This is a genomic window from Hanstruepera ponticola (assembly GCF_002940745.1).
Classification (GTDB): Bacteria; Bacteroidota; Bacteroidia; order Flavobacteriales; family Flavobacteriaceae; genus Hanstruepera; species Hanstruepera ponticola.
Map to the genome: position 1 here is coordinate 57,672 of NZ_POTB01000001.1, position 230,686 is coordinate 288,357.

224 protein-coding genes (2 of these 224 only partly in view) are annotated in these 230,686 nt (G+C 32.7%); 118 read left to right on the forward strand and 106 right to left on the reverse strand.

Annotated features, from left to right (window positions below; translation table 11 throughout):
• Together C1S72_RS00250 and C1S72_RS00255 are read left to right on the forward strand one after the other, a co-directional pair.
• Positions 1–322, forward strand: partial view of an N-formylglutamate amidohydrolase gene (locus C1S72_RS00250; protein WP_104733680.1) — the final stretch only. Its footprint begins 509 nt before the window's first position; the window shows 322 of its 831 coding nt (coding positions 510–831); its start codon lies beyond the left edge, outside the window; the stop codon is at positions 320–322.
• Positions 323–1,483 carry a flavohemoglobin expression-modulating QEGLA motif protein gene (locus tag C1S72_RS00255; RefSeq protein WP_104733681.1) on the forward strand — a complete coding sequence of 387 codons (1,161 nt, stop codon included), beginning with the start codon at positions 323–325 and terminating at the stop codon, positions 1,481–1,483.
• A 528-nt stretch (positions 1,484–2,011) separates the two neighbouring features.
• Here C1S72_RS00255 and C1S72_RS00260 read toward each other — a convergent pair.
• The 4 genes from C1S72_RS00260 to C1S72_RS00275 form a co-directional block, all read right to left on the reverse strand.
• Positions 2,012–2,683 (reverse strand): hypothetical protein, encoded by a 672-nt coding sequence (locus C1S72_RS00260; RefSeq protein WP_104733682.1) that lies wholly within the window; start codon positions 2,681–2,683, stop codon positions 2,012–2,014.
• A gap of 25 nt (positions 2,684–2,708) precedes the next feature.
• Positions 2,709–3,464, reverse strand: coding sequence for a DUF3575 domain-containing protein (locus C1S72_RS00265; RefSeq protein WP_104733683.1), 756 nt, complete (start codon positions 3,462–3,464; stop codon positions 2,709–2,711).
• Between the two features lie 43 nt (positions 3,465–3,507).
• Complete coding sequence (locus tag C1S72_RS00270; RefSeq protein WP_104733684.1) at positions 3,508–3,927, reverse strand: thiol-disulfide oxidoreductase DCC family protein; 420 nt, start codon at positions 3,925–3,927, stop codon at positions 3,508–3,510.
• 98 nt (positions 3,928–4,025) lie between these two features.
• Complete coding sequence (locus C1S72_RS00275; protein WP_104733685.1) at positions 4,026–6,194, reverse strand: endonuclease MutS2; 2,169 nt, start codon at positions 6,192–6,194, stop codon at positions 4,026–4,028.
• Positions 6,195–6,320: 126 nt separating this feature from the next.
• On the opposite strand from C1S72_RS00275, the gene C1S72_RS00280 reads away from it, so the two are divergent.
• Entirely contained in the window at positions 6,321–7,292 is a 972-nt protein-coding gene (locus C1S72_RS00280; RefSeq protein WP_104733686.1) for an alpha/beta fold hydrolase, read from the forward strand.
• A gap of 4 nt (positions 7,293–7,296) precedes the next feature.
• Here C1S72_RS00280 and C1S72_RS00285 read toward each other — a convergent pair whose 3' ends face one another.
• The 3 genes from C1S72_RS00285 to C1S72_RS00295 form a co-directional block, all read right to left on the reverse strand.
• Positions 7,297–8,085, reverse strand: coding sequence for a TerC family protein (locus C1S72_RS00285; protein WP_104733687.1), 789 nt, complete (start codon positions 8,083–8,085; stop codon positions 7,297–7,299).
• Position 8,086: 1 nt separating this feature from the next.
• Positions 8,087–8,458, reverse strand: a complete 372-nt coding sequence (locus C1S72_RS00290) for a DNA topoisomerase IV (protein ID WP_104733688.1) — start codon at positions 8,456–8,458, stop codon at positions 8,087–8,089.
• 77 nt (positions 8,459–8,535) lie between these two features.
• On the reverse strand, positions 8,536–8,901 hold the full coding sequence (locus tag C1S72_RS00295; protein WP_104733689.1) for a helix-turn-helix domain-containing protein: 366 nt from the start codon (positions 8,899–8,901) through the stop codon (positions 8,536–8,538).
• Positions 8,902–9,193: 292 nt separating this feature from the next.
• Between C1S72_RS00295 and C1S72_RS00300 the strand changes: the two genes are divergently transcribed.
• The 3 genes from C1S72_RS00300 to C1S72_RS00310 all read left to right on the forward strand — a co-directional run bounded on the left by C1S72_RS00300 (position 9,194) and on the right by C1S72_RS00310 (position 11,433).
• Positions 9,194–10,357 carry a M14 family metallopeptidase gene (locus C1S72_RS00300; protein WP_104733690.1) on the forward strand — a complete coding sequence of 388 codons (1,164 nt, stop codon included), beginning with the start codon at positions 9,194–9,196 and terminating at the stop codon, positions 10,355–10,357.
• A gap of 65 nt (positions 10,358–10,422) precedes the next feature.
• The gene (locus C1S72_RS00305; RefSeq protein ID WP_104733691.1) at positions 10,423–10,902 is read left to right on the forward strand and encodes an Lrp/AsnC family transcriptional regulator; all 480 of its coding nucleotides are present in this window, start codon (positions 10,423–10,425) and stop codon (positions 10,900–10,902) included.
• A 9-nt stretch (positions 10,903–10,911) separates the two neighbouring features.
• Positions 10,912–11,433, forward strand: coding sequence for a DinB family protein (locus tag C1S72_RS00310; RefSeq protein ID WP_104733692.1), 522 nt, complete (start codon positions 10,912–10,914; stop codon positions 11,431–11,433).
• A gap of 2 nt (positions 11,434–11,435) precedes the next feature.
• On the opposite strand, the gene C1S72_RS00315 is transcribed toward C1S72_RS00310, so the two are convergent.
• The gene (locus C1S72_RS00315; protein WP_104733693.1) at positions 11,436–11,735 is read right to left on the reverse strand and encodes a hypothetical protein; all 300 of its coding nucleotides are present in this window, start codon (positions 11,733–11,735) and stop codon (positions 11,436–11,438) included.
• Between the two features lie 81 nt (positions 11,736–11,816).
• On the reverse strand, positions 11,817–12,884 hold the full coding sequence (gene aroB, locus C1S72_RS00320) for a 3-dehydroquinate synthase (protein ID WP_104733694.1): 1,068 nt from the start codon (positions 12,882–12,884) through the stop codon (positions 11,817–11,819).
• A 96-nt stretch (positions 12,885–12,980) separates the two neighbouring features.
• On the opposite strand from aroB, the gene C1S72_RS00325 reads away from it, so the two are divergent.
• On the forward strand, positions 12,981–14,156 hold the full coding sequence (locus tag C1S72_RS00325) for a proline dehydrogenase family protein (protein WP_104733695.1): 1,176 nt from the start codon (positions 12,981–12,983) through the stop codon (positions 14,154–14,156).
• Position 14,157: 1 nt separating this feature from the next.
• Here C1S72_RS00325 and C1S72_RS00330 read toward each other — a convergent pair whose 3' ends face one another.
• From C1S72_RS00330 to C1S72_RS00345, 4 genes are read right to left on the reverse strand one after another with little or no spacing between them, the layout of a single operon-like run.
• Entirely contained in the window at positions 14,158–16,509 is a 2,352-nt protein-coding gene (locus C1S72_RS00330; RefSeq protein ID WP_104733696.1) for a GumC family protein, read from the reverse strand.
• A 10-nt stretch (positions 16,510–16,519) separates the two neighbouring features.
• Entirely contained in the window at positions 16,520–17,311 is a 792-nt protein-coding gene (locus tag C1S72_RS00335; RefSeq protein WP_104733697.1) for a polysaccharide biosynthesis/export family protein, read from the reverse strand.
• 11 nt (positions 17,312–17,322) lie between these two features.
• A complete protein-coding gene (locus tag C1S72_RS00340) occupies positions 17,323–19,218 on the reverse strand; it encodes a polysaccharide biosynthesis protein (RefSeq protein WP_104733698.1) in 1,896 nt (631 codons plus the stop codon).
• Positions 19,211–20,353, reverse strand: a complete 1,143-nt coding sequence (locus C1S72_RS00345) for a DegT/DnrJ/EryC1/StrS family aminotransferase (protein ID WP_104733699.1) — start codon at positions 20,351–20,353, stop codon at positions 19,211–19,213. Before C1S72_RS00345 ends, C1S72_RS00340 begins: the two co-directional genes overlap by 8 nt.
• A 346-nt stretch (positions 20,354–20,699) precedes the next feature.
• Between C1S72_RS00345 and C1S72_RS00350 the strand changes: the two genes are divergently transcribed.
• Both C1S72_RS00350 and C1S72_RS00355 read left to right on the forward strand, forming a co-directional pair.
• Entirely contained in the window at positions 20,700–21,941 is a 1,242-nt protein-coding gene (locus tag C1S72_RS00350; protein WP_104733700.1) for a GNAT family N-acetyltransferase, read from the forward strand.
• Positions 21,934–22,908: a GNAT family N-acetyltransferase gene (locus C1S72_RS00355; RefSeq protein WP_104733701.1), complete on the forward strand. Its 975-nt coding sequence runs from the start codon at positions 21,934–21,936 to the stop codon at positions 22,906–22,908. The genes C1S72_RS00350 and C1S72_RS00355 overlap by 8 nt, the downstream gene beginning before the upstream one ends.
• On the opposite strand, the gene C1S72_RS00360 is transcribed toward C1S72_RS00355, so the two are convergent.
• Genes C1S72_RS00360 through C1S72_RS00415 form a run of 12 tightly spaced genes read right to left on the reverse strand, consistent with a single transcriptional unit; the run spans position 22,905 to position 37,259 of the window.
• The gene (locus C1S72_RS00360; protein WP_104733702.1) at positions 22,905–23,894 is read right to left on the reverse strand and encodes a polysaccharide deacetylase family protein; all 990 of its coding nucleotides are present in this window, start codon (positions 23,892–23,894) and stop codon (positions 22,905–22,907) included. The genes C1S72_RS00355 and C1S72_RS00360 overlap by 4 nt on opposite strands.
• On the reverse strand, positions 23,894–24,484 hold the full coding sequence (locus C1S72_RS00365; protein WP_104733703.1) for a sugar transferase: 591 nt from the start codon (positions 24,482–24,484) through the stop codon (positions 23,894–23,896). Before C1S72_RS00365 ends, C1S72_RS00360 begins: the two co-directional genes overlap by 1 nt.
• Entirely contained in the window at positions 24,481–25,686 is a 1,206-nt protein-coding gene (locus tag C1S72_RS00370; protein ID WP_104733704.1) for a DegT/DnrJ/EryC1/StrS family aminotransferase, read from the reverse strand. The genes C1S72_RS00365 and C1S72_RS00370 overlap by 4 nt, the downstream gene beginning before the upstream one ends.
• A 1-nt stretch (position 25,687) precedes the next feature.
• Positions 25,688–26,779 (reverse strand): glycosyltransferase, encoded by a 1,092-nt coding sequence (locus C1S72_RS00375; RefSeq protein WP_104733705.1) that lies wholly within the window; start codon positions 26,777–26,779, stop codon positions 25,688–25,690.
• A gap of 3 nt (positions 26,780–26,782) precedes the next feature.
• Positions 26,783–28,657, reverse strand: coding sequence for an asparagine synthase (glutamine-hydrolyzing) (gene asnB / locus C1S72_RS00380; RefSeq protein ID WP_104733706.1), 1,875 nt, complete (start codon positions 28,655–28,657; stop codon positions 26,783–26,785).
• Positions 28,658–28,662: 5 nt separating this feature from the next.
• Positions 28,663–29,820 (reverse strand): glycosyltransferase, encoded by a 1,158-nt coding sequence (locus C1S72_RS00385; RefSeq protein WP_104733707.1) that lies wholly within the window; start codon positions 29,818–29,820, stop codon positions 28,663–28,665.
• 3 nt (positions 29,821–29,823) lie between these two features.
• The gene (locus C1S72_RS00390; protein WP_104733708.1) at positions 29,824–30,906 is read right to left on the reverse strand and encodes a glycosyltransferase; all 1,083 of its coding nucleotides are present in this window, start codon (positions 30,904–30,906) and stop codon (positions 29,824–29,826) included.
• Positions 30,906–32,750 carry an asparagine synthase (glutamine-hydrolyzing) gene (gene asnB, locus C1S72_RS00395; RefSeq protein WP_104733709.1) on the reverse strand — a complete coding sequence of 615 codons (1,845 nt, stop codon included), beginning with the start codon at positions 32,748–32,750 and terminating at the stop codon, positions 30,906–30,908. Before asnB (C1S72_RS00395) ends, C1S72_RS00390 begins: the two co-directional genes overlap by 1 nt.
• Position 32,751: 1 nt before the next feature.
• Positions 32,752–33,858, reverse strand: a complete 1,107-nt coding sequence (locus C1S72_RS00400; RefSeq protein WP_104733710.1) for an O-antigen ligase family protein — start codon at positions 33,856–33,858, stop codon at positions 32,752–32,754.
• A 1-nt stretch (position 33,859) separates the two neighbouring features.
• Positions 33,860–35,200: a murein biosynthesis integral membrane protein MurJ gene (murJ, locus tag C1S72_RS00405; protein WP_230401546.1), complete on the reverse strand. Its 1,341-nt coding sequence runs from the start codon at positions 35,198–35,200 to the stop codon at positions 33,860–33,862.
• Positions 35,201–36,166 carry a glycosyltransferase family 2 protein gene (locus C1S72_RS00410; protein ID WP_104733711.1) on the reverse strand — a complete coding sequence of 322 codons (966 nt, stop codon included), beginning with the start codon at positions 36,164–36,166 and terminating at the stop codon, positions 35,201–35,203.
• A gap of 1 nt (position 36,167) precedes the next feature.
• Positions 36,168–37,259, reverse strand: coding sequence for a glycosyltransferase family 4 protein (locus tag C1S72_RS00415; RefSeq protein ID WP_162919888.1), 1,092 nt, complete (start codon positions 37,257–37,259; stop codon positions 36,168–36,170).
• A gap of 441 nt (positions 37,260–37,700) precedes the next feature.
• Between C1S72_RS00415 and C1S72_RS00420 the strand changes: the two genes are divergently transcribed.
• On the forward strand, positions 37,701–41,156 hold the full coding sequence (locus C1S72_RS00420; RefSeq protein ID WP_104733713.1) for a T9SS type A sorting domain-containing protein: 3,456 nt from the start codon (positions 37,701–37,703) through the stop codon (positions 41,154–41,156).
• Between the two features lie 69 nt (positions 41,157–41,225).
• Here the strand turns inward: C1S72_RS00420 and C1S72_RS00425 are convergent, their stop codons facing one another.
• The 5 genes from C1S72_RS00425 to porX form a co-directional block, all read right to left on the reverse strand.
• Complete coding sequence (locus tag C1S72_RS00425) at positions 41,226–41,597, reverse strand: hypothetical protein (RefSeq protein ID WP_104733714.1); 372 nt, start codon at positions 41,595–41,597, stop codon at positions 41,226–41,228.
• 27 nt (positions 41,598–41,624) lie between these two features.
• Entirely contained in the window at positions 41,625–42,824 is a 1,200-nt protein-coding gene (locus C1S72_RS00430) for an alanine dehydrogenase (protein WP_104733715.1), read from the reverse strand.
• A 66-nt stretch (positions 42,825–42,890) separates the two neighbouring features.
• Entirely contained in the window at positions 42,891–43,442 is a 552-nt protein-coding gene (locus C1S72_RS00435; protein WP_162919889.1) for a hypothetical protein, read from the reverse strand.
• Positions 43,443–43,702: 260 nt separating this feature from the next.
• Positions 43,703–44,125: a tRNA (adenosine(37)-N6)-threonylcarbamoyltransferase complex ATPase subunit type 1 TsaE gene (gene tsaE / locus C1S72_RS00440; protein WP_230401547.1), complete on the reverse strand. Its 423-nt coding sequence runs from the start codon at positions 44,123–44,125 to the stop codon at positions 43,703–43,705.
• A 74-nt stretch (positions 44,126–44,199) separates the two neighbouring features.
• Positions 44,200–45,753: a T9SS response regulator signal transducer PorX gene (gene porX, locus C1S72_RS00445; RefSeq protein WP_104733716.1), complete on the reverse strand. Its 1,554-nt coding sequence runs from the start codon at positions 45,751–45,753 to the stop codon at positions 44,200–44,202.
• Between the two features lie 36 nt (positions 45,754–45,789).
• On the opposite strand from porX, the gene C1S72_RS00450 reads away from it, so the two are divergent.
• The 19 genes from C1S72_RS00450 (at position 45,790) to hisIE (ending at position 64,157) form a co-directional block, all read left to right on the forward strand.
• Positions 45,790–47,019, forward strand: a complete 1,230-nt coding sequence (locus C1S72_RS00450) for an HD domain-containing protein (protein WP_104733717.1) — start codon at positions 45,790–45,792, stop codon at positions 47,017–47,019.
• Positions 47,020–47,044: 25 nt separating this feature from the next.
• Positions 47,045–48,073 carry a UDP-3-O-(3-hydroxymyristoyl)glucosamine N-acyltransferase gene (gene lpxD, locus C1S72_RS00455; RefSeq protein WP_104733718.1) on the forward strand — a complete coding sequence of 343 codons (1,029 nt, stop codon included), beginning with the start codon at positions 47,045–47,047 and terminating at the stop codon, positions 48,071–48,073.
• Positions 48,060–49,466 (forward strand): bifunctional UDP-3-O-[3-hydroxymyristoyl] N-acetylglucosamine deacetylase/3-hydroxyacyl-ACP dehydratase, encoded by a 1,407-nt coding sequence (locus C1S72_RS00460; protein WP_104733719.1) that lies wholly within the window; start codon positions 48,060–48,062, stop codon positions 49,464–49,466. Before lpxD ends, C1S72_RS00460 begins: the two co-directional genes overlap by 14 nt.
• Before the next feature lie 93 nt (positions 49,467–49,559).
• A complete protein-coding gene (gene lpxA, locus C1S72_RS00465; protein ID WP_104733720.1) occupies positions 49,560–50,345 on the forward strand; it encodes an acyl-ACP--UDP-N-acetylglucosamine O-acyltransferase in 786 nt (261 codons plus the stop codon).
• Positions 50,346–50,348: 3 nt separating this feature from the next.
• A complete protein-coding gene (gene efp, locus C1S72_RS00470; protein WP_104733721.1) occupies positions 50,349–50,915 on the forward strand; it encodes an elongation factor P in 567 nt (188 codons plus the stop codon).
• Position 50,916: 1 nt separating this feature from the next.
• Positions 50,917–51,849: a UDP-3-O-(3-hydroxymyristoyl)glucosamine N-acyltransferase gene (locus tag C1S72_RS00475; RefSeq protein ID WP_104733722.1), complete on the forward strand. Its 933-nt coding sequence runs from the start codon at positions 50,917–50,919 to the stop codon at positions 51,847–51,849.
• 4 nt (positions 51,850–51,853) lie between these two features.
• A complete protein-coding gene (locus C1S72_RS00480) occupies positions 51,854–52,261 on the forward strand; it encodes a nuclear transport factor 2 family protein (protein WP_104733723.1) in 408 nt (135 codons plus the stop codon).
• Positions 52,262–52,332: 71 nt separating this feature from the next.
• Entirely contained in the window at positions 52,333–53,205 is an 873-nt protein-coding gene (gene sucD, locus C1S72_RS00485; RefSeq protein WP_104733724.1) for a succinate--CoA ligase subunit alpha, read from the forward strand.
• Between the two features lie 108 nt (positions 53,206–53,313).
• Positions 53,314–54,060 carry a 3-oxoacyl-[acyl-carrier-protein] reductase gene (fabG, locus tag C1S72_RS00490; protein WP_104735732.1) on the forward strand — a complete coding sequence of 249 codons (747 nt, stop codon included), beginning with the start codon at positions 53,314–53,316 and terminating at the stop codon, positions 54,058–54,060.
• 14 nt (positions 54,061–54,074) lie between these two features.
• Complete coding sequence (locus C1S72_RS00495; RefSeq protein WP_104733725.1) at positions 54,075–56,105, forward strand: hypothetical protein; 2,031 nt, start codon at positions 54,075–54,077, stop codon at positions 56,103–56,105.
• Positions 56,106–56,120: 15 nt separating this feature from the next.
• Complete coding sequence (locus tag C1S72_RS00500; protein WP_104733726.1) at positions 56,121–56,936, forward strand: prohibitin family protein; 816 nt, start codon at positions 56,121–56,123, stop codon at positions 56,934–56,936.
• Positions 56,937–57,176: 240 nt separating this feature from the next.
• Positions 57,177–58,034, forward strand: a complete 858-nt coding sequence (gene hisG / locus C1S72_RS00505; protein WP_104733727.1) for an ATP phosphoribosyltransferase — start codon at positions 57,177–57,179, stop codon at positions 58,032–58,034.
• Positions 58,031–59,314 (forward strand): histidinol dehydrogenase, encoded by a 1,284-nt coding sequence (gene hisD, locus C1S72_RS00510; RefSeq protein ID WP_104733728.1) that lies wholly within the window; start codon positions 58,031–58,033, stop codon positions 59,312–59,314. The genes hisG and hisD overlap by 4 nt, the downstream gene beginning before the upstream one ends.
• Positions 59,314–60,351, forward strand: a complete 1,038-nt coding sequence (gene hisC, locus C1S72_RS00515) for a histidinol-phosphate transaminase (protein ID WP_104733729.1) — start codon at positions 59,314–59,316, stop codon at positions 60,349–60,351. Before hisD ends, hisC begins: the two co-directional genes overlap by 1 nt.
• Positions 60,351–61,487, forward strand: a complete 1,137-nt coding sequence (hisB, locus tag C1S72_RS00520) for a bifunctional histidinol-phosphatase/imidazoleglycerol-phosphate dehydratase HisB (RefSeq protein ID WP_104733730.1) — start codon at positions 60,351–60,353, stop codon at positions 61,485–61,487. Before hisC ends, hisB begins: the two co-directional genes overlap by 1 nt.
• Positions 61,487–62,074, forward strand: a complete 588-nt coding sequence (hisH, locus tag C1S72_RS00525; RefSeq protein WP_104733731.1) for an imidazole glycerol phosphate synthase subunit HisH — start codon at positions 61,487–61,489, stop codon at positions 62,072–62,074. Before hisB ends, hisH begins: the two co-directional genes overlap by 1 nt.
• A complete protein-coding gene (hisA, locus tag C1S72_RS00530; protein ID WP_104733732.1) occupies positions 62,071–62,805 on the forward strand; it encodes a 1-(5-phosphoribosyl)-5-[(5-phosphoribosylamino)methylideneamino]imidazole-4-carboxamide isomerase in 735 nt (244 codons plus the stop codon). The genes hisH and hisA overlap by 4 nt, the downstream gene beginning before the upstream one ends.
• A 3-nt stretch (positions 62,806–62,808) precedes the next feature.
• Positions 62,809–63,564, forward strand: coding sequence for an imidazole glycerol phosphate synthase subunit HisF (gene hisF / locus C1S72_RS00535; RefSeq protein ID WP_104733733.1), 756 nt, complete (start codon positions 62,809–62,811; stop codon positions 63,562–63,564).
• Entirely contained in the window at positions 63,561–64,157 is a 597-nt protein-coding gene (gene hisIE / locus C1S72_RS00540) for a bifunctional phosphoribosyl-AMP cyclohydrolase/phosphoribosyl-ATP diphosphatase HisIE (RefSeq protein WP_104733734.1), read from the forward strand. Before hisF ends, hisIE begins: the two co-directional genes overlap by 4 nt.
• Positions 64,158–64,198: 41 nt before the next feature.
• Here the strand turns inward: hisIE and C1S72_RS00545 are convergent, their stop codons facing one another.
• The gene (locus C1S72_RS00545; protein ID WP_104733735.1) at positions 64,199–64,630 is read right to left on the reverse strand and encodes a hypothetical protein; all 432 of its coding nucleotides are present in this window, start codon (positions 64,628–64,630) and stop codon (positions 64,199–64,201) included.
• 200 nt (positions 64,631–64,830) lie between these two features.
• Between C1S72_RS00545 and C1S72_RS00550 the strand changes: the two genes are divergently transcribed.
• The 6 genes from C1S72_RS00550 to C1S72_RS00575 all read left to right on the forward strand — a co-directional run bounded on the left by C1S72_RS00550 (position 64,831) and on the right by C1S72_RS00575 (position 68,832).
• A complete protein-coding gene (locus tag C1S72_RS00550) occupies positions 64,831–65,514 on the forward strand; it encodes a tRNA pseudouridine synthase A (RefSeq protein WP_394338512.1) in 684 nt (227 codons plus the stop codon).
• A 169-nt stretch (positions 65,515–65,683) separates the two neighbouring features.
• Positions 65,684–66,187: a Dps family protein gene (locus C1S72_RS00555; protein WP_104733737.1), complete on the forward strand. Its 504-nt coding sequence runs from the start codon at positions 65,684–65,686 to the stop codon at positions 66,185–66,187.
• 42 nt (positions 66,188–66,229) lie between these two features.
• Complete coding sequence (locus C1S72_RS00560) at positions 66,230–67,135, forward strand: mechanosensitive ion channel family protein (protein ID WP_104733738.1); 906 nt, start codon at positions 66,230–66,232, stop codon at positions 67,133–67,135.
• 98 nt (positions 67,136–67,233) lie between these two features.
• Positions 67,234–67,485, forward strand: a complete 252-nt coding sequence (locus C1S72_RS00565) for a hypothetical protein (RefSeq protein WP_104733739.1) — start codon at positions 67,234–67,236, stop codon at positions 67,483–67,485.
• 37 nt (positions 67,486–67,522) lie between these two features.
• Entirely contained in the window at positions 67,523–68,080 is a 558-nt protein-coding gene (locus C1S72_RS00570) for a hypothetical protein (protein WP_104733740.1), read from the forward strand.
• A 77-nt stretch (positions 68,081–68,157) separates the two neighbouring features.
• Positions 68,158–68,832, forward strand: coding sequence for a DUF2461 domain-containing protein (locus C1S72_RS00575; protein WP_104733741.1), 675 nt, complete (start codon positions 68,158–68,160; stop codon positions 68,830–68,832).
• Here C1S72_RS00575 and C1S72_RS00580 read toward each other — a convergent pair.
• Positions 68,825–69,271, reverse strand: a complete 447-nt coding sequence (locus tag C1S72_RS00580; RefSeq protein ID WP_104733742.1) for a GreA/GreB family elongation factor — start codon at positions 69,269–69,271, stop codon at positions 68,825–68,827. The genes C1S72_RS00575 and C1S72_RS00580 overlap by 8 nt on opposite strands.
• The gene (locus C1S72_RS00585) at positions 69,272–69,673 is read right to left on the reverse strand and encodes a glyoxalase (protein WP_104733743.1); all 402 of its coding nucleotides are present in this window, start codon (positions 69,671–69,673) and stop codon (positions 69,272–69,274) included.
• Positions 69,674–69,845: 172 nt separating this feature from the next.
• On the opposite strand from C1S72_RS00585, the gene C1S72_RS00590 reads away from it, so the two are divergent.
• Together C1S72_RS00590 and C1S72_RS00595 are read left to right on the forward strand one after the other, a co-directional pair.
• Complete coding sequence (locus C1S72_RS00590; protein ID WP_104733744.1) at positions 69,846–70,742, forward strand: DUF72 domain-containing protein; 897 nt, start codon at positions 69,846–69,848, stop codon at positions 70,740–70,742.
• Positions 70,739–71,128: an acyl-CoA thioesterase gene (locus C1S72_RS00595; RefSeq protein WP_104733745.1), complete on the forward strand. Its 390-nt coding sequence runs from the start codon at positions 70,739–70,741 to the stop codon at positions 71,126–71,128. The genes C1S72_RS00590 and C1S72_RS00595 overlap by 4 nt, the downstream gene beginning before the upstream one ends.
• Positions 71,129–71,130: 2 nt before the next feature.
• Here the strand turns inward: C1S72_RS00595 and C1S72_RS00600 are convergent, their stop codons facing one another.
• Complete coding sequence (locus C1S72_RS00600) at positions 71,131–72,378, reverse strand: mechanosensitive ion channel family protein (RefSeq protein ID WP_104733746.1); 1,248 nt, start codon at positions 72,376–72,378, stop codon at positions 71,131–71,133.
• A 3-nt stretch (positions 72,379–72,381) separates the two neighbouring features.
• A complete protein-coding gene (locus C1S72_RS00605) occupies positions 72,382–72,657 on the reverse strand; it encodes a DUF3817 domain-containing protein (RefSeq protein WP_104733747.1) in 276 nt (91 codons plus the stop codon).
• Between the two features lie 204 nt (positions 72,658–72,861).
• Here C1S72_RS00605 and C1S72_RS00610 point away from each other — a divergent pair, with 204 nt between their 5' ends.
• A complete protein-coding gene (locus tag C1S72_RS00610) occupies positions 72,862–74,208 on the forward strand; it encodes a T9SS type A sorting domain-containing protein (protein WP_162919890.1) in 1,347 nt (448 codons plus the stop codon).
• 2 nt (positions 74,209–74,210) lie between these two features.
• On the opposite strand, the gene C1S72_RS00615 is transcribed toward C1S72_RS00610, so the two are convergent.
• A complete protein-coding gene (locus tag C1S72_RS00615; RefSeq protein ID WP_104733749.1) occupies positions 74,211–76,394 on the reverse strand; it encodes a T9SS type A sorting domain-containing protein in 2,184 nt (727 codons plus the stop codon).
• A 119-nt stretch (positions 76,395–76,513) separates the two neighbouring features.
• Between C1S72_RS00615 and C1S72_RS00620 the strand changes: the two genes are divergently transcribed.
• Both C1S72_RS00620 and C1S72_RS00625 read left to right on the forward strand, forming a co-directional pair.
• Positions 76,514–79,354 (forward strand): M16 family metallopeptidase, encoded by a 2,841-nt coding sequence (locus C1S72_RS00620; protein ID WP_104733750.1) that lies wholly within the window; start codon positions 76,514–76,516, stop codon positions 79,352–79,354.
• A gap of 82 nt (positions 79,355–79,436) precedes the next feature.
• Positions 79,437–80,663 (forward strand): class I SAM-dependent rRNA methyltransferase, encoded by a 1,227-nt coding sequence (locus C1S72_RS00625; RefSeq protein ID WP_104733751.1) that lies wholly within the window; start codon positions 79,437–79,439, stop codon positions 80,661–80,663.
• 151 nt (positions 80,664–80,814) lie between these two features.
• On the opposite strand, the gene rlmF is transcribed toward C1S72_RS00625, so the two are convergent.
• Positions 80,815–81,711 (reverse strand): 23S rRNA (adenine(1618)-N(6))-methyltransferase RlmF, encoded by an 897-nt coding sequence (gene rlmF, locus C1S72_RS00630; protein ID WP_317045751.1) that lies wholly within the window; start codon positions 81,709–81,711, stop codon positions 80,815–80,817.
• Positions 81,712–81,760: 49 nt separating this feature from the next.
• Here rlmF and C1S72_RS00635 point away from each other — a divergent pair, with 49 nt between their 5' ends.
• Complete coding sequence (locus tag C1S72_RS00635; protein WP_104733752.1) at positions 81,761–82,879, forward strand: DEAD/DEAH box helicase; 1,119 nt, start codon at positions 81,761–81,763, stop codon at positions 82,877–82,879.
• 89 nt (positions 82,880–82,968) lie between these two features.
• The gene (locus tag C1S72_RS00640; RefSeq protein ID WP_104733753.1) at positions 82,969–83,427 is read left to right on the forward strand and encodes a cold-shock protein; all 459 of its coding nucleotides are present in this window, start codon (positions 82,969–82,971) and stop codon (positions 83,425–83,427) included.
• Here C1S72_RS00640 and C1S72_RS00645 read toward each other — a convergent pair.
• The 5 genes from C1S72_RS00645 to C1S72_RS00665 form a co-directional block, all read right to left on the reverse strand.
• On the reverse strand, positions 83,424–85,712 hold the full coding sequence (locus C1S72_RS00645; RefSeq protein WP_104733754.1) for a type IA DNA topoisomerase: 2,289 nt from the start codon (positions 85,710–85,712) through the stop codon (positions 83,424–83,426). The two genes, C1S72_RS00640 and C1S72_RS00645, sit on opposite strands and share 4 nt — an antisense overlap.
• Before the next feature lie 73 nt (positions 85,713–85,785).
• Positions 85,786–87,183, reverse strand: a complete 1,398-nt coding sequence (locus C1S72_RS00650; RefSeq protein WP_205527074.1) for a TolC family protein — start codon at positions 87,181–87,183, stop codon at positions 85,786–85,788.
• A gap of 4 nt (positions 87,184–87,187) precedes the next feature.
• A complete protein-coding gene (locus C1S72_RS00655) occupies positions 87,188–88,540 on the reverse strand; it encodes an HlyD family secretion protein (protein ID WP_104733755.1) in 1,353 nt (450 codons plus the stop codon).
• A 2-nt stretch (positions 88,541–88,542) separates the two neighbouring features.
• Positions 88,543–90,210 carry a peptidase domain-containing ABC transporter gene (locus C1S72_RS00660; RefSeq protein WP_104733756.1) on the reverse strand — a complete coding sequence of 556 codons (1,668 nt, stop codon included), beginning with the start codon at positions 90,208–90,210 and terminating at the stop codon, positions 88,543–88,545.
• Positions 90,207–90,887, reverse strand: a complete 681-nt coding sequence (locus C1S72_RS00665) for a TetR/AcrR family transcriptional regulator (protein ID WP_104733757.1) — start codon at positions 90,885–90,887, stop codon at positions 90,207–90,209. The genes C1S72_RS00660 and C1S72_RS00665 overlap by 4 nt, the downstream gene beginning before the upstream one ends.
• A 137-nt stretch (positions 90,888–91,024) precedes the next feature.
• Between C1S72_RS00665 and C1S72_RS00670 the strand changes: the two genes are divergently transcribed.
• The 6 genes from C1S72_RS00670 (at position 91,025) to C1S72_RS00695 (ending at position 96,062) form a co-directional block, all read left to right on the forward strand.
• Positions 91,025–91,357, forward strand: coding sequence for an ArsR/SmtB family transcription factor (locus C1S72_RS00670; RefSeq protein ID WP_104735735.1), 333 nt, complete (start codon positions 91,025–91,027; stop codon positions 91,355–91,357).
• An 18-nt stretch (positions 91,358–91,375) separates the two neighbouring features.
• A complete protein-coding gene (locus tag C1S72_RS00675; protein ID WP_104733758.1) occupies positions 91,376–91,843 on the forward strand; it encodes a DUF6428 family protein in 468 nt (155 codons plus the stop codon).
• Positions 91,844–91,859: 16 nt separating this feature from the next.
• Positions 91,860–92,474, forward strand: coding sequence for an arsenate-mycothiol transferase ArsC (locus C1S72_RS00680; protein WP_104735736.1), 615 nt, complete (start codon positions 91,860–91,862; stop codon positions 92,472–92,474).
• Positions 92,474–93,514, forward strand: a complete 1,041-nt coding sequence (arsB, locus tag C1S72_RS00685; protein WP_104733759.1) for an ACR3 family arsenite efflux transporter — start codon at positions 92,474–92,476, stop codon at positions 93,512–93,514. Before C1S72_RS00680 ends, arsB begins: the two co-directional genes overlap by 1 nt.
• Positions 93,515–93,576: 62 nt before the next feature.
• Positions 93,577–95,346, forward strand: coding sequence for a tetratricopeptide repeat protein (locus tag C1S72_RS00690; protein ID WP_104733760.1), 1,770 nt, complete (start codon positions 93,577–93,579; stop codon positions 95,344–95,346).
• 194 nt (positions 95,347–95,540) lie between these two features.
• Positions 95,541–96,062, forward strand: coding sequence for a hypothetical protein (locus C1S72_RS00695; RefSeq protein WP_104733761.1), 522 nt, complete (start codon positions 95,541–95,543; stop codon positions 96,060–96,062).
• A gap of 61 nt (positions 96,063–96,123) precedes the next feature.
• Here C1S72_RS00695 and C1S72_RS00700 read toward each other — a convergent pair whose 3' ends face one another.
• Positions 96,124–97,044 carry a M23 family metallopeptidase gene (locus C1S72_RS00700; protein ID WP_104733762.1) on the reverse strand — a complete coding sequence of 307 codons (921 nt, stop codon included), beginning with the start codon at positions 97,042–97,044 and terminating at the stop codon, positions 96,124–96,126.
• A 176-nt stretch (positions 97,045–97,220) separates the two neighbouring features.
• Between C1S72_RS00700 and C1S72_RS00705 the strand changes: the two genes are divergently transcribed.
• On the forward strand, positions 97,221–98,378 hold the full coding sequence (locus C1S72_RS00705; RefSeq protein ID WP_104733763.1) for a BamA/TamA family outer membrane protein: 1,158 nt from the start codon (positions 97,221–97,223) through the stop codon (positions 98,376–98,378).
• 144 nt (positions 98,379–98,522) lie between these two features.
• On the forward strand, positions 98,523–99,146 hold the full coding sequence (locus C1S72_RS00710) for a dioxygenase family protein (RefSeq protein ID WP_104733764.1): 624 nt from the start codon (positions 98,523–98,525) through the stop codon (positions 99,144–99,146).
• Positions 99,147–99,151: 5 nt separating this feature from the next.
• Here the strand turns inward: C1S72_RS00710 and C1S72_RS00715 are convergent, their stop codons facing one another.
• Both C1S72_RS00715 and C1S72_RS00720 read right to left on the reverse strand, forming a co-directional pair.
• Positions 99,152–100,228, reverse strand: coding sequence for an endonuclease/exonuclease/phosphatase family protein (locus tag C1S72_RS00715; RefSeq protein WP_104733765.1), 1,077 nt, complete (start codon positions 100,226–100,228; stop codon positions 99,152–99,154).
• Positions 100,229–100,478: 250 nt separating this feature from the next.
• On the reverse strand, positions 100,479–101,063 hold the full coding sequence (locus C1S72_RS00720; RefSeq protein WP_104733766.1) for a hypothetical protein: 585 nt from the start codon (positions 101,061–101,063) through the stop codon (positions 100,479–100,481).
• 123 nt (positions 101,064–101,186) lie between these two features.
• On the opposite strand from C1S72_RS00720, the gene C1S72_RS00725 reads away from it, so the two are divergent.
• Together C1S72_RS00725 and C1S72_RS00730 are read left to right on the forward strand one after the other, a co-directional pair.
• Positions 101,187–102,053, forward strand: coding sequence for a winged helix-turn-helix domain-containing protein (locus tag C1S72_RS00725; protein WP_104733767.1), 867 nt, complete (start codon positions 101,187–101,189; stop codon positions 102,051–102,053).
• A 35-nt stretch (positions 102,054–102,088) separates the two neighbouring features.
• On the forward strand, positions 102,089–102,676 hold the full coding sequence (locus C1S72_RS00730) for a DUF6134 family protein (RefSeq protein WP_162919891.1): 588 nt from the start codon (positions 102,089–102,091) through the stop codon (positions 102,674–102,676).
• A 19-nt stretch (positions 102,677–102,695) separates the two neighbouring features.
• Here C1S72_RS00730 and C1S72_RS00735 read toward each other — a convergent pair whose 3' ends face one another.
• The gene (locus C1S72_RS00735; protein ID WP_104733769.1) at positions 102,696–103,622 is read right to left on the reverse strand and encodes a DUF302 domain-containing protein; all 927 of its coding nucleotides are present in this window, start codon (positions 103,620–103,622) and stop codon (positions 102,696–102,698) included.
• A 172-nt stretch (positions 103,623–103,794) separates the two neighbouring features.
• On the opposite strand from C1S72_RS00735, the gene C1S72_RS00740 reads away from it, so the two are divergent.
• The 3 genes from C1S72_RS00740 to C1S72_RS00750 all read left to right on the forward strand — a co-directional run bounded on the left by C1S72_RS00740 (position 103,795) and on the right by C1S72_RS00750 (position 106,338).
• Positions 103,795–104,853: an NAD(P)-dependent alcohol dehydrogenase gene (locus tag C1S72_RS00740; RefSeq protein ID WP_104733770.1), complete on the forward strand. Its 1,059-nt coding sequence runs from the start codon at positions 103,795–103,797 to the stop codon at positions 104,851–104,853.
• A gap of 443 nt (positions 104,854–105,296) precedes the next feature.
• Positions 105,297–105,488: a cold-shock protein gene (locus tag C1S72_RS00745; protein WP_104735737.1), complete on the forward strand. Its 192-nt coding sequence runs from the start codon at positions 105,297–105,299 to the stop codon at positions 105,486–105,488.
• Between the two features lie 166 nt (positions 105,489–105,654).
• Entirely contained in the window at positions 105,655–106,338 is a 684-nt protein-coding gene (locus C1S72_RS00750) for a hypothetical protein (protein WP_104733771.1), read from the forward strand.
• Between the two features lie 38 nt (positions 106,339–106,376).
• Here the strand turns inward: C1S72_RS00750 and C1S72_RS00755 are convergent, their stop codons facing one another.
• Positions 106,377–107,120, reverse strand: a complete 744-nt coding sequence (locus C1S72_RS00755) for an arylesterase (protein WP_104733772.1) — start codon at positions 107,118–107,120, stop codon at positions 106,377–106,379.
• A 26-nt stretch (positions 107,121–107,146) separates the two neighbouring features.
• On the opposite strand from C1S72_RS00755, the gene C1S72_RS00760 reads away from it, so the two are divergent.
• The 4 genes from C1S72_RS00760 (at position 107,147) to C1S72_RS00775 (ending at position 112,361) form a co-directional block, all read left to right on the forward strand.
• Positions 107,147–107,836 carry an ABC transporter ATP-binding protein gene (locus tag C1S72_RS00760; RefSeq protein ID WP_104733773.1) on the forward strand — a complete coding sequence of 230 codons (690 nt, stop codon included), beginning with the start codon at positions 107,147–107,149 and terminating at the stop codon, positions 107,834–107,836.
• 47 nt (positions 107,837–107,883) lie between these two features.
• Positions 107,884–110,376: an ABC transporter permease gene (locus tag C1S72_RS00765; protein WP_104735738.1), complete on the forward strand. Its 2,493-nt coding sequence runs from the start codon at positions 107,884–107,886 to the stop codon at positions 110,374–110,376.
• Positions 110,377–110,537: 161 nt separating this feature from the next.
• Positions 110,538–111,590: a serine hydrolase domain-containing protein gene (locus C1S72_RS00770; RefSeq protein ID WP_104733774.1), complete on the forward strand. Its 1,053-nt coding sequence runs from the start codon at positions 110,538–110,540 to the stop codon at positions 111,588–111,590.
• A 51-nt stretch (positions 111,591–111,641) separates the two neighbouring features.
• Positions 111,642–112,361 (forward strand): NAD(P)-dependent oxidoreductase, encoded by a 720-nt coding sequence (locus C1S72_RS00775; protein ID WP_104733775.1) that lies wholly within the window; start codon positions 111,642–111,644, stop codon positions 112,359–112,361.
• Here C1S72_RS00775 and C1S72_RS14580 read toward each other — a convergent pair.
• Positions 112,349–112,522 carry a hypothetical protein gene (locus C1S72_RS14580; RefSeq protein WP_449404762.1) on the reverse strand — a complete coding sequence of 58 codons (174 nt, stop codon included), beginning with the start codon at positions 112,520–112,522 and terminating at the stop codon, positions 112,349–112,351. The two genes, C1S72_RS00775 and C1S72_RS14580, sit on opposite strands and share 13 nt — an antisense overlap.
• Positions 112,523–112,693: 171 nt before the next feature.
• On the opposite strand from C1S72_RS14580, the gene C1S72_RS00780 reads away from it, so the two are divergent.
• Both C1S72_RS00780 and C1S72_RS00785 read left to right on the forward strand, forming a co-directional pair.
• On the forward strand, positions 112,694–113,122 hold the full coding sequence (locus C1S72_RS00780; RefSeq protein WP_104733776.1) for an organic hydroperoxide resistance protein: 429 nt from the start codon (positions 112,694–112,696) through the stop codon (positions 113,120–113,122).
• A 194-nt stretch (positions 113,123–113,316) separates the two neighbouring features.
• The gene (locus C1S72_RS00785; protein ID WP_104733777.1) at positions 113,317–113,940 is read left to right on the forward strand and encodes a hypothetical protein; all 624 of its coding nucleotides are present in this window, start codon (positions 113,317–113,319) and stop codon (positions 113,938–113,940) included.
• A gap of 2 nt (positions 113,941–113,942) precedes the next feature.
• Here the strand turns inward: C1S72_RS00785 and C1S72_RS00790 are convergent, their stop codons facing one another.
• Positions 113,943–115,421: a DNA cytosine methyltransferase gene (locus C1S72_RS00790; protein ID WP_104733778.1), complete on the reverse strand. Its 1,479-nt coding sequence runs from the start codon at positions 115,419–115,421 to the stop codon at positions 113,943–113,945.
• 104 nt (positions 115,422–115,525) lie between these two features.
• Between C1S72_RS00790 and C1S72_RS00795 the strand changes: the two genes are divergently transcribed.
• Positions 115,526–116,251: a PmeII family type II restriction endonuclease gene (locus C1S72_RS00795; protein ID WP_104733779.1), complete on the forward strand. Its 726-nt coding sequence runs from the start codon at positions 115,526–115,528 to the stop codon at positions 116,249–116,251.
• 3 nt (positions 116,252–116,254) lie between these two features.
• Here C1S72_RS00795 and C1S72_RS00800 read toward each other — a convergent pair whose 3' ends face one another.
• A complete protein-coding gene (locus C1S72_RS00800) occupies positions 116,255–117,121 on the reverse strand; it encodes a hypothetical protein (protein WP_104733780.1) in 867 nt (288 codons plus the stop codon).
• The gene (locus C1S72_RS00805; protein ID WP_104733781.1) at positions 117,118–118,113 is read right to left on the reverse strand and encodes a ParB/RepB/Spo0J family partition protein; all 996 of its coding nucleotides are present in this window, start codon (positions 118,111–118,113) and stop codon (positions 117,118–117,120) included. The genes C1S72_RS00800 and C1S72_RS00805 overlap by 4 nt, the downstream gene beginning before the upstream one ends.
• Before the next feature lie 550 nt (positions 118,114–118,663).
• Between C1S72_RS00805 and C1S72_RS00810 the strand changes: the two genes are divergently transcribed.
• The 5 genes from C1S72_RS00810 (at position 118,664) to C1S72_RS00830 (ending at position 124,061) form a co-directional block, all read left to right on the forward strand.
• Positions 118,664–119,458, forward strand: coding sequence for a hypothetical protein (locus C1S72_RS00810; RefSeq protein ID WP_104733782.1), 795 nt, complete (start codon positions 118,664–118,666; stop codon positions 119,456–119,458).
• A gap of 327 nt (positions 119,459–119,785) precedes the next feature.
• Positions 119,786–120,793, forward strand: a complete 1,008-nt coding sequence (locus C1S72_RS00815; RefSeq protein WP_230401549.1) for a sensor histidine kinase — start codon at positions 119,786–119,788, stop codon at positions 120,791–120,793.
• Positions 120,780–121,502 (forward strand): LytR/AlgR family response regulator transcription factor, encoded by a 723-nt coding sequence (locus tag C1S72_RS00820; RefSeq protein ID WP_104733784.1) that lies wholly within the window; start codon positions 120,780–120,782, stop codon positions 121,500–121,502. Before C1S72_RS00815 ends, C1S72_RS00820 begins: the two co-directional genes overlap by 14 nt.
• A gap of 117 nt (positions 121,503–121,619) precedes the next feature.
• Entirely contained in the window at positions 121,620–122,231 is a 612-nt protein-coding gene (locus C1S72_RS00825; RefSeq protein WP_104733785.1) for a hypothetical protein, read from the forward strand.
• A 15-nt stretch (positions 122,232–122,246) separates the two neighbouring features.
• Positions 122,247–124,061, forward strand: a complete 1,815-nt coding sequence (locus C1S72_RS00830; protein WP_104733786.1) for a CocE/NonD family hydrolase — start codon at positions 122,247–122,249, stop codon at positions 124,059–124,061.
• 190 nt (positions 124,062–124,251) lie between these two features.
• On the opposite strand, the gene C1S72_RS00835 is transcribed toward C1S72_RS00830, so the two are convergent.
• Positions 124,252–124,956, reverse strand: coding sequence for a LytR/AlgR family response regulator transcription factor (locus tag C1S72_RS00835; RefSeq protein ID WP_104733787.1), 705 nt, complete (start codon positions 124,954–124,956; stop codon positions 124,252–124,254).
• Positions 124,949–126,076, reverse strand: a complete 1,128-nt coding sequence (locus C1S72_RS00840) for a sensor histidine kinase (RefSeq protein WP_104733788.1) — start codon at positions 126,074–126,076, stop codon at positions 124,949–124,951. The genes C1S72_RS00835 and C1S72_RS00840 overlap by 8 nt, the downstream gene beginning before the upstream one ends.
• 208 nt (positions 126,077–126,284) lie before the next feature.
• Here C1S72_RS00840 and C1S72_RS00845 point away from each other — a divergent pair, with 208 nt between their 5' ends.
• The 5 genes from C1S72_RS00845 to C1S72_RS00865 all read left to right on the forward strand — a co-directional run bounded on the left by C1S72_RS00845 (position 126,285) and on the right by C1S72_RS00865 (position 133,584).
• Positions 126,285–127,157: an ABC transporter ATP-binding protein gene (locus C1S72_RS00845; protein WP_104733789.1), complete on the forward strand. Its 873-nt coding sequence runs from the start codon at positions 126,285–126,287 to the stop codon at positions 127,155–127,157.
• 25 nt (positions 127,158–127,182) lie between these two features.
• Positions 127,183–130,752 (forward strand): ABC transporter permease/M1 family aminopeptidase, encoded by a 3,570-nt coding sequence (locus C1S72_RS00850; RefSeq protein WP_104733790.1) that lies wholly within the window; start codon positions 127,183–127,185, stop codon positions 130,750–130,752.
• A 50-nt stretch (positions 130,753–130,802) separates the two neighbouring features.
• Positions 130,803–131,786 (forward strand): hypothetical protein, encoded by a 984-nt coding sequence (locus C1S72_RS00855; RefSeq protein ID WP_162919892.1) that lies wholly within the window; start codon positions 130,803–130,805, stop codon positions 131,784–131,786.
• Between the two features lie 638 nt (positions 131,787–132,424).
• On the forward strand, positions 132,425–132,727 hold the full coding sequence (locus tag C1S72_RS00860) for an HPF/RaiA family ribosome-associated protein (RefSeq protein WP_104733792.1): 303 nt from the start codon (positions 132,425–132,427) through the stop codon (positions 132,725–132,727).
• Between the two features lie 50 nt (positions 132,728–132,777).
• A complete protein-coding gene (locus tag C1S72_RS00865) occupies positions 132,778–133,584 on the forward strand; it encodes a DUF1853 family protein (protein ID WP_104733793.1) in 807 nt (268 codons plus the stop codon).
• A 3-nt stretch (positions 133,585–133,587) separates the two neighbouring features.
• On the opposite strand, the gene C1S72_RS00870 is transcribed toward C1S72_RS00865, so the two are convergent.
• Positions 133,588–133,971: a hypothetical protein gene (locus tag C1S72_RS00870; protein WP_104733794.1), complete on the reverse strand. Its 384-nt coding sequence runs from the start codon at positions 133,969–133,971 to the stop codon at positions 133,588–133,590.
• Positions 133,972–134,287: 316 nt separating this feature from the next.
• Here C1S72_RS00870 and C1S72_RS00875 point away from each other — a divergent pair, with 316 nt between their 5' ends.
• Positions 134,288–134,557, forward strand: coding sequence for a hypothetical protein (locus C1S72_RS00875; protein WP_104733795.1), 270 nt, complete (start codon positions 134,288–134,290; stop codon positions 134,555–134,557).
• A 1-nt stretch (position 134,558) separates the two neighbouring features.
• On the opposite strand, the gene C1S72_RS00880 is transcribed toward C1S72_RS00875, so the two are convergent.
• On the reverse strand, positions 134,559–134,930 hold the full coding sequence (locus C1S72_RS00880; RefSeq protein ID WP_104733796.1) for a hypothetical protein: 372 nt from the start codon (positions 134,928–134,930) through the stop codon (positions 134,559–134,561).
• 96 nt (positions 134,931–135,026) lie between these two features.
• Positions 135,027–135,461, reverse strand: a complete 435-nt coding sequence (locus C1S72_RS00885) for an SRPBCC family protein (RefSeq protein ID WP_104733797.1) — start codon at positions 135,459–135,461, stop codon at positions 135,027–135,029.
• A gap of 149 nt (positions 135,462–135,610) precedes the next feature.
• On the opposite strand from C1S72_RS00885, the gene C1S72_RS00890 reads away from it, so the two are divergent.
• Positions 135,611–136,450: an OmpA/MotB family protein gene (locus C1S72_RS00890; protein WP_104733798.1), complete on the forward strand. Its 840-nt coding sequence runs from the start codon at positions 135,611–135,613 to the stop codon at positions 136,448–136,450.
• Positions 136,451–136,553: 103 nt separating this feature from the next.
• On the opposite strand, the gene C1S72_RS00895 is transcribed toward C1S72_RS00890, so the two are convergent.
• From C1S72_RS00895 to C1S72_RS00905, 3 genes are read right to left on the reverse strand one after another with little or no spacing between them, the layout of a single operon-like run.
• A complete protein-coding gene (locus tag C1S72_RS00895; RefSeq protein WP_104733799.1) occupies positions 136,554–137,405 on the reverse strand; it encodes a universal stress protein in 852 nt (283 codons plus the stop codon).
• 45 nt (positions 137,406–137,450) lie between these two features.
• Positions 137,451–138,449 (reverse strand): NADP-dependent oxidoreductase, encoded by a 999-nt coding sequence (locus C1S72_RS00900; protein WP_104733800.1) that lies wholly within the window; start codon positions 138,447–138,449, stop codon positions 137,451–137,453.
• Between the two features lie 32 nt (positions 138,450–138,481).
• On the reverse strand, positions 138,482–140,038 hold the full coding sequence (locus C1S72_RS00905) for a DEAD/DEAH box helicase (protein ID WP_104733801.1): 1,557 nt from the start codon (positions 140,036–140,038) through the stop codon (positions 138,482–138,484).
• Positions 140,039–140,170: 132 nt separating this feature from the next.
• Between C1S72_RS00905 and C1S72_RS00910 the strand changes: the two genes are divergently transcribed.
• A complete protein-coding gene (locus tag C1S72_RS00910) occupies positions 140,171–140,761 on the forward strand; it encodes a pseudouridine synthase (protein ID WP_104733802.1) in 591 nt (196 codons plus the stop codon).
• Here C1S72_RS00910 and C1S72_RS00915 read toward each other — a convergent pair.
• Together C1S72_RS00915 and C1S72_RS00920 are read right to left on the reverse strand one after the other, a co-directional pair.
• Positions 140,751–141,455, reverse strand: coding sequence for a hypothetical protein (locus C1S72_RS00915; RefSeq protein WP_230401550.1), 705 nt, complete (start codon positions 141,453–141,455; stop codon positions 140,751–140,753). The genes C1S72_RS00910 and C1S72_RS00915 overlap by 11 nt on opposite strands.
• A gap of 113 nt (positions 141,456–141,568) precedes the next feature.
• Positions 141,569–142,048 (reverse strand): Hsp20/alpha crystallin family protein, encoded by a 480-nt coding sequence (locus C1S72_RS00920; RefSeq protein ID WP_104733804.1) that lies wholly within the window; start codon positions 142,046–142,048, stop codon positions 141,569–141,571.
• 657 nt (positions 142,049–142,705) lie between these two features.
• Between C1S72_RS00920 and C1S72_RS00925 the strand changes: the two genes are divergently transcribed.
• Positions 142,706–143,266, forward strand: a complete 561-nt coding sequence (locus tag C1S72_RS00925) for an ExbD/TolR family protein (RefSeq protein WP_104733805.1) — start codon at positions 142,706–142,708, stop codon at positions 143,264–143,266.
• Here C1S72_RS00925 and C1S72_RS00930 read toward each other — a convergent pair.
• From C1S72_RS00930 to C1S72_RS00940, 3 genes are all read right to left on the reverse strand, one after another.
• A complete protein-coding gene (locus C1S72_RS00930) occupies positions 143,263–145,416 on the reverse strand; it encodes a S9 family peptidase (protein ID WP_104733806.1) in 2,154 nt (717 codons plus the stop codon). The genes C1S72_RS00925 and C1S72_RS00930 overlap by 4 nt on opposite strands.
• 68 nt (positions 145,417–145,484) lie before the next feature.
• Positions 145,485–145,883, reverse strand: a complete 399-nt coding sequence (locus tag C1S72_RS00935; protein ID WP_230401551.1) for a 3D domain-containing protein — start codon at positions 145,881–145,883, stop codon at positions 145,485–145,487.
• 61 nt (positions 145,884–145,944) lie between these two features.
• The gene (locus C1S72_RS00940; RefSeq protein ID WP_230401623.1) at positions 145,945–147,864 is read right to left on the reverse strand and encodes an alpha-ketoacid dehydrogenase subunit alpha/beta; all 1,920 of its coding nucleotides are present in this window, start codon (positions 147,862–147,864) and stop codon (positions 145,945–145,947) included.
• A gap of 211 nt (positions 147,865–148,075) precedes the next feature.
• Here C1S72_RS00940 and C1S72_RS00945 point away from each other — a divergent pair, with 211 nt between their 5' ends.
• From C1S72_RS00945 to C1S72_RS00965, 5 genes are read left to right on the forward strand one after another with little or no spacing between them, the layout of a single operon-like run.
• Positions 148,076–149,026 (forward strand): isopenicillin N synthase family dioxygenase, encoded by a 951-nt coding sequence (locus C1S72_RS00945; protein ID WP_104733809.1) that lies wholly within the window; start codon positions 148,076–148,078, stop codon positions 149,024–149,026.
• A 2-nt stretch (positions 149,027–149,028) separates the two neighbouring features.
• Positions 149,029–149,358 (forward strand): translation initiation factor, encoded by a 330-nt coding sequence (locus C1S72_RS00950; protein WP_104733810.1) that lies wholly within the window; start codon positions 149,029–149,031, stop codon positions 149,356–149,358.
• Positions 149,358–150,320 carry a DUF1835 domain-containing protein gene (locus C1S72_RS00955; protein ID WP_104733811.1) on the forward strand — a complete coding sequence of 321 codons (963 nt, stop codon included), beginning with the start codon at positions 149,358–149,360 and terminating at the stop codon, positions 150,318–150,320. Before C1S72_RS00950 ends, C1S72_RS00955 begins: the two co-directional genes overlap by 1 nt.
• The gene (locus tag C1S72_RS00960) at positions 150,290–151,159 is read left to right on the forward strand and encodes a nucleoside phosphorylase (RefSeq protein ID WP_104733812.1); all 870 of its coding nucleotides are present in this window, start codon (positions 150,290–150,292) and stop codon (positions 151,157–151,159) included. Before C1S72_RS00955 ends, C1S72_RS00960 begins: the two co-directional genes overlap by 31 nt.
• On the forward strand, positions 151,159–152,016 hold the full coding sequence (locus tag C1S72_RS00965; protein ID WP_104733813.1) for a substrate-binding domain-containing protein: 858 nt from the start codon (positions 151,159–151,161) through the stop codon (positions 152,014–152,016). Before C1S72_RS00960 ends, C1S72_RS00965 begins: the two co-directional genes overlap by 1 nt.
• A 314-nt stretch (positions 152,017–152,330) precedes the next feature.
• Here C1S72_RS00965 and C1S72_RS00970 read toward each other — a convergent pair whose 3' ends face one another.
• Positions 152,331–152,996: a uracil-DNA glycosylase gene (locus C1S72_RS00970; protein ID WP_104733814.1), complete on the reverse strand. Its 666-nt coding sequence runs from the start codon at positions 152,994–152,996 to the stop codon at positions 152,331–152,333.
• A 66-nt stretch (positions 152,997–153,062) separates the two neighbouring features.
• On the opposite strand from C1S72_RS00970, the gene C1S72_RS00975 reads away from it, so the two are divergent.
• Positions 153,063–154,559, forward strand: coding sequence for a YfcC family protein (locus C1S72_RS00975; protein ID WP_104733815.1), 1,497 nt, complete (start codon positions 153,063–153,065; stop codon positions 154,557–154,559).
• An 11-nt stretch (positions 154,560–154,570) separates the two neighbouring features.
• Positions 154,571–154,957 (forward strand): hypothetical protein, encoded by a 387-nt coding sequence (locus C1S72_RS00980; RefSeq protein ID WP_205527075.1) that lies wholly within the window; start codon positions 154,571–154,573, stop codon positions 154,955–154,957.
• Here the strand turns inward: C1S72_RS00980 and C1S72_RS00985 are convergent.
• From C1S72_RS00985 to C1S72_RS00995, 3 genes are read right to left on the reverse strand one after another with little or no spacing between them, the layout of a single operon-like run.
• Positions 154,954–157,614, reverse strand: a complete 2,661-nt coding sequence (locus C1S72_RS00985; protein ID WP_104733816.1) for a DNA gyrase/topoisomerase IV subunit A — start codon at positions 157,612–157,614, stop codon at positions 154,954–154,956. The genes C1S72_RS00980 and C1S72_RS00985 overlap by 4 nt on opposite strands.
• Positions 157,614–158,099, reverse strand: coding sequence for a hypothetical protein (locus C1S72_RS00990; protein ID WP_104733817.1), 486 nt, complete (start codon positions 158,097–158,099; stop codon positions 157,614–157,616). The genes C1S72_RS00985 and C1S72_RS00990 overlap by 1 nt, the downstream gene beginning before the upstream one ends.
• The gene (locus C1S72_RS00995; RefSeq protein ID WP_104733818.1) at positions 158,096–159,955 is read right to left on the reverse strand and encodes a DNA topoisomerase IV subunit B; all 1,860 of its coding nucleotides are present in this window, start codon (positions 159,953–159,955) and stop codon (positions 158,096–158,098) included. The genes C1S72_RS00990 and C1S72_RS00995 overlap by 4 nt, the downstream gene beginning before the upstream one ends.
• A 234-nt stretch (positions 159,956–160,189) precedes the next feature.
• Between C1S72_RS00995 and C1S72_RS01000 the strand changes: the two genes are divergently transcribed.
• Entirely contained in the window at positions 160,190–161,023 is an 834-nt protein-coding gene (locus tag C1S72_RS01000) for a phosphatase PAP2 family protein (protein WP_104733819.1), read from the forward strand.
• 74 nt (positions 161,024–161,097) lie between these two features.
• Here C1S72_RS01000 and ychF read toward each other — a convergent pair whose 3' ends face one another.
• The 18 genes from ychF to C1S72_RS01085 all read right to left on the reverse strand — a co-directional run bounded on the left by ychF (position 161,098) and on the right by C1S72_RS01085 (position 174,910).
• Complete coding sequence (gene ychF / locus C1S72_RS01005; RefSeq protein ID WP_104735740.1) at positions 161,098–162,192, reverse strand: redox-regulated ATPase YchF; 1,095 nt, start codon at positions 162,190–162,192, stop codon at positions 161,098–161,100.
• A 249-nt stretch (positions 162,193–162,441) separates the two neighbouring features.
• On the reverse strand, positions 162,442–163,026 hold the full coding sequence (locus tag C1S72_RS01010; RefSeq protein WP_162919893.1) for a hypothetical protein: 585 nt from the start codon (positions 163,024–163,026) through the stop codon (positions 162,442–162,444).
• A gap of 35 nt (positions 163,027–163,061) precedes the next feature.
• Entirely contained in the window at positions 163,062–163,535 is a 474-nt protein-coding gene (locus tag C1S72_RS01015; protein WP_230401552.1) for an ester cyclase, read from the reverse strand.
• A gap of 138 nt (positions 163,536–163,673) precedes the next feature.
• Entirely contained in the window at positions 163,674–164,780 is a 1,107-nt protein-coding gene (locus tag C1S72_RS01020) for a DNA cytosine methyltransferase (RefSeq protein WP_104733821.1), read from the reverse strand.
• Between the two features lie 3 nt (positions 164,781–164,783).
• The gene (locus C1S72_RS01025) at positions 164,784–166,178 is read right to left on the reverse strand and encodes a protein NO VEIN domain-containing protein (RefSeq protein WP_104733822.1); all 1,395 of its coding nucleotides are present in this window, start codon (positions 166,176–166,178) and stop codon (positions 164,784–164,786) included.
• A complete protein-coding gene (locus C1S72_RS01030; protein WP_104733823.1) occupies positions 166,179–167,219 on the reverse strand; it encodes a DNA cytosine methyltransferase in 1,041 nt (346 codons plus the stop codon).
• The gene (locus C1S72_RS01035) at positions 167,212–167,544 is read right to left on the reverse strand and encodes a helix-turn-helix domain-containing protein (protein WP_104733824.1); all 333 of its coding nucleotides are present in this window, start codon (positions 167,542–167,544) and stop codon (positions 167,212–167,214) included. The genes C1S72_RS01030 and C1S72_RS01035 overlap by 8 nt, the downstream gene beginning before the upstream one ends.
• Before the next feature lie 330 nt (positions 167,545–167,874).
• A complete protein-coding gene (locus C1S72_RS01040; protein ID WP_104733825.1) occupies positions 167,875–168,717 on the reverse strand; it encodes a CPBP family intramembrane glutamic endopeptidase in 843 nt (280 codons plus the stop codon).
• Between the two features lie 159 nt (positions 168,718–168,876).
• Complete coding sequence (locus C1S72_RS01045) at positions 168,877–169,368, reverse strand: nuclear transport factor 2 family protein (RefSeq protein ID WP_230401553.1); 492 nt, start codon at positions 169,366–169,368, stop codon at positions 168,877–168,879.
• 133 nt (positions 169,369–169,501) lie between these two features.
• Positions 169,502–170,032, reverse strand: coding sequence for a hypothetical protein (locus C1S72_RS01050; RefSeq protein WP_104733827.1), 531 nt, complete (start codon positions 170,030–170,032; stop codon positions 169,502–169,504).
• Positions 170,033–170,080: 48 nt separating this feature from the next.
• Positions 170,081–170,215: a hypothetical protein gene (locus tag C1S72_RS14555; RefSeq protein WP_262496515.1), complete on the reverse strand. Its 135-nt coding sequence runs from the start codon at positions 170,213–170,215 to the stop codon at positions 170,081–170,083.
• A 144-nt stretch (positions 170,216–170,359) separates the two neighbouring features.
• Positions 170,360–171,118: a DUF6090 family protein gene (locus C1S72_RS01055; RefSeq protein ID WP_104733828.1), complete on the reverse strand. Its 759-nt coding sequence runs from the start codon at positions 171,116–171,118 to the stop codon at positions 170,360–170,362.
• A gap of 35 nt (positions 171,119–171,153) precedes the next feature.
• Complete coding sequence (locus C1S72_RS01060) at positions 171,154–171,924, reverse strand: DUF6090 family protein (RefSeq protein ID WP_104733829.1); 771 nt, start codon at positions 171,922–171,924, stop codon at positions 171,154–171,156.
• 19 nt (positions 171,925–171,943) lie between these two features.
• Complete coding sequence (locus C1S72_RS01065; RefSeq protein ID WP_162919879.1) at positions 171,944–172,657, reverse strand: DUF6090 family protein; 714 nt, start codon at positions 172,655–172,657, stop codon at positions 171,944–171,946.
• A 77-nt stretch (positions 172,658–172,734) separates the two neighbouring features.
• Complete coding sequence (locus C1S72_RS01070) at positions 172,735–173,043, reverse strand: GIY-YIG nuclease family protein (RefSeq protein ID WP_104733831.1); 309 nt, start codon at positions 173,041–173,043, stop codon at positions 172,735–172,737.
• Positions 173,044–173,184: 141 nt separating this feature from the next.
• Positions 173,185–173,949, reverse strand: coding sequence for a DUF6090 family protein (locus tag C1S72_RS01075; protein WP_104733832.1), 765 nt, complete (start codon positions 173,947–173,949; stop codon positions 173,185–173,187).
• Between the two features lie 44 nt (positions 173,950–173,993).
• Positions 173,994–174,302, reverse strand: a complete 309-nt coding sequence (locus C1S72_RS01080; protein WP_104733833.1) for a GIY-YIG nuclease family protein — start codon at positions 174,300–174,302, stop codon at positions 173,994–173,996.
• Positions 174,303–174,556: 254 nt separating this feature from the next.
• Positions 174,557–174,910: a 4Fe-4S dicluster domain-containing protein gene (locus C1S72_RS01085; RefSeq protein ID WP_104735742.1), complete on the reverse strand. Its 354-nt coding sequence runs from the start codon at positions 174,908–174,910 to the stop codon at positions 174,557–174,559.
• A 76-nt stretch (positions 174,911–174,986) separates the two neighbouring features.
• Here C1S72_RS01085 and C1S72_RS01090 point away from each other — a divergent pair, with 76 nt between their 5' ends.
• The 8 genes from C1S72_RS01090 to C1S72_RS01125 all read left to right on the forward strand — a co-directional run bounded on the left by C1S72_RS01090 (position 174,987) and on the right by C1S72_RS01125 (position 182,756).
• The gene (locus tag C1S72_RS01090) at positions 174,987–176,048 is read left to right on the forward strand and encodes an acyl-CoA reductase (RefSeq protein WP_104733834.1); all 1,062 of its coding nucleotides are present in this window, start codon (positions 174,987–174,989) and stop codon (positions 176,046–176,048) included.
• A 137-nt stretch (positions 176,049–176,185) separates the two neighbouring features.
• A complete protein-coding gene (gene serC, locus C1S72_RS01095) occupies positions 176,186–177,247 on the forward strand; it encodes a 3-phosphoserine/phosphohydroxythreonine transaminase (protein ID WP_104733835.1) in 1,062 nt (353 codons plus the stop codon).
• 130 nt (positions 177,248–177,377) lie between these two features.
• Positions 177,378–178,340: a D-2-hydroxyacid dehydrogenase gene (locus tag C1S72_RS01100; protein WP_104733836.1), complete on the forward strand. Its 963-nt coding sequence runs from the start codon at positions 177,378–177,380 to the stop codon at positions 178,338–178,340.
• A gap of 105 nt (positions 178,341–178,445) precedes the next feature.
• Positions 178,446–179,081 (forward strand): DUF937 domain-containing protein, encoded by a 636-nt coding sequence (locus tag C1S72_RS01105; RefSeq protein WP_104733837.1) that lies wholly within the window; start codon positions 178,446–178,448, stop codon positions 179,079–179,081.
• A gap of 118 nt (positions 179,082–179,199) precedes the next feature.
• Positions 179,200–179,634 (forward strand): DUF6146 family protein, encoded by a 435-nt coding sequence (locus tag C1S72_RS01110; protein ID WP_104733838.1) that lies wholly within the window; start codon positions 179,200–179,202, stop codon positions 179,632–179,634.
• A 26-nt stretch (positions 179,635–179,660) separates the two neighbouring features.
• A complete protein-coding gene (locus tag C1S72_RS01115) occupies positions 179,661–180,155 on the forward strand; it encodes a DUF6787 family protein (RefSeq protein WP_104733839.1) in 495 nt (164 codons plus the stop codon).
• Complete coding sequence (locus C1S72_RS01120) at positions 180,155–180,484, forward strand: hypothetical protein (protein ID WP_104733840.1); 330 nt, start codon at positions 180,155–180,157, stop codon at positions 180,482–180,484. The genes C1S72_RS01115 and C1S72_RS01120 overlap by 1 nt, the downstream gene beginning before the upstream one ends.
• Before the next feature lie 40 nt (positions 180,485–180,524).
• Positions 180,525–182,756, forward strand: a complete 2,232-nt coding sequence (locus C1S72_RS01125; protein ID WP_104733841.1) for a TonB-dependent receptor — start codon at positions 180,525–180,527, stop codon at positions 182,754–182,756.
• 47 nt (positions 182,757–182,803) lie between these two features.
• Here C1S72_RS01125 and C1S72_RS01130 read toward each other — a convergent pair whose 3' ends face one another.
• Together C1S72_RS01130 and folE are read right to left on the reverse strand one after the other, a co-directional pair.
• On the reverse strand, positions 182,804–183,094 hold the full coding sequence (locus tag C1S72_RS01130) for a hypothetical protein (protein ID WP_104733842.1): 291 nt from the start codon (positions 183,092–183,094) through the stop codon (positions 182,804–182,806).
• Positions 183,095–183,141: 47 nt separating this feature from the next.
• Positions 183,142–183,738: a GTP cyclohydrolase I FolE gene (gene folE / locus C1S72_RS01135; protein WP_104733843.1), complete on the reverse strand. Its 597-nt coding sequence runs from the start codon at positions 183,736–183,738 to the stop codon at positions 183,142–183,144.
• A 208-nt stretch (positions 183,739–183,946) separates the two neighbouring features.
• On the opposite strand from folE, the gene C1S72_RS01140 reads away from it, so the two are divergent.
• The 7 genes from C1S72_RS01140 to C1S72_RS01170 are packed head-to-tail and all read left to right on the forward strand — an operon-like array spanning position 183,947 to position 192,148.
• Positions 183,947–186,382 carry a DUF5916 domain-containing protein gene (locus C1S72_RS01140; RefSeq protein ID WP_104733844.1) on the forward strand — a complete coding sequence of 812 codons (2,436 nt, stop codon included), beginning with the start codon at positions 183,947–183,949 and terminating at the stop codon, positions 186,380–186,382.
• A 48-nt stretch (positions 186,383–186,430) separates the two neighbouring features.
• Positions 186,431–187,093, forward strand: coding sequence for an ABC transporter ATP-binding protein (locus tag C1S72_RS01145; protein WP_104733845.1), 663 nt, complete (start codon positions 186,431–186,433; stop codon positions 187,091–187,093).
• 16 nt (positions 187,094–187,109) lie between these two features.
• The gene (locus C1S72_RS01150) at positions 187,110–188,813 is read left to right on the forward strand and encodes an LIC_10190 family membrane protein (RefSeq protein ID WP_104733846.1); all 1,704 of its coding nucleotides are present in this window, start codon (positions 187,110–187,112) and stop codon (positions 188,811–188,813) included.
• Between the two features lie 56 nt (positions 188,814–188,869).
• Positions 188,870–189,439, forward strand: a complete 570-nt coding sequence (locus C1S72_RS01155) for a hypothetical protein (protein WP_104733847.1) — start codon at positions 188,870–188,872, stop codon at positions 189,437–189,439.
• 16 nt (positions 189,440–189,455) lie between these two features.
• Positions 189,456–189,845, forward strand: coding sequence for a hypothetical protein (locus tag C1S72_RS01160; RefSeq protein WP_104733848.1), 390 nt, complete (start codon positions 189,456–189,458; stop codon positions 189,843–189,845).
• A gap of 10 nt (positions 189,846–189,855) precedes the next feature.
• Complete coding sequence (locus C1S72_RS01165; RefSeq protein WP_104733849.1) at positions 189,856–190,620, forward strand: TIGR02757 family protein; 765 nt, start codon at positions 189,856–189,858, stop codon at positions 190,618–190,620.
• A 40-nt stretch (positions 190,621–190,660) separates the two neighbouring features.
• On the forward strand, positions 190,661–192,148 hold the full coding sequence (locus tag C1S72_RS01170) for a S10 family peptidase (RefSeq protein ID WP_104733850.1): 1,488 nt from the start codon (positions 190,661–190,663) through the stop codon (positions 192,146–192,148).
• A gap of 54 nt (positions 192,149–192,202) precedes the next feature.
• Here C1S72_RS01170 and C1S72_RS01175 read toward each other — a convergent pair whose 3' ends face one another.
• Entirely contained in the window at positions 192,203–194,098 is a 1,896-nt protein-coding gene (locus C1S72_RS01175; RefSeq protein ID WP_104733851.1) for a M61 family metallopeptidase, read from the reverse strand.
• A 103-nt stretch (positions 194,099–194,201) separates the two neighbouring features.
• On the opposite strand from C1S72_RS01175, the gene C1S72_RS01180 reads away from it, so the two are divergent.
• The 5 genes from C1S72_RS01180 to C1S72_RS01200 all read left to right on the forward strand — a co-directional run bounded on the left by C1S72_RS01180 (position 194,202) and on the right by C1S72_RS01200 (position 199,435).
• Positions 194,202–195,209, forward strand: coding sequence for a glycosyltransferase family 2 protein (locus C1S72_RS01180; RefSeq protein WP_104733852.1), 1,008 nt, complete (start codon positions 194,202–194,204; stop codon positions 195,207–195,209).
• A gap of 74 nt (positions 195,210–195,283) precedes the next feature.
• Positions 195,284–197,203 carry a BatA domain-containing protein gene (locus C1S72_RS01185; RefSeq protein ID WP_104733853.1) on the forward strand — a complete coding sequence of 640 codons (1,920 nt, stop codon included), beginning with the start codon at positions 195,284–195,286 and terminating at the stop codon, positions 197,201–197,203.
• Positions 197,200–198,453: a dihydroorotase gene (locus tag C1S72_RS01190; RefSeq protein ID WP_104733854.1), complete on the forward strand. Its 1,254-nt coding sequence runs from the start codon at positions 197,200–197,202 to the stop codon at positions 198,451–198,453. Before C1S72_RS01185 ends, C1S72_RS01190 begins: the two co-directional genes overlap by 4 nt.
• Positions 198,453–198,782 (forward strand): DUF4870 domain-containing protein, encoded by a 330-nt coding sequence (locus tag C1S72_RS01195; RefSeq protein WP_104733855.1) that lies wholly within the window; start codon positions 198,453–198,455, stop codon positions 198,780–198,782. The genes C1S72_RS01190 and C1S72_RS01195 overlap by 1 nt, the downstream gene beginning before the upstream one ends.
• A complete protein-coding gene (locus C1S72_RS01200; protein ID WP_230401624.1) occupies positions 198,782–199,435 on the forward strand; it encodes an alpha/beta hydrolase in 654 nt (217 codons plus the stop codon). The genes C1S72_RS01195 and C1S72_RS01200 overlap by 1 nt, the downstream gene beginning before the upstream one ends.
• Here C1S72_RS01200 and C1S72_RS01205 read toward each other — a convergent pair.
• Complete coding sequence (locus C1S72_RS01205) at positions 199,429–199,932, reverse strand: hydrolase (RefSeq protein WP_230401554.1); 504 nt, start codon at positions 199,930–199,932, stop codon at positions 199,429–199,431. The two genes, C1S72_RS01200 and C1S72_RS01205, sit on opposite strands and share 7 nt — an antisense overlap.
• Entirely contained in the window at positions 199,932–200,693 is a 762-nt protein-coding gene (locus tag C1S72_RS01210) for an MBL fold metallo-hydrolase (RefSeq protein WP_104733857.1), read from the reverse strand. The genes C1S72_RS01205 and C1S72_RS01210 overlap by 1 nt, the downstream gene beginning before the upstream one ends.
• A 91-nt stretch (positions 200,694–200,784) precedes the next feature.
• On the opposite strand from C1S72_RS01210, the gene C1S72_RS01215 reads away from it, so the two are divergent.
• Positions 200,785–202,242, forward strand: coding sequence for a nicotinate-nucleotide adenylyltransferase (locus tag C1S72_RS01215; protein WP_104733858.1), 1,458 nt, complete (start codon positions 200,785–200,787; stop codon positions 202,240–202,242).
• Positions 202,243–202,296: 54 nt separating this feature from the next.
• Here the strand turns inward: C1S72_RS01215 and bcp are convergent, their stop codons facing one another.
• Positions 202,297–202,749 (reverse strand): thioredoxin-dependent thiol peroxidase, encoded by a 453-nt coding sequence (gene bcp, locus C1S72_RS01220; protein WP_104733859.1) that lies wholly within the window; start codon positions 202,747–202,749, stop codon positions 202,297–202,299.
• Positions 202,750–202,784: 35 nt separating this feature from the next.
• Between bcp and C1S72_RS01225 the strand changes: the two genes are divergently transcribed.
• Entirely contained in the window at positions 202,785–203,441 is a 657-nt protein-coding gene (locus tag C1S72_RS01225) for an endonuclease III domain-containing protein (protein ID WP_104733860.1), read from the forward strand.
• Positions 203,442–203,478: 37 nt separating this feature from the next.
• Here C1S72_RS01225 and C1S72_RS14370 read toward each other — a convergent pair whose 3' ends face one another.
• Together C1S72_RS14370 and C1S72_RS01230 are read right to left on the reverse strand one after the other, a co-directional pair.
• Positions 203,479–203,625 carry a hypothetical protein gene (locus C1S72_RS14370; RefSeq protein ID WP_162919894.1) on the reverse strand — a complete coding sequence of 49 codons (147 nt, stop codon included), beginning with the start codon at positions 203,623–203,625 and terminating at the stop codon, positions 203,479–203,481.
• A gap of 59 nt (positions 203,626–203,684) precedes the next feature.
• Complete coding sequence (locus C1S72_RS01230) at positions 203,685–204,269, reverse strand: RNA polymerase sigma factor (RefSeq protein ID WP_104735744.1); 585 nt, start codon at positions 204,267–204,269, stop codon at positions 203,685–203,687.
• A 238-nt stretch (positions 204,270–204,507) separates the two neighbouring features.
• On the opposite strand from C1S72_RS01230, the gene uvrA reads away from it, so the two are divergent.
• Positions 204,508–207,294, forward strand: coding sequence for an excinuclease ABC subunit UvrA (uvrA, locus tag C1S72_RS01235; RefSeq protein ID WP_104733861.1), 2,787 nt, complete (start codon positions 204,508–204,510; stop codon positions 207,292–207,294).
• Here the strand turns inward: uvrA and C1S72_RS01240 are convergent.
• Positions 207,291–208,355 carry a DUF3667 domain-containing protein gene (locus tag C1S72_RS01240; RefSeq protein WP_104733862.1) on the reverse strand — a complete coding sequence of 355 codons (1,065 nt, stop codon included), beginning with the start codon at positions 208,353–208,355 and terminating at the stop codon, positions 207,291–207,293. The two genes, uvrA and C1S72_RS01240, sit on opposite strands and share 4 nt — an antisense overlap.
• Positions 208,356–208,524: 169 nt before the next feature.
• Here C1S72_RS01240 and C1S72_RS01245 point away from each other — a divergent pair, with 169 nt between their 5' ends.
• On the forward strand, positions 208,525–209,229 hold the full coding sequence (locus C1S72_RS01245; protein WP_162919895.1) for a hypothetical protein: 705 nt from the start codon (positions 208,525–208,527) through the stop codon (positions 209,227–209,229).
• Positions 209,230–209,296: 67 nt separating this feature from the next.
• Here the strand turns inward: C1S72_RS01245 and C1S72_RS01250 are convergent, their stop codons facing one another.
• Entirely contained in the window at positions 209,297–209,947 is a 651-nt protein-coding gene (locus tag C1S72_RS01250) for a dioxygenase family protein (RefSeq protein WP_104733864.1), read from the reverse strand.
• Positions 209,948–210,417: 470 nt separating this feature from the next.
• Between C1S72_RS01250 and C1S72_RS01255 the strand changes: the two genes are divergently transcribed.
• The 6 genes from C1S72_RS01255 (at position 210,418) to C1S72_RS01280 (ending at position 214,593) form a co-directional block, all read left to right on the forward strand.
• Positions 210,418–211,080 (forward strand): hypothetical protein, encoded by a 663-nt coding sequence (locus tag C1S72_RS01255; RefSeq protein WP_104733865.1) that lies wholly within the window; start codon positions 210,418–210,420, stop codon positions 211,078–211,080.
• Positions 211,081–211,264: 184 nt separating this feature from the next.
• Positions 211,265–211,972, forward strand: a complete 708-nt coding sequence (locus C1S72_RS01260) for a tetratricopeptide repeat protein (protein ID WP_104733866.1) — start codon at positions 211,265–211,267, stop codon at positions 211,970–211,972.
• 195 nt (positions 211,973–212,167) lie between these two features.
• Positions 212,168–212,920 carry a DUF6090 family protein gene (locus C1S72_RS01265; RefSeq protein WP_104733867.1) on the forward strand — a complete coding sequence of 251 codons (753 nt, stop codon included), beginning with the start codon at positions 212,168–212,170 and terminating at the stop codon, positions 212,918–212,920.
• 50 nt (positions 212,921–212,970) lie between these two features.
• The gene (locus tag C1S72_RS01270) at positions 212,971–213,405 is read left to right on the forward strand and encodes a cupin domain-containing protein (RefSeq protein ID WP_104733868.1); all 435 of its coding nucleotides are present in this window, start codon (positions 212,971–212,973) and stop codon (positions 213,403–213,405) included.
• Between the two features lie 138 nt (positions 213,406–213,543).
• Positions 213,544–213,912, forward strand: coding sequence for a hypothetical protein (locus C1S72_RS01275; protein ID WP_162919896.1), 369 nt, complete (start codon positions 213,544–213,546; stop codon positions 213,910–213,912).
• Between the two features lie 138 nt (positions 213,913–214,050).
• Complete coding sequence (locus C1S72_RS01280; protein ID WP_104733870.1) at positions 214,051–214,593, forward strand: DinB family protein; 543 nt, start codon at positions 214,051–214,053, stop codon at positions 214,591–214,593.
• A 44-nt stretch (positions 214,594–214,637) separates the two neighbouring features.
• On the opposite strand, the gene C1S72_RS01285 is transcribed toward C1S72_RS01280, so the two are convergent.
• The 3 genes from C1S72_RS01285 to C1S72_RS01295 form a co-directional block, all read right to left on the reverse strand.
• Positions 214,638–215,237: an MCP four helix bundle domain-containing protein gene (locus C1S72_RS01285; protein WP_104733871.1), complete on the reverse strand. Its 600-nt coding sequence runs from the start codon at positions 215,235–215,237 to the stop codon at positions 214,638–214,640.
• Between the two features lie 87 nt (positions 215,238–215,324).
• A complete protein-coding gene (locus C1S72_RS01290; RefSeq protein WP_104733872.1) occupies positions 215,325–216,167 on the reverse strand; it encodes an alpha/beta hydrolase family protein in 843 nt (280 codons plus the stop codon).
• Positions 216,164–216,622, reverse strand: a complete 459-nt coding sequence (locus C1S72_RS01295) for an RNA methyltransferase (RefSeq protein ID WP_104733873.1) — start codon at positions 216,620–216,622, stop codon at positions 216,164–216,166. The genes C1S72_RS01290 and C1S72_RS01295 overlap by 4 nt, the downstream gene beginning before the upstream one ends.
• Positions 216,623–216,770: 148 nt before the next feature.
• Between C1S72_RS01295 and C1S72_RS01300 the strand changes: the two genes are divergently transcribed.
• Both C1S72_RS01300 and C1S72_RS01305 read left to right on the forward strand, forming a co-directional pair.
• Complete coding sequence (locus C1S72_RS01300) at positions 216,771–218,930, forward strand: tetratricopeptide repeat protein (protein WP_104733874.1); 2,160 nt, start codon at positions 216,771–216,773, stop codon at positions 218,928–218,930.
• A 126-nt stretch (positions 218,931–219,056) separates the two neighbouring features.
• The gene (locus C1S72_RS01305; protein ID WP_162919897.1) at positions 219,057–220,220 is read left to right on the forward strand and encodes a hypothetical protein; all 1,164 of its coding nucleotides are present in this window, start codon (positions 219,057–219,059) and stop codon (positions 220,218–220,220) included.
• A gap of 76 nt (positions 220,221–220,296) precedes the next feature.
• Here C1S72_RS01305 and C1S72_RS01310 read toward each other — a convergent pair whose 3' ends face one another.
• From C1S72_RS01310 to C1S72_RS01325, 4 genes are read right to left on the reverse strand one after another with little or no spacing between them, the layout of a single operon-like run.
• Positions 220,297–221,751, reverse strand: coding sequence for a lipopolysaccharide biosynthesis protein (locus C1S72_RS01310; protein WP_104733876.1), 1,455 nt, complete (start codon positions 221,749–221,751; stop codon positions 220,297–220,299).
• Positions 221,752–223,056, reverse strand: coding sequence for a glycosyltransferase family 4 protein (locus C1S72_RS01315; RefSeq protein ID WP_104733877.1), 1,305 nt, complete (start codon positions 223,054–223,056; stop codon positions 221,752–221,754). It lies immediately after the preceding gene.
• Complete coding sequence (locus tag C1S72_RS01320) at positions 223,022–225,454, reverse strand: YfhO family protein (RefSeq protein WP_104733878.1); 2,433 nt, start codon at positions 225,452–225,454, stop codon at positions 223,022–223,024. The genes C1S72_RS01315 and C1S72_RS01320 overlap by 35 nt, the downstream gene beginning before the upstream one ends.
• Positions 225,455–225,483: 29 nt before the next feature.
• Entirely contained in the window at positions 225,484–225,759 is a 276-nt protein-coding gene (locus tag C1S72_RS01325) for a DUF4834 family protein (RefSeq protein ID WP_104733879.1), read from the reverse strand.
• Positions 225,760–225,861: 102 nt separating this feature from the next.
• On the opposite strand from C1S72_RS01325, the gene C1S72_RS01330 reads away from it, so the two are divergent.
• Positions 225,862–226,866 (forward strand): transporter, encoded by a 1,005-nt coding sequence (locus tag C1S72_RS01330; RefSeq protein ID WP_104733880.1) that lies wholly within the window; start codon positions 225,862–225,864, stop codon positions 226,864–226,866.
• A gap of 12 nt (positions 226,867–226,878) precedes the next feature.
• Positions 226,879–227,997 carry a GTP cyclohydrolase gene (locus C1S72_RS01335; RefSeq protein ID WP_104733881.1) on the forward strand — a complete coding sequence of 373 codons (1,119 nt, stop codon included), beginning with the start codon at positions 226,879–226,881 and terminating at the stop codon, positions 227,995–227,997.
• A 52-nt stretch (positions 227,998–228,049) separates the two neighbouring features.
• On the opposite strand, the gene C1S72_RS01340 is transcribed toward C1S72_RS01335, so the two are convergent.
• The 3 genes from C1S72_RS01340 to C1S72_RS01350 all read right to left on the reverse strand — a co-directional run.
• Positions 228,050–229,312 (reverse strand): aminotransferase class I/II-fold pyridoxal phosphate-dependent enzyme, encoded by a 1,263-nt coding sequence (locus C1S72_RS01340; protein WP_104733882.1) that lies wholly within the window; start codon positions 229,310–229,312, stop codon positions 228,050–228,052.
• 137 nt (positions 229,313–229,449) lie between these two features.
• Entirely contained in the window at positions 229,450–230,490 is a 1,041-nt protein-coding gene (locus tag C1S72_RS01345; protein ID WP_104733883.1) for a PLP-dependent cysteine synthase family protein, read from the reverse strand.
• 79 nt (positions 230,491–230,569) lie between these two features.
• On the reverse strand, positions 230,570–230,686 hold the end of the coding sequence (locus tag C1S72_RS01350; RefSeq protein WP_104733884.1) for a S9 family peptidase. 1,941 nt of this gene lie beyond the right edge of the window; the window shows 117 of its 2,058 coding nt (coding positions 1,942–2,058); the start codon falls outside the window, past its right edge — the gene reads right to left on this strand; its stop codon occupies positions 230,570–230,572.

Below are 230,686 nucleotides of genomic sequence, written 5' to 3' on the forward strand. Positions count from 1 at the left end.
TTTAGGAACTAGCAATGTAGATAACGATCGATTTGGAAGCATTATTGAATCTTGGAGGCAGAGCCTTGAGCATATAATTTTGCCCAATGGTATTGAGTCAACAGCGAAAATTAACGATACATTTTACGGTAATGGATATTTCTTAAGATATATAACTAATACTTTTAAAAATACGTTAGTTTTGGCAACTGAAATTGCAAAAGTGTATTGTGATGAGTATAAGCAGATTATTTATCCAGAGGTTGTCACTGCAGTAGAAGATGCTCTGAAAAGCGAATTACCACAACATGCACATGAATTCTATATAACATTTTCAAAATAAATGGTTTCTGAAAAGCTAATTAATAAATACCAAGACTTATTTGATATAGATTCTAACCTTAATCGGTTGGTAAAAAAAATAGAATTACTCAATTATATCAACCCGCTTAATATTGAGAATGAAAAGAAACAGTTTTATGCTTCAAAGTTTAATTATGAACCAAATTTTAATTATCCGAAGTTAAAATTTAATGGCTATAAACTTCATAGATTATTCTTTTCACAGCGATTAGAACGTATTGAAGACAATGATATTCGTAATCTATATGAAGACATTATTTATGAATACTCAGGGCTTATTGAATGCATTGAAACTATTAATCAAAGCAGGAAGTTTTATTACAATAGTTTAAAGAGCTTTGGAACACCAACAGAGAGAGATCTTGACAACGCCAAATTTATTTTACGCTTTGATGATGGTGATTTTGATCAAGATATGTTACCACTTTATAATGTTCAAGATGCTAAAGCCTATTTTGAAGAGTTTTCAAAACGTTATGATTTTGAATACCATATTAAATTTTCAACAAATATTTCAGCTGCAGCTATGGTTCAGAATCATGCTAAAACTTTAGTGTTAAGGAGAAATCATAAGTTTAGTAAAAACCAGTTACAGGTTCTAGCCAATCATGAGATTGGTGTGCATTTGGTTACAACTTTCAATGCGATTAATCAGCCATTACATATTTTCTCAAATGGATTCCCTAATAATGTTGAAACACAAGAAGGTTTAGCAGTATATTCTGAATATATGTCTGGTTGTTTGACACTAACACGATTGAAAGAGTTGTCATATCGTGTTATAGCAGTAGATAGTTTGATAAAAGGCTATAGTTTTTCAGACACTTTTGATTTGCTGTATAGTCAATATAAGTTAGATCGCGACAAAGCCTTTGCAATCACTTTGCGTGTGCATAGAGGTGGTGGCTTTACAAAAGATCATTTATATCTGTCAGGTTTGAAGAAAGTTTATAATTATGCTAAAAAGGGAAAAGACTTAAATCCATTACTAACTGGTAAAGTATCTTTAGAATATTTGCATACCATTAACAAATTGCAAAAAATAGGCTTGGCATCCACCTCGAAGTATTATACTGATTCTTATATCAATAAAGAGCATATCAACAAGAATTTAGACTTTATTTTAAAGAGTTTAAAATAAAAACCTCGAAGTGAATTGGGTTTTTAGTTTACACACTAAACTCATAGTGTGGGTAGACATTGCACAACTACAAGAACTTGATTCATTCCTGATTAACTGAAATCAGGGTCAAATTAACTATTACACTTCAAGGCTTTCATCATTAGAATAAAATTACCTTGACAATACCTAAAATGAAAGAATAATTGAGTGAATGGCTAGTTTGAATAAGTCAAGCGTGGATATCAGAAAGTTAATTAATCTGATACTTTTTAATTGAGATGATGTAACTAGTTAAAAATGAAATAATTAGTATTTCATGGATGTTTTTTGCAAAAAAAAATGACTAAACAATTAATTTCATCATTTCATCGAGAATTTATGAGGTTTTTGATAAGTATTTGTAGATTTAAATATCAAAATAAGAGTGCTAAATACCTAAATATCAGCACTATTTTTTGTTTGTTTAATTTTTTTGGTTAGTTAAGTTATGAAAAAGGTCTTGAAATATTTCAAGACCTTTTTCTATTTTATTATGAGTGTGTCAGACTATTTTCTTAATGCTTCAGTTATTTTTTTTGTGTATTCTACTGCATTTTTATGTACATCTTGAGGATCCTCAATTTGAGTGGTAACAACTACTGCTAATTGTTTACCGTCATCTTGATTTAAATCATAAGCTACTGTTTCCAAAATATATGTCTTTACAGTATAGGTAGTTGATGATCTTGGGACATATGAACCGTAAGTGGAATAAGATAAAGGGTTATAATAATAACCGTAGAAACCACCATAATAAGATGGGTAATATGAAGGAAAATAGGTAGCACCAGCGTAATAACCACCATCTTCAGTAGTTCGTGTGCTTTCTTGATAATCTTTTATTACTGTTAAAACGATACCGTCATACCCTTCATTGTCCAAAAATTGTTGAAAATTTTTCTTTTGTTCTTCTGTTAATTCTTGATCATGACTCATGTTTGGTAACTCCCTAAAACTTTCAGTAGCTTTCATGCCACTTTCTCTTAATTGATTTGAAATTTCTTGTTCAAATGCAATTCTAGCTTGTTTATTATCTGTTCTTGCAATTACCAAGAAGTTGTTGTCTTTTATTTCATCAACTGAATCTGACTTCCAGGAGGTTAATACTTTTACTCCAGAGCAGCTGGAGAAGGTGATTATTACCAATAAAATTGAAATTGAATTTAGTACTTTTTTCATTTGTATTTTTTATGATTAATATTTGTTAAAATGTATAGCCTAATGCGATTCCATAACGAAATGAAAACGCAGAAAATTTTGATCTAGAATCAACTTTAGAAAATCTAAAGTCGGAATTAATAAAGTCTAACACACTATATTCTTCAAGTGCTTCATTTAAATTATTATAAAATTCGTCAGGTAAATCTTTTTTGTTAATTATTCTAAAGTTATAGTCACCAGCCCCAGGGCCAGCAATAATGAAATCAATATTAAAACGCTTTGTGATAGGTAGCTTGTAGCCAATCATAAGTCCTGTTGATGCGATATTTAACTTTGCCTCAAATTCAACCTGGTATGGCGTATTATCAGTTGCGGTATACTTGCCTGTTAAATCAGATGTATATTGAGAAAATTTAAAATAAAGACCTAAATAAAACCCATTTAAGTTGCCCTTTGATGTGTTTTTTAAATAATAACGAATTTCAGGAATAATTTGATAGCCAGTATAAAATAAATCATTTGTTTCAAGTCTTCCACCATTAGGACCAGTATAATCTAGGCCAGAGAAATTAACAAGACCTTCTTTACCCTTATAACCAACGGCCAAAGCAGCTGAAAAATTGTTCCAAATGTAACGTTCGTAAGAAATTTGATAAACACCGTTTATCAATTGTAATGCCTCAAAAGAAATTTCATTTTTAACAACTCTTTTTTCTTTTTCTTCATTTTCTAATTCTTGAGAAAAAGCCGTATTGGTAATAAAAACCAACAATACAATAAAGGAGAGTAGATTTTTCATAATTATTTTGATTGGTGAGGTAAAATTACGAATATAATTGAAGCTAATTTAAAAATTTTGATTTTAATTCAGGCGTTGGAATCATGCATTCACTTTTTTTTCCAAACCATTTATATCTGTTGCGTGCAATAAGGTCATAAAACCAATTTCTTATAATTGGCGGAACAATTAAAAAGATGCTTACTAAATTTATGGGAAACCCTAAATAATAGGCTGTTTTAAGAGCTGCGGTAGATTTGTAATCTATTCCTGTTTTTTCAGTATATAATATAATAGAATCTGTTTTGGTCGTATCTATTTTAAAATGAGAAATTATTTGTTGGCCTATATTACTTTGTAATGGAGCAAATAAAAAGATGTCTTTCTTGTCATGGTTTATTACAAACTGAATGCTTGAATTGCATAAATTGCAAACGCCATCAAATAATATCAATTTCTTTTCCCTTGGAATTAACTCTAACATACTACAAAAATAAGCTATCTCATACTATTGAATAAATAAAAGAGATTAAAATAATCTATGGTAGTATAATAATTAATTGAACGCAATTTTGAATGTTATTATTTCTTGGATTCTACTAATTCTAGTTGCTCAATACTGACATTAGTAGTAAATAAGCCATAGTTTACAATAGCTTTATTTTTTTCAATTTTATCAATACTTCCAACTGCTCGACCATCTTCTAGTCGAACGCGATCACCAACTTTTAAAGTAGGTTTTGGTTTAGGAGGTTTTAGAGCTTCTTTTTTCTTGGCTTCCTTTTTTTTCTTTCTAATAACGTTAACTTTCTTTTCTGCTTCTTGTTTAACCTTTTGAGCTTTGACTTTCTCTACTTTTTGTTGTTTGGCAGAAACTTTTTTACGCTTAGAATTTTCTATTTGTACCAATTTGAAAAGTTCATTCATCAACTCACGTTTTTGTTTGTTGTTGAAATAATTTTCTGCCAAATCATTAACCTTTTGTCCTAAGTAGATAAGGCGTTGATTACTGTCGTAAAGTTCTTGATAGCTTTCGAGTTTTTTTTGAATTTTTAAATTGATTTCCTCTAGTTTTTCAGCTTCATCTAGTTTTTTACGTTCATTGAGTTTAAGGGATTGCTCGGTTTTTTCGAGTTTTGAGCGTTCCTTTTGAAGTTTAGCAATAGTTTGGTCAAAACGTACCTTGCCACGTTCAATTTTCTTTTTAGCACGATTGATTAAGCTATAAGGAATACCGTTTTTTTGTGCCACTTCAAAAGTAAAAGAACTTCCCGCTTGACCCAAAGCAAGTTTAAAAATGGGTTCCAGCGTTTTTTCGTCAAACATCATATTGGCATTTTGCATATCTGGTAGCTCAGTTGCCAACATTTTTAAATTAGCATAATGCGTGGTGATAATTCCAAAAGCTTCACGGTTATAAAATTCTTCTAAAAATGTTTCAGCCAAAGCACCTCCTAATTCAGGATCACTACCAGTTCCAAACTCATCAATTAGAAACAAGGTATTTTTGTTGCACTTTTTTAAAAAGTAGTTCATTTGTTTTAAGCGATAGCTATAAGTGCTCAAATGGTTTTCAATAGATTGATTATCGCCAATGTCAGAAATTACCCGATCAAATAAAAATACTTCACTGCGTTCATGAACAGGAATTAATAATCCCGATTGCAACATAACCTGTAATAAACCCACAGTTTTTAAAGTGATGCTTTTTCCACCAGCATTTGGGCCAGAAATAACAATGATTCTATTGTTTTCTTTAAGCTCAATAGATTGCGGATAGGTTTTTTCCTTTTTCTTTTTGTTGCTTAAAAATAATAAGGGATGATAGGCATCACGAAGATGAAGTATCCTGTTTTCTGTAATTTCTGGTAAAATGGCATTTATGGATTTGGCATATTTTGCTTTTGCCGAAATGACATCTAATTCAGTTAGGTAATCTTGATAACTAGCTAATAAAACTCTGTGTGGGCGAATAAAGTCAGTAAGTTGTTTCAAAATACGAATGACTTCTTCATTTTCTTCGTATTCTAAATTATTGAGTTCTCGCGTGTGTTGGAGCGTTGTTTCTGGTTCTATATATACAATACTTCCGGTTTTACTCCCTCCCATTATGGCGCCTTTTACCTTGCGCCTGTACATAGCTCTCACTGCCAAAACCCTTTTGTTATCTACGACCGATTCGCGAATATCGTCTAGATATTCTAGATTGTGATAGGTGTTTAATGCAGAGGTAAAACTTTGGTTTATTTTACCTTTCAGCTTATTTATTTGCTGTCTTAAATCATTAAGATGCGGAGAAGCACTGTCCTTGACATCACCAAACCGATCTACAACGTTGTCTATTTCTTCAATGATAACTTTAGTCAATTCAATATTGGAAGCGTAATCATTAAGTTTAGGATAGTACTCGTGAAATTTTTTGAGAAAGCGTAAAATATCATTCGTAGTCAACGATATGGAAACTATTTTTTTTAAGGCATGTGTCTCTAGGTAAGTGTTCTCAATTTTCAGTAATTGTAATTCCTTGGTTATTGGCTCAAAACCATGGTTTGGTATTCTGTTCTCATTGTAAAATGATGATAAGTATTCATTGGTTAGGCCTAGTGCAAGAACAACTTGATCCTTATTCTTGTAAGGTGTTAAGTTTAAGCTCATTTCATGGCCTAATGCAGTAATGCATAATTCGCTTACTTGCTCTAAAACAGCAGCAAATTCTAAATCCTGAAGTGTTTTCTTATGAATGTTTATCATAGCAATTTTCAGTTAAATACCGCCAAGTATTTAATAGTTATCGCAAATTTAGCATAAGTTAAAAGAATGTGTTAATGATTAAAAAGAAACTTTTTTATTTGTGTAGATTTGATGAAAATTTTTATAATGACTAGAAACAGTGTTTTATTGTTATTTGCAGCGCTATTGGTTTTTATAGGTTGTAACGATGATTATTCAAAGTATAAAAAGGAGCCAGATTATATATCTAATCCTGACTTTGAGCAAAAAGCATATTTTGAGGCATATAATGAATCCTTGAAATTATGGAAAACACCATTTGAGGAACTTTATGTGCCTACAAACTATGGCACTGCTCATGTTGTGGTTTCAGGCCCAGAAGACGGTATGCCAGTTGTCTTGTTGCATGGTATGAATGCTAGCTCTACCATGTGGTATGCAAATATTGAAGCTTTGGCTCAAGATTATCGTATTTACGCCATTGATTTTATTTTGGAGCCTGGTAAATCATTTATTGAAAAAGAAATGAAGTCAACCGACGATATTGCATTATGGTACCATGAGGTTTTCGCAAAGTTGAAACTTAAAAAATATAATCTTATTGGTGCTTCGAGAGGTGGTTGGTTGGCAACAAAAATTGCTCTTCAAGACCAAAGCCAAATAAATAGTATGATTTTGTTGAGTCCTGCTCAAACGTTTATTTGGGTGAGACCGAGCACTGATTTATTGAAAAATATCATCTATGCTTTTTCATCAAAGGAAAAACAAATGCAAGAAACACTAAAAACCATGTCTGTTAATCCAGGGAATGTCAATAAAACATATTTGGATCAATATAGAATTGCAGTTGATAAGGACTCAATAAATAAATTTACTATTGACATGATGCCTTTTTCAAAGCGGGAATTACAAAGTCTTAAAATGCCAGTTTATGTTTTAATAGGTGATGATGATATGATTAACAATGAAAAAACTGTTCGAATGACCAAAGAAATATTGCCTTACGGAAGGGCAGAGGTTATTAATAATGCAGGGCATTTTTTATCTATTGATCAATCAGAAATCGTGAACAAGAAAATGATACAGTTCTTGGATGAAATGGATGCATTGTATGATTAGGTAATCAATTTTTCTTTCTAACAAGTTTGTAATTAAGAAACTCAACAAATAAAGAAAAAGCGATTGCAAAGTAGAGGTATCCTTTAGGAATGGCTCCAACTGTTTTGTCGAAAAACTTGGTTTCTGACAAGTGAGCAGCTTCTGTTATTAGCATAAAACCAATAAGTATTAAAAATGCTAAACCTAACATTTGAATACTTGGGTGTGTCTCGATAAATTTTCTAATGGGGTTTGCAAAAGCTATCATAATGATTATTGAAATAACTACTGCAATAATCATAAGTACCAAATTGTAATTATGGTTTTCGTGTAACCCATTTGTCATACCTACTGCAGATAGTATTGAATCAATTGAAAAAATAAAATCTATTAACAAAATTTGGGTAATGGCGTTTGATAATGATGTGATTTTGGATTGTTTTATTCTACTTTCATCATGGTCTGGCATTTCTACTTTTTCACGTATTTCAGATGTACTCTTGTAAATTAAAAACAGCCCTCCAGCAAATAATATGATAGCTTGCCAACTTATAGCAATTTCCAACCAAGATAGTTCAATCTTATAAAAAGGTTCCTTTAAACCAATTAGAAAAGAGACAAAAAATAGCAGAACTATACGTTGTACCATGGCCAAAACCAGTCCTATATTAGTGGCTTTTGCGCGTTGGTTTTCAGGTAATTTATTAGCAGCTATTGAGATAAAAACAATATTGTCAATTCCCAATATGATTTCTAAAAAAGTTAAAGTTAATAATGCTATAATGGCATCACTTGTCAACAGAAAGTCCAGCATATTAGTTCAATTTTATTGCGACACCTTTTTGTTTTATTTTATCACCCACATATGAATATTCAAAGGTATAGCTTGAATCAGTGGTTGTTAATATTTTTAAATGGATATCTTTTTTTTCAACTCTATTTTTTGGGTTGATTGTTTTAAAAATAGCCTCACAGTCATTAATCCAACGTACTTGAGAAGAATCGACTTTATTGTTATACGTTTCTATTTGGAGTGTTTTGGTTCTGGTAAATGACGATACATAAAGTGAGTCGTTAATATTGACTTCACTTTTAAAAGTTCCTAATTGATAATCTTGACAATTGCGTTCTATCTGATAACAGCCAGTTAAACTCAATAATAATAAAAAGTAATAAAGGGGTTTCATTCAAAATATTTTCACAAAATTACAAAACTATCAATTGGAATAACTAATAAGAAATCATTTAATAATTAAATATAGAATCAAAAGTTAGTGAAATTTTTAAAAGTACCATCTTTAAAAAAAATGACAATGCGTTCAATATCTTGGTCGCTTGTAATTTGTTTTTGAAAAGAATTTTGATGTTCACTACTTTCATTTTTTGAAATAGTAGGTTCTACCATTTTAGGAAAATTTCCTTTTCCGTTTAAAAGCCAATACAATTCTACTTCAGGATAGGAGGATAATACTTTCATAACAAAATCTAAACTTGGTTTATTTCTACCAGAAAGAATATGTGAAATGCTTGATCGTTGTACTCCAATTTTTTCTGCAAAAGACGATGCAGTTTCACCATAAAAATCAATTACTTTTTCTAGTCTTTTTGAAAAATCTTTACTGTTTATCATTGTAAACTTAAATTTGTGACTTGAGGTGTTACAAATGTAATGAAATATTATTTTTAGTAGCTATAATTAACAATAATATGTGTTTTATATATAATTATTAACTTTATATAATGTTTAATAAAAAATTGAATAACAATTAGTTATAAACATTATAATTTTGTCATTGCATTTTCTTTAATTTAATAAGATGCTTGTTTGGTTATTTGTTTAACATTGTATCAATTTTAAAGAAACAACATGTTTACAATTGTAAAATATCAAATGTTTACCTTTGTGAATATTAAATTTTAATATGCAAGTTAAAAACCTAAAATCACTATTTGATAATTACAAGGAAACGCGTTTGTTTCATAGATATATTTGTAATGATCATGTCTTAACTTTAATAAAAGAATTGTCTAATAAGTTTGAAGTTTCATCTATTGGTCATTCAGTAAAAGGAGAAGAAATACATGCTATAAAATTTGGAACCGGGAGTAAACGAATTCTTCTTTGGTCGCAAATGCATGGAAACGAATCAACAACAACTAAAGTGCTTTTTGATTTATTGAACACGTTGAGTGCTAATGACGGTTTATTTAATTCTATAGGCGCTTCTTGTTCCATTACTATAATTCCTATACTAAATCCAGATGGTGCAAGAGCTTACACGCGAGTAAATGCTAACGAAGTTGATTTGAACAGGGATGCTCAAGATTTAACGCAACCAGAGTCTCGTATCTTGAAGTCCGTTTATGATGATTTCATGCCGCATTATTGTTTTAATTTGCACGGGCAACGTACTATTTTTGGGGTAGGTGCAACCAATAAATCAGCAACCGTTTCTTTTTTGGCACCTTCAGAAGATGAAGAACGTTCTATTACAGATACGAGAAAGAAAGCCATGGAGATTATTTCAGTTTTGAATACTAATTTGCAAAATCAGATTCCAGGTCAGGTTGGTATTTATGACGATTCCTTTAACATTAACTGTGTGGGCGATACTTTTCAGAGTTTAGGATCTGTAACCGTATTGTTTGAAGCTGGTCATTTTAAAGATGATTATTCAAGAGAAACAACAAGATTCTTTATCTATCAATCGTTGTTATTAGCTATTGATTACATTTCCAATAACACTATATCAGGCAAGGTTTTTGAGTCATATTTAAACATTCCAAATAACGAAAAATCGTTTTTTGATATAATCATTAGAAATGCTTCTGTATTAAAAGAAGAAAAATTTGAAATAGTAGATATCGGAATACAATATCAGGAAATTTTGTCTGAAGGAAATGTGTTGTTTGTACCGAAAATTGAAAAAATTGAAACGCTAAATGGATTTTATGGACATCGGGAACTAGATGCCAAAGAACATAAGGTGTTAACAAACGATTTTCAGCCTATTTATTTGAATTACGAAAACGATTTCGTTTTTATAAACAATGAAAAATATTCATTAAAATTAATAAATACTTGATTTTTGATGGAGAATATCTAACAATAATGTATTATTTTTGATTTTTATTTAATTAAATTGTAAAAATGGCTAAATTCAAGTTAGATGATGTTGATCATCAAATTCTAGATATGTTAATTGATAATACGCGTGTTCCGTTTACAGATATTGCTAAAAAATTAGTGATTTCTGCTGGTACTGTTCATGTGCGCGTTAAGAAAATGGAAGAAGCAGGAATAATCAAAGGATCTTCACTTACTTTGGATTATAAAAAACTTGGTTATTCTTTTATTGCATACGTTGGTGTGTTTCTTCAAAAAACATCTCAAACCAAATTTGTTTTAGAGCGTATTAATGAAATTCCTTACGTTACTGTAGCACATATTACAACAGGCAAATTCAATGTATTTTGTAAAATAAGGGCTCGGAATACAGAGCATGCAAAAGAAGTGATTTTCATGATAGATGACATTGAAGGCGTTTACAGAACGGAAACTATGATTTCATTGGAAGAGAGCATTAATGACAAAAAACGTTTGATGCATTCTATTTTCAAGCATATGTAATTTCAATACATGATAGTTTTAGATTTAAATACAAACGAGTATCACCCATATTACAAAAACTACATTGATTTAGCGATAGGCAATGAGCTTATTGGTGGATTGCAAGCTAGTTTAAATAAAACGGTTACTTTTTTGGAGTCCATTCCAGATAACAAGCTTGAATATCGATATGCTGATGGTAAATGGACTATTAAAGAAATTATACAGCACCTAATAGATGCTGAAGTTGTATTTGCTTATCGTGCCTTGCGATTTGCTCGTAATGACAAAACAGAATTACCAGGATTTGATGAGAATTTTTATGCCGAAATGAGTTCAGCTAATAAGAAAACTAAAGCCGATTTATTAAGCAGTTATAGAGCGTTGCGTTTATTTACAATAAATTTATTCAATAGCTTTGATAGTCAAACATTACAGAATATAGGGACTGCAAGCAACTCTAAAATGTCAGTGAGAGCTTTGGGCTTTGTAATTATTGGTCACGAAACGCATCATTGTAAAGTGATAAAAGAGCGCTACTTGGATAATTAGATTTATTCTTCTTCGTCATCTTCTATTTTAATGTCTTCATTGACCACGATGATATGTCCTAAATCGTTTAACTCCAAATCATCACCAATTTCAAAATTAGTCATGGTGTAGTGTAGTTTGCTGCTAACTTTTACTAGATAAATACAGTCTTCGGTTTTTACTTCAACCGCTTCAATGGTTTCATTTTTGTGATTGTCAAAAGTAATGATGTCGTCATCATCATAACCATCGGGAAACTTCTCTGTTAAGAGATTCAAAATTTCAGGAGTAAGCTTTTTGTAATCAACAATAACTCTTTTCATTGTTAAAATAATTAGGTCTTAAGAAATTCCAACAATCTGTTTAATAGCATTTTCTTAAAGTTACAAATTATTTTTTAATAATTAGGCACTGTAATATTCAAAGGCTCTGAAAATTAAATCATTACTTACTTTACAGTTTACTTGAGTTTTTCCGATGTCATGAAGAAGGACAAAGTTAATGTTACCATGTTCATTTTTTTTGTCAAATTTCAAAAGGTCAATAATTGGTAGTATATCTGTGTCTTTAAAATCAATATTCCCGTAAATAGAAATAATCTTATCTTTTATTAAATCACACTTTGTTTTATCAAAATCTAACAATTCATAGGAAAGATAAGTTGCTAGTATCATACCAATAGCAACAGCTTCACCATGAAGTAAATCCTCTTTTTCTGGATGGCTCAAAAAATACGTTTCAATTGCATGACCTAATGTGTGTCCATAATTAAGTGTTTTCCTTAAATTATCTTCTTTTGGGTCTTTTTCTACAATTTCTTTTTTAATAAGAACAGATTCATATATCAATTTATCAAGACTGTCAGTTTTTAATGAAAATGACTTGTCAAAATTATCCCAGTAAGCTTGGTTATGAATAAGTCCGTGTTTTAGCATTTCAGCTAAACCAGATCGTAGTTGATTATTTGGTAGCGTATTAAGAAAAGAAGTGTCAATCAATACCATTTCACCAACATTTATAACACCAATCTGATTTTTTAAATGCCCTAAATCAACACCAGTTTTACCGCCAACCGATGCATCGACCATTGCTAATAATGATGTCGGGACATTAATATAAGAGATACCACGTTTGAAAGTAGAGGCAATAAAGCCGCCAATATCAGTAATCACACCACCACCTAAATTGATAATTAAACTCTTTCTGTCAGCCTCAAGTTCTGAAAGCACATTCCAAACGCCCAAACAGGTGTCAATAGTCTTGTTTTTTTCACCAGATTCGATTTCAATGATTTCAAGAGTAACTGTCGTTTCTAATTTTGATAAAAACTGGGGTAAACAATAATTGTGTGTGTTTTCATCTACCAAAATAAAAATTTTGGAGTAACTACAGTTTTTTAAATGTAAATTAACTTGATTGTAACATTCTGAATTAAAATGTATTGCGTAGTCTGTGGTTGTTATGGATTTCATGAAAACTTTACAAATTTTACCAAGTGAAAATAAGGAGTTTTTTTTATAAAAAAGTAGCTGAATGATAATTATATTTGTGAATATTTTTCAACTAGCATGGAGCGCCAAAAAATATTTGATAATACGGAAGTTGCCTTTCAATTAAAAAGTGACACCGAACTGGAACGAGCTCATTTTTTATTTAAAATGATATCAATTGAACCATTGGTAAAAATTGGAACAGCAGTTACCAATTTTGCAATCAAAGCCAATTTACCAGTAGAAGGATTAATACGCTCAACAGTTTTTGATCACTTTTGTGGAGGTGTAAATGAAGATGATTGCCTAGATATTATTGAAAGGATGTATGAACTTGGTGTAAGTTCAGTTTTGGATTATTCTGTTGAAGGTAAAGAGTCAGAAGCGCATTTTGATGCTGCTATGGAAAAAACATTGAAAATTATTCGATTTTCAGAAGAAAAGGATTCCATGCCTATTGCTGTTTTTAAGCCAACAGGATTTGGAAGATTTCATCTTTATCAAAAAAAAGGCGAAGGAAAGCCATTTACAGCCGATGAGCAGGCAGAGTGGGATAGAGTAGTAGATAGATTTGATAAGGTTTGCAAGTTAGGCAAGGAAAGAGATGTTGAAATATTGATTGATGCGGAAGAAAGTTGGATGCAAGATGCCGCTGACCAATTGGTTACTGAAATGATGCGAAAGTATAATACAGAATCAACAATTGTTTACAACACACTTCAAATGTATAGGCATGATCGCATGGATTTTTTAAAAGCCGAACATGAGGTTGCTAAAAAAGAGGGATTCTTACTAGGTTATAAGATAGTAAGAGGTGCTTATATGGAAAAAGAAAATGATAGAGCGCTTGAAAAGGGTTATCTATCTCCCATTTGTGAAAGCAAACAAGCTACAGATATTAATTTTAATGATGCCGTAAAATATATTTTGGACAATTTAGATACCATTTCACTATTTGCAGGTACGCACAATGAGGAAAGTAGTTATTTGGTAATGGATTTGATGCAGAAAAAAAATATAGAAAACGCTGATAATCGTGTATGGTTTGGTCAGTTGTTTGGTATGAGTGATAACATTAGTTTCAATCTAGCAAATTTGGGTTATAACGTTGCAAAATATGTGCCTTTTGGACCTGTAAAAGATGTCATGCCTTATTTGATAAGAAGAGCTGAAGAAAACACTTCGGTTGCTGGTCAAACAGGTAGAGAATTGATGCTTATTAAAAAGGAGAAGGCAAGACGCAAGTTGAAATAACTTATTTATTGAATTTCCACCATTTCTTTTTGTTTGGGTTTTTACCGTAACCATATCCATAACCATTACCTTTTTTGTGATTAACACCATTTAGTAAAATGGCCATATTTGGTAAACGCTTTTCTTGATACATAGTTTCTGCCAATTTTAGCTGTCTGGTGTCAAGGTAGTTAGCTCTCATAACGTAAATAAACAAATCAGCATGGCTACTTATAAGCATGGTGTCAGTTACAAGCCCAACAGCAGCTGTGTCAACTATAATATAATCATATTTCTTTTCAACCAAACTGAATAAATCGTTCATGCGTTTACTCATTAGTAACTCTGCAGGATTAGGAGGTATCACACCCGATGGTATAATGTCTAAAAAGTCATTGTCTTCCAAATTAGCTATGATATCTTTTAGTGATAGGTCAGGATCACTTATATAATTCGTTAATCCCACTTCGTTTTTTACGTTTAAATAATTGGTTGCTTTTGGAACACGAATATCTGTTTCAATTAAAAGGGTTTTCTTCTCTGAGTAGGAAAATGAAAGTGCTAAATTTATGGAAGTGTGAGATTTACCTTCTTTACTAGTAGTGGATGTTACAAAAATAGTTTTCGCTTTTTTATCAATACTTTTAAGCATGAAATCAATATTAGTTCTCACCATCCTAAAGGCTTCTGCTTTTGGTGAGTAGTCCACCTTTGAAATTAATTGTTTCTTTTTGCTAGATCGAGGAATATCACCTATAAACGGTACATCTATTGCTTTTTTAACGTCATTGACATTATGCACTTTAGTATCCAGTAGATTTAATAAATATATAAGTGCAATTGGGAAGCTAAAGCCTAAAATTAAAGCAGCTAAAAGGATGATTGTTTTTTTAGGAGCAACTGGTATTGATGATGCGTAAGCCTTGTCAACTATTTTAGCATTAGGAGATGAAACGCCATGCGTTATAGCAGATTCTTCCCGTTTTTCTAATAGATATAAGTATAGTGATTCCTTAATATCTTGTTGACGTTTTATGTCTCTGAATTGACGTTCTTTTATAGGAGCCGAAAAAATGCGTGAATTTATACGTGCATTTTCTGAAAGCAAACTGTTATAGGTTATTTCATTAGAAGATTTAACACTATTTAAGCTTTGAGTCAGATTGTTTTTTAATTGATTTATTTGATTTGTTAGGTTAACAACTGTTGGGTTTTTTTCACTAGAATTTTTTAGTATTCTATTTCTTTCCAGTACCAATTCATTGTGTTTCTGTGTAACTTGTGCTATGCTATTATCACTAATACCAATATTCGTTGGTAGTAAGTCATTGGCTGAATCATTTGCATCTAGATGATCCCTCATGTAATCAATCAATTGAATTTGATTGGCAGCGGCAAGAAGTTTAGCTTCATTATCACGCTCATTTTGCAAGACAAGGGTTGATTGGGTTTGTAAATCTGTTAGCTTGTTTGTTTGCTGAAGGTCTTCGGCAGTTAAATCTACTTGGCCTAATTCTTTTGATACAACTTCCAGTCTATTATTTATGAATTCTGATGTAGCTTCAACAACTAGGTTCTTGTCATTTATAACATCTTCATTATATTTTTCAATAAGCTTGTCTAAAAAGAGTTTCGCTTTCTCCTTAACATTATCTCTAGCTGATATTTTAATAATACTGGAAAGTTCATTACTTTCTATCTGTAATTTTGTTTTATAATTACTCGTGACACCATTAATTGGAGAGATTTTTATCTTTATGTTTGAACCAATTTTTGTGGCATATTGCCCGATATTTGGCGTAATAATAATATCGCCAAAACTAGTTGGAACACTTTTACCAAAGTCATATAAATCGCCTTTAACCTCATCATTGCCTTTTAGCTCTTTTAGTAATTTGTTTTCTTCAACTATTCCTTGAATATAAAAGTCTTTGGAAGAATTGATTCTAATGTTAAAGGATGTGTCAATTTTCTGTATAATCGAATCTGACGCACTAAAATTAATGTTTAAAGGAGGGTTTTTATATACTTCGTGATCTTGAATGCGTCCTTCAACAAAATATTGAATATTGAACTTTAAATCTTTTACCACACTTTCAATGAGGTTTCTTGATTTTATGATTTCAATTTCGTCAAGAACATTGTTTTGGTCTTGACTAAATAGACCATAGTTTTGGAGTGAGGATATTTCAGGAAGTTTGTTTTTTGATTTATCATCTTTGATTTTAATGGTAGCTTTAGCTTCATATTCATAATCTGCATATCGCAAATAAACGAAAGCACAACCAATAGCAATAATGACACATAAAAGAATAAATTTCCATTTGTGTAAATAGGGCTGAATTAAATCTCTAAAGTCTTCCTTCTGTTTCATTTAAAGAATCTTAATTTGCTATAAATATGGCAGCTATAGTTGCAAGTGTAGCAATTGCTGAAATTATAATACCGTTATTCTCATTATATGAAGCCGAACGGACTTTTGCTTTGTTTGGTTCTATATAAAGAACGTCATTTTGTTGCAAGTAGTAAGATGGAGAGTTTAATGAATTTACGGAAGTGAGATCAATTTTGGTGTATTGCTTTTTGCCGTCTAACTCACGAATTAAAAATACATTTTCTCGTTTACCGTGAATGGTTAAGTCGCCAGCTAACCCCAAGGCTTCTGTTAGTGAAATGCGTTCATCTTCAATAGTAAATGTTCCTGGGTTTTTAACTTCACCTAAAACAGTAACTGTAAAATTGATTAACCTTATATTAATGATTGGGTCTTTAACATACTCTGAAATTTTATTTTTTAAGTACATAGTGGCTTGTTCTCTGGTTAAACCTCCAAGCGTTATCGTGCCAAGGACTGGGTATTCAATGTTACCATTATTATCAACTAAATAGGTTGGCATTTTTAGGTCGCCATTAGCAGCTACTGATGATGTACTATAAGAAATAGCGGGTAAATTGAACGGAGCGACTGCATCTTTATCACCACCAACGCTTATAAAAAGTAAATCGTTAGGTTTGTAAATGATGGCCGAATTTAGACTAACCTGATTGTCTCTTGAAATGGCTTCGTCCTGAAAATATATAATTTCTTTACTTGTAACACAGGATAATGATGTTAATGCAAGAAGAATAACAAGAGTCTTAACTAATTGTTTTTTTAAAAAATTTATGACAATCATGTTTAGTGGTTTTAGTTTAATACGTCGTAAGTAGAGTTATTAGGGTTGTATTCTTTTACTATTTCTTTAATTTTTGATACAATTTCGATATTTTGAGAATTAGAACCAAGTAAACACAGTTCTTTTATTAATTTTTCAACATTTTCAGTATCAAGAATTTTACACTTTGCAATCATTATCTTTTCGTTGTAAGTTGGCTTAGTGTTTTCACCATCAATTAGCAATTCTTCAAATATTTTTTCTCCTGGTCGTAAGCCAACAATTTTAATGTCAATATCCTCTGGATAATTAAGTCCTGAAAGTGTAATCATATTTACAGCCAAATCAAAAATCTTGATGGGTTTACCCATATCAAAAACAAAAATCTCATGACCAAGTCCCATGGCTGCTGCTTCAAGTACTAATAAACTTGCTTCTGGTATGGTCATGAAGTATCTAATGATGTCTTCATGAGTAACAGTAACAGGACCTCCAGATTCAATTTGTTTTTTAAACAAAGGAATGACAGACCCATTAGAGCCTAATACGTTACCAAAACGTGTTATGATAAATTTCGTCTTACTATTAACTAGATTTTTCTGACAGCAAATTATCATTTCGGCAATGCGTTTAGTGGCTCCCATAACATTGGTTGGGTTTACGGCTTTGTCTGTAGAAATAAGTATGAATTTATCAACACCATGTTTTAAAGATAGGTTTACCATATTATTGGTGCCTCTAACATTAACACTAACGGCTTCAAAGGGATTTTGTTCCATTAATGGTACATGTTTATAGGCGGCAGCATGAAAAATAATTTCTGGTTTATATTGGTTGAACAAATTGTCCATTCTTACCATGTTTCTGATATCTGCCACAATAGGAAAAACGTTCTTTATTTTTTTCTGCTCTAGTTCTTGCTGAAGATTATAAAGAGGTGATTCGGCGTTGTCAACAAGTATGAGTTTCTTGAATTCAAAATGACATAACTTTCTTACCAACTCACTTCCAATTGAACCAGCCGCACCTGTAATAAGTATTACTTTATTGCTATATTCGTTATTGAGCAAAGGGTTGTCAATATTAATAGGCTCTCTGCCTAATAAGTCTTCAATTTTTATTTCTTTTATCTGACCAATACTTAAATCACCATCAATCCATGTTTGAACAGCAGGGACAATTTTGACTTTAAGATTTAATGCAAAAAGTGCACTTGTTATTTGAAGTAAACGGTTTGAATTAATATTTTGGATGGATATGATAACCTCATCAATATCATACTTTTTAATAAATTCTTTTGTAACTTTTTTTGGATGATAAACATTAAGTAGATTTATTTTCTTTCCAACCTTGCTAATATTATCATCAATAAACCCTAATACTTCCGTGCTGTTTTTAGCGTCATTAGTAATAGCATTATAGGTAATCATTCCTGAATCACCGGCTCCGTAAATAAGAACTTTACTTAGTTTATCATAATCAGTAATTAGACTTCGGTAAATTGATTTTATAAAAAATTTGGCTCCAATGAGAAAGAATATATTGAGTAGGAGGTGAATATATATTATGGATCCTGGAATGTCAAAAACATTATTAAACTCATATTTTCGACTCATAAAAGTCGAAATTATAAGAATAGTGGCAAGAATGTTGACTCCAATGATAATGTTTACTACATCCTTAAAGCCAGTGAATCTGACAACACCTTTATGCGAACTAACCAATAAAAAGCTGATAATTGCACCAAATACTACAAACGGTATTTGTTTTAAGAACATTGAGAAATCAAAGTCAATTTTAAAATTATAGCGAATTAAATAAGCTAAAAAGAAGGTAAATGCAACCACACAAGAATCAAACAGCAAAACAAGCCATTTGGATGCATATCGGTTAGATAACTTTCTTAATAGGTAATAAATCTTATTCAAAATAGCTTTTAATTAGTGTTGTTATTTTTAATAAATCGTCTTTAGTTAAACTAGAACCACTAGGTAAGCAAAGACCTCTTTCATAAAGCTTATCTGCTTGACCATTTAAGTATTTTGGAAATGATTTAAATAATTCTTGTTGATGCATTGGTTTCCATGATGGTCTTGCTTCAATATTATTGTCAGATAATAATTTTAATAAATCATCTCTCATTTTATTTGTTTCCAATAAGACACAAGTTAACCAGCGATTAGAATAATAATTGATTGGTTCTTTTAAAAATATAATTTCATTGATATCCTTAAGTGCGTCAAAATAATAGTCAAAATTTCTTCTTCTTAACTCAACATAGTCCTCCAGCACTTTCATTTGACCTCTACCAATTCCAGCAAGAATGTTAGACATCCTATAATTGTAGCCAGTTTCGGAATGCGAATATTCCACTCCAGGATTTTTGGCTTGTGTGGCTAAAAAAATAGCCTTGTCTTTTATTTGCTCACTTTTTGATATTAGAGCACCACCTCCAGATGTTGTGATAATTTTATTGCCATTGAACGATAGAATAGAGAGGTCTCCAAAAGTACCACAAGGCTTACCTTTATATTTACTACCCAAAGCTTCAGCACTATCTTCAATTACAGGAATCTGATATTGCTCTGATAATTCTTGTATGCGATCCACGTGATATGGCATGCCGTATAGGTTGATTATTATTATTGCTTTAGGTTTCTTTCCTTTTTTTAAACGATCTTTTATTGCTTTTTCAAGTAATTCTGGACTCATGTTCCATGTCTCACTTTCGCTATCTACAAAAACTGGTGTGGCACCAACATATGTGACTGGATTAACTGATGCTACAAATGTTTTTGTTTGACAAATAACCTCGTCTCCTTTGCCAATATTTAGTAAAACCAATGCTAAATGAATGGCTGCTGTTCCAGAGTTTAATGCTACAACTTGCGATTGGTGACCTAAAAAAGTTTCAATATCTTTTTCAAAACCTTCTAAATTAGGACCCAAAGGTGCAATCCAATTAGATTCAAATGCTTTTTTTATAAATTCATCTTCATAACCACTCATATGTGGTGCAGATAGCCATATTCTAGAATTCAATTTTTCAGCATTTTTAATCATAGTAAATATCTAGGTTTAAATAAGATTCATCAAATAAATACGATAAATAACTAATTTCTACGATTTTTGATTTTTCATTGATAGTCATATCATACTTAATCCTTTGTTTTCAACACTTTGTCGCACAAAAATTAAGATTTGAAATAAAAACTAAAAGTAATCAATTTTATGTTTCATTTAGATTTAAAGCGATTTTTAGAATCTAATCGCTTCAAGTTTTGCTTCAGCATTTTTAAATGGTCAAAGTGCCTTTCGTATTGTATTTTTTTTGTTACGTCTAAAAAAGTGTAATCATTTCTAAATTCTGAATTTAAAATGCTAATTTTATTTTAAATTAAAACCAATAATGTCTAAAAACCCATTTGCTTCTCAAACTTTTGTGAAAATATGGAACAAGCATTTTAACGGTTCATTACCTGTATTCACTTTCCGTTTCATAAATAAAATCAGCTTTGTTAAACATCAGTTTTTTCCTTATTACATCAATGTTGGTAGAAATTTAACTAACGGTATAACTTATGAACTGACTGACGGTGATTTTGATGATTTTAAGGGGAAAACATTTTTAATAAGAGATTTACCCACTTATCATCATATTGAGAAGCCAAAAGGAACCAGGCTTAAATTAAAAAAGGTATTTCAATACGAGGGGTATACTACAAACGTTGAAAAATATGAGTCGCTTGATGACTATCTAAAAACCATTTACAAATCAAATTCACGCTCCAAGTTTAGACGAAATATTAATAGATTGGAATCATGTTTTCAGGTTGAATACAAAATGTATTATGGTAACATTCAAAAAACTGATTTCGATAATATATTTAAAGTATTTTACAGCCTTCTAGAAAAACGCTATAATGAAAAAGGTGAGCCCTGTGGTGAATTACAGCCCGAATTGTGGCGTTATTATTGTGAGTTGGCTTACAATATGATAAATGAAAAAACAGCATCTCTCTTTGTAATCTATTGTGATGAAAAGCCTATTGGGATTACGTTTAGTTATCATTTTAATAAGATTTTGATTGAAGCCCTAACTGTTTTTGATATTGATTTTTATAGATTTAATATAGGTCATACTACTATCTTAAAAATGTTGGAATGGAGTTTTGAAAATAAGTTGCAATTATTTGATTATACGCAAGGGGACTTTGACTATAAAAAAAGATGGAGTGATAGTACTTATGATACCAACTTTCACATTCTCTATGACTCAAAATCAATAAAAAGTAATTGGACTGCCAAACTAATGCAGCATTATTTTTACTTGAAGCGTATCTTTCGAGAAAGAAAGCTTAATGAGAAATATCACAATTATAAGCATAAGATATTTCCAAACTACAAATCAAAAAGCATTGAATTTAAGCCATTTAACGTAGAAATAGTAAATGAAGTAGTTCCAGATTTTGGAAAATTGGAATTAGTTAATTTGCAATCTGATGCAATGATGTCACTGCGTAAAGCACTTTATGATTTTTTATATATGAACCCTAAAAAAGTTAGTGAACTACAATTATTTAAGTGTGACGAAACCTTATATTACGTCAAAGGAAAGGACCAAATTTTAAAAATTTTCATTGATGAGTAATCCCTTTATTAGTGATACTTACCAGGATGTATGGAAAAAGCATTTTATTAATAATAAAATCGTTACAAGTTTTAACTGTATTACTAAATTAAAGTTTTTTAAAAATAATTGGTTTCCCTTGTTTATCAATTTCGGAAGAAACATGACCAATGGTATCACATATCAACTAGCAAATGATGTGGATGTCCTTAAAAATAAGGTTTTATTGATATATGATGTGCCAAGTTATCATCAAATTAAGATAGATGACCCAAGAATTAGGCTAAAAAAAATTAAGCAATACAAAGGTTATTCGTTAGATATTGAGGCATATGAGGATATAGACTTCTTTTTAAAGCAAAAATTCAATTCAAAAAGCAGAGGTAAGTTTAGGAATTACTTCAATAAATTGGAGAAGAATCATTCGGTTTCCTATAACGTTTATGACGAGAGGGTTTCCTATGAAACGTATCTGGACATTATGCTGCAGTTTAAATTACTTCTAGAAAACCGTTTTGATGATTTAGGTTTAGAAAATGATATTTTAATGAAATGGTCATTTTATCATGATTTGACTTTTCAAATGCTCAAAGAAAAAAGAGCTATTTTAAATACAATTTGTATTGATGATAAAATAGGAGCTATTTCTTTGGCGTTTATTTCGGAATCCTCAATTATTGGTGCAGTAAAAGCATTTGATATCAATTATAAAAGCTATAGTCTGGGCGTTTTGGAGTTATTGAAATTGTTGGAATGGAGCATAAAATCCAATTACACGGTTTTTGATTTTTCTAAAGGAAATCAGGCTTACAAAAAAAGGTTTATTGATCAATCATACCTGTTTGATGTGCATATAGTTTATGACTCTAAATCTATGAGAGCTAAATCAATGGCCTATATACTCTCTAATTATTTTAAGTTCAAACAATTTTTAAGAGAGAAAAACTTAAATACTTGGTACTGGAAATTAAGACATAAACTAGCTTAAGAATAGCGAATTTTTGTTGCTAGACCTTTCATGGTTTCTGATTTGAAATTAAATTCAGAATTAAGAGTTTTATAATACTTAAAAATTTCTTCTAAATTATTGAAATTCTCTTCAATATTACTGCCAAAATTGTGTGGATGCCACCAGATATGATATACTTCTTTCTTGGTTGCTGCATAGGCTAATCCTTTTTTTATTCTTGAAATACGCATGGGCTCCATAAAACCTAATGTTTTGTTATAAGGTCTGAAAAACTTACTTGATGGAATGTTGATGATACCTGAATCATTTTTAACTTCAGGTATTTTATAGGTATTGTAGCCAGATAGATTAAAATAGGCATCCAAAAGCCTAAAAGCTTTATGAGCAGGACTACTGAGTGTTTTAGTATTTTGAGTATTAAACATCCAATGTTTTTCGGTACCTCTGTAACAAGTAATACCATATTTTTTGCATATTTCTAAATAATCAGTATTAATTTGATTTCTAGGAAAAACAATACTGGAAAGAGAAATATTATTCTTGTTAGCAATAGAAACAGCAGCTTTTAAATCAGCGTCAAATTGTTCTAAAGTTTGGCCAGATTCATTTACGTAATAATGACTAAACGTATGACTGGCAATTTCATGGGATTCTCGAGCTTGTATTAGTTTGATTAATGAATTTGCATAATGAAATGGATCATCTTCTTCGTTTTTTCCAACATTATCAATAAGCTTGTAAGGATTGAAGGTAGAGTTTTCATAAGTTGGTTTTAAATCAGGGAATGAATCTAACAACTCCTCTTTATTTTTTGCAAATAAGAAACCTATAGCAGCAAAACTTAATTTAACATCATAACTATCTGCCAGATCAAGCAGTCTTGGAATAACTTTGCGAACATTGAGTAGGTTTTTCTCGTAATCACTTATCTTTTTAACATCAAAAAGTCCCCAAAATAATTCGAAGTCAAGTGAAACAATAAAATAACCATTGGTTGGACTCATTATGAAATGATGGTTAAAATAGTTTTTAAAATAATTTTTATATCTGTAAACAGGCTGTTGTTTTCAATATATTGTTTATTCAAAGCAATTTTTTTTGGTAATATTTGCTCTATGTAAAGTTTTTCTGGGTTATCAGATGCTTTTAAAATTTCAACTTCATTTCTAAAGTATATAGATGCATAATCAGTAATACCTGGTTTAACAGTTAATATGATTAAATCATCTTTAGAATAAAAATTTACATAATGCCTAACTTCAGGTCTTGGACCAACAAAGCTCATATTACCAAGTAATACATTAATTAATTGAGGGAGTTCGTCTAGCTTATATTTCCTCAAGAAATATCCAGTTTTGGTAACTCTAGGGTCTTTGTTACCAACTGTTAGCAGACCTTTTTTATCAGAGCCAATAAACATGGTTCTGAATTTAAAAATCTTAAAATTCGTATTGTCTTTACCAACTCTAACTTGTTTGTAAAAAACAGAACCTTTAGATTCTACTTTTATTATAAGTGCTATTATTAATAGTAAAGGTAATAATAAAATTAAACCTATTAAAGAAAACACGATATCAAATAAACGTTTTATCATAGATGTGACTCAACCGAATATATAACTGATTTGATGATGTATGATAATTCCTTTTCTGATAGTTGTGGGTAAATAGGGAGTGATATTTCAGATTTGTAATTATTGTAAGAAATGGGATAATCAGAAATTTTATATCCCATGTTTTTAAATACTGTAAGCAGCGGTAACGGCTGAAAATGTACGTTTACTGCAACTCCTGTTTCAGTTATACTTTCAATAATTTTATCACGTGTTTCTTCAGAAATATTTTTTATCCTTAAAGCATATAAATGACAAGAGGAAACTTTCGTGTCACTTTTAAAAGGTGGCAGTATTGCCCACGCTTTATTTTTAAAAGCGTCATGATAAAACTGATAAATATTTTCTCGCTCTTTTAAAATGTTTGAAAAGTAACTAGGTAATTGCGCAACGCCAATGGCAGCTAAAACATCTGGCATATTTATCTTTAAACCTGGATAAATAATATCATACTTCCATCCGCCAGCTTTTGATTTTGTGAAAGCATCTTTAGTTTGACCGTTTAATGCATAGCAGCGTAAATAATTATATTCATCTTTATTTTCAAAAGGTTTAGGTAAATTTATACAAATCACTCCACCTTCGGCAGTTGTCACATTTTTTACTGCATGAAATGAAAATACTGTCAGGTCAGCTGTAAGCCCAATATAATTTCCAAAATATTTTGCTCCTATGGCATGCGCAGAATCCGAGACAAGTAATATTCTGTTCAGTTTTTCTTGGTTGTCATTTTGCGGCTTAAAAATATTCTTTTTGTTATTTATCAATTTATGTAACTCTTCATAGTCACATGGCCAACCAGCAAAATCAACAGGTATTATGGCTTTGGTTTTTGGCGAGATAACCTGTTCAATTTTTTTAACTGAAATATTAAAATCTTCATTGACATCCACCATAATTGGAGTAGCTCCAACATGAATTACAGCTAATGCCGTAGCTGCATAGGTGTAAGCCGGAATAATGACTTCATCGCCTTTACCAATACCATACCACTTAAGTGTCAATATTAGTCCTGAAGTTGCTGAATTGACACATAGAGCATTAGATACGCCAATATGTGAACACACTAAATCTTCTAACTTTTTAACTTTAGGTCCTGTAGTAATCCAACCTGAGTTTAAGGCATCGGTTACTTCATCAATAACTGTTGAATTTATAAATGGTGGTGAAAACGGAATCTTCATTTTAATTATCGTTAATAGCTTTATCAAAGATAGTTATATATTGCTTGGAAACATTTGCTAAACCAAACAATTCAACCCTTTTTAAAGCATTTTCAACTAATTTATCTGCTAGTTTTTTGTCACTTGCAAGTGTTATCATGGCTTGAGTTAATGCCGATGAATTTCTGGGTTCAATCAAGATAGCTTCTTCATTGTGCCTTGCGAACTCCCTGACACCAGTAACATTTGTTGAGATTATAGGTAATCCAATTGCAGCAGCTTCCAAAAGCACTCTTGAAAAACCCTCTCTAAAAGTTGGTAGGATGAATGCATTAGAATTTAATAGCAACTCTTTGACGTCATGTCTTTCTCCCAAAACAGTCACGGTATCTTTATATGCATCAAGAATTTTACTGTTCAACCTTTTTGAGTTTTCTTCAAGTGGACCTACTAATAACACTTTAAAATCATAGCCTAAATCTCTACAGTTTTTTGCAGCTTCAAGTAAATTGATAATACCTTTTTCATACACCAATCGCGCAACACAAATAAAGGTAAATGGTTTGCTGTTTCTTTGAGATATTTGATTAAACTCTTTAAGCTCAATTCCACTGCTGTATATTAGTTCATAACCAGATTTAGAAATCAAATTATTTTTTAAATAAACATCGCGATCATCTAAATTTTGAAAAACAGTATTACTGACTCTATCCTTGACTCTCAAATGCATCTTTTTGTAAATAACGCGTAAGGCTTTACTTAAAATTGATTTGGACATGAAAATAGTCCCTAAACCTGTAATAGTTCGGGTTATAGGTATTTTACTATCCATGAGCGCCAATGGCACCAAAAATGCTGGTTTAGTGTCAAAGGTGTGGATTAAATCAAATTCATTGCTTTTAAAAAAGTTTTTATACCATAAAACAGTTTTATAATCGGCAATTGGTGATAAATTTCGTTTTAAATTATATGAGTAATATGTGATGTCGCTAGGAAATTCTTGTTTGCTAGTTCCAATAATAGTAACATTAAAACCAGCATCAATGAGATATTTTGAAAGCTGAATTCTTTTGTGGACATCTTCACCACCTACAAGGCAAATTTTCTTTTCCATGGCTTATAGGTTTAAATATATTTTAGAATACCACTTTTGAAACGTGTAAAATGTCCAAACTTTGTAGCTATTATCAACCTTACCAGACAAATGATTGTTTACTATTTGTTGTATATATGATTTTTGAAATATTTGTTGCGCTTCAAGGAAAGCATCATCAGTATAGCTAACTAATTCTGTTTTTAAGCTATTGCGAAGCCAGTCACCAACAGGAACAACAAACCCTTTTTTGGACTTATCTAAAAAGCCATCGGGAAATTCACTTTTAAACGTTTCCTTTAAGATGTGCTTTTTATCCCAATTCTTCATTAAATAATTTTCTGGTAAGCCATTTGAAAATTCCCAAAGTGCTTTGTTTAAAAAGGGAGATCTACATTCAAGTGAGTTTAACATGCTCGTTCTGTCCACTTTAACAAGCATATCACCTTCTAAACTGACTAAGCGATCAATTTCTCTATAGTCATTTAGATTTTTTGGTTTGGTTACAAATTGTGAATAATGACTAAATGTATTGCTGTGAGAATAGGAGGTGGTCAATAATTTCTCTGGATTGCTAAAACCTAATGAAATGATATTCCAATAATTATTTCCAGAGTAATCAATGGCATGCAATAGTTTTTTTAACTTGAACCGTTTTCCTCTACTATCATGTTTGGTGTTGAGTAGTTTGGTTAAAATAGGTTTACTCTTGCTGTGAATTAATTCTGGAACAAATCGGGTGTAGTTTCTACTCAACTTTCCCATGTAATATTTATTGTAACCTCCAAAAACTTCATCACCACCATCACCAGTTAGAGCAACTTTAACATACTTGCTAGTTTCTTTGGACACAAGGTAGGTGGGAAGTGCCGATGAATCAGCAAAAGGCTCATCAAAATTCAATAATACCTTATCAATATCACCAACAATATCATCTTCTTTTAGAATAAATTCATGATGAATACTACCAATTAATTTTGCAACTAATCTAGACTTATCAGTTTCATCAAAACTAGATTTATCAAAACCAATGGAGAAAGTATCAATCTTTGAATCTGTAATTTTTGACAAGCCTAAACTAACTATTGAAGAATCGACACCACCTGATAAAAATGTGCCAATAGGAACATCACTAACGGATCTACTCTCTATGCTTTGCATAAGCAAATCGTGAAGTTTTAACTTGGCTTCGGTAAATGATAGGTCTATTTTATCAGTTGATATATCATTAATCCTATTAATTTGATAAGATTGACTTTTTAGATCAAATTCGATAAAATGATTGGCTTCCAATTTATAAATATCATTGTAAATGGTATATGGTGCCGGAATATATGTTAGTTTGAAAAATAGGTTTAGCCCTTCTTTGGATATGTCTGGCTTTTTATGAAGTAAGCTTACTAAAGATTTTAATTCAGATGACCATGAAAAGAAATCTGAATTTTTGGTAAAATAAAGTGGCTTTTCGCCAAAAAAATCCCGAGCAATAAAAACTTTGTTTTTGGTTTTATCATAGATACTAAAAGCAAACATGCCATCAAGCATTTTAAAACTTGATGTGCCAAATGTTTCATAGAGTCTCAAAATGACTTCAGTATCACTGTTCGTTTTAAACATAACGCCCTTATTTTCAAGGGATGTCTTTAGTTTTTTATAATTATAGATTTCTCCATTAAAAACAATAACAATATTGTTTGACGCATTGGAAATAGGTTGTTTGCCTGTTTTTAAATCTATTATGGATAATCTTCTCATAGCCATGTAGACCTCATCATCATGGTAAAAACCATCATCATCAGGACCACGATGCTCAATTAAAGCATTCATGCGCTGTAATTTGGGAGACCAATTACCTTTTGGGTTATTTAAAGATGCTATGATACCGTTAATTCCACACATACGTATTAAAGACTGTCAATTAAATTTTTTACATGAATTCCAATATTGGAAACATCATATGTCTTGGCTCTTTCATAACTTAAGCGACTATACATTTCTCTTTGCTCAATATTATTTTGTAAAAACTTTATGGCTTGTGATAGTCCAACAGCATCATCAACATTTACAAGTAGTCCGTACTTTGCCTTTACAAATGAACCAGATAGAATAGTTACTTTTTCGTTGTCATTTAAAAGTTCTAAAGGACCAGACATACAGTTTGTGCTAATTACTGGAAGGCCTACTGACATGGCTTCTAAAACGACATTTGGGAAACCTTCAGTTAAAGAACTTAACACAAAACAATGGTTTTCAATGATATGTTTTTTTACCTGATTAACATTTCCATGGAATTGAACTCTTTCTCCAACATTTAATTCTTTAGCTTGTGTTTGCAACGTTTCTAATAACTCGCCATCACCATATAAGTCTAAGTAGAAATTACTAGGCAGCATGCTAATACTTTCAACAATACTCTTTTGATTTTTTACTGGAATTAATCTACCGACTGTAACCACTTTAAAGATTTTTTCCAAGTCATGATACGATTTCAATCTTGGTTTTCTGTTCTCTGTTAAAATTGGGTTGTAAATAACCGAGGTGTCAATTTTTATATTATAATTTGAAACCAAATCATTATTGATGTAAATTGAGTTAGAGAAAAGTTTGTCATTTTTATTATAAAAAAATGGAATAAGCATTTTAGTTAAAAATGAGGTAGTTCGATCATGACTATACATGATGGAAGGGAAGCACCTTTCGCTTATGATTGTTTTTAGTTTTGGATTGCGCATTTTGGCAATGCCATTGAAAATATTTTGGCGAACTAAAAAAGAAACTGAAACTTCAATATTCTCCTTCTTTAACACTTTCTGATATTTGAAAATAAACTTAATATTATCAATCGCTCTGGCTATTTTTGAACTTTTAAAAGTTTCACCAGGTTTTGATAACACAATTACTTTAGCATTCTTGGCAATTGGTAGCTTTATTTCGTCATAAAGAAGAATAAGTGTAACATCAAAATATTTGGTTAGTTCATCAAGTAATAAACTAACAACTTTTTCTGCGCCACCAAAACCAATTGCAGAAACAAACAATGCTATTTTTCTTTTTCTTTCCACTGATTATGCTACTAAACGTTTAAATAAATTTTCATATTGGGATACAATAAAGTGGCTTTCAAATCGACCTTTTACTATTTGACTCACCGTTTTAGGGTTGAAAATAAAATCAGAATGTAATGCTTTTAAATACATAACATATTCTTCAATATTTTTTGCAACAAGTCCATTCTTTTTTTGTTCAATAATTTCATCTAAACCGCCAGGAGCATCAAACGCTAAAATGGGTGTGCCTACAACACAACTTTCCAATAATACGTTTGGAAACCCCTCAACATATGAGCCTTGTAGAAATAAATCATTTTCAGATAAATATGTATGAACTTCATTTGTAAAGCTAATATATTCAATTGCATTTTCTAATTGATATGATTTTATTTTATTGAAAATAGCCTCTTTTTCTGGACCATTCCCTATAATGGTATATTTGAAATCGAAGTCTAATTTTGATAATGCTTCTAAAATTCTATCGTGCCCTTTTTCCTTACTCAACCTAGCAACTGTAATAAATTTAAAGACGTTCTTTTTAATATTTTTTTCAGGTTTTAGTGGATATACTTTAGTGATTGGGTTGTTTATTAAAACTGTCTTGCTCTTATCTACTTGGTAGTTATCAATCATATCTTTTTGCATGTCTTTTGATTGACAGATTATACAGTCAACTAATCTATATGCTATTTTAACCATGTACTTTGGAAAGAAGGATTTGGTATATGGGTTGTGTTTGTTAAGTGTTGTCAATACATTAGCTTCTCTAGCAACAAATTTTATTTTAGGAAAAGCAATAGAAATAAATGCCGTTAATGTATTTAAGTGCACAATGGAGCTGACTACAATATCAGGTTTATTTTTCCTAAAGTATTTCGCTAAACTAAATACAGATTTTAAAACACGAGATTTATTCAGGTAAATAATGTTTAGTTCTTTTAACTGGTAAACAGTTTCTTTTTCATAACCTGTAATTAAAAGTGTTGGTTCAAAATCATCTTTATTTAGTTCTTGTGCAATAAAAGACAATATACGCTCGGCACCTCCTGCAGCAAGAGACGGTAAAATAAACGTTATTTTAATTTTTTTTTGTTTCATCAAACAATTGGGTAGCCTTTACCATTATTATTCATCCACTGTTTAAGTACCAATAATTTCCAAATTAAGGGGTATCTATTCCAACTACCATCCATGTGTTGATTAATACGAAGTTTGACTTCATCAATATCTATATTTGGGATTTGTCTTAATCCTTGATCATTTAGTTCGCTTAAAACCATATCTTTCAATTCATTTCTAAACCAATCAGAAAAGGGCATGGTAAAACCTGACTTTGGTCGGTTAAAATATGATTTAGGCACATAATCATATAGTATGTTTTTTAATATAATTTTCTGATTACTGTTTTTGTATTTAAACTGTGTTGGTAATGATTGTGCAAAATTCACAACACGATAATCCATTAATGGAGACCTAGCTTCAAGCGAGTAAGCCATTGTTGCACGATCAACTTTTGTATTTATATCCCAGTTTAAATAGGCCTTAATGTCAAAATCAGACATACGTTCGTAAATATTCTTTTTACTATTTTCTAAATAAGCCTTTTCTTCTATATCAAGATAGTCAAAATCAGATTGTATCCAACTAGCATCAATACCTGTCACTGAAGCAAGGTATAGACTGTTTAGGTCATTAAATCGAAGTCCTTTAGATATTGTTTTTAATTTATAATTGGGAGCAGCGTTCAATAAAAAAGCTGTAAAGTCACGAAATTGTTTTGGTGTTTTGTACAAAGTGCTGACTTGTTTCATCCAATGATATCGTTGATAACCAATAAACATTTCGTCTCCACCATCACCAGATAATGCAACGGTTACCTTTTTTCGAGTATGTTTTGATAGTAGCATGGACGGAATGGCAGACGAATCGGCAAAAGGTTCATCGTAATAATGATTGAAGCTGTCAATTAAATCAAGACCTTCATTGTAATTACAGGAAATTATGTAATGATCCGTTTTTAGGTGATTAGCTACTTTTTGCGCATAGATACTTTCATCAAAACCTTTCTCATTAAATTTTACAGAAAATGTTTTTACCTGACTATTTGTGACATTTTGAGCCATTGCAGAAACCAAGGACGAATCAACACCACCAGACAAAAATACACCAACTGGGACATCGGCATAAAGCCTTATTTTGACCGCATCTTTTATAAGATGACTCAATGTTGACTTGGCTTCATAAAAGCTTCCAGTAAAAGGTTTGGTGTTTGCATTATCAATATCCCAATATTTTGAAATACTAAATTTTTTACTTGAAATATGGTAAGTAAATCTATGCCCAGCAGGAAGTTTGTTTACTTCATTGAAGATGGTATATGGATCTGGAACAACACCCCAAGCAAAATACTGAGTAATTGATTTACTTGAAATACTTAAGTTTTTGTTATGTAATTGTATTGCCGAAAGCTGACTGGCAAATTCAAAGCCATCATTATTTAACAAGTAATAAAAAGGTTTTTGCCCCAATCTGTCTCTAGCACCAAATAGTTTATTATTTATTTCATCATAAATAACAAAGGCAAACATGCCGTTTAGCATATTTGGTAGTTCGGTTCCATATTCTAAATAAGCTGCACAGATAACTTCGGTATCACTTTCAGTTCGGAAATTGTAACCTTTTTTAACAAGTTCAGACTTTATATCTTTAAAATTGTAAATTTCACCATTAAACACGATATGGACTTTGTTTTCATATGAAAACGGTTGATTTGATCTTGGGTCTAAATCTATTATGGATAACCTATTATGAGCTAAAACAACGCGGTTTTCAAATGGTTTTTGAGCACTTAAATCTGGTCCTCTAAAATTAATACGTTTTAATTTTTCAGAAATTTGATCAGCGTTATATCGATTGTATGTTATGCCATATATACCGCACATACTATTGAGTGTTTAGGGTTAAGGTTTCGTGTGATTTTAATTTATCATAAAGCCAAACAGTCATAAATAGCAACAAGAAATTATCAAAATAATTATGACTTACCATTAAATACGAAAATAATAGAATGGATACTATGATATAAAGGGGTTCTTCATGAAAGATTTTAAAACTCCTGATGAGCATTGATAAATATAAAACTATCACAAGAATAAAAGGTAAAATACCCGCTTCGCCAATAATCATTAAAAATGTATTATGTACGCCTACGTCATCATTATTATAAGTACCTTTTGGCTTACCGTGTAGTTTTTTATACCCTTGACCAAAAAGAGGGTTAGTTAGAATACCATCAACATATTTAGCCCAGGTTTCATCTCTGGATTCTTTGGTTATGGTTGTTGTGTCAACATCATCAGAAAATATACTCTTTAGGGCATTAAATCTATCAGTATTTAATTTTATGGATGACAAACTCAAAATAAGAATAAGAGCAATAGATCCAGAAATTAGGGTTATAATGTTTTTTTTATCAATAAATATGGCAATAACATTTACCATTAAAAAGAGTAGTATGAATGACCTTGAAAGTGTCATAAGCCCAGCGATTGCAAACAAAAATTGTGCTGCCAATTTTATACTTTTTCTCTGTAAACTATAGGTAAGTGCAAAACCAATAATACATATAAAGCCAGCTTTATTCGGGTTTATATAAAACCCGCTATATCTTCCATAAGCATTGCTAAACAAAAAAGCATTAATTATAATACTTATGGCGCCAAACAATAAAATGATACATATTTCTTGTTTAGAAGTCAGGGCAGCTAGCTTTCTAATACCTAAAATAAAAATAAAATAGCGAATAACATCCTTAAGAAATTCAGTGGTATCTTCAGTATAACTCAAACTAGAAATCATGTAATAACTTAATCCCAATAGCACAAGAGGAATAATTGGTTTTAGTTTTTCTTCAAAAAAATAAAAAATGATTACACATAATAATAGTAACATACTGGTAATACTACCAAGACCTGGACTAATGTTGGCTATACTAAATGTTGGTATATTTAGCAGTATTAGTACGAGCAGTATGTATTTTAATATTTGCATATTAAGTAACTTTCAGAGTTTGTTGTTTTTTGGCATATTGAATAAAAATAAGAACTTTTATTATTTGCACGACTGTAGTACACAAAGCAATTCCAATGACACCATATAGTTTCATGAAAATATAATCCAGTATTAGATTAAGCATCATAGTTCCAAATGATACATAGGCTAAAAAAGCATTTTTATTAATACTGGTTAAAAACCTCACAATTGCATCACCACAAATAGTGAAAGGAATACTAATAAGAAAAATCATTTGGATATTGGCAACCAGAGCAGTATCGTCTGCTTTAAATTCATTTCTTTCAAATAATAATGATATAATTGGTGTTGAAAAAATAATAAGCGGAATAACAATAATGACCAAGGAAATAAATAATATCTTCAAAATGGTTGTTAGTCTCTTAAAAGCAAGCGCTCTATTATCAAAATTGAGGTTTGAAAAGTAGGGTAGAAGAACACTTCCCAATGCCATGATAATTATTGACGAAAAAAAAGCTGGAATCTTCATACCGTAATTCAAAGCTGCTATTGAACCAATTGCCAAGGTCGCAGCAAAATACTGATCGGTTACAGGTATAAGTCCAGTTAAAAATCCAGATGATATTCTAGCTGGTAATTGATTGAACATCATTTTTACATTTTTATTCTTAAAGTCAACCTTTTTTAGTTTAATAATTTTTTTATAAGAGCATACAGTAACCAAGAGTAGTAATTCTAATGAACAACCTATTAGCATGCCTACAGCCAAAACCTTGTCTTGTAATTCGTCTTTAAAGAATATGAGACAAACCAACATGGAGATACTTGTTAATATAGGATGGATTGACGCATATTTAAACTCGTTGTAAATATTGAGTAATCCGCCTAATAAAGCGCAAAAACCCCATATTACTATGCATGGTGCCAGATAATAAAATTGTGTTTTAATGAGTTGATAGTAAGTTTCTGAATGTCCTGCAAAAAAAGTATCTAAAAAAACATCAGTAAATAAAAAAGCAATACCGGTTAATACAATTCCTGTTATGAAGGTTATAAAAAAACTAGTTGATTGTATTGTGCCAACATTATTACCACCTTTTAATTCAGCTACATAGTTGGGTATAAAGACAGATTTGAATGCAATTAAAAAAACTTGATTAATAAATCCAGGTAATAACAAGGCAATAAAAAATGTATCTAATAATTCCGAAAGACCAATATTGGAAGCTATTACAACCTCTTTGTAGAACCCAAAACCCTTAACAAGAACAGTTATTAATGCTACGGTAGTAATATTTACAACCAAAGAACTTTTGTAAGTCTTGCGAATTATGGCTTTTATGTCCTTAAGTTTTATCAATTATGATATTGGTTTAGCTGTGATTAGTCTTCTGAATGGCCAACATATGTTAAATATCATTTTCAAAAATTTACTATCAATAGCATTTGTGTATTCAGTTCTTTTAAAATTTAAATATTTAGATGCTAGTAAGAGTAAGTATACTTGTTTCAAAAATAACGTTGGATTTTTGAGAAGGTATTGTTTATAAAACCAATTGGCATTTGCCAGTGAGTAAATTGCTAGTCCGAGCGCATTATTTTTAATTTGCCCGGAAGAAATATTGTTTTCAGTATCTATATAATATATGCGAAGGATATCATTAAAATAAAGGGTTTTGTAATTTTCTTTAGAGAATAAATTCCATATAATGCCTTCTGGTATATAACCTTTGGCGAACATAAATTCATTGATAAATACACCTTTTAAAATGTCGGTCTTTGTGAATCCCCATTTTTCAGATTTGTATCTATCTATAACCATATTCCCAAATGTTGAACTGTAATATAAATCAGTATCAAATTTTTCACCAACCAAATTACCAAATTGATCCTTACAAAGACAGGTAAGGCTGCAAACGGAATCTTTACGTTCATCCGGAATAGCATCATAAGTTTTTTTGAAGATTTCTAGAGCATCTTCGGTACACTCATCATCTGAATCAAAAGTTAGGAAAAATTCACCTTTAGCTAAACTCACACCTTGTAATAAGCAAGCCATCTTGTGTTTGTTTTCTAAATTGTTTATGTATCGAACAGGAAAATTACAAGTGCTTATTAACTCTTCAATGACATTATTTGAATTATCAGATGAGCCATCGTTAATAATTAATAATTCAAAATCTCTAAAAGTTTGTTTTTCTAAAGAATCAAAAACTCTTTTTATGGTGTCAGCTCGATTATATACAGGAGTAAAAACCGTAAAAGTATAATCATACGTTCCTGGTTTTTGTTTTGAATATGTGGGTAAAAGTGATTTTAAATCCATTTTAATTAAGTAGGTTATTAATTAATTGTTCCCATTGTAGTGAGATGTTTTCAATTTTAAATTTATCAGTGTCATTCATAGCTGCCTTACCAATTTTTTCTCTTAATGAAGAATTCGACATCAACAAACGTAACTTCTCTTCTAATGCTTTTTGATTTTCAGATGGGATTAAAAAACCATTTTCTCCATTTGTTATTAAATCGGAAGGACCTGAAGGACAATCGGTAGCTATTGAAGCTAGCCCAAAATACATGGCTTCTGTCAACGCATTTGGAAATCCTTCATATCGTGATGTAAAAGCAAATATTTTAGACTTATTATAGTAATCTGATACATCTTCGACATTACCAGTTAATATGACTTTGTCTGTTATGTCTAATTCGCTTATTAAACGCTTATAGTTTGCCAATTCTTTTCCATCACCTACTATAATCAATTGCCAATCTATTGGGTTTATATTTGAGAAAGCCCTAATTAACATGTCTTGATTTTTTTGATAATCCAATCTGCCAACGTTGAGAATAATATTTTCTTTATAGGTGATATCACGCTTACTGATTAATTCAGGATTTAATGGGTTCAGAATAATTTGCATGTTTTTTTCTTTGATAAACCTAGAGAAATAATCAGCAATATCTTGCGTTTGAATAACAAGTTTATCAGCAAAGGGATAGAGGTGTTTTCTTACTGAAAACCAAATTTTAGAAGCTTCGGTATATTTAGGATGAACGCGTTCACTGATTATGCTTCGAACACCAGAATATTTAGCTGCAATAACGGCATAGATATTTGGTGTCGTCATAAAGCCTATTAAAAGGCTAATGTTATTTGATTTAATAATTTTAATGATTGTTCTTATAAATTTTAAATGCGATGTAATAGAATGCTTTAGGCTATATACTGCCTGGTATTCATCACCGCAGTATATTATGTTAATATCTGGATTTAGTTTAAAGAAAATGGGGCTTTTATAAAGTACAATTATTGTAACATCATAAGTAATCACTAGGCTATTGGCTAAAGTAGCTACTACGCGTTCAGCACCACCAGCTTCAAGGCTCGGAATTAAAAAAGCGATTTTACTTTTTTTCAAAAGAAACAAATTTTATTAAAATCTTATTACAATCAGTTCTATGCATTAAAAGTAGATATTTTTTATTTCTGTACCTGATTCTATTTCTGTTATTAGACTAAATACCATATTTAATATATTAAAGGTATTTGTAGTACTTTTCTATTAAATTTTAAGTGATAACTATTTTGTTTATAAGGTGTTGATATCTTATTATGTTAAAATCTTTCTAAAGGACATCCAAAACTAAATAGTGACCGTATATTTGGCATCTCTCGTATTTCCGAGAACAGCTATTAATTCAATTTTTATCGATAAAGTGTAATAAAATGACTTCAAAACGCATGTTTTGTAGTAATTATTTTACAAAAAATATGCATTTCATCGAAAACAAACCATTTATTTAACAGAACAAAAACTGATATATATAGTTTAGCCTGAGTTAATAGCAAATAGCCCCAAATGAAGAATTTTTATCCCAACGGGAAATTCCTGGCTTTCAGGAATTTCATAATTATCACATGTATTTTTTGTGGTATTTTATCGACGAACGGTCAGAATTATCCGACACAAGAACAATTGCCAAATGTAGATTATCAAAATTATCAGGCACCTGCTACAGCGATGCCCGATTATTTAGAGCCTTTTACTGAAGGTTTATCTGGTAGTATTGTGAGGAGAATTGGTGACAGAAATGTTTTTGGAACCAGTTCTAATAGAATACGTCATAACTATTCAAAAGACCAAACATGGAATTCAGACGAAACATTAATAAAGTTGTCTGGACATCCTGCTGCTATTTTAGATGCAGAAACCTATGAGTTTTTGTATTGGGCAAATATTCCTGGTTATGGACGTTGGAGTCATACAGAACCTCATATTATGTATGGTTCTAGTAGTAATAGTTTTCAATCATTTGATGTTACAACCAATCAAAGAACAACCTTAAGGACTTTTACTGAATACTCAAATATTGATTTTGGATATGGTGAAGGTAACCAGTCAAATGACGATAGATATGTAGGACTTATTGGCACTAGCGGAAGTACTAAAACAGTTTTTGTATATGATATTCAAAATGACGTGGTTACTGGTTCTATGGTTATTCCTGGTGGTGACTTGGATTGGTTTTCAGTTTCACAATCTGGACAATATGCTGTCTTATGCTGGCGTACAGATGGTTCAGGTCCAAATCAGGGATTAAAAACTTATGATATTAACATGCAAAACGAAATACACATTGCCGATACAACACCTCATGGTGATTTAGGTTATGATGTTTATGGTAATGAAGTATTTGTTGGTTATGGTGACCAAGCTCAATGGGATGCAGGTTACAGTATGTACATGGCTAGATTAGATGGTGGAGGAATAACCAATTTATTTCCATACATAAATGGTCGTGGCATTTGGGGTGGTCATGTGAGCTGTAGAAACATTGATAGACCAGGTTGGGCTTATGTAAGTGAACAATGCTGTTCTTCAAATCCAGTAGCTCCGAGAGAAATTTTTGCTATAAAACTAGATAATTCAGGAACTATAGAGCGCTATGCTAAACACCATTCGGCACCAACAGGTTATCTACATGAAACACAAGTAGTGCCAAATAGAAATGGTACCAAAATGATATTTGCTAGTAACTGGAATGATCCAACACAGACTAACCAAACTAGCGCACCAGCTTTTGTTTTAGAATTTCCACAGGGAAACGTTGGAATGACTGTTAATGCAGGAAATGACATTACTATTTGCGAAGGTGAATCCACTAACCTTACTGCCTATGGTACAGGAGGGAATAATTTTTCTTGGGATACTGGTGAAAGTTCACAAAATATTGAAGTTAGTCCAAACGAAACAACAACTTACACGGTAACATTATCTGATGACACTGGAAATAGTGTTTCTGATACGGTGACAGTTACTGTCAACCCACTACCAACTGCCAATGCAGGTGAAGATGTAACAATAAATGAAGGTGAAAGCACAACTTTAACAGCTTCTGGAGGAACTAATTATTCTTGGAGCACAAATGATAATACTCAAAGCATTGTTGTAAGCCCGACAGAAACGACTACTTATACTGTCTCGGTTATTCAAAATGGTTGTAGTACCGAAGATACCGTTACGGTAACTGTGATACCGACTCCCATAGATGCTGATGCAGGCCAAGACGTTACTATTTGTGATAATGATAGCGTGGTATTAACTGCATCAGGAGGATCAGATTATGTGTGGAGTACAGGTGAAACTTCACAAAGCATAACGGTCAGTCCAAGCGAAACGACAATTTATACAGTTACAGTTACTGAAGGTGAACAATCAGATAGTGACTCTGTTACGGTAACGGTCAATCCATTACCAACTGCCAATGCTGGAAATGATATAACTATAAATGAAGGTGAGAGTACCACTTTAACAGCATCAGGAGGAGATTCTTATGAATGGAGTACAGGTGCAACGTCTCAAAGCATTACGGTCAACCCAAGTGAAACAACTACGTACACTGTAACAGTTAGTTCTAACAATTGTTCTACTAGTGATTCTGTTACTGTAACAGTAGAGCCAAGTGTAACTGTTGTTGCCAATGCAGGTCAAGATGTTTCCATATGTGAAAATGAAAGTATAGTTTTAACGGCATCAGGAGGAGGCTCTTATGAATGGAGTACAGGAGAAACCACTCAAAGCATTACAGTTAGCCCAATTAGTACAACCACTTATTCGGTAACGGTAAGTGAGGGTACAGTTTCAGACAGTGATTCTGTTACAGTAACAGTAAATTCAATACCAACTGCCAATGCTGGAAATGATATAACTATAAATGAAGGTGAGAGCACCACCTTAACAGCATCAGGAGGAAATTCTTATGAATGGAGTACAGGTGCAACGTCTCAAAGCATTACGGTCAACCCAAGTGATACAACTACGTACACTGTAACGGTTAGTTCTAACAACTGTTCTAGTAGTGATTCTGTTACGGTAACAGTAGAGCCAAGTGTAACTGTTGTTGCCAATGCAGGTCAAGATGTTTCCATATGTGAAAATGAAAGTACAGTTTTAACGGCATCAGGAGGAGGTTCTTATGAATGGAGTACAGGAGAAACCACTCAAAGCATTACAGTTAGCCCAAATAGTACGACTACTTATTCGGTAACGGTAAGTGAGGGTATAGTTTCAGACAGTGATTCTGTTACAGTAACAGTAAACCCAATACCAACTGCCAACGCTGGTAGTGATGTGACTATTGAAAATGGAGCATCCGTAACTCTAACGGCATCAGGAGGTTCTGGATATGTTTGGAGTAATGGCAGTACAAATCAAAGTATTGTAGTTAGTCCTAACCAAACATCGAGTTATTCTGTAACAGTACATTCAAATGGATGTTCTTCTACTGATGAGGTTTGGGTAAATGTTGTTGAACCAGTAAATGCCTCTGCCGGATCCAATGCTGAAATTTGTATGGGTGAAACGGTTACCTTAACGGCTTCAGGTGGTTTAAGTTATGAATGGAACACAGGTGATATGACCGAAAGTATTACTGTTTCACCTGAAGAAACTTCAATTTATACTGTAACTGTTTCAAATGGAATATCATCTGAAATTGCAACTGTTGAAGTCATGGTGAATAACTGTGAAACTAATGAAGACGTAATTGAAGAAGAAAGCAATTTGAATACAGGAATTAATGTATATCCTAATCCTGCGCAAAGTCAAGTAAATGTTAAAATGACAGATTTTACTGGTGTCGCTAGTTTGCAATTATTTGATATGGCAGGTAGAATGCTTATTAATAAAGCTATACAGCCAAGCTCACAGCCAATCATTAATAATTTAAATGTTAGTAATTTACCAAGAGGTATTTATATAGTATCAGTAACTCAAAGTGGCAAAAGTTTCACTAAACGCTTAATACTAAATTAATTTTCCCACTTTTAGTTGTGAAAAAGACCTGAATTTCAGGTCTTTTTTATTTATTAGTGTGTACAGAAATCATTTCCAGACTATTTCTTTAATAGTAACAATACTATCGCAGTTTTCAATTTTTAGATCCATTTTGGATTCTGACAAGGTGTTCTCTAAATAATAAATACCACAAGGTTCTTTTCTTGTATCACTTTCCGAAAAACGAATATTTGCATGCTTAAGAATGTTGATGATATTCAGCGAATCCATTTTTTTAGCCATAAGGGTATTGTAAATATCTTCGGGTATTTTTAGTTCTTTGGAATTGATATTTTTTAGCACACGAGCTTCAGGGCCATAATCACAAGATACTTTTTTGCCATTTAAAAAAAATGCTAAAATGATAAGCCCTATAGAGAAGCCTCCTAGGTAATAACCAACACGATGTAATAATTTCACGTATTTAAATTTGAAGTTTTACTTTATTTAAAATATCAGCAAATTAATATCGCTGTGTTTTAAATCAAACCATTCACCAACAGATTTGTTGGTTAGAATGCCGTGGTAAAAGTACAACCCATTTTTCAAACCTCTATCAAAACGTAAGGAATTTTCTAAACCACCTTCTTCACCAATTTTTAAAAGATAGGGTGTGAAAATATTACTGATTGATATAGATGCAGAACGTGAATAACGTGCAGGAATATTTGGCACACAATAATGCGTAACCCCATGCTTAATAAAAGTTGGGTTTTTATGTGTTGTTACCTCACTGGTTTCAAAGCAACCTCCCATATCAATACTAACGTCAATAATAACTGCACCAGATTTCATGTTTTCAACCATAGTTTCAGCAACAAGAACTGGTGCTCTGTTTTTTCCGCGAACAGCACCTATAGCAACATCACAGCGTTTAAGAGCTTTAGATAAATTCTTGGGTTGTAAGGTTGATGTAAAAATGGTTCTGCCCAAGTTTGTCTGGATACATCGAAGTTTGGTAATAGAATTATCAAAGACTTTTACATTAGCTCCTAAACCAATAGCGCCTCTAGCTGCAAATTCTCCAACTGTTCCTGCTCCTAAAATAACAACTTCAATAGGCGGAACACCACTAATGTTTCCAAACATGAGACCGTTACCATTATTAACATTGCTTAATAATTCAGAAGCAATTAGAACGGAGGCTGTTCCTGCAATTTCACTTAAGGATCTGACTGCTGGATAGGCGCCATCTTCATCACGAATAAATTCAAATGCTAAAGCCGTTACGCGTTTGGATGCGAGTGCTTCAAAATATTTTTTTGTTTGGGTTTTTAATTGAAGAGCAGAAATTAAAATAGTCTGCGGATTAATCAGTTTTATTTGCTCTAGAGTAGGTGGTTCAACTTTCAAAATAATAGGACAACTGTAAACTTTTGCAGCATCTTTTGTGATTTCAGCACCTGCCTCACTATAGTCCTTATCACTAAAATTGGCGCCTTTACCAGCACCTGATTCCATGAGTATTCTGTGTCCATTGGTTACTAAAGCAGAAACAGCGTCTGGCGTTAAACACACACGCTTTTCTTGAAAAGCTGTTTCTTTGGGAATACCAATGAACAGATCTCCTTTTTGCTTTAAAATTTCAAGTGTTTCCTCTTGTGGCAGTAATTGCTGCTTGGTAAAAGGTGATAAGGATTTAGACATACTTTGACTAGTTGTTGGTAACAGTAAGTCAAATTACGAATTAATTTTTTAAAGATTAAGTTGTTTTTAAAAATACTGCTTAATTCTTCCCCAAAGGGTTGTGGGTTTAATTTTAAATTCTTCTTCAAGCTCTTCCATAGATTTATTTACAGTATTTAATTTATCAAACATTTTAGCTCTTATTAAATAAATAGAAGGCACCATAATCGCCATAATAGGAACTAAATAGATTAATTGAAACTCATCTACTATACCCGTGTCAGAAGTAATGAAAGATATAATTTGATAAGAATACATAATTATCGGAACCAACAGCACATGGTACCACCAATGACGACAAGTAAAGAACCAAATGAATAATAGTAATAAAGGAATTAGTTTGCCTGAAAGTGTCCATGCAACAACATAGGCACTTTCATATACTTTACTATCATATGTAAACAAAAAAGTGTCCCAAACTTGTGTGTCTGGAACACCTTCGTATAAATAAAATAAATAAGGTATCAAAGCTATTATAGTAGCAATTATACTACCACTTAAGATAACTTTATTTATTTTCTTATCCGTTCGCAGGAACTTTAATTCTTTTTCCTTCGATTTTTGTTGTTTGTTGTCCATCTAAATCAATGATGTTAGTTGCTTGAACTGTAAACAACATACCGCCAAAAATTGCGATTGCTAATACATACTTTTTTGCTTTCATTATATTAAGGGATTAATTAATTAATAACCCAAATGTATATATGAAGTATGTATGAAAGTAGGTTGAAATGTTAAAAAAATGTTAAAATCAACATTTTTTGATTTTTTCGTTACGGTAAAACCGTAAAACGCGACAATCTAGGGCAATTTGTTGTTTTCAATCTTATAATAAATCACTATTTAAGCGTTAATATTCGTTTGTTTTGTTCTGATATTGATAACTCAATAATATTATATTCAACATCTAAATGATTCTTTATCAATTCAGGCCATTCAATAAATAACCAGCCTTCAGTTTGCAAATAATCTTCAATTCCAAAATCATATGCCTCTTCAATAGACTTTAAGCGATATAAATCAAAATGATAAATCACATTATCACTCAAACTATATTCGTTGACAATAGAATAGGTTGGGCTACTTACATCATCATCACTTCCTAGAGCCTCAATTAAAGCTTTAATTAATGTTGTTTTACCAGTTCCCATGTTTCCGTAAAATAAAATGGTTTTTGATTTTACAGATTTAAGAACTTGATTAGCAACAGCATTTAACTCATTTAAACTATATGCTATAGTCAAATCACATCTTGTTTGCATGCAATATTAAGTATAAAAATTGAAAAAAACTAATAAAAAGTGTATTTCGTCGGATTTTTTTGCATTACACGGAGTTATTTAGGGCTTAAAACAGCAAATGGAATGATCATTTCTTCCAACGAAACGCCACCATGTTGGTATGTGTTTCTGTAATAACTTACGTAATGATTATAGTTATTTGGATAAGCAAAAAACAAATCATTTTTAGCAAAAATAAATGAACTACTCATGGTAATTGATGGCAGATGTATGGTTTTTGGGTCTTTTGCTACTAAAACCTCTTTGTCTTCATAAGTTAAAGAACGACCAGTTTTATATCGTAAGTTTAAACTAGTGTCTTTATCACCAATTACTTTTGATGGGTTCTTCACATTGATAGTACCATGATCTGTAGTCAAAATAAGTTTAAACCCTAATTGCTGTGCTTGTTGAATCATTTCAAGTAATGGTGAGTTTTTAAACCAACTCTGTGTAAGTGAGCGATACGCCTTATCATTAGATGCTAATTCTTTAACCACGTCCATTTCAGTTTTGGAATGAGAAAGCATATCTACAAAATTATAAACCACAACAGTCAGGTCATTATCTTTTAGTCCTTTAAAATTATCAACTAATTTTTTACCGTTTTTTAAATTGGTTATTTTGTAGTATTCATGTTTTAAATGATTTAGTCCTAAACGTTTCATTTGAGCATCTAAAAATTCAGCTTCATGTAGGTTCTTGCCGCCTTCGTCAGTGTCATTTTTCCATAAATCAGGATGCATTTTTTCCATATCAGCAGGCATTAATCCAGAAAATATGGCGTTTCTGGCATATTGGGTTGCTGTTGGTAGTATGCTGTAAAATGGCGCTTCTTTATCTTTCTTATAATAATTGTTTACAATAGGCTCAAAAGCTTTCCATTGGTCATAACGTAAATTATCAATTACAACCAGGAAAGTAGGTTGTTCTTTACTTAATTCTGGAACTATTTTATTTTTAAATAATGTATGTGACATGGTAGGTGCATCAACATGTGGTTCAAACCAGCTTGGATAGTGCTTATCTATAAACTTACCAAATTGTGTATTGGCTTCGTTTTTCTGCGATTCAAGAATTTCAAACATGCCAGTATCTTCAATGTCTTCTAATTGCATTTCCCAGTAAATAAGCCTTTGGTAAAGATTGGCCCACTCTTCAAAACTATTAACCATAGTTAAGTCCATAGCAATTTTTCTAAATTCCTGTTGGTAGTTTGACGTCGTTTTTTCAGAAACCAATCTAGAATGGTCTAAATTCTTTTTGAGGCTTAATAAAATCTGGTTTGGATTGACAGGTTTTATCAAATAGTCTGCTATTTTATTCCCAATAGCTTCCTCCATGATATATTCTTCCTCACTTTTAGTAATCATTACAACTGGAAGCGTATCACGTTTTTCTTTAATCTCATTTAGAGTTTCAAGACCTGTTAATCCAGGCATGTTTTCATCTAAAAAAACAATATCAAAGTTTTTATCGTCTAAAATCTCAATGGCTTCTGTACCACTTTTACAAGTGGTTACTTGATAGTTTTTTTGTTCTAAAAAAAGGATATGGGGTTTTAATAAATCAATTTCATCGTCAACCCAAAGAATATTTATATTGTTCATGTATATTTGTTTATATAATTAAAGTAATTAAGCAGCTTGATTTCAAAAAACAAACTTAAAATATTTAACGACCCAATTTACGGTTTTATTACTATACCAAATTCTACAATTTTTAATTTAATTGAGCATAAATATTTCCAACGTCTCCGTCGCATTTCGCAAATGGGTATGTCATATTTAGTATATTCTGGCGCACATCATACGCGGTTTCACCATGCTTTAGGGTGCATGCATTTAATGCAAAAAGCTGTGCAAACACTTCGTTTTAAGGGAGTTGATATTTCAAAAGCCGAAGAGGAGGCTTTATTTATTGCAATTTTACTTCATGATATTGGGCACGGTCCTTTTTCACATGCCATGGAACATAGTATTGTAAATGGTATTAGTCATGAGGAAATTTCATTGCTTTTTATGGAAAACCTGAATGCTGAATTTAACGGAACTTTAACGCTAGCCATAGAAATTTTTAAGGGTAATTATAAGAGAAAGTTCCTTTGTCAATTAATTTCCAGTCAATTGGATATGGATCGGGCAGATTACCTAAAACGTGATAGTTTTTATACAGGTGTATCAGAAGGTAACATAAATACAGAGCGATTGATCACCATGCTAAACGTTGTGGATGACTCATTGGTTGTAGAGGAAAAAGGCATTTATAGTGTTGAGAAGTTTTTGATTGCTAGACGTTTTATGTATTGGCAAGTCTATCTTCACAAAACAGGTTTGGTTGCGGAGCAATTACTTATTAGAATGTTGCAACGCGCTAAAGAACTTGTTTCAAATGGCGTTAAACTGCAATCGAGCAAAGCCTTGGATTATTTTCTTGAGAATGATGTGACACTAAAAGCATTTAATAATGAAGCCATACAGTTATTTGCGCAATTGGATGATTATGACATTATTTCTGCTATGAAATCATGGCAATTTCATGATGATTTTGTGTTGCGTAATCTCTGTGAAATGATTATAAACAGGGATTTATTAAAGATAAAAATTAAGAAGAAACCCATAAAAAAAGATCGTAAGCATAGCCATGTTAAAGCGTTAGTGGAAAAGTATGATATATCAGAAATTGAAGCTAATTATTTTGTTTTTACAGGTGAGATATCAAATCAGGCTTACGAACAAAATTCACAAAATATAAACATATTATACAAGACTGGAAAAATTCAGGATATTGTTAAAGCTTCAGACCAACTTAACCTAAAAGCATTAACAAAACCAGTCACTAAATATTTTATATGCTATCCCAAAGATAAAATGTGACACATTTTTTCTATTTTTGCGCTTTATGAAATTCACAGCAGAACAAATAGCCGGTATTTTAGAAGGAGACATTGTAGGTAATTCTCAAGTTGAAGTTTCTAAACTATCTAAAATTGAGGAAGGTACAGAAGGTTCTTTAACCTTTTTAGCCAATCCAAAATACACACCATATATATATACCACCAAAGCATCTATTGCAATTGTAAATAAAAGCTTTGTGCCAGAACATGATATCAATTCTACTTTAATTAAAGTGGATGACGCCTATAAGTCTTTTTCTAAATTATTAGAATATTACAACCAGATAAAACTAAATAAATCTGGAATTGATCAACAGACTGTTGTTTCAGATTCTGCAAAGCTTGGAGAAAATATTTATTTAGGAGCTTTTACCTTTGTTGGTGATAATGTGAAAATAGGTGATAACGTAAAGATATTCCCAAATTGTTATATAGGCGACAACGTTACAATAAAGGATAATACTATCGTTTTTTCAGGCGCCAAGATTTATTCTGAATGTATTGTGGGTAGTAATTGTGTGATAAATTCTGGAGCCATAATTGGCGCTGATGGTTTTGGTTTCACACCAAATGAAGTAGGTGAGTATAGCAAGGTACCTCAAATAGGTAATGTTATCATCGAAGATTTTGTTGATATTGGAGCCGCAACAACAATTGATAGAGCCACATTAGGATCAACAATAATAAGAAGAGGCGTTAAATTGGATAATCAAATTCAAATAGCTCATAATGTTGAGATTGGAAAAAATACAGTTATTGCCGCTCAAACAGGAATTGCTGGATCTACTAAAATTGGTGAAAATTGTCAAATAGGTGGTCAAGTTGGTATTGTTGGTCACATAACAATTGGAAATAACGTAAAAATTCAAGCGCAATCAGGAATAGGTAGAAATGTAGCCGATAATGAAATTTTACAAGGGTCGCCTGCATTGGGCTATGGAGACTATAACAAATCTTATGTTTATTTTAAAAATCTTCCGAAAATTGTGAAGTCCATAAACGAAATAGAAAAGAAAGTAAATGGGAATAGTTAACACGAATATTAAGCAAAAAACCATAAAGAATGAGGTGTCCCTTAAAGGTGTTGGGTTGCATACAGGAAAGAATGTAACATTAACATTTAAGTCAGCACCAGAAAATTCTGGTTTTGCTTTTAAAAGAATAGATCTTGAAGGATCACCATTAATAGAAGCAGATGCCAATTATGTAACTAATACACAACGTGGCACGTGTTTAGAAAAAAATGGTGTAACTATACAAACTTGTGAGCATGTTTTAGCAGCTTTAGTAGGTCTGGATATTGATAATGCTATTTTAGAAATTGATGCTTCCGAGCCACCAATTATGGATGGATCTTCAAAGTTTTTTGTTGAAGCTTTAGAGAAAGCAGGAGTAGTTGAACAAGAGGCAACTAGAGAGGTTTATGAGGTTACTGATGTTATTTCTTATACCGATGAGGAATCAGGAAGTGAAATCTTGGTTATGCCTTCCAATGAGTATCAAATTACTACTATGGTCGATTTCGGAACTAAAGTATTAGGTACCCAAAATGCTTCTATAAAGCACATTTCAGAATTTAAAGATGAAATTTCGGACTCAAGAACGTTTAGCTTTCTACACGAAATTGAAATGCTTTTAGAACACGGCTTAATTAAAGGAGGTGATTTAAATAATGCTATTGTTTATGTTGACAAGGAATTGTCACCAGAGACCATGGACAAGTTGCGTGTTGCATTTAAAAAAGATAATATAGCCGTCAAGCCTAACGGAATTCTAGATAATTTAACCTTGCATCATCCAAATGAGGCTGCAAGGCATAAATTGCTGGATGTTCTAGGTGATCTTGCGTTAATAAGAACACATTTAAAAGGTAAGATTATTGCCAACAAACCAGGACATTTTGTAAACACACAATTTGCAAAAAAAATGTCCAAAATCATCAAGAATGAAAGACGTAACAATGTTCCTAATATTGATTTAAATCAGGATCCATTAATGGATGTCAATCAAATTATGAATATGCTTCCGCATCGTCAACCATTTTTATTGATTGATAAAATTTTCGAATTAAGCGAGTCTCATGTCATAGGTATGAAAAACGTGACTATGAACGAACCTTTTTTTGCTGGTCACTTCCCAGGAGCACCAGTTATGCCTGGTGTTTTAATTGTTGAGGCTATGGCACAAACAGGTGGCATTTTAGTATTAAGTACTGTTCCTGATCCAGAAAACTATTTAACATTCTTCATGAAAATAGACAATGTTAAATTCAAACAAAAAGTAACTCCCGGTGACACTCTAATCTTTAAATGTGATTTAATTTCACCAATTCGTCGTGGTATTTGCCACATGCAAGGTTATGCTTATGCCAATGGAAAGCTTTGCGCTGAAGCCGAATTAATGGCACAAATTTCAAAAGTAAAATAATATGAACCGAGCCAATCCTTATATATTGAGTTATTCGGTTAATCTAATAGGCGAGCACATTTTCTCCTATTTATCAAAAACAAAATTACGAAAATGAACCAACCATTAGCATACGTACATCCTGGAGCAAAAATCGCAAAAAATGTTGTGATTGAGCCTTTTACTACGATACATAATAATGTCGTGATAGGTGAAGGAACATGGATTGGAAGTAATGTCACTATTATGGAAGGTGCCAGAATTGGTAAAAATTGTAATATTTTTCCTGGTGCCGTAATTTCTGCTGTTCCTCAAGATTTGAAATACAATGATGAAGACACTACAGTTGAAATTGGAGATAATGTAACCATTAGAGAATGTGTTACAATCAATAGAGGGACTACAGATAAAATGAAAACTGTAATTGGAAACAATTGTTTGATTATGGCGTATTGTCATATTGCCCATGATTGTATTGTTGGTAATAATTGTATTTTCTCAAATAACAGTACGTTGGCAGGACATATTAATGTAGGTGACTATGTGGTTTTGGCAGGAATGACAGCTGTACACCAGTTTTGTTCAATTGGAAATCATGCTTTTGTAACAGGTGGTTCATTGGTGCGTAAAGATGTTCCTCCATTTGTAAAAGCTGCACGAGAACCATTATCATATGTTGGTATCAATTCAGTAGGATTGAGACGTCGTGGTTTTTCGACAGAAAAAATTAGAGAAATTCAGGATATATTTAGAATCTTATATCAAAAAAATTATAATAATACCCAAGCAGCTGAAATTATAGAAGCGGAAATGGAAGCAACTCCAGAGCGTGATGAAATTCTTCAGTTTATTAAAGATTCACAACGTGGTATTATGAAAGGATATTTTAAATCAAATTAATTTATGGCTAGTACTTCAGATATTAGAAACGGATTGTGCATTAGATACAACCATGATATTTTTAAAATAATTGAGTTTTTGCACGTAAAACCTGGGAAGGGTCCAGCATTTGTAAGAACAAAACTTAAAAGTGTTACTACAGGAAAAGTTATCGATAACACCTTTTCTGCTGGTCACAAAATAGATGATGTTCGTGTTGAAACACATAAATTTCAATTTCTGTATCATGATGGTGAGTTTTATCATTTTATGAATCAGGAAGATTATACACAAATAAGATTGCTAGAAGCAGCTTTAGACAGACCTGATTTAATGAAAGAGGGTGAAGTTGTAACTATTCTTATTAATTCAGAAGACAACATGCCTCTTTCAGTAGAAATGCCAGCAAGTGTTATTCTTGAGGTCACTCATACAGAGCCTGGTGTTAAAGGGAACACAGCTACCAATGCAACAAAACCTGCAACAGTAGAAACAGGTGCTGAAGTAAACGTGCCACTTTTCATTAATGAAGGTGACAAGATTAAGGTAGAAACCGAAAAAGGTACGTACAAAGAACGTATTAAAGAATAAGGTGAAATTCCCAAGAAAACATACTTTAAAGGAAATAGCGAGTCTAATTAACGTGGATTATGTTGGTTCTGATGATTTTCCTGTGTTAGGTATGAATGAGATTCATGTGGTGGAGTCAGGAGATATTGTATTTGTAGATCATCCTAAATATTATGACAAAGCTTTAAATTCAGCAGCTACCATAGTTCTAATCAATAAAAAAGTTGAGTGTCCTGAAGGTAAAGCCTTATTAATCAGTGACGATCCTTTTCGTGATTTTAATAAATTAACTAATCACTTCAAACCTTTTCATTCTGCTAATGCTGCAATATCTGATACAGCAACTATTGGTGAGGGTACTATCATTCAACCTAACTGTTTTATTGGTAACAATGTCACTATAGGTAAGAACTGCATTATACATGCTAATACGAGTATTTATGATGACACTGTCATTGGTAATAATGTGGTTATTCATGCTGGTACGGTATTAGGTGCTAGTGCTTTTTATTACAAAAAGCGACCTGAAGGTTTTGATCAATTATTGTCTGGTGGTCGTGTGGTTATTAAAGACGACGTTCATATTGGTGCTTTGTGTACTATTGATAGAGGTGTAACTGCTGATACAACTATTGGAGAAGGCTCTAAACTTGACAATCAAATTCAAATAGGTCACGATACCATAATAGGCAAAAAATGCTTGATTGCATCACAAACAGGAATTGCTGGTTGTGTGGTAGTCGAAGATGAAGTAACGCTTTGGGGGCAAGTGGGTGTGAAAAGCGGTATAACCATTGCTAAAGGAACAGTTTTATATGCTCAATCTGGTTTAGGCCATACTACAGAGGCTGGTAAAACCTATTTTGGTTCACCTGCAATGGATGCAAGAGAAAAATTCAAGGAAATGGCTTACATCAAACAAATCCCCGAAATTCTAAAAAAACTAAAAAAATAAACACATGTCTGCAAAAGATATCGTAAAAAGATTTTACAATTCTGATTTAGCAAATGATGAATCAATTATATCGCAATTTTTTCACAAGGAATGTGAGTTGCATTGGAATAGTAGTCGTGGTTTTACGGTTTTAAGATATGATGACATCGTCTCATTCTTTGAAGGAACTAGACAGGCTTATGAAAGCCTCCGGTTTGTTTTCAGTCATTTACTAGAAGATGGCCCATTTGTTACAAGCAGACACACTTTATTTGCTAACACAATTGAGAATCCTGATGAAGAAGTTGCTTTGGCGCATTTTATATCTATTTGGGAAGTGAAAGATAACCAACTATTTAAATGCCATGAGATTAGCCAATTGGCAGATGAATCAACTATGCATTCAAATTCCTTCAAAGAAATAAAAATTTAAAAATACTTTACTAATCCTATTCAAAAGATTACTTTTGTAATCGTTTTAAAACATTAAAAATTTAAACTTCAATGAGCGTTTTAGTTAATAGAAATTCAAAAATAATAGTACAAGGTTTTACTGGTAGCGAAGGGACATTTCACGCTGGTCAAATGATTGAATATGGTACAAATGTAGTTGGTGGTGTAACACCTGGTAAAGGTGGCCAAACTCATTTAGAAAAACCAGTTTTTAATACAGTTGAAGAGGCTGTAAAACAAGTTGGTGCAGATACCAGTATTATTTTTGTACCGCCAGCTTTTGCTGCTGACGCTATTATGGAAGCTGCTGATGCTGGTATAAAAGTGATTATCACGATTACTGAAGGAATTCCTGTTGCTGATATGATAAAAGCTTCAGATTACATAAAAGGTAAGGACTGTAGGTTGATAGGTCCTAATTGTCCTGGCGTTATTACTCCAGAAGAAGCAAAGGTTGGTATCATGCCAGGTTTTGTTTTCAAAAAAGGAAAAGTAGGTATCGTTTCTAAATCTGGAACATTGACTTACGAAGCAGCTGATCAAGTGGTAAAATTGGGATTGGGAATCACTACTGCCATTGGTATTGGTGGTGACCCAATAATTGGAACAACAACAAAAGAAGCTGTTGAACTTTTAATTAACGATCCTGAAACTGAAGCAGTTGTAATGATTGGTGAAATAGGTGGACAACTAGAAGCAGATGCGGCTAATTGGTATAAAGAAAGTGGTAGTAAAAAACCAGTTGTAGGTTTTATTGCTGGTGAAACAGCACCTGCAGGCCGTACTATGGGACATGCTGGAGCTATTGTAGGAGGTAGTGATGATACAGCACAAGCTAAAAAGAAAATTATGAGAGCTTGTGGTATTCATGTAGTTGATTCTCCTGCTGAAATAGGTAAAAAAGTAGCTGAAGTTTTAGCTTAATAAACAAATACTGAACTGTTAAAAACCTTACAAAATCTTGTAAGGTTTTTTTATTTGATGCAACTTGTATTTATTATATTTGACAAACAACTAATCTCAACAACAAAAATGAAATTATTAGAAGGAAAAACCGCTATTATAACAGGGGCGAGTAGAGGAATTGGTCGTGGAATTGCTCAAGTATTTGCCCAGCAAGGTGCTCATGTCGCTTTTACGTATAGTTCATCAGTTGAAGCAGCTAAAGAACTTGAAGACGAATTAAAGGCTTTAGGAGTAAAAGCTAAAGGATATAAAAGTAATGCTGCTAGTTTTCAAGAATCTCAAGATTTAGCTGAAGCTGTTGTTGGTGAGTTTGGAAGTATCGATATTCTTGTAAATAACGCAGGAATTACAAAAGATAATCTCTTAATGCGAATTAGTGAAGAGGATTTTGATAAAGTTATTGAAGTTAATTTGAAGTCTGTTTTCAATATGACAAAAGCTGTACAGCGTACTATGCTCAAACAGCGTAAAGGCTCTATAATTAATATGAGTTCGGTGGTAGGTGTAAAAGGTAATGCAGGACAAACTAATTACGCAGCATCAAAAGCAGGGATTATTGGATTTTCAAAATCGGTGGCTTTAGAATTGGGTTCAAGAAATATACGAAGCAATGTTATTGCTCCAGGATTTATTGAAACTGAAATGACAGCAAAATTAGATGAAGACACTGTTAAAGGATGGCGTGAAGCTATTCCTTTAAAACGGGGAGGAACACCTGAAGACATTGCAAATGCCTGTGTGTTTTTAGCGAGTGATATGTCAGATTATATAACAGGTCAAACATTGAATGTAGATGGTGGCATGTTAACTTAATTGCTTAAAAATTAATGGGTTCGATTACTCTTTTATTTATAATATTATCTGGAATTATAGCGCTATCACTAGCGCTTTTTCAATATTGGCATAGATTAAAAAAGAAATCAATATTTAATTTATTAGCCTTTTTAAGGTTTCTTACAATTTTTGCAGTCTTAATTTTATTGGTGAATCCAAAAATTGAGAAAGAAACATTTTATAAAGAAAAGCCAAAGTTGGTAATTGCTACAGATAATTCAAGTTCTCTTTCTTTCCTTGAACAAGAGGAGAATATAAAACGAGTTATAAGTAATTTAAAAGAAAATCAAGAACTTAATGATAAGTTTGACTTAAACTTTTTCAGCTTTGATGAAGATTTAAAAATGACTGATTCATTAAGTTTTCAGGGCAGACAGACAAATGTTGCTAATGCCTTTGATAAACTGCAAGATATTTATAAAAGTGATATTGCACCTACCATATTGCTTTCTGATGGTAATCAAACCTATGGTAGTGACTATGGTTATACGTCATTAAAGTTCAAACAACCTGTTTATCCAATAGTTTTAGGCGATACTACTCAACATGTAGATATTAAGTTGCAACAACTTAACGTCAATAAATACGCTTTTTATAAGAACAAGTTTCCAATAGAAGCTATCATAAGTTATAATGGTGAAGAAAAGGTAAGTACATCTTTCAAAATATTAAATGGAAACACAGTTGTATGGTCACAAACAGTAGATTTTGACCAAATTAACAATTCAAAAATCTTAAATTTATCATTGCCAGCTAATCAAATAGGCCTTTTTACATACAAAGCGATTATTGAACCGTTGAGTAATGAAAAAAACACTAACAATAACGCAAAGAATTTTGCCATAGAAGTTGTTAATGAAAAATCTAATATAGCCATTGTAAGTGATTTTGTCCACCCAGATTTAGGTGCCTTAAAAAAGAGTATTGAAAGTAATGAACAGCGATCAGTAAGTATATTGAGTATTAATGAATTTGTTTCTAAAATAACAGATTATCAAATGGTTATATTGTATCAACCAAATAGTAGATTTAAGCCTGCTTTTGATGCTCTGAATGTAACACCTTTAAACAGTTTGATTGTTTCTGGATCAAAAACAGATTGGAATTTTATTAATAATACCAAAAATAATTATAAGCATGATATAAGTAATCAAACAGAAAATTATCAAGCTGTCATTAACACCAATTATTCTGAATTTATAATTCCTGATCTTGATTTTGAATCATTTCCTCCCTTAATAGGCAAATTTGGAAACATAAATTTTTCTGTTCCTAGCAAAGTCATTCTAACAAAAAAAATAGGAAACGTCATTACAGATGATGTATTGTTGGCAACTTTGGAATACAATTCACGACGAGAAGCTTTATTATTGGGCGAAAACATTTGGCAGTGGCGTGCGCAAAGTTTTTTGAATCAAGGGTCTTTTGATCAGTTCGATGATTTTATTGGAAAGCTCGTACAATATCTGGCTTCAAAAAAGCGCAGAGAACGATTAAATGTTGAATTTGAATCTTTTTACAATGGTAGCTCTAATGTAGTTATAAGCGCACAGTATTTTAATACAACTTATGAGTTTGATAATAGAGAGAACCTAATCATTAATGTTACAGATGATATTTCGGGAGAAAAAAAATCATATCCTTTCATTTTGAAAAACAACAGTTATCAAGTTGATTTGAGCAGTTTACCTGCTTCTGATTATCGTTTTACTGTAACAGCGACCAATAGTAATATTTCAAAATCTGGATCTTTTAAAATTATTGCCTATAATATTGAAGAACAGTTTTTAAATGCTAATATGTCAAAATTGCAAACAGTTGCATCAAATACTAACGGCAATACCTATTTTCCAGATAAAACCGACGATTTGATTGATGATCTACTTAATGATTCTAGGTTTGCTATAATTGAGAAAAGTACTAAAAATACTGTACCTTTGATAGATTGGAAGTATTTACTTGCCTTAATAGCCATATGTTTAACTTCAGAATGGTTTATTAGAAAATATAACGGACTTATTTAACTAAAAAAATAAAAAATGGAAAGATTACCAAAAATTGGATTACCAATAATTATTACAATAATCGTATTAATTGTTGTCATTGCAAAATCTGCAGTAACTATTGGGTCTGGTGAAGCAGGCGTATTATTTAAAACATTTGGAGATGGTGTTGTTATAGATGAACCGCCAATGAGCGAAGGATTTCATATTGTTGCACCATGGAACAAGGTATTTGTTTATGAAGTAAGACAACAAGAAGTACTTGAAAAAATGAACGTTTTGTCTTCAAACGGATTGGATATCAAGTTGGAAGCTTCAGTTTGGTTTCAACCAAAATACACTGATTTAGGAAAATTACACCAAGAAAAAAGTGAAATGTACAAAGAGCGTGTATTACTTCCTGCCATTCGTTCAGCAGCTCGTAGTGTAGTTGGACGTTATACACCTGAACAATTGTACTCTACAAAACGTGACGCCATTCAGCAAGAAATATTTGAAGAAACTAAAAAAATTGTCGAAGATCAATACATTCAATTAAACGAAGTACTGGTTCGTGATGTGACGTTACCGCCAACCATTAAAGATGCCATTGAGCGTAAATTAAAGCAAGAACAGGAATCTCTTGAATACGAGTTTAGATTGGTTACTGCTGCAAAAGAAGCTGAAAAGGTAATTATTGAAGCAGAAGGTAAGGCTGAATCAAACAGAATTTTAAGTGCATCATTAACGGATAAAATTTTACAAGATAAAGGTATTGATGCCACCATTAAATTATCAGAATCTCCAAATACTAAGGTAATTGTTATAGGTTCTGGTGATAGCGGATTACCTCTTATACTTGGAAATCAGTAGGATATAAAATAATGTAAAAAACATTTGGATTTATAAATTAATTTTCTGAAACTTTGTTCAGTTAACAAAACGACATGACTTTTATTCAATTACATCATCATCATTTTCATATTTGCACTCAAGCGAACTGAAAATGTATTGAATAAAACCAAAATATTTTAAAACCGTTTGAGTAAATCAAGCGGTTTTGTTTTTTAAACACTTCTCGGAAAGATTTACTCAAACATCAAAAAAAGAAAAATGAGTAAATTAAAAATTGCAATTCAAAAATCAGGTAGATTACATGATGATTCCATGAAAATCCTTAAAGAAATAGGGATTTCTATTGACAATGGTAAAGACCAACTAAAAGCATCAGCTAGAAATTTTCCGTTAGAAGTATTCTATTTGCGTAATGGAGACATTCCACAATATTTAAAAGATGGCATTGTAGATGCTGCTATAATTGGTGAAAATGTTTTAATTGAAAAAGGAAATGGAATTTCAATAATTGAAAAATTAGGTTTCTCTAAATGCAAAGTTTCAGTGGCTATTCCCAAAGCGCAGCCATATACTTCTCTAAATGATTTAAACGGAAAGCGTATTGCAACATCGTATCCCAAGACGGTTAATCAATTTCTAGAAAAAGAAGGTATTGATGCACAACTTCACATTATAAACGGTTCGGTAGAAATCGCACCTAATATTGGGTTGGCAGATGCTATTGTAGATATTGTATCTAGTGGTAGTACTTTATTTAAAAATGGTTTAAAAGAAGCCGAAGTGCTTTTGAAATCGGAAGCAGTTTTAGCAGTATCTCCAAAGATTTCTGATGAGAATCAATCAACATTAAGGAAACTTCAGTTTAGATTACAATCTGTCCTCAAAGGAAGACAAAACAAATATGTTTTACTCAATGCACCTAATGATAAATTAGAGAACATAGTTAAAATTTTGCCTGGCATGAATAGTCCAACAATTTTGCCATTAGCAAAAGAGGGTTGGAGTTCATTGCACTCTGTGATTAATAAAAATGAGTTCTGGGATGTTATTGACGAACTCAAAGAAAATGGTGCTGAAGGTATTTTAGTATGTTCAATTGAAAACATGGTAATATGAGAATAATAGAAAACCCAAAAATAGAAGATTGGTCAAAATTGTTATTAAGACCTACGCAAACTGTTGATGATATTGAAAATACCGTAGAACTCATATTTGATGATGTTAAGCGTAATGGTGACCGAGCAATTTCAAAGTACACAGCAATGTTTGATGGTGTCAATTTAGATGAATTTATTGTTGCGAATTCGGAAATAGAAGCTGCTTCTATTCGTGTTTCAAACGAACTAAAAGATGCCATTCAATTAGCAAAATCCAATATCACCAAATTCCATTCTGCCCAAAAAACTTCTCAAGTTAAATTGGATACAATGCCCGGAGTTACTTGTTGGCAAGAAAAAAGACCAATTAATAAGATAGGATTATACATACCTGGAGGAACTGCACCTTTGTTTTCTACTGTATTGATGTTAACAATTCCAGCGAATATTGCTGGTTGCAAGGATATTGTTTTATGTACGCCACCGAATAAAGAAGGGAAGGTTGCTGATGAAATATTGTTTACAGCTAGTATATGTGGTGTGACAAAATTAATTAAAGTTGGTGGTATTCAGGCAATAGCAGGACTCACATTTGGTACTCAAAGTATTCCGCAAGTGTATAAAATATTTGGGCCAGGAAATCAATTTGTAACCGTAGCAAAACAATTAGCTACAAAATATGGCATAGCAATCGATATGCCTGCTGGACCAAGTGAATTATTAGTGTTTGCCGACGATTCTGCAACACCAAGTTTTGTGGCTTCAGATTTATTAAGTCAAGCAGAGCATGGTTCGGATAGTCAAGTTATTTTGGTTTCAACATCGAAATCACTTTTAGCAAAAGTAAATATAGAACTAGAAAGCCAATTATCTCAACTGCCCAGAAATGAAATAGCCGAAGCTGCAATTGTGAATTCAAAAGCTATATATATAGATACTAATGAAAAGGCCATTCAGTTAATTAATGAATATGGACCTGAACATTTTATTGTTTGCTCAAAAGATGAAGACTATTTTGTAAATAATATTCAAAATGCTGGTTCAGTGTTTGTTGGTAATTATACACCAGAAAGTGCTGGGGACTATGCTTCTGGAACGAATCATACCTTACCAACAAACGGGTTTTGTAAAGCCTATTCTGGTGTTAATCTAGATAGTTTTACTAAAAGCATCACTTTCCAAAAAATTTCAAAGTCAGGAATCCAGAATATAGGAAATGCCATCGAACTTATGGCTGAAGCAGAAGGACTGCAAGCTCACAAAAATGCGGTATCACTACGATTAAAAGATTTACAATAATGGACATAAATAATTTAATACGAGACAATATCAAAACGCTTAAACCATATGTGTCTGCACGTGATGAGTTTAAGGAATTCTCTAGTGATCTTATATTTCTTGATGCAAACGAAAATCCTTTTGATAATGGCGTTAATCGTTATCCTGATCCGTTTCAGATAACGTTAAAGTCAAAACTATCTGAAATTAAGAATATTTCAATCGATAATATTCTTTTAGGAAATGGAAGTGACGAAATTTTAGATTTAATTATTAGAGTTTTTTGTGAACCAAATGCTGACAATATTATCACGTTACCGCCAACCTATGGTATGTATGAGGTATTGGCCAATACGAATGCTGTGGAAATTAAATCTGTAATGCTAAATGATAATTTTCAACCAGATATTAGTGCCATTTTAGACAAAGCTGATACGAATTCAAAAATTTTATTCTTATGCTCACCAAATAATCCAACAGCAAATAGCTTAAAGGCTGGCATTGTTGAAGAACTATTAAAATCATTTCAAGGAATTGTTGTGATAGATGAAGCATATATTGATTTTTCAAATGAGGCAAGCTGGTTAGGTCGGCTTAATGAATTTCCAAACTTAATTGTGACTCAAACATTATCAAAAGCCTTTGGTATGGCTGGTATTAGACTTGGTGTTTGTTATGCATCAAAAAAAATTATCTCCACACTAAATAGAATAAAGCCACCATATAATATTAATGCCTTAACACAGCAAAAAGCTTTAGATCGGTTGCTAGATATAGGAATAGTAAAAACTGAAATTGCTACTATTTTAAATGAAAGAGATAAGTTAATTCAGGAGTTATCCGAAGTTAATTTTATTAACAAGGTATATCCTTCCGATGCAAATTTTATATTGATAAAAGTGGATGATGCTTATAAAAGATATAATCAGCTACTGGAAAATGGCATTGTGGTCCGAAATAGAACACACCAACCTAATTGTAAAAATTGTTTACGCTTTACCGTTGGCACAGCAATAGAAAATAACACACTAATTAAAACATTAAAAAACATTCAGTAATGGGAAAGAGAGTATTATTTATAGATAGAGACGGAACACTGATTAAAGAACCGGCAGATGAGCAAATAGATGCTTTTGAAAAACTTGAATTTTACCCGAAGGTATTTCAATATTTAAGTAAAATTGCCAATGAGTTAGACTTTGAAACTGTCATGATTACTAATCAAGATGGTTTAGGAACATCTATTTTTCCTGAAGAATCCTTTTGGCCTGTTCACAATTTTATAATTGAAACGTTCAAAAATGAAGGCATTAGGTTTGATGAGCAATTTATTGACCGAACCTTTGCCAAAGACAATGCACCTACAAGAAAACCAAATACAGGTTTACTAACTAAATATTTATCAAAAGAATACGATTTACAAAACTCCTTTGTAATTGGCGATCGCTTAACAGATATGGAATTGGCTAAAAATTTAGGTTCTAAAGGTATTTTTATAAATGATCATACAAATCTTGGAACCGATGAAATAACAGTAAAACGTGAAGAATTGAATCCATTTATTGCTTTAGAAAGTAACGATTGGGAGTCTATTTATACCTACTTAAAAGTAGATGCTAGAACTGGTTTTATTGAAAGAAACACAAACGAAACAAAGGTAAAAATCAAATTAAACCTTGATGGTACAGGACAAAGTTCAATTGATACTGGTATAGCATTTTTTGATCATATGCTTGACCAAATTGCAAGACATGGTCAAATAGATTTAGACATCAAGGTTATTGGTGACCTGAAAGTTGATGAACATCACACCATTGAAGACACGGCAATAGCATTGGGAGAAGTATTTGCTGATACTTTAGGAAAGAAACTAGGCATAGAGCGTTATGGTTTTGCCTTACCAATGGATGATTGTTTAGCTCAAGTAGCCATAGATTTTGGTGGAAGAAATTGGTTGGTTTGGGAAGCCGATTTTAAACGCGAAATGATTGGTAAAATGCCAACAGAAATGTTTATGCACTTTTTTAAGTCATTTACTGATGGTGCTAAATGTAATCTAAATATTAAGGCAGAGGGTATTAATGAACACCATAAAATAGAAGCCATTTTTAAGGCTTTTGCTAAAGCCATAAAAATGGCAGTGAAACGAGATATAGAAAAAATGATTTTACCCTCAACTAAAGGTGTTTTATAATGAAAGTAGTAATAATTGATTACGGAGCAGGTAATATCAAGAGCATTCAATTTGCCTTTCAGCAACTTGGTTTAGAAGCCATAGCTTCAAATGATTATAACCGAATAAAAACTGCAGATAGAATCATATTTCCTGGAGTTGGAGAAGCCAGTTCAGCTATGACAGAGCTTAAAAAAAGTGGGCTTGATAAATTAATTCCAATTTTAAAACAACCCGTATTAGGTATCTGTCTGGGTATGCAATTAATGTGTTTGGAAACAGAAGAAGGAAATACCAATGGACTTGGTGTTTTTAATACGAGAGTTAAACGATTTACAAATTCAGTGAAAGTACCTCAAATGGGTTGGAATACAATTCAAAATTTAAAAACAAATCTGTTTAACAACATTAAAGAAGAAGAATACATGTACCTTGTTCATAGTTATTATGCTATTAACTGCCAACAAACGATTGCCACAACAAATTATGAATTAAGTTATGCAACTGCACTTCACAAAAATAATTTTTACGGTGTTCAGTTTCACCCAGAGAAAAGTAGCTTAGCAGGTCAACAACTATTACAAAATTTTATAAATATTAGAGAATGAGAATAATACCAGCAATAGATATCATTGAAGGCAAATGTGTACGATTGACCCAAGGTGATTATAATTCAAAAAAGATTTATAATGAAAACCCACTTGAAATTGCGCGTACATTTGAAGATTCAGGTGTCAAGTATTTACATGTTGTGGATTTAGATGGTGCAAAGGCTAAACATATTGTTAATTATAAAATATTAGAACAAATTGCCTCAAAAACGAACCTTAAGGTAGATTTTGGAGGTGGTTTAAAAAGTACTGAAGATTTGCATATTGCCTTTAATTCAGGTGCTAAACAAATAACTGGAGGTAGTATTGCAGTTTCAGATCCTCATATTTTTGAAGAATGGATTTCTAAATATGGTCGCGAGAAAATAATTCTGGGCGCAGATTGTTTAGATAAAAAAATAGCTATTCATGGTTGGCAAAAAACTAGCGATCGATCAATTATTCCATTTATAAAATCATATCAAAAGAAAGGAATACAATACGTTATTTGTACGGATATTAATAAAGACGGTATGTTAAGTGGTCCTTCTTTTGAATTATATAATGAGATTCTAGAGAGCTTTATGAACGAAAGTAAAGGTCAAACCTTAAAACTAATAGCTTCGGGTGGTATTTCTGGTATTGAAGATATTGATAAACTAAACGAAATAGGCTGTGAAGCTGTAATTGTAGGAAAAGCTCTTTATGAGAACAAGATTAATTTAAAAGAACTTCAACGCTATTTTTAATCAATGCTAGCAAAACGAATTATACCGTGTTTAGATGTCAAAAACGGAAGGACAGTAAAAGGAATCAACTTTATTGATTTAAGAGATGCTGGCGATCCTGTTGAATTAGCCAAACAGTATGCAGAACTGGGTGCCGATGAATTGGTGTTTTTAGATATATCTGCTACTATCGAAGGTCGCAAAACCATGCGAAATATGGTTTTGAGAGTAGCTGAGCAAATCAATATACCTTTTACGGTTGGTGGTGGAATATCTTCTGTTGAAGATGTTGCCATACTATTGAAATCGGGTGCAGATAAGGTTTCTGTGAACTCGTCGGCTGTCAAAAATCCTCATTTAATAAATGAATTATCTAATAAGTTTGGAAGTCAATGTATTGTGGTAGCCATTGACGCTAAAAAAGTAAACAATGAGTGGGTTGTTCATTTAGCTGGAGGCACAGTTCCAACAAAATTAAACCTGTTTGAATGGGCAAAAGAAGTAGAGCAAAGAGGTGCTGGAGAAATCCTATTTACATCTATGAATCATGATGGCACTAAATCCGGATTTGCTAATGATGCCTTGTCTAAATTATCGCAATTGGTTAATATCCCAATAATTGCTTCAGGAGGTGCAGGAACAAAACAACATTTTGTTGAAACATTTAAAGATGGGAATGCAGATGCTGCCTTGGCGGCTAGTGTGTTTCATTTTGGCGAAATAGATATTATAGATTTAAAAAAAGAATTGAAAAAGAATAAAATAGCAGTTAGACTATGAATATAAATTTTAATAAAAATAATGACGGACTTGTTCCGGCAATTGTTCAAGATAATATAACCAACAAGGTTCTCATGCTTGGCTACATGAATGAAGAAGCTGTAGAAAAAACAATGGATTCAAAATTAGTAACTTTTTTTAGCAGAAGTAAACAACGCTTGTGGACTAAAGGTGAAGAAAGTGGTAATCTGTTAAATCTAGTCAGCATAAAAACAGATTGTGATAGCGATACCTTATTGATAAAAGTAAAACCAGAAGGACCAACGTGTCATAAAGGAAGTGATACCTGTTGGAATGAAGACAACAATTCAAATTATGGCTTTTTTACAGAATTAGAAACAATAATAGAAAACAGAAAGAATAATGCTTCTGAAAAATCTTCATATGTAGCATCCTTATTTGCTGCCGGAATTAATAAAATCGCACAAAAAGTAGGAGAGGAGGCTGTAGAAACAGTAATTGAGGCTAAAGATAGAAACGATGACTTATTTTTAAATGAAAGTGCCGATTTACTATTTCACTATTTAATTCTACTTCAGGCAAAAGGTTTTAAGCTGTCCGATGTGGAAAATGTATTAAAAAAAAGGCACTAGTTTTTAAATCTAGTGCCTTTTTAATTGTTTATATGAAAGATTTATGAAATCCAACCTTTGGCCGCTGATGTTCTTGAAAACCACACTAGTAGAGCACAAACAACAATAATCATTATTGGCATAATCGTACCAGAAAACTGATCCATTAAAGATGGACCATCTGAAGTAAACCACCATATTTGTTGAATTGTCGCTGTTAAAAATGATAAAATTAATACTGAAGTAGCGAGTTTTTTACGTAACAAAAGCAATAAACATCCTAAAGCTCCAGCAAAAACAGCAATTGCAAATAAGGCAGTGACCCAAGCAGGTCTGGCATCTAGAAGTGCTATTTGTTCAGTTGTCAATTGAGACATAACAGCCTCTGTTCTGTAGGCTTGTTGGATATAGGCATTTACACCCATTAAATTCCATAAAAGAGCAACGATACTAACAATCCAAAACCAGATTGCGGGTTTGTTTGATTCAGTCATTTTAGAAGTATTTAGTTAGTTAATATATTACAATGTATAAAAAATTTGCCATATTCTTAAAATGCTGTAATTTCGACCAGTTTTTAAATTCATACTACTTGTTCGAGCAAAAACGCTATTATTATCTGATAAAGTGCCAGTATTTAGGGTATCGATTTCATGGTTGGCAAAAACAACCTAATCTTAAAACACTTCACTTAATGATAGATCGTACCTTTAATTATATTTTAGAGGGCAAAAGTTTTAAAACGCTTACTTCTGGCAGAACAGATGCTATGGTTTCGGCCAATGAGGCTGCCTTCGAATTGTTTTTATATCATGAAATAGACAATCTAGATGATTTTTTAGAGCTTTTCAATTTTAACCTACCTCAAGATATTCGTGCTTTGAGTATTGTTCAAGTAACTAAAGATTTTAATATTATTCAGGACTCTAAAATCAAGGAGTACTTATATGTTTTCGCATTTGGTAATAAATTTCATCCTTTTTGCGCACCTATTATGACAACTATTCTTGACGAGTTGGATATTGAAAAAATGAAAGTAGCGGCAAAGCTTTTTGAGGGTGAGCACTATTTAAAATCATATTGTTATAAAGCTACTGATAACGGTATCTATAACAGAGAGATAATCGTCTGTGAGATTGTTGAAAACAATCTTTTTACTGCCAATTTTTTTCCAAAGCAATCTTTTGTTTTACGTGTTAAAGGTAAAGGGTTTATGCGCAATCAAATACGGTTGATGATGGGCACACTTATTCAAGTAGGTAAAGGTGAATTGGATCTTCAGGATGTGGCAGAAAGCTTAAAACCAAACCATAATATTCCTATAAATTTTATTGCGCCAGCTTCTGGTTTAATACTCAATAAAGTGGAGTTTTTATAACAAAAACAGTAGTGTTTCCTGTTAAATTGATTAACAGTTGGATATTTTCTTTAACATAATTTAAGTTAAATAAATCTAAATATCGTTAAAGGCTGTTAAACCACTTGACATTCTTCATTTAGCTCCTAGTTTATAAGTGTAATTATTTATAAACCAAAAAAACAAAAACATGAGTTATTTAAATATGAAAGACGAAAAATTAGTACCTGTAGTAGTAGAGTTAAATACACTACTAGCAGACTATCATATCTATTATCAAAAGTTAAGAAGTAATCACTGGAATATATTAGGACAAAACTTCTTTGACTTACACAATAAATTTGAAGAGATGTATAATGATGCCAAAGTCAAAATTGACGAAATAGCAGAACGTATTCTTACCTTAAGATTTCACCCTATGAGCACATTTAAAGATTATTTTAAAGCATCAGCTATTACGGAAAAAGATGATTTAAAAACCGATGTTGATATGGTTAAAGAGACTTTAAATGATCATAAAATTTTACTCAAGCAAATGAGTGCAGTTATTGAAAAAGCTGAAGCCGTTTCAGATGAAGGTACTATAGATTTAATTGGTGCTTACATTAGAGAGTTAGAAAAAACAAGCTGGATGTTAAACGCTTGGACAAAAGATACTAAAGACTCCTTAAACAAAACACCAGTAGAAGCCTAAACCAAATTGTAAAAGAATAATTAACCACTTAAAAACGAAATAATGAAAGAGCAATTAGCAGAAGCATTTAACAATTTAGTACTTAAATTAGAAGGTTGGTTTAATACCATCATTGAATATTTACCAAACTTTGTTTTAGCTATCATTGTCTTGGTTACGGCTTATTTTATTGCCAAATATGTCAACAAATTGACAAAACGATTGGTAGATAAGAGAGTTGAAGAAGAATCTGTAAGTAGTATGATTTCTAGAATAACGGCTGTTATTGTAGTACTTGCAGGATTATTTCTAGCCCTCGGAATTATGAATCTAAATAAAGCACTTACATCATTATTAGCTGGTGCAGGTGTGGCAGGTTTAGCAATAGGTTTGGCGCTTCAAGGTACACTTTCCAATACAATCTCTGGAATCATCTTATCATTTAGAAAAAAGATTCAAATAGGAAATTGGGTTGAAACCAATGGTTATTCTGGAGAAGTTATGGACATTAATATGAAGGATTTCACCTTAAAAGAAGCGGATAATAATATAGTTGTCATTCCAAATAAAATGATTTTAGAAAACCCATTAAAAAACTATTCATTAACAACCAGAATGCGTGTGTTTTTAGAATGTGGCGTAGGTTATGAATCTGATTTGGAAAAAGTAGAATCTCTAACCAAAGAAGTTATTGCTAAATCTTTTGATCAAGTAGAAAGCCCAGATGATGTTGAGTTTTATTACACTGAATTTGGTGACAGCTCCATTAACTACTTATGCCGTTTTTGGATTGATGCCGAGAGTATGCTCGAAAAGCTACGTGCCAAAACACGAGCAATTATTGAAATTAAAAAAGCATATGATAAAGAAGGTATTAATATTCCATTCCCAATTAGAACTCTTGAGTTTAACAATAAGTTAGCGTTTGAAAATCCAGCAAAATTTCAAGAGCAATTCTCTGACAATTAATCTATTGAGTCAGTAATCAAACGAATACAGCAAACAATATCATTCAAATGACATTAAGTTTGTAATAACAAATTGGATAACCATAATAAAAGATAAACATGAAAAAAATAATAGTAGCATTTGCTTTTCTTTTTACATTATCTACTGTATTTACAGGATGTAGAGATGAAAAAAAAGCAGATGAGCAAGTAGAAGAAACTATGGATAGTGTTGGTGAAGACATCGAAGAATCAGCAGAAACTGTTGAGGAAGCAGTCGAAGAAACTGCTGAAGATGTTGAAGAAGCCGCTGAAGAAGCTGCAGAAGATGTTGAGGACGCAGTTGATGATGCTACCGACGATAACCAATAGTATTTAAAAGAATTATTAACCTTTAAAATTTAAAACAATGAAAAATTTAATTTATATCAGTATATTTTTAATTTCAGCTAATTTCTATGCACAAGATAAGCCTAGAAGCATGTCTGAAACAACAGAAGTAAAAACTGTAAAAGTCAATAACGGTGAAGAAGTTGTTGAAAACAAAATCAAAGTAACTACCAGAGAGGAAAAGAAAGTTAAGCTCGATAAAGCTGATGCTGATAAAGTAAACCAAGCCAGAGTGATGAACAGTGATAAAATGGTTACCAAAACCATTGAAATTGATAATGATAATGATCCGTTTTATGATTCTGAAATTGAATTGGTTTCCTACATTCAAAATGGTAAAGAATACAATTTTGTGAAAAATGCAAATGGATTTACCGTAACTAAAAAGAACGCTAAAGGTGAATATGCCAATGCCATGAGATCAACTCTTGACGGCAGATATTATATCTTTAACAATAAGGAATATTCCGGAATTGGTTATTTTGATGGTGATGGAAGTTTTGTAGTTGAATATTATGACAATGATTCAAATTCATTGTTGACTACCAAATTTATGTCAATTAAAACACCTAAATAATTAGCAATTTATCACAAAAAAAAGTCTCAATTTTATTGAGGCTTTTTTTTATAACTTTATCTAAATTAAAATGGTATATGAAAACAATATCAAAACAAACTTTAGATTTTCTTAAAGAACTGGAAAAAAACAATAATCGTGATTGGTTTAATGACAACAAAAAAGAATTCAAAGCAATAGAGGCAGAAGTCAAGGCTTTTTACAAAGAGTTGTTCAATGCATTAAGTATTCATGATGATGTTGATGGATTTAAAATGTTTCGTATTTATCGTGATGTGCGTTTTTCAAAAAACAAACAGCCTTACAAAACACATTTTGGAGGCTCGTTCAATAGAAGGAAACCAGAACTTCGAGGTGGCTATTACTTACATATCCAGCCAAATAATGAATCGTTTATAGCTACAGGATTTTGGGAGCCGAATAAAGATGATTTACTACGACTGCGTAAAGAATTTGAAATGGATGCTTCAGAAATGCGAGCAATTCTTTCTAATAAGACCTTTGCAAACGTTTGGGGCGAATTAGTTGGAGATGAACTTAAATCGGCACCAAGAGATTTTGACAAAAACCACCCAGATATTGATTTAATTAGGAAAAAACAATTCATTTTTACAAAAAAATACAAGGATACTGAAGTATTATCTGCTAGCTTTTTGGAAGATGTGAATAATTCTTTTCAAACAGTTAGACCGTTTTTTGACTACATGAGCGATGTACTTACTACCAATCTAAATGGAGAATCTATTATTTAATATCAATTATGGTTTGTGAATCACCGTTAAATTCAATGGTATCGCCTACAACTTTACTTTTCAATAATTGACCTATAGGAGATAGCAGAGAAATGCCAAAATAGGTATTGCCTTCAATTTCAATGGCACCAATGCTTGTTGCTATAAAGAATGTTTTAGAATTTGTTTTCACAATACTTCCCAAAACCGCATGTGAATGAGATGCCTTGGAATTTATTAATTTTAATGTGTCCAGCATTTTGTTTGCTTCGCTCAAGTAGTTGGCATTTTTTTCTAAATCATTAAAAAGTTTGCCGTTACCTGAATCGTCATCATCATCACTACTTTTATCATTGTTTTCTATAGACTCCTTAATGGTTTCTATTTCATCTCTATAACTTGCTATGCGTTTATTTGCATGATTATAGCAAACTGCCAATAATTGTTCTTTGAGTGTCATTTATGCAACCAATGAATGGAAAGCCTGAATATTACTTATTAATCGTTCCTTAACAATATTCATCATCCTTTTGTTTAATGCTGAAGAATTGGTAACGTAAAATTGGTATTCTTCAACTGTAAACTGTCCAATGACCATTCCTTTTAATGAATTTCTAAATTTCATATCCTTATGTATGGCATTCTCAACATAGTCAATTTGTTTTTGGACAGACAAGTCATAAAAAACATTTTTATGCTTTGTTACATAATTTTTGAAAACTTCAATAAACAAATCATTTTGAAGCTTAATAATTGGTCGTAAGGTTTCGTTTTGAAAACGCTCATCAGGACTCATAGAATCAAAAAATAATGCCGAAGCAATTTCTGGACGGCATTTTAATAGGTTTGCAGATCGGTTCATGGTATAAGTTTTAATAAAAATATAAATTCAAATAGCTTAATAACGCCATGTGGAATTAGAATATTAACAGCGTTATCAACAATAAATTTTACAAATTCAAAAATCAAGCTTAATTATTTGAAGTATTTCATAGAATGACAAGTAACAACTATCTTTGATTAAAACCTGAAAAATGAAGTTTGGAAGCGTCGATAATCCAGGAGATATAGATTTTACCCTTAAACCTGATCATAATGATACGGCAAGTGTGCTCAATAAGGTTAAGGATGATAATGTTCCTGATATATACGTAGGCTGTGCCAAATGGAATAGAGCCGACTTGAAGGGATTTTATCCGCGTGGAACCAAAGATGAACTAGCGTACTATTCAAATCAATTTAATGCTATTGAGCTAAATGCAACGTTTTATCGCATATTTCCGGCTGAACAATTTGCTACGTGGTATAAAAAAACGCCTGATGGTTTTAAATTTTTCCCAAAACTCAATCAAGAAATTAGTCACTGGAAACGTTTGAATGATGTACATGCTGTTGTAGAAAATTATCTATATAATGCTTCAAACCTCAAAGAAAAATTAGGTACTATCTTTCTTCAGATGCATAATAATTTTGCGCCAAAAGATTTTGACAGGGTTGTGAATTTTGTGGAAAACTGGCCTAAAGAAGTTGCTTTAGCCATAGAGTTCAGACATACAGATTGGTATAATGATGAAGTGGTTTCAAATCAATTGTATGACTTATTGGAAACCAATAATATTTCAAACGTAATTGTTGATACTTCAGGAAGACGTGATTTAATGCACATGCGTTTAACTAATGCAACAACATTTGTTCGCTTTGTAGGAACCAATCATTCTAGTGATTATACCAGATTGGATGATTGGGTTTTCAGACTGAAAGAGTGGCAAGAACAGGGAATCAAAGAAATTGATTTCTTCATACATCAAAATATTGAAAAGGCTTCACCATTACTCGCGACTCATTTCATTAAAAAATTAAATACTGAATTAAGACATAAATTGAAAATACCTGATAATAAAATTCACAACAAACATTGTTATAGCTTATGAGATTTCACACTAGAAAATGGGTAAAACCAGAAGACCTAAACCCTAACGGCACACTGTTTGGCGGTAGATTGCTAGCTTGGATAGATGAAGAAGCCGCATTGTACACCTTAATTCAATTAGAAAACAAGCATATTGTTACCAAATTTGTATCCGAAATAAACTTTATGAGTTCAGCAAAGCAAGGCGATATAGTTGAGTTGGGTATGGAAGTGGTAAATTTTGGAAAATCTTCAATTACATTGCGTTGTGAAGCCAGAAATAAAATGACTCGTGAAACTATATTGACCATTGATAGAATCATCATGGTAAATTTAGGTGAAGATGGTAAGCCAAAACCTCATGGAAAAACTAAAGTAGAATTTGTGAAAGATAGACTAGAAAACTAATTTTAGTTTTCAGGTGAATCAATTGTAGTTGATAGTTCAAAAACTTCTAAATCAAAATATGGTACAGCAGATAAAGCATGATCAAAAATATCTGACATTATGTACTCGTAATTTTCCCAACGTTTATCACTACTAAAAGCGTAAATTTCCAAGGGTAGGCCATGAGCAGTTGGAGCAAGCTGTCTGACCATTATAAACATATCTTTATTTATTGCTGAATGATTTTCTACATAGCTTTGAAGATATTTTCTAAAAACGCCAATGTTGGTCAGATTTCTACCATTTATTAGAGTCGATTTATCAATTTCATTAGATTCATTAAAATTATTAATGTCCTTTTGTCTGTGATCTAAATAATCTTTTATTAAATGTATTTTTTTAAGGTTCTCTATTTTTTCATTAGTCAGGTAATGAACACTTTTTGCTTTAAGTATAATGGCACGTTTTATGCGTCTACCGCCAGATGACTGCATACCACGCCAATTTTTAAAGGAGTCAGTTATGAGCGCAAATGTTGGGATATGAGTAATAGTCATATCAAAATTCTGAACCTGAACGGTTGATAAATTAATTTCAATAACATCACCATCTGCACCATACTTTTCCATTGTAATCCAGTCGCCAATTCTAACACTATCATTTACAGCCACTTGAATACTTGCCACAAAACCCAAAATAGTGTCTTTAAATATCAATAATAGTATGGCCGAAGCTGCGCCTAACGTAGTAAAAAACTTAATAAAAGATAAATTAATTAATACTGCAAGACAGGAAGCAATAGCGATAATCCATACAAACAACATGACTACTTGAATGTAGCTATCAATAGGTTTATCCCTTAAGCGTGGAAGGGTTTTAAAATAGGATTCAAAAGTTTTTAAAATACTTCTTATAATCCAAACCGTAAGAATAATACCGTACACTTTTAGGATCATTACGATATAACTTTCAAAATGCGGAAAGTCATAAAAAACAAAAGGGAACAGTTTGATGGTTAAAATTAAAGGAACAATATGAGCTATATTTCTAGGAGCTTTGTGATTAACCAATAAATCATCAAAATGTGTCTTGGATTGTTCAGAAAACTTACTAAAAGCATTTATTAATAGTTTTCTAGTAACAAAATCAGTTATAAAAATTATAACAAATAAAGCCACAAGCAGCACAAGCATATTCAAATATTTGGCTGTATCTGGGCTTACATCTACTGAAACTAAATAATCATAAAACAAACATTGAATGTCTTTCATAGTCTATTGTTTCAAGAATTTTTTGTCAACATAAAAAGTACCAAATGGAATAATTGAAGCTAATAAAACAGTACGCATGGTTTTATTGTTCCATTTTAGATTAGAGCCAACAATTACGGCCAAAATGATATACATAATAAATAAGATGCCATGTGGCATACCCAGTAATTTAACATATTTAGGCTCATTTAAAAAATATTTGACTGGAGTAGCTATAAATAATAGAAGAATGTATGATACGCCTTCTAAAAGGGCAATAACTCTAAAAAATGGAAGCATTTGTTATTCTTTAATTTGATTGCTGCAAAAGTACAATTCAATATATTATTATTTAACATTTTAACAAATAACTATTATAAAAAACAAATTCAATTTTTGTTGAATTAAGTCGCTCAACGATAAAAAGTTACGCATAACGAATATTATCTTTATGAAAACTATTTAATAATACTTTTAATGCTCTATATACATTAAATTATAGTCTTGGCCTCAATAATACCTATTATAAAACCTAACCTATTAACTACCTTTAGTGTAGCTATTTTGCTGTGTTTTAATGTTGTGGCACAAACTACACCCATTCCAGATGTGAGTTTTGAGCAAGCGCTTATTGATTATAATATTGACACGAATGGTCTAAATGGTAATATTCTCAATACTGATGCAGAAAGTGTTATTACATTAAATATTTTTAGTAAAAACATTACTGATTTATCAGGAATTGAAGCCTTTGTAAACCTGAAATACTTATACAGTTATTATAATAATATTGCAAATTTGGATTTGCAATATAATCTAGAGTTAGAAGTTTTAGATATTGAAAATAATAGCCTTACAGATTTAAATGTTTCTCAAAACCTGAATCTCAAGGAACTTTATGTAAGTAACAATCAATTAGACGTTCTTGATGTTTCGAATAATTTAGATTTAGTGGTATTATCTTGTAACCTTAATAATATTTGTGAATTAGATGTTACCAATAATATAGATTTAGCTGTATTATGGTGCTATTCAAATATTCTAACTGATCTTAATTTGGAAGAAAACATCCTTTTGGAGTCTTTGTTTTGTGGTGACAATGATTTGGATTCACTTGATATTTCAAATAACACTTTACTTGAAACTATTTCCTGTGGTCAAAACAACATAACCAGCTTTACAGTTGACAATTGTTTAGACTTGACATATTTGGATGTAAGCGGAAACATGCTTAATGAATTAGATATTACCTCCAATACATCAATGCGTCGTTTACTTTGTAACAATAATAGTATTCAGGAACTAGATCTTTCTCACGCTCCAGAATTATTATTGTTTTATGCTAGTTTTAATAATTTAAGAGATATTGACTTAACGAATAACAATGAATTAAAATATGTAAGGCTAGCGTCTAATGAACTGGAAAGTATTGATTTTAGAAACGGGAACAACAGTGATATTTCAGATTTTAATACCTTAAATAATCCAGCTTTAACTTGTATTTATGTTGATGATAGTAGTGCCAGTTTCCTATCTGATTGGGATATTGACAGTTCATCAAATTTTGTCACGGACGAAAGTGCTTGCAATGCTTTATCTGTTACTGATACTTTAGAAGAGATAATGACCTTTGAAATATACCCGAATCCTGTTGTTGATTATTTGAATATTAAAACCATAGAGTCAAAATCAAAACTTGTAGTTTACGACACTAATGGCAAAACATTACTAAATAAAGAATTAATTACTGGATTAAATAGTATTGATTTGTCTAATTACAGTTCCGGGATGTATTTATTTAAGATTTCTTCAGTTAATCAGACCATTTCCAAAAAAATTATAATTCAATAATTTTAGCGTTTTACTATTTTTCTAATAGCTACAGTATCGTCTTTAGAATCAATTAGTCTTAAAATATAAATACCATCTTGTAAATGTCCTAAATCCAATTGGCTAACGTTATTATTAGAACTACTTTTATAGACAAGCTTTCCATCTAGGCTATGAATTTGATAGGTTGTTTCTTCGTTTAATTCATGCTTTATATGTAATTCACTTTCAAAAGGAATAGGATAAACGGCAATATTGTTTTGTGCCTCTAAAGATTCAACACTTAAAGTACCAGAAAAAAATTGAGAGGCCAAAGTAAAAGCTTCAATGCCAATTTCTTCACCAATAATACGGCCGCGAATATCATCAATAGGAGGGTGAATACCACCCCAAATGCGTGATAAACTGCATTGATCAGAAGCATCTCTGTATGTTGCCCATTGTAAAGTTAAGGATTCAGAAGGACCTTCTTCAAAAACTAAAAACTCATTCTGTGGTGCTTCAAAAGTTCCCATACCACCTGGAAAATAAGCATCACCTGTCAATAAAGTCAAAACTTCAGCACCAGCTCTAGAAAATGTTGAATGCCCTGATACATATCCTGCAAAAGGAGGCGTTACAAATGTTGGTCTTTGATATGGCCACCAATGTGTTCCTAAAATCCAATCGACGTGAGCAACATCAGTATCTGGGTCAGCAATAAAATCTGGTCCTTTCCAAGCAAAAATCTTTATCTGCCCTACATTCTCATCACCAGAACCTGCAAGCGGGTCACCAGATTCTATAAGTTCTATTCTATCTGGCACCAATGGTAAGCCATGAGGATCATAATTGGGTAATGATTCATCAGTGCTCTGACCTTTTCCTGCCATATAGCGAATAGCTGATATAGGTCTAATGTAATCATAGTATCCCTTAACACCCCAAGTGGACACAGCACAATCATGCATAGCGCCACCTAAAGTCAAGTAACATTTCACATCCCATTCTAAATCACTTAAAACAGGACCTTGACCATTGAATTTTTTTTCAATTAAAGGATGATCACTCACGTAATTCATAATAGTAAACCAATGCCCAGGAGGTGTTTCAGAGTCAGGTCCGTCTGCCCAAAATTCTGCAAGTACACGAGCATAATCTCCTCTTTTAACCATTTGAGGCGCATATGGTGCATTGGTATAGGGATTTAGATTATGGCCTGCACCTGGGTCACCACCTTCCATATAATCATAAAAAGCACGATATTCCTCAAAAGTTTGTGGGAAATTATTAATATCTACATTTCCAATACCGTTTGGAGAAATATTAATCATGGTTGTGTCATCTGGGTCTAAATGTGAAGACCAAGAAGCAACAAGCGAAAAGTACCATTTGTAAGGATCGTCAAAACCATCCTCACTTGAATTTTGAATAAATGGAGGGGTACCCGGATTATGATATATATAACTATCAAAACCATTATTTAAAATTTCTAAATCTTCCGGTGATAAGCTAAAGGGAACGACCTCTCCCCATTCTGGGCTAACAAAATCTGGCGTGTTTAAAGGATAGACATTTCCGCTTTGGTCAATAAATACGTCAAAGGCTAGTGGTTGCCATCTGTCAGGATCAATTTCAGTAATATCCTCATAGAGTTCCAAAACCAAAGGTGGGTTTTGAGGGGAATAAAATAAGTTGTTATAGCCACTTTCTTCGTGGGCACCATCTTGAAGTCCAAAAGCAATAATTTCACTGGCTAAATAATTTCCTAAAGCGGCATATGAACCAGAACTATAATCGGTTGAAGCGAATGTGTCATCATAGCCATAGGATGCAAAATGATCACTAAAAGCTGCAAGCGATTCTGCAGAACCTGGGGAGTCCTGAAATCTATGATTCAACAATCTAAACATGGCATAACTCATAACTTCGTGTCTTGCAGATGCCACATCGCTTGGTGAATCAATACCGTTAAAATCACAGATATATCCGCCAAAATTTTTGCCTAGAAAAATGGTTTCAGCTTGTGAATCAAATACAGCCCAAGAATCATACATAACCATCGATGTATGAAATAAATTTCGAGCATGGACGGTTGGCCTGGCAAAATCATTTCTAATAGCATCTAACAATTGTTCATTCCATTCTCTAGCTACTGATTGTTGAGCTTGCGTTTGGAAACTCAAAATCATTAAGAAAAAACCTATAATTTGGGTAATTTTTCGCATATTTTAACTTTGTCTAAATGTATAAAAAAATGTTAATTATACTATATTTTTAGGTGTTCTATCGATAAAAGTTTGACATTTATAGATTAAGTTAAATTTTCAATCAAACATATTAAACCATGCGTATTTTAAAATTAAGTCTCTTAGCCGTTTTTTTAATTGTTGTTTCCTGTAAAGAGGACAATAAATTAGCACACGCAGAAGACGCTGAAAACGAATTTACTATAGACTATGAAAAATTCACTTTAGATAATGGACTGGAAGTTATTATGCATCAGGACAAAAGTGATCCTATTGTGGCGGTTGCTACGATTATGCATGTAGGTTCTAATCGTGAAAAACCAGGAAAAACAGGTTTTGCGCACTTCTTTGAACATATGAGTTTTAACGATTCTGAAAATGTTCCCGTTGGTGCCAACAGAAAAATGATTCCGGAATGGGGAGGAAGCCGCAATGGTGGTACTTCTAATGACTATACGGTATATTATGAAGTCGTGCCTAAAGATGCTTTTGAAAAAATCATGTGGATTGATTCTGATCGTTTCGGATACATGATTAATACAGTTACAGAAGCTGCATTAGAACGCGAAAAGCAAGTTGTAAAAAACGAAAAACGCCAACGTGTTGATAATGCACCATATGGCTATACCGACGAAATTATTCGTTCAAATTTATATCCAGAAGGGCATCCATATAATTGGACGGTTATCGGATCTTTGCCGGATTTACAGGCTGCTACTATTGATGATGTCAAAGAGTTTTATAATAAATATTATGGTGCAGCCAATGCAACTCTGGTTGTTGCTGGTGATATAGATTTTGATGAAACTAAAAAACAAGTCGAAAAATGGTTTGGTGAAATTCCTAGTGGACCAGAGGTTGAAAAACAAGACCCAATGCCGGTGACTTTAGAAGAAACGAAATCACTATACTTTGAAGATAACTTTGCCAAGCTACCTGAATTACGAATGGTTTTCCCTACGGTTGAGGAATATCATAAAGATTCATATGCTCTACAAATATTGGGTCAATTATTAAGTGGTAGTAAAAAATCACCTTTATATCAAACGGTTGTAGAAGAACAAAAATTAGCACCAAATATTGGAACCTATCAATACAGTAGCGAGTTAGCTGGTGAATTTATTTTCCGTGTTAGAGCAAATGCAGGTATAGATTTAGATTCTGTAAAGGCTGCTATTAATAATGGATTTGAAAAATTTGAAAAAGAGGGCGTCAATGATCGTGACCTCAAACGCATTAAAGCAGAATTGGAGACCAACCTCTACCAAGGAATTAGTACAGTTTTAAATAAAGCATTTCAACTAGGTCAAGATAATGAGTTTGGTGGTGATCCAAGCTATATCACAAAAACCGCTAAACTTACCAATGCTGTAACTGCAGGAGATGTGATGCGTGTTTATAACCAATATATTAAAGATAAGAACTTTGTGATGACTAGTGTTGTTCCAAAAGGACAATTAGATTTAGCTGTTGAAGGTTCAAACCAAGCAACCGTTTGGATTGAAGAAGTTAAGCAAAATGTAGCCAATGAAGAAGTCAGCCAAGGTGAGGAAGCAGAATATGAAAAAACGCCAAGTAAGTACGATAGAAGCGAACCACCTTTTGGTGACTTACCAAAATTCAAAATGCCAGAAATCTGGACTGCTGAATTAGACAATGGTATGAATTTATATGGTATAGAAAATAATGAAATACCATTGGTACAATTCGATATTACCATTCCTGGAGGTCATTTGTTAGACCCAGAAGGTAAAGCTGGAGTCGCTAGTCTTTTGAGCGATTTAATGATGGAAGGTACAGCTACTAAAACACCTGCTGAATTAGAGGAAGCAATAGGTTTATTGGGTGCTAGTATTGGAATGTATAGCGCCAATGAAGATTTTCATATTACAGGGTCTTGTTTAACTAAAAACTTTGAAGAAACCATTGCGTTAGTTAAAGAAATTATTTTAGAACCACGTTGGGACGAAAAGGAGTTCACAAGATTGAAACAAGCTTTAGAAACTGGATTGAAAGGTCGTGAAGCCAATCCTAATGCAATAGCTGGTTTAGCCTATAATAAGTTATTATATGGTGATAGTCATCCGTTTGCGGTTCCAGGAAGTGGTACATTAAACACGGCAAAGAACATTTCTATGGATGATTTAAAAGCGTACTATAATAATTTAGTACCATCAAATGCATCTTTTCATATTGCAGGAGCTATCACATCTGACAAAACAAAAACTGTTTTAGCAACTTTAAACGATTGGACAGGCACTGCTCCAGAAATCAGCGATTACGCCATTTCTGGAAACGACAAAAAAGATTTGCTGTTCTTTATAGATGTTCCAGATTCTAAGCAATCGGTATTATATATTGGTAAATTGGCATTATCTGCTAAAAACCCAGAAGCCAATAATTTGGATTTTGCCAATGAAATTATAGGAGGTGGTTCAAGTGGTCGCTTGTTTCAGACCTTGCGAATTCAAAAAGGATATACCTATGGTGCATATTCAGGAGTTGGAAATAGTTTAGAAATTGCACCTTATACAGTTCGTTCTAGTGTTCGTGCTAATGCCACTTTAAAATCTTTAGAAATAATTGAAGAGATGCTAGCAACTTACGCGGAAAGTTTTGGCGAAGAAGAAGTAGAGTTAACCAAAAACAAGTTATTAAAAGCCAATACCAGAGCCTACGAAAGTTTAGGAGCCAAGTTGGCCATTTTACGAAATATCAGTAAATATGGTTATGCCTTGAACTATATTGAAAAAGACCAAGAGGAATTGATCGCTATGACAGTTGACGATTATAAAAACATTATCAATAAATATTTAGTTGAAGATGATATGATATATGTAGTGGTTGGTGATAAAGCTACTCAATGGGACGAAGTTCAAAGACTAGGTAAAACAGTTATTGAATTGGATATTTTTGGAAATCCTATAGTTTCAGAATAATTAATTTTAAATAATATAAAATGCACAGTAGGCTATTGTTTGCTGTGCATTTTCTATTTTTGATCTTATTAAAAACAGACTCTTGAATCAATTAAGAAGTATTCCGGAATATAAGAATAATATATCACGACTCGCTATTAAACTCAATAGCAATGGTGAACGTAGCGTACTACAAGGCCATCCGTGGGTTTTTGAAAATAGTATTGTTAAGCAAAACAAGGAAGGAGAATCTGGTGATATTTGTATTGTTTTCAGAAAACGTGATGATTCTGTTATTGGTATTGGTTTGTATGATGCCGATTCACCAATACGAATAAAAATGTTGCATCATGGTGGTTCTCAAAAAATTGATGCTGTTTTTTTTAGTACTTCAATTGAAAAAGCTTTTAAGAAACGTCAATCCCTTTTAAAAACAAATACCAATAGTTATCGTCTTATTTTTGGTGAAAATGATGGCTTTCCTGGACTTATAGCTGATGTTTATGCTGAAGTATTAGTAGTCAAACTCTATTCTGAAATTTGGTTTCCGTATTTAAGAACGATTATTGATAGCTTAATAACGATTTCAAAAGTAGAGACAGTAGTGTTACGATTGAGTAGAAATCTTCAACAATCGAATTCAGATTTTTTTGATGGTCAAGTCATTTATGGCGAACTGAAAAACGATGTTGTTGAGTTTGTTGAACATGGCATTCACTTTTCGGCTAATGTCATTAAAGGTCATAAAACAGGCTATTTTTTAGACCATCGTGATAATCGCAGACGTGTTGGTGAATTAAGCAAAGGAAAAACTGTTCTAGATGTCTTTTCGTATGCAGGTGGGTTTTCAATTCATGCTTTAGCTAATCAAGCTAAAGAAGTTACGAGTTTGGATATTAGTAAACAGGCTTTAGAAATTGCTGTTACAAACGGTAAACTAAATAACTATTCTGGAAAACATAAAACCATTGTTGGAGATGCTTTTCATGAAATGACAAAACTTATTGATTCCGGAAAAACCTATGATGTAGTAGTGATTGATCCACCAAGTTTTGCCAAGCAACAATCTGAAATTCAACTGGCCAAAAAGAAATATACACAGCTTGCTAGACTAGGAGAGAAGCTCACTGCAAAAAAAGGATTATTGGTTTTAGCATCATGTTCATCACGTATTTTAGCCGATTCGTTTTTTGATATTAATCAACAAGTATTAAAAGCTTCAAAACGGTCATTTAAAGTTGTTTTAAAAACACAACACGATACTGACCATCCAATTGGTTTTCCAGAAGGGGCTTATTTAAAATGTGGTTATTATGAATTTCTTCAGTAGAACAATTAAAAAACTATAAATCGTCGGTTAGAGTGATTTTGAGGCACGAAAAATTGTATCGAGAACTTATTTAGATTTTATAAAACCTTATTCTCGATACAAATTTACTGCTATAAAATCAGTAAATTCACTCGAATTGACACAAGTTTAATTAGTCATTAAATCGCCAAGCCAAAATTCGGGATTGTTTTTGACCTTGAGCCATATTTATAATCTGATGTTCAGTCTTTAATTTGTCAAGTTGCTTTTGAAGTTTTGGTAAATGAGAACCTTTGGCAACTAGTGCTGTAAACCATCCTACTTGCGTTCTAAATTGCACACTCTCTTTTATCATACGTTTGATAAAAAGGGCTTCACCACCATTACACCATAACTCATGGGCTTGTCCACCAAAATTTAATTCTGAAGCCGTATTACCTTTTAAATTTTTCCACTTACGTTTTGTGGCTTTTAAAGCTTCAGATTCAGAACTATGAAACGGCGGGTTGCACATGGTAAAATGATAGTATTCATTGGGTTTTATGATATTTGTAAAAAGAAAAGCCGGATTTTCTTGATGACGGAGTTCAATCTTATCTAATAAGCTTTTTGTTAGACTTACGTTATGGCTTGCTATGTTTACAGCTTCAAGATTGATATCCGTACCAACCATTTTCCAATCATAAATTTGAGAGGCTAGAATAGGATAAATACAGTTTGCTCCAACACCAACGTCTAAACCCATTATAGTTGCGTTTTCAACATTTAATAAATCATGTAAATGATGAATATAATCGGCACGTCCAGGTATAGGTGGACACAAATAGCCTTTGGGAAGTTGATAATCCGTTAGATTATAGTCTAAAATCAGAATAGCTTTGTTAAGTTCATAAACTGCCTGAGAATCAGCGAAATCAATCGTTTGATTATTATAGTCGTTACTAAAAACATAAGGTTTTAAAGCAGGATTTGCTTTAGATAAAGCCAAGAAATTATAAGGCTCATGATGTTTATTGTTTTTATGCATGCTAATTTCACCAGTATAAAGCAAATATAATTGAAATACCATAGAGCAATGCTTAATAATAACTATACCTTTGCATTTCAATTTTTAGATTATGAGTTCATTCGCAGATTTAGGTGTTAGAAAAGAGTTTGTTAAAGCATTAAAAGAGCTTAATATTAAAACACCAACAGAAATACAAAAGGAAACAATTCCAGTTTTATTAGAAAATGAAACCGACTTTATTGGTTTGGCTCAAACTGGTACTGGAAAAACAGCTGCTTATGGTTTACCAGTATTGCATCAAATTAATCCTGATAATTCAGAAATACAAGCGTTGATTTTGGCACCAACAAGAGAGTTAGTTCAGCAGATACAAAAGCAGTTATTTAAATTCACGAAATATTGTGATTCAAAAATATTTGCTGAAGGTGTTTATGGTGGTGAGAAAATAGACAAACAAATAAAAAGGCTCCAACGTACAACACACATTGTTGTGGCAACACCTGGCAGATTGCTAGATTTTATTGAACGTGGCGAAATTGATATAAAAAACATTAAAACTTTGGTGCTAGATGAAGCCGATGAGATGTTAAGCATGGGCTTCAAACAAGATTTAAATAAAATATTAAAATACACAACTGGTAAACGGTTTACTTGGTTGTTTTCGGCGACAATGCCTGAAGAAATTCAGCGTATTGTAAAAACCTATATGTCACCAAAAGCTGTTAAAATTGAAGTCAATAAAAATAGTTTGGTGAATGCCAATATTACACATCAATTTATAACAACAAGCTTAAAAGAAAAGAAGAATGTATTAACGGGATTGTTGGATCATTTTAATGAGCAACGTGGCATTATTTTTTGTAGAACCAAAGCAGGTGCCAAGAACTTGACTCAAATATTGCGTGATGAAGGTTTTGCAGTAGATGTTTTAGAAGGTGATATGCAACAAAAAGAACGCGACAAAGTTATGCGAGCCTTTAAAAACGAATCGTTAAAAGTATTGGTTTCTACAGATGTTTCTGCTCGAGGTATCGATGTCAATAATCTAGCTTTTGTAATCCACCATCAATTGCCAGAACAATTAGAATATTACACACATAGAAGTGGACGTACCGCCAGAGCTGGTAAAACGGGGCGGTCTATTGCATTAATTTTACCTAATGAGCTACAACGTGTTCATGAAATTCAAAAAGCATTAGGTATCCAGTTTAAAGAATTATCGGTTTAAATTTTTATAGGACTAATTATTCTCGTATTTTGAACAAATGATAGAAACACTTAAGTTTCGTCAATAAATAAAAACAACTTATACAATAAATGGCTAAATCACAGCAGACTTTTAACAAAAATGAAAGAGAAAAAAAACGTTTAAAAAAGCGTGAAGATAAACGTAAAAAAATGGAAGCTAGAAAGCTTGAAAAAGAAACTGGAGAAAGTGATGGTATTCAATTTGCTTATGTTGACTATAATGGTAATTTAACTGATACACCACCAGATCCTTCAATGAAAGTAAAAGTTGATGCCGAAAGTATAGAAGTTAGTATCCCTAAACGTGATGATAGCGACATTGAAGAAGTAGATCCAGTTAGAAAAGGGAAAGTTTCATTTTTTGATAATTCAAAAGGTTTTGGATTTATCATTGATTCTGAAAATTCAGAAAAATATTTTTGTCACGTAAGTGGTTTGATAGATGAAATTGCCGAAAACGATAAGGTGTCTTTTGAACTTGAGAAAGGCATGAAGGGTTTGAACGCTGTTAAAGTAACACTAATCTAGTTTGTAGTTATAATTTTATAAACCAACTCTTTAGTAAGTTTTTTACCAGTTGTCTTTTTTTTGATAGCATCAAAAGAAAAAATAAAATCACAACCAGATTTATATTCAGAGCAGCCATAGGCTGTTTTTCCTTTAAGTACAGTCCCAGATTTACATTTTGGACATACTATTTTATCAGGAATTGACGGTTTATTATGTTTAGGTTCTAATTTTAAATTGAAATTATCATCAAACCTTAATAAACCTTCTGTCGTTCCGGAATCAGTTTTAAATCCCTTTAAATTAACAGTAGAGCCTTTATCTAATAACCTAATAAATTGTTTTTCTGATATGCGCTTGTCTTTATATTTAAAGGGAAGTAAAAACTTGCAGCCATCTTTATATGATGAACAACCGTAAGCTGATTTTCCTTTTAAAATCTTTCCTTGATTACATTTTGGACAAGTACGATTAACTAATTTCTTGGAAGTTTTTTTTGCTGATTTGGATACTGTTTTATTTGTCTTGTTATTCATATGGGTAATATTTGCACGTATGGTTTCACTACGCACTTCATAAACCAAATCATCAACCATTTGCTTCATGTTTTTAATAAAATCATTGGCACTAAAGGTTCCTTTTTCAATATCCTTTAATTGCTTTTCCCAAGTGCCCGTTAATTCAGCAGATTTTAAAAGATCATTTTGAATAGTATCAATCAGCTGAATACCTGTTACTGTTGGTAATATTTGTTTTTTATTACGCTTTATGTATTTTCTTCTAAAGAGCGTTTCAATAATGTTGGCTCGTGTAGATGGTCTACCAATTCCATTCTCTTTCATTAAATCGCGTAACTCGTCATCATCAACTTGTTTTCCCGCAGTTTCCATAGCACGTAGGAGTGAGGCTTCAGTAAATTGATTGGGAGGTTTGGTTTGTTTTTCCAAAAAAGAGGGTTCATGAGGTCCTTTTTCTCCTTTGCTAAAAGCAGGTAGCAATTCGGTTTCTTTTTTAGGCGAATTTTCAGATTCAAAAACAATGCGCCAACCTTTTTTTAGGATTTCTTTACCAGTTGTTTTAAAATTAACGTCAGCCGCTTTTCCTATTACTGTTGTATTTGCTACAGTACAGTCTTCATAAAACACTGCGATAAATCGTTTAACTATGATATCATAAACCTGTAGCTGATTATATTGCAAACTGGTTTGCATACCAGTTGGAATAATAGCATGATGATCGGTAACTTTTTTATCATTAAAAACTTTTGATGATTTTTTTATCTTTTTCCCTAGCAGTGGCTGTGTGAGCTCTTTGTAATCTGTAAGTTTCTGTAATATTCCAGATACTTTTGGGTAAACATCATTAGGAAGAAAAGTCGTGTCAACTCTAGGATAGGTAACGACTTTCATCTCATATAAACGTTGAACAATTTTTAAAGTTTCATCAGCTGAAAAACCAAACTTCGTATTGCAATAGACTTGTAATCCTGTTAAGTCGAATAATTTTGGAGCGTATTCCTTACCTTTCTTTTTGGTTATTGATAAGATTTCAAAATCATCATCTTTGACTTTGCTAGCTAAAACTTCACCATCTTCCATGTTTGTAAAACGTCCTTCTTCATAGGAAAATAGCGTATCACGATATAAGGTTTGTAATTCCCAATAGGGTTGTGGCTTAAAATTTTCAATTTCTTTAAACCGATTTACAACCATAGCTAACGTAGGTGTTTGTACACGGCCAATAGATAAAACTTGCTTGTAGCCACCATGTTTTAGGGTGTACAAACGTGTTGCGTTCATACCCAAAAGCCAATCGCCAATAGCACGTGAAAATCCAGCATAGTACAAGTTGTTGTAGTCTTCAGAAGGCTTAAGGTTGTCAAAACCTTCTTTTATAGCTTCAGTTGTTAACGACGAAATCCAAAGTCGTTGAACTTTGCCTTTATAATTAGCTTTGTTTAACACCCAACGCTGAATGAGTTCACCTTCTTGACCTGCATCACCACAGTTTATGACTACATCAGCTTTTTCGAATAGTGATTTTACAATATTAAATTGCTTTTTAATACCAGAGTCACCTGTAACTTTCGTTTCAAATTTTTCGGGTAACATGGGTAAGTTATTTAAATCCCAGCGTTTCCAATGTGGTTTATAATCATTAGGTTCTTTAAGCGTACATAAATGACCAAACGTGTAAGTTACGGCATAGCCATTGCCTTCAAAATAACCATCACGTTTGGTTTTAGCTCCCAAAACTGTGGCAATTTCTCTAGCGACACTAGGCTTTTCTGCAATACAAACTTTCATTAAAAAGATTCAAATCTGAATGCTGCAAAATACTAGTTTTTATTAAAATATGGCACGCAATAATTACACTTTTTTAAAAGGGTAAGGTAGATAACACATTGAATAATTTGGCTTTCGTTTCAAAGAATTTGTACTCCAAATTAATAGCCTTTAGTTTAGCATCAATTAATTTTGATTCTCGACTGTTAACCAGAAATATAGAGCTTTCACCTAAAAAGAATTTACGTTCTTCAGCAGATAATAGTTTTTCATAATCAGTTACAATATTCGCATTGTAATCGTTTTGAACTACATAGGAATCTAATTCCTGATCTATTGCTGAAATTTTATTTTTTAAAGTAACTTTTGTCGCTTCAATTTCAAACTCAGTGTCTTGTATTTTTAGCTTGGCCAGTTTTAAATCTGCGCGCTCTTTTCTTAAAAATAATGGCATACTTATGTTAACGCCACTTTTGTAGTTGGATGTGTTAAATGAATTAATAGCTTCAGGAGTGTCGGATAAAAAATTATATTCCAAATTAATAGTTGGCAATAAATTATTAGCTGTTAACCTTCTTTGAATATCTAGCCCTTCATATTTGTAATCCAATGATAGCATTTTTGGATGGGTATTAATATCAAAACTAGCCAAATCAAATTCCGATGTACTTAAAACGGAATCAATTTCTAATATGGTGTTTGTATTTGGTACAATATTATCTTGTAACTCAATTGGCACGTTATTTTCCAACCATAAATAATTTGATAAGTCCAAAGTAGCTTTCACATAATTAATACGTGCTTTTTCAAGGTTTAGTCGTCTATCATATAATGCAATTCTGGCTTCGGTTGTATCAATGGCAGCTCGTTCACCAACCTCGTAACTCTTTTTCACACCATTAAAGCGTAAACTGGCATTTTCAACAAAAGACTCATAAACCTTTTTTTCATTGTAAGCCTTGAGCCAGTTAAAGTAAGCTACAGATGCCTCGAATAAAATATCATTTACCAAAAGTTGTCTGTCCATTTCTGCTTGTTGTACAAACAATTTTGCTTGCTTAAGCATAGACATACGCTCATTCATGATTAATCCTCTGGCTATATCGATAGAAACCCCAACACTATACAAACCATCATTTGGAACGGTTGCTTCAGGATTTAAATACACACCTTCATTTTCTTCAAAATTCCCTTTAAATTCTAATCCATACCAAGTTGGTATTTTGAAGGTGGCATTTAATTTATCGTAATATTCAGTATTTTCAAATTTCTTACGATCATAATCCACTTCTATTTTAGGATCAAATGCTCCACGAGATTTTAAAAGCTTTAATTCACTTTCATTCACTATTAGATTGGCTTGTTTAACAATGGGATGAAATGCTTTTACATAACCCAAATATTCAGACAAGGTCATCGTTGTATCTATCAATTGTTGAGCGGATACATTTAAACTAAAGCATAGGAAAACACCTAATACAAATTGTTTCATGGTTTTATTTCTTTTTATCTTTAGCTTCACTAATTTCTGGCGTGTAATAGTCTGGAGGAAAACTATTTAACTGTCGCCATACTTCATACCAAATAGGTACATCATTAAGTAATGCTATTGTGCGCGCTCCTGAACCAACGCGTATGGCTTTAGGCCATTCGTAATCAGTTTCATCTGGAGCTAATAAAACGCGATAACGACCATTATCACTAATAAAATTTTCAATTGCTACAACTTTAGCACCATAAGTTCCGTAAGATACATTTGGCCAACCACTGAAAACGATAGCTGGCCAGCCATCGAATTGTACACGAACTTTTTCACCAATATGTAATAACGGTAAATCAATTGGTCTAACATAAGTTTCAACTGCCAATTCAAATTGTGAAGGCATAATTCCTACAATTTCTTCCCCTTCTTTAAACGTCACACCAATACCACCACGCAAGGCTTTGTTTATATAGCCGTTTTGAGGAGCTGTTACATAAAGTAAATCATTTCGTTTTTGATAATTAGTACGATCATTTTCAAGTTTTGTTACTTGTGCTTTAGCATCAAATTGGTTAGACTTGGCTGTAAACATATCACTTTGAGCTTTCGATATCTTATCAGCATATTCTGCACGAATTCGACCAATTTCAACTTCAGCATTAATAACTTCATTTATACTTGCCAATAATTTGTTTTCTTGCGACACTAATTTCGCTTGATTTTCTTGTAGTTTCAAACGTTTTTCTTCTACATCTTTAACAGCTTTTAGCCCCTCTTCTTGCAATGTTACCGTACGATTATATTGACGCTCTGCTATATCCATATTGGTTTTTGAAGCCTCAAAATCTATACTATCACTCTTAACTTTTAGCTTGGATTGCAGTAGTTTGTTTTCAGCCTGTTTAAGCTTGAGTTGTCGTTCTTGCTGCAAAGCCACAATTTGATTGTTAAGTGCTTCAACTTTACCATCATATGCAGTAACCGATGATGATTTAGCATTAATCTGCTCACTAGTTCTTTCAACTAAACGCTCATCAAAATACTCGCTTTTTACTTCTGAAATTCTTAAAATAGTATCTCCTTTATTTACAAAGTCACCTTCTTGAACAAACCATTCCTCTATACGACCAGGGATTTGAGATTGAATGGTTTGTGGTCTTTGATTAAGCTTTAAGGTTGTTACTTGACCTTGACCAGTTATATTTTGTGTCCACGGTAAAAACAATACTATTAATACAATGATAGCAAAGACCAACAAAAATTTATTAATCACCTTGTAATATTCCTTTTCAAATACCATTTTACCAGAATTGAAATTTGACAATGGTATTTTTTTATGCAATTCGTTATTTGAAATGTTTAACATATCTATTTGGTATTGCTTTTAATGTTTCCGTTTTCTAACTCAATAATTTGATCACAAACAGTTTCCCATTCTGTATTTCTACTAACCACTATTAATGACCATGGTTGATTTTTATTGGTTAAAAATGCTATGATTTTAGTTGTTTCTTGAGCACTGAATTGATCCAAAGGGTCTTCAAGAATCAATACTTTAGGCTTGTTTACAATGGCTCTTGCCAATATTATTTTCTTTGAAGTAGTATATGACATTTGCCTACCTTCTGGGTGTAAAATAGTTTGTAAGCCATCATCTTGATCTTTTATGAAATCTGACAGACCAACATTCTCTAGAGCCCAATAAATAGCTTCATCAGAAATGTTAGGGTTACCAAATGTAATATTTTCCCTAATGGTTCCAATGAATGGTGTTTCCTCTGAAAGTGACATGCCAAGATGTGATCTGTAATGATTTAAATTGATACTTTTTAAAGAATGTTTATTAACAATCACCTGACCTTTGGTTGGTTTTATTATTCCTGATATAAGTCGTAATAAACTCGATTTACCTGAACTACTTTCACCTCGAACCAAAATTCTGCTTTTTGGAAAAATATGCAAATTGATATTGTTTAAAATAGCCTTCTCTCTGTTTTCGACACTATATATAACATCATTAAGTTCAATTTCAAGAAGGTCACTATAGTTAGGTTTTTCTCCTTCTTGAGACTCTAATTTTTTGTCAACCACTTGCCCTAATTTTTCAATTGACGTTAAAATATCATAAAACGATTCAAGGCCAAGAATAAGTTTTTCAACTGATCCAATGACCAATAGAATAATAATTTCAGCTGCTACAAACTGACCAATATTCATTTCTTGATTCAGTACTAGTGCGCCACCAATTAGTAATAGACCTGCTGTTACAACAACTTTAAAACTTATCATTTGAATAAATTGAATAATCAATATTCTGAAATGACTTTCTCTTGCTTTTAAATAGTCTGATACATAAGCATCGTTTTTTGAAACAGCCAAACTGGTGTTGCCCGATAACTTAAAACTCACGATGGTTCTGGCAACTTCTTGAATCCAGTGAGCTACCATATATTTGTGTTTGGATTCCTCCAAACTAGTTTCAAGTCCTTTTTTAGCTGTGAATTTGAATACGATGTAAACCAACAATAATAAAAACATTCCAAACACAATAAAGAATGGATGATAAAAGGATAATAGAATTAGTGAAAAAATTATTTGTAAAAGAGCCGAAGGTACATCAATCAGTATTTTTGAGAGTCCTTTTTGAATTGTAAGTGTATCAAAGAATCTGTTAGCCAACTCTGGTGGATAATAATTACGTAGTTCACTCATTCTGATTTTTGGAAAACGGTAACTAAATTCAAATGAAGCCCGTGTAAAAATACGTTGTTGCATAGTTTCAATTATACGCAGTTGCATCACTTGTAAAGCACCTGAAAACATCACGCCAACAGTTACTAGTATAACTAAAACAATCCAAGAAGTTGATAGTTGTGCACCTTGAATAAGGTTAATGATAGCTTGAATACCTAAAGGTAGAGATAAGGCTACAATTCCTGAAAAAATGGCATAATAAAATATTTGGAAAATATCTCTTTTTTCAAGCTGTAATAAGCCTATAAAACGATTCCAAGGAGTTAAATTTTCTTTATTCATAATTTTTTGGTTATGGCGTCAATAGCAAGTCTTTTAAAGAACGATGTTGGTGTTTTTTGATCATTACAATTGGTTAACGATTTAAAATGATCATTCAAAAAATGCTGATGTAAAGATCCTTCTGTAATAGTGCTCGCCAGACTTAATGAATAGGCGTAATCTGTATTAACAGCTAGAATCATATCATTTAACCTACCAATGATACGTTTATATACAATAAAATAACCGTCTTTGTTTTCTAAATCGACTTCCTTGGTTAAAAATGATTTTGAATTTTCATTTACAATAATTCTATGCAATACAATCTCATTAACATGCGTATAATTAGAATCTTCTACTACGGGTCTTGTCACCACTTCAATTGCTTTTTCTAATCTGTTAACTGTATCTGAAATATTGTGCGTTTCAAACACCAATTGATACTCTATCCATGCCCAATACCAAGAAGACAAATAGAGTAGTAGCTTGTGCTTACTTTCAAAATAGCGATATATGGAACTTTCATTAGATTTTATTTTAATACCTAATTTTTTAAATGTAAAATTATCAAAACCAATCTCATCAATCAATTCAATACTATGCTCTATTATACGCTTGCCAAGATCTGATGTTTCAGGATCTTTTATAAATATTTTATCTGGAACAACAATTTTAATGTTTGATAATAAACTTTTCATAAAAATAATATTTACCGCAAATATAATAGTAATACTATTAAAAAAGAAATTTTAACTTTTATTTAATTGTTTTTTTTATCAATACGATTGATATGTCATTTAATAATCGTAATATTGCAATAAACAAATTAAGCAATATGGGAATTACTAAATCTGAAATATTTACTGAGCAGCAAAATAAAATAGCGCTGTTGGCTAAAGCTATTGGTCATCCAGCTAGAGTAGCTATTTTACAGCATTTATTTAGGACTAATAGCTGTGTATGTGGTGATTTAGTTGATGAAATTGGCTTGGCTCAACCAACCATCTCACAACATTTAAAAGAACTAAAGAACTTAAAAATAATTAAAGGAAATATTGAAGGCACCAGTATTTGTTATTGTATAGACCAAGAAACATGGTCTGAAATAGTTGAACTGTTTCAGGTCTTTTTTGGACAAAAAATAAATAAAGCAGGAGACTGCTGTTAATAATAAAAGTAAAATATTATGAAACTATCGGAAATTAAAAATCAGTTAAAGCATTTAAAAACCATTGGATTTCAATTGCCTAATGGCGAATTAGTGGCTAGTCATTTTCATGTGACAGAAGTTGGAAAAATTAATAAGCATTTTATTGACTGTGGTGGAACAGTTAGAAAGGAAGATGTTATAAGCTTTCAGCTTTGGGAAGCTAATGACTATAATCACCGATTACACCCTGAAAAACTCATTCACATCATTGAACTATCTGAACGTGTGTTAGAATTACCAGATTTAGATATAGAGGTGGAATATCAAGGTGAGACTATTGGGAAGTATGGATTAGATTTTGATGGCACTAACTTTTTGTTAACGACCAAACAAACAGATTGTTTAGCAAAAGACAATTGTGGTATACCAGTTGAAAAAGCAAAAGTCAAATTAGCTGAAATAGGAAATGAACCTTGTTGTTCGCCTGATGGTAATTGTTGTTAAATCTAATAAAATAAGTATGTTATATCCGAAGATTAAGCAAAATATTGATAGAATAGATTTATCAACTATTCGTCCAAATAGAGAAGAAATACATAATCAACTCATTACCTATATTCAATCAAAAGTTGATAAAGGTGATGATGTAAATTTAAATTTCATTTGTACGCATAATTCAAGACGAAGTCATTTATCTCAAATTTGGGCGCAAACCATGGCTTCCTATTTTAAAATACCAAATGTAACATGTTATTCTGGTGGAACAGAAGCCACTGCTATGTTTCCTATGACTGCTGAAACATTGCGTAATCAAGGTTTTGTATTTCAAACTTTAGTTGAAGGCTCTAATCCAGTTTATGCTATAAAATACAATTCCAGTAGACAACCCATTATAGGCTTTTCTAAAACGTACCATGATGATTTTAATCCTTCATCAAATTTTGCAGCTGTATTAACTTGCTCTGAAGCTGATGCAGATTGTCCGTTTATCCCAAATGCAGATGTGCGTATAGCATTAACATTTGATGACCCTAAATTGTTTGATAACACACCACAACAGCAAGAAAAATATAAAGAACGAAGTTTAGAAATAGCCACTGAACTTTACGCTGTTTTTTCTAAAATAAAGATATAATGACTCAAAAGAAGAAACTCGGTTTTCTAAACCAATATTTAACGCTTTGGATATTTGTCGCAATGGGGATTGGTGTAGGATTTGGTTATTTTTTCCCTTCTATTCCTAACAAAATTAATGCTTTAAGTAGTGCTACAACCAACATCCCAATTGCAATTGGTTTAATTCTAATGATGTACCCACCTTTGGCGAAAGTTAATTATGCCTTATTACCTAAAGTATTTTCAGATGTTAAGACCTTATCCATTTCTTTAATATTAAATTGGGTGATTGGTCCTGTTTTAATGTTTGTTTTAGCATTGATCTTTTTGCAAGACTACCCAGAATACATGGTTGGATTGATATTAATAGGTTTAGCTCGATGTATTGCCATGGTATTGGTTTGGAATGATTTGGCTGAAGGCAGTAGTGAATATGGAGCTGGATTAGTAGCCTTAAACAGTATCTTTCAGGTATTTGCCTATAGCTTTTATGCTTGGTTATTTATAACTGTATTACCACCTTATTTTGGATTTGAAGGTGCTATTGTAGATATTTCTATTGTAACTATCGCTGAAAGCGTGGCAATTTATTTGGGTATTCCGTTTTTAATGGGAATATTAAGCCGCTTAATATTAGTAAAATTGAAAGGAGAGAAGTGGTACACGGAAACATTTATACCAACAATCTCTCCATTGACATTGGTTGCTTTATTATTTACAATAGTCGTTATGTTTTCTTTGAAAGGAGAATTAATTGTAGAAATACCAATGGACATAGTTGTTATTGCAATTCCATTGCTTATTTATTTTGCTATTATGTTTTTAATCGGGTTTTTTATGAGTAAAGCTATGGGAGCTTCATATGATAAAAATGCAGCTATTTCTTTTACTGCAGCAGGTAATAATTTTGAATTAGCCATAGCAGTTGCCATAGCCGTATTCGGTTTAAATTCAGGCCAGGCTTTTGCTGGTGTTATTGGACCTTTAATAGAGGTTCCAGCTTTAATTTTGTTGGTTCGCGTTTCTTTTTGGTTACGTGAAAAATATTATAACAAGTAATTATAGGCTTATTAATATTGTAAATAAATTCTTATAATGTTGTATATTTGAGAAGCTAACTAATGTTTCCAATTACTTTGAGTTCGAATTCTATTTATTTAGGCTTATTGATTTTTATGATTTCTTTGGTTAGTTTCTCCCAAAGCAATTTAACAAGTGATGAAGCCTTCAAACAATATCAAGCCATTACCAAAAGTATGGAAGAATCTTTTCCTGAAGATGCTTTCAAAACATATAGAAGGGATTCGTTTTCTGAACAGCAATTACAAGCCTACTTATCGCAACATTTTCAACGATTAGATTTATTACCACTAATAAAAGATCAACATGCATTTAAAATGCATAGTTATTTGCATTCAGGTAACTGGTTCAGAGAAATTGGTTTTCCAAAAGAATCCATAAAATGGTATCGTGCTTTTTTTGACTATTATAACACTCATGAACAAGATTTAACACCTGAAGAAAAAGAGGAATTAATTGAAATGGTTACTTATGCATACAGTATCCAAGCTGACAACTATGCTAAAACTGGTGAATTAGAAAGTGCAGCAACCATGCATAAAAAAAATATTGCGTTTATAAAAGAGGTCAATATTATATTGAATCCTTCGGCATATAACAATTATGGGTTGTTTTTTTATTGGAATAAAAAAGAATTAGATTCGGCATTAATATATTTTAATAAAGCCTATTCCTTAACAAAAGCAAATTTTCCGAACCATACCTTGTTGGGAAGTATCCGCGATAATATTGCTGATATTTATATAGAACAAGGCCGACCAAAACTAGCAAGACCACTGTATAGAGAGAATTTTGATTTATATAGAAAAACTAAAAATGAAAAGTCAAATCAATTTGATTTACCGCGATTAATAAGCGCAGGATCACAGTTAGTAGAAACAGAATTAAAGCTCAATCTGCTAGATATTGCAGAACAATCGTTCCAAGAGCTAGAAAAAATAATGCATGACCCAAATTTTAAAAACATCATCTCAAGTAAGTCACAAATAGAGTTTTTAAATGCAAAGGAGACCTTATTAATCGCTCAAAATAATTATGAAGCTGCTTACAAGGTTGCAACAAATAAAAATCGCATTAAGGATAGTCTTAATGCCATATCTAAAATAGCAGATAGTAAATGGCAGGATGAGTTGAATACCATTTCACTTGATCGGGTGGCTCTAAATTTTAAAATTGATAGAATTGAGAAAGAAAATAAAATTCAAAATCAACGCTCAAAACTTTGGATTGTTAGTTTAACATCATCTTCCGTTCTTATCCTGATGGTATCATTATTTTTAAGGAGGCGTCAATATGTTATTAACGCTAAAAACAAACAATTATTAGCAGAGCAAAAACTTGAACTTACTGCTGTAAAAAACAAACAATTAAAATCCGAAATTGAATCAAAACAAAGAGACTTGTCAGATTTCGCTATCAATTTAACGCATAATCAGGAATGGGCTAGAGAACTGGCTGATAAAATAAAGGGTATTAAAGAAGCCAATACTAAGGAGCAAAAAAAATTGTTAGCACAACTGGAACAGGACATCATTAATAAAACTACTGTCGATGTAGATACCAAGGATTTTTACGAACGTCTAGATAAGTTAAGCGATTCTTTTTATAGTGAGTTAACGTCGCAATTTCCTAATTTGAGTAAAAATGAAGTACGACTTTGCTCTTTGATTAGGTTAAAAATGGATAGTCGTAGCATTGCAACTTTGCAAAATATCACATTAGCCTCATTAAATACAAGCCGATACCGTCTTCGTAAAAAGCTAAATCTTCAAGAGGATGTTGATTTGGATGATTTCATACAAAACTTATAAAATTCTGATAAACAGTGTGATAAATTCTAAAAATTTAAAAATTTAGTTGTTTGTCTATCAAAAGTCTATTGCTTGTTCATTAGCAGTCTATTCCAAAATTTAGGAAACAGACGATTTTCATAATACTTTGGTTTCATCAAAATTCAAAGAATCATTAATAGCATTAATCGTATAACTAATTAAAACCTATTATTATGAAAACGTTTGTACTTGGTATTATTTTTTTAGGCTTCACCAACCTAATGTGCGCACAAAATGATGTTGCTGTTTTAGACATGAATACTAACATGTATTCTTATGATAACATTAATAATGAACTAGCACTTAATCATGAATACATAAACAGTATTTCTGAAATAAGTATCTCAAAGAAAATATTAAAGCTTCAAAATGTAATTGCAAATTATAATATTAAAACTAGTAAAGTATATCGTACAAAAAGCAATACTACTTATACTGTGAAGTTTACCGAAGGTGAAAATAGATTAAACGCTATTTATGACAGAAACGGACTATTATTGAGTAGTCAAGAGCATTATCAATCTATTAAGTTGCCCTATGAATTAAGTTCCAGTCTAATAAAAGAAAATCCAGGCTGGTGTATAAGTGAGGTGTATTGTAATATCCAATACAACAAAGATGTTAATGCTGAAATTATTTATAAAGTCGTACTTGATAACGGTAAGAAAAAGAAAACCGTGAAAATAAACGCTTAATAGGCGCTTTTAGTTAATTATTTTGAAACGAAACCTAATATTTAGGTTTCGTTTCTCTTTATTATAGGGTTTTTTCTATAACTAACTTTTGGCCAATACGTAAGGTTGAATTCTTTCGAATGTGATTGGTTTTACACAAAGCGGTAATACTTATATTGTTTTTTGCTGATATTCGTGATAGCGTGTCACCTTTTCGAACAACATACACTTCGGTAGGTCTTTCAAGATAGGCTTCTAACTCTTCTTCTGTAGTTAATAACTCCAATTTACTTTGGCGTCTACTGCTATGAAGTTCTGGGCGTGTCCATTTTTTTGTAACCCATAATTCTGAAGCGTTTACATCATTGTTTTCATCAAACTTCAATAAGTACTCTGGATTTATGTGAACACCGTTATAGGTCATTTCTAAATGTAAGTGACTACCACGTGCATTACCTGAACGTCCACCTTTACCAAGAAAATCTCCTGCTTTTACAGAGTCATTAGCCTTTACGCCATAGCTTGATAAATGAGCGTAAAGTGTTTCAATACCATTATAGTGTCTTACAACTACAGTATGACCATGACCAGAACTGTAATTAGCAAATCTTACAATACCGTCAAACATAGCATAAAGACTATCACCAGTTATCAAATCTATATCAATACCTTTGTGCGCACGACCCCAACGCCATCCATAACGAGACGTAATTACTTTATCTTTAGAGATAGGAGATACATAACTAGAGTCATTAAAAGCTATTTGTAAAGGGAAACTAACTTTTTGGTCATAGTCAATTTTTACATGTTCTGTATCCCAGTTTTCAGCAGTAATGTCAAAAGCAGTATATTTTTCTTCTAAAGGCGATTCTTCTGAAAGGTCATGATACTCAATACCCTCAAAAAGTTCCAATAATTTATCAGCGTTTTTTAATTCTGGAGTACTTTGGGCAAAACCTGTTAGCACAGAACCAACAAGCAGTAGGCTAAAAAGTGATTTCATTTGCTATTAATCTTTTCAATGTGATTGATGACTGATTTTAATTTTTTTCGACCGACGAAAATAACAAAAAAAACGATTAAGTGTGTTAATTATTTGTTATTATGAAAAAAATTAACAAAATGATAGAATCGTTTTCAATAAGATGATAACTTTATAGTAAGTGATTAAATTGTACGATGGTAAAAATTATTTTGTATTTGTCTATTGCTTTACTTTATGGTATCAAAGGATTTTCTCAACAAAAAGAGAAACAAGATAAAGTAAAGGTCAGCCTAAAAGATACATTGGATGGAAAACTTGATATGAGCGAGTTTTTAATTAATGCAAATGGATTTATACCTGTACCTCAAATCATTACACAACCTGCACTGGGTGGTTTTGGTGGATTAATAGCTCCTGTTTTTATCAAACCTAATAAACATCAAATTGAAGGAGAATATACACCACCAAATATAACTGCTGCTTTTGGCGGATACACAGCAAATAATTCATGGTTTTTTGGTGGCATGCGTATGGCTTCGTTACCTAAATACGGACTAAAATATCGAGTGGGTATGGGCTACGCTCACATAAATATGGATTTTTATAGAACACTACCAATTGTTGGTGAAAAAGAGTTCTCTTTTACGTTTAATAGTGTTCCTGTGTTTATGTCGTTGATGAAGGAAGTAAAAAAAGGGTCTAAATTTTATATTGGTTTGGAATATTTATATTTAAGATCAAAGGTTTCACCTAACTTTGATTTTAACAATTTGCCATATTTTTTAAAGGAAAAGGATTTTAGAAGTCAATTGAGTCACATTGGTGTTGGCATTGATTATGACACGCGAGATAACATTTTTACTCCTGATACAGGTACTCAAATTGGAGCAAATTTCATGGTGAATGCTAATTGGACAGGTTCTGATTATCAATTTCAAAACTTTAATGTTTCTGCTTTTCAATTTTTTAAATTTTCCAACAATTGGATAAGTGGTTTCAGGTTAGATACAAAATTCATCTTTGGTGATGCACCATTTTATGCTGAACCAAGCGTGGAATTACGAGGAGTACCAATTTCTCGATATCAAGGAACAGAAGTTTATGTTTTTGAAACAGAGCAACGCTATGATTTTTCCTTGCGATGGAGTGCCTTACTTTTTGGTGGCTTGGCAAAAGCATCTTCTGAAAGAATTAAGTTTAATGATGCCACATTAGTTTATAGCTATGGTGCAGGCTTTCGGTATTTGTTAGCTCGTTTATTCAAGTTACGAGTTGGAATTGATGTAGCCAAATCAAATGATGATTGGGGTTATTATATAACTTTTGGCTCTGCATGGAATAACAGAAACTAGTTCATATTTAGCTTTTATTTAGGTGTTTCATCGAAGATTTTGGTATCACATTTCAATTCATCGTAAAAATCGATAGTTCATAAGTTTTTTTGTTATCTAACATTCTGTATGATATAGCTTTACGGTAATTAAAACCTGCTTATCATGAAAAAAATTATGCGTTTTTTAGTCTTTGTTTTTATTTCCCTAATCTTTCATTCTTTAAATGCACAAGATTCTTCAAATGTTTTAGAAGAGGTTCCGTTTGATTACATGTCAAGAAACCCTATCTATGATTATGATCCTAATACCATAAGTAATACAGATACTATACCTGATTTTGATATTCAAGTTAGTAAGTTAATGATTTCCGGAACTGTCTATAAAAGTGATGGTGTTACTCCTGCTGCAGATGTTATACTATATATATGGCATCAAGATGAAGATGGTTACTATGATATGAAAACGGCAAATGACAAACGTTATGTTTATCATAGAGGTTGGGTAAAAACAGATGCTGATGGAAAATACACTTTTTATACGTTCTTCCCAGGATCTTATCCTCACAGTAAAGAAGCGCGCCATATTCATGCAGCAGTGAAAGAACCTGGGAAAGTTGATTATACTTTAAATGGCTTCTTGTTTGATGACGATCCGTTTCTTACAAAGCTTTGTCGTAAAAGATTGGCTAAAAAAGGTGTCGATAATATTCTTTCAACTCCAAAGAAAGGAGATATACATGTTGCCAATCATGACATCGTCTTAAAAGCCGACATTCCTGTAAAATAATTTATTTATTTATTGTTTTTCTTAAATGCATTTATTTGATCTTCAACACGTTTAAGTTCATCATCCGTTGGAGGTGGTAGTTCTTGCTCAAGTTTATTTTGAGGTTCAAAAGACAGTGTTGTATATAACGGAAAATGATCAGAATGAATATCTTCACAGCGCTTTACAGATTGCAACCTAAATTCGTTTGAAATGAATATATGATCCAAAGGCCAGCGTAATAAAAAATTATTAGCGTCATAAGTATTATAAAGTCCTCTTCCTTTTCTTATATCTCCCAAACGACTCACATTTTGAAAGAGTTTAGAAGTAACTGACCAGGCAACATCATTAAAATCACCAATGACCAAAACAGGATATTGAGAATCTAAAGCCATTTTTGCTACCATCATCATTTCAGTGTCTCTATCTGTTGACAAAGGGTTTTCCTGCGGCATGGGTGGCGTAGGGTGGATGGCGTATATCTGGATGGTATCGCCCGCAATCATTTTGACCTTGGTATGTATGGATGGGATGCTGTCACTAACTAAATATTTTACTTTTGGATTAATTAATTCATTCTTTGAGTACAGTAACATACCATATGTATTGTCTTTTGGTACCTGAATTTTAAATGGATAGTTATTACCTATAGCCTGACTTATTTCATTTTCCCAAGGTTTATTAACTTCTGTTAGTAAAACTATATCTGGTTCATACTTTATTAATTGCTCTACTACAGTTTGCCTTTTCTCATTTTTCTGCAGCACATTGGCAGTGTATATTGTTATGCTGTCTTGTTGACTCTTACTGGCAGGTAATACTTCATATGCTGCAAAAGCCGTATAAGGATAAATTTTACCAAATTGAAAAACAAAACAAGAAATTAACAGGCCTATAAATAAATAATCTTTCCAAGATTTAAAATTAAATTTAAAGAAATAGACAAGTATGGCTATTAGAGTTAAAAAAGAGAGTTGCAAATGTGGGAAGTCAAACATACGTATCCACCAGTAATCAGTGGAAAAATAAGGAATAATAGTAAGTAAAATTGCAAGGATGCCAAACCCTGTTAAAAACGACTTTCCTGAAGGTGATTTCATGTGTAATTGTTTGATAGGTCTAAATTACATCGTTTATAGCTTAAAAATTAACTCATATACATAATCTTGTAGCGTTTAAAAAATGGAAAGACCTATAACTTTGATAGGCCTTGTTTTTTTATCATTTCTTGCTGTTGTTGTGCTTGCTTTCTTTTGGATACAAGATGAACTCACAATTAATAGGATCATGACTACAACCTTCTAGATAGTTTTATGCAATATATTATATGCTGCGTGGTAGCTTAAGTGATTAGCACCCAAAGAATTCAAAAGTCAACTTGTCACCATTATTTTTTATAATAAAAGGAACTTTCTCTAAAGTACAGGCTGGTTCAATGGTAAACTGGATATAGCCTTTCACTTCAAACTCTTCGGTGGTATTGAGTTCTATTTGCTGGGTATAGGTCGTGTTTTTCCTAACCCAATTAATAGGACCATTTACAAAAGGATGCAAATCGATTTCTTCTTCGGTTAAGGGGTTTTCAATAAGATCACCTTCAAAGTCAAAGGCATCGGTATCATCCATAATGACGGTAAACTTTCCAGAAAAATCTCTGGTCGCATTAGGGGAAACAAAATGACCGCCATTTTTTAAACGCATATCAATAATTAATTGGTGTACTGATTGGCTTTTTGGTATAGCATAGAATTTAACAGCAAACAGCTCTTTATTCATATCAGGTTCATTGAATACTGAATATTCAAGTGGACCTTTTTTGCAGGTCAATGTCGCTTCAGGTTGATGAGTAGCTAAAGCCAATTCTTGGGTTTGTGATTGATTGCTGTTGCAACTTAATAGTGCAAACAAGCAAAAGGTTAAAATAAATCTAGTCATAATGTTCGTTTTTTTAATTCATCATAAAACTAGTGGTATCAAGTGTTTAAAGTGTCAAAAAAATGTAAAAGAAGTGTCAACAGTTGTAAAAAGTCCTAAAATTGTCAGTAATTTACTGTCATTATGAGTAGAAAAGTTATTTATATCATCATTGGTTTGATTATCACCGTTTTATCAATTTACAATCTATCAAGTTCTAAAACGCAGCCAGTGACATTTACCGAAAAGGTGAAATTGGCCCTTCGTGATGCGGGCAATCAATTGTTATTAGCCAATCAGGATTCTACATCATTAATTCGTCCTATTAAAAAGCTAGAACCTTTAAAATATGAGCTTTCTTTTGAAAAGCCATTAACTATTGAACCCGATAGTTTGGTTGATATTTTAGAACGAAGTCTTAATAACGCTAATCTTCCTAATGAATACCTTACAGAAGTATTGCAATGTGTTGATCAGGAAGTAGCTTATAGTTTCGACATGAAAAAAAGCATAGATACTGATATTATTCCTTGTGGTGGTCGTGACTTACCCAAAAACTGTTACACAATAACGGTTCGTTTTACAAACGATTTACAAACTACTCAAAATAGTACCATTTGGTGGTATATATTACTAACAGGTGGTTTTTTGCTTATTGCATTGGGTTTTCTAAAAAAGAAATCATATGATTTAACCGCTTCAGAAGATGAAAACCACATGGTAATTGGTAGTTTTAATTTTTATCCAGAACAGAATAAATTGGTGAAGCAAGCTACTGAAATTAGCTTATCTAAAAAGGAATGCGAAATACTTGCCATCTTTGTAGCTCGGCCAAATGAAATAATAAAGCGCGATGAACTTACTAAAACAGTATGGGAAGATAATGGTGTAATAGTTGGGAGAAGTTTGGATACTTACATATCTAAATTACGTAAAAAATTACAATCTGATAATTCAATTAAATTAACTAACGTTCATGGAGTGGGCTATAAATTGGAGATTGAGCAATAATTAGATTTACTTATATTTATAAAAAACTTTAGCCTATGTCAAGATTCATTTTGCTTATGCTATTTGTAGCCATAATACCATTAAAGGCTCAAACGCTTCATTTCAAGGTTATTCATGATGGTAAACCGCTTGGAACATTAGATGCGACCAAAACTGTAACAGGAAATACCGTCATTTACACAAGCCATACAGAAATAGAGTATCACTTGCTAGTAGCTATAAAAGTGGTGTATGACTATCATGTAACTTATACCAATGGTCACTTGCAAGAAGCTAAAGCACACATTATAGTGCGAGGGAATGATAAAACCAAAGCCAAAACCGTAAAAGAGGGTAGTGCTTATGGTTATTATTCAGAGGGAGCGTTTGTCAAAAAAATACCAGCAGAATTTATAAAACACAGTATTGTACAATTGCTGTTTGAAGAGCCTGTGGGTGTAACCAAAATTTATGCTGAAGAGCATGGTGAATACCATAATATCCGCGCAATTGGCGACCATACGTATCTAAAAACAGCACCTAATGGCAATACAAACACCTACTATTACAAGAACGGATTACTTCAAAAATCCGATGTAAATGCAGGCGTTATTAAATTCTCTATAGTAAATGTCCCTCAATGATAATGGGTGTTCTTTACTACTAATCTACACGAACACCAGCATCAGCAATATTAGCAAGAGCGTCTGCAATGGTAGCAAGGTTGTTATTATTCAGAGTGCCTAAATTATGCCTATCTGATAAATAATAAGGATTGTTATACGCTACATTTACAGCACCCAAACTATTTTGATATACCAACATTTTTTGAGGTAAATCAACTGATATGGATGGTTTATCTTGCATTAAGGGTGTTCCTAGATTGGGATTACCAAATATGATAAGTTTGGCCGGAGGTAATTCAATACCAGTTTCTAAAGCATTGGCTTTTAAATCTATTTCAGCAAAAATAGTAACACCTGTCAATTGGTTTATGTTTTGAACAATGTTGTCATATGTAGTATCAAAATCATTTTCACTCAACACCAAAGAAATGCCATCTACCGGATCAGCGATAGCATTATTGTATCGAACGTTTGTTTCTCCTGCAATGGAAACTACACTGCTTTGTGTATCTTCTAGTAATTGTAAATTACTTGGGTCATTCAAGGCATATCTGTTTTCTAGGTAGGCCGAACTATTAAAGATGGCTGTACTTTTATTGCCATTTTCGTAAACTGAAATCCGTAAGGGCAAGTCCAATCCCAATTTCATGTTGTTCTCCATGAGCATAGCGGTAATACTTGAATTACTAAAGTAAATGGTTCTAGTATTATTTAAAGTCATTCCAGCTGTGCTGGCATTTTGGCTGTGATCAATTTCAGCAATAACATCAAGATTGGTGTTGGCATTAATTTCTGTCTTTAAAGCATCATATAGGCTGTTTGTTCCCATATCTGTTTGAATATAGCCTATACCACTGGCTTGTGGTGCTGTATCTGATTCAGGAATAAATACGGTATCATCATTACTGCTGCATGATACGCATATGAATAAAAATGGTATTAAGTAATATAATAAGGTTTTCATAATGTTTGTTTTTACCTAAAGTAATAGTTAAACAGACCTTGTTTTTGCTGGATTGCTAAAAGTATGAACGTTTTTAATATTTAAGGTTTTCGTAAAGTTTCTTACTAGGACAGTTCATTAGAAATACGTATCTTTTACAGATTGATATTAATTAAATTAAAACCAATTAAATATGAACACAAAAAGTATAAAAGCTTACGGTGCCGAGTCATCAGATGCCGATTTAAAACAAATGCAAATTGATAGACGTACGGTGTTACCTAAAGATGTAGAAATAGATATTTTATTCTGTGGTGTTTGCCATTCAGATCTACACTTTGCACGTAACGACTGGGGCATGACGGAATTTCCTGTTGTACCAGGACACGAAATCGTTGGGCGTGTATCTAATATAGGTTCAGAAGTTAGTAAATATAAAGAAGGTGATTTAGTTGCCGTTGGTTGTTTGGTAGATTCATGTAGAACTTGTAGTAATTGCCAAGCAGATTTAGAACAATACTGTACTAATGGCTGGGTAGGTACCTATGGTGGTTATGACAAGCATTTAGATACCAATACCCATGGTGGGTATTCTGAAACTATTGTGGTAGATGAAGACTTCGTACTTCGTGTTCCTGAAAATTTAGACAAGGCTGGAATAGCGCCTGTTCTATGTGCAGGTATTACGACATGGTCGCCATTACGACACTGGGAGGCTGGCAAAAACACCAAAGTAGCTGTAGTGGGTCTAGGAGGTCTTGGGCATATGGCTATTAAATTAGCGCATGCTCTAGGTAGTCATGTCACCTTATTTTCACGTTCAACCAATAAAATAGATGATGCCAAGCAATTAGGTGCTGATGAGGTAGTTATATCAACAGATGAAAGCGCCATGGAAGCAGCTGCGGGTCGTTTTGATTTAATACTAGATACCGTACCATATGCACACGATTTCAATCCATATATCAATACATTGAGCACAAATGGTACGTTAGTTGTTTTAGGTTATTTAGGTCCTTTAGATCCGGCATTGATAACAGTACCTATGATTATGGGACGTAAAGCTGTGGCAGGATCTTTAATTGGCGGTATAGCCGAAACACAAGAACTTCTGGACTTCTGCGGAAAGCATAATATTGTTTCTGATATCGAAGTAATAAAAATGCAGGATATTAATACAGCCTATGAGCGTATGCTCAAAAGTGATGTTAAGTATCGTTTTGTTATCGATATGAAGTCGTTGAAAAATTAATTTATTTAGGTATTTAAAATTTCTGATAAGGTGCAAGGTGTCAAAGCTTATGCACCTTTTCTATGTGAATTAGTGTCTTAAGCAAGCTGTTAAAAGTTCCTTTTTTAACACTTTAACACATAATTGGGCATTAACTATATTATTTAACCTACTTTAGCCACGATGCTAGTTAGTTGAACAGCTCAAATACTCATAATTTACAAGGTTTATTATGATTGTTTTTGATATTTCTTCAAGACTTTAAAAGTCACAGTCTTTTGACTTTAATACATAAAGGACACCTTATCCCACACTTAAAATACTGAATGTCATTTTGCTATTAAAAAATCAATAGTGCATTACGTAAATAAGCTCAATGAAGCAATTCAGTATAAATATTTACAATCAATATTATGATAAAAACATTAATAAATAAGTTAATAAAAACTAATAAAACAACAATTATGAAAGAAGGTACCGTAAAATTTTTTAACCATGCCAAAGGATTTGGGTTTATTACCGTTACAGACACCGAAGAAGAGGTATTTGTACATTCATCAAACCTTATTGACCAAATACAGGAAGCTGACCAAGTCAGATTTAATGTAGAAAAAGGTGATAAAGGCCTTATGGCAGTTCAAGTGCGTAAAGCATAAACAACTCATATATAATGTAAGTAAACCATCTGTGAAAACAGATGGTTTTTTTATTGATACGACAATATTAAAAATGAACGGCAGCCATCATTTGTAATAAATAAATAATTCTTTCAGGAGTTTTTGGCTTCAAGTTGTTATATAGCTATAAACCAAAAACACTAATATGAAAAAATTACTTTTACTACTTTTAGCAGTAGCAGTATGCAATTGTTCCAATGATGATTCGTTAATCGTAAACCAACAAGAACCTGAAGATCTTACCATATATAATCCGGACTTAACCATTGTAGAGAATCTAGACAATGGGGTAGCGGTATTGGATATTACGGGCGAGCTGGGCGTAGAAGCCTTATACGGTATTGAATATGGAGGTGGATATATTTTCCATGTCAACGAAACAGATGGCAAACTGATGGTAGCCACCGACTATTCTACTATAGGGCAAACTTCTTGGGGCGATCATTTTGATTTAACCAATAGTGTCGAAATAGGAGCTGGGCTTGACAATACACAGCAAATTGTTGATGGTAACCTAGCCGATAACAGTAATGTACCTAACGGTCTTGAGTTTGGTAACGACGATTATGCCTTTAAAATCGTCTGGGACTTGGAATACGCTGGATATGACGATTGGTTTGTACCTAGCAAGGATTCTATGGAAGCTATTTTTGATAACGTACACATGCAGGGTATGGGTAATTTTGATGAAACACAATTCTACTGGACTTCTACTAAAGAAGGGTATCAACCTTATGTGATGACCTTTAATCCTAACACCTTTAATGGTGATTGCTTTTTAGGTACTTGCTTTGCAAGTAATGCTGTGGTGATCGTAAGACAATTTTAAATAAGCTAATTAAATGAGTCGTTCTATTTTGGGGCGACTCAATTAATTACCGGTTCCAAAACGTCCCATACTGTCTGTGCTACAATTTTATGTCCTGCAACAGTAGGGTGAATACCATCACTTTGATTTAATTCCGCAATGCCGCCAACATCCTTGAGGATAAATGGTATGAATTCTAAACTGTTCTTTTGTGCTAAATCAGCATAAATAGACCTAAATTCAGACGTGTAATCTTGTCCCATATTTGGAGGCAACTCCATTCCAGCTAAAATAATAGTAGTTTCTGGGTTTTTAGCCTGCACGGCATTAATAATAGCTTGTAAATTGGCTCTAGTTTCTGATAGAGGTACACCACGTAAACCATCATTACCGCCTAATTCCAAAATAAATACAGCAATATCTTGATTGAGTACCCAATTAATGCGGCTTCTACCACTAGCTGTCGTTTCGCCACTTAATCCCGAATTGACCACATCATACGCTAAACCCAATGAATCAATTTTTGCTTGCAGTAAAGCAGGATAAGCATCTTGACTATCATCCAGTCCATATCCAGCTGTGATACTATCTCCAAAGCAAAGAATAGTCTTTTTTGAACGCTCAACTATATCGGTCGTATTGGTTTCTGTGGTTGCGTCTTGAGTATCCGTTTCTTTTGAATTGTTTGAGTTCCCACAAGAAATCAAAGTCAAGACTATCAGAAAATAACAAAACTTTATGAATTTCCATTCCATAATGCTAGGTGCTTTCAAAAAGGATTGTATATTTTTAGGGCTGTACATACGTTGTAGAATAAATTAAGATTTACATGTCAAAGATATTAAAGATTAATGGGTTAGAAAAGACATATGAAAGTGGCTCTAAAAAACTTACCGTTTTAAAAAATATATCATTTGAAGTAGCGAAAGGGCAAACCTTTTCCATTGTCGGACCATCGGGTAGTGGAAAAACAACTTTGTTGGGGCTATGCGCTGGTTTAGATAAGCCCGATGCTGGTACTGTTGAATTATGTGGCCATGATTTAAGTGCGTTGAATGAAGATGAACGTGCCCAATTACGTAACAAAGAAGTTGGCTTTATATTTCAAAACTTTCAATTACTACCAACGCTTACGGCTCTTGAAAATGTGAGTGTACCATTAGAACTTCAAGGCTCCAACAATGCAGCCGAAGTAGCCAAAACCTTATTAGAAAAAGTGGGTTTATCAGATCGTATGCATCATTACCCATCGCAATTATCGGGTGGCGAACAACAACGGGTTGCTCTAGCACGTGCCTTTTCAAACACGCCTTCTATTTTATTTGCTGATGAACCTACAGGTAATTTAGACGATGAAACAGGAGAAAAGGTCATTCAATTATTGTTTGAGCTTAATAAAGAAGCTGGTACGACATTAGTGATTATTTCGCACGATTTAGACCTTGCCAACAGAACCCAACAAATATTAAAGCTAAAAGGTGGGCAAATTGTCACCAACCAAACCACTGCAACATTTTGAGTAAAGCACAATTCCAATCTAAAAGCAAAACATCCTGGCTTTTTAAAATGGCATGGCGTGATGCCAAAGCCAGCAAAGTGAGGCTGCTATTATTTATGGCATCTATTATTTTAGGAATTGCTGCAGTTGTTTCGATTCAATTGTTTAGTGAGAATTTAAAGGATAATATCCAGAGACAATCCAAAGTTTTAATGGGAGCCGACTTTATCATTGATAGTCGCGATGAGCCAACAGAACGCGCTCAAGCTATCATTGATTCTTTAAATCCAGATGCACGCGAAGTGAACTTTGTGTCCATGATCGCCTTTCCAAAAAACGGCGGTACCAAATTAGTGCGTGTTCGGGGCTTGGATGGCGATTTCCCCTTTTATGGTAAGTTAACCACCATACCCAGTTCGGCTGCTGCTAGTTATCAAGAACTAGGAGGTGCTTTAGTAGATGCCACACTCATGTTGCAATATAATATTAAAGCGGGTGATTCTATTAAAGTAGGGGAGATTACATTACCCATTACAGGTGCATTAAAGTCTATTCCAGGCAGTAACGCCATGTCGTCTTCGGTAGCGCCTCCGGTAGTTATACCTTATCGGTATGTTGCTAAAACAGAACTCCTGCAATTTGGAAGCCGTAAGGAATACCAGTTTTTTTATAAGGCACCTACTGCCGATTTAGATGCCTTGGAAAACCGTATTGAACCCATGTTGGACTTGGAAAAGGCCGATTTAGACACTCACACCAGCACAAGCAGACGTTTAGGGCGTCGGTATGATAATGTGGGTAAGTTCTTAAATCTGGTGGCATTTATTGCCTTACTATTGGGCTGCGTGGGTATTGCCAGCTCTGTAAACATTTACATTAAGGAAAAACTAAAAGCGGTTGCCGTGTTAAAATGCATGGGCGCCACACGCCGACAAAGTTTCTTAATATTTCTGATACAAATATCGGGAATTGGTATCATTGGCGGACTTATCGGAACGCTTATAGGTGTTGGTTTGCAGGAGCTTTTTCCGTATATCTTAAAAGATTTTTTACCCTTCGATGTCGAAATACATATTAGCATGCAACCCCTAATTATGGGTGTTTTACTGGGACTTTTTATGTCGGTATTATTTGCCTTATTGCCACTGATGCGCACCTGGTATGTGTCGCCATTGGAAGTACTGCGAATAGGTGGTGCGCCTATGGAAAAACCTAAAAAAGCACGCCTAATTATCTTATTAATCATTATCACATCGCTATATGCCTTTTCATTTTGGTTGCTTAAGGACTGGCAGTATGCAGCTGCGTTTGTTATAGGTGTTTTGGTAACCTTTGCTATTTTGGCAGCTGTTGCGGTGCTATGTATGAAAATCGTAAAAGCCTTATTTCCTAAATGGGCAGATTTTACAGTGAGGCAAAGCTTGTTAAACTTATTCCGCCCCAATAATCAGACATTAGTTTTAATCGTTGCCATTGGATTAGGAACGTTTTTAATAAGCACCTTATACTTTACCAAGGACATCCTACTATCAAAAACCAGTGTTGGCGCCAGTACTGAAAATGCCAATCTCATAGCACTCGATGTGCAAAGCGCACAACTTACTGAAACCATGACAACCTTTACGGACAATGATTTACAGATATTAGATAATATCCCACTGGTAACCATGCGCATGCACAATATCAAAGGGCGTACCATTAATGCTATCCTGCAAGATAGTACCCGCAGTATAAGAGGATGGCTTTTAAATCATGAATTTAGAACCACCTATCGTGAAAATCTCATCGCATCAGAGGAACTAACACAAGGGAACTGGATATCTAATCACACCACTAAAGACCCTATACCAATATCCATTTCTGATAATCTGGCGCAAGACGGCAAATTGGCCATTGGTGACCGGGTTGTTTTTAATGTACAAGGTGTCCTTATGGAAACCGTTGTGGGCAGTATCAGGAAGGTTGATTGGGGACAAATGCAACTTAATTTCTCCATTGTATTTCCAAAAGGCGTGTTGGAACAGGCGCCACAGTTTAATGTTTTAACTACCTATGTGCCGGATGAAGCACGCTCGGCTAAATTACAAAGTGAATTGGTAGCCAAGTTTCCAAATGTATCTATTATCGATTTAAGGCAAGTGTATACCATTATTGAAGATATATTGCAAAAAGTAACATGGATTATCAATTTTATGGCCTTCTTCAGCATAATTACAGGTATAATTGTACTAATTGGTTCTGTGCGTAATAGCAAGTACCAGCGTGTTAAAGAAAGTGTATTGTTAAGAACACTTGGGGCTAAAAACAAGCAGATATTACGCATATCGGCATTAGAGTATTTGTTTTTAGGGCTTTTAGGGAGTTTGGTAGGTGTACTTTTAGCGCTAGTCAGTAGTTTGCTATTAGCTATCCTGGTTTTTAAAGAACCCTTTGTACCATCAGCCGTGCCGTTTTTGGTGTTCTTACCGGGTATTTCACTATTGGTATTAGCTATTGGTTTAAGTAATATTCAAGGGGTGTTACGGAGTTCGCCTTTAGAGGTATTGCGTCGTGAGGTTTAAACAATAAGAGTTTATCAATCAATGGATTGTAGCATATCCTCTCAAAAATCAATTCATCCATAAAATACTACAGTTCGGTTAACTTCCATGTATAGGTATGGCTTTCTCCAATATATTTGTACCATAAACTAACACCAACCAATAGACGTATATTAAGAGATATGAAAAAGTCTACGCAAAAAACAAGTAAGGGCAAACAACTATTTAGAATCGTATTACTGGTAGGTACGGTTATATCCATATGGTTTGTGCCATGGATTATAGTCAAAGCCTGGATAGTACCACTGCCAGATACCGTTCAGGAGCAAGTGGACCAAACATTAACCTATGGTTTTGATGGCGTTATTGTTTATGTGGATCAAGCTGGTAAACCACCAGCCTTTTATACAGCAGGCTATCATAACCGCGAACAACAACTACCTGCCAAGCCTGATGCCTTATTCAAAATTGCCAGCATCAGCAAGTTATATACTGCCGTATCTATCACAAAATTAGTAGGCGATAAGCAATTGTCTTTAGATGAAACGTTAGCAGATTATTTTCCAGAGCTTGTAGGTAGAATTGAAAACGCAGAAACCATTACCTTAAAAATGATGGTTCAACACCGATCTGGCATACCCAATTTCACTGATAATCCTGCTTATTGGGAAGACGAACAAACCAATAGTAAAACAGCACTCGATTTTGCTCTCGATCTTCCAGCTAGTTTTGAACCCGATGAAGGTTATGAATATTCAAACACCAATTATTTATTGCTTCGGGAGATTATTAAAAAGGTAACAGGCCATAGTCACGAACAGTTTATAAAAGAGCGCATACTAATACCGCTTGAATTGCATAACACCTTCTTTTCGCTTAATGAAGTGAATTTAGATGATGTTATGAGTGGGTATTACGTTGGGTATGATGAAGATTTTAAGGGGAATGAATACGGCATGATAGCAACAGCTGAAGATGTGGCTATATTTTTACGAGCCTTAAACGACGGTTCTGTATTTGATGCCGGCGAACAGGAAATCTATCCTTACGAGTACAACCATGGTGGTCTGGTACCAGGCCATCAAAGTATGGCAGAATACCATAAAGATATTGATGCCGTGGTTATTCAGTTTATGAATACCACCGATTTTGAAGGTTACCAATATAATTTACTGGAAATAACCCATAACCGTGTTGTTAAAATCTTACGCAAAGCTACGAATCAGTCATTGTAACATTTGTTGTACTACGGCGTCTTTTAAGTATCACAATCAATCAAAATAATCATGACCGTTTTAGTAGTAGGTGCCAGTGGGGCAACCGGAAGTAAATTAGTTGAACAACTACTTGTTCAAAACCAAAATGTAAAAGTCATTGTAAGGTCTCCTGAAAAGGTGCCCGATGCTTGGAAAACTAATGACAATCTCCAAATAATTGCTGCAAGCGTATTAGAATTAACCGATACCGAAATGCGCAATATTGTTCACGATTGTCAGGCTGTAGCATCTTGCCTTGGGCATAACCTGACGTTTAAAGGCGTGTACGGTCATCCAAGGCGATTGGTTACAGATGCAACACGCAGATTATGCCAAGCAATAGTGTCTAATAACCCACAGCAACCTGTAAAGTATGTACTAATGAATACTACAGGGAATCGTAATCGGGATTTAAACGAACCCATTTCGTTTGCTCAAAAGTGTGTTATAGGATTGTTGCGTTTACTATTACCACCACATGTAGATAATGAAAAAGCAGCAGACTATTTAAGAACACAAATAGGGCAGGACCATCAAACAATTGAATGGGTTGCCGTAAGACCAGATGGTTTGATTAACGAAGACACTGTAACCGACTATGAGATTCACGCCTCACCAACACGAAGTGCTATTTTTAATGCGGGTAAAGTAAGCCGTATTAATGTGGGGCATTTTATGGCAAGTCTTATTACTAACGAAAACCTTTGGAGTAAATGGAAAGGGCAGATGCCTGTTATCTATAGTAAGTAATATTCAAATAGCGTGTCTGAATCAAGGTATAGCACTAAATAAACAAAGGGAATTAAAAGATTTTTTACACCTTCAATTCCCTTTGGTATCTTAATTCCTTCAGTTGGCATTATCCATCGAAGTTCAATGGGTTTGTTTTCAGCTGTATAATACTTTAGCACCCCAATTAAGATTCAACTAATATAGGAAATATAATTGACAATTCAAAGTCTTTAGGGCTCTTTTTTAGGTCTTTTACGCCCCATTTGTATTTTAAGAGAAATTTATGAGAAATCACTTTACTGATGATGTGTGGGATAGTATCTTTATGATTCATTCTAAAAAAAGAAAACATGAAAACATTATATGAAGCTACCACCGAAGCTGTTGGTGGCAGAGCAGGCTATGTAAAATCAGAGAACAGTCCTATAGACTTTAATTTATCAGTACCTAAATCTATGGGAGGTGCTGGTGGTGATGGTGCCAACCCGGAACAATTATTTGGTGCGGCCTATGCGGCCTGTTTTGGTGGTGCTATACAAGCTATTGCCAAGCAACAAGGTCTGGATATTGATGACAAGACTTTAAGCGTAACCGCTGTTATTGGCTTTTGTAAGGATGATGATGGGTTTTGCCTAGAAGCTACGCTAGATTGCTATATTCCAGGTGTTGATCTGGAGACTGGCGAGCAATTGGTTGAAAGCGCTCATGAAATCTGTCCGTTTAGTAAGGCTACACGCGATAATATTACGGTGACCTTAAACTTGTTGTTGGATGAGTAGGGTTTTTTAACACCTTTACAATATAATGGTGTCTAAATTTTAGGTTTGGGCACCTTTTTTTATGCTTTTTTGTTAGGGGTTTAATCAAATACTGAAACTGTATTATAACGTTCTACGTGATGATAGGAGAGTAGTGGAATGTGTGTGGAATGGAATTAAAAAGAATGCTATAAATTTGTATAAAAATTAGATTTATGAAAACAAAATATGGTGTTTTTATTATTGAGTCTTTATCTGAAAAAGATGGAGATTATTTTGATGGCGAATTACTTGAAGAAATTTTAGAGTTATCAAACATTCCTGTAATTTATTTAAGTATTGAAAACAAAGATGATTTAAAGATAGCAATAGATAAATTTGCTGAAAGTGAATTTAGATATTTGCACTTTTCATTTCATGCAAATATGGATGGAATTGAATTGACAAAAGAATTTATTCTTAATAACGAGTTTAATGAAATTATTGGTAAAACTATAAATAGGAAAAGAGTGTTTTTATCTGCATGCAAAGGAAGTAATCGCAATTTAGCTTCAAAATTAATAACTAGTGGAGCATTTTCATTAATCGGAACACCAATAAATATAAGTTTTGTTAAAGTTGCATTATTTTGGCCAGCTTTCTTTCATGCAATAAATGAATTAGATAAACATAGTATGAAAAGAACAGAAATTAATACTATTTTAAAAGCTTGCTCAAAATTATTTAATACTCCAATCAATTTCTATTCTTTTATTAAAAATGAAAAAAATTTTATGAAAAGAAGTAAAATAAGAGATGGTCTTATTAAATCAACACATAAATTAAAAATATATAATTGAAATTATTTAAATACTCCAGTTTTCACTATTGATTCACAAAGATTATCAATAACTGGAACAGAAACACTATTACCTACTAGCTTCATCCATTTAGTTCTTTTTTCAGGAAGAACAAATTCACTTTTAAAACCTTGAATAATTAGAGCCTCTTTTTTACTTATTTTTCTATAATTATTAGGTGCTATAACATTATTCATAAATGTATTTTTGAATTCCATAGGATTCGATGCAGAAATATTTATTGTAGAAATATAATCATTTGTATCACTTGCAACTAAGGTTGAGAAAATATCAGAATTAGGTAAGTATATTCTATTAATACCATTGATACCAGAACTAATTTTAGAATTAACAAAATCATATCTAACTTCAATTAGAGATAAATATTTTTTAGCTATTAATCTTTCAATTAGAGGTCTAAATTTAATTTTTTTCTTTTTTAATTCTTTACTTTTTTTGAGGTCGTTAAAAAATAATTTTTGTCCTTTAGAATGAGATAGTATTAGCTTTTCATTATTATCCAATTCTGAAAAATTTGAATTAATAATTTTATAAGCAAATCCAACTTCTTTAAGAATTTCTTTTGAGCATAATTTTTTTAATTCAGATTTTAATATTTTAGAATCTAATTTTTTGAAATGTGCTAATGATAAAGGGTTACCATCAAAAGGGCCATAAGTTTTTTTTCTTCGGTTTTTTAACAATAAATAACATATTTCTTTTTCGCGATTTGTGGTCTCTATTAAATCCCATGAATGTATAGTTGAGTGTCCATTTCTTATATCATTAAATAAAAAAAAATCATTTAGCTCATCATTCTTTTGGAACTTAGTTCTTGAAAAAGGGACATTATTGCCAAACAACACACTTGATTCAATCTTTTTCTTTTCGAAGTTCGGAATAGGTAAATCATTCAAATAATGAAATAACTTCTTCCCATTTAATATTTTTTCGGGCAACTGAAATTTATTTAAAAACTTTTTATTTCTAAAACCAACAATATAAACCCTAATTCGATTTTGAGGAACTCCATAGTCGTGAGAATTTATCAAAAAAGGTTTTGCATGATAACCAGCTTTTTTTATTCTCATTAAAATATATTCGAAAGCCAATTTATTTCTAGGGTCTTGTAAACCTTTTACATTTTCGAAAATAAAAGCTTTAGGCTTTGATTTGTTAAGTAAAAAAATTGTGTCATTCCAAAGTTGACCTCTATCATCTTCAAAGCCTAAATTATTACCAGCAATAGACCAACTTTGACAAGGAACACCAGCAGTTAAAAGGTCATGTTTTGGCAATTCATTTATTTCAGTTATATCGCCAAGATTATGATTTTTTTCTTTTCCAAAATTTTCATAGTAGTATTTAATCGCGTCAGAATCTATTTCACTAAAACCTAAACATTTTCCACCATGACGCTCAAGGCCGATTCTAAAACCACCTATTCCTGAAAATAAATCTATAAAAGTGAATTTTGACATTTTTTATTAATTCGACAAATATATATTTTAAAATATTGATATTTTAAAAATTGTGCAATAAAAGATATTGACTAAATTTGATTGAGTAAAAATATAAAATTATAATGATTGAAATTGGTGAAGTAGTAAGTTATGTAGAAGAAAATATTGGTACTTTTCATCAGAAAAGAATTGAAAGTTTGAATAAACTAAAGCTTAAAAATGTTCTTAAGCGAAAAAATCCATATCTATTTAAAGCCAAAAATGTTTTGACGTCAGGAGAAATAGTTTCTGGTATAGTTGATGCTCATGTATCTTCAAATGAAGAAACCATTTTTGGTGATTGGCTCGAAGGATTGGCAATATTTATAAATTCAAAAGTTTATGGTGGTTGGAAATCTGGGATTGAAGGAATTGATTTGGAATTTGATTTAGAAGGGAAAAGGTATTTAGTTGCAATAAAATCTGGTCCGAAGTGGTCAAATAGTACCTCTCTAAAAAAGTTAAAGGATTATTATAGGCAAGCATCAATGGCTTTACGCACAAGTAATAGTAATATTAATGTTGTTTCTATTAATGGATGCTGTTATGGAAAAGATAATAAACCTGATAAAGGAGAGTATTATAAATTTTGCGGACAAAGGTTTTGGGAGTTTATCTCAGGTAATGAAAATTTATATAAAGAAATTATTGAACCACTCGGTTATAAAGCGAAGGAACGAAATGATGAGTTTGTTGAATCTTATAATATTATGATTAATAAATTTACGAGAGAATTTAGCATTGAGTTTTGTAACGATGATGGCATTATCAATTGGGAAAAAATATTAGAATTAAATTCTAAAAAATAATTCTTATAAGAAGAAAGAGCCGTTATCCCTGTGTTTTTTACTTAATATTTCAATAATATCTTTTCTGATTTCTTCCTCCAAATCAAATTTATCTGGAAAAGGGTAGTACCAAACTGTCTTGCCTTTTATTTTATACTTTAACTGTATTTCGAACAGTAAATCTTTCCATGCTTGTTGCGTTTGGTCATTATCCTTAACATATAATCTTATGTTTTCTAATTTTTTCATTTTTAATGCTACTTGAATTTCTAATTCAGTTGCACTACTAAAATCTTCCGTAAGAATTCCAAAAAAGTATTCACAATCAACCATGCCATTCATTATTTCTAATTTTAATTCTTTTGGCGTTAGAACTTTACCTTTTTTATTCTTCTCTACAGCAAAAGGATAAATAGGCTGTTGATATTTCAAATTTATAACGTTCACTATTCTTTCCGCACTTTTTCGTTCATCAATTACTTGTTTTGATGATAGAAATACACTTAATTTTGGCATTATATATTTTACGTGCTTAACAACCGCAATAGGCAACTCTTCAACTTCAACAAACTTTAAAACGCCATTTTCTAGATAGCACACTTCAACTCTGTTTTTACTGCAATCTAATAATACGTTATGGTCTGGTATCTTAGGAAAAAATATGACGTTTTTTGCTGGCAGACTACGTATTTCCGTAGTTTGAGCTATTCTTTCGACTACTGAAGAATTTATTAATGCGGAGGTACGAGTATAAATTCCAATAAATTTTTCTTTACTCTTAAAAACAAAATTTGGTCGAAATTTAAAAAGGTATTCTAAGTCAATAACTTTCTCAAAACCCTTTGATTCATAAGTTTTTAGAAGCTTTTGTATTGAGTTTTCCATACTCATATTTCAAAACGCGACTTAATTAGTGTCTGTAACTTATCCAATCGCTTCGTAATTCTATTCCTTTCGGAACTTGTAATATTTGCTAAATTTAAGTTGTTTAATTCTTTAGTTAGGTTATCTGTTATTTTTGATAGTGATTCTACTTGAAAATACGTTTTGGCAGTTTTAAGATAAATTGATTCAGGTGTAGTATTTATGTTTTTTATGAATGTAATTATTTCTTCTTTTAACCGTTCAGAGTTAATCATGCCTTTATCTGAAGCTGATAGACTTTTGTTCAAAAATCTAAATTCTTTGTTATTAACAATAACGTTGTTAGCTTTTTTCTTAATACAAGAATCTATTATTTTTGCTATTGGATATTTGACTAATAATTCTGGCATTAACTTTTTTATTTGTCTAATAGGTCTATGCATTTCCAATAAAATATCTGGATCAGCACCTGGTTCCTGCTCATCTTCAATTTCTGATCTCAAAAACCTTTCAATAACATCTTGAGGATAATCTTGAAAAATTAAATAGCGATTAATTTTATAGTTTGATAGTGAGGTTTTCCTAATTAATTGTTCGCGATCTTCTTTACTTAAGCGCTTTGGATTCATTCCCATTTCGTTGATTATATCAATTAAAGTAATTGATATGGAAAACTGAGTCCAATCTTTTTGAACATGATGAATATGAAACATAAGTGATAAACTTTCTAATTTATCTGGTTCATTTAATAAAATTCTAGCAGGCAACTCTTTTAAATTAAGCTTATTACTAGCTCTAAACCTTCTTTCTCCATCTAGAATAACATACTCATCAGAATCTTTTTTTTTAAAAACAATTAGTGGATTTAAAATCCCTTTCTCAAGTATAGATGCTATTAGTTCATCTTCTTCTTCTTCAGAAAACCTTTGTCGAGGATTAAAGCGATTAGGCTCAATTTTAGAAATGGGTAAATATTGTATTTCTTCTTTATAATTAATTTTTTTTCCTTCTGTATCCATCTGATTTTGAATCTATTTTAAAGTAAAGTTAGTAATTCTTCTTACATAAATAAAAATTCTTTATATGTAGTTTATGACCTCATAAAATTTTGGCTAAAACAATAGGTGAGTGGAGCGTTAATATTTTAGGGATATAGCATTACATAATCTTAAGAGTTTCAATTTTAAATTGAATTTCAAAGCAGTCTTAAGCTGTTATAATGCTTCCTAAAATATAGTGTAACGAAACGTAATTGTTTCCAAAATTATATACTATTCTCAATATTGATTGAGTATCAATATTGAGAATACCTAACTTGAATTTTTGTTTCTTTTGTTTCAAGACAAAAGATAATGAAACTTTAAAAGAAACCTTCAATAAAAAGACTTCATATAACAAGTGTATAGAAAATTACTCACGAGTTTTTAAAATTGATTAAGTATCAATTTTAAGATCTGCGAGTTGATGAGGCTGCGAAAATTTTATACTCTTGTGACAGACTCACGAGAATCTCATTTTTCAATTTCCCTAAAAATCCCTATATTTACTCTATAACCTACTTATAATCAAATGCCTAAACAAACAGGGTTCATAAAATTAAAGGGTACATTAAACGGGGTATGTTACTACGTTCTCAAAGGCGAGTACATTAAGCGTAGAGCAGCAGGTCCTTCAAAAAACCGCATCTACAACGATCCCGCATTCAAATCCGTCAAGGCAAACCTCCAAGAATTTGGTGGTGGGTCTAAATTGGCTAAAGCTATTGGCACAGGTCTGCAACAAAATGTAGCCGCTTTTAAAGATAGCTATATGACAAGTAGGTTATCAGGCTGTTGCCGCAAAATCATTCAAAAGGGGAGTGGAGAGCGAGGACAACGGGAGGCAAACCTCTTCAATCAGCCAGAATTACTAATAGGCTTTCAACTCAACAAAACAAAAATTTTCAACCAAATATACACCGCAAAACCCATAATAACAGGTAATTCAGCACGTTCAGTGGTAAACATCAGCATCCAAAAAAGCAGCAAACACCATCTCAAACAAGTACCAAAAACAGCAACACATTTCAGGCTAACTGCTGCCTTAAGCATCGTATCCAATTACCAATGGTCAGAAGCCGCACAGTGTTATCAGCCGCAATACCCAAATAGTGATGGTTTAGGTACAACCAGTCAATCCAGTCCATTAGTATGTAATATGGAGCATCAAAATATCAATTTACAGCTCATCAACCCCATAAACACCGGCACACCAACAAATACAGCCATCACAGTCTGGTTGGGCATCAACTACGGTAATCTGGTCGAAAATGAGTTTATACCCCTCAAAACCGCACAGGCTATGGAATGCGTCGCCATAGTTTAGCCATTTCAAATAAATACGAGCTATATCGTTTAACCATACCTTAAGGTAGGTTCACCCGTGTTTAAGCCATAGGAAAGCCATAGGTACTTCGGGTCAGCTTCAGGTAAATCTCGAGTCAGATAGAGGTGATACAAATACCAACCCAAATAGACTAATATAATTTACAACTAACGCCTATACCTGATTACGCACGTTCCTGTATTTTTATTTTTACTATTAAAAAGTATTTTGTTGCTTTGTTTCATAATGGCTACTAGCAATACCACACATACCCGTAAGACCAAGCCTTCACTGTATTGGACCTGTCAGCTCCTGGGATGGAGTCTGGTGTCTATCTATTGGGCCTATACGGTGTATACACGTGATAACTATGGGGTGTTTTACACGTTTGTAAACTATGTGCTGGATATTGCCATTGGTATCTTTTTAACGCATGGTTACAGGCGCTTTGCTTTACATAGACAGTGGAACGCCTTGCCGCTTAAGAAATTGCTGTATAGGGTAGTGCCCAGCATCCTTGTTTTGGCGGTGTTATATGTGTTGCTAAACAATATAAAATGGTACATCTATTGGACGGCTATTGCCGGCGAGGTAGAAGATTTTGGGCAAGCCCTAGTGTATTGGGATCCTATATTACTTACAGGTTTACGCTTGATGTCTATCTGGATTCTGGCCTACCACTTATACCATTATTACCAAAAAGAGGTGGCTACGGCTCAAGAAAATGCCCAACTATCTATTTTAACCAAACAGATACAGCTGGATAATCTTTCGGCGCAATTGAATCCGCATTTCTTATTCAATTCGTTAAACTCTATTAAATCCTTAATAGAGGAGAACCCCAGTAAAGCCAGACGGGCTATAGATTTGTTATCAGATTTATTACGCTCGTCGCTCTATGAAACCAATACCGATTTAATAACCATTAAGGACGAGCTGGCACTGGTAAGCGATTATATAGAATTGGAGAAACTGCGCTTTGAAGAACGCTTATCTTTAGACATTTCATTAGACCCTAGTCTGGAGCTTGTTAAAATACCGACCTTAAGTATTCAATTATTGGTAGAGAATGCCATTAAACACGGTATTGATAAGTCGGTTAAAGGTGGGGTTGTGCGATTGGACATTAGTAAACAAAGCGATACGCTAGTCATTAGCGTACAAAACCCTGGAAAATTGACAGCATCAAACACGAAAGGCGTAGGGCTTAAGAATTTAAAAGAACGCTTGGCCTTACAATACAAAACAGCAGCAACCTGCACTTTAACAGCACGGGATACCCATACTGTAGAGGCGCAGCTTATTTTACCTTTAAAAACCCATGAAGACATTTAAAACTATTATTATAGACGATGAGCGTTTGGCCAGAGAAGAGGTAAAGCGTGCTTTAAAGCCACACCAAGAATTTCATGTAGTTGGGGAAGCTTCGCATGTAGATGAAGCTATTAAACTGATAGAAACCGAAGTGCCCGACATTATTTTTCTGGACATCCATATGCCTGAAAAGTCTGGTTTTGATTTATTAGAAGAGCTGGGTACGGTGCCAGAGGTAGTCTTTACCACGGCCTATGACCAGTATGCGGTTAAAGCCTTTGAGTTGAATGCCTTGGATTATTTAGTTAAACCGTTACGTGAAGAACGCTTTGCCAAAACCATTGCCAAGGTAAAACAGGAACTACTAAAGAAACGTGAGGCCAGTCCTGATGTGTTGCCCATGCACCGCAAGATATTTATTAAGGATGGCGAGGCCTGTTATTTTATTCCGTTATCTGACATTCAGTATATAGAATCGTTGGAGAATTATGCACGCTTGTATTTTGGTGAGCAGAAGGCTATGATTAAGCGTTCGTTAAATCTTTTGGAGGAAAAATTGGATCCTACGGTATTTTTTAGAGCGAATAGAAGTCAGATAATCAACATACACTATATACAAGAGATTCATCCGCATTTTAATAATAGGTTGCAGATTCAATTAACTTCAGGTGAAACGATAGATGTATCTAGCCGTCAGTCGGTTAAGTTTCGGAATTGGAATAGTCTGTAAGGGTAAAACACCCATTTATTGACGTTCAAAGCCATTATATTACGCTCCTGTACTTTTTGTTTTTTGAGACTGTTAATGGCCTTTACTTTGTGTCATTAATTATTAAAAACTAGAATTATGAAACCGTTTACCATTCAAAATTACTTTGTAACATTCATAGTGGCTTTAACACTATTGTTTTTGACATCTTGCAAGAGTCATCAGGCAGTAACCATGACGAAGCAACCCGTATTGTCTGATTATTCGCTAGGCGAGAAGTGGGTATGGAAATACAAAGGCGTTACTGATGAAGGCGAAGTTCGATCAGATGGAACCGACATGAGAAGGATTGTTGCTATTAATGGCTCATTAGGCATGACCGTAGGTCAGGATACCGTTTTGGTGTCTGACATTGTAAAGCCTGAAACGAGTGCCACACCACGCTATAAATGGCCTTTGGAAGTTGGTAAAACATGGACCTATGAAAAAGACTGGACCAGTCAAGATGGTACTACCGGAAAACAAAGTCAGGACGTAGTCGTCCTATCTTATAAAGAAGAAACCGTAGGAGCAGGGACATTTATGGCTTATACCATAGAATACAAGGGAACCGTTTCTAATTCAAGAGGTTATAGTGCCCAAACGGATGAAGTGTGGGTGTATGCACCGGAAGTCAAGAACTTTATAAGAATGACCCAAGTGCAAGACGGTTTTTCTTATACCGAGGAATTAATTGAGTATTCAAAATAAAACCAATCCATAACCATGACAGCATTTAAATTATTAAAGGTCGCATTTGTTCTACTGTTAGTCGGGTTGGTTTCTTGTAACTCGATACCAGACGTACAACAAGAGCCCAGAACTGTGAGTAGAGATGGTAAAGCGTATTTGGTACAAGATTCTGTGTTAATCACCACCAGAGATGGTGCGAAAGTATCTGCCATAATTGTTAGGAGCAAAGCAGAAATAAAACCACAGCCAGCCATACTGTTTCATACCATATATACGCGTACAGAAGACATTAACAGAGCTTATGAAGCAGCCGATAAAGGCTATATAGGCGTGGTGTCATATACCCGAGGGAAACACTTAAGTCCGAACGAGATAACACCTTATGTTCATGAAGGTCAGGATGTGTATGATGTTATAGATTGGATTGCCAAGCAGGCATGGAGCAATTCTAAAGTGGGGATGTATGGTGGTAGTTACGCTGGTTTTGTACAGTGGGCTTCCATGAAGGAAGCTGTGCATCCAGCCTTGAAAACGATTGTGCCATCGGTTGCTGCGGCTCCAGGTATTGCTGAACCTATGGAAAATGGAGTCTATTTTAACTTTCATTACCCGTGGTGGCATTATGTGACGAATAATAAAACGTTGGATACCGTTTCATATTATAATGGTAAACGCTGGAATGATTTATACTTTAATTGGTATACAGAAGGTGTGGCGTATAAGCGTTTAGATAGTTTAGATGGTGAACCCAATCCGGGATTCAATGAGACACTGGAACACCCCACATTTGATGCGTATTGGAAAAATATGACACTCTATAATCAAGCCGATTTTTCTAAAATTGATATCCCTATATTGAGTACTACAGGATATTATGATGGTGGGCAGTTTGGGACCATGCACTATTTAAAATCCCATTATCAATATAATCCTAATGCCGAGCATTACCTTTTGATTGGGCCTTATTCGCATTTTGGGGCGCAAGAATTACCCGAAAAGCACATTCTAGGGTATGATATTGATCCCGTAGCGCAGATAGATATTAAGAATTTAATCTTTGAATGGTTTGATTACATATTTAAAGATGCCCAGAAACCCGCATTGTTACAGGATAAAATAAATTATCAAGTGATGGGTGCCAATACCTGGAAACATGCAGCATCATTGGATAACATGGCTACGGACTCGTTACAGGTATATTTTAGTAATCACCGTTCTGGTGTGGCGTTTAAATCGACCTATGACACTGGAAATCTGGGCGTAAATGAACACTTTAGTTTATCCGAAAGTGCTGATGCCACCAATTATATTCAACAAATCATTGATTTGTCTGACCGCAGTCAATTCTCATGGAATTTAAGTGGCGATCGTAGCATTGTATCAGAAACCCTAACGGTTGGTCAAGGTTTCTCGTTTGCTACAGAACCCTTTGATGAAGATGTAGAAATAACTGGAGCAATACGAGGCGTTTTAAATGTATCTATCAATAAAAAGGATTTTGATTGTAATGTATTACTATACGAACAAACCGCAGAAGGCAAATTCTTTAGTTTGACATTACCATTTACAACCAGAGCCAGTATGTCTCAAGACAAGGAACACAGAAACTTGCTGACGCCAAATGAAAAGACCGCCATACCGATTAGTAATTTTAGAATGACCAGTAAGAAATTAAAAAAAGGAAGTCGTTTAGTTGTTGTTATTAATGGCATTAAGCATCCGTTTTCTCAAATAAATTATGGAACAGGAAAAGCTGTGAGTGATGAAACTATTCAAGATGCTGGAGAACCTTTAGAGATAAAATGGTATGCAGATAGTTTTTTGACTATACCGATTAACAGGTATTGATTATTTTGATTTGTGAAGAAACGCTGATGCTTGACAATCGCGTTAACGGTTTTTTGTGGATATTTTATCAAATTTTAGACCCTGAAACAAGTTCAGGGTGACAAGTCCAGTTTAATATAGTTTTGTCATGCTGAACTTGATTAACTTCGTTGAATCTGCGATTTCAGTTTATATTTTAGATAGCATATAATTAAATCTTAAATAGCCTGTTTACATTGCTTTTGTAGGTTTGACCAATGGGTATTTTATGCTCCTGTATGACAATACGATTCCCTTCAATAAATTTTATTTTATCAATGGCAACGATAAAGGATTTGTGAACGCGTAGGAAATGAGTAGAATTTAAATGATCTTCATAGTGCGATATTTTTTCATGACTTACAATCATGTCATCCTTTAGAAATAGCTTGGTATAATTGCCATAGGCTTCAATATATAACAGGTTGTCTAATTCTATTTGATGGTGTTTTTTATCACCTTTAACAAATAGGCTAGTAGGATTGGTATCGCTGTTTGAAACTTCTTTTATTACCGTTTTAGATGTCTGTAACTCTGAAACCTTATTGACTGCTTTTACTAATCTGTCAAAACTAAAGGGTTTTAAAAGGTAATCGACTACGTTTAATTCATAACCTTCTAAAGCATATTCCTTGTAAGCGGTAGTTATAATGGTCTTTGGTGGATGGCTTAAGGTTTTTAGAAAGTCGAGACCTTTTAATTTGGGCATATTAATATCTAAAAACATAAAATCCACCTTGTTTTCATTAAGAAACTGCATAGCTTCCATAGCACTATAACAGCTATGAACCTTTTTTATATGCGGAATCATGTTACATAATTCCGTTATGACTTCATGAGCTAGCGGTTCATCGTCAACAATTATAAACTTAAGCATGAGGTGGTATTTTTAAGGTTACTTTATAGGTGTTGTCCGATTTATTAATTAATAAGGCGTAGTTTTTTCCAAACAATAACTGTAAGCGCCTTTTTAGATTATCTAGCCCGATACCAACGTCGTTATTATGCGTTCCATCGAAATTATTTTCTATATCAAATTGTACAAAATCATCAGTATAAGCCAGATTCATGTGAATGTATGCGTTATTTTTAGGCCAGGATTCAACACCATGTTTAAAGGCATTTTCTAACAAGATAATGAATAGTAAGGGTTTTATTTTTAAATCGTTATCAACATCATGGTTAAATTGGATATCAACCTCTTTTTTATAGCGAATTTTATGTAATTCTATATAATTATTTAAATATTCAATCTCTTCTTGAATTGTTACAAAGTCCTTTTTACCTTCATAAATAGTATAGCGCATCATATCGGACAATTTCAAAATAACTTCAGGTGCTTTATCAGAATTCTTAATGGTTAATGCATATAAGTTATTTAAGGTATTAAAAAAGAAATGAGGATTCATTTGTGCTTGCAGCATGGCTAATTCGGCTTTTGACTTTTCACTTTTTAAATTTTGAAACCATTTCCATTGGTGGTAAGCCCACAATGAGGCAAAAATGGGGATTGGCAACAGAAAGAGAATAAACAATTCCTTGCTTTGCTGTCTGTACAATTCAAAGCTATCAGAAAACAGCCTAAAATACAGAAAAACCGAATATGCCAAAGTATATGTAGCGAGTATAGCTACTTTGTACTTTTTAAAAAATGTTGGTATTATTACGTAAACAATGGCCAAATAAAATACCATGAGTAACAGGATGGTAACCGGATTATCTGGCATATCAGCATTAGAGTCTATAACAAGTATGACTATTAAGAAGAGCATAAGACTTATGACCTTAATAATGGTTTTTATGTGTTCTTTGAGATAGGCGATTTTGTGAATAAGCATTGAAATTAAAAACCAATAAAACAGGAATCCCAATATATTAGTAAGATGTTCATCATCATCAATAATAATAACGCCCTTGTATTCTAAAAGTAATGCTAAAACCTTGGTAACTATTAAACCAATAATAAAGGCTTTATATTTTTTTAAAAACTTAATCATAAGGCGAAATTACAAATGTTACTATCTAAACACAATTATATTGATGTACAGTATAAAAATTTGCATGAACACCGTCTTTTTTGATTTAAACCAAGTCTTAACCTAAAAACAAAATTGTTTATAACCAAAACCTAGTTGTGTATCCTTTTTAATTTCTTGATGTTTTGTTTCCTATTTTATTTGTTTCACAATTAAGAAACTTATAAAAATGAACACATTAAAAATTAATAACATCAGTAAAACATACCCTAATGGTGTAGAAGCTATTAAAAATGTTTCGTTAGACATATCAAACGGTATGTTTGGATTACTTGGTTCTAATGGTGCAGGGAAATCATCATTAATGCGAACAATAGCCTCCTTGCAAGAACCCTCGAACGGAACCATAACATTCAATGATATTGATATTATATCAAAACCACAATATGTTCGCGAAAACTTGGGATATCTGCCTCAAGAATTTGGTGTGTATCCTAAATTATCAGCAGAAAAACTTCTAAATCACCTAGCCATTTTAAAAGGTATTATTGATACCAAGGAGCGAAAACAGCAAGTTGAAAGTTTACTCCAACAAACCAATTTATACCAACATAGAAAAAAAGCTGTTGCTACTTTTTCAGGCGGTATGCGCCAAAGATTTGGCATAGCCCAAGCACTTTTGGGTAATCCGCAATTAATAATTGTAGATGAACCTACTGCTGGATTAGACCCAGAAGAACGCAATAGATTCTTGAACTTATTAAGTGAAATAGGAGAGAGTGTTATTGTAATTTTATCAACTCATATTGTTGAAGATGTACATAATCTCTGTAAGAACATGGCTATACTTTCCAATGGTAAGATATTAGTAACTGGAAATCCTGCAGAACTGGTAAATGGTATTCAAGGTAAGATATGGTCTAAAATTATAGCTAAAACAGACGTAGAAGCTTACAAAAACGCTTTCTCTGTTATTTCATCGACGTTAGTGTCGGGTGAAACCCAAATAAAAGTATTGTCTGAAACCAAACCAGAAGACGGGTTTTCTCCTATGAGAGCTGATCTTGAAGACTTTTATTTTACCACGCTAGCGACTCATTAATCAATCAATCAAAAAACACAACATTATGTTTAAGAAACTCATTCAATTTGAAATAAGGTATCAGTTTAAACAAAGAGCTTTTCTTTTCCTTTCACTTTTGTTTTTAATAATTGGAATTCAAATTGGTAGGCAAGGTTATGGAAGGGGCACTTCTATTTACAATTCGCCACAATCTATTACTGAAATTACAGGAATTCTAACATTAGGTGCCGTTTTTATCATCATGTTTTTTGTTATTAGTGGTGTGCTAAAAGACAGTCGGTATAATATGCAACCCATAATATTTAGTACGCCTGTAAAAAAACAGCATTATTTCTGGAGTCAATTTTTAGGTGTATTTATGGCAAGTGTATTATCATTTTCCTCTTTTTTATTAGGATTTATAATAACAACGTTGTTTCCTAATTTAGATCCAGAATTAGTAAATGCTTTTCATATTGCAGATTACCTATGGACGTTACTCATTATTGTTTTACCCAATATTTTTATATGCACGGCCATTATTTTTTCGGTGAGTATTTTAACAAAAAGTAACGTCGCTACTTATGCCAGTGCCATTTTAATTTATGCGTTGTATTTTCTTTGTTCGTTATTTTTAAACTCGCCAATTATGGCAAGTTCAACGCAAATGTCCACTGATAGTTATGTTATGGCTGCGTTATTAGATCCGTTTGGATTATCTGCGCTTTTCGAACAAACGCAGTATTGGACCGTTTTTGAGAAGAATAGTAAATACATTGCGTTTGCTGGTAATTTTATGTGGAATAGACTATTATGGGTACTTGTTGGCGCAATCACTCTTTTAGTGACTTATCGTTTGTTTTCATTTAGAACCATTCAGAAAAAAATAAAGAAAAAAATAAGTCTAGATAACGGGCTTATAAATACAGTTCCGTATCATAAAGTAGCTGTAAATACGACTTACAAATCACAAATAAGCGCATTTATATCGCTGTTCAAGATTGAGATGACAAACAGTATGAAAAGCTTGCCGTTTATTGGTGTGGTTTTATTATGGATTACAATTGTAATTATAGAAGTTTTTTCAAGAATTGTAGAAGGTGGTCCTTACAATGACAGCTTATACCCAGCCATGTATAAGCTCATTGAGCTTTTTGTAGACCCGTTGTTATTTTTAAGTTATATACTAATCATATTTTATAGTGGTGAGATAGTTTGGAGAGAGCGCAGTTTACATTTTAATGGTATTATAGATAGTAGTCCAACAAGAAACCTGCCATTTTTCTTGTCAAAGTTTCTAGCTATACTGGGCTTACCAGTGGTGTTGATTGTTATGGGAGCTTTAATAGCCATGCTATTACAAGGTGTATTTGGTTATGATCACTTTGAAATAGACCTATATCTTTCACTTTTTTATAACCCAGGATTAACTTTTGTGTTTTATGCGCTTTTGGCTTTAGTTATTCAATCCTTAATACCTAATAAATATTTAGGCATGGGAATTACAGGTTTAATAATTGTATTTCTGGGAACCTCATTATCATCATCAATAGGCTTACAACACCCTATGCTTTTATTAGGAAACTTGCCAAATATTAATTTCTCTGGAATGAATGGTTTTAGTGGTATTGTAAAAGGCTATAATTATTTAGCGGTTTACTGGTTGTTATTCGCAAGTTTGCTCGCTTTTCTGTCATTTAAACTATGGAAAAGAGGTGTGTCAACAAGTTTAAAATTTAGATTTAAACTTATGGTATCCAATTGGGGTAAAAAATCTACTATGGTTTTAACATCCTTATTACTATTATTTGGAACATCGGCAGCAACCGTATATTACAATACAAATGTAGAAACGGACTATATCACAACTCAAGAGCATTTGGATTTGCGAGAGGACTATGAACGTTTATTTAAGAAATATGAAGATTTGAAAGGCCTATTTCCTGTAAAAATGGAAACCGAAGTCGATCTTTATCCATCAGACAGTCGCTATGTAGTTAGGGCAACATATATTCTAAAGAATAAAAGCTCAAAAACATTAAAGCAATACTTAATTACAGAAAAAGAACCACTACAGAGCATCAGTTTAGCCGGAGGCGAACTAGTGGAACATAATAAGGATCTAGGAACCTATTTATTTGATTTTAAGACGCCTATTAGACCTAATGACGATCTGCTGTTCACCTATATAGTTGATAAACAATTAAAAGGTTTTGAAACATCAAAAAACATTGTTAAAAATGGAACTTATATTCAGCACAGGGATTTTGAACCCGCTTTAGGTTACAGAACAGCATTGGAGATTTCTAATCCTTTAGAACGTAAAGAAAGAGGTTTGCCAGAACGCGAAGAAGAAACCATTTCTGAAGATCATATTGTAACGACACAAAGTAGTATAGGACGTGTGTATTATAAAACCGTAGTATCTACAGAGCATAACCAAATTGCTTTAGGATCTGGAGAACTTATTAAAAAATGGGGTGATACTAATAGAAATTATTATGAATATGCTTCCGAAGCTTTAATCATGCCAACCATGGGCTACTTTTCAGCAAATTATGACGTGCATAGCACAACACACAAGGGTATTAAAATTGAACAGTATTTTATGCCAGAAAGCGCTTATAACAATAATAGGATAGAGGAGAGTACTATAAATACTTTAAACTATTGTACCGAAAATTTTGGTCCTTATCCATTTAAACATATCCGTATTGCGCAAATACCATCGCATTGGAGTTTTGGAGGATTTGCACATCCTGGTACTATTAGTATGACAGAAGATATGTTGCATTTAGTTGATTTACGAGACTTCACAGATTTTGATTTAGTAGCCAAGCGTACCATTCATGAAGTGGCTCATCAGTGGTTTGGTCATATACTAGGACCAAAACCCGTAGAAGGCGGTTCGATGTTTGTTGAAGGTTTTGCAAAATATTCTGAAGCTGTTGTCATGGAAAACATGTATGGAAAATCGGCTATTTGGGAATTAAGCCGTAATGCCAATAAAAAATATTTTACCTGGCGAACTTATGACACCCAAGTCGAACCACCAATTTATCAAGTTAGTGGACAAGGATTTTTATCCTATGGGAAGAATTATACTGTTATGCTGGCCTTAAGGGATTTAATTGGAGAAGATGTTGTGAATAAAGTCATTAAAAGTTTAACAGAAAAATATAGAGATCAAGTTCAATTAGAAGTTACTTCAGTGGCATTTTTAAACGAAATTTATAAAGTAGCGCCTCAAGAATATCATGATTTAATTGATGATTGGTTTAAGCGTGTCATTACTTACGATTTAAAAATTGAGACTGCATCAGTAACTAAAAAGCAATCTAGCAATCAATTTGAGGTCGTTATTGATGTAAGTTCTGAAAGGTTTGAAACCAATAAAGATGGAAGTGAAACAAAAATTGACATTAACGAACCTATAAAAATAGGGTTGTTTTCCAAACACCCAAAAGAATATGGTTTAAATGAAAAGCCTATTTATACATCAAATTACATCTTTAATAAAGATAAGTCACAAATTATCATAACAGTAAATCAAGAACCTGTTTATGTAGCTATAGATGCCTATGGAACACGATCTGATGAAAACTATACTGATAATATTTTTAGAATTGAATAAAGTATTTAGTTAAAAATAAAGAAGGGCTATCCATAACACGAACCAATAAAATGAAGAAGATTATATTATTAATAACATGTTTATCTATACAACTCATTTATGCGCAACAATCGGGTTATTATATGAATTGGAATATAGATCATACCGAACGAAGTGTTAAACCAAGTATAAAAATTAGTGAAGATGAATTACAAAACATGTATGGATATTATGTTGAGTTTGACAATCACGATAGATTACAAAGCGTCAAATTCTTTTTTGAAGGAAAGAAAAGTAATCACGGAAATTATGGAACACATGAACTGGAACGATTCTACTTTGATGATCATTTTATTGAAAAATACAAGAACACAAAAGGCGAATATGTTAGTATTTCAGGAGGAATAGATGAAAGAAAATATTTATTAAACACTTATGGTTATTGGATTAAGAAAGAAAACTACAGCAAAGGTGATTTAGTGACTGAAGGCGTAGCATATTCAAAAGTTACCCGAAATATTAATAATGAACTAGCTACAGAAATTCAATTTTCAGTAACCAATGATACCATTCCTGATGGTAATGGCTTTCCAATAGTTAATTTCGCTTACGATCAAAATGGTTTAACCCTTTACAGGCAAAACCTTAATAAAAATGGTAAAGTAGTAAATGGTGGGCATGGTTATGCTGCAGTAATTTTTCAATTCAATCAAGATGGAATGTTCTTTGAAGAACAGTTTCTCGATGAAAAAGGGAATCTATTTTTGCACCCAAGATTTGATTTAGCAAAAATAAATTGGAGAGCGTTTAATAAATATGGGAAGCCAGCTCGTATTTACTATATGAATGTTTTAGGATATCCTCATGAGCAAAGAGCTTATGGAAAAATAACCTACAGACCTAATATGACCAGAGAAAGTATTACATATTACAATAGAATAGGAGAAAAGACTGTAGACAGAAATGGTATTGCTAAATCGGTTTATAACTACAATGCAGACGGTAAATTTTTAGGAAGAACAAATTATAATCTTAATGGGGAAAAAATAAAATAAGGTATATAAAACGTCTTTTTTGGGTTACTTGGATGAATTTGGGTCAAATCAACAAACTTATGATAATGATCACTGTCGTGAGAATTGCGTATTTAATAAAACTTGAACCATTGTATAGAATATTAAATTTATCGATTAATAAAAACACGTATGTTTAATGACCCAAGTACAAGTGTTTATTTTATTTCATAGTATAGAATTATAGCTTACGAATTAATGAGAGTTATATCGCAAATTAGTTTTTACATAATTGTTGACGATATAGACCTAAAGGCACTATATCAACAATTATGCTAAAATAGCACAGCTATACACCAATTTGCTATATAATCAATTTGTACTATAATTTATATTATGTAAAATAGACTTTTCTGTATAGCAGTGTTCACTTCCCCTTTTTGTATCTAGTAGCAAACATCCACTGGATGTTTGCTACTAGATAGTATGTAAAATAGAGTTTTTTGATTTAAGAGTTGTTAACTTCTTATCTTGTCTAGTTCGATACTTCCCTATAGTCAGTATTATTTCTAAAGGCAAACGTGTTAACATTAGTCGTAATCGAATTACTACCATTTACAGATTGTTCTTACTTTGTAATAAAACATAAAACATAAAACATAAAACATAAAACACAAAACATGAAAACCATATTTGAATACCATGATGTATCGCAAAGCGATGCACTAGAAACATTTACAAAAGAAAAATTGGAACCAATATTTAATCGCAACGAATTTATTATTCGTGCTGATATCTTTTTTAAGATCGAAAATACTAGCAGTGACGAAACTGGCAAAAAATGCGGTATTCGTTTGAGTGCTCCAGGTCCGCGTTTATTTGCTGAATCGTCTAAAGAAACGTTTAAAGATGCTGTAAGTGATACTATAAAAGAATTACAGAGCCAAATACGAAAACGTAAGGAACAGATAAAAACGTATTAACAACTGGGTTGTATTATGTACTTTAGTCAGCATTTATAACAGCTTAAGCATTGACAGATAACACAGTTTTACAATATCATGGTTTTAGACAAACACCCAACTTATGGTTGGGTGCTGCTGTTTCTGGTCTTGAAGCTTTTGACTACGAATCGGCAAACCCCTTACCTGTTTTGGATTTACAGTATTTACCCCAACGTTTAGGTAAGCGCGTGGAGCATTTTGTGAGTCGTGAATTACAACAATTAACAGGTATAGAGCTGCTAGCTGAAAGTTTGCAAATTCAAAACGATAAGCAAACCATTGGTGAGATTGATATGTTGTTACAATCTCCTGATCATGCAATTCATTTGGAAATAGTTTACAAGTTTTATTTGTATGATCCTACGGTTGGTACTAAATTCTTAGATCATTGGATTGGTCCTAACCGTAAGGATAGTTTCATTCAAAAACTAAACAAATTACAAACCAAGCAATTTCCTTTATTGTATCATGCTTGTACCAAACCGTATCTGGACAAACTAGAACTACATGCAGAAAATCTATCTCAACAGGTGTTGTTTAAAGCGCAATTATTTGTGCCCATTGATAAGACCTATAGACATGACGCTATTTTAAATGAGACCTGTATTGCAGGCTATTATTATAACAAGGAGCAGCTTCCCTCCTTGCGTTATTGTGAATGTTACTTGCCAGAAAAGATGGATTGGCTTACCATGGCGCACGACGATGTTAATTGGATGCCCTATACCCTCTTTATTTCCCGTTTGGAAGCACTACTGCAATCGCAACGCTCACCTTTGGTTTGGATACGCCATCCAGATGGTAGCATGGAACGGATTTTTGTAGTTTGGTGGTAAAACTTACAGTGCCGTTATAACCCGATTATCAATACGAATGGGCTGCAATCGTTGTTTCAGCTTGACATATGAATCTAACTGATTGACATTTAAGAATTGTTGCATTTCCATGATTTCCTGATTACGTATTTCATACAAAGCTTCTAACAATGTCCGACCGTTCATGGTTTCCTGCGTGTAGTTTCGTCGGTTCAAAAAGTTCTGAATCTTCATTTCGAATATTAAGTATTGATCAACAGATAAGGCTAATTCACTATTATACGCTTGAGCCAAATTTTTGGCTTCATGAGTTATAGGCACTTCCATAGGAATGAACATGAAACCACGCTCCTGTCCAAATGATTGAAATGATAAAATGGTAATGAGTGTTATGAATACTGTTTTCATGGCTAATAGGTTTTACTTAAATTTAACACAATTTAGCCAATTTCACAAGAAATTTAGATTATATTAACAGTATAAGATATTGAATAACAATATTTTATGATATGTATTAATATTTTTTATACAAATGTTTAAATGTTGACATAGTGTTTTTTTGATTATTACATTCATAACGGTTATAAAAACTATCGACGAACGGTAAATTGTTGTTTTTTAACGAAAAAAACGGTTTTATATCAAACATTTTTGAAGGTCCTTCACTCCAGATTGTATCTTGAATATAGAAACAAGGTCCCAAGCCTAATTAAACTTAACAATTATGGAAGCCAACTTATCACTTTTTAATCAGATAAACAGTTTATCTTATTGGTTCTTACTGGAGAGCAATTATAAAAGTTCTATTGTTCTAGATGCTGAAAAGGACACCTATTTTGTGACCATTAAAAAAGGCAGCAAACCTTTGTACACGCATTGCATCAATCATTTTAGTAAAAAGAATAAAAACTTTTTGAAATTTGAATTGGTTGCTGTAGTCAATAGTTTGCTACATATAAAAGAAACGGTTAAACAAAGACAGTTAAGCGCTTAAGTTATTTTTTCTCTTTCTTTACGACCTCTAGTGGTTGTATTTCTGGTCGTACTTTTTTGTAAACATCCATCTGTGGTTGTGTAAGAATGTTTTGCATTTCAATTGTTTCCTGTTCTTGTAAGGCATAGAGCGCTCTTAACTTTTCCTTACCTTGGAGTGTGTTTTCAATTTTCTCTCTTCGGATTAAGAACTCTTCTACCTTAATATCAAACAAGCCTATTTGATCACTTGTTAATCCCAATTGCTTATTGTATTCAACAGTTAAGGCTTTTGCCTTTTCATCTAAACTAATGTCTGGTTTTTGCAACATAGGATCTTGAGCAAAAGTGCTTATTGAAAAAAATAATAAAAATATATATAGTGTAGTTTTCATAATAAATATATGGATTTGATTTATTATAATATAATGCACTCACGGCTTGAAGTCAAGCAATTTAAGATGTTTTAACATTTTAAGGTAACTCCCCTACTATTTTTCTAAATAGGTTTTTAGAGTTTGGAGCACCTCTGGCCAAGCTTGTTTAACGGCCTCATAGTACCAGTCCCAATCAGGTCCTTTTTGATACCCTTCCTGGCATAAGTATAATATTGTTTGGTCGCCATTTTGTTTGGCAATAACCGTTAGAGTCATATTACCTAATATGGGCTTTTCAGGATTGAAATATGTGAAGTTATCAATCACTAATTGCATATTGGGATTATAGGTTTTGATGTTTCCAACTGACATATAACCAAAACCTTTATTGGTTACTTGCCAGGTTAAAGCATAAATACCATCAACTTCTGTATCAATAAAAGCGCGTTCCACCTGCCACCATTTTTCTAACAAACTAGGATTTACAAACGCTGCGATAATGCTTTCAGGCTTGGATTGAATGGAAATGGTTGCTTCTACTTTTCTCATAAACCATCTGTTGGTTGGGTTCTATAAATATATATAAAGTTGTGCTGCCATAATGCAATTGTTAAAAAAAATATAAAAAATGTATTTCAACGTCTAATATGTGTTTTTGAGCGTAGATATAATAAACCATAAAAACTAAATAAACAATTATGAAGAAAATTTCAATCCTTGTACTAACCGGACTGTTTGTAATGTCATGTGTATCAAAAAAGAAGTATGTTGCCTTACAACAAGAAAATGGTGAAATAAAAAGCGAACTGACCAAGACAAAAGTTGAGAAAGAAGATTTAGAAGCTAAATTTGCCGAAATTCAAGCTAGAATTGACACTTACAATTCAAAAATTAATTCCCTTACAGAAGAAAATGATGCTAAACTCGTAACTGTTGGTGATGACTTGGTGATCTCTAATGATGTGCGAAAGCAAATGAATGAAACCTTAAAGCATGTGGATCCAACTGCTTTAGCTGAAGCTAAAACTTTAAAGGATTCTATGAATTTGGCGGTTGGGTATAACTTGCGTAAATCTATGGACACTAGTGATATGAATGAAGATGAGGACATAGCTATTAATATTAATGAAACTGTAGTTATGATTTCAATTTCTGATAAAATGCTATTTAATTCAGGTAGTTACCGAGTGAGTAACAAAGCAGATGGTATTTTACAGAAGTTAGCTGATGTTATTAATTCAGAAGAAAGTCTTGAAGTAATGGTAGAAGGCCATACTGATAATAAAACCATGGTACCTGGTGCTGCTGTAAAGGATAACTGGGATTTGAGTGTGTTGCGTGCTACATCAGTAGTTAAGAAATTACAAGAAGATTTTGACGTAGCTCCAGAAAAGCTAATTGCAGCTGGTAGAAGTTTTTACCAACCATTGGTTGATAACGATACCAAAGAAAACCGTTCAAAAAACAGACGTACACGTATTGTAATCTTGCCAAACATCAATAAGTTTTTTGCGATGTTGGAGAGCAACAACCAATAACAAAAACATTATATATTATTAATTAATCCCTCAAAAAACGCTCTAACATGTAGTTGTTAGAGCGTTTTTTTATCAGAATCATAGGTGTTTTTAAATTGTAAAATTAAAATGACCTTTGGTCAAAAACCAATAATGGTACATCTAAATTGTGACTGATAGCTTTACTATGACTTCTAGTTGTTAGTTTTTCAAAAAAGCTTCGTTTTTTTGTTATGAGCGTTAGCATATCAATTTTTCTACTCTCGCTAAACACGTGAATACCCATTTCAATTGATACATCAGTTAGTGTATAATACTCCGGAATTATTGGCTTTAAAGCCTTTTCTAGAATGGCTCTTTTAGCTTCTAAATCTGATACAGGTCCTGAATTTTTATTAACCACATTAACCACTGCTAATTTCGCATTACTTGATAGCGCTATTTCCTTAAGTAAAGAAAGACCATCTCCATAATTTTCAATAGAATAGTCTGTAGTAAATCCTATTTCATTAATATTATTGGCATTAGCAGTTTCAGGAACTGCTATAATAGGACATGATAATTTTAGGATTAATTGCGCTGCGTTACTACCAAATGTTGCCTTTTGTATAGCACTAGCGCCTTTATTTCCAATTACAACCACATCAATATGGTTGTTTTCAGAATAGCCTTGAACTGAAGCTGTAAGAGAACCATAGGCTAATTTTGTTTCAAATGTATGCTTGGAATTATTAGAATAACCTTGTACTTGTTTTAAAACTTTATCTAAATCCTCTTGAGACGATTTAGATCTGGAATCATGAATAGCTTGATAAGCACGTTTTGAGGTGATTCCAGTTGATGGTGCTGAAGCTTGTGGTTCTAACGCATGTAAAATATAAAATTTGCACGTATCATTCTTAAACAATTCTAGGGCATATTGCATAGCTTTCCATGCATTTTCAGAAAAATCAGTTGGGAGTAGTATGGTTTTCATGAATCTAATTGTATTATTAATGTTTAAATATTCGTTTAATTATAGTTATTCAATGACCTTTAGTATGAGTTTACCTAATTTATCTCCTGTAAATAGGCGCTTAAAGGTTTCCTGAAAGTTTTCTATACCATTATAGATGCTTTCATTACTTTTTAATTGACCAGTCATCATCCATCCCCCCATTTCTTGCATGGCTTGTGGGTATTGAGGCGCATAATCCATGACCACCATGCCTTGCATAGTAGCCCGATTGACTAATAATGACATATAATTTCGTGGACCAGACATATCATCGATAGTATTGTATTGTGAAATAGCTCCACAAATAACTATGCGAGCTTTTTTTCGAAGTCTGGATAAAGCAGCTTCCAGTATCTCCCCTCCTACGTTATCAAAATACACATCAATCCCTTTAGGACAAGTTTCCTTTATAGCTTCAAAAACGTTTTGCGATTTGTAATCTATTGCAGCATCAAAACCTAATTGGTTTGTGATATAATCACACTTTTCCTTTCCGCCAGCTATACCAACAACATAACACCCTTTAATTTTAGCTATTTGGCCGACTACGCTACCCACTGCTCCTGCTCCACCTGAAACAACTACCACATCACCAGATTGGATTTTGCCAACTTCCAGAATACCGAAGTAAGCCGTCATGCCTGGCATACCCAAAACCCCTAGGAATTTGGTCATAGGAACTTGGCTATCATCTACTGGGTACAGATTTTCACCGTTAGAGATGGTATATTGCTGCACACCTCCCCAACCCGTAACGGTTTGACCGATGTTAAATTTGTTGTTTTTTGACTTAATTACCTTTCCTATGGTACCTGCTCGCATGACATCACCCAATGCAACTGGTTCTATGTAAGATTTTGAATCATTCATCCAGCCACGCATGGCAGGATCTAATGATATGTAATGGTTTTGAATAAGTAGTTCGCCATTTTCAATTTCAGGAATGGGTGCTTCTTGTAATGACCAGGTATCGCTATCTGGCATGCCTTTTGGTCTTTTGTTTAGGATAAGTTGTTTATTCATACCCTAAATTTACAATTATAAAATTAGAAAAACTATTCTGCCGGACGACCATGAATTTCTAAAAACACATCATCAAAATTTGTGCGCAGATAGGATCGTAGTTTTTTACGATAATCATCCTTTAACCATTCAACAAAATTGAATGTACTTTTGCTAATGCATTTGGTATAGCGCTGTATCCTATAATCAATATCATCACCTAATTGTTTAGCTAAATCTAAAGCATCATAAACATCTTCGCTGTTTTCAATGCAAATTTTAGCATGATGCGCTATGGAACGTTCTAGTACAACTTTTGAAGATTCACCTGCACGTACAGCATCAATATAGGTTTTTTTGATATCAAAATATACCTCTTCAGAATTAGCGAAAGATTCACGTAATTCTTCAGGCATTTCGTAACGAAAGTTTTCTTCAATTTCATCATCACCTAATATGCCATCTAGATAGAAGTTAGGCGTTCTGAAAATACGATGCCAATCCAGATCGGCTCCCCATGGTCCAAAACGATGTAAGTTATTACCTAGATCAATAACTGTGAAGGTATTTTTGTTTTTTAAAATACGCGAACCCCTACCAATCATTTGATAGTATAACGTTAATGATTTGGTTGCACGGTTTAAGATTATGGAATCAACAGTAGGCTCATCAAAACCAGTAGTTAAAATACTTACCGAGGTTAAAATGGCATCTGGTGTTTCTTTAAACCATTTGAGTATTTTTTTACGTTCTTTTTTAGAATTGGTATTATCCAAATGCGCTACCGGATAACCAGCACGCCTGAATGTATCATATACATGTAACGACGTATTGATACCATTGTTAAAGATTAACGTCTTTTTACCTTTTGAACGTTCCTCATAAGCTTGAATAAGCTTTGAAAGCATGTCGTTATTGGTATATAAGTCTTCAGACGACTTTACCGTATAGTCTCCATTAGCACCAACCACTAATGATGTTAGACCAACATTGTAGGAATAAATTTCGGCTTTTGCCAAAAACTCATTATTTATAAGAGACTCAATACTTTCACCAACAATCAATTCATCATAATTATCCTTCATAGGTAATTTGATGTTAGAGCTTAATGGTGTTGCTGTTACCCCAAGTATGAAAGACTTTTCAAAAAACTTAAACAATTTGGTAAATGAATTGTAATGCGCTTCGTCAATAATAACCAAGCCAATATCTGAAATATCTAATTTGTCTTCATTCAAACGGTTATTAAGCGTTTCAACCATGGCAACAAAGCAACTATATTGCGCTTGGTCATCAAGATTTGCTTTACTATTTACCACTTTATTCTCAACACCAAACTCGGTTAGCATCGACGATGTTTGTCGGCATAACTCAATACGATGTGTCATAACCAAAACTTTCTTTTGATGATGTTTTAGGTACTGACGAACGATTTCGGAGAAAATAACGGTTTTTCCGCCACCAGTTGGTAATTGATATAATAGATGATAATCTTCTGGAGCTTCTTCAAAGCTCTTGAAAATCTTGTTAATTGCACCTTTTTGATAACTATAGAGGTCCTTCCCTACCTTTCTATCTTCTAATTCTAATGTTGAAATAGTCTGACTCATAAAATTTTCCAATGTGCAAAAATAAGTTCTTTTCTAGGTTTTTACAGCCTATTTTTAAATTAAAATGGATACTTTTTCAACAGTTCATAGTTTAAAACTTAATTTTGTTAAGCTGAAGAATTTTCTTATTTTATGAAAGGTGCTCATTTTCAAAATCATAGACATTTTAAACTCTACAAACCCTATGGTTATATCAGCCAATTTATTATTAATGGAAAGCAGAAACGCAATAAAAAATTGCTAGGTGAACTTTATGATTTTCCAGAGGGCACAATGGCCATTGGTCGCCTGGATGAAAAATCGGAAGGGCTTTTATTACTGACTACTGATGGTAAAACAAGCACTTACATTACAAGTAATAATATAGAAAAAGAGTATTATGTTCAAGTGGATGGCACAATTACTAAAGATGCCATTAGATATTTAAGAGAAGGTGTTGTAATTGGGTTTGATGGTAAAAAATATAAGACAAAACCATGTATAGTCAATGAATTAAACATAAGCCCCAATTTGCCAGAACGTTCCAAAAAGATACGAGATGCCAGACATGGACCTACATCATGGATACGCATAACCATAACGGAAGGTAAGTTTAGACAAGTACGAAAAATGACATCGGCAGTTGGTTATCCAACCTTGCGTCTGGTGCGTGTACGCATTGGAAATATTCTTTTAGACAATATGGATGTTGGTGCTGTTGAAGAATTACAAATTATTCCTTGACGACTATGATAGTAGCTTTCACGCCTGTAGCTAAAGCCCAGTATTCTTGTGCAATTACGTTACCGCCTTCATCTAATACCAGTAGCTCTGCAGTATTTGGCCCTGCTTCACCTTGATTGAGTGCTTGAAAATCTAATTTATTGAAGCCTTCTTTTAGTTCCATTTCAAAACCACTAAATGATGATCCAAGTAAAGCTTCAGGTTTCATGATATCATTATCTGCAAAGACTCTTATACGATCACCATCTACATCGCCGTAATCCCGATATGCAATGGTTACTTTCTTACTTTTTGTTTTGAAATCTCCTAAATATTGATCGGTAGTTTTTCCAGTAACCCGTTCATCCGGTTTTTTTTCAATACCAGCTGTTCTTTTTTTAACTCGATCTTCATAAAGTTCTCCTGGATTTCCAAATTTCTCTTTAGGAAACATAGAGAATTGGCTTTTATTAGAGCTAGACGTATTTGGTATAGACATACCATTAATACGGTTACTATTTGGATTGCTTAAACCTTTATTATCCAAAGGCTTTATATCTAGGGAAGAGTCGCCATCAGATTGATTGGTTTCCGCTGGAATAATGGTAGTATTATTGCTACCGTCAACTTGAGCCTGTAGCACTGGTGCAGCCAAAAGCAGAAGACAAATTAACAAAACGATTCTTTCCATATAATTAATTAGAAATGATTTCATCAATAGATTTACAAAAACCATACCTATTCTATTTAAAATCAAATATAAATTAAAAAAAGAGAAACGGAATCCGCTTCTCTTTGTTTTAAGATAAGATTATAATTTCTATAACCTTAAGAAATGTCTATGCGTTTAGATGGCTTTCTTTTAGCCTCTTCACGTTTAGGAATATGTATGTTTAAAATACCATCCTCATATTTTGCCTTAATTTTATCAGTTTCTACAGTATCAGGCAAAGTGAACGTTCTCCTGAAAGAAGCATAGCCAAACTCACGTCTTGTATAGGTATCTTGTTTTGTTTCATTCTCTGATTTTGTTTCGGCTGAAATAGATAATATATCATTATCAATTTCTAAATCAAAATCATCCTTTTTCATACCAGGAACAGCAACTTCAAGAAAATAATTTTCATTATCCTCCTTAATATTCACTGCTGGTAATGTCATACCCGTATTGAAGTTTGATAATAATCCGGTTCCTAATTCTGTGTCAAAAAAATTGTCTATCCAAGATGAAAAACTTGGCAAACCGGTAACATTTCTTTTTTTTGATAAGTCGGTGCCATTTTTTGGCATTGTTACTAAATTACTCATGTTAATCAAATTTTTAGTTAAACATTGTTTACAATTGTGTTTGCAAAATAGATGCCAATCCTATTTTTCACTCACTTTCTGTCAAAATTTCGCTCCCACTCGTCAAATTGTCATTTTTATGCATTGCTTTAACACGCTTATAATTAGCACACTAAATGTTAAAAAATGTTAAATAACTACTTTGTAATACATAGTACTGTAACATTTCTATTTATTGGTCGTCTATATAGTACATCAATCAATTAAAATATATTAAATCATGAGAACTTTAGACAACAATCAAGTAACAGGAACATTAAGTAATACGAAAAGTAATACTTGGAACAGCAAAAGACGTTATAGATAATAGAAATCTTTAAAGTCAACAATCAATCAATCAATCAAAAAATGAATTATGGAGGCAGTTAATAAAATATCGAGAGATAACAGCGAATTCTTAAAAAAACCATTTAAACGTAGTTGTGAGTCCGTGTCATTCTCTAACTGTCACGATACACTTTGGAAAGGTATTAAACGATATTTACATTAGTTTGAATTAGTTAAAAATTAAAAGCCAGTAACAGTTTACTGGCTTTTTTTTTATACAGTATTTTCCTTGGTACTGTTTTTGAGATACTTGGTTCAACGCTCAATTATTAATTTTAACACCAAGTTCTCATGAAAAATTATCGCTCTTCAGAAAAAGTGAATGCTGGATCTATGGCAGATATTGCCTTTTTACTCCTTATTTTCTTTTTAGTAACAACCACTATTGCCACTGACAAGGGTATTAACAGAACATTACCTGAAAAATGCCCAGACCGTGTTGATTGTACTAAAACTATTCTTGAACAAAATGTTTTAAGAATTGTCTTAAATAATGATGATAAAATTTTAGTTGCTGATGAACAAGTTGAATTAAAAGACTTAAAAGCACTTTTAATAAGGCATATAGATAATAATGCTGATGGCACGTGTACATATTGTGGTGGTTCAGCAGATTCATCACTATCTAATAATCCAAAAGAAGCCGTATTAAGTTTACAACATCATAGAGAAACTAGCTATGAGCTATTTGTTTTAGTACACGATGAGATTTCAAAAGCCTACTGGTTTTTAAAAAACAACTATGCAAAAAAGATATATAATAAACCGTTATCAGACGTAACAACTGCAGAATTAAAGTCTATAAATACCTTATACCCTGTACAAATTTCTGAAGTAATGACTAAAAATTAATCTTCTATACCCTCCAGGTTAAATAGAAAGGCATAGTATAAAGCGGTTCTCTTATGTCGTTCAAAACGACCCGAGGCACCTCCATGACCAGTTTCCATATTACAATCCATGATAAGCATGTTGTTATCTGTTTTCATATCGCGTAATTTGGCAAGCCATTTGGCAGGCTCCCAATATTGCACTTGACTATCCCAATAACCCGTTGTGATGAGCATATTTGGGTAAGCTTTTGCTTCCACATTGTCATATGGTGAATAGGATAGCATATAGTCATAGTATGTTTTATCTTTAGGATTACCCCATTCATCAAATTCAAAAGTGGTAAGTGGAATAGACTCATCAAGCATTGTTGATACAATATCTACAAACGGTACTGCAGCAATAATACCGTTCCATAAGGAGGGTTCCATATTTACAATGGCTCCCATTAATAATCCTCCAGCACTGCCACCCATGGCATATAAATGTTCTGAACTGGTATAGCCTTTGTCTACCAAGTATTTACCAACATCAATAAAATCTGTAAAGGTGTTTTTCTTTTTAAGTAATTTACCGTTTTCATACCATTGCCTACCCATTTCCTGGCCACCTCTTACATGCGCTATAGCATAAATAAATCCGCGGTCTAGCAGGCTTAACCTATCTGATCTAAAAGTAGGTTCCGTACTATTACCATAAGAGCCGTAAGCATACAATAACAGCGGTGTTTCTGAACCTATGCTTATCCCTTTTTTATAAACCATAGAAACAGGGATTTTTGTACCGTCAGTTGCAGTTACTTCAAATCTTTCTGAAGTATAATCATCAGAAGAAAATCCTCCTAAAACGTTTTCTTGTTTTAAAAGTGCTTGCTCTTTTGTATCCATGTTGTACTCAAAGGTACTATTCGATGTTGTTAGAGAGCTGTATGTGTAACGCAAGATATTTGTATCAAAATCTAAATTAGAGGTTGGGTATGCGGTGTAAGCTGGATCTTTAAATTCTATGTAATAATCTTTACCTTCCCATGGCAAAACTCTTATAGTTCTTAAGCCATTAAGGCGTTCTGCCGTTACTAAATGGTCTTTAAAAAGATCAAAGTTTTCCAAAAGCACATCTTCTCGATGACCAATTATGTCTGTCCAATTTTCTTTGGAAGGGTTTTTTATTGGAGTTTTTACTAATTTAAAATTGGTAGCATCTCTATTGGTTCTAATATAAAAATCATCTCCAAAGTGGTCTGCGTAATAAATTAAATCACTTTCTCGAGGTTGTATAACTTGCCAATTGCCATCAGGGTTGTCTGCTTTTAAAAAGCGGTATTCAGTGGAAAGTGTTTGAAAACTACCTATCATTAAATAATCTCGCGATTTAGTTTTAAAAACACCACAGCGATATGTGTCATCTTTTTCTTCATAGACTAAAACATCACTAGCTTGATCAGTACCCAAAACATGTTTATAAATTTTATTCTGACGCAGTGTTTGTGGGTCTTTAGTTGTGTAAAAAACAGTTTTATTATCATTTGCCCAAGTGGCACTACCACCAGTATTACTTAACTTATCATTTAATAACTCACCCGTTTCTAGATTTTTAAAAAAGATGGTGTATTGGCGTCTAGAAATCGTATCAATACCATAAGCCATCAATTTATTGTTGGGACTTACATCTTGACTTCCTATACCATAATATGAGTAGCCTCTTGCTAATTTAGGACCGTTTAATATGATTTCCTCTTCTGCGTTTTCTGTTATTTTTTTTCTGCAATACAGAGCGTATTCACTGCCTTCTTCATATCTCGTGTAATAAGAATATCCATTATCGGTTACAGGAACTGATTGATCATCCTTTTTTATGCGTCCCACAATTTCATTAAATAATCTATCCTGAAAAACTTCCGTATGTTGCATGACCTCATTGAGATAGTCATTTTCAGCATTTAAGTAGTTTAAAACATCTTGAGTTTGGGCGTCAGGATTATCAGCATTCTTTTGTTCATCACTTAAACGCATCCAGAAATAATCATCTATTCGGGTATCACCATGAGAGGTTAACTCTTTTGGAATCTTTTTGGCAATTGGCGGATTAATAACTTCCTTTTTTTCTTCCTTTTTTTCAGATTGACAAGCAATAATTAAAGCTGAAACAAATAGTAGGCGAAGTAATTTCATGTATAGTGATTTTTAAATTTCTTTTAAAAGTAACAAAATTAAATAATATAAAACTGTTTGGTTAGTTATCATTCAATCTCAACACCATAGGTTATAATAAGCTTTTTTATGCCCCATTCTCGTGCCGCTTTCACATCTTCTCCCATGTAAATATCTATGCGTTTTTTCCAGCGCCAATGCATTTTATCCTTTACCAAATAAAGACCTTCCATTCCCTCTACGGCAACTGGTGTATTGTGTTTAAGTCCCAGTGCCAATAGATCACGAGAAACAGCTATATACTTCATGCCAGGTTTTAGACTGTCTCCAAATGCTGTAATGTGAGGATTATCACTTGTTTGATAGGCCAATGAATTATAGGCTGTTGCAGTGACCTCAATAGTTTTCCAATCATATACAGGTTTGTTTTTAGATTTTTTACAAGCCAATATACAAGTGAATAGCAATATTAGTAAGCCGTATTTCATATTTAAATATACGCTTTCTACTTAATTATGGTAGAAAAATAACTTACTTTCTAAATAAAAGTTAATAGGCAATCAACTCCTTGAGTACTGTTTCAAATTTGCCTTTGGCTAAATACTGGTCTTCTAGTTGATTGATAAACGGTATAGGTGTTTCCATACTCGCTACACGTTTAACAGGTGCATCTAAATCTTCAAAACAGTTTTCCATGATTTGTGCTGAAATATCCGAAGCAATACCTCCAAACAAAGAGTCCTCTTGTAAAATAATTACTCGTCCTGTTTTTCTTACTGAATTATAAATAGCCTTCATATCAAGTGGTTGCAAAGTTCTTAAATCAATTAAGTCTGCTTGAATTTCAGGGTTAGCATTCAATGTTTCCAACGCCCAATGTACAGCAGCTCCGTAAGAAATAACAGTTACCTCACTACCTTCTCTTATAAGTGATGCCATACCAAAGGGTAGCGTGTAGTAATCAACAGGAACTTCTTGACGAATACTTCTATATAAAGCTTTATGCTCAAAGAAAAGCACTGGATTGGGGTCATTGATTGCTGTAGCTAATAAGCCTTTCGCATCAAATGGAAATGCTGGATAAACTACTTTTAAACCTGGTGTTTTAGTAAACCAAGCCTCATTAGTTTGTGAATGGAAGGGACCTGCTGCTACTCCTGCTCCACATGGCATTCTAACAACAACATCAGCGTGTTGGTTCCATCTGTAATGTGATTTGGCCAAATAATTGACAATAGGATTAAACCCTGAAGAAACAAAATCTGCAAATTGCATTTCAACTACTGCTTTCATACCAGCAATAGATAATCCCATTCCAGCTTCAACTATTGCCGATTCGCATATTGGTGTATTGCGTACACGGTTATTTCCAAATTGCTCCACAAAACCATCAGTAATCTTAAAAACACCACCATATTCTGCAATATCCTGCCCCATAATTACGAGATCTTCATGTTGCTCCATGGATTGTTTTAATCCTTGAGAAATGGCATCGATCAATCGAATTTCTACGGTTTTTGATTGTATTTTAAAATCTTGATATTCAAATGGTTTGTAAACATCATTTAATTCAACACTTTCGTTTGGTGAAATAATATCTTCATCAAAAGCCATTTGTAAATGTTCATTGATTTCATGAACTATAGTTTCTTTTATAGCAACCTCTTCCTGTTCTGAAAGGATGCCTTCATCTCTTAAAAACGCTTGAAAGTTTTCAACAGGATCTTTTTTTGCCCAAGCGTCCATCAAATCTTGTGGCACATATTTAGTACCACTAGCCTCTTCATGACCACGCATTCTAAAAGTTTTAAACTCTAGTAAAACTGGTCTGGGGTTTTTTCTTATACTTTTGGCTATTTCATTTACTTTTTGATAGACTTCGATAATGTTGTTCCCGTCTATAATATGTGACTCCATACCATAGCCTATACCACGATCAGCAATATGCTCACAATTATATTGTTCTCGAGTTGGTGTAGATAATCCGTAACCATTGTTTTCAACACAGAATATAACAGGTAATTGCCATACTGATGCAACATTTAATGCTTCGTGGAAATCACCTTCACTGGTGCCACCTTCTCCAGTAAAAACTGTTGTTACTTGATTTAGGTTTTTTAGTTTACTTGCTAAAGCAATACCATCAGCTACACCTAGTTGTGGTCCTAAATGAGAAATCATACCCACAATCTTGAATTCTTGTGTACCAAAATGAAATGAGCGATCTCTCCCTTTGGTAAATCCATTGGCCTTTCCTTGCCATTGACTAAATAATCGGTATAAAGGGATTTCTCTCGTAGTAAAAACACCCAAATTTCTGTGCATGGGTAAGATGTACTCCTCGGTCTGCATAGCCATGGTTACACCTACTGAAATAGCTTCTTGACCAATTCCTGAAAACCATTTTGATATTTTACCTTGACGTAATAGGATAAGCATCTTCTCCTCAATTAGTCTTGGTTTGAGCATATTCTTGTATAAAGTAATTAGCTCATTATGTTTTAAACCTGAAATATTGAATTGTAATTCGGCTGTTGAAGTCACCTTTGAACTCATAAATTTTGTTTGTCAAATATAGTATAATTTGATAATTACAAATGCGAATACAAAAAGAATTCTTGCTTAAAATTTTGTAATGTTTTTGTACATTTGTAAGCATTCACTTGAAATATTTATACCGATGAATAAAATACCTAGCGTTAATTTAAATGATTTTACTTCAGACGATCCTGAACGAAAACAAAAATTTGTTGATGAAATAGGAAAGGCCTACGAAGAGATTGGCTTTGTTGCCTTGAAGGGACATTTTTTAGATGACTCATTAGTAAATAACCTTTATGATGAAGTCAAAAAGTTTTTTGATCTTCCTGTGGAGACCAAGCAGAAATACGAAATTGAAGGCATAGGCGGTCAACGCGGTTACATTTCATTTGGTAAAGAAAGCGCCAAAGGTAAAAAGGAAGGTGATTTAAAGGAGTTTTGGCATTTTGGGCAGTTTGTTGAAAATGATCCGAAATTAGAAGCCGAATATCCTAAAAACGTTGTTGTTGATGAATTACCTAACTTCAACCGTATAGGTAAAGAAGCATACAGAAGTCTTGAAAAAACTGCTAAATATGTTTTGCGTGCCTTGGCTTTGCATTTGAATTTAGAAGAAACATATTTTGATCAATATATCTATAATGGAAATAGTATTTTAAGACCTATTCACTACCCTCCTATTTTAGAAGAACCAAAAAATGCTGTTCGTGCAGCAGCTCATGGTGATATTAACTTAATCACATTGTTAATGGGAGCTCAAGGAAGAGGACTACAAGTACAAAACCATAATGGTGAGTGGTTGGATGCTATTGCAGAGCCTGATGAATTGATGATTAATGTTGGTGATATGTTATCTAGGCACACTAATAACAAGCTAAAATCAACCATACATCGTGTTATAAATCCTCCAAGAGAGCTTTGGGGAACCTCACGTTATTCTATTCCATTTTTTATGCATCCCATAAGTGACATGAAACTAAATGTGCTTGATAGTTGTATTGATGAAGACAACCCGAAACAATTTGCTGATATAACTGCTGGAGAGTTCTTAAATGAACGTTTAATTGAATTAGGGTTAATTAAAAAATAATCATGGATTTACAAGATCAATTAAAAAACTTGTTTCCTGATTATATTCCAGAAGAATCATCTGAAACACAAGAAGAAGATTCAGTAATATGGCTTCAAGATAATCCAATCATCTGTAAATATGAAAAGCGTAAAGGCAAACCTATAACTATTTTAGAAGGTTATACAGGAGCTACAGAAGATTTTAAATTACTAGCTAAAGAACTTAAAACAACTTTGAGTGTTGGTGGTAGCTTTAAGGATGATAAAATTATTATTCAAGGTGATTATCGTGATAAAATCATGGATATTTTAAAAGATAAGGGATTTAATGTTAAACGCGTTGGCGGTTAATGAGCGAACGTATTTTACATATAACCAATGGCTCTAGTCTTACAAATTATCTTATAGAGTTAGATTTCAATGATGATATACTTACTTGGCATGAAATGCTTTGTGAAGGCAATACGACATCATTAGTAAGTTCTAAATCATTTTTAAATCAAAGAAAGGCCTTTTTAAGTACCTATTACGATATTGAAATTGATGAGGAAGAATTTAAAAATGAACTGGCAATTTTAGACAATGTTGAAGAGTATTCACAAATTGTTCTTTGGTTTGAGTATGATTTGTTCTGCCACATTAACCTACTTGCAATTATTAGCATATTAAAAGAAAAAAATATTTCTCTCCCACTCTACCTTGTTTGTAGTGGTCATGTTGAAGGTGATAGAAATTTAAAGGGATTAAGTGAATTGAACCATGAGCAGTTGTTGAGTCATTATGAAAACAAAATACAACTAACGGAATCTGATATTGACCTAGCAATAACCATATGGCGAATTTATTGCGGCAAGGACCACAATCTTTTAAAGCCATACATTACAAGAGAATCATCCTTTAAGTATTTAAATAATTGTATAAAGGCTCATTTTGGAAGGTTTCCTGATTTAAAAAGCGGTTTGTCAATATTAGAAAAAAATGTTTTGATTTTAATTCGTGATAACGACATTAATTCAAGGCATCATTTACTTGGTTATATTTTAAATTATCAAGGTTATTATGGGTATGGTGATACTCAACTAAATAGAATAATTGATAATTTAAAAGGATTATTTACAGAAGACGACAATGGTATTGTTTTAAACAGACAAGGTCATGAAGCTCTATTGAAAACTCATAATTTCGCTTTAGAAATCAATAATAACATTCCATATGGTGGAATTAACAGATTAGATTATTTCTTCAGTAGTGAAGAAAATGTATTAGTAAAAAACCCGATACCATGCCCATTAAAGAATCTGAACTTATACTAAATCCAGATGGTAGTGTTTATCACTTAAATCTAAAACCAGAGCACATAGCTCAAGATATTATTTTTGTAGGTGACCAAGATCGTGTAGAACGAATCACTCAACATTTTGATTCTATTGAATTCTCTATACAAAAACGTGAATTTAAAACTCAAACCGGAATTTATAAGAACAAACGAATAACTGTGTTATCAACAGGTATTGGACCAGATAATATAGACATTGTTTTAAACGAATTAGATGCGTTGGTGAATATTGATCTCAATACTCGTGAGCCAAAAACAAATCTAACAAGTTTAAATATTGTGAGGGTGGGTACATCTGGCTCCTTGCAAAAAGATATTCCTGTAGATTCTTTTTTAAGTAGTACTTATGGATTAGATCTTAATGGGATGCTACATGCTTACCAAATTAACCAGATTATTCATCCAGAAATTGAAAATTCTTTTATTGACTTTACCAACTGGCATCAAAACAAATCCAGACCCATTGTAATTGAAAATAGTAAATGGCTAGAAAAGAAGTTTACAGGCCCTAAAATGCATTCTGGTATAACTGCGACTGCAGGAGGTTTCTATGGTCCGCAAGGACGTGTTTTACGGTTACCATTGCAAGACAGTGAACTTAATAATAAGATAGATTCATTTAGTTATAATGGTTTACGTGTCACCAATTTGGAGATGGAAACTTCCGTTATTTTTGGTTTGTCAAAATTATTAGGTCATAATGCCGTTTCATTAAATGCTATAATAGCCAATAGAGCTACTGGTGAGTTTAGTAATGATCCTAAAAAAGTAGTTGATGATTTAATTGTTTATACCCTAGATAAAATTGTGAATTAATGAGAACAGTTAAAATTGGTGGTGTTCCAGAGCATTTTAATTTAGCTTGGTATTTAACGTTAAAGAATGGTGAGTACAAGTCTGAAGGTATAAACTTGAGATGGCATGATTATTATGGTGGCACAGGAGCTATGTGTAAAGCCCTTCGGAATGGTGACATTGATATGGCAGTTATCTTAACAGAAGGTATCATAAAAGATATTATTGAAGGCAACCCAAGTAAGATTGTACAAACATTTGTGCAATCGCCACTCATTTGGGGTATTCATGTAGCTCATCATTCAAATTATAACGAAATTAATGATTTAAAGGGAACCAAAGCAGCCATTAGCCGTTATGGTTCTGGCTCGCATCTTATGGCATATATCAATGCCGAAAACAATCATTGGAATTTGGATAAAGACCTTCATTTTGAAGTTATAAAAAATTTAAATGGTGCTGTTGAAGGTCTAACAAACGGTATCGCTGATTATTTTATGTGGGAAAAGTTTACCACAAAACCCTATGTTGATGACGAGATTTTTAGACGTATTGATGAATGCCCAACACCTTGGCCATGTTTTGTTATTGCTGTAAGTGATAATTTTATTGCTGAAAGCAAGAATGATCTGGATACTATTTTGAGAATAATTAATAACACCACAGATGAGTTTAAGAATATTCCGAGTATTGACAAAACAATAGCTAACAGATACGAACAAAAGTTAGAAGACGTACAAGAATGGCTATCATTGACCGAGTGGTCACAATCAGTTTTAGATAGAAATACTGTAGCAAAAATTCAAAAAGAGCTATTTACATTAAACATTATTAATGAAATTACAGATTACAAGAAATTGGTTTTTACACCTAGTTAATTAATACGTTACAAATGTTAAATCTTGGTTTTTTGAGACAGAAATATGTGTGAAGAATGCTCACAATCAAACCTTTGTATTTTAGTAAATAACTCACAAATGTTAAAAAATATTTAATTTTTAGCCCAAAAAGTTTATATTTGTTTTAAACAGAGTGTCTAACTAACCCAAATTGCTTATGCTATTAACAATAACTCTCGTGATTTCAGTTTTAATTGCTATCAATTTTTTATTGCTAATTTTTAGTTGTAATAAAACAACAAAGCGTGTTAAATCTGTTGAGAAAAAACCTACGTTTATTGTAACCAAAAACACTACCAACCCACAGCCTTCAAACCAACTTGCTCCAACAGGGAGTTAGTTTTACTAAAGTGTTTATTACCGAACCAATATCCTCTATTTGCACTTAATGGAGACGGGTGTCCGCTTTGTAAAATATAGTGTTTCTTTGAGTCTATCAATTTCGATTTCTTTTTTGCAAAACCACCCCAAAGTAAAAATATCACATTTTCTTTATTGTTATTTATTGTCTTTATAACGGCATCCGTAAAGGTTTCCCAACCTTCATTTTGATGGCTTCCTGCTTGATGTGCTCTAACTGTTAAGGTCGCATTGAGAAGTAAAACTCCTTGATCTGCCCAACGTTCCAGATTACCACTCGCTGGATAAGGGATATTCAAATCCTGCTCGATTTCTTTAAAAATATTTATTAACGAAGGTGGGTGTTTTATACCATCATTAACACTAAAACATAAACCGTTTGCTTGATTAGGACCATGGTAAGGATCTTGGCCTATAATAACCACTTTTAAATCATGAAAACTGCAATGCTCAAAAGCATTGAAAATTTGTTTACCTGGTGGATAACAAGTATGCTTTAAATACTCTGATTTAACAAATTCTACTAGATTATGAAAATAAGGCTTGTCAAATTCTGCATTTAAATAAGATTTCCAGCTATCATTTATGTTTACAGTCATTATTTTTGAGTATCACTTTAGGACATCTAAAATAATACTATCTTTAAATTATAAAAATCAAATACCTTGAAAAAACTCAAATTCCCTTCAGCTCAAACCATTTTACTCATTATAGCTGGTTTAGTAGCTATTTTAACCTTTATTGTTCCTGCTGGAAAATATGATACACTTGTTTATGATAACGCTTCAGATATGTTTATTAGGGCAAGTCAAGAAAATACCGAAACACTTGCTGCTACGCAGGAAACATTAGAATCATTGAATGTAATTATTCCTTTAGAAAAATTTACCAGTGGTGACATTTACAAAGCCATAAATATTCCAAATACTTACAAAGAACTTGATGCTAAACCGCAAGGTTTAGTCGCTTTTTTGAAATCACCAATTAAAGGTATTATTGATGCTGCTGATATTATTTTTTTAGTCCTTATTATTGGAGGTCTTATAGGTATCATGAATCATACAGGTGCTTTTGATGCCGGAATTGGCTGGTTGGCAAATGCTTTAAAGGGTCGTGAGTATATTTTAATAGTATTAGTAACTATTCTTGTAGCCGCTGGAGGTACTACGTTTGGTTTTGCCGAAGAAACTATAGCCTTCTTCCCTATTCTGATACCTGTTTTTTTAGCAGCCAAATATGATGCGCTTGTTGCTATTGCTTGTATCTTTTTAGGATCTTCTATTGGTACCATGTGTTCTACGGTTAATCCATTTAGTACTATTATCGCATCAGATGCTGCAGGGATAAATTGGACAACTGGGTTAACTGGTCGTGCCATTATGTTAGGCTTAACGCTCATTATTACTATTATCTTTATTATGCGCTATGCTAGTCGTGTAAAAAAAGATCCAACAAAATCCATAATTTACAGTCAAAAGGATCAAATAGAAGCGCTTTTCCATCAGGGAACAGTAACAGTCACTAAATTTAATTGGCGCTTACGATTGGCATTGTTAACGTTTTCGGCATGTTTTGTAATTATGATTATTGGTGTATCCTTATTAGATTGGTGGTTTTTAGAAATGACTACAACATTTTTAGTAGGAGCCATATTAATAGGTTTTATTACAAAAATAAAGGAAGGTGACTTTATTGAAGTTTTTGTTAAAGGTGCTGGCGATTTACTGGGTGTAGCATTAATTATAGGAATTGCAAGAGGCGTTACGGTTATTATGTCTGATGGATTAATAAGTGATACTATGTTGTACTATGCTAGTGACATTACAACAGGTATGAATAAAGGCTTTTTTGCAAGTGTGCTTACCCTTACCTATTCTGGATTGTCATTTTTCATTCCAAGTTCCTCCGGCATGGCCGTTTTAACTATGCCTATTATGGCACCTTTGGCTGATACTGTTGGTGTTGGTAGAGAGCTCATAGTTAACGCTTATCAATATGGAATGGGATTGTTGTATCTAATTAGTCCTACAGGATTGATATTGCCATCTCTAGCTATTGCAAAAGTTGGTTATGATAAATGGTTGAAATTTATTCTGCCTTTATTCATTATTCTAGTGCTATTTACGCTACTAGTTATGACTACTTCTGCTTATTTATATTAATAAACATATTTATGAAACGTTATGTTTTTCTTTGGATACCCATGATATTCATAGCCATTATTAATGGATCTGCTCGCGATTTATGGTACGTATCTTATTTAGGGGAGCAATCAGCACATCAATTATCCACTTTAACACTAATATTTTTATTTGGGCTTTACTTCTATTTTGTATTTAAGAAATATCCAATTTCTTCTAAAACGATGAGTTATAAAATTGGTATCACATGGATGCTTTTAACCTTGAGTTTTGAATTCGGTTTTGGGTATTATCGTGGCTTGACTTTAACAGATATATTGGCTGATTATAACATTCTAAATGGCAGAGTTTGGGTTTTAATCCCAATTTGTCTACTAGTGGCACCGCGCTTGTATTATGCTTGGCTCAATAAAAATTAGAATAAGGTTATTTGTCCTTGATCATCCAATTTATCTGAAGCGTCATCTTCTTTAGTTTTAGAATTTGAATCTGCGCTAGTATCTTCTTCTTTTTCACTGGTAACAGCCGTTTCATCTATAACTTCAATATCTTCAGCATGAACTTCTTCGGGTGCTTCATAAGGCAAAGGGTCCAATAAATTCACTTGATTTACTTTATCCTTTGTCAATTGATTTCCTAAAGCGTTAATACCCTTAATAGCTATGAATTCTTCTAAATTAACTTCAAGATTGTCTTTTCTATCTTTACCGCGTTCTTTAGTAAATTCAACTTCTGCCATAGGTTTCCAGTCTGTTGAAACTATTTCCAATTGCGAATTTGGATGATCTGAAATAAAGCTTTCTTCTTTTCCTTCGTTTTCAACTAAAAAACGTTTGACATAATAGCGTTCCTTTTCACCATCAAAATAAACGGCAGAAATAGGCTTTTTAGGAATCCATTTTTCCATGACTATCATATCATCATCAAAATGAGTTGTTACTTCTGGAATGATTGTTTTAATGGTTCCTGATTGCTTGATTATCAATATCCTGTCTTCGCCTCTAAATTCACCAACTAATTCGCCTCTTCCATCTACATTTAAACGCTGAACGGTATCATCAAACCAAATTTTTCTTGGCTTCAATGTAGAAACCCCTTTTTCTTTCAATTCAATTTTCTTGACAGCATATTTTGTTACAATATTTCCTTTAGATGCACGACCTTTAATGAGTACATCGGCAAAGTCCAAATCCCATTTTAACTTCTTAATACTTCCTACCTGACGTAAATAAACCGTGACCACTTCGGCTTCACCATTTGGATTTGCAGAAAAATACCAAACCACAGAGTTTTTATTTCTATTGGTCATATCATATTCACGATCTCTAGTTACAGAAGTCACTGCAAAACGTTTTACGTAGGTTGGACCACTTTTGCCATCGCGGTATATCATATTGTAAATTGTTCGCTTGTCTTTCTTCTTAAAGACTGCTACATGAATAATATCTTTGCCAACAAAGGTTTTAGAATCCACTTTGGTCACCATCATTGTACCTTCTTTGGTAAAAACTATGATGTCATCAATATCACTACAATCGCAAACATACTCGTCTTTTCGTAGTGACGTACCAATGAAACCTTCTGCCCTATTTACATATAGCTTTGTATTTCTAATAACAACTTTTGTAGCATCAACGTCATCAAAGGTTCTGATTTCTGTTTTGCGCTCTTTACCGCTTCCATATTCTTTTTTAAGACGTTCAAAATAAGCAATAGCATAATCAATTAAATTTGCCAGATGATGCTTTACTTCAGCTATTTGTTCTTCAAGAGCATCAATTTTTTGTTGAGCCTTATCAATATCAAACTTTGAAATACGCTTTATTCGAATTTCTGTCAATCGAACAATATCCTCTTCAGTAACCGCACGTTTTAAGTGTTTTATATGAGGTTGTAAGCCTTTGTCAATGGCTTGAATAACACCTTCCCATGTTTCTTCCTCTTCTATATCTCGATAGATTCTATTTTCTATAAAAATACGCTCTAAAGAAGCAAAATGCCATTGTTCTTCAAACTCGCCGAGTTTAATTTCCAACTCATTTTTAAGTAGCTGAACTGTATGATCGGTTGAACGACGTAACATTTCTGAAACACCAATAAACAAGGGTTTATTATCTTCAATCACACAGCCTAAAGGTGAGATTGATGTTTCACAATTGGTAAAGGCATATAATGCGTCAATGGTTTTATCTGGAGAAATACCACTTGGTAAATGCACCAATATTTCAACATCAGCTGCCGTATTATCTTCTATCTTCTTTATTTTAATTTTACCTTTATCATTGGCTTTTAGGATAGAATCAATTAGAGAAGATGTATTAGTTCCAAATGGAATTTCGGTAATAACTAAAGTATTTTTATCTAGCTGTGAAATTTTTGCTCTAATCCTAACTTTACCACCACGCAAACCATCTTTATAATCTGTAAAATCAGCTATTCCAGCAGTTGGAAAATCAGGAACAATTTTAAAACGCTTGCCTTGTAAGTGTTTTATGGAAGCATCAACCAATTCAAGAAAATTGTGTGGGAGTATTTTTGTAGATAAGCCTACAGCAATTCCTTCACCACCTTGAGCTAATAATAAGGGAAATTTTACGGGTAAATTAACAGGCTCTTTTCGTCTGCCATCATAACTTGCAGACCATTCGGTTACTTTTGGATTGTAAACAACATCTAAAGCAAATTTTGAAAGTCGTGCTTCAATATAACGCGATGCCGCTGCACTATCACCAGTTAGAATATTTCCCCAGTTTCCTTGAGTATCTATTAGTAAATCTTTCTGACCAATTTGCACCATAGCATCAGCAATACTAGCATCACCATGAGGATGGTATTGCATGGTATGACCTACAATATTTGCAACCTTGTTGTAACGACCATCATCCAAATCTTTCATGGAGTGCATAATACGTCGCTGTACAGGCTTAAAGCCGTCCTCAATTGCTGGTACGGCACGTTCTAATATAACATATGATGCATAATCTAGAAACCAATCTTTGTACATACCAGTTACTCTGGTAATGGTTTCGTTATTGTCTTCCTGTTCATTAATCAAATCGTCGTTCGCTTCGCTCATTAATTATTTGCTCTTTTATTTAATTTAACCGTTTTGCTCAAAGACTGTTTCATGTATTTACGCTTTTTTCTAGCGACCAAAGTAATATTAAATCTATATTTTTTGACACTCTCATGTCCATCCCATTTGATGAATACTACCAACTCTTTATAGAGAAAAAAATTATACATCTTAAAACCTACAAGTTCATGCTTACTGGTTTCAAGTTTATGTTCTCTGTAGTTGAATCTATCGGAAAGTAACAAGCCTTTATTTAATAAAATTAATTTTGCCCCATCACTATCATATTCAAAATATTTTGCAACACGATGCACCAAAAAGAATAATATTCCAAAAATACCTAGAACCACCAAAAATAGAATAAGTGGGTTGACTTCAAGACCTGTAACAGCATTAAACACAAAAATTGATGTGATAGCCAATACAATCATAATGAAATATACCCCAATGATGACACTTTTTACTTTTTCGTTATTGGTTCTCATGGTGTGTCTTCTACTAAATCTAATTCAACTTTAAGGTTATTGATTATAAACTCTTGTCTGTCTGGTGTGTTTTTACCCATGTAGAATTGCAGTAGTTCTTCAATTGACATATCGTCATCTAACATAACAGGATCTAAACGAATATCTTCACCAATGAAGTGTTTAAATTCATCTGGTGAAATTTCACCTAAACCTTTAAATCGGGTTATTTCTGGTTTTGGTTTTAATTCTTCAATAGCATTTTGACGCTCTTCTTCGGAATAGCAATAAATAGTTTTCTTTTTATTACGAACTCGAAACAAGGGTGTTTGCAAAATATACAAGTGACCTTCTTTTATGAGTTCAGGGAAAAACTGAAGGAAAAATGTTATTAATAATAAGCGAATGTGCATACCATCAACATCAGCATCTGTTGCAATTACAACATTATTGTAACGCAAATCCTCAAGTGATTCTTCTATATTTAAAGCTGCTTGCAATAAATTAAACTCTTCATTTTCATACACAATTTTTTTACTCAAACCGTAGCAGTTTAAAGGTTTTCCTTTTAAACTAAATACGGCTTGCGTATTTACATCACGTGACTTGGTAATACTACCCGATGCCGAATCACCCTCTGTAATAAATAAAGTAGTTTCTAAATTGCGTTCATTTTTAGTGTCACCAAAATGCACACGGCAATCGCGTAATTTCTTGTTGTGTAAACTGGCTTTTTTAGCACGATCTTTAGCTAGTTTTCTGATGCCTGATAATTCTTTGCGCTCACGTTCAGCCTGCAAGATTTTGCGTTGGATTTTTTCAGCTGTATCCGGGTTTTTATGCAGATAGTTATCTAAATACGTTTTAACAAAATCGTTGATATAGGTTCTTACCGTTGGTAAATCGCCACCCATATCGGTTGAACCTAATTTAGTTTTGGTTTGACTTTCAAAAACAGGCTCCATAACTTTTATAGACACAGCAGATACTACCGATTTTCTAACATCAGAGGCATCATAGTTTTTGCCATAAAATTCCCGTATGGTTTTTACCAGCGCTTCACGAAAAGCAGCTAGATGGGTTCCGCCTTGGGTGGTGTTTTGTCCATTTACAAAAGAATGATATTCTTCAGAGTATTGTGTTTTACTGTGTGTTAAGGCTACTTCTATGTCATCACCTTTTAAATGAATTATTGGATACAATAAGTCAGAATCCTTGATGTTTTCACTCAATAAATCCTTTAAACCATTTTCACTGTAATATTTTTCACCATTAAAAACAATGGTCAATCCAGGATTTAAATACACATAATTTTTGAGCATTTTAATGACATACTCATTACGGTATTTGTAGTTTTTAAATATGGTGTCATCTGGTACAAAGGATACCTTGGTACCTTTTCGTCTAGATGTATCATCTAACAGCTCCTCATTAGTCAGATTTCCTTGTTCAAATTCAGCCGAAGCTGATTTATTATCACGTGTTGATTCTACCCTAAAATAACTGGATAAGGCATTAACCGCTTTTGTTCCAACACCATTTAGTCCCACCGATTTTTTAAACGCCTTACTATCATACTTTCCACCGGTATTCATTTTAGAAACCACATCCACTACTTTACCTAGCGGAATACCACGACCATAATCGCGAACAGTTACTTTATTACCATGAACTGAAATTTCAATAGTTTTTCCAGCTCCCATCACGTATTCATCAATGGAATTGTCTAAAACCTCTTTAAGAAGAATATAAATACCATCATCACCCGAAGAACCATCACCCAATTTCCCGATATACATACCAGGTCGCATGCGGATGTGCTCTTTCCAGTCTAGTGAGCGTATGTTTTCTTCAGTATATTTGGTTTCTTGAGCCATTGTGAAAGTGAATTTTTTGAGACCTTGCTAATATACATTTTCATAGTAAAAAATGAAACCCGATTTTATTAAAGTAATTAACAAAAAAATTGCCTGATTTGTTGAGAACATTGGTGCTTTCATTTCATGAGGTAGGTATTTGAAAGCACTAAAAATCTAATTGCGCTAATTTTTTTAGTAATCGAATTAAAAGCGTTGTGACTATGCTTGTAATTTTAACCAAAAGTTTTATTTATGCGAATCACAATATTAGTATTAGTTCTATTTTTTTCATGTCAAACAACCTTTGCGCAACAGATTGATACCGGTGAAAATCCGCCTTATGAATGGAATTGGACTAGAGATGGTATATGGACAGGAACAGCTATGGCAGCTAATGGTTTAGGATTATATTTTATAATTAATAAAGATGGCATTAGTGATGCTGAATTACAATCTATAGTCGCTGATGAAGATAATATAAGTGGTATAAACCGTTGGGCAGCAGGAAACTCATCAGAAACTGCTGGAAAAATAAGTGATATCCCATTTTATTTATCATTTGCCGCTCCCCTAGCTTTGTTTTTTGATGATGAAGTGAATGATAATAGTGGTTTGGTTTTAGGAATATTCCTAGAAACCATGGCCACTTCTGGCGCCATGTACACCATTACTGCCGGACTGGTTGACAAGAGCCGACCTTACGTATATGCAGAGGATTATGACTATGATAGACGTGTTGGTGCCAGTGGTCAACGATCATTTTTTTCTGGGCATACCTTGATGACGGCTACGGCTACTTTTTTTGTAGCTAAAGTCTATCAGGATTTTAACCCTGGCTCATCTAAAATCCCTTATTTTTATGCTGGTGCCGCACTATTGCCAGCTGCGGTTGGATTCTTAAGAATTCAAGCTGGTCAGCATTTTTTAACTGATGTTTTAATTGGTTATGGCCTTGGAGCACTATCAGGCTATTTTATTCCACATTTACATAAAAAACGCAAACATAAAATGTCCGTGCTTCCTGTAAATGGTATTGACTTTCAAGGTAAAGAGTACACAGGCTTATCCTTGCGATACCGGTTTTAAGTAGCCTAACATATCATATAAAAACCATAAAGCTCTTGAAAATCAAGAGCTTTTATTTTTGACTATACCTGTTTCTATACGTTAAATAAGAAGTGCATAACGTCACCATCTTTAACAATGTAGTTTTTGCCTTCAACACGCATTTTACCAGCTTCTTTTACTTTGGCTTCGCTACCGTATTGTACGTAATCATCATAGGCAATTACTTCGGCACGAATAAAGCCTTTTTCAAAATCGGTGTGGATAACGCCTGCGGCTTGAGGCGCAGTAGCACCTATATCAATCGTCCAAGCGCGGACTTCCTTCACACCTGCTGTGAAATAGGTTTGCTGATTCAATAATTTGTAAGCACCACGAATGAGTTTTGCCGAACCTGGTTCATCTAGTCCAATATCCGATAAAAACATCTGGCGCTCTTCGTAATCGTCTAATTCATTAATATCGGCTTCGGTACCAACAGCCAAGACTAATACTTCTGCTTGCTCGTCTTTTACAGCTTCGCGAACGGTTTCAACATAGGCATTACCTGAAACTGCCGAACCTTCATCTACATTACACACGTACATAACGGGTTTATCAGTAATGAACTGCGCTGGTTTTACAAAGTCTTTATCATCATCTTCTGAAAACTCTAAAGCACGTACTGATTGCCCTGCTTCTAAACCGGCTTTTATTTTTAATAAAACGGCTTCTTCTTTTTGAGCATCTTTATTACCAGTTTTGGCAGCGCGTTTTACTTTGTCTAACTTTTTTTCAACAGTTTCTAAATCTTTTAGCTGCAATTCCATATCAATGGTTTCCTTGTCGCGAATAGGATTTACGTTACCATCAACGTGTACAATATTGTCATTATCAAAACAGCGTAACACGTGCAAAATAGCGTCTGTCTCACGGATGTTTGCCAAAAACTGGTTACCTAACCCCTCACCTTTACTGGCTCCTTTTACCAAACCAGCAATATCTACAATTTCAACAGTTGCTGGAACAACACGCTCTGGATTGACCAATTCTTCTAGTTTTTGAAGCCTAGGATCTGGTACGTTTACCACACCAATATTGGGTTCAATGGTACAAAACGGAAAGTTGGCACTTTGTGCTTTGGCATTGCTTAAACAATTAAATAAGGTTGATTTCCCTACGTTTGGTAATCCTACTATTCCTGCTTTCATTTTTTTTAGATCATTAGATTCAAGTAGCAAGAACCAAGACAGTGGTTTTTGCAGGCTGCAAATATAATTATAGTTGGCGTTAGTGGAAACAAAAAGTTTAGTTTTCTGTGGGCTGGTTAAGACCGAAGACAGATGACGGGAGACGGGAGTGTGTTGATTTGGTTATTTGTTGAAGACTGATGATAGGAGGTTCCCGATGTTAAGGGTTGGGACAGTATAACAAGTTTGTGGCGGGCAATTGCTTATAGCTTATTCCAGTTTTAATTTCATTCCGTAATAGGCATTGATTAGATAAAGCACATTAATTAAAGGTCCTATCATCATTGCTTGTCTCCAATCAATAATTCCGATAAATGTCATTAAGAAAGTCAAAAATGTAATTCCTGAAAGTGCTATTGCAGTCCATTTTAGCCATTTTTTTAAATTAATGTCAGATGAGTATAGCTTTAGAAGTCCACCTAAAAAAATCAAATTTCCAAATACAAAAACAACAGTTGCCATTTGATTTGCCATTTGGGACATTTCAAAGGATGTATTTTCATATCCACCTAGCATTATTGGATAAGTAGATAGTAGAATCAGTTGTCCAACGGAAATTATCGTCCAGCTTATTTTCTTAAGATTAAAAGCAAAGTATAATGCACCAATTGCTATAAATGTCATAAAAAGAAATTCCACTTTCCAATGCATACCATATACATCCCAATTTTCATTCACGTAATTATGTCTTTCCATTGGGTTTAATGGTGCTTTGCTCGATAAATAAATATAAATTCCGATTGTTATATTTATTAATATGGAACCTGATGTCCAAAATAGTTTTCCAAGATTCATATTTTTATGTTTTGAATGACTGTAGGATGTTTTATTTAATTTCCATTTAGTTGTTTTTCATAATCAACCGCATTGTATGTTCCGATTGATTTTTGAACGAGTCCTTGGTCATTCATTGTCCATTCCTCAAATCCGCTGAAGTCAACTTTATTTCCAGTTCCATTCGGTCCAGTATTGGTTCCTTTAAATGTCCAATAGTATCTGAAACTGTCATTTTCTATTGTTAGACTGTCCATTGTCAAAACCATATCAGGAAATGCCTCCATATATGAGTTAGCCGTTTCTGCTAATTGTTTTCTTCCGACTGCTGGTGTTCCGTTATTCACAGTTAAAGTTCCGCCCTCTGCATAAAATGAAGCCATTTTTTCTGGCACTTTACTGTTCCAAGCATCAGTATATTTTTGTCCGAATTCAACCATTTTATCCAATTCCGACTTATCAGATTTACATCCTGTCATTATGATTAATATTATTAAAAATGTTACTAAAAATGTGCGATTATTTTTCATAAAATGCTGTTGTTCAAATTGGCTACAACGGTCTAGTATAAGAATAGTAGCGGATTTTCACGCACTAACTTTTCGGTTAAATACATACCTTTATTATATTTACTTACTTTCGTTTTAGCGATTAAACCGCTATTATTTTTATACATTGTTGTACACTGGCTTTTTTTCGTCAACTTGTTTTTCAGCGTTGGCAAAGACATACTCTTTTTCAATTTTTGGTTTAGCGTTGGCTGTAGCGAATTGTAAATGTGTATGGCTTTTGAGCGTTGGCTTTTTTAAACTGTTTATTGATTCACTCAATGATTTCATCACGTGCCACATTAACACTGGTGGTATCGCATTTCCGATTTGTCTATAAGCTTGAGTATCACTAACAGGGAAAATGAAATTATCAGGAAAAGACTGAATACGTGCTGCTTCTCTTGGTGTAAATCTTCGATAAAGTTCTTTTTCAGGATTAACTAATAAAACTGGGTCTCTTGAGTTTAAACTCGTTTTTGCTAAATGAGAAGTAATTGTCAAGCAAGGTTTATTCAAATCTTGATAAAGACCTCTTTTCATATTTTTTTTCGCATTTTTCATACCTTGAACCGCTCTTTCAGAAAAATAAAATTTTTCATCTGTAGGAATCAAAGAATCTATTACAGAGTTTAAAGCAACCCAATTATTCTCATTATGAGTCTCTTTTGGATAACTATATTCCGTATCTATATTATTTTTAATTCCGATTATAAAAACTCTCTCTCTCTTTTGAGGTATTCCAAAGTTTGATGCAAGTAATATTTTATGTTTTACTTTATATCCTGAACCTTTAAAGTCTTTAATAACTTTTTTTAAAATAGCTCCTTTTTGTAAAGTTGTTAATCCTTTAACATTTTCCAAAACAAAAAAATCAGGTTTTTTGACGTTAACAATTTCTACTAATTCTTTGTACAAATTAGCTCTTTCATCATTAGTGTCTTTAGTTGGGTTGACTGTACTAAAAGATTGACAAGGAAATCCACCAATTAAGATATCAAAGTCTGGTAATGATTCTTTTTCAACATTTTTGATGTTATCCAAGATAGCTGGATGTTTAAAATTCTCATTATATGTTTCTACTGCATATTTATCATTATCAATCGCATAAGTGATTTCAAATGGTAATTTATCGTATGATTTATCTAAAAATTTAAATCCACCAACTATCCCTAAATCAGAACCACCACATCCGCTGAAAAATGAAGCTACTTTTAATTTTCTCATAATTTAATATTGTTTATCTATTGATTTAGAAAAGAAATCCATCCTATACATAGTTGGTAAAACTCTTATTATACCTGATTCATTCTTTTCAAACGGATTATTTATCTTTCTAATAACTGTTTCGTTTGGTGTAAAATATACACGATAAATATTAAAAGCATCTCTATATTGCTTTGCTGCTACCCATTCTTTTCTCGTTAAATTAATTGTGTCTACCCAAGTTTTGTCACTCATAGACGGAACAGTAGTTCGCTTGGTTGATTTGACTTCTATAAAGCGAGCAAATTCAGGGTCTTCAATATTTTCGTTTGCTTCTACAGAGGAAATATCATAACCAATTCCTCTTTGTTTACCAAGCATAATTACTTTATTAGTTAATCTTGGGTTATATGCATTAACTCTTTCTTTTTCTATTTGATAAACAAATTCTTCACCTGCATCACCTAATATTGTATGGTCAACACCTTTCTTTGGTTTGGGTTTTATTGGAATATCTTCTTTTTGTTGAAGAGCTTCTACTGAAGTTGTTAGTAAATTATAGTCAGATATATTTACGCTACCGAAATACTTTGACCAATCTTGATACATTCTTTTCTTCTCTGCACTATTTGATAAATCATATTTGTAAATATCAAAGTTTAGAGGTTCATCAACTGTTTTAATAAATAATTCAATAGCAACGTGTTCATAAGAATTAAGTAATACATTTTCACCTTCTACTCTTATTAAATTAGATAGTTCAAGTAGATTTATTTGCTCTCTTAAATGTTGCCTGTGTCTTGTCCCACGTTCGACCTTTTTAACTATTCCCTTTTTTCTTCTTTCTATTATGGTATTTAAAACATCTTCCGTATTTACTTCTCCTTGTAAGACGTCTTTTGAATTCAATACATAATATTCTATTTCATCATTTGTGATTATAATAGATTTAATTTTAGCCTTTTTTAAAAGAGAAAGTATAAAATGAAATGGTTTGAGTTTTATTTGATTATCAATTCTTTCTTGAATTGTTTGAATCTTTTGAGTTCCATTTGGAAATTGAAAATTCAAACAGAGATTTTTAAAGAAAGCTGGCTGGTCATTATCTTCAACTAATTTAGCACAAGATTCAGATTCATAAACTGTATCTTCTTTCATATAAAAAAGACCAAATAATTTACCTGCAATTTCAGTTATGTGATTCCTAATTGTTTTTTGGTAATTATTTGATAAATCGATGAAATCTGATTCATAAAATATATTAGATAAATAATCATTGAAGCTATTATCAAAATTAGTTTTGTCAGTTGGACAAACATCATTAATAAAGTTCGCATAAGCTGGTAATAGATTGTCTAAATCCTTTTGAGCTTTTCCTCTAATTATCGTACATCTATATTGGTTTTCTGGATTGTACATTTATAAATAGCTTATTAGTTTTTTTGCCAATTCTTTTGCTAATAATGGTGGGACTGCATTACCAATTTGTTTTAATTGACTAGTCTTTCCCTTACGAAAAATAAAATCATCGTGAAATGACTGTAATCTAGCACTTTCCCTTGCAGTAGGTACACGATTAAACTCATAATGAAAATGATGGTTATGACCTGTATCAATTGTAAAACTTGGTTTTTGACTATTGAGTCTTGTCCAAGCAATATTTACTTTTCTTGTTGTATGTAATTCTTTGGGTAAGTTTTTATAATTACCACCATCAGGAACCATTGCAATTATTTCTATTGTTTTTTCTTTATGTTCTGTGATTTGATGGTTAAAAACAACTTTATTACCGTTTCGCATTTGTTTCTGATATGAGCTTTCATATTTACTTAAATATGGTGACCCATCAGGTAATGTATGTTCGGTTAAATCAGATATTGCTTCTTTTGATGTAATTTTTTTATTTGGTGTTGTTGGAATCGGGAATTCAAATTCTACATTGTCTTTTAGTCCAACAAAAAATGCTCTTTTTCTATTTTGAGGCACTCCATAATCAGATGCTAATAGAATTTGATGTGAAACTTTATATCCTAATTTTTCAAAATCTTTGATTATTTGTTTTTTGATAGCTCCTTTTCCCATAGACATAATGTTAGGAACATTTTCCATTAGAAAGGCTTTTGGTTGAAAATATTCAACGAAATTTACAAAGGTTTTATAAAGTTGGTTTCTCTCATCTTCTATGATTCTTTTTCCTGCAATAGAAAAACCTTGACAAGGCGGACCTCCAATAATCACGTCAACTTTACCAATATTTTCATTTTTTGAAATATTCTTTGGATTAATTGCGAGTAAATCAGCAACAATTCCTTTAGAGCCTTTATGATTAAAGTTGAATGTTTCAATTGCATCTTCCCATTTGTCTATACCAAGTGATATTTCATATCCTGCATCAATAAATCCTTGTGATAATCCACCACAACCACAAAAAAGGTCTATTACAGTATTTTTTTTACTCATTTTCAAATTTTAATTTTCCTTGTTTGATATTGGTATTTCTTAAGTAGTTGGCTGTATCTTCTGCTACACTAAAAATTGATTCAGAGCATTTATATTTAAAAGCTTCTCGTGCAAATTTGTCAGCAAAAAATAAGTCTGTTACATTTTGCATATCGAGGTTGAATAATTTCGATAATGATTCGAGTTTTGTCTTACTGAATTTTTGCGTTCCATTCTCAATTCGACTAATTGCACTCGAATTAATTCCAATTTTCGCTCCAAATTCAGTTTGAGTCCACTCTCTTTTTTCCCTTTCGGTTTTTATGAAATGTCCAAAACTTGCCATTTTTTTGATTTTATCAATATTAGGTTTGACCTATTTTTAGCAAATATATATTTAATTTGCGATTTTTATATCAAGTCTCTAAATATTTTTTGGGTGAGCGTTGGGAAAAGGCAAGTTCTTTTTATTTTGTGAGGCACGAGCAAAATGAAATGTACTTGACTGTGCGGTTGGCTTTTCAGAGCTTGTGTACAACAAATGAATATAATCATTGATTATATCCAACCTATAGCACTAATATATCAAATTAAATGATAAGCTTGAGATATAAAAAACCACTAACTCTAGGTATTCGTGGTTTTTGTTTTGGTTGGGTTTTACCCAAAAACCAGCTTAATCTTTAATGCCTGAAAGGTAGCTATTGTTGGCACTTGTTTTTAATTTATTTTTAGCAATCAATATTCCTGTAAATATAAGCATACCAATACTGGACAATAAATGTACTTTTTTAAAATCTACACCCAATTCAGGGAAAAACAGCAATGCTATTCCTGCATTAATTGATAAGTGAAATAAGATTGCAACTAGAACGCTTCCTTTAGAATTAATTACCAACCAAGTGATTATTATTGATAAACAGATTAGCATTAGAAAATAAGCTGTTACAGTTAAAAAAGAAATTGATTCTCCACTAACTAACGTGCCAAATGGCGCCCACCAAAGTGGAATATGCCAAATAAACCATATAACTCCAATTATGATTGCGCTTTTTAAGTTAGAATGTTTTTTTTGTAATTCAGGTAATAAGAAACCCCTCCACCCTAGTTCTTCGCCTAAAGGTCCAGCATAAAAACCAGCCCATAATACACTGGGAATTGAAAGAAAAGCTGCTTTGTCAAAACTCCCAATGTCTCCAATAAATATGCTATATAATCCAATTGCAATAATGACAAAAATTATAGGTAATAGTATTATGTATAAATAGTTTTTAAAGGGAATATTCCAAATAAACACTTTCTTAAGTAAATTCAATACACCTTTAAGTCCATCAAAAAGTAGTGTCGTTACAATTGCGCTAATTGTAGGTCCATATAAACCCGTAAAAAAGAATATTAAAAATTTTCCGATTGATTCTTGATTGATTCCGTTGGTAAAATAATTTAGACCTAAAACCCAAAAAGTCCAAGACCAAATAAAGGTCATTAATAAAAATATATACGTCTTTTTATTATTCATATTTTTCTTAAATAAGTGCCAACATGTTTGTATTTGAGCTATGGCGTGTTTAAGCACCTAATTTAGCAAATATAAACCGAATAGAAAATCCGCTAGGGCTTTGGTAAATAGGCTAGAAACTAGCATTAAATTTTATCCGGTGTTTTGCTTTCATTATTTTTAATGAAGACTGATAACTCTTGTAACGGTCCAGTTATCATCTGTTTTTTTCCAAACTAGAATAAACCTGCTTGCTTTTGATTTAATTTCTGGTGTTTTTTTATCATTGAAAGTATGATACCCTATTTCGATAGCTCCGTAATCTTTTATAGGGTACACCTCTATACTACCTTTTATGAGTGTTCTGGTTGTTTTGTAGCAAATGTTATTTTTAAGGGCTAACAACAGTTTTTCTTTTGAGGTAGACAGGCCGCCTTTATCATGAAAGAATTCTATATCTTCTGAATATAGTGCAGCTTGCGTCTCCATATCGCAGGAATTGTAAGCATCAAATAGTTTTTTATCTAATGACACAATGGTTTCATACAATTCTTGGTCTGCCGGCTCATAGGTTCTTCCTAAAATATCTTGATATGTTTCTTGCGAATAGACTAAAGATGTTTGTAGTAGCACCATGAAAATCATAATGACTTTTATTTTTTGACAATTCATATCATTTTTAAATTTAGATTATTGGTTTTTTATCCTTGCAGATTAATTATTTGACTCTAGTTTAGTTGCAGACTGATGCTAGTAACTTTGCTTGGTTCTTAATTCAGTTCTTTGTTGTGCTTTCGTTATTTTTTTATTTAAGTTCTAATACAATTGCATCAATAAGTTCAGAAATCATTTTCTCTATATCTTTATATGTTATGATTATATAATTTCTCAAATCACAATTTAATTTAATAACGGACTTAAATTCATTATTCCGTGAGAGCTCTTCAAAATTAATTGGTTGATATAAATTTTCAGAAGTTAATCTTAAGTGCTTATTAATTTGAGGTATAATTTGTTCATATTGAAATTTCTCATCTCTTACTTGTTCTATATACCTTATGTATTCATATCGTGTAGAATATAAATTTGTGATTTTTATTCGTAGGCTGTCATTTTTTATAATATTGATTCCAAGGGATTCTAAATTTTTGTAGGCTGACGTATTGTTAACAAAGACAGTGTTTCCTTTTATCCATGTGTAATATAGATTTAAAGTATCATGATAAACGCCATTATTTAAACTATTAAGAACAATTTGGTTGGCTTTTAATAGTTTTTCATTTTTATTAATATCCCACTTTAATCCTTCTAAATCCGATTCTAAATTCGATTTCATTTCAATTAAAAGAGATGTTTCCTTACGTATAAGGTTTTTATCGTTATTCTAATTATTGATTCCTAATGCGATTAGTATTCCTATTACTACAAGAATAATTTCTCCTAAAGCGTATTTAAGATACTTTCCGGTTTTGTTTTGTTCCATAAGGTTGTAACGTATATGTCTAAAAAACTTAATCATATTTCACACATTTTAATTTTGTACTTTCCGCAAGCGGCTATCTCCACCATCCCCATTTTCATAAGGACTCTACTAGACCTTTGATTTTGCTTTGCAAAATTTTGTTGCGATAATCTAAAGAATTTTATCATTGTTGGTATTTTACTATTCTTTATCAATCTCGTTTTCAATTACTGCAAGCATATTTATTATTCTATCTCTTAATGTTTGCGATTGGAGATTGGTTATTTGATTAAATGTTATTACCTGTCCAATTATACCTTCTAATTCAACATCATTCAGGACTTTTAAAAAGTCTAAATCTTTTTTGGTTGGTTTTATGGTGAACTTGTGATTGTATTTTTTGTCTAGTGCTTCAGTAGGCGTATATCCATCCTTCCAGAGTGCATTATTAAGATTTCTTGAAACACCAAGCCTCATATAACAGGGAATAATTATTTCGGTGCGAAATTTTTTATATTCTAGTTCTAGCTCTTGAACTTGATAGACTTCGGAAGACCAATTTGATAAAATACTAGTTAACTCTTGATTTTGTATAAGACGTAATTTTTCTGAACCTACAATATCATTTTTAATAGGGTCAAATGTTGGGTCTCTCATTATTAACGAAAGCGATTTGTAAAGTTCACCTTCATTAATTGATTCTGGATGATCAATTTGATTGAGTAAATTGTTACAAGCCTCTAATCCTTGATTACGCATTAGAATTTTCTCTTCTAGTTGCACGAGATTGCTTTGATATTCACTTTTTAATTGTTTTAAAATTAATTGTTCCTGCTTTAAATCTTTTTGTTTTTCATTCCAATTATTAATACTCAAAGCAATCAAAATTCCTATTACAACAAGGATGATTTCGCCAATGGCATAAAGTAAATATTTACTTGCTCGATTTTCTTTAATCATATTTTGCCTAATTTTTCTAAAGAATTTTATCATGCCTATGATTTTAGATTATTATCAATTAAATCTAGTAAACGTTTTATTTCTTCAGTAGTAGTATCTAAAAGTTCATTTTGACCATCCATATTTGCAATCATAATAAAAAGATGCGCATAAACTTGTGTATCACTATGTATATTAGTCTCTGAAATATCAGGTAAATGAGAATCGTGTTTCATCAATTCTTTTACAAATTGTCTGCTGGTTAGTTTAGGCATAATGTAATCTACAAATTGCCGCGTTTGCTCTTTAATACGCTCTTGGGTACTATTCTCAAAATCTCTTTTATAGTATAGTGAAAGGTTTTTTCTTAACTCCATATTAGTAATAAGGTCAATATTTTCTGAAGCTATCATATTTTCAAAAGCAATATTGTTAGGTTCAAAAACATTAAATTCAGCTATTACATACATATAATCAGTAATTACAGGTATATATTTTTCAGGGTTTGAAGACTGTTCTAACACTACATAGGTTGTGTCTATGTAAGAAGCTTTATCAGCATTAAATTCTTTTACTTCTTTTATGCTTTCTAAATCATTGTTTAAGCTAATTCTAATTTGTTTTAAATAGACCTGCTCTTTGGATTTTAATAATCGCTTGGTATTCCAGTCATTTACCTGAAGTGCTAAAAGAATACCAATCATAACTAAAATGATTTCGCCAATGGCATATTTTAGATATTTACCTGCCCGCCCGACCGAGTCATTCGGGCTGGTTTTACCTTCTGACAGTAAATTTTGTCTAATCTTTCTAAAGAATTTTATCATGGGTTGGTTGGTGCTTTGATTATTTTATTTCTAATTCTTTTTTTATTGCTGACTTTATGCCAAATAAAATAGTTCTAATTTGTTCTAATCGAGATATGAATTGTTCGTATTTGTTTTTTTCTAAATGAAAAGCCAAAAGAAAATCTTGATTGTTTAGTATATCATCGACAATTAAGGTTTCAGCAAGGGTTTTTGTTCCATCTGCAAGATAAATAGGTTTGATTCCTATAAATTTATAGTACAACTCATCTATTTTGGGTTTGGTCTCATAGTATAACTCATTGGCAAATAATACCACATTAGGTAAATCACCTGTGTAGGTATTATTGATTTGTGATCTTAAGGCATCATTACTAATTAAATCCAAACCACTAGACTTAAGAGCTTCAAAAGGACCATTTCCATAACGAAAATGAACATCTTGTTGTATCTTGTTGAAAAATTTAAAGAAAAGGGAATCTTCGATTGCTTTGTTACCAAGAATATAAGCCTCAAGACTATCAATACCGCTTTTCTTTTTCTTTAGTCTTGGGTCTAGATATTTTTCATATTCACTTAAATCGTTGTTTATTGAATTTACTAGCTCTTTTAAAATTAATGTTTGTTTGTCATTGGCTTTTTGATCTTCGTTCCAGTTATTTATTTGCAAGGCTATCAGAATACCAATAACTACAAGAATAATTTCGCCAATGGCATAAAGAAGATATTTACTTGCTCGACTTTCTTTAATCATATTTAGCCTAATTTTTCTAAAGAATTTTATCATATTAACAGTGATTGTCAGGTCGAGCGGAGTCGAGACCTATTTTGTTATTTAAATTTAGAATGTGTTTCATTTCGGCATTGTGCTAATAATTGTAATAAATCGTACTCTTTATTTGCTAAAGCCAATTTCTTTTTTGCGCTCCATTTTTTAATTTTCTTTTCAAAAAAGATAGCATGCTCAACATCATTGAACTCCTGATTGAAAATGAGCTTTAAAGGCCTCCTTTTATATGTAAAACATGTTTTGTTTAAGCCCTTGTTATGTTCTTCCATTCGTCTTGATAAATTATTGGTGACTCCTGTGTATGTTAACCCATCAGAACAAAGCAATAAATAAACATAGTATAAGTTCATTGTATAGTTTTTTTATTGAGGTCTCGACTCCGCTCGACCTGACATTCCTCGACTCCGCTCGACCTGACATTCCTCGACTCCGCTCGACCTGACAGTTTTTGTGTTTCTAAAGAATTTTATCATGGGTTGGTTAGTCTTACGTTATTGACATTTTTTGGCTTGTAACAATTTTAAAGGTTCTTGCATTTCGATCTTTAAATTAGCTAAATGCTGTTTTTGCCTAACAAGCATGCCTACAAAAAAAACCAGATTGTCTTGAAACTTTAAAAATAACGGGTTATTAGGTTCGTTGTTCCAGTTGTTTTTTGGAAATAGGTCTAAATGTTCTTTGTCAAGCACATTATTCAGATAATCTAAATCTTGAAAGCCAAAATTAGTTACTGAATCAAAATCTCCCATTCTGCTAATAATTTCATTCCTGTTCTCTTGCAGCAAGTTTAAAATATTGTTTAAAAATGTACTGTGCTGAATCAATCTGTTTTTAAGTTCTAAATCTGTTAACAGCTTTAGCTGGCCAGAGGATGTAATCTCTTCAAAGGCAATATTGCTAGGCACAAAAACGTCTTGTCTCAAGGCCAATACAAATTTGTTCAGTATATCACTTCTTTTATTGGGTATGGTATTTAAATCTAAAATCAGCTCTTTACATAGCTTAATTTTGTGCGTTGTGAGTTCTGCAGTTTCATCAATTAATTTTTCATTGAGTTCAAAATCGTCTAAAATTCTACAGTAGTAGTCTGCTTCTGTTATCCTGTTTTTTCGGTTTTCATTCCAATTGTTTATTTGTAAGGCTATTAAAATACCGATAACTACTAGAATGATTTCACCAATGGCATATTTTAGATACTTACCGGTTTTACCTTCTGATAGTAACTGTTGGCGGATTTTACGAAAGAATTTTATCATATTAACATTGATTGTCAGGTCGAGCGGAGTCGAGACCTATTTTGTTATTTAAATTTAGAATGTGTTTCATTTCGGCATTGTGCTAATAATTGTAATAAATCGTACTCTTTATTTGCTAAAGCCAATTTCTTTTTTGCGCTCCATTTTTTAATTTTCTTTTCAAAAAAGATAGCTTGCTCAACATCTTTGAACTCCTGATTAAAAATGAGCTTTAAAGGCCTCCTTTTGTATGTAAAACATGTTTTGTTTAAGCCCTTGTCGTGTTCTTCCATTCGTCTTGATAAATTATTAATGACTCCTGTGCATGTTAACCCATCAGAACAAATCAATAAATAAACATAGTATAAGTTCATTGTATAGTTTTTTTATTGAGGTCTCGACTCCGCTCGACCTGACATTCCTCGACTCCGCTCGACCTGACAGTTTTTGTGTTTCTAAATATTTTTATCATAGATTGGTTAGTTATCTGTTGATGGTGTGGATTTGTTTATTTGCTCGTAATGAGTTTGTTGTCTAATTTAGAGAAAATATTTTATTAAATCCTCTAAACAAAAAAACCCAAGCTATTTGCTTGGGTCATTGTTAATTATTCATTCTTACTTATTCATTAAGAATCTGGATGCATAAAGCGTTGTTTACCTAATAAGGTTTCTTCGCTTTCTACATGGTCGTCGTCTGGTACACAACAGTCTACTGGACACACAGCAGCACATTGTGGTTCTTCGTGAAAGCCTTTACACTCCGTGCATTTATCTGGGACAATGTAGTAAATCTCATCGCTTATAGGCTCTTGGGCTTCATCAGCATCTACAGCTTTACCATCTGGCAATACCACACTACCTGTAAGGCTCGTACCATCTTTATAACGCCAGTCATCAGCTCCTTCATAAATAGCTGTGTTTGGGCATTCTGGTTCACATGCGCCACAGTTAATACATTCGTCTGTTATTATAATTGCCATAGTAATTTTTCGTTTAAGTTTCCGTACTTTTGCGTCTGCAAAAATAAAGCCAAAACCATTCATAACCAAATGAACTATGGATTTAGAAAAAAGAATTGATGCCTTTGTAAAATTAGGTGAATTTTTGAGTCAGTTTAGTACGCTTGAATTCACAAAAATAGATACTGTTTTACACAACAATCTTTTTTTTGATGGCTTTAAACACCAAATAAAACTGGCCGAAGAGCATAACGGTTGGTTTAATACAGATAATATTGTTTACGCCTTTAATAATTGGTCTAATGCGTTGACTAAAAACAATTTAAGCCAGTGGTTATCAAAGTATAACTTTAATACTCTGGAACCAAAAACAGTTGCCATTATTATGGCGGGAAATATTCCATTGGTAGGTTTTCACGATTTTTTATCAGTTTTAATTTCTGGGCATCAGGTTTTGGTGAAGCAATCGTCTAACGACAAGCAGCTCCTTCCCTATTTAGCCAAATATTTGGAATATGTGGAACCAGAATTTAAAGGTAGTATACGTTTTACTGAAGACAAGCTGTCTAATTTTGATGCAGTTATAGCTACAGGAAGCGATAATACAGCACGTTATTTTGAATATTACTTTAAAAATAAGCCTTCCATTATTCGTAAAAACAGGAATTCGGTTGCGGTATTAACTGGTAAGGAAACTGCTGAAGATTTTGAAAACCTCTCTGAAGATATCTTTAGATATTATGGTTTGGGTTGCCGAAACGTATCAAAACTATTTGTACCAAAGGACTATGATTTTGAAGGTTTCTTTAAGGGTATGTATAAATGGCGCCCAATTATAGAACAAACTAAATACGCTAACAATTATGATTATAATAAAGCCGTGTATTTAATGAGTGAGTTTGATATGCTAGAAAATGGCTTTTTAATGATTAAGGAAGATACTAGCTATGCCTCGCCTATTGCCACGGTTTTTTATGAATATTATGAAGACTACACGTCTCTTCAAATAAAATTAGATTACGACGAGGATTCTATCCAATGCATTGTTGCCAACGGATTTAGACCAAATGAAGAAGTACCTTTTGGAAAAACGCAACAGCCTGAACTATGGGACTATGCTGATAATGTAGATACCATTGCATTTTTGTTAAAAATATAGTTGATAAATTATCAATTTATTAACGCCTAATTTATTAGAATTTAGCACCTTTGCATTCAAAGAAATGCGCTTTATTTCTTACTTGGAATAAGCCAAAGTTTAATTAAATACTATTCCGAATTTCCGGAAACTTAAATATGAAAAGACATAATTTTAGTGCAGGCCCATGCATATTACCAAAAGAAGTGATGCTAAAAGCTTCTGAAGCTATTTTAGATTTTGATAACGGACTTTCCCTTATAGAAATATCACACAGAAGTAAACCTTTTGTTGATGTTATGGAGAATGCACGAGCACTAGTATTGGAATTATTAGGTTTGGAAGGGAAAGGCTACAAAGCCCTCTTTTTACAAGGTGGTGCTAGTACCCAATTTTTAATGGTGGCTTTAAACCTATTGGAAAAGCGTGCGGGCTATTTAAATACAGGGACTTGGAGTGATAAAGCCATAAAAGAAGCACGTATTTATGATGATATCTATGAAGTAGCGTCTTCTAAAGAAGCTAACTATAATTATATCCCAAAGGGTTATGACATTCCTACAGACTACGATTATTTCCATTGCACATCAAACAACACTATTTTTGGGACGCAAATGAAGCGTTTTCCAGAGTGCGAAATTCCGATGGTTTGTGATATGAGTAGTGATATTTTCTCACGTCAGTTAGATTTCACACAATTTGATTTAATTTATGCTGGTGCTCAAAAAAATATGGGTCCTGCAGGCACCACTTTGGTTGTTGTGAAAGAAGACATATTAGGAAAAGTATCGCGTAAAATACCATCTATGATGGATTATAAGGTACATATTAGTAAAAGCAGTATGTTTAATACACCTCCTGTTTTTGCTGTTTACGTATCCATGTTGACTTTGGAATGGCTAAAAAATTTAGGTGGTATTGAAACCATTGAGAAAGAGAACAATAAAAAAGCGCAATTAATCTATTCTGAAATTGACTTAAATCCGTTATTTAAAGGATTTGCTACCAAAGAAGATCGGTCAATTATGAATGCAACCTTTACTCTAGCCAATGAGGATTTAAAGGAAACCTTTGAAACCATGCTAAAAGAAGAAGGCATTAATGGTTTAAATGGACACCGCAGTGTTGGTGGCTATAGAGCATCTATGTATAATGCCCTGCCTTTAGAAAGTGTGGGTGTTTTGGTAGATGTTATGAGCGAATTAGAACGAAAAGCTTAACAAAGGTAAGCGGTTTACAGTGCCAGTCACAGTAAACAGTTGGGTAGGCTTAAAAAAATAACTATTGTAAAACTTAAAATTCAAAGTGTTATAACTATTGAATTTTGAAATTTAAATTTTGAAACAACACATGAAAGTATTAGCAAACGACGGCATTTCAAATAGTGGAATAGAAGCATTACAAGCTGGCGGGTTTGAAGTATTGACAACAACGGTTGCCCAAGAACAATTGGTGAAATTTATTAATGAGAATAAAATTTCGGTATTATTAGTACGAAGTGCAACGCAAGTTCGAAAAGATATTATTGATAATTGTGAATCCTTAAAAATCATTGGTCGTGGTGGTGTTGGTATGGATAATATTGATGTAGAATATGCACGCAGTAAAGGTATTCATGTAATCAATACACCTGCTGCTTCCTCACAATCGGTTGCTGAATTGGTGTTTGCCCATTTATTTGGTGGTGTTCGTTATCTCTATGATTCAAACAGAAATATGCCTTTAGATGGTGATACACAGTTTAAATCGTTAAAGAAAAACTATGCCAAAGGTGTTGAATTGCGTGGCAAGACGTTAGGAATTATTGGTTTTGGACGTATTGGTCGTGAAGTGGCAAAAATTGCTCTTGGTATTGGTATGAAAGTTATAGCCAGCGATAAATTTGTTGGTAAAGCTGATATTAAAGTGGAATTCTATAATGGTCAGTTTATTAATGTGGAAATTGAAACAGAACCAATGAAAGACATTATTAAACATTCTGATTTTATTACACTCCACGTACCTGCTCAAGAAGATTATGTTATTGGAGAAAAACATTTTGAAATGATGAAAGATGGTGTTGGGATTATTAATGCTGCACGTGGTGGTGTTATAGATGAAGTAGCCTTGATAAAAGCTATAGAATCAGGAAAAGTTTCTTTTGCAGGTTTAGATACCTTTGAAGAAGAACCAAAACCAGCTATTCAAGTTTTAATGAATGGCAGAATTTCGTTAACGCCACATATTGGTGCTGCAACCAATGAAGCACAAGATAGAATTGGAACAGAATTGGCATCACAAATCATTAGTTTATTAAAAGTTCAAGAAGCGTAATCGTTCAGAAGCCAAAAAAATTAGAAGTTAGTGACTTTTATCATTAACTTGTGTCTAATTGAATGGCTATCAAATTGTAGCATAATAACTTAAAAACAACTTAACATGTCAGGAATTTTAGATTTATTAAATAGTGATTTAGGACAAACAGTAATTAGTGGTGTTTCGCGTCAAACCAATCAACCAACAAATAAAACAGCAGATGTACTAACCATGGCGTTGCCTGTACTAATGGCAGCCATGAAACGTAATGCATCTACTCCTCAAGGTGCCGAAGGGTTAATGAGTGCTTTAAATAGCAAACATGATGGCAGTATTTTAGACAATTTAGGAGGATTGTTTAGTGGTGGTGTTGATGATGCGGTAATGACTGATGGCGATAAAATTCTAGGACATGTTTTAGGCTCTAAAAAACAAGGTGTTGAAAAAATTATTGGTGAAAAATCTGGTATGGATACCAATGCTGTCGCTGATATTTTAAAAGTTGCTGCACCAATTCTAATGGGAGTTTTAGGAAAGCAAACCAGGCAAAATAATGTAAGCTCTTCAAATGATTTAAGTGGCTTGCTTGGTGGTCTATTAGGAGGTAATGATGCTCACGAAGAGCAAAGTTTTTTAGAAAAAATATTAGACGCTGATGGTGATGGTAGTATTGTTGATGATGTTGCTGGTATGGTATTAGGAAGTGCCAAGAAAAAAGGTGGATTAGGTGGATTGCTTGGAGGCCTTTTTGGAAAGTAACATTCATTGATAAAATATATTGTAAAAGCCAAACTTATTTCGTTTGGCTTTTTTGTTAAAAAGTATTTTGAAACAAAAAATGAGTTAAAAATTTTGTAACTTTAGTAAAAGTTGTTTTATGAAACATCTCATTTATATCATACTGTTAATTGTTGTTATTACTAGTTGTAAAACTAGTAAGGGTGTAGTCTCGTCTAATGATGCCAACAACGATGTTACAGAAAAAAAGGATACTATACGTATTGTTAATGATGAAATCGAATATGAAGTAATTATATTTGAAGTTGGGTTCAATGCATGGATGGCCAGAAGAGCCCGACCAAAAGAGTTTTATTCATTAACTTATTTAGAGGCAAGAAATTTAGAATATGTAACCGAATGGAATAGACGCGCAACGTCTGGTAATTTCAATTCAAATCTCTATGAAATGCAAATCAACTATTTACACGGTATTGATTACGGACTTGATGTAAATTATATCTTATATCACTACTTTGTTTTTTTTGAAGAAAAGTATAATCAAAACTTAACAGTTCACAATCCTAGATTTTAGATTATCTTTGCATGCAAAATTGATTAATGGAGACATTTAAAAAGCAGTGGCAAATAACCAAAAATTGGCAGCTTGTATTTCCCTTACTTGGAATAATAATCCTTGTTTATAGTGCTTTTAAAATAGCTAATGCTATTGCTACAGATTGGCACTTTGGATTCCTAATAGCATTTACTATAATTTGTTATTTCATTTTATTAAAAATCACGCTCTTTTTATTTAAAAAACTGGAAAACAAGTGGGTAGTAAAGCAGCGATGGGAAATGATAAGTATATTTATTGTCTTTGCTTTTACGGGTACGTCGTCATTATATGTTGGCAGACCCATTATTAAGTTACTTGGAATAACTAAAGAAAACTTAAACCCCATTGTTTATTGGATATTATTCATTATTATTGGGCTCATTTTCTATCAAATACTGTTAGTGTTTTTTGGATGGGTATTTGGTCAGTTTAAATTTTTCTGGGAATTTGAAAAGAAGATGTTGCGTAGATTTGGTTTTAAAAGGTTTATCGATTAATGTTAAAGGATAAAAATCATATTATAGTTTTATTATCACTTATTTTAGTGGTTTGCCTGTTAATTCCTTCAGGTGTAAAATTAGCACACGTTTTTGAAAACCATAAACATGAGGTTTGTACCAACAAATCTACTGTTCACTTTCACTCACTTGATTTAGATTGTGAATTTTACAAGTTTAAAATTTCAAATCAATTACTACATACTTTTAAGAATATTGAATTAATAAACATTACGAATAATCATGGTATTATTGAATCTCAATACCAGTTTATTAGTCAATATCAACAGTTACAATTTAGCCTTCGTGGTCCTCCAGTTAATAGTTAATATCTAATTCAATTACATATTTAACTATTAAACATATTACATGAAAAACATTTTATTTTTATGTGTTTTGTCTTTAGCTAGTTTTGGTTATGGACAGAGCACCATACAAGGTATCGTAACCGATGCTGAAACAGGAAACAATTTATCTTACGTAAATATTTATTTACCACATTTGGAAAAAGGCACAACTACTAATGCGTCTGGAGAATTTGAATTACAAAACATTCCTCCAGGGTCTCATACACTAGTATGTTCTTTTATTGGTTATGAAACCAAGTCAATTAATTTAAAACTGCCTTTAACAGAAAATTTATCTATTTCATTAATCCCTTCTGCTATTGAAATGGAAGCCGTTATCATTTCAACACCATTTCACAAACTACAAAGTGATAATGTGATGAAAGTAGAACGAAAAACAGTCAGTGAGCTACGAGCCTCTGGTTCTGTAACTCTAGCCGATGGTATAACTAATATTGCTGGTGTAGAATCGGTAAGTACAGGTTTAAGTATAAACAAACCAGTAATACGAGGTTTGAGTTCTAATCGTGTTTTGGTTTATACACAAGGTGTACGTTTGGAAAACCAGCAATTTGGTAGTGAGCATGGTTTGGGATTAAGTGATGCAGGTGTTGAAAGTGTTGAAGTAATAAAAGGGCCTGCTTCTTTGCTTTATGGTAGTGATGCGCTTGGTGGCGTACTCTATATCAATCCCGAGCGTTTTGCGAATGCCAATGAGCAATCTGGTGACATCAATTTAAATTACTTTTCAAATACTGAAGGTTATAATACCAGTCTAGGATATAAATCATCTGGTGAAAACTTCAAATTTCTTTTTAGAGGGTCTTTAGCAGCGCATTCTGATTACGAAACAAGCGATTACAGAGTTACCAATACACGCTTTAAAGAGCAAGATTTTAAAGCTGGAATGGGTTATCAATCAACTAAATTCAAGACAGAATTTAGGTATAACGTTAATCACAGTAAATTAGGAATCCCAGAGGAAATAGGTATGCAAACTACCGATAAAAACCCACTACTACCCTATCAGGATATCACCAATCATGTATTTAGTTCAAAGTCAAAACTGTTTTTTAACAATTCAAAACTGGAGATTAATTTAGGATACATTTATAATGCTAGACAAGAATTTGAAGATGAACATCACCATGAAGAACACCATGATGATGAGGAGGATCATGAAGAAGATCATGATGAACATGTAGCTGAAGAGCCTGCGCTTAACATGAAACTTAAAACAGCTAATTATGATATTAAATATCACTTACCAAAAACCGGTAGGTTTGAAACTATAGTTGGCGTACAAGGTATGCACCAAACCAATACAAACTATGGAGAAGAAGAATTGATACCAAATGCAACAACTAATGATTTGGGTGTCTTTGCGATGTCTCACATTCATTTTGAAAATTTTGACCTACAATTGGGTGCGAGATATGACAACCGATGGCTGAATATTGAAAATTCTGAAAGCCTTACTTATAATAGTTTTAATGGTGCATTAGGTTTTAAAACCAATTTATTTGAAAAAATTACTTTTAGATTAAATGTAGCCTCTGGGTTCAGAGCTCCAAATTTAGCCGAACTTACTTCGGATGGTATTCATCATGGAACCAATCGTTATGAAATTGGAAATAGCAACTTGACTTATGAGCAAAACTTACAAACCGATTTAGCGCTTGAATACAAGAGTGAACATGTTGAGTTGTTTGCTAATGGTTTTTATAATTTGGTGAATGATTATATTTACTTGGAACCGGATGGTACTTTAATAGATGGTGAACCCGTTTTTAATTATGTGCAAAATGACGCATATTTATATGGCGGCGAAATAGGTTTCCATTTTCATCCTCACCCACTGGACTGGTTGCATTTTGAAAGTAGTTTTGAATCGGTAACTGGTAAGCTTAATTCTGGGTCTTATTTACCTTTAATACCTGCAAATAGTATTAATAACACCATACGCGTTGAATTTGACACCAAAAGTATGAAAAGTGGTTATGCATTTGTGAAGCTACAATCCACTTTCAGTCAAAACAATGTAAGTAACTTTGAAACACCTACAAGCAGCTATAACTTGTTGAGTGCTGGTATTGGAAGCACCATACAACTCTTTAAAAAAGATTTATTTATTTCAATAACGGGAACGAACTTGACTGATAAAAACTACATTAGCCATCTATCAAGATTAAAACCTGATGGTATTTTTAATATGGGTAGAAACTTTAGTGTTGGACTAACCTATAATTTATAATAATGATGAAGCTGTCTGAAAGATTTAATTTTTCAGACAGCTTTTTATTAATCGTTTATTTCAACAGTGATTACTTCTTTTTTCTTTTCTTCTTTGCTGAATACATAAGTGTATAGCCACATAATTGTAAACGTTGGAATAATATCAAGACCAGGTATGATTTCTTCAATAAATGAAATAGCACCTGCAGCCTTACCACTATTGCCTTTATACATCTTTGTCATTAAATAGGCTGATAATGGTGCCCAAATAATATCGACAAATGTCACAATGCCAATGGCATCAAATAAAATACTCAAGGCTAGTTTTTTGTTTTTACTTAAATTTTCTAGTTTCATAATTGTGATTTTATATAAAAAATAGCAATAAGCATACCATAATTAAATTATGACAGTTTCTCACTAATTAGCTTTAAAAACTCATTTCGTGTTTCAATTTTTTCAAACTGACCTCTAAAACCAGATGTGGTGGTAACTGAATTTTGTTTTTGAACACCACGCATCATCATACACATATGAGATGCTTCAATGACAACTGCTACACCTTGAGGTTTTAAGGTATCGTTTATACAGTCTAAAATTTGTTCAGTTAATCGTTCTTGTACTTGCAGTCGTCTTGCAAACACATCTACAATTCTAGGTATTTTACTTAACCCTACTATATGACCATTTGGTATGTAAGCAATATGAGCTTTTCCAAAAAATGGTAAAATATGGTGCTCACATAATGAATACAGCTCAATATCTTTTACAATGACCATTTCATTGTATGATTCCTTGAACATAGCACTTTTTAAAATTTCAGCTGCATCTTGATGATAACCCTGTGTGAGAAACTGCATGGCTTTTGAAGCACGTTCTGGCGTTTTGAGAAGACCATCTCTATTTGTGTCCTCACCTAAATCTTCAATGATTTTTTTATAACGGTCTTTAACATCATCAGTTACTTGCATATTATATTCTTCAAACTGTCTATAAGGCATAATTTGGTTTTTTATAAATGTAATAAAAATTTCAAAGTATTTTTTTAATAAAACCTTACCAAAATCTTAACACAATTATTCTGTTTTTAACGTTTAGTTAGGACTTTTAAAAGACAAACGGAATTAGATTTGCCAAGTATAGTGTAACAATTTGATTTTCATATTGTCTATATACCATCAATCAAAATTACGAGACTAATCACCTTTTATGCGAAATCAAGTTTTCCTATTACTTTTTACATTTTTTTGTTGCTCTTTATTTTCACAACAAAAGAAAAGCTTGAATATCAAGCGAACTGAAGTTGCTCCCAAAATAGATGGTATTCTAGATGATACAGTTTGGCAAGACGCTGAAGAAGCAAAAGATTTTATTCAATTTCGCCCAGAAATGGGAATAACAGAAACACCTGAAACACGAACCGTAGTTAAAATTTCTTATGACAATGATGCTATTTATGTTGGTGCTTATCTCTATGACGATCCTTCAAAAATAATGCGCCAGTTTACTAGCCGTGATAATTTTGGGCAATCCGATTTTTTTGGTTTTGTCTTAAACCCCAACAATGATGGTCAAAATAACACGGAATTTTTTGTTTTTAGTTCAGGAACGCAAGCTGACGCATTAGAGTCGCCAAGTATAGGTGAAGACTTCGGATGGAATGCCGTATGGGATAGCGCTGTAAAAATAGTTGATGATGGTTGGATTGTGGAAATGAAAATTCCCTACAGAACACTTCGTTTCTCAAATCAAGAAGTGCAGACTTGGGGTATGCAAATTCATAGACACTTTAGAAGAGATCGGTCCCAATACACTTGGAATCCAATTGATGTTACCAAAGGTAATGTAGGTATTTACAATGGTGAATTAAAAGGAATTGAAAATATTGAGCCTCCTACCCGATTAACATTTTACCCATTTGTTTCTGGTGTTGTTAATTCTTTTGACGGAGATACTGAAACTCAATTCAATGCGGGTATGGACGTTAAATATGGTATAACCGAAAATTTTACTTTAGATGCGACGCTCATTCCAGATTTTAGCCAAGCTGGTTTTGATAGAGTGGTATTGAATTTAGGTCCTTTTGAACAAACTTTTTCAGAGCAACGCCAATTCTTTACTGAAGGTGTTGATTTGTTCACTAAAGGTGGTTTGTTTTTTTCAAGACGTGTTGGTAATGGACCAACAGGCTCTGTTGAATTGGATGTTAATGAAGAGATAACAGATTTTCCTAACGCAGTAAAAGTTTTGAATGCCATTAAAGTTTCAGGACGAACTAAAAATGGTTTAGGTGCAGGTATTTTTAATTCAATTACAGAAAAGACCTATGCTACAATTGAAAATACGGAAACAGGAGAAAGACGTAAAGAGCTTGTTGAACCATTTACTAATTATAATATTTTAGTAGTCGATCAACAGTTTAATCAAAACTCATCTGTAAGCATAATAAACACCAACGTTATGCGTGAAGGTAGTTTTAGGGACGCAAATGTTACTGGTGTTTTGGCTGATCTAACTACAAAAAAGAACACCTATAATCTTGTGGTTGAAGCTAAAATGAGTAACATAAATAAAGAATCTGGTACTGAGACGGGTTATAGTTATGAGCTGGAATTTGCCAAGGTTTATGGAAATTGGCAATATTGGATAGGTCATGAATATGCCGATGACGATTATGACATTAACGACTTGGGTCTTCAGTTTAGAAATAACTTCAGCAATTTCGGTGTGGAAGGCTCATACAGGACTTTTGAACCTACTGGTAAGTTTAATAGGTATAACATAAATGCTTGGATAAATTATTCGAGATTAGCAAACCCTAGTACTTACACGGGTACAAATTTAGGTATAGCATTTTCAGGGCAATTAAAAATAATTGATGGCTTTGGTGGGAATTTAGGTTTTCAACCTGGCAAACAATATGACTATTTTGAGCCAAGAGTTGAAGGTCGTTATTTTATTTATGAAGATAGGCTTAACGGAAATTTCTGGTATTCTTCAAACTATAATAAAAAATTTGCATTTGATGCGAATGTTGGAGGCGCCACTTTTTTTGAAAAAGATAGAGAAACTACAAATATTTGGTATAGTGTAAGTCCAAGGTTTAGATTTAATGACAAAATGTTCATTGTTTATTCTTTCAGTATAGATGATTACAAAAAAGACAGAGGTTATGCTGATATGACAGATACTGAAATAGTATTTGGCCAAAGAGATCGATTCACCATGGTCAATAGCTTATCTGGAAACTATAGTTTCAACCCTTTTCATACATTAGGTTTAACATTCAGGAATTACTGGAGTACGGTAGATTATGAGGATAATATCTATTTACTGCAAGAAGATGGTCGTTTACAAAAAACCCAAACGTCATTTGAAGATGCAGGATTATCAGATCCAAACATTAATTTTAGCACTTGGAATTTAGATTTAAGTTATTCGTGGCAATTTGCGCCAGGTAGTTTTTTAACAGCTCTTTATAGAAATCAACTGTTTAATTATGATAGTGCCTCTAAAGCTAGTTACATTGATAGTTTAGATAGATTATTTGAACAACCAATATCAAATACATTTTCTTTGAAAATTCAATATTTTATTGACTATAACAATGTTAAAAAAATCTTCCGTAAGAAATCAGATTCCTAATTGTAAGACAGATTATATTGTATTACATTGCTAGTTCATTAGTAAAAGATGATAACAGCTAGAAATATTCATAAATACTACTCCGATTTACACGTTTTAAAAGGTGTTGATTTAGATATCAAAGAAGGTGAAATTGTATCAATTGTTGGAGCGTCTGGAGCAGGGAAAACAACGTTACTGCAAATTTTAGGAACACTTGATAAACCTGATAAAGATAATGAGACTCGTTTTTTGTTAAACAATACTGAAATTAGCAATCTTAATGAAAGAAATTTAGCCAAGTTTAGAAATGAGCAAATTGGTTTTATTTTTCAATTTCATCAGTTATTACCTGAATTTACGGCTTTAGAAAACGTCTGTATTCCTGCGTTTATAAAAAAAACTAAAAAACAGGAAGCAGAAAAACGCGCTTTGGAATTATTGGATTTTTTAGGATTGAAAGATAGACACAACCACAAGCCCAATGAACTTTCTGGTGGCGAGCAGCAACGTGTTGCCGTAGCCAGAGCGCTTATAAATAATCCTAAAATTATTTTTGCTGATGAACCTTCAGGAAATTTGGATAGTGAATCAGCTGAAAACCTGCACAACCTCTTCTTTAAACTTCGTGATGAGTTTGGTCAAACATTTGTGATTGTTACTCATAATGAAGAGTTGGCCAATATGGCTGATAGAAAACTAACCATGGTTGATGGTAAGATTGTAAATTAAATAGTACTTTTAGTACATGCTATTAATTTTAGTCTCCTGGATTTATATATTATTGATTTCGGCAGTTATTGGAGTCAGTACTCATAAAGCTTTTAAGATTGCTAAATCACATCCAGCAGTAACAATTATCATTGGTTTATTTGGTGTTACCTTATTAACTTCTATTTGGGCCATTGCTTGGGCTGTAAATTGGCAGTTTCATGTTTTATTGCTCTTTATTTCCTGTTTGTTATTTGTTGTAAACAAATCATTTGTAGTTAGTTATTTAAAATTATCTACAAATGAGTTTAAGTCTTTAAAGCTATTTTATAAAATCCTATTCATTGTTATTTCATTACTCATTTTAGCGCAATGTGCCTCACCTCCTTTTATTATTGACAATGAATCTTACTACATACAAACCATTAAATGGCTCAATGAATATGGCTTTGTAAAAGGCTTGGTAAATCTGCATTTATTTCTGGGGCAAACTTCGGGTTGGCATATCTTACAGAGCGCTTTTAATTTTAGTTTTATTTACGACAGATTCAATGATTTAAGTGGTTTTATGCTCTTATTGGGTAATTATTATGCTATTACGCATCTAAATAACTACTCTTTGAAAAGCCGTTCTGTTTTGTCACTAGGAATTGTTGCCTTATTCCCTGTATTAAATGTATTCTTTTTTCAATTTATAAGTGCGTCATCTCCTGACATGGCTATTTATGTGCTAACGTTGGTAGTAACCCATCAGTTTTTAAGCTGTTATGAGACATTTGACAAAAACATTTTTATAACATTAGTCTTGCTAACACTCTTTATGGTTATTATTAAACCAACAATAATTTTATTCAGCATTTTACCTTTAATACTTTTTAAACGTTATTTCATTTATACGCGAAGCATTGCAAAACTACTTTTAATAATTACTGGTGTTGTTGGCCTTATCCTGATAATAAAAAACACCATCATTACAGGCAATCCGTTATTTCCTCTAAATACTTTAAGTATCGCTGATTTCTCATGGCAGTTACCGAAAGAGATTGCATCGTACTTTTCATTATATGGAAAGGCGTATGGGTATCAAATGACACCTGATGCATACGAAGCATCTTCATGGTTAATTAGGTTTAAAACCTGGCTTTTTGCCTCGGGATTACATGGTGTTTTTAATAAAATCATGATTAGTTTACTGATTCTTATGCCATTTATTATTTTCAAATTTTATAATAAGCGATCTTACATGGTATTGTATGTTGTTGGATTAATGAATATCATATTGCTTTTTGCAGTCTCCCCACAGTATCGTTTCTTTTTCCCTTTCGTCATGATTTTTGGCTTAATGATTTTAAGGTTGCTTATTGTAAATACAAAAACTTTGAAAACCGTTTTAGTCATGACTACACTTATAGCTGCAATACCACTTATATTCTCTGTAAACAATCAGCAGTTTACTGCAAATAAGCATCATAGAATTACCAGTCAGTTTTCAACCGATTATATAATTAAACCGTATGGCATAAGTAAATACCCAAAAGATTATAAAGTGATAGCAGTTGGAAATATCAAATTCAATATACCTGAACAGGTTGACTTTTTTTGGGGAACGGGTAATATTCCACTACCAGCAATCAATAAGGAACAATTAGACTATTTTAAAACGTATTTTGAAGTCATACCACAACAAAACACAGAAAATTTAAAAGGTGGGTTTTATACGAAACATGTTTCTAAAAAATAGTCACTTTTTCTACGCAACCTTTTTGAGGTTTTAGCATCTTACTATAAAAATCAATCATGATTAAGAAAGTTGTTAAAGCATTTTCCTTTTTTGCCCTACTCCAAATACTAGTTTATTCGTGTTGTAATGAAACCTATAATGTTTATTATGAGCAGGTTTCGTTTTTGGCGATTGATATGAATGAATTTAGTGATGATACTATAGCTTCTGAAGATTTAGTATTGCATATTGATTTTTCATACAATTATATCAAAATTTCAGAACTCATTGATTTAAAAGATTTTTCGAATTCTGTTTATGCAACAAGCTGTGATGAGGATTACTTTTTTAAAGATTCAATTACTAGTATTATTGTTGTGGCTAGTGAAACCCTTTTTGATATAGAAGCTGGAAATTCATTAAATGATAAGTTAGTTTTTATTAACCCAGGTACTTTAGAAAATGAGAGTATTGATAATTTGATCACGTTTCTTAATAATGATAATCAAGGATTTGGTTACAACAAATTAGATATGGTTTTCAATGAAACTATTCCAAGTGATACGGTATTATCATTTAATATTCAAATACAGTTAGAAGGCGGCAGAAGCTTGGTAAATAGTACAGAAATGATTACTATTGAGTAGTCAAATCTTACATCGTATGAAAGAAACATTTTTCAAGAATCAATTATTCAAAGTATGTCTAATTATATTTTTAACGCTTCTGGTTCTCTTGAATATATACACATTTATATTTTCTGATTCAGTTCCTGCTATTGTTAGAGCTATTTGTCAATTCTTTGTGTTGCTGCTCATAGTGAATAAAAGTAAACACGCTAAACTAGCTATTTATGCTTTTGCCATTATTACCATAGTTGGGTCATCAATAGCACTTATTGGATCTCTAATTAAGTTATTTATAGCTGAAGAAACACTAGATTACGTGATGCTAGCCATGCGTATTATATTACTTGGTTTAAGTATAGCTGTTTTTCATTTTAATAGTACAACCGTAATTATTAAAACAATAATCAAAGAAAAGTATTTATAATTTACGTTTGATGACAAACTCTGAATTAAAAGAATTTCTCGACTCTAAAGTTATACAGTACAACAATACCAAGTTTATTGAATCTGATCCTATTCAAATTCCACATCAATTTTCCAAAAAAGAAGATATAGAAATTTCTGGATTTCTAACAGCTACTATAGCATGGGGCAATCGTAAGAGCATTATAAACAATGCTCATAGAATGATGTTGTTAATGGATAATTCACCTTATGATTTTATAATGAATCATCAAGAATCAGATTTAGAAAAACTAACAAGCTTTGTTCATCGCACGTTTAACGGAACGGATTTTATAACCTTCATTTCTGGCTTAAAACATATTTATACCAATTATAACGGATTGGAAGCTGTTTTTGCAAAGCATGCTGAATCCAATACGTTACAGACGTCAATACATCATTTTAAACATACCTTTTTTGAAATTGAGCATTTAAAACGAACAGAAAAACATATTTCAGATCCTTTTAAAAATTCTGCTGCCAAACGCTTGAATATGTTTTTACGATGGATGATACGGCAAGATAATGCTGGTGTGGATTTTGGCATTTGGAACACCCTCTCACCTAGCCAACTGTCTTGTCCGTTAGATGTTCATTCTGGGAATGTGGCAAGAAAACTAGGGTTACTTTCAAGGAAACAAAACGATGCTAAAGCACTAGCCAAATTAGATGCTAATTTACGCAACCTAGATGCAAAAGATCCTGTAAAATATGATTTTGCTTTATTTGGGCTTGGGGTTTTTGAAAAATTCTGAAAAAGTTGTGTAACTTTAAAATCTAATCAATTACCTAAATATGAAACAATTTCTATTTCTTACAATCTGTCTCTTTTCTTATTCTGTTTTTTCGCAAAACATTGAAATTCCACTAGATACTACTGTCATCACCAAGCACAATACCACAGTAAAAGGTGTTAGTTTTTCATATACCGCTGAAACAGGTACGCAACCCATATGGGATGTGGATGGCAACCCAATGGCTACGTTATATTATACATATTATACGCGTGATAATATAAAAAATAGAGCTAACAGACCTATCATTTTCTCATTTAATGGTGGTCCTGGTTCGGCATCTGTATGGATGCATATTGCCTATACAGGACCACAGATATTGAATATTGATGATGAAGGCTATCCTGTTCAGCCTTATGGTATAAAGCAAAATAATTACTCTATTCTGGATGTGGCTGATATAGTATTTGTAAATCCTGTAAATACAGGATATTCTAGACTAGTAAAAAACAAAGATGGCGACTATCCAGATAGAAAGCAGTTTTTTGGTATCAATGAAGATATTAGGTATTTAGCCGATTGGATGAACACATTTGTAAGCCGGCATAATCGTTGGGAATCACCTAAATACATTATTGGTGAAAGTTATGGTGGTACACGCGTTATGGGATTGGCTAAAGCCTTGCAAGAGAATCAATGGATGTATCTAAATGGTGTTATCATGGTTTCCCCTGCCGATTATAATGTTTACAGTACTGGTCAACCCATCTATTCAGCCTTAAATTTACCTTATTATACAGCGGCTGCATGGCATCACAATATGTTAAATTCCAATTTACAGAGTAAAGATTTAAACGCTATTTTGCCCGAAGCTGAAAATTTTGCAATTAATACTTTAATGCCCGCTATTGCTAAAGGAGGTAGCATATCTTCAAGCGAACGCGAGCAAGTAGCTACTAAAATGGCTGATTATTCAGGTTTAAGTAAAAAAGTTATTTTGCAACATAATTTAGATATTCCAACATCGTTTTTCTGGAAAGAATTGTTACGTGACAAAACTGGGCAAACTATTGGTAGGCTGGATTCACGTTATATTGGAATTGACAAAACCGAATCGGGTTCAAGCCCTGATTATAATGCTGAATTAAGCTCTTGGTTGCATTCGTTTACGCCAGCCATTAATTATTATATACGTGAACATCTAGATTTTAAAACCGATGTAAAGTATAACATGTTTGGTGATGTGCATCCTTGGAATAGGGAAAACAATAACGTTCGTGAAGATTTACGTCAAGCTATGGCAGAAAACCCTTATTTACATGTTATGGCGCAATCTGGTTATTACGATGGCGCCACGACCTATTTTGCTGCGAAATATACCTTATCACAAATAGATCCAAGTGGTAAAATGAAAGATAGGTTATCATTTAAAGGTTACAGAAGTGGCCATATGATGTATTTACGTAAAGAGGATTTAATAAAAGCCAATGAGGACTTGCGAGAGTTTATTGAACAGTCGTTACCCAAAGGAAAATCTGCAAAATATTAAACATAAAAAAGCCTGACTGTAATGTCAGGCTTTTATCTTTTATATCGTAACTATTTATCCTTTTAACCACGCCTTACGCAATGCAACCTGCTCTGCTGTTGCATCTTCTTGAGGCATTAAGCCTTTTCCAGTTGTGTAAGCCTGTGTTAATGTTGTTTTAATTGTTATTTCTTCACCCTCTCTATCTAAAACAACTTCAACGTCAGTTCCTGGTTGCCATCCAAAGACTTTTTGAAATACCTGATTAGCCGTTTGCATGGTTACTTCGGTACCATCAATAGACTTAATAACATCGTTTGGTTTAACACCTTGTTCATTCCAGAAACTGTTTTCGGTTACAGCATTATTAAAATATATAACACCACGACCTTGATCTGGTGCTACAATTAAACCACCGCCACCTTGGATGTAGTTGGTTGTCACTTTTCCTTCAGAAATTTCAAGACCTACTTTATTAAAAAATTCGTTATAATCTATAGGTGTATTTCCAATGACATGTGTATCAAAAAATCCTCTTAAAGATGGATATGTCATGGCAACAATTTCATCAATTAATTTATCATCTTCAAATGGTTTATTTTTTCCATATTTCATAGACAATTCTTTCATTAAAGATAAAATACCACGATTACCGTTACTCCCTTCTCTAATTAAGATATCAACACACATACCTATTAATGCACCTTTTTGATATACATTGTAATACTGACTAGCATATGGTTCTTCCAACACATTCTCACTCATTACAGTAAAGCTCATAGAATCATTCATACCGTTGGCAGTTCCAATTTTACCCATGATGGTTTTGTAGAATTCTTCTTCAGTCACTAATCCTTGATCTACTTGGAAAAGAGTTGCAAAATATTCGGTAACACCTTCATACATCCACAAGTGTTTTGAAAACGTTGGATTGTTATAATCAAAGTAATGAACATCTTCTGAATGAACACTTAACGGAGTAACTATATGAAAAAATTCATGAGATACAATATCAGTCATACTTTTATCTAATGAATTTGCTGGAATAGCTTCAGGCATAACCACAACAGTAGATGTATGATGCTCTAATGCACCAAAACCTTTTGGAGATTCAGCACCTCCTTCAGATAAATAAACATAAATATCATAACGTGGTGTACTGTTTATATCGCCCAAATAGCTTTTTTGAGCTTGCATCATTTTTTCAATGTTTGGTCGTAAACTTTTTGCCGTGTGCGTTCCATTTGGTGAAAAGACACTTAATACAATCTTGATGTCACCAACCTGAAATTCTTCAACGTCTAAATTTCCATACATCATTGGGTTATCTGTAATGTCAAAATAACGTGGTGCAAAATAACTAGTAGTCATTGACTTACCGTCTGCGCTAGTCGAAGAATTGACAGTTTCCAAAGCCGAAGTTCTTTTGAAAGTGGCATCAGCAGTAACGTCTAATTTATATTGGCTGTTTTTTAAAGAATCAAAGTATCCTATAAAGCCGTGTAAATTTAAAACATAATTATCTGGCTCAATATTGGTTCCAGCTGGCGAAAATGGTTGCTCACCACCTATACCTCCTGTTGACTCAATGTCAAATGTGTCATTTACATAATATGTTATATAAGATAGCTTTGTCGCATCACTTATTGTCCAGGTATTAGTATCTACTTTATTAACTGACAATTCATTACCATCATAATCTATAGCTTTAAAATCATCTACATACTTTCCAAAATCACTAACAGAATAAGTTCCTTGTACTACTTTAGGTAACCTGTATGTTACTGTTTCTGCCGTGAAACGGCCTGGATTGATTACTACTGGTGCTTTGTCATCAGTAACTTTTGTTAAATCAATAGAGGTTTCTATTGGATTACTAGTAGCTAAATCATTGTTTGAAGCTGTTTTTGATGACGATCCACAGGCAACAAGTAATGTACTAAAACCAATTATGGCTAATATTTTTTTCATTGTGATAATTATTAAGTTTTTATAGTTGACGCCCAAAAGTACAATGTGTTACAGATTTAAACCTTAACTTTTTGTTAAAATGAGTAATTACTATATTCGCTGAATGCAAGAAAACCTCATTAGCATATTAACGCCATTTAAAAATACAGCAGAATTCTTGCCTGAATGTTTAGACTCTGTCATAAACCAATCAATTGATAACTGGGAATTAATAATTATTGATGACCATTCCACAGATAATAGCCATAGCGTTGTTTCAAACTACGCCAATAAAGACTCTAGAATTAAATTGTTTACAAATGAAGGTAACGGTATTTTAGACGCGTTGCGTTTGGCTTTTAAAAAAAGTGAAGGAAATTTTATTACTAGAATGGATAGTGATGACATTATGATTCCAAACAAACTAGAGACTTTAGTTGAAAATCTAGAAAAGTTTGGTAAGGGTTATGTTGCAGTTGGAAAAGTTAAATACTTTAGTAACATTGGTATAAGCGATGGCTATTCTAAATATGAAAGATGGCTCAATAAACTCACTGAAACAGGCACAAACTATTCTGAAATTTATAAAGAATGCGTTATCCCGTCACCTTGCTGGATGATGCATCGTGAGGATTTAATTACATGTGATGCCTTTAATCCTGATCTATATCCTGAAGATTATGATTTAACGTTCCGTTTTTACAAACACAGTATGGCTTGTATTCCATGTGATGAGATATTACATCTCTGGCGTGATTATAGTACTAGAACATCTCGAACCCATGAACATTATGCTCAAAATTATTTTCTGGAAATTAAATTGAAGTATTTTTTGGAATTAGATTACGATTCAAACAGACCACTTGTCATTTGGGGAGCTGGGTTTAAAGGTAAAACCATCGCAAAACTGTTGCTTGACAATCAAGTTCCCTTTCATTGGATTTGTGATAATCCCAAAAAGATTGGAAAATCAATTTATGACCAACTCATGTTGCCTTTTTCATTTTTAGAGACTATTTCAAGTCCGCAAAGTATCATAACAGTTGCCAGTCCAAAAGCACAAAAAGAAATTAGGTTATATTTCAAAAACTTAAATATGTTTCCTGTTAAGGATTATTTCTTTTTCTGCTAATTTTTTAATTTGTTGTTAAAAGGTTTTCTATTTCAGTGTAAACACTATTTTTGTAATAAATAACTTAATCAGGAATGCAGTTTAAACATCCCGAAATTCTTTACGCACTATGTTTGCTTATCATTCCTATCATTATCCATTTATTCCAATTACGCCGTTTTCAAAAAGAAGCCTTTACTAATGTTGCTTTTTTAAAGCAGGTTGTCATTCAAACACGTAAAAGTTCACAACTAAAAAAATGGCTAACTTTACTTACCAGAATGCTATTGTTGGCTTGTGTAATCATTGCGTTTGCGCAACCTTTCACTTCAAAGAGTACTACTTTTAGTACAACACCCGAAACAGTTATTTATTTAGATAACTCTTTTAGTTTACAAGCAAAAGGAGAACAAGGCGAATTATTGAAGCGTGCCATTCAGGACATGATAGATGAAATTAATCCTGATGATAAAATTTCTATTTTAACTAATGATGTTGTTTTTAAGAATACAACCATAAAGACAATTCAAAATGATTTATTGCAATTAGAATATGCTTCAAATCAAATGCCTTATGATGCTGCACTACTAAAAAGCAAAAATTTATTTAGTCAAAACGCAACAAATAAAAATTTAATTTTTGTATCAGATTTTCAGCAGAAAGAAGCTGATTTTTCTTTAGAAAATGATTCGCTATACCAAGTCAATTTAGTAAAATTAGAACCCGTAAACACATCAAATATAAGTATTGACAGTGCGTATGTTGAGAAAACATCGGCTAATTCACTGCAATTACAAGTCATCTTAAAAAACAATGGAAATCCGGTTGATAATTTACCTATATCATTGTTTGATGACGATAAATTATTAGCTAAAACATCGACGGATATTGAAAATGAAACACAGATTACATTTACACTATCCAATCAGGAAATATCACATGGTAAAATAATAGTTGATGATAATAGCTTACAGTTTGACAACACGCTTTTTTTTAATTTAAATAAGCCACCAAAAACTAATGTGCTCAACATTAACAATGCTGAAGATATCTTTATTAAACGTCTTTATGCTTCTGATGAATTTGAATATTCTGCTACTACTCTATCAGAATTAAATTATAGTGTGATTGATAATCAAAACTTGATTATTTTAAATGAATTGGAACAGATACCGAGTTCTCTTTCAAATTCATTAAATTCATTTATTGCCAATGGCGGCTTTGTTATTGTTATTCCTTCAGGAAACAGCGACTTGAATTCATATAACAGTTTATTATCTCAATATGCCATTAAATTTGATGAAAAACTGAATACCGAAAAGCGCGTGACACAAATTAGCTATGCACATCCAATTTATGAGAATGTGTTTGATAAGCAGGTTTCAAATTTTCAATACCCTAAAATAAATGCTTATTTCCCAGTAGTGTCAGCTGGCAATCTGGAGCCTCTTAAATTTGAAGATGGTCGTGGGTTCCTGATTGAAAGTGATCAATTATATGTGTTTACCGCACCATTGAATCCTAAAAACTCTAGTTTTAGTAACTCGCCACTGATTGTTCCTACTTTTTATAACATAGCGAGACAAAGCTTGAAAACGCCACAGTTATATTACACAATTGGTGTTGAAAATCAATTTGACGTGACCACCACCATGCAACAGGATGATATTTTAAGTATTAAAAACGAAAATTTAAACATCATACCACAACAACAATACTTTAACAGTAAAGTAACCCTTATCACTAAAGATTTGCCCAATTTGGCTGGTGTATATAACATTACCAATAAGGCTGAACTAATCACAAAAATCAGTTATAATTATAACCGAGGAGAAAGTGTATTGCGCTACCAAGATATTACTAATATAACCCATGCTACAGTAAGTAATTCACTTGCGGATATGATAAAAACACTAAAAAGTGACTCCAAAATTAATGAGCTATGGAAATGGTTTATTATTTTTGCATTAGCTTTTTTAATTATTGAAATGCTCATCTTAAAATATTTTAAATGAACGTACTTCTGAAATCTGCCACAATAATTGATTCTAAAAGCGATTTCCACAATCAAACGGTTGATATTTTAATTGAAAAAGGTGTTATTTCCAAAATTTCGAATCGTATTAATAATTCTAATGATTACCGAGAAATTCATTTAGACAATTTACACGTTTCACAAGGATGGTTTGATAGTAGTGTGAGTTTTGGTGAGCCTGGTTTTGAAGAACGCGAAACTATTTCAAATGGTTTAAAAACAGCAGCATTATCGGGCTTCACAGCCGTTGCAATGAATGCCAATACTAATCCTGTTCTTGATAGTTATGCCGATATTTCATTTGTTATTTCAAAAGGGCAAAACAATGCTGTTTCACTTTATCCTATTGGAGCATTAACCAATGGATCAAAAGGTGAAAATTTGGCGGAATTGTTTGATATGAAAAATGCAGGTGCAGTTGCTTTTTATGATTATCAAAAACCCATTAAAGACCCTAATTTGATGAAAATTGCTTTGCAATATGCTGATAATTTTGGAGGGTTAATCTGTTCTTTTCCACAAGAATCAAAAATAACAGGTTTGGGAGTTGTGAATGAAAATTATACTAGTACCTCATTGGGACTTAAAGGAAATCCTAATTTAGCTGAAGAACTTCAAATTGTTCGTGATTTGTTCTTATTGGAATACACAGGAGGCAAACTTCATATCCCAACTATTTCAACTGCCAAATCAGTTAGCTTAATAAGGGAAGCTAAAAAGAAAAAACTAGATGTTTCCTGTAGTGTGGCCATTCATAATCTGTTTTTTAGTGATAGTGTTTTGGAAGGTTTTGATACACGATATAAAGTAACTCCACCATTACGAACTCAAGAAGATATTGATACTCTTATTGAAGGGTTAAAAGATGGTACTATTGATATGGTGACTTCAGATCACAATCCAATTGATATTGAGCATAAGAAGGTCGAGTTTGATTACGCTGAATATGGCACAATTGGACTTGAGTCGGCATTTGGAGCACTGAATACCGTATTATCTACCAAAAAAGCCATAGATATACTTACCAAAGGAAAAAACAGGTTTGGAATAGCATCTAAACCCATTGCTTTAGGCGTAAAAGCAGAATTAACACTTTTTAATCCTAAAACCACCTATACCTTTACAAAAGCACAAATTCATTCTACATCCAAAAATGCCATTTTTAATAATATTGAATTAAAAGGAAGTGTTTTTGGTATTATAGCTAACAAAAAAGTTGTTTTAAAATAATGATGACTGAACATACAATACGAGAAGGCAGAACTATGGCAATAGTAGCCTATTTTACATTTGTGGGACTCATAATCGCCATTATCATGAATTTAGATAAAAAGAATCCTTTTACAGCTTTTCATATCAGGCAAATGCTAGGGTTAATAATCTTGCTTATTTTTTCTAATCTAACAGAAGCTTACGTAAATTCTTGGCTAGGTACTATTTTTTGGGTTATAACCTTTGTGTTTTGGTTGTTTGGTTTATACCATGCTATAAAATCGGAAGCCAAGCCTGTTCCAGTTTTAGGCGAAAAATTTCAAGAATGGTTTCAAAACATTAATTAATTTTTACTTTGGATTTACACTACATCACAAGACCTTCGACACTCAAAGAAAATGCACCATTATTAATCATGTGTCATGGGTATGGAAGTGATGAAAACGATTTGTTTTCTTTTGCTTCTGAATTGCCTGAAGAATTGTTTATTATTTCATTACGCGCTCCTTATACCTTACAACCTTTTGGCAATGCTTGGTATGCTATAAATTTTGATGCCAATCAGAATAAATGGAGTGATGACGAACAAGCAAAAGAATCACGTGAAAAAATAGCTGGTTTTATTGATTATGCTTGTGATCAATATCCAGTAAATAAAGAGTCAGTCACATTATTAGGATTTAGCCAAGGAACTATATTAAGTTATGCTGTGGCACTTACATACCCTGAAAAAGTTAAGAATGTTATTGCCTTGAGTGGTTATATAAACCCTAATATCATTCCTGAAAATTTTGAATCTATTGATTATTCAAAGCTTCATTTTTATTGTTCCCATGGTAGTGCAGACCAGGTTATACCTGTAGAATGGGCTAGAAAAGCTCCAAAATTTTTAGAGGCATTAAATATCGACTTTAAGTATTCTGAATTTCCTGTTGGGCATGGTGTAGCTCCACAAAATTTCTATGAATTTAAAAATTGGTTGCTAAATAAAATTCAATAAACAGGATATATAAAGGAGGCTTCACGATTAAAAATAACTTTTTGATCTTCGTTAATTTCATAGGTCAAGAATAATTCACCCCAATATTTGCCATCAGAAAAATTTGTAACAACCCACTTATGGTTTAAAATTCTAATAGCATCAATCTGCATTTTTCCACCACTTAATGATGGGTAAGGAATTAAAGGATGCTCCTCTCCTTTTACTGAATTTAACTCATATAATTCCTCTTTCACCAACGGAATAAGTTGATTAACACGATATCCTTGCTCTTCAAAATAAGACAAAGCAGGCTCACTATTTTCAATAGAAAATTCAGACAGAGTTAAAACTCTATCACGTAGATTGTTAATTGTATCCTGATACTTTTCAAATTTAGCTTCTTTTTTAGCCATCTTACTTTCATAATCCTCTAATATATTTTTTGAATTTACATATTGAAAAACAACAAGTAAAAGAGTAAAAATAAACAGATACATAAAAATTCTATTCTTCATTATATGGTAATTTTTAAAGTGTCATAAGCTAAAAAAACGTTTTCAGGCAATTTTTGTTGTACGTCATCATGAAATCCCAATAAATGACTAATGTGCGTGAGATAAGCTCTTTTAGGCTTTAAAATATTGATTATATCTAGCGCTTGCTCCAAATTCAAATGAGATGGATGCTCACTTTCTCGTAAAGCATTGATTACCAAAACATCCAAGTTTTTCAATTTTTCCATTTCCTCTTTCGCGATTGTTTTCATATCGGTTAGATACGCAAAATTATGAAATCTAAAACCAAAAACCTGTAGATTATAATGCATACCGTTAATTGGAATAACAGATATACCTCCAACATCAAAAGGCTCATTGGTAATTATATTTTTTTGAACACTTGGAGCTCCAGGATATTTGTTTTCAGTTTCAAAGATATAATCAAATCTGCGCTCTAACTCACCCAAAACTCGCTTATGTGCATAAATAGGAATGTCACCTTGCCTAAAAAAGAAAGGTCTTATATCATCTAATCCAGCTGTATGATCAGCGTGCTCATGTGTGAAAAGAATGCCATCAATACGGTTGCAATTGGCTCGTAGCATTTGTTGTCTAAAATCCGGACCACAGTCAATAACATAAGTATAATCATGCCATTCAATTAATACCGAAACGCGTAATCGTTTGTCTTTCGGATTTGTACTTAAACACACAGGATGCGTGCTTCCAATTACAGGAATACCTTGTGATGTACCAGTGCCTAAAAATGTTACTTTCAACGCTTAAAGTTTGAAAACAAAAATAGGGTTATTTTTTTGTTTGACATGGTAATTTAATACCTTTGTAATTAAGAATTAATCCCAATTTACAATGGAAATTAGCTTAAAAGGTGATAAAGAGTTTGATGAAGTTCCCTCATTAAAAACGAAAGCACTACGTATAAATCTCAACGAAAATATTTACGGTACTTTTGCTGAAATTGGTGCAGGTCAAGAAACTGTGAGACAGTTTTTTAGAGCTGGAGGTGCTTCAGGTACTATTGCCAAGGCTATGTCTGCTTATGATAAGGATTTTAGTGATGCTATCTATGGAATTGAAGATGATGGTCGTTATGTCACTGAAGCACGATTGCGTAAAATGCTGGATCATGAAATTGAACTTATCGAGCAACGATTAATTCGGGATAAACATCCACACAAATTGTTTTTCTCTTATGCAAATACGGTTGCAACTATTGATTTTGCAAAAAAATATAAAGGTCATGGTTGGGTAGGAATTCGATATCAGATTGATGCTGATGATGATTATAATGAAATTACCCTGCATTTGCGCTTCAAAGAAAACGATGCGCGCTTGCAACAAGAAACGTTAGGCATTCTCGGAACCAATCTTATATATGGTGCGTTTTATAAGTATAACGAACCTAAAAAATTATTGCGTTATCTATACGATCATTTGGATAAGGATCAGTTGGAAATTGATACAATCAATTTTTCAGGACCAGTATTTGAAAGTGTTGATAACCGACTTATGAGCTTACAGCTTGTTAAAAACGGTATGACGGATGCTGTAATGTTTGCTCCAGATGGTAATAATGTATTACCAGCTCGTGTACTTTACAAAAAAAATATTTTAGCGCTACGTGGAAGTTTTAGACCAGTTACCAAAGTAAACATGGATATGTTTCAAAAATCATACGACATGTTTATAAAGGAAAATAAGGTAGATGCTGATAAAACACAAGTAGTCTTTGAAATTACATTGTCCAATTTAAGAGCAGAAGGTGAAATTGATGAGCAGGATTTTATGGATCGTGCCAGACTGTTATGTTCTTTAGGTCAAACCGTTCTAATTTCAAATTTCCAAGAATATTATAAGCTCGTTGAATACTTTTCTCAATATACTAAAAGTCGTATGGGACTCGCAATGGGAGTCAACAACCTTGTAGATATTTTTGATGAGAAATATTATCGTCACTTAAGTGGTGGTATTCTCGAAGCTTTTGGTAAACTTTTCTTTAAAGATTTACGTGTTTACCTCTATCCTATGCAGAATGATGATGGTACACTCACTACCAGCGAAAACCTAAAGGTACATCCTAGAATGAAGGAATTATATAAATTCTTCAAGTATAATGGCAAAGTAGTAGATATTGCTGACTATGATGCGTCAAACCTAACTGTTTTCTCAAGAACCGTCTTAAAAATGATTAGCGAAGGTGAAGACGGTTGGGAGTCAATGTTACCTGAAGGTGTTGCCAAATTAATTAAAGAGAAAAGCCTTTTTGGTTTTGAAACCGAAGAGGTTATGCATCCAGACGATTTATAATTAAAAACATCATAAATAAAAAAAATGCGACCATATTTAGGTCGCTTTTTTATTTTAATCAAGGATCTGATTTGCATGATCCTTTGTCTTAACTTTTGTAATGACATCTTCAATTATGCCTTTCTCGTCAATAACAAATGTTATTCTATGAATACCATCATATTCTCGTCCCATAAACTTCTTTGGTCCCCAAACACCATAAGCTTCAATTACAGTTTTGTCTTCATCTGCCAACAATGGATATGGAAAATTATATTTATTTTTAAAATTAGACTGTCTTTTTTGGCTATCAGCACTTACACCTAAAATATCATAACCTTTTTCCTTAAACTGCTCATAATTATCGCTTAAGTTACAGGCTTCAGCTGTACAGCCTGGTGTGCTTGCTTTTGGGTAAAAGAATAATACCAACTTTTTCCCTTTATAGTCTGATAAAGAAATGTCATTTCCTTGTTCATCTTTTGCTGTAAAATCTGGAGCTTTATCTCCTGGTTTCAATTGTGTCATAATTCTTAACTTTGGTTTTTTCAAAAATACAACATATGACCAAGCAAGAAAAGGTAGATTTCGTTATAAAAACGTTAAACACGCTATATCCAACCATTCCTATTCCTTTAGAGCATAAAGACCCATATACCTTGTTAATTGCTGTTCTTATGTCAGCACAGAGTACAGATGTACGCGTCAATCAAATCACACCCTTATTGTTTGCAAAGGCAGATAATCCTTATGATATGATTAAGCTATCAGTTGAAGAAATCAGAGAAATTATTAAACCTGTCGGCTTGTCACCAATGAAAAGCAAAGGGATTTATGGTCTTTCTAAAATTTTAATTGATAAACATAATGGTGAAGTTCCACAAACCTATGAGGAATTAGAAGAATTACCAGCTGTTGGTCATAAAACAGCAGCTGTAGTTTTATCCCAAGCTTTTGGTATTCCTGCTTTTCCTGTTGATACGCACATACACAGGCTTATGTATCGTTGGGGTTTTACTAATGGGAAAAATGTTGTTCAAACAGAAAAAGACGCTAAACGCTTATTCCCAAGAGAACTTTGGAATGATTTACATTTACAAATTATCTGGTATGGTCGTGAATACTCACCTGCAAGGGGTTGGGATTTGGAAAAAGATGTGATTACCAAAACTATAGGAAGAAAGACAGTACTCAAAGACTATTATTCAAAAAAGAAATAAAAAAAAGTCCTGAGACTAATCAGGACTTTTTCAAAGTTTAGTTGAGAAGTGCTTCAAACTTCATCTTATTACAATTTATAACACTTAAAGCCTTCGAATAATTAAGAAGAAAATTAACCGTTTCTTCTTTTGGGTTTAGATTAAGTTGTTTTTGAGGATTTTGTTTAGAGTAAAGTTTTGCCATTTAATTGATTATTTGGTTCTTAATACTTTACTTAACGTTCATATTTTTTATTTATTGTATTAATTTGTTAAAACTATATTATGCTTGTCAATTATTTTACGCATGTTTATTAATGCATAACGCATTCTTCCTAGAGCTGTATTGATACTAACGCCTGTTTTCTCTGATATTTCCTTAAAGCTCATATCGTTATACATACGCATAATTAGCACCTCTTTTTGATCATCAGGTAACTCTTCAATAACACGACGAACATCTTTTTCTACCTGATTTTTTATAATACTCTTTTCAGCATCTAAAGATGAATCACTTAAAACTGAAAATATATTAAAGTCTCCCGTATTACTAAATTTAGGCATGCGGTTATTTTTTCTAAAGAAATCAATGACCAAATTATGAGAAATACGCATAACCCAAGGTAAAAACTTACCTTCCTCATTATACTTGCCGAGTTTGAGGGTTTTAATAACTTTAATAAAGGTATCTTGAAAAATATCTTCAGCAACATCTCTGTCAAAAACTTTTGAGTAGATAAAGCTGTAAACACGTTGTTTGTGCCTATTGATTAAAATTTCAATAGCACGCTCGTCTCCTTTTATGTAATTAGAAACTAAAGTAGCATCAGTGATAAGTTCGTGTTGCATAATCATTACTTTTTTTCCAGAATATAGCTTCTGGGTTGGGGTTAAAAAATTTTAAAAAGTAATGTTTTGCTTATAGGCTACTATCGTGATTTTTAGAATAATACAGTTCAAATATAACAACATTCATTCCAAAAAAGCAAAAAAAAATTAATTTTTTACACAAAATATTATAAAACAATCCATTTTTTAAGATGAATTACTTGTAGTATCTTTGCCAAATTATCTTGCGTAAAACCCTATGATTACTAATATTTCAGAAGTAAACCCAAAAGAAAACATCATAATAAAAGGTGCTAAACTGCATAACCTAAAAAATATTGATGTTGTCATTCCTAGAAATAAGTTAGTAGTTATTACGGGTTTATCGGGTTCTGGTAAGTCCAGTTTGGCTTTTGACACCTTATATGCTGAAGGTCAAAGACGTTATGTTGAAAGTCTTTCGAGTTACGCACGCCAATTTTTAGGTCGTTTGAATAAACCTAAAGTAGATTTCATAAAGGGTATTGCACCAGCTATTGCTATTGAGCAGAAAGTGAATTCAACCAACCCACGCTCAACAGTTGGAACGTCAACAGAAATATATGATTATCTAAAATTATTGTATGCGCGAATTGGCAAGACCTATTCACCAAAATCAGGTAATGAGGTAAAAAAAGATACCGTAACTGATGTTTTAAACTATTTAAAAACACTTGCTGAAGGCGACAAACTTTTGCTTCTTGCTCCAGTACTTTTGGAAGAAGGTCGAAAATTATCAGATAAACTAAAAGTACTAAATCAGCAAGGCTATGCAAGGATAAAAGCTAAAGATGATATCATTAGAATAGATGAAGCGAATATAGATGCAATCAATAAAAATGATTTATTTCTAGTTGTTGATAGGATTATTAAAAAAGATGACGAAGACTTTTACAACCGTCTAGCAGATGCTATTCAAACAGCGTTTTTTGAAGGTAAAGGTACATGCATTATTGAGCAACTATCAAACAATAAGCAAAAGTCATTTAGTAATGCTTTTGAATTAGATGGCATGACGTTTTTAGAACCAAACGTACATCTTTTTAGTTTTAACAATCCCTATGGTGCTTGTCCAAAATGTGAAGGATATGGTGATGTTATTGGCATTGATGAAGATCTGGTAATACCTAATACAGGGTTATCAGTTTATGAAAATGCACTTTTTCCTTGGCGTGGTGAAAGCATGAGCTGGTATCGCGATCAATTGGTCAATAACTCCCATAAATTCGATTTTCCAATACACAAACCTTATTTTGAGTTGAGTGATGAACACAAACAGTTAATTTGGGATGGTAATGCGTATTTTGAAGGCCTAAATAGCTTTTTCGCTGAATTAGAATCTAAAGCTTATAAAATTCAGAATCGGGTAATGTTATCACGTTATCGCGGTAAAACAAAATGCAAAACTTGCCACGGAAAGCGTTTAAGACCTGAAGCTAATTATGTTATGGTTGGCGGAAAAACAATTACTGATTTGGTTGATATGCCCATTGACGAATTAAGTCTGTTTTTTAATCAATTAGAGTTATCAGACAACGATTTAAACATCGCAAATAGGTTATTAAAAGAGATTAAAAATCGTCTCTCCTATTTAACCAACGTAGGCTTAAACTATTTAACCTTAAACCGGAAGTCAAACACTCTATCAGGTGGTGAGAGTCAACGTATAAATTTAGCCACTTCCCTTGGCAGTAGTTTAGTTGGGTCAATGTATATTCTTGACGAACCTAGTATTGGTTTGCATCCAAAGGATACAGAACGATTAATAGGTGTTTTAAAAGCTCTTCGTGATTTAGGAAATACCGTAATTGTGGTTGAGCATGATGAAGATATTATGCAAGCTGCAGATGAGATTATTGATATAGGCCCTGAAGCTGGAACTTATGGCGGAAATGTTGTAGCCACTGGCACTTATTCAGATATTTTAAATTCGGATTCACTTACAGCACAATACTTAAATGAAACTCTTAAAATTGAAGTTCCTGATAAGCGTCGTACATCAAAATATGCGGTTGAGATTGTTGGTGCCAAGGAGAATAACCTAAAAAATATTGATGTTACCTTACCTTTGGGTATGCTAACCGTTGTCACTGGTGTTTCTGGAAGCGGAAAAAGTACATTGATAAAAAAGATAGTATATCCTGCCATTCAAAAGAAACTAACTGATTTTAGTGATAAAGCAGGGCAATTTTCTGAACTGAAAGGTAATTTCAGTAATATTGAGCACATTGAATTTGTTGACCAAAATCCTATTGGTCGTTCATCACGCTCCAACCCTGTAACTTATATTAAAGCCTATGATGATATTCGTGCGCTTTATGCCAGTCAAAAATTGAGCAAAATTCGTAATTATCAAGCCAAGCACTTTTCGTTTAATGTAGATGGTGGTCGCTGCGAAACTTGTAAAGGTGAAGGTGAAGTGACTATTGAAATGCAATTTATGGCCGATGTGCATCTTACTTGTGAGACTTGTAATGGGAAACGCTTTAAAAAGGAAGTCCTAGAAGTAACGTTTGAGAGTAAAACCATTGATGACATTTTAAACCTAACTATTGATGATGCCATTGAATTTTTTTCAAATAATCAGCAATCCAAGATTCAAGGTAAATTACAACCACTTCAAGATGTTGGTTTAGGTTATGTAACATTAGGACAAAGCTCCTCTACCCTTTCGGGTGGTGAGGCACAACGTATAAAACTGGCTAGCTTTTTAGGAAAAGAGACGAAAGGTGCTAATACCCTATTTATTTTTGATGAACCAACTACAGGCTTGCATTTTCATGATATTCAAAAGCTATTAAAATCTTTCCAAGCACTTATTGGTAAAGGGCATTCTATTATTGTTATTGAGCACAACTTGGAATTGATAAAATGTGCCGATTATATAATTGATTTAGGTCCTGAAGGTGGTAAACGAGGTGGTAATCTCATAGCCGAAGGCACTCCAGAAGACATCGTAAAAAACAAAAACTCTATTACAGGGCAATATTTAAAGTCAAAACTTTAATACGACAAAAAGGCTACAAAAAGTACCGCCAATGACGCCGGGAACAAAAAGACAAAAAAGGTAAAGGTCACCAAACTACACTTGAAAAAACTTAAAAACCATCCTTGGTTATAAAATCGTTTTAAGGCTAGAAATAAATAAATAAACACAGATAAAATTATAAGTGTTGTAATCCAGCCAGGAAATGCTTCCCAAGCAAAATTTAAAAGCAACAGGATACTAAATACTGTAAATAAAAAGGAGAAAAAGTAAAAACTAAATACTAAATGATAAGCATAGCGTCCTTTTCTGTAATAAAAGAGTTTCAGTATTAAGGCAAAAATTGGTAGTAAAAAAAACATGGCAATTGGAATGGTGTCATAAAAGGCCTTAAGTATGGAGCCACCACTTTTGGTTTTATAAAATTTGAGCATTTGCGCATAGAATCGTTTAGAGAAGTAACCAGCATCATCATCCATTCCCATTTCTTTATATATAGCCTTATCTGAAGCACCAGCATCAATTAATGAATCGATTTTATTTTCATCAAAGCCAAAATTCATATTAGGTTTCGTATTACCTCCTTTTTTTATAATAGAATCCAACTCTTTTATTTCCTCTTCAGGTAATCCTAACTTATCTTTGTTTGCTTCATAAGGCGCCATTAATTTAGCTACTTGAGCAGAATCTAATCCTTTTTCCGAAAGTGTATCTGCTACCTTTTTTGCTTTTTCAAAACTGCCTTTCAAAGCCTTATCAATACTCTCCTCCTGCTCTCTGGCTACAAACGAAAACAAAAAGAAAAAAATAACAGAAATAAATAAATACATCTGGGCTGGATGTAAATACAATAGTCTTTTGCCTTCAAGAAACTTTTTGGCCAAATAGCCTGGTTTGATCATCAACGGAATAAAACTCTTAAAAAAGCGCGCATCAAAAGAAAAGTAATTACTAATAGTATTGTAAAACAATACGCCTATAGTTAATTCGTCATTTACTTTTTGTCCACAATGCGGACAAAATTCAAAGCCTTTTTCAAATTCGCTTTCACAATTTTTACAAGTTGATTGGTCGCTTGCCATAAACTAAATAGAAGTTTTTATAAAATTATAAAAAACAATCTACATTCAGCGCAACATTATGTTGCTGCATATCAGTTCTTTATAATTTTGGCATGACAATTGGTATTTCAAATAGGTATAGCGTAAGCCGAAAAGCTAATGAGTAGGCAAAATCTTAAATCCTAGTATTATGAAAAAACAAGTACTTTTATTTACAGTGTTGTTAATGGGATTAACAGCTGTAACCGCAACAGAAAACTATTCTGCAAGTTCAGGTGAAGATTTAATTACACGCTATCGTTATGCACAACCTATTTTGTTTGTAGAGCGTGGTGTGGAATTTATGATTTTTCCAGATGGTAGTTTTGATTTTAACACCAATGTGGTAAATAATGCACCTTATAGTGATAACTATTACTACAGAAGTTCAACCACCATTACAAGAAGAGGCTCGGTTAATTCAATATTTGGTGCACCAGGAACTGTAAGTCGTGTTCACTTTTCAACACCAAGAGATCGCGGTGTGATTATTCAGCATGATAGAGATGGTAAAGTAAGACGCATTGGCAATGTGTTTATTAATTATGACCGCTTTGGTAAAATTAAGCGTGCAGGCTCTGTCTATATGCAATACAACAGACGTTCTGGCTTACTCACGCGTGTTGGAGGCCTAACAGTACAATACAACCGCTTTGGAGAAATTATGAGCACGTTTGGTTTTGTAAATCCGTTTAGTAACATGTGTGGCGTTTGTGGTGCATTTGGTTGCACGACTAATCATAATAGTCATTTTGATACTCATGGTAATAATTGGGATGATGACTGGAATACCGATGAAGACTTTTATTATTATAAACAAAACGGAAAAGTGAAAAAACAGAAAAAGCTCAAGTAACTTAACCTATAGTTATCTACTAAAAAGCCGATTAGTCATTTGTGATTAATTGGCTTTTTTATGTTTATTAATCTGGATAATTGGGAATATTCAATCCTAGTATAATATCATGTTTAGCGACTAATAAATTGCCTCTTGCTGTTGTTTTCAAAACCCCATTTCCGCCACGATTACGCATGTTGTTCCGTTGTGATTGGGTTAGAAAGGGATCGTCTTCAAAAACCCATTCATCTATATAGTAAGGATTATCAACATCTGGCTCTTTTATGGTTGGATGAATATGAGCCATAATGTTGCTATTAGGATAACTAGCTGGTTTAACCGTATAAATGGCGTATTTACCGTAAGTATTGGTTTTTACCCAACCACGAATATAACCATGTCTAGATGCTTGTTTATTAAGATTATCTGTAGTTGCATAGTTACCATAAATATCAGTATGGTAATAATAAAGAATAACATCTGGTGCTGGTGTTTTAGCATCCTTTTTGTAGATAGTCCCAGAAATGAGTAGCTTCTGCCCTTCTTGATTCCAACCTGGACTGGTATCTGTTGCTTTTATATTTTTGGGTATCCCAATAAACATAAAGTCACGGTTTTCAAAAGGACCACCAACAATGGCGTTTGTGGTGTGCGTTGGTTTGGTTTGCCCTTGACAGGATAGTACCAAAAGGCTTAAACTAAACACGATACTTATTTTTATTGCTGTAGAACCCATAGCCTTGTAATTTAGTTTGTATGAAAATTACAAATAAGCACCATTGGATTGTGGTAAAATACTGTTAATTAACATCCTTTAAGCATGTTTTCATGGTTCTGACAGAACTTACAAACGACTTATATAGGACTTAACTACGGCCTAACTAGGGCTTATCTCAAAAAAGCCATGTGCTTACATTTTGTAAGAAAAATCGATGACTTCCATACACTAGCCATACACTAGCCATACTTTAACTATAGGGAAACAATATAGGTGGGTCATAAAGCACATTATGCAGTGATGCGTTATATGAAAAATGTTTTAAAATGATTAGATTTGGGTAGTGGCATGAACCCACTAGTAATCATATACTCCCGATTTGGGTGCAAAAGGACACCTTTTTGGTATACATATATAATAATAAACATACTGGTGTTTATACATACGTTGTGGGCAATTTAAACCAACAGATAGAAGTTGAATTCTGAATGAACAAAATTTTAAAAATATTACCTTTTTTTCTTCTTACTATTTTGAGTTGCAAAGGACAGGATAAAGAACCATCTGACTTTATTCCAGAAGGATATGTAGAATTTGAAAAATATTATGGAGACTTAAATAAAGATGGACTTAAAGACTGTGTACTAATAATCAAAAAGACTGATACAACTAACATTGTTACCAATCGCTTTGATAAAAAAGTTGACAGAAATAGACGTGGAATTGTTGTCTTATTCAAAAATGAGGAAGGTTATCAACTTGCAGACAAAAATTACAATTGCTTTTCTTCAGAAAATGAAGATGGTGGAGTTTATTTTCCACCTGATTTATGGATTGAGATTAAAAACGAAAAATTGTGCGTTCATTATGGATACGGAAGGTATGGATATTGGGAATACACATTCAGGTTTCAAAACTCAAACTTTGAATTAATTGGATACGATTCAAGCAGCAATCGTGGACCAGTAGCAAATACAGTAACAAGTATTAATTTCTTAACAAAAAAGAAATTAGTAAAAGAAAACACCAATGAAAATGCAGAAGGAGGAGATGAAACATTTAAAGAAACTTGGAATACAATTGAAATAGAAAATCTAATCAAACTGTCTGAAATAAAAGATTTTGATGAATTAGATATGTATAATTATTAAAAAAAATGCGCACAACAGTGGCTATAAGTAATTACTTTTATACACCTACTCGGAAAATTGCTTGCGCCAGTTCGCTACGCTCGAGTTTCGCGGATTTTCTATTTGTTTTGTATTTGCTATTAGTTACTGAAACACGCAACAAAATCACACACAAATCCTTAGTGTGCCATTTAAACCAAAAATTATGAAGATAAAATTATTAGTCGTTCTAATTTTAATTACGTTTTTCTCATTTGCTCAAAATAGTAATTATGAAAAATGGACTGCAATGGCAGATAACGATATAAGTTTACAACCTGAATATGGAAACGTTGAAAAAACTGAATCTCAAAAAGCAGATGATGAAAATTTCAAAAAAGACATTTTGGAATATTATAAAAGCGACACAATCTCTGCGAGTAAAAAAATGAGTGATTTAGGTTTTACTTATTTGTATGATAAAGGAGATTTCATTACTGCAATGCGTCGATTTAATCAAGCATTTATGTTAAATCCCAAAAATGCCGATGCCTATTATGGATTTGGAACAATTTTCTTCAACCTTGGTGCTATGAAAAAAGCTCGTGAACAGTATGACAAAGGATTGGAACTTAACCCAAAACACCCTAAAATATTAACGGATTATGGCACAACATATCTCGGTGACTATTATGAAAGTTTAGAAAATGGAAAAGAAAATTCTAATGAATTCCTTGTAAAAGCGAATGAATATTTAGAAAAATCACTTGATTTTGATAAAAAGGATTCAAATACAATTTATAAACTTTCAATTGTAAAAATGTACATTGGTGATTGTAATGAAGCCAAGGAATTGCTTGATAAAGCAAAAAAGATGAACAATCCAAATGTTACTGAATCTTATGAAATAGAACTGAATGAAAAATGTAACTAAAGACGGCTAAAACAACAACTATAATCCATTGCTCGCTTAATGCTAAACCAGAAAACTGTATATTTAACTTGGTTCGATTAATACTTCTAAAATCCTACGGATTTTCAGTTCGTATGTACTTGCTAAATTATGTGCAAAACCGTGCTAAAAATCAGACATAAACAGTTATGCTTCATTACTAGAAACCGCTAACCAATGATAAAATTCTTTAGAAAAATTAGACATAAGTTACTCTCTAGAAATAAATTCAGCAAGTATCTCATTTATGCTGTTGGTGAAATCATACTTGTAGTTATTGGTATTTTAATTGCATTACAAATCAATAATTGGAATGAGGCTAATAAACAACAACGTAAATCAGAAAACTTAACTATTCGTTTGCAAAACCAGATTAGTCAAAATATTCAACAGACAAAGAACAGAATAGATTACATTAAAATCCAGATGGATAATATGACTAGTCTTATGCACATGATTGGAAAACCATTTGAAGAATTTGACTTTGAACTACTAGACAAAAAAATGAGTATGTTGCTAATTGATTATCATCTTGGTCTTGATATGAATACATTATCAGAAGCCCAAGATAATGGCGAAATTGCATCCCTAAAAAACGATTCCTTAAGAGTTGCACTTTACAAACTTACTACCATAAATGAAACTTTAGAGCAACGTGAAACAGTAGCAAATGGTGATAACCTAAATTTTGTTGTCCCCTATTTTTATAAAAACTCAAATGGAAGAAATATTGCTTCTAATAACGATAGTAATTATAGAAAGAAAATAGGATATTCAAAATTACATAACCATAATTATAATGACATTTTAAACGACAGAGAATTTGAAAATTTATTAGATTACAGAATTTACTATTCTCAAGAAATACTAGACCGCTATAATTACTTACAAGAATATTTAGAATATATAAAGATACTGTTGGACAAATAAAATAATAAAAGCCCAAAGCCTTTGGAAACTATAAAAACCTTTTTCTTAAAATGAAACCAAGAATTATAAAAAATGATGCTGGTCACAAGTTAAATGTGATGGGTGATAATCAAATTATCAAACTGTCATCAAAAGATACCAATGGCCAATTTACCCTGATTGAGCAACATAACGAACCTGGAATGGGAATTCCACCTCATGTACATGAGAATGAAGATGAAGTATTTCACGTATTGACAGGTAAAGTAGAAATGATGATTGGTGCAGAATCAACAACTTTATCTGCTGGCGATATGATCTTTTGCCCAAGAGGGATTCCACACGCATGGCGAGTAGTTGGAGAAGAAAAAGCCAAAGCCATGTTGAGCATTTTTCCAGCTGGATTGGAAGGCATGTTTGAAGAATTATCAGAATTGCCTGCCGGACCACCTGACATGGAAAAGGTTACTGCTATTTGCGGAAAATATAATTTGAAATTCGTTTAAATAAACTACTGTTGCTAACAATGGTAATAGTTTATTGTTACTTCCTACTATACAAAAAAACTATTTTTTAATGCATGATTCCTAAAGCGAACAATTCCTGCAGAATTATAGCCTAAACACTGTAGCCAATTTAAGAAAATGAATCCTAATTTAATCTTTTGTGTATTTGCCCTAATGACAATATTTAGTTGTGGAAATGAAAAAAATGATTTTGACTCCAACTCGGAAAAGGTAAAAATTATAGCATATCAAGAGTCTCAAATCGGTGGTATTGAATTCGTATTATTAATCGACAATAGATTTAGAATAAACCGTCAAGGACTTTTTCGCCCTGAACACTATTTTGGTAATGCAAAAATAGAATCGGACTCAATTTTTCTAAAGTATTCTGACAAATCAATAAATTTTGACAGTATTCCGTTACCAAGAAAAATGAAAATTGAAAATTACCGACTGAAAACGGATTTAATAAATTGGAATTATTATTTGACTATAAATAAAAAATAAAAACCGACTAACGTCATTGAAAGTTCATTGTTTTTGTTTTTTTAGTGTTGCAATTCTAGTCGATTCGCTAAATTAGTTATGAAACTAAAAACCAATAATAAACAACATTATTCACTATAAATAAGAAACGATAACAAAATGAAACATTTATCCATTCTGACCTTAACCGTAATCTTGTCTTCAGTTACTATGCAATCATTTGCACAACAAAATGATTTTATAAACGACTATTTGGAGCGATTAGAAAATTCACGCAAATACTTAATTCTTGTTGCTGAAAACATGCCGGAAGAACAGTATAACTTTAAAGCATCACCAGAATCTATGAGCTTTGCAGAAAATTTAATGCATATTGCTTGGGCCATGGATTGGCATTGTCAAACCTTATTAGGTGACCGAAAGGCAAGAAATTGGGAAACAGATACTGAACTTAAAGTGGCAAATAAATCGAAACAAGAGATGCTAGCAGCTGTTAATAAGACTTTTGATGAAACTATAAAATTTATAAGGCGTTTTAATACCAATAAATTCAATGATAGATTAGACTATTTAGGTTTAAATAGAACGAAACGGCAAATCTTCTTGTTACTTGCTGACCATATAACACATCATAGAGGACAAATGCTAGTGTATATGCGATTAAATGGTATAAAGCCGCCTAGATACGTTTTATATCAGTAAGTAAACTGGGTAAAAAATCACAGATAGCTCATAAAGAAGCTTAATTAAGCTTTTTCTTTAGGCTTATACATAATTATAATTTGAATAACAATGGCGAGAAATATGAGCAAGTATATTTCTATTTGAGTAAAAAGTTCAACAGTGTCAATGGCTTTCTTGCTAATGAACATTTGCCTTTTACCCTCATCAATCTGAATATCAGATAGGTAATTTAAATCGCCTTTTACAACCTTAATTTGATTGAGATATTTGGACTTATTAATGCGTTTATCTTGCAAATAGTTGTCTTCTAGTCCTTTCAATACCAAAACATCTTCCTTGAGATTACTAAAAATCTGATTCTCTTCTTTTGTTAATTTAGTTTGCTCAAATTTTAATAGTAATTCCTGTAAACTATTATTAACTACCTTATTACTCGAATTAAAAAGTACACTATCAGTGCTTACAATGGCTACTTCTTTTTCATGTATCAATTTAGACATATCAAAAATAATATCTTTTGCTATAAGTCTATCTTCATAAATAGTTGTGACAGAATCTTTTACACGTATAAAATTATTTCTATCAATTAAATTGGTTGTGACAATCAACACAAATACTATCAAGATGCCTAATACCCATTTTGCTTTATTATAAAACGCCATATTTGGTTTATTTAATGATTAATGATACTTCTAAATATAATTAAAACTTAAAAAATATATGATAATAAATGGCTTTATTTAATTAATTCAATTCATAATAAAAGACACGGTTTCACTAACTACTTCCTGGAGTTCTTGTGGCAATTTATCATCCTCCCACGGATGTTTCGAATTGAAAACATGATCGGCATTTTTTACAGGAAAAAGAACACTATGAGTATGCCATTCATGTAAATTTTCGGCTTCTTTGTACAATACCGAAGTATCGCTAGTTCCATGGATAATTAATGTTGGAATTGTTATCTTTTTTATAGCTTTTTCAATGTTTAATCGGTCTTGATTGGCCTCAAAATCTTCATAGAATTGATAATTATGTGGCATTTGCTGTTTTGTTCTACCATTTAAAACATATTTAACGCCATCTTTTTTCCACTGTTCCAAATCTCCCACAGTAGCTGTACGTTTAGCAAAATCACAAACGCCTGCCCAAGTAATCAACTTGCCAATTCTATTATCTTCACTAGCCTTTATAACGGCTATGCCTCCACCTCTAGAATGCCCAATAATGACGATATTTGACTGATCTATCTCACCACTATAGTTGTTATTATTGGGTGTAAAATAATTAAGTACAGCATCAAGATCATCTAATTCTTTGGAATAATTGTTTTCAGCAAAAGCCTCTAAATCTGGAAAATCAATTGGGTTATCAATTGTTCCACCATTGTGAGAAAAATTAAACTTCACAAAAAACATATTAGCCTTTAAGAATTCTTGTGCCACAAAATGCCAGGCTCCCCAATCCTTAAAGCCTTTATAACCATGGCAAAAAATGACTAAAGGTTTTTTCTGACTATTCTTATGGAAATAGGCATCCCAAACAATGGACTTATTATCTTTTCGTTCTAGCACTTGGTTTTTAAGAATCATGACCGTGGTTTGTTTAGATTTCTATCATACATTACAATGCTGCCAGCGACGGATACATTTAAACTTAATTCAGATTTAAATTTCACTAGGTAATGACTTTTTTCAATGGCTTGTTTTGATAAGCCATGATCTTCAGCTCCTAGTAAATAAACACAACGCCTAGGATGTGAAAATGTTTCTAAATCTTGGGCTTCATCTGAAAACTCCAAACCTACTATTCTTGCACCTTTAGGAAGATTATTAAAAAATTCATCAAAAGTATCATAGTGAAAATAAGGCATTGCTTTTACAGCATTATGTGTATCACAAGCCTGCTTGGCATAGCGATTACCTATTGTAAAAATAAAACTAGCTCCTAAATTTTGAGCAGAACGCCAAAGAACACCTAGGTTTTCCGGTGTTTTCCCATTTTGAATACCAATTCCAAAGAATTCATTTGTGAAATTATCAACCATGTCACAAAAATAAATAATTAAAGGGGTTTACTATATTTGAAATGTGAAAAAATAGTCTCTTTTAGATAACTATAAAAAGTCTCTTGAAAGATTAAAAAATTGCTACATTTGTTTTTAATCATATCATAATTTCGCATAAAATATACGCATGCATAAAATTATCCTATTTCTTCTGCTATTAGTAATTCTTGCATGTAAAAATGATAAAACTGTAGATATCCCTAATCAAAATAAAACTGCTACTAACTTGATGGCAACAAATGGCTATATTGGTGATAAGCAGTGTGCTGCATGCCATTCAAAAGCCTATGATGACTGGAAAGGTTCACATCATGATCTAGCTATGCAAGTAGCGAACGATTCAACTGTTTTAGGTGATTTTAATAATATTGAAATAACACTTGATGCAGTGACTTACTATTTCACGCAAAAGGGTGATGATTATGTAGTTAAAACAAAAGAAATTAATGGTGATGAAAATACCTATATAATTGGTTATACGTTTGGTGTGGAACCACTCCAACAGTATTTGGTAGATTTTGAAGATGGAAAAAAGCAGGTGTTGCGTGTGAGCTGGGATACTAATAAAAAACGTTGGTATCATCAATATCCTGGAGATACTATTAGTCCACATGACTGGTTGCACTGGACTGGTGTTTCACAAAACTGGAATACTATGTGTGCCGAGTGCCATTCCACAAATCTGGAAAAAAATTATAATGTTGAAGGCGATAGTTATAATACAACCTACTCATCAATAAACGTGAGCTGTGAGTCTTGTCATGGTCCTGCACAAAAACATGTAAATTGGGCTAAATCGGCAAATGGTAATGCGAGTAAGGACACGTATCTCATTTCTCTTGATACCCAACTAAATCAAATGAATAGCTGTGCACCTTGCCACGCTAGGCGTACAAAATTGACAGAAACTTTAGAGCCAAATATTTCATTTGAGAACCAATACATACTGCAAAACTTATCAACCGATTTTTATCATGGTGATGGTCAAATTATGGAAGAGGATTATGTTTTTGGCTCCTTTTTACAATCAGAAATGTATCATCAAGATGTCACCTGTACTGATTGCCATAATGCACATACACTTGAAATAAAAATGAAAGGTAATAACCTTTGTTTGCAATGCCATGAGCCTAAATATAATACGCCAAGTCATCATTTTCATGAAAGTGATACCGAAGGATCTCAATGTATTAATTGTCATATGACTGGTAAAACATACATGGGAAATGATTTTAGACGTGATCATAGCTTTAGAGTGCCAAGACCTGACCAAAGTATCATGTTCAACACACCTAATGCCTGTAATAATTGCCATAGTGATAAAAGTCCTGCTTGGGCTTCCCAAAAGATAAAAAGCTGGTATGGTAACGAGCGAGCAGATCATTTTTCAAAATATTTATTAGTAAGTAGTAAAGCTTCATTGTCTTCTGAAGAGATAAGTCAGGTAAATGCTTTTATCAACAATCTGGATTATCCAGCTATTGCTAGAGCAACCGCTATAGATAATTTAGATATTGTTACCGAAGATCAGTATCAAACACTTTTAAGTCGTTTAGAAGATCCATCATCATTAGTACGATTTAACACCTTACAAAAGTTTGATGTGGCACCTCCAGAATTACGAGTTGAAGTTGCTTCAAAACGTCTTTCAGATACAACCAAAATGGTTCGTGTTGCTGCTGCACAATTATTAACTGGATTGGATTTGAATATGCTGACTACCTTGAATCAATCGGATTTAACCAAAGCTCAAGGAGAATTAGAGACTATGCTTCGTGTTAATGCTGATTTTTCTACTGGAAGATTACAATTGGGCGATTATTACAATAAGAAAAAACAGTATAATGAAGCTATTTATCATTATCAAATAGCCTTAAAAAAAGATAGTCTTTTGATTCCTGTTTACAGTAATTTGGCTACTACTTATAGCCAAATAGGAAACTCACAAAAGGCTCTAGAAACGCTCAACCTACTTATTGATAAAGTACCTGAAATGAGTCGTGCTTATTATTTACGTGGTTTGATATACTTTGAGCTGAATAAACCAGATAACGCCATCGCTGACCTCCAATATGCTGTTGAATTAAATCCTGATGATACACGATCACTTTATAATATTTCTACTTATTATTATCAAAATAAAAACTATAAGCTAGCAGAACAGTTTATTAAAAAAGCCATAGCCATTCAACCAGGAAATGGAGATTATCAATATCTATTAGCCTTAGTTTATAAAGAACAAGGTAAAACAGATTTAAGTAATCAAATTCTACAAGGGCTACAATAAAACATTGATGTTTAGTTATTTACAAACAAAAACACTTCTGAAAGGTAAGTCGACAATTTCTGTAAATTAATTTTTGGCACGTTGTTTGTTTTCTAATGTTTGAGTTTAATTAAAACCCCTAACATTATGAAGAAATTAATATATCTTTTTTCGGTTTTACTAGTTACTAGTACAGTCGTTACAGCAACCACAACCAATAACACCAGTGCTATTTTAGAAAACACTACCTACAGAGGTTATGGTCAAAACTTCATATTTGTTGAAGGTGGTATTGAATTTTCAGTGTTCCCTGATGGACAATTTGATTTTTATATGCCTCAATATGGACCTAATGTGAATGTAGCTGTTAATGCACCTGGAGTAAGCATCAGTTTTAATTCAGGATATGACTACAATCCTTATGTGCAATATGATGAGTTTGGAGCTATAATTCAAATTGAAAACATACCTGTATTTTATGATTTTTATGGACGTGTGAGACAAGTTGGTGATATTTTCATCAATTATAATGCATTTGGCTATGTTTCACGTGTTGGTGGACTATACGTGCACTACAATCGCTATAATAGATTTTCATACTGTACTGGATTTATAAATCCTTTTAATCGTGTTTATGTTTTTAGACCATGGCATACTTATTACAGGATTCCAGCTTATAATCACTGTGTAGTTTACAATAGACCTTACAGACAGTATTACACCCCTGTACGTTATACTTATACAACACCTTATAGAAATAATTATAGACGTACTACAGCAGTAGCCAGCAGACGTGGTAATACGGTTCAAAGAAGTCGTGATTTAGCCACTAGATATGATGGTAGAAGAAATCGTGTAGCCCAAAACACATCGCGCTCAACACGTGGAAATGTTAGTAACAGTTATGTACGTTCACAATCTAATAATCGTTCAACCAGCAGACGCCAAATTAATGAGTCTTCAAGAGCACAAAGAGATGTAAAAGCTATCACTAGAGTGAGAAGTCAAGTTACCAATAATGGTGGTAATAGAAAGCAAAACTCAAAAGCTTATAGAAACAACGATAGAACCAGTACTAAAAGATCTGTTACAAGTAATAATAGACAACAACAGCAATCGAAAGTCAGAAAATCTAGAAGTACGCCATCTCGATATGCTACAAATTCAGGTAGTACAGTACGTAAATCTACCGTTCAGAAAAAAAATAGGAATATTGGAAAACCAAATGCCTCAAAATCTCGTACATATAGTAAAGGAAACAAGACAACTACTAGAAATAGTTCAAGATCTAATTCTGGTAGAAAAAAATAAAAACTTTTTGGTTGGTTAGTTAGAAAGTCCTGCGAATAGTATGCGCCTCAAAGCACATTCGTGGGATTTTCTCATTTTAGCGTTTAAGCATTTTATTGAGTATAGCGGTGATTTCGTCAGAAAAATTTAATACATAAACTATGGCTCCATAAAAAACGCCAATGAGTATTGACTTTAAAGCTATATTAATAATAGGGTGAAAAGAAAAGTCCCAGAAATAAAACACTCCCAAACTTACAATAATCAACATAAGAACTTTAGACGTATTTACTGAAAATGGCAGCATTTTAAATTTATAATTTACAAACCAAATTTTAGCTGAATTATATAAAAACACAGCTATAAATGTTGCAAAAGCTGCTCCGTTGATACCATATATAGGAATAAAAATGATATTTAGTGTAATAGTTAATATAGCCAAAAGCACACCCAATAGTAAAACCATTCGGTAATAATCACTATTAAATAAAATGGCATTATTGTTTCCTAACAAACCATCAATTAATTTAGACACACTGATTACAAGCACAATCAATAAACCTTCAACATAATTTTCATTAATCAATTTGTACAGTTCATTGATATTTAGAACAATCAGCAAGAATATAAACCCACTAATAATAAAAAGGTTTAAGGAGCTTTTCTGGTATAAGACCTTTAATTCAAACTTATTATTATCATTTAGAAATTTAGCCGTCAATGGGCTCACAATTTGATGCATAGATCTGCTGGGAACACTTATAACAGAGGCAATGTAAATTGCTACACCATAATAGGCAACGTTTTCAATAGCGACATATCTGTTGAGCATAAACTTATCTATCTCTAGTATAATATTGGCTACTGATCCAGCTATAATGATTAGTGATGTATATTTTATTACGTCAGATAGGTTATTTAGTTTGGTTAATTTAAATGATGGAAAGCGTAAACTAAAAGCATATAGCTTCATGATTATCAATCTTAAAACATAAATACCTGTTATACCATATATTAACTGATTGACGCTAATGATGTTAGCATATAAACACAACAATAAAACAGCCGTACAAACCCTATGAAACACTTCTTTCATAAAATTGCCAAAAACACTTTGTAGTTGCACGCGAGCCCAAGCATAGAAAACTTCAAAATATGAAAATGAAACAGCAGTAATAAAAATAAGCCATACATAGTCTTCTACAATGTCATTATTACCAATAAACCATTGACTAATTGTATCAAAAGCTAATAAACCAATTATTCCCAATGGTATTATTATGGCTAATGGTAGAAATAACATTAAAACCAAAAAACTATTTTGAGTAAGCCTGGTTTTATAAGATGAATAAAACTTTATGATGGTATTGTGCACACCAAAAGCCAAAATAGGCATCATAACATTGGCCGTAGAAAGAATATATGTTATCAGTCCAAAATACTCATCACTCAAAAACTGGGTAAATAAAAACAGAACATTAATAGCACCAATACCAAAACCTAAATAGGTAATGATCGTGTTTTTAATTGATTGGTTTATAACAATTCCCATTTATAATAGTTCTGCCAATGCTTTGGTTAATTGTTTTCTACTAAACTTTTGCAAGCCAACACCCTGTACTTGTAAGTTACCTTTTTTATAATTCAAATAATGTTTTAAAATTATACGTTTTAAATCATTATAACTATCATAATAAAAATAAGTGCCAGTGTTAGTTTCTTGTAGAATGCGTTCTACATCAGAGCCTTTTGGGCCAATAGCAACGATTGGTCTTCCTGAAACCATATATTCAAAAATCTTGCCTGGAATTATAGATACTGTTTCCGGTGAATCAATTTCAATTAGCAATAATAATTGAGCGTTTCTTTGATTTTCAACTGCTTGTTTATGTGATACATATCCAATGTTTTCTAAATAATCAATTAAACCATTAGAATCTATTTCTTTAAGCACTTCTTCACTTACATAACCTACCAGTTTTAACTTAAAATCATGAGCGAAGCCAGGTTGATTCAGAATTAAATCATTTAAAACCTGCCAAAGAATAGTTGGATTTCTTTCAGACAGTAAAGAGCCAATATGTGCTATTGAAAATTTGGAATCCAGGTTGGTTTTTATAGAGGGTAATAAATCATACCCATTTGTTATCACACTAATGGGTTTATCAGTTATTTTGGAAAACTCTTTCTTTGTGACTTCACTTGTGACAATCACTTTGTCAGCAGCTTGTAAAACATTTTTTTCTAATTGCTTGTGTTTCTTTTGAGCGGCTTTGGTAAGTTTGAGTTGCTTATGATATCCAATGGTAGTCCATGGATCTCTGAAATCTGCCACCCACTGAATATTGTCACTTTTTTTTAGTTGCAGTCCTATCAAATGCAAGCTGTGTGGTGGGCCTGTTGTAATTATTGTTCCAATACTATAATCTTTTATGTAAGTGCTTAAATATTGAACAGATGGTCTTACCCAACTCTTTCTAGCATCAGGAATAAATAGGTTACCACGAATAAATAATAATAACTTATCTAAAACTGTTTGAGATTTTTTGTTTGGAATAATCCCTTTACTGATTGTTTTGGATTTCTTTTTAGATAATATACCTGCAAACTTATAGGGTTCACGGATTGGTTGCTTAATTATAGTAATATCATCAGAGACCTCATTAATTAAACTTTCATCAATAATGGGATAGTTTGGATTTGATGGTACATAAACAATAGGTTTTATACCATATTCAGGTAAATACTTAACAAACTTCAACCACCGTTGTACACCAGGTCCACCGGCTGGTGGCCAATAGTAAAGAATTATTAGTACGCTTTTAGGCACTTTTTTTTGATTTGTTACTGTATTCATAAAACAATCCAGCTATTAGCAAGATACCAAAAATAATACTACTTGCCAATGCAATTGTACTACCTGTTTTGATAACTTCTGGATCAAACATAAATTCAATAACATGCTCTCCTGAAGGTATTGGCATACCTCTCAAAACGTAATTAACTCTTAAATGAGATGCTTTTTCACCATCAATATAAGCTTGCCAACCATTTCCATAGTAAACTTCAGAAAATACAGCAAAACCATCGTTTGTATTACTGGATTGATACTTGATATAATTTGGTTTGTATTCAAGTACATTAATACGTGCCAAAGAATCTACTTGATAGTTAGGTTTTAAATTGTTTTGTTCATTTGTGAGCTTGGTATAAATAGCTTCTCTTTTGGTATCTAAACTATCCAAAGCCATGATTTCTTCGTTGGCTGATTCTTTTAACGTTAATTTTTCAACAAACCAAGCATTGCCATTAGCATCAGTATTGGTGTACGGAAACACCTGACCTTCATTATCTTGCGCAATAATATACTTGGTATTAAGCATATTGAGTACATTAATATTGTTTTGGCTAATGTAAAACTCATTAACTTCATTAAATCGCTTCAGTTTTGCAGCGTGATAACCACCAAGCGCATTATGGAAATACGATGATCTGGCACCTCCAGAAGTCACATCAAAAACTCTAAAATTAGATTCATCATTGAAGATTATTTTGTCAGCAGCATTAGGTTGAAATGGTTTGTTTATTTGTAAAGAGGATACAAAATCGTCATTGTTTACATAGCGTCTATCTACACCAACCAAATCAAACAAAATCAACACCGCGAATGAAATAGTTAACAAGGTTTCAGAAATCTTATTTTTTATAAACATCCAAACTAAACCTGCAGATAATAAAACCAGTATGAGTGTTCGTAAACTGTCTTGAGTAAAAATCATCTTCCGGTCGGCTTTAACTGCATCAATAAATGGCTGACCGTAGTTTTGACGCCATAAGCCATCATTGGCTCCAACAAAATTGAATAATGTTGATTTAAACAATAAAACAATTAAAGCAAAACCTCCAGTAATTAGTAGAGTATATTTTAATGCTTTTATTTTAGCTTCTTCATTTTCATAGCTATTAAACAAACGCACCAAACCAAAAATAGCGAGTATTGGAATACACAATTCTAGAATAACCTGAATAGAACTTACCGCCCGAAACTTGTTGTAAAGCGGAACATAATCAATAAAAATATCAGTCAAAAATCCTAAATTTTTACCGTATGATAACAGTAGAGACAATATAGTACCACCCACTAGCCACCATTTTAAACGACCTTTCACCAAAAACAAAGCCATTACAAACAAAAATATAACTACAGCTCCAATATAAGCTGGTGCCTCGACAATAGGTTGCTCTCCCCAATATGTTGGTATTTGCTGGGTTTGTTCCAAAGCTTGTAATGGTGTTGCTCCAAGGCTTAAAAAGTAATCATAAGAGGCTGAATCCTTGCCCACATCTTCATAGCTTCCTCCTCCTAAAAATCGTGGAATATATAGATTGAAGGTTTCTAAAAACCCATAACTGTATTCCGTAATATAATCTTTATCTAATCCTGATGTGATTTCTTTTGGTGAACCATCTGGGTTTATGGTTAATTCACTTTGACTACGTGTACTTTCTTTGGCATACTCTTGTGTAGCCATAAAACCTGTAGCGTTTAAACCAACTGACAAGAATACGGCAATAATTAAAATTCCAACCGACTTAAAAAAATGTGGTAAAAGCTGTTTCTTATAAGCGTCTATTAAATAAGCGATTCCTAATACGATGACAAGCAACATCAAATAGTAGGCCATCTGCGGATGATTGGCAACTAATTCTAGTGCTAAAGCAACCGTTGTGAGCAGAAAACCAAGAATGTATTTTTTCCTAAAAGTTAGAATAATACCACTTAAAACCAAAGGCATATAAGCTATGGCGTGGGCTTTACTATTATGTCCGACACCTAAAATGATTATGAGATAAGTTGAAAATCCAAATGCCAATGAGCCCAACGCTGCCAATTTATAATCTACTTTCAATACGAGGAGCAGAATATAAAAACCTATAAAATAAAGAAATAAATAGTCGGCAGGACGTGGTAAAAATCGCAATGCCAGATCCAACTTTTTAATATAATTATGCGGATATTTAGCTCCCAACTGATAGGTTGGCATGCCACCGAAGGCACTATTAGTCCAATAGGTTTCTTCGCCAGTATTAGCTTTAAAATCCTTTTGTTGTTTAGACATTCCTATGTAATGCTTTATATCATTCTGGAATATCTCCTTGCCTTTGAGAACTGGATTAAAATAAGCTAATGAAATACATATAAAGCCTAACAAAACAAGAATATGTGGCAGGCATTTTTTTATTGAAAATTGCATGAATGTGTATTAATCAATGATTGCGAAAATTAATCAATTTCTTCGTAATCTACATATTCACCCACATTTTTATTTGAAGTTTTAGATTGCGGCATCTTATCAATCACTGTTTCGCCCTCCTTTTTAGGTGACTCTGGCCTTTTGTTTTGATTGAATTGTTGTCCAAATTGTTTTTCAGCTTTTTTGGCTACATAGCGCATAAGTGCTGGAGCAAAAATTCTAGATAGAATTTTTATTCCGTAATACACTAACATAATAATCAATATAGTCTTCAGTAGGCCTGTAAATGATGCCGTTTGTAGCATAATTCAAATTTTTAGCAAAAATACAATTCCTAATGGTTAATTATGAGCATATATACTTAAAAAAAATATAAAATATATATATTTGATTCCAAACTGTGACATATGAAATCTATTAAAACCTATTTATTTGTATTTGTTTCACTAACAACCCTTTACTCTTATTCTCAATATACCGAAGTTATCAATTCAAACAGACCTGGAGTTTCCAGTAGTGCCTTTTCAGTAGGAACAAACGTTATTCAGTTGGAGGTTGGTCCGTATTTGTTAAATGAAAAGCATGTCCCTTTGAATAGAGATGATAAAAGTATCGGTGCTGATTTTGAAGCTCGCTATGGATTATTGTGGCCACAATTAGAACTTAATGTTAGAGGAACTTTCCAATCAACCAAAAGAGAATATACAGGTGCCATTTCTAGTGAAGAAACCTTTAGTAATTTTAAGACATTAACTATTGGAGCTAAATATTTGGTATATGACCCTTACAAAAATGCAGAAGAAGAAAAACCAAACTTATATAGTTGGAAAGCCAATCATAGTTTTAAATGGAAGTACTTAATACCTGCGGTAGCTGTTTATGCTGGTGCTAATTTTGACACAAAGGACAATCCATTTACGGCAGCCGGTGTTGAAGGCTTTAGCCCTAAAATTATGATTGCTACGCAGAATAATTTCTCTGGTGGTTGGGTGTTTGTAATGAACTTTATAAAAGATAGAATTGGTACCGATCAATCAGATTTCACTTATATTTTAACACTAACTAAATCTATCACAGATCAATGGGTTGTTTTTGGTGAAACACAAGGCATTAGTAGTGATTTTTATGCCGATAATCTCATCCGTTTTGGTGGTGCTTACCTGTGGAGCAGAAATTTCCAATTGGATACAGCATTAACATTTAACACCAAAGATACTCCATCAGTATTTGGAGTGACACTTGGTGCTTCATACCGATTGGATTTCCATAAAGATAAAGAAGAAAATGATGGTACATCGGCTGAAGATGAACTAGAGCGTCGTGTAAATAAAGAAGCTCCTAAAAAGGATAGAAAAGAACGAAAAAAGAACAAAAGAAAGAGCAATGATTTTGATGATGGTATTAATTTGTAGTGGAAAAGATTTATGATAGAAATTAAAGAAGTTAACAATAAAAAGGACTTAAAAGCCTTTGTCACTTTTCCGTTTAGTTTATACAAAGACTCCAAATATTGGGTACCTCCTATTATATCAGATGAAATGGCCACTTTGAGTGCTGGTAAAAACCCAGCTATTGAAAATGCCGATGTTCATTTATTTTTAGCCTATAAAGAGAATCGAATTGTGGGACGTGTGGCTGCTATAATCAATTGGATTGAAGTAAAAGAACAACAAATACCTAAAATGCGTTTTGGCTGGTTTGATACCATTGACGATCTCGAGGTATCAAAAATATTGCTAGATAGAGTAGCCGAAATTGGCAAGGCAAACAATTTAGAATATATTGAAGGTCCTGTGGGCTTCTCCAATCTAGATAAAAATGGAGCTTTAACTGAAGGCTTTGACCACATTGGAACTATGGCAACGTGGTATAATCACCCTTATTACATTGAACATTTTAAGAAATTAGGGCTGAAAGAGGAAAAACAATACCTAGAAAGCAAATTTTATTTTGATAATGCACCCGTTGAGCGCTTTAAGCGTGTTAATGAATTAATTGTAAAACGCTATAAATTAAGAGCAGGAAGCTACACTAAATCCAAAGAAATAATACCGCATCTTGATGACATGTTTGCGTTGTTTAATAGATCGTATTCTAAACTATCTACTTTTGTACCTATTTCTGGTAAACAGCAGGAATATTTAAAAAAGAAGTTTATAAATTTTATCAATCCTGAATACATTAAGTTCGTTTTTGACGAACACGATAATATGATCGCTTTTGCCATAGTACTCCCTTCATTTTCAAAAGCTTTACAAGAAGTAAAAGGAAAGCTTTTTCCGTTTGGATTTTTAAAACTATTAAAAGCGAAAAAACACAGCAAAACGGCCTTGTTCTATTTAATTGGTGTGGATCCACAATATCACAATAAAGGCGTAACGGCTATAATTTTTGAAGAATTCCATAAATCATTATCCAAAAGCGGCATTCAAACCTGTATAAGATTGCCCGAGTTGGCGGATAACCTAGCCTCTCAACAAATTTGGAAAGACTTTAATGCTGAAGTTATTAAGCGTCGGGCGACATTTAAGAAAATGCTATAAAAAAACCCATTCGTTTATGAATGGGTTTTATTTATATGAAATTTAGACTTTGTTAAGATTGCCCCATAGCTGCAGCTACAGAAGCCGATAACCTTTTATAAGTACCGTTTTTGAGTCTGTCTCTAATAGCATCAAAAGCATCTAACGTTTCTCTTACATCCTCTAATGTATGTGTAGCCGTTGGTATCATTCTCAACAATATCATACCTTTAGGAATTACAGGATAAACCACTATTGAGCAGAAAATACCATAATTCTCACGTAAATCCTTAACCAAAGCCATAGCTTCAGGAATACTTCCTTCTAGATATACTGGTGTTACACAACTTTGGGTTGTACCAATGTCAAATCCACGTTCTTTTAAACCTGATTGCAAGGCATCAACAATGGTCCATAGGTTCTTTTTAAGCTCTGGCATGGTGCGCAACATGTCTAAACGTTTTAATGCACCAACTACCAATTGCATTTGCAGTGATTTTGCAAACATTTGTGAACGTAAATTATACTTTAAATAATCAATAATTTCTTGATCAGCAGCAATAAAGGCTCCTGTGCTAGCCATAGACTTGGCAAACGTTGCAAAATAAACATCTATTCCGTCTTGAACACCTTGCTCCTCACCTGCTCCAGCACCTGTTTCTCCTAAAACTCCAAAACCATGAGCATCATCAACAAAGAAACGGAAGTTATATTTTTCTTTAAGAGCAACTATTTCTTTTAATCGTCCTTGTTCCCCGCGCATACCAAACACACCTTCGGAAATAACTAAAATACCACCACCTGTTTGTTCGGCCATTTTAGTGGCACGCTCTAGGTTTTTCTCTAAACTTTCTACATCATTGTGTTTGTATGTAAATCGTTTACCCATATGAAGGCGAACACCATCAATAATACAAGCATGCGCATCAACATCATAAACTATAATATCATCTTTTGATACTAAAGCATCAATAGTTGACACCATACCTTGATAACCAAAATTCAATAGATAGGCAGCTTCTTTTTTAACAAAAGCAGCCAATTCGTTTTGCAATTGCTCATGTAAATCAGTATGACCAGACATCATTCTTGCTCCCATTGGGTAAGCCGAACCATATTTAGCACCTGCTTCAGCATCTACTTTTCTAACTTCAGGGTGATTTGCCAATCCTAAATAATCATTTATACTCCAAGTAATTACTTCTTTTCCTTGAAATTTCATCCGATTGGATATTTCACCTTCTAATTTTGGGAAAACAAAATAACCTTCAGCTTGTGAAGCCCACTTTCCCAAAGGCCCTTTGTCTCTGTATATTTTATCAAATAAGTCTTTCATAAAGCTATTAATCTCGTTAGATGTTGCAAAATTAAATATTTATATAGTGACAACATAATTATTTATCATACTATTATTAACAAAAAAGATAGCTAACTTTTTAATAAAAGTCAGCTATCACAAATATTTTAAATGATTTATTTTATAAATTCTATACTTTCTAATGCTTCTTCATTGATACTATCAAAGAAACCTTGTTCATTCATCCATTTATCACTGTAAATTTTACTCATATATCGTGAGCCATGATCTGGAAATATAACCACAACTAGGTCATCTTTACCAAATTCTCCCTCTTCATTAAGTTGCTTTATAGCTTGCATAGCAGCTCCTGATGTGTACCCAACAAAAAGGCCTTCAGTTTTAGCGATTTGTCTTGCAGTATGAGCGCTTTCTTCATCAGTCACCTTTACAAACTCATCAATCACATCAAACTCAGTAGCAGTAGGAATCAAATTTTTACCAAGACCTTCAATACGGTAAGGATAAATTTCTTTTTCGTCAAACTCTCTAGTTTCATGATATTTTTTTATTACAGAACCAAAAGCATCAACTCCAATAACTTTTATATCAGGATTTTGCTCCTTGAGGTATTTAGCAGTACCAGAAATGGTTCCTCCAGTACCACTACAAGCAACTAGGTGTGTGATTTTTCCATCAGTTTGCTCCCATATTTCAGGACCTGTAGAAGTATAATGTGCATCAATATTCAATTGATTGAAATATTGGTTGATATAAACAGAACCTTTTATTTCTTCATGTAGGCGTTTAGCAACCTCATAATAAGATCTAGGATCATCTGCACTTACATGTGCTGGACAAACATAAACCTTTGCTCCCATGGTTTTTAGCATATCAATCTTGTCTAAAGATGATTTTGAACTTACTGCCAAAATACAATTATAGCCCTTGATAATACTGACCATTGCAATACTGAATCCTGTATTACCAGATGTGGTTTCTATAATAGTATCACCTGGTTTAATAATACCTTGTTTTTCAGCTTGCTCAATTATGTATAATGCTATTCTATCTTTAGAAGAATGACCAGGATTAAATGCTTCTACTTTAGCGAGATAATTCCCTTTAAACGGTTTTGTAATTGTATTTAACTTAATCAGTGGTGTATTCCCTACTAAATCCAATACGTTGTCAAAAACTTGCTTTTTTTGTCCCATAAATGCTTTTTAGTAAGCTGTAAAGTACTCATTGTAAAACACAGCCCAAAACCTCGCAAAAATACAATTTTTTTTTTTACTAATGGGAAATTCCTTCTAAATCTAATAAAAAGGCATACTCTAGAGCTACTTCCTTTAGGCTTTCAAAACGTCCTGAAGCACCACCATGACCCGTATCCATATCAACATGCAGTAG

Coding starts and splice junctions, on each gene's coding strand:
- C1S72_RS00255 (WP_104733681.1), top strand. CDS start 323: ATGGTTTCTGAAAAGCTAATTAATAAATACCAAGACTTATTTGATATA.
- C1S72_RS00260 (WP_104733682.1), bottom strand. CDS start 2,683: ATGAAAAAAGTACTAAATTCAATTTCAATTTTATTGGTAATAATCACC.
- C1S72_RS00265 (WP_104733683.1), bottom strand. CDS start 3,464: ATGAAAAATCTACTCTCCTTTATTGTATTGTTGGTTTTTATTACCAAT.
- C1S72_RS00270 (WP_104733684.1), bottom strand. CDS start 3,927: ATGTTAGAGTTAATTCCAAGGGAAAAGAAATTGATATTATTTGATGGC.
- C1S72_RS00275 (WP_104733685.1), bottom strand. CDS start 6,194: ATGATAAACATTCATAAGAAAACACTTCAGGATTTAGAATTTGCTGCT.
- C1S72_RS00280 (WP_104733686.1), top strand. CDS start 6,321: ATGACTAGAAACAGTGTTTTATTGTTATTTGCAGCGCTATTGGTTTTT.
- C1S72_RS00285 (WP_104733687.1), bottom strand. CDS start 8,085: ATGCTGGACTTTCTGTTGACAAGTGATGCCATTATAGCATTATTAACT.
- C1S72_RS00290 (WP_104733688.1), bottom strand. CDS start 8,458: ATGAAACCCCTTTATTACTTTTTATTATTATTGAGTTTAACTGGCTGT.
- C1S72_RS00295 (WP_104733689.1), bottom strand. CDS start 8,901: ATGATAAACAGTAAAGATTTTTCAAAAAGACTAGAAAAAGTAATTGAT.
- C1S72_RS00300 (WP_104733690.1), top strand. CDS start 9,194: ATGCAAGTTAAAAACCTAAAATCACTATTTGATAATTACAAGGAAACG.
- C1S72_RS00305 (WP_104733691.1), top strand. CDS start 10,423: ATGGCTAAATTCAAGTTAGATGATGTTGATCATCAAATTCTAGATATG.
- C1S72_RS00310 (WP_104733692.1), top strand. CDS start 10,912: ATGATAGTTTTAGATTTAAATACAAACGAGTATCACCCATATTACAAA.
- C1S72_RS00315 (WP_104733693.1), bottom strand. CDS start 11,735: ATGAAAAGAGTTATTGTTGATTACAAAAAGCTTACTCCTGAAATTTTG.
- aroB (WP_104733694.1), bottom strand. CDS start 12,884: ATGAAATCCATAACAACCACAGACTACGCAATACATTTTAATTCAGAA.
- C1S72_RS00325 (WP_104733695.1), top strand. CDS start 12,981: ATGGAGCGCCAAAAAATATTTGATAATACGGAAGTTGCCTTTCAATTA.
- C1S72_RS00330 (WP_104733696.1), bottom strand. CDS start 16,509: ATGAAACAGAAGGAAGACTTTAGAGATTTAATTCAGCCCTATTTACAC.
- C1S72_RS00335 (WP_104733697.1), bottom strand. CDS start 17,311: ATGATTGTCATAAATTTTTTAAAAAAACAATTAGTTAAGACTCTTGTT.
- C1S72_RS00345 (WP_104733699.1), bottom strand. CDS start 20,353: ATGATTAAAAATGCTGAAAAATTGAATTCTAGAATATGGCTATCTGCA.
- C1S72_RS00350 (WP_104733700.1), top strand. CDS start 20,700: ATGTCTAAAAACCCATTTGCTTCTCAAACTTTTGTGAAAATATGGAAC.
- C1S72_RS00355 (WP_104733701.1), top strand. CDS start 21,934: ATGAGTAATCCCTTTATTAGTGATACTTACCAGGATGTATGGAAAAAG.
- C1S72_RS00360 (WP_104733702.1), bottom strand. CDS start 23,894: ATGAGTCCAACCAATGGTTATTTTATTGTTTCACTTGACTTCGAATTA.
- C1S72_RS00365 (WP_104733703.1), bottom strand. CDS start 24,484: ATGATAAAACGTTTATTTGATATCGTGTTTTCTTTAATAGGTTTAATT.
- C1S72_RS00370 (WP_104733704.1), bottom strand. CDS start 25,686: ATGAAGATTCCGTTTTCACCACCATTTATAAATTCAACAGTTATTGAT.
- C1S72_RS00375 (WP_104733705.1), bottom strand. CDS start 26,779: ATGGAAAAGAAAATTTGCCTTGTAGGTGGTGAAGATGTCCACAAAAGA.
- asnB (WP_104733706.1), bottom strand. CDS start 28,657: ATGTGTGGAATTAACGGTATCATAGCATCTTTAAATAACCCAAAAGGT.
- C1S72_RS00390 (WP_104733708.1), bottom strand. CDS start 30,906: ATGAAACAAAAAAAAATTAAAATAACGTTTATTTTACCGTCTCTTGCT.
- asnB (WP_104733709.1), bottom strand. CDS start 32,750: ATGTGCGGTATATATGGCATAACATACAATCGATATAACGCTGATCAA.
- C1S72_RS00400 (WP_104733710.1), bottom strand. CDS start 33,858: ATGCAAATATTAAAATACATACTGCTCGTACTAATACTGCTAAATATA.
- C1S72_RS00410 (WP_104733711.1), bottom strand. CDS start 36,166: ATGGATTTAAAATCACTTTTACCCACATATTCAAAACAAAAACCAGGA.
- C1S72_RS00420 (WP_104733713.1), top strand. CDS start 37,701: ATGAAGAATTTTTATCCCAACGGGAAATTCCTGGCTTTCAGGAATTTC.
- C1S72_RS00430 (WP_104733715.1), bottom strand. CDS start 42,824: ATGTCTAAATCCTTATCACCTTTTACCAAGCAGCAATTACTGCCACAA.
- C1S72_RS00435 (WP_162919889.1), bottom strand. CDS start 43,442: ATGGACAACAAACAACAAAAATCGAAGGAAAAAGAATTAAAGTTCCTG.
- tsaE (WP_230401547.1), bottom strand. CDS start 44,125: ATGCAAACAAGATGTGATTTGACTATAGCATATAGTTTAAATGAGTTA.
- porX (WP_104733716.1), bottom strand. CDS start 45,753: ATGAACAATATAAATATTCTTTGGGTTGACGATGAAATTGATTTATTA.
- lpxD (WP_104733718.1), top strand. CDS start 47,045: ATGAAATTCACAGCAGAACAAATAGCCGGTATTTTAGAAGGAGACATT.
- C1S72_RS00460 (WP_104733719.1), top strand. CDS start 48,060: ATGGGAATAGTTAACACGAATATTAAGCAAAAAACCATAAAGAATGAG.
- lpxA (WP_104733720.1), top strand. CDS start 49,560: ATGAACCAACCATTAGCATACGTACATCCTGGAGCAAAAATCGCAAAA.
- efp (WP_104733721.1), top strand. CDS start 50,349: ATGGCTAGTACTTCAGATATTAGAAACGGATTGTGCATTAGATACAAC.
- C1S72_RS00480 (WP_104733723.1), top strand. CDS start 51,854: ATGTCTGCAAAAGATATCGTAAAAAGATTTTACAATTCTGATTTAGCA.
- sucD (WP_104733724.1), top strand. CDS start 52,333: ATGAGCGTTTTAGTTAATAGAAATTCAAAAATAATAGTACAAGGTTTT.
- fabG (WP_104735732.1), top strand. CDS start 53,314: ATGAAATTATTAGAAGGAAAAACCGCTATTATAACAGGGGCGAGTAGA.
- C1S72_RS00495 (WP_104733725.1), top strand. CDS start 54,075: ATGGGTTCGATTACTCTTTTATTTATAATATTATCTGGAATTATAGCG.
- C1S72_RS00500 (WP_104733726.1), top strand. CDS start 56,121: ATGGAAAGATTACCAAAAATTGGATTACCAATAATTATTACAATAATC.
- hisG (WP_104733727.1), top strand. CDS start 57,177: ATGAGTAAATTAAAAATTGCAATTCAAAAATCAGGTAGATTACATGAT.
- hisD (WP_104733728.1), top strand. CDS start 58,031: ATGAGAATAATAGAAAACCCAAAAATAGAAGATTGGTCAAAATTGTTA.
- hisC (WP_104733729.1), top strand. CDS start 59,314: ATGGACATAAATAATTTAATACGAGACAATATCAAAACGCTTAAACCA.
- hisB (WP_104733730.1), top strand. CDS start 60,351: ATGGGAAAGAGAGTATTATTTATAGATAGAGACGGAACACTGATTAAA.
- hisH (WP_104733731.1), top strand. CDS start 61,487: ATGAAAGTAGTAATAATTGATTACGGAGCAGGTAATATCAAGAGCATT.
- hisA (WP_104733732.1), top strand. CDS start 62,071: ATGAGAATAATACCAGCAATAGATATCATTGAAGGCAAATGTGTACGA.
- hisF (WP_104733733.1), top strand. CDS start 62,809: ATGCTAGCAAAACGAATTATACCGTGTTTAGATGTCAAAAACGGAAGG.
- hisIE (WP_104733734.1), top strand. CDS start 63,561: ATGAATATAAATTTTAATAAAAATAATGACGGACTTGTTCCGGCAATT.
- C1S72_RS00545 (WP_104733735.1), bottom strand. CDS start 64,630: ATGACTGAATCAAACAAACCCGCAATCTGGTTTTGGATTGTTAGTATC.
- C1S72_RS00550 (WP_394338512.1), top strand. CDS start 64,831: ATGATAGATCGTACCTTTAATTATATTTTAGAGGGCAAAAGTTTTAAA.
- C1S72_RS00555 (WP_104733737.1), top strand. CDS start 65,684: ATGAGTTATTTAAATATGAAAGACGAAAAATTAGTACCTGTAGTAGTA.
- C1S72_RS00560 (WP_104733738.1), top strand. CDS start 66,230: ATGAAAGAGCAATTAGCAGAAGCATTTAACAATTTAGTACTTAAATTA.
- C1S72_RS00565 (WP_104733739.1), top strand. CDS start 67,234: ATGAAAAAAATAATAGTAGCATTTGCTTTTCTTTTTACATTATCTACT.
- C1S72_RS00570 (WP_104733740.1), top strand. CDS start 67,523: ATGAAAAATTTAATTTATATCAGTATATTTTTAATTTCAGCTAATTTC.
- C1S72_RS00575 (WP_104733741.1), top strand. CDS start 68,158: ATGAAAACAATATCAAAACAAACTTTAGATTTTCTTAAAGAACTGGAA.
- C1S72_RS00580 (WP_104733742.1), bottom strand. CDS start 69,271: ATGACACTCAAAGAACAATTATTGGCAGTTTGCTATAATCATGCAAAT.
- C1S72_RS00585 (WP_104733743.1), bottom strand. CDS start 69,673: ATGAACCGATCTGCAAACCTATTAAAATGCCGTCCAGAAATTGCTTCG.
- C1S72_RS00590 (WP_104733744.1), top strand. CDS start 69,846: ATGAAGTTTGGAAGCGTCGATAATCCAGGAGATATAGATTTTACCCTT.
- C1S72_RS00595 (WP_104733745.1), top strand. CDS start 70,739: ATGAGATTTCACACTAGAAAATGGGTAAAACCAGAAGACCTAAACCCT.
- C1S72_RS00600 (WP_104733746.1), bottom strand. CDS start 72,378: ATGAAAGACATTCAATGTTTGTTTTATGATTATTTAGTTTCAGTAGAT.
- C1S72_RS00605 (WP_104733747.1), bottom strand. CDS start 72,657: ATGCTTCCATTTTTTAGAGTTATTGCCCTTTTAGAAGGCGTATCATAC.
- C1S72_RS00615 (WP_104733749.1), bottom strand. CDS start 76,394: ATGCGAAAAATTACCCAAATTATAGGTTTTTTCTTAATGATTTTGAGT.
- C1S72_RS00620 (WP_104733750.1), top strand. CDS start 76,514: ATGCGTATTTTAAAATTAAGTCTCTTAGCCGTTTTTTTAATTGTTGTT.
- rlmF (WP_317045751.1), bottom strand. CDS start 81,711: ATGGTATTTCAATTATATTTGCTTTATACTGGTGAAATTAGCATGCAT.
- C1S72_RS00635 (WP_104733752.1), top strand. CDS start 81,761: ATGAGTTCATTCGCAGATTTAGGTGTTAGAAAAGAGTTTGTTAAAGCA.
- C1S72_RS00640 (WP_104733753.1), top strand. CDS start 82,969: ATGGCTAAATCACAGCAGACTTTTAACAAAAATGAAAGAGAAAAAAAA.
- C1S72_RS00645 (WP_104733754.1), bottom strand. CDS start 85,712: ATGAAAGTTTGTATTGCAGAAAAGCCTAGTGTCGCTAGAGAAATTGCC.
- C1S72_RS00650 (WP_205527074.1), bottom strand. CDS start 87,183: ATGAAACAATTTGTATTAGGTGTTTTCCTATGCTTTAGTTTAAATGTA.
- C1S72_RS00655 (WP_104733755.1), bottom strand. CDS start 88,540: ATGTTAAACATTTCAAATAACGAATTGCATAAAAAAATACCATTGTCA.
- C1S72_RS00660 (WP_104733756.1), bottom strand. CDS start 90,210: ATGAATAAAGAAAATTTAACTCCTTGGAATCGTTTTATAGGCTTATTA.
- C1S72_RS00665 (WP_104733757.1), bottom strand. CDS start 90,887: ATGAAAAGTTTATTATCAAACATTAAAATTGTTGTTCCAGATAAAATA.
- C1S72_RS00670 (WP_104735735.1), top strand. CDS start 91,025: ATGGGAATTACTAAATCTGAAATATTTACTGAGCAGCAAAATAAAATA.
- C1S72_RS00675 (WP_104733758.1), top strand. CDS start 91,376: ATGAAACTATCGGAAATTAAAAATCAGTTAAAGCATTTAAAAACCATT.
- C1S72_RS00680 (WP_104735736.1), top strand. CDS start 91,860: ATGTTATATCCGAAGATTAAGCAAAATATTGATAGAATAGATTTATCA.
- arsB (WP_104733759.1), top strand. CDS start 92,474: ATGACTCAAAAGAAGAAACTCGGTTTTCTAAACCAATATTTAACGCTT.
- C1S72_RS00690 (WP_104733760.1), top strand. CDS start 93,577: ATGTTTCCAATTACTTTGAGTTCGAATTCTATTTATTTAGGCTTATTG.
- C1S72_RS00695 (WP_104733761.1), top strand. CDS start 95,541: ATGAAAACGTTTGTACTTGGTATTATTTTTTTAGGCTTCACCAACCTA.
- C1S72_RS00700 (WP_104733762.1), bottom strand. CDS start 97,044: ATGAAATCACTTTTTAGCCTACTGCTTGTTGGTTCTGTGCTAACAGGT.
- C1S72_RS00705 (WP_104733763.1), top strand. CDS start 97,221: ATGGTAAAAATTATTTTGTATTTGTCTATTGCTTTACTTTATGGTATC.
- C1S72_RS00710 (WP_104733764.1), top strand. CDS start 98,523: ATGAAAAAAATTATGCGTTTTTTAGTCTTTGTTTTTATTTCCCTAATC.
- C1S72_RS00715 (WP_104733765.1), bottom strand. CDS start 100,228: ATGAAATCACCTTCAGGAAAGTCGTTTTTAACAGGGTTTGGCATCCTT.
- C1S72_RS00720 (WP_104733766.1), bottom strand. CDS start 101,063: ATGACTAGATTTATTTTAACCTTTTGCTTGTTTGCACTATTAAGTTGC.
- C1S72_RS00725 (WP_104733767.1), top strand. CDS start 101,187: ATGAGTAGAAAAGTTATTTATATCATCATTGGTTTGATTATCACCGTT.
- C1S72_RS00730 (WP_162919891.1), top strand. CDS start 102,089: ATGTCAAGATTCATTTTGCTTATGCTATTTGTAGCCATAATACCATTA.
- C1S72_RS00735 (WP_104733769.1), bottom strand. CDS start 103,622: ATGAAAACCTTATTATATTACTTAATACCATTTTTATTCATATGCGTA.
- C1S72_RS00740 (WP_104733770.1), top strand. CDS start 103,795: ATGAACACAAAAAGTATAAAAGCTTACGGTGCCGAGTCATCAGATGCC.
- C1S72_RS00745 (WP_104735737.1), top strand. CDS start 105,297: ATGAAAGAAGGTACCGTAAAATTTTTTAACCATGCCAAAGGATTTGGG.
- C1S72_RS00750 (WP_104733771.1), top strand. CDS start 105,655: ATGAAAAAATTACTTTTACTACTTTTAGCAGTAGCAGTATGCAATTGT.
- C1S72_RS00755 (WP_104733772.1), bottom strand. CDS start 107,120: ATGTACAGCCCTAAAAATATACAATCCTTTTTGAAAGCACCTAGCATT.
- C1S72_RS00760 (WP_104733773.1), top strand. CDS start 107,147: ATGTCAAAGATATTAAAGATTAATGGGTTAGAAAAGACATATGAAAGT.
- C1S72_RS00765 (WP_104735738.1), top strand. CDS start 107,884: ATGGCATGGCGTGATGCCAAAGCCAGCAAAGTGAGGCTGCTATTATTT.
- C1S72_RS00770 (WP_104733774.1), top strand. CDS start 110,538: ATGAAAAAGTCTACGCAAAAAACAAGTAAGGGCAAACAACTATTTAGA.
- C1S72_RS00775 (WP_104733775.1), top strand. CDS start 111,642: ATGACCGTTTTAGTAGTAGGTGCCAGTGGGGCAACCGGAAGTAAATTA.
- C1S72_RS00780 (WP_104733776.1), top strand. CDS start 112,694: ATGAAAACATTATATGAAGCTACCACCGAAGCTGTTGGTGGCAGAGCA.
- C1S72_RS00785 (WP_104733777.1), top strand. CDS start 113,317: ATGAAAACAAAATATGGTGTTTTTATTATTGAGTCTTTATCTGAAAAA.
- C1S72_RS00790 (WP_104733778.1), bottom strand. CDS start 115,421: ATGTCAAAATTCACTTTTATAGATTTATTTTCAGGAATAGGTGGTTTT.
- C1S72_RS00795 (WP_104733779.1), top strand. CDS start 115,526: ATGATTGAAATTGGTGAAGTAGTAAGTTATGTAGAAGAAAATATTGGT.
- C1S72_RS00800 (WP_104733780.1), bottom strand. CDS start 117,121: ATGAGTATGGAAAACTCAATACAAAAGCTTCTAAAAACTTATGAATCA.
- C1S72_RS00805 (WP_104733781.1), bottom strand. CDS start 118,113: ATGGATACAGAAGGAAAAAAAATTAATTATAAAGAAGAAATACAATAT.
- C1S72_RS00810 (WP_104733782.1), top strand. CDS start 118,664: ATGCCTAAACAAACAGGGTTCATAAAATTAAAGGGTACATTAAACGGG.
- C1S72_RS00820 (WP_104733784.1), top strand. CDS start 120,780: ATGAAGACATTTAAAACTATTATTATAGACGATGAGCGTTTGGCCAGA.
- C1S72_RS00825 (WP_104733785.1), top strand. CDS start 121,620: ATGAAACCGTTTACCATTCAAAATTACTTTGTAACATTCATAGTGGCT.
- C1S72_RS00830 (WP_104733786.1), top strand. CDS start 122,247: ATGACAGCATTTAAATTATTAAAGGTCGCATTTGTTCTACTGTTAGTC.
- C1S72_RS00835 (WP_104733787.1), bottom strand. CDS start 124,956: ATGCTTAAGTTTATAATTGTTGACGATGAACCGCTAGCTCATGAAGTC.
- C1S72_RS00840 (WP_104733788.1), bottom strand. CDS start 126,076: ATGATTAAGTTTTTAAAAAAATATAAAGCCTTTATTATTGGTTTAATA.
- C1S72_RS00845 (WP_104733789.1), top strand. CDS start 126,285: ATGAACACATTAAAAATTAATAACATCAGTAAAACATACCCTAATGGT.
- C1S72_RS00850 (WP_104733790.1), top strand. CDS start 127,183: ATGTTTAAGAAACTCATTCAATTTGAAATAAGGTATCAGTTTAAACAA.
- C1S72_RS00855 (WP_162919892.1), top strand. CDS start 130,803: ATGAAGAAGATTATATTATTAATAACATGTTTATCTATACAACTCATT.
- C1S72_RS00860 (WP_104733792.1), top strand. CDS start 132,425: ATGAAAACCATATTTGAATACCATGATGTATCGCAAAGCGATGCACTA.
- C1S72_RS00870 (WP_104733794.1), bottom strand. CDS start 133,971: ATGAAAACAGTATTCATAACACTCATTACCATTTTATCATTTCAATCA.
- C1S72_RS00875 (WP_104733795.1), top strand. CDS start 134,288: ATGGAAGCCAACTTATCACTTTTTAATCAGATAAACAGTTTATCTTAT.
- C1S72_RS00880 (WP_104733796.1), bottom strand. CDS start 134,930: ATGAAAACTACACTATATATATTTTTATTATTTTTTTCAATAAGCACT.
- C1S72_RS00885 (WP_104733797.1), bottom strand. CDS start 135,461: ATGAGAAAAGTAGAAGCAACCATTTCCATTCAATCCAAGCCTGAAAGC.
- C1S72_RS00890 (WP_104733798.1), top strand. CDS start 135,611: ATGAAGAAAATTTCAATCCTTGTACTAACCGGACTGTTTGTAATGTCA.
- C1S72_RS00895 (WP_104733799.1), bottom strand. CDS start 137,405: ATGAAAACCATACTACTCCCAACTGATTTTTCTGAAAATGCATGGAAA.
- C1S72_RS00900 (WP_104733800.1), bottom strand. CDS start 138,449: ATGAATAAACAACTTATCCTAAACAAAAGACCAAAAGGCATGCCAGAT.
- C1S72_RS00905 (WP_104733801.1), bottom strand. CDS start 140,038: ATGAGTCAGACTATTTCAACATTAGAATTAGAAGATAGAAAGGTAGGG.
- C1S72_RS00910 (WP_104733802.1), top strand. CDS start 140,171: ATGAAAGGTGCTCATTTTCAAAATCATAGACATTTTAAACTCTACAAA.
- C1S72_RS00915 (WP_230401550.1), bottom strand. CDS start 141,455: ATGAAATCATTTCTAATTAATTATATGGAAAGAATCGTTTTGTTAATT.
- C1S72_RS00920 (WP_104733804.1), bottom strand. CDS start 142,048: ATGAGTAATTTAGTAACAATGCCAAAAAATGGCACCGACTTATCAAAA.
- C1S72_RS00925 (WP_104733805.1), top strand. CDS start 142,706: ATGAAAAATTATCGCTCTTCAGAAAAAGTGAATGCTGGATCTATGGCA.
- C1S72_RS00930 (WP_104733806.1), bottom strand. CDS start 145,416: ATGAAATTACTTCGCCTACTATTTGTTTCAGCTTTAATTATTGCTTGT.
- C1S72_RS00935 (WP_230401551.1), bottom strand. CDS start 145,883: ATGAAATACGGCTTACTAATATTGCTATTCACTTGTATATTGGCTTGT.
- C1S72_RS00940 (WP_230401623.1), bottom strand. CDS start 147,864: ATGCTCAAACCAAGACTAATTGAGGAGAAGATGCTTATCCTATTACGT.
- C1S72_RS00945 (WP_104733809.1), top strand. CDS start 148,076: ATGAATAAAATACCTAGCGTTAATTTAAATGATTTTACTTCAGACGAT.
- C1S72_RS00950 (WP_104733810.1), top strand. CDS start 149,029: ATGGATTTACAAGATCAATTAAAAAACTTGTTTCCTGATTATATTCCA.
- C1S72_RS00955 (WP_104733811.1), top strand. CDS start 149,358: ATGAGCGAACGTATTTTACATATAACCAATGGCTCTAGTCTTACAAAT.
- C1S72_RS00960 (WP_104733812.1), top strand. CDS start 150,290: ATGCCCATTAAAGAATCTGAACTTATACTAAATCCAGATGGTAGTGTT.
- C1S72_RS00965 (WP_104733813.1), top strand. CDS start 151,159: ATGAGAACAGTTAAAATTGGTGGTGTTCCAGAGCATTTTAATTTAGCT.
- C1S72_RS00970 (WP_104733814.1), bottom strand. CDS start 152,996: ATGACTGTAAACATAAATGATAGCTGGAAATCTTATTTAAATGCAGAA.
- C1S72_RS00980 (WP_205527075.1), top strand. CDS start 154,571: ATGAAACGTTATGTTTTTCTTTGGATACCCATGATATTCATAGCCATT.
- C1S72_RS00985 (WP_104733816.1), bottom strand. CDS start 157,614: ATGAGCGAAGCGAACGACGATTTGATTAATGAACAGGAAGACAATAAC.
- C1S72_RS00990 (WP_104733817.1), bottom strand. CDS start 158,099: ATGAGAACCAATAACGAAAAAGTAAAAAGTGTCATCATTGGGGTATAT.
- C1S72_RS00995 (WP_104733818.1), bottom strand. CDS start 159,955: ATGGCTCAAGAAACCAAATATACTGAAGAAAACATACGCTCACTAGAC.
- C1S72_RS01000 (WP_104733819.1), top strand. CDS start 160,190: ATGCGAATCACAATATTAGTATTAGTTCTATTTTTTTCATGTCAAACA.
- ychF (WP_104735740.1), bottom strand. CDS start 162,192: ATGAAAGCAGGAATAGTAGGATTACCAAACGTAGGGAAATCAACCTTA.
- C1S72_RS01010 (WP_162919893.1), bottom strand. CDS start 163,026: ATGAATCTTGGAAAACTATTTTGGACATCAGGTTCCATATTAATAAAT.
- C1S72_RS01015 (WP_230401552.1), bottom strand. CDS start 163,535: ATGAAAAATAATCGCACATTTTTAGTAACATTTTTAATAATATTAATC.
- C1S72_RS01020 (WP_104733821.1), bottom strand. CDS start 164,780: ATGAGAAAATTAAAAGTAGCTTCATTTTTCAGCGGATGTGGTGGTTCT.
- C1S72_RS01025 (WP_104733822.1), bottom strand. CDS start 166,178: ATGTACAATCCAGAAAACCAATATAGATGTACGATAATTAGAGGAAAA.
- C1S72_RS01030 (WP_104733823.1), bottom strand. CDS start 167,219: ATGAGTAAAAAAAATACTGTAATAGACCTTTTTTGTGGTTGTGGTGGA.
- C1S72_RS01035 (WP_104733824.1), bottom strand. CDS start 167,544: ATGGCAAGTTTTGGACATTTCATAAAAACCGAAAGGGAAAAAAGAGAG.
- C1S72_RS01040 (WP_104733825.1), bottom strand. CDS start 168,717: ATGAATAATAAAAAGACGTATATATTTTTATTAATGACCTTTATTTGG.
- C1S72_RS01045 (WP_230401553.1), bottom strand. CDS start 169,368: ATGAATTGTCAAAAAATAAAAGTCATTATGATTTTCATGGTGCTACTA.
- C1S72_RS01050 (WP_104733827.1), bottom strand. CDS start 170,032: ATGAAATCGAATTTAGAATCGGATTTAGAAGGATTAAAGTGGGATATT.
- C1S72_RS14555 (WP_262496515.1), bottom strand. CDS start 170,215: ATGATTAAGTTTTTTAGACATATACGTTACAACCTTATGGAACAAAAC.
- C1S72_RS01055 (WP_104733828.1), bottom strand. CDS start 171,118: ATGATTAAAGAAAATCGAGCAAGTAAATATTTACTTTATGCCATTGGC.
- C1S72_RS01060 (WP_104733829.1), bottom strand. CDS start 171,924: ATGATAAAATTCTTTAGAAAGATTAGACAAAATTTACTGTCAGAAGGT.
- C1S72_RS01065 (WP_162919879.1), bottom strand. CDS start 172,657: ATGATTAAAGAAAGTCGAGCAAGTAAATATCTTCTTTATGCCATTGGC.
- C1S72_RS01070 (WP_104733831.1), bottom strand. CDS start 173,043: ATGAACTTATACTATGTTTATTTATTGCTTTGTTCTGATGGGTTAACA.
- C1S72_RS01075 (WP_104733832.1), bottom strand. CDS start 173,949: ATGATAAAATTCTTTCGTAAAATCCGCCAACAGTTACTATCAGAAGGT.
- C1S72_RS01080 (WP_104733833.1), bottom strand. CDS start 174,302: ATGAACTTATACTATGTTTATTTATTGATTTGTTCTGATGGGTTAACA.
- C1S72_RS01085 (WP_104735742.1), bottom strand. CDS start 174,910: ATGGCAATTATAATAACAGACGAATGTATTAACTGTGGCGCATGTGAA.
- C1S72_RS01090 (WP_104733834.1), top strand. CDS start 174,987: ATGGATTTAGAAAAAAGAATTGATGCCTTTGTAAAATTAGGTGAATTT.
- serC (WP_104733835.1), top strand. CDS start 176,186: ATGAAAAGACATAATTTTAGTGCAGGCCCATGCATATTACCAAAAGAA.
- C1S72_RS01100 (WP_104733836.1), top strand. CDS start 177,378: ATGAAAGTATTAGCAAACGACGGCATTTCAAATAGTGGAATAGAAGCA.
- C1S72_RS01105 (WP_104733837.1), top strand. CDS start 178,446: ATGTCAGGAATTTTAGATTTATTAAATAGTGATTTAGGACAAACAGTA.
- C1S72_RS01110 (WP_104733838.1), top strand. CDS start 179,200: ATGAAACATCTCATTTATATCATACTGTTAATTGTTGTTATTACTAGT.
- C1S72_RS01115 (WP_104733839.1), top strand. CDS start 179,661: ATGGAGACATTTAAAAAGCAGTGGCAAATAACCAAAAATTGGCAGCTT.
- C1S72_RS01120 (WP_104733840.1), top strand. CDS start 180,155: ATGTTAAAGGATAAAAATCATATTATAGTTTTATTATCACTTATTTTA.
- C1S72_RS01125 (WP_104733841.1), top strand. CDS start 180,525: ATGAAAAACATTTTATTTTTATGTGTTTTGTCTTTAGCTAGTTTTGGT.
- C1S72_RS01130 (WP_104733842.1), bottom strand. CDS start 183,094: ATGAAACTAGAAAATTTAAGTAAAAACAAAAAACTAGCCTTGAGTATT.
- folE (WP_104733843.1), bottom strand. CDS start 183,738: ATGCCTTATAGACAGTTTGAAGAATATAATATGCAAGTAACTGATGAT.
- C1S72_RS01140 (WP_104733844.1), top strand. CDS start 183,947: ATGCGAAATCAAGTTTTCCTATTACTTTTTACATTTTTTTGTTGCTCT.
- C1S72_RS01145 (WP_104733845.1), top strand. CDS start 186,431: ATGATAACAGCTAGAAATATTCATAAATACTACTCCGATTTACACGTT.
- C1S72_RS01150 (WP_104733846.1), top strand. CDS start 187,110: ATGCTATTAATTTTAGTCTCCTGGATTTATATATTATTGATTTCGGCA.
- C1S72_RS01155 (WP_104733847.1), top strand. CDS start 188,870: ATGATTAAGAAAGTTGTTAAAGCATTTTCCTTTTTTGCCCTACTCCAA.
- C1S72_RS01160 (WP_104733848.1), top strand. CDS start 189,456: ATGAAAGAAACATTTTTCAAGAATCAATTATTCAAAGTATGTCTAATT.
- C1S72_RS01165 (WP_104733849.1), top strand. CDS start 189,856: ATGACAAACTCTGAATTAAAAGAATTTCTCGACTCTAAAGTTATACAG.
- C1S72_RS01170 (WP_104733850.1), top strand. CDS start 190,661: ATGAAACAATTTCTATTTCTTACAATCTGTCTCTTTTCTTATTCTGTT.
- C1S72_RS01175 (WP_104733851.1), bottom strand. CDS start 194,098: ATGAAAAAAATATTAGCCATAATTGGTTTTAGTACATTACTTGTTGCC.
- C1S72_RS01180 (WP_104733852.1), top strand. CDS start 194,202: ATGCAAGAAAACCTCATTAGCATATTAACGCCATTTAAAAATACAGCA.
- C1S72_RS01185 (WP_104733853.1), top strand. CDS start 195,284: ATGCAGTTTAAACATCCCGAAATTCTTTACGCACTATGTTTGCTTATC.
- C1S72_RS01190 (WP_104733854.1), top strand. CDS start 197,200: ATGAACGTACTTCTGAAATCTGCCACAATAATTGATTCTAAAAGCGAT.
- C1S72_RS01195 (WP_104733855.1), top strand. CDS start 198,453: ATGATGACTGAACATACAATACGAGAAGGCAGAACTATGGCAATAGTA.
- C1S72_RS01205 (WP_230401554.1), bottom strand. CDS start 199,932: ATGAAGAATAGAATTTTTATGTATCTGTTTATTTTTACTCTTTTACTT.
- C1S72_RS01215 (WP_104733858.1), top strand. CDS start 200,785: ATGGAAATTAGCTTAAAAGGTGATAAAGAGTTTGATGAAGTTCCCTCA.
- bcp (WP_104733859.1), bottom strand. CDS start 202,749: ATGACACAATTGAAACCAGGAGATAAAGCTCCAGATTTTACAGCAAAA.
- C1S72_RS01225 (WP_104733860.1), top strand. CDS start 202,785: ATGACCAAGCAAGAAAAGGTAGATTTCGTTATAAAAACGTTAAACACG.
- C1S72_RS14370 (WP_162919894.1), bottom strand. CDS start 203,625: ATGGCAAAACTTTACTCTAAACAAAATCCTCAAAAACAACTTAATCTA.
- C1S72_RS01230 (WP_104735744.1), bottom strand. CDS start 204,269: ATGCAACACGAACTTATCACTGATGCTACTTTAGTTTCTAATTACATA.
- uvrA (WP_104733861.1), top strand. CDS start 204,508: ATGATTACTAATATTTCAGAAGTAAACCCAAAAGAAAACATCATAATA.
- C1S72_RS01240 (WP_104733862.1), bottom strand. CDS start 208,355: ATGGCAAGCGACCAATCAACTTGTAAAAATTGTGAAAGCGAATTTGAA.
- C1S72_RS01245 (WP_162919895.1), top strand. CDS start 208,525: ATGAAAAAACAAGTACTTTTATTTACAGTGTTGTTAATGGGATTAACA.
- C1S72_RS01250 (WP_104733864.1), bottom strand. CDS start 209,947: ATGGGTTCTACAGCAATAAAAATAAGTATCGTGTTTAGTTTAAGCCTT.
- C1S72_RS01255 (WP_104733865.1), top strand. CDS start 210,418: ATGAACAAAATTTTAAAAATATTACCTTTTTTTCTTCTTACTATTTTG.
- C1S72_RS01260 (WP_104733866.1), top strand. CDS start 211,265: ATGAAGATAAAATTATTAGTCGTTCTAATTTTAATTACGTTTTTCTCA.
- C1S72_RS01265 (WP_104733867.1), top strand. CDS start 212,168: ATGATAAAATTCTTTAGAAAAATTAGACATAAGTTACTCTCTAGAAAT.
- C1S72_RS01270 (WP_104733868.1), top strand. CDS start 212,971: ATGAAACCAAGAATTATAAAAAATGATGCTGGTCACAAGTTAAATGTG.
- C1S72_RS01275 (WP_162919896.1), top strand. CDS start 213,544: ATGAATCCTAATTTAATCTTTTGTGTATTTGCCCTAATGACAATATTT.
- C1S72_RS01280 (WP_104733870.1), top strand. CDS start 214,051: ATGAAACATTTATCCATTCTGACCTTAACCGTAATCTTGTCTTCAGTT.
- C1S72_RS01285 (WP_104733871.1), bottom strand. CDS start 215,237: ATGGCGTTTTATAATAAAGCAAAATGGGTATTAGGCATCTTGATAGTA.
- C1S72_RS01290 (WP_104733872.1), bottom strand. CDS start 216,167: ATGATTCTTAAAAACCAAGTGCTAGAACGAAAAGATAATAAGTCCATT.
- C1S72_RS01295 (WP_104733873.1), bottom strand. CDS start 216,622: ATGGTTGATAATTTCACAAATGAATTCTTTGGAATTGGTATTCAAAAT.
- C1S72_RS01300 (WP_104733874.1), top strand. CDS start 216,771: ATGCATAAAATTATCCTATTTCTTCTGCTATTAGTAATTCTTGCATGT.
- C1S72_RS01305 (WP_162919897.1), top strand. CDS start 219,057: ATGAAGAAATTAATATATCTTTTTTCGGTTTTACTAGTTACTAGTACA.
- C1S72_RS01310 (WP_104733876.1), bottom strand. CDS start 221,751: ATGGGAATTGTTATAAACCAATCAATTAAAAACACGATCATTACCTAT.
- C1S72_RS01315 (WP_104733877.1), bottom strand. CDS start 223,056: ATGAATACAGTAACAAATCAAAAAAAAGTGCCTAAAAGCGTACTAATA.
- C1S72_RS01320 (WP_104733878.1), bottom strand. CDS start 225,454: ATGCAATTTTCAATAAAAAAATGCCTGCCACATATTCTTGTTTTGTTA.
- C1S72_RS01325 (WP_104733879.1), bottom strand. CDS start 225,759: ATGCTACAAACGGCATCATTTACAGGCCTACTGAAGACTATATTGATT.
- C1S72_RS01330 (WP_104733880.1), top strand. CDS start 225,862: ATGAAATCTATTAAAACCTATTTATTTGTATTTGTTTCACTAACAACC.
- C1S72_RS01335 (WP_104733881.1), top strand. CDS start 226,879: ATGATAGAAATTAAAGAAGTTAACAATAAAAAGGACTTAAAAGCCTTT.
- C1S72_RS01340 (WP_104733882.1), bottom strand. CDS start 229,312: ATGAAAGACTTATTTGATAAAATATACAGAGACAAAGGGCCTTTGGGA.
- C1S72_RS01345 (WP_104733883.1), bottom strand. CDS start 230,490: ATGGGACAAAAAAAGCAAGTTTTTGACAACGTATTGGATTTAGTAGGG.